Annotated in this window: 160 protein-coding genes and 1 pseudogene (1 of these 161 cut by a window edge); 67 read left to right on the top strand and 94 right to left on the bottom strand. The window is 71.8% G+C overall.

All coding sequences use genetic code 11. The features are described from left to right. From ACGF8B_RS09910 to ACGF8B_RS09900, 3 genes are all read left to right on the top strand, one after another. A partial coding sequence (locus ACGF8B_RS09910) for an electron transfer flavoprotein subunit alpha/FixB family protein (RefSeq protein WP_388657149.1) occupies nt 1–322 on the top strand: 322 nt, incomplete at its 5' end. Nucleotides 323–642: 320 nt separating this feature from the next. After that, nucleotides 643–1,680, top strand: coding sequence for a sporulation protein (locus ACGF8B_RS09905; protein ID WP_392736449.1), 1,038 nt, complete (start codon nt 643–645; stop codon nt 1,678–1,680). Further along, the gene (locus tag ACGF8B_RS09900) at nt 1,680–1,937 is read left to right on the top strand and encodes a twin-arginine translocase TatA/TatE family subunit (protein ID WP_392736447.1); all 258 of its coding nucleotides are present in this window, start codon (nt 1,680–1,682) and stop codon (nt 1,935–1,937) included. The genes ACGF8B_RS09905 and ACGF8B_RS09900 overlap by 1 nt, the downstream gene beginning before the upstream one ends. A 270-nt stretch (nt 1,938–2,207) precedes the next feature. Here ACGF8B_RS09900 and ACGF8B_RS09895 read toward each other — a convergent pair whose 3' ends face one another. Continuing rightward, a complete protein-coding gene (locus ACGF8B_RS09895; RefSeq protein WP_392736445.1) occupies nt 2,208–3,230 on the bottom strand; it encodes an endonuclease/exonuclease/phosphatase family protein in 1,023 nt (340 codons plus the stop codon). Nucleotides 3,231–3,496: 266 nt separating this feature from the next. Continuing rightward, nucleotides 3,497–4,201 carry a M15 family metallopeptidase gene (locus ACGF8B_RS09890; protein ID WP_392736443.1) on the bottom strand — a complete coding sequence of 235 codons (705 nt, stop codon included), beginning with the start codon at nt 4,199–4,201 and terminating at the stop codon, nt 3,497–3,499. 214 nt (nt 4,202–4,415) lie between these two features. Between ACGF8B_RS09890 and ACGF8B_RS09885 the strand changes: the two genes are divergently transcribed. From ACGF8B_RS09885 to ACGF8B_RS09870, 4 genes are all read left to right on the top strand, one after another. Next, entirely contained in the window at nt 4,416–5,093 is a 678-nt protein-coding gene (locus tag ACGF8B_RS09885; RefSeq protein WP_392736441.1) for a response regulator transcription factor, read from the top strand. A 161-nt stretch (nt 5,094–5,254) separates the two neighbouring features. Then, nucleotides 5,255–6,367, top strand: a complete 1,113-nt coding sequence (locus tag ACGF8B_RS09880) for a sensor histidine kinase (RefSeq protein WP_392736439.1) — start codon at nt 5,255–5,257, stop codon at nt 6,365–6,367. 155 nt (nt 6,368–6,522) lie between these two features. Beyond that, nucleotides 6,523–7,704, top strand: coding sequence for a cytochrome P450 (locus ACGF8B_RS09875; protein ID WP_392736437.1), 1,182 nt, complete (start codon nt 6,523–6,525; stop codon nt 7,702–7,704). A 241-nt stretch (nt 7,705–7,945) separates the two neighbouring features. Continuing rightward, nucleotides 7,946–9,010 carry a biotin/lipoate A/B protein ligase family protein gene (locus ACGF8B_RS09870; protein ID WP_392736435.1) on the top strand — a complete coding sequence of 355 codons (1,065 nt, stop codon included), beginning with the start codon at nt 7,946–7,948 and terminating at the stop codon, nt 9,008–9,010. A gap of 18 nt (nt 9,011–9,028) precedes the next feature. Here the strand turns inward: ACGF8B_RS09870 and ACGF8B_RS09865 are convergent, their stop codons facing one another. Then, entirely contained in the window at nt 9,029–11,557 is a 2,529-nt protein-coding gene (locus ACGF8B_RS09865; protein WP_392736434.1) for a SpoIIE family protein phosphatase, read from the bottom strand. Nucleotides 11,558–11,652: 95 nt separating this feature from the next. Then, nucleotides 11,653–13,128: an amidase gene (locus ACGF8B_RS09860; RefSeq protein WP_392736432.1), complete on the bottom strand. Its 1,476-nt coding sequence runs from the start codon at nt 13,126–13,128 to the stop codon at nt 11,653–11,655. A 283-nt stretch (nt 13,129–13,411) separates the two neighbouring features. Between ACGF8B_RS09860 and ACGF8B_RS09855 the strand changes: the two genes are divergently transcribed. Both ACGF8B_RS09855 and ACGF8B_RS09850 read left to right on the top strand, forming a co-directional pair. Further along, a complete protein-coding gene (locus ACGF8B_RS09855) occupies nt 13,412–14,086 on the top strand; it encodes a hypothetical protein (protein WP_392736430.1) in 675 nt (224 codons plus the stop codon). Then, complete coding sequence (locus ACGF8B_RS09850) at nt 14,083–15,108, top strand: nucleotidyl transferase AbiEii/AbiGii toxin family protein (protein ID WP_392736428.1); 1,026 nt, start codon at nt 14,083–14,085, stop codon at nt 15,106–15,108. The genes ACGF8B_RS09855 and ACGF8B_RS09850 overlap by 4 nt, the downstream gene beginning before the upstream one ends. An 84-nt stretch (nt 15,109–15,192) precedes the next feature. Here ACGF8B_RS09850 and ACGF8B_RS09845 read toward each other — a convergent pair whose 3' ends face one another. Beyond that, nucleotides 15,193–15,546: a hypothetical protein gene (locus ACGF8B_RS09845; protein WP_392736427.1), complete on the bottom strand. Its 354-nt coding sequence runs from the start codon at nt 15,544–15,546 to the stop codon at nt 15,193–15,195. Nucleotides 15,547–15,751: 205 nt separating this feature from the next. Between ACGF8B_RS09845 and ACGF8B_RS09840 the strand changes: the two genes are divergently transcribed. After that, on the top strand, nt 15,752–16,528 hold the full coding sequence (locus tag ACGF8B_RS09840; RefSeq protein ID WP_392736426.1) for a hypothetical protein: 777 nt from the start codon (nt 15,752–15,754) through the stop codon (nt 16,526–16,528). Here the strand turns inward: ACGF8B_RS09840 and ACGF8B_RS09835 are convergent. The 3 genes from ACGF8B_RS09835 to hydA are packed head-to-tail and all read right to left on the bottom strand — an operon-like array spanning nt 16,491 to nt 20,498. Continuing rightward, nucleotides 16,491–18,050: an NCS1 family nucleobase:cation symporter-1 gene (locus ACGF8B_RS09835; protein WP_392736425.1), complete on the bottom strand. Its 1,560-nt coding sequence runs from the start codon at nt 18,048–18,050 to the stop codon at nt 16,491–16,493. The two genes, ACGF8B_RS09840 and ACGF8B_RS09835, sit on opposite strands and share 38 nt — an antisense overlap. Nucleotides 18,051–18,084: 34 nt before the next feature. Continuing rightward, nucleotides 18,085–19,086, bottom strand: coding sequence for a TIGR03842 family LLM class F420-dependent oxidoreductase (locus ACGF8B_RS09830; RefSeq protein ID WP_392736424.1), 1,002 nt, complete (start codon nt 19,084–19,086; stop codon nt 18,085–18,087). An 11-nt stretch (nt 19,087–19,097) separates the two neighbouring features. Continuing rightward, complete coding sequence (hydA, locus tag ACGF8B_RS09825; RefSeq protein WP_392736423.1) at nt 19,098–20,498, bottom strand: dihydropyrimidinase; 1,401 nt, start codon at nt 20,496–20,498, stop codon at nt 19,098–19,100. Nucleotides 20,499–20,837: 339 nt separating this feature from the next. Between hydA and ACGF8B_RS09820 the strand changes: the two genes are divergently transcribed. Further along, nucleotides 20,838–22,724: an alkaline phosphatase family protein gene (locus ACGF8B_RS09820; protein WP_392736421.1), complete on the top strand. Its 1,887-nt coding sequence runs from the start codon at nt 20,838–20,840 to the stop codon at nt 22,722–22,724. 63 nt (nt 22,725–22,787) lie between these two features. On the opposite strand, the gene ACGF8B_RS09815 is transcribed toward ACGF8B_RS09820, so the two are convergent. The 3 genes from ACGF8B_RS09815 to ACGF8B_RS09805 form a co-directional block, all read right to left on the bottom strand. Next, nucleotides 22,788–24,074, bottom strand: coding sequence for an aspartate aminotransferase family protein (locus tag ACGF8B_RS09815; protein ID WP_392736419.1), 1,287 nt, complete (start codon nt 24,072–24,074; stop codon nt 22,788–22,790). Next, the gene (locus ACGF8B_RS09810) at nt 24,071–24,913 is read right to left on the bottom strand and encodes a nitrilase-related carbon-nitrogen hydrolase (RefSeq protein WP_342286905.1); all 843 of its coding nucleotides are present in this window, start codon (nt 24,911–24,913) and stop codon (nt 24,071–24,073) included. The genes ACGF8B_RS09815 and ACGF8B_RS09810 overlap by 4 nt, the downstream gene beginning before the upstream one ends. Before the next feature lie 136 nt (nt 24,914–25,049). Beyond that, the gene (locus tag ACGF8B_RS09805) at nt 25,050–25,772 is read right to left on the bottom strand and encodes a hypothetical protein (protein WP_392736417.1); all 723 of its coding nucleotides are present in this window, start codon (nt 25,770–25,772) and stop codon (nt 25,050–25,052) included. Between the two features lie 136 nt (nt 25,773–25,908). Here ACGF8B_RS09805 and ACGF8B_RS09800 point away from each other — a divergent pair, with 136 nt between their 5' ends. Together ACGF8B_RS09800 and ACGF8B_RS09795 are read left to right on the top strand one after the other, a co-directional pair. Beyond that, a complete protein-coding gene (locus ACGF8B_RS09800; protein WP_392736415.1) occupies nt 25,909–27,177 on the top strand; it encodes an aminotransferase in 1,269 nt (422 codons plus the stop codon). A gap of 127 nt (nt 27,178–27,304) precedes the next feature. Continuing rightward, nucleotides 27,305–28,342: a Rieske 2Fe-2S domain-containing protein gene (locus ACGF8B_RS09795; RefSeq protein WP_392736413.1), complete on the top strand. Its 1,038-nt coding sequence runs from the start codon at nt 27,305–27,307 to the stop codon at nt 28,340–28,342. A 306-nt stretch (nt 28,343–28,648) separates the two neighbouring features. Here ACGF8B_RS09795 and ACGF8B_RS09790 read toward each other — a convergent pair whose 3' ends face one another. Then, entirely contained in the window at nt 28,649–28,918 is a 270-nt protein-coding gene (locus tag ACGF8B_RS09790; RefSeq protein ID WP_385822600.1) for a helix-turn-helix domain-containing protein, read from the bottom strand. Nucleotides 28,919–28,959: 41 nt separating this feature from the next. Between ACGF8B_RS09790 and map the strand changes: the two genes are divergently transcribed. After that, nucleotides 28,960–29,727 (top strand): type I methionyl aminopeptidase, encoded by a 768-nt coding sequence (gene map, locus ACGF8B_RS09785; RefSeq protein WP_392736411.1) that lies wholly within the window; start codon nt 28,960–28,962, stop codon nt 29,725–29,727. Nucleotides 29,728–29,778: 51 nt separating this feature from the next. On the opposite strand, the gene ACGF8B_RS09780 is transcribed toward map, so the two are convergent. The 3 genes from ACGF8B_RS09780 to ACGF8B_RS09770 all read right to left on the bottom strand — a co-directional run bounded on the left by ACGF8B_RS09780 (nt 29,779) and on the right by ACGF8B_RS09770 (nt 35,394). Then, nucleotides 29,779–30,477, bottom strand: a complete 699-nt coding sequence (locus tag ACGF8B_RS09780) for a glycoside hydrolase family 75 protein (protein ID WP_266489359.1) — start codon at nt 30,475–30,477, stop codon at nt 29,779–29,781. 179 nt (nt 30,478–30,656) lie between these two features. Beyond that, nucleotides 30,657–32,465 carry a gamma-glutamyltransferase gene (ggt, locus tag ACGF8B_RS09775; RefSeq protein WP_392736409.1) on the bottom strand — a complete coding sequence of 603 codons (1,809 nt, stop codon included), beginning with the start codon at nt 32,463–32,465 and terminating at the stop codon, nt 30,657–30,659. A 199-nt stretch (nt 32,466–32,664) separates the two neighbouring features. Next, nucleotides 32,665–35,394, bottom strand: a complete 2,730-nt coding sequence (locus ACGF8B_RS09770; protein ID WP_392736407.1) for an ATP-binding protein — start codon at nt 35,392–35,394, stop codon at nt 32,665–32,667. Between the two features lie 68 nt (nt 35,395–35,462). On the opposite strand from ACGF8B_RS09770, the pseudogene imm45 reads away from it, so the two are divergent. Next, nucleotides 35,463–35,750: pseudogene (gene imm45, locus ACGF8B_RS09765) on the top strand (Imm45 family immunity protein); the annotation flags it as partial. A gap of 98 nt (nt 35,751–35,848) precedes the next feature. Here imm45 and ACGF8B_RS09760 read toward each other — a convergent pair. The 4 genes from ACGF8B_RS09760 to ACGF8B_RS09745 form a co-directional block, all read right to left on the bottom strand. Beyond that, complete coding sequence (locus ACGF8B_RS09760; RefSeq protein ID WP_392736405.1) at nt 35,849–36,196, bottom strand: YciI family protein; 348 nt, start codon at nt 36,194–36,196, stop codon at nt 35,849–35,851. Between the two features lie 86 nt (nt 36,197–36,282). After that, nucleotides 36,283–37,176, bottom strand: a complete 894-nt coding sequence (locus ACGF8B_RS09755) for a virginiamycin B lyase (protein WP_392736403.1) — start codon at nt 37,174–37,176, stop codon at nt 36,283–36,285. A 149-nt stretch (nt 37,177–37,325) separates the two neighbouring features. After that, nucleotides 37,326–38,267, bottom strand: a complete 942-nt coding sequence (locus ACGF8B_RS09750) for a GNAT family N-acetyltransferase (RefSeq protein ID WP_392736401.1) — start codon at nt 38,265–38,267, stop codon at nt 37,326–37,328. An 8-nt stretch (nt 38,268–38,275) separates the two neighbouring features. Beyond that, the gene (locus tag ACGF8B_RS09745) at nt 38,276–38,845 is read right to left on the bottom strand and encodes a dihydrofolate reductase family protein (RefSeq protein WP_392736399.1); all 570 of its coding nucleotides are present in this window, start codon (nt 38,843–38,845) and stop codon (nt 38,276–38,278) included. A gap of 367 nt (nt 38,846–39,212) precedes the next feature. On the opposite strand from ACGF8B_RS09745, the gene rph reads away from it, so the two are divergent. Further along, a complete protein-coding gene (gene rph / locus ACGF8B_RS09740; protein ID WP_392736397.1) occupies nt 39,213–41,807 on the top strand; it encodes a rifamycin-inactivating phosphotransferase in 2,595 nt (864 codons plus the stop codon). A 256-nt stretch (nt 41,808–42,063) separates the two neighbouring features. Here rph and murJ read toward each other — a convergent pair whose 3' ends face one another. Continuing rightward, entirely contained in the window at nt 42,064–43,728 is a 1,665-nt protein-coding gene (gene murJ / locus ACGF8B_RS09735) for a murein biosynthesis integral membrane protein MurJ (RefSeq protein WP_392736395.1), read from the bottom strand. Nucleotides 43,729–44,089: 361 nt separating this feature from the next. Between murJ and ACGF8B_RS09730 the strand changes: the two genes are divergently transcribed. Both ACGF8B_RS09730 and ACGF8B_RS09725 read left to right on the top strand, forming a co-directional pair. Then, entirely contained in the window at nt 44,090–45,298 is a 1,209-nt protein-coding gene (locus ACGF8B_RS09730) for an Ig-like domain-containing protein (protein WP_392736498.1), read from the top strand. Between the two features lie 142 nt (nt 45,299–45,440). Beyond that, nucleotides 45,441–47,036 (top strand): CocE/NonD family hydrolase, encoded by a 1,596-nt coding sequence (locus tag ACGF8B_RS09725; RefSeq protein ID WP_392736393.1) that lies wholly within the window; start codon nt 45,441–45,443, stop codon nt 47,034–47,036. A 58-nt stretch (nt 47,037–47,094) separates the two neighbouring features. On the opposite strand, the gene ACGF8B_RS09720 is transcribed toward ACGF8B_RS09725, so the two are convergent. The 5 genes from ACGF8B_RS09720 to ACGF8B_RS09700 form a co-directional block, all read right to left on the bottom strand. After that, entirely contained in the window at nt 47,095–47,967 is an 873-nt protein-coding gene (locus ACGF8B_RS09720) for an amino acid ABC transporter permease (protein ID WP_392736391.1), read from the bottom strand. Beyond that, nucleotides 47,964–48,608 (bottom strand): amino acid ABC transporter permease, encoded by a 645-nt coding sequence (locus ACGF8B_RS09715; RefSeq protein ID WP_392736389.1) that lies wholly within the window; start codon nt 48,606–48,608, stop codon nt 47,964–47,966. Before ACGF8B_RS09715 ends, ACGF8B_RS09720 begins: the two co-directional genes overlap by 4 nt. Nucleotides 48,609–48,625: 17 nt before the next feature. Next, nucleotides 48,626–49,537: a glutamate ABC transporter substrate-binding protein gene (locus ACGF8B_RS09710; RefSeq protein WP_392736496.1), complete on the bottom strand. Its 912-nt coding sequence runs from the start codon at nt 49,535–49,537 to the stop codon at nt 48,626–48,628. Nucleotides 49,538–49,551: 14 nt separating this feature from the next. After that, nucleotides 49,552–50,295, bottom strand: a complete 744-nt coding sequence (locus tag ACGF8B_RS09705; protein ID WP_392736387.1) for an amino acid ABC transporter ATP-binding protein — start codon at nt 50,293–50,295, stop codon at nt 49,552–49,554. A 123-nt stretch (nt 50,296–50,418) separates the two neighbouring features. Next, the gene (locus ACGF8B_RS09700; RefSeq protein ID WP_392736385.1) at nt 50,419–50,859 is read right to left on the bottom strand and encodes a DUF6278 family protein; all 441 of its coding nucleotides are present in this window, start codon (nt 50,857–50,859) and stop codon (nt 50,419–50,421) included. Nucleotides 50,860–51,376: 517 nt separating this feature from the next. On the opposite strand from ACGF8B_RS09700, the gene ACGF8B_RS09695 reads away from it, so the two are divergent. Further along, nucleotides 51,377–52,531 (top strand): Cmx/CmrA family chloramphenicol efflux MFS transporter, encoded by a 1,155-nt coding sequence (locus tag ACGF8B_RS09695; protein WP_392736383.1) that lies wholly within the window; start codon nt 51,377–51,379, stop codon nt 52,529–52,531. Nucleotides 52,532–52,666: 135 nt separating this feature from the next. On the opposite strand, the gene ACGF8B_RS09690 is transcribed toward ACGF8B_RS09695, so the two are convergent. The 5 genes from ACGF8B_RS09690 to ACGF8B_RS09670 form a co-directional block, all read right to left on the bottom strand. Next, a complete protein-coding gene (locus ACGF8B_RS09690) occupies nt 52,667–53,446 on the bottom strand; it encodes an exodeoxyribonuclease III (RefSeq protein ID WP_392736381.1) in 780 nt (259 codons plus the stop codon). Nucleotides 53,447–53,494: 48 nt separating this feature from the next. Continuing rightward, a complete protein-coding gene (locus ACGF8B_RS09685; protein ID WP_392736379.1) occupies nt 53,495–54,151 on the bottom strand; it encodes an MBL fold metallo-hydrolase in 657 nt (218 codons plus the stop codon). Between the two features lie 12 nt (nt 54,152–54,163). Continuing rightward, on the bottom strand, nt 54,164–55,441 hold the full coding sequence (pcaC, locus tag ACGF8B_RS09680) for a 4-carboxymuconolactone decarboxylase (RefSeq protein WP_392736377.1): 1,278 nt from the start codon (nt 55,439–55,441) through the stop codon (nt 54,164–54,166). 179 nt (nt 55,442–55,620) lie between these two features. Then, nucleotides 55,621–59,010 (bottom strand): S8 family serine peptidase, encoded by a 3,390-nt coding sequence (locus ACGF8B_RS09675; protein WP_392736376.1) that lies wholly within the window; start codon nt 59,008–59,010, stop codon nt 55,621–55,623. A gap of 180 nt (nt 59,011–59,190) precedes the next feature. After that, on the bottom strand, nt 59,191–60,219 hold the full coding sequence (locus tag ACGF8B_RS09670) for a helix-turn-helix domain-containing protein (RefSeq protein WP_392736374.1): 1,029 nt from the start codon (nt 60,217–60,219) through the stop codon (nt 59,191–59,193). A 244-nt stretch (nt 60,220–60,463) separates the two neighbouring features. On the opposite strand from ACGF8B_RS09670, the gene ACGF8B_RS09665 reads away from it, so the two are divergent. The 3 genes from ACGF8B_RS09665 to ACGF8B_RS09655 all read left to right on the top strand — a co-directional run bounded on the left by ACGF8B_RS09665 (nt 60,464) and on the right by ACGF8B_RS09655 (nt 65,757). Continuing rightward, complete coding sequence (locus ACGF8B_RS09665; RefSeq protein ID WP_392736372.1) at nt 60,464–61,585, top strand: PP2C family protein-serine/threonine phosphatase; 1,122 nt, start codon at nt 60,464–60,466, stop codon at nt 61,583–61,585. Nucleotides 61,586–62,081: 496 nt separating this feature from the next. Then, the gene (locus ACGF8B_RS09660) at nt 62,082–64,787 is read left to right on the top strand and encodes an SdrD B-like domain-containing protein (protein WP_392736371.1); all 2,706 of its coding nucleotides are present in this window, start codon (nt 62,082–62,084) and stop codon (nt 64,785–64,787) included. Nucleotides 64,788–64,917: 130 nt separating this feature from the next. Then, on the top strand, nt 64,918–65,757 hold the full coding sequence (locus ACGF8B_RS09655) for a hypothetical protein (RefSeq protein WP_392736369.1): 840 nt from the start codon (nt 64,918–64,920) through the stop codon (nt 65,755–65,757). 48 nt (nt 65,758–65,805) lie between these two features. On the opposite strand, the gene ACGF8B_RS09650 is transcribed toward ACGF8B_RS09655, so the two are convergent. Beyond that, nucleotides 65,806–67,107: a right-handed parallel beta-helix repeat-containing protein gene (locus tag ACGF8B_RS09650; RefSeq protein WP_392736367.1), complete on the bottom strand. Its 1,302-nt coding sequence runs from the start codon at nt 67,105–67,107 to the stop codon at nt 65,806–65,808. 96 nt (nt 67,108–67,203) lie between these two features. Here ACGF8B_RS09650 and ACGF8B_RS09645 point away from each other — a divergent pair, with 96 nt between their 5' ends. Beyond that, nucleotides 67,204–68,415 carry a Dyp-type peroxidase gene (locus tag ACGF8B_RS09645; RefSeq protein ID WP_392736365.1) on the top strand — a complete coding sequence of 404 codons (1,212 nt, stop codon included), beginning with the start codon at nt 67,204–67,206 and terminating at the stop codon, nt 68,413–68,415. A 36-nt stretch (nt 68,416–68,451) separates the two neighbouring features. Here the strand turns inward: ACGF8B_RS09645 and ACGF8B_RS09640 are convergent, their stop codons facing one another. Beyond that, the gene (locus ACGF8B_RS09640) at nt 68,452–69,864 is read right to left on the bottom strand and encodes an aminopeptidase P family protein (RefSeq protein WP_392736363.1); all 1,413 of its coding nucleotides are present in this window, start codon (nt 69,862–69,864) and stop codon (nt 68,452–68,454) included. Between the two features lie 157 nt (nt 69,865–70,021). Here ACGF8B_RS09640 and ACGF8B_RS09635 point away from each other — a divergent pair, with 157 nt between their 5' ends. The 3 genes from ACGF8B_RS09635 (at nt 70,022) to argB (ending at nt 74,170) form a co-directional block, all read left to right on the top strand. Continuing rightward, a complete protein-coding gene (locus ACGF8B_RS09635) occupies nt 70,022–71,005 on the top strand; it encodes a LuxR family transcriptional regulator (RefSeq protein WP_392736361.1) in 984 nt (327 codons plus the stop codon). Nucleotides 71,006–71,145: 140 nt separating this feature from the next. Beyond that, nucleotides 71,146–73,065 (top strand): glycoside hydrolase family 5 protein, encoded by a 1,920-nt coding sequence (locus ACGF8B_RS09630; RefSeq protein ID WP_392736359.1) that lies wholly within the window; start codon nt 71,146–71,148, stop codon nt 73,063–73,065. Nucleotides 73,066–73,261: 196 nt separating this feature from the next. Further along, nucleotides 73,262–74,170 (top strand): acetylglutamate kinase, encoded by a 909-nt coding sequence (gene argB, locus ACGF8B_RS09625; RefSeq protein ID WP_392736357.1) that lies wholly within the window; start codon nt 73,262–73,264, stop codon nt 74,168–74,170. 19 nt (nt 74,171–74,189) lie between these two features. Here argB and ACGF8B_RS09620 read toward each other — a convergent pair whose 3' ends face one another. Further along, nucleotides 74,190–74,735, bottom strand: a complete 546-nt coding sequence (locus tag ACGF8B_RS09620) for a GNAT family N-acetyltransferase (RefSeq protein ID WP_392736494.1) — start codon at nt 74,733–74,735, stop codon at nt 74,190–74,192. A gap of 137 nt (nt 74,736–74,872) precedes the next feature. Beyond that, nucleotides 74,873–75,082 carry an MbtH family protein gene (locus ACGF8B_RS09615; protein WP_124721394.1) on the bottom strand — a complete coding sequence of 70 codons (210 nt, stop codon included), beginning with the start codon at nt 75,080–75,082 and terminating at the stop codon, nt 74,873–74,875. A gap of 171 nt (nt 75,083–75,253) precedes the next feature. Here ACGF8B_RS09615 and ACGF8B_RS09610 point away from each other — a divergent pair, with 171 nt between their 5' ends. Beyond that, nucleotides 75,254–76,336 (top strand): alpha/beta hydrolase-fold protein, encoded by a 1,083-nt coding sequence (locus tag ACGF8B_RS09610; RefSeq protein WP_392736355.1) that lies wholly within the window; start codon nt 75,254–75,256, stop codon nt 76,334–76,336. 51 nt (nt 76,337–76,387) lie between these two features. On the opposite strand, the gene ACGF8B_RS09605 is transcribed toward ACGF8B_RS09610, so the two are convergent. The 8 genes from ACGF8B_RS09605 to ACGF8B_RS09570 form a co-directional block, all read right to left on the bottom strand. After that, nucleotides 76,388–78,088 (bottom strand): ABC transporter transmembrane domain-containing protein, encoded by a 1,701-nt coding sequence (locus ACGF8B_RS09605; protein ID WP_392736353.1) that lies wholly within the window; start codon nt 78,086–78,088, stop codon nt 76,388–76,390. Beyond that, nucleotides 78,075–88,976 (bottom strand): amino acid adenylation domain-containing protein, encoded by a 10,902-nt coding sequence (locus tag ACGF8B_RS09600; protein WP_392736351.1) that lies wholly within the window; start codon nt 88,974–88,976, stop codon nt 78,075–78,077. The genes ACGF8B_RS09605 and ACGF8B_RS09600 overlap by 14 nt, the downstream gene beginning before the upstream one ends. 71 nt (nt 88,977–89,047) lie before the next feature. After that, nucleotides 89,048–90,835 (bottom strand): ABC transporter ATP-binding protein, encoded by a 1,788-nt coding sequence (locus ACGF8B_RS09595; protein ID WP_392736349.1) that lies wholly within the window; start codon nt 90,833–90,835, stop codon nt 89,048–89,050. Between the two features lie 46 nt (nt 90,836–90,881). Next, a complete protein-coding gene (locus tag ACGF8B_RS09590) occupies nt 90,882–91,931 on the bottom strand; it encodes an iron-siderophore ABC transporter substrate-binding protein (RefSeq protein WP_392736348.1) in 1,050 nt (349 codons plus the stop codon). 148 nt (nt 91,932–92,079) lie between these two features. Then, nucleotides 92,080–92,925, bottom strand: coding sequence for an ABC transporter ATP-binding protein (locus ACGF8B_RS09585; protein WP_392736493.1), 846 nt, complete (start codon nt 92,923–92,925; stop codon nt 92,080–92,082). An 84-nt stretch (nt 92,926–93,009) separates the two neighbouring features. Next, nucleotides 93,010–94,071, bottom strand: coding sequence for a FecCD family ABC transporter permease (locus ACGF8B_RS09580; RefSeq protein ID WP_392736346.1), 1,062 nt, complete (start codon nt 94,069–94,071; stop codon nt 93,010–93,012). Then, nucleotides 94,068–95,126, bottom strand: a complete 1,059-nt coding sequence (locus ACGF8B_RS09575) for a FecCD family ABC transporter permease (RefSeq protein WP_392736344.1) — start codon at nt 95,124–95,126, stop codon at nt 94,068–94,070. Before ACGF8B_RS09575 ends, ACGF8B_RS09580 begins: the two co-directional genes overlap by 4 nt. A gap of 55 nt (nt 95,127–95,181) precedes the next feature. Next, nucleotides 95,182–96,534, bottom strand: a complete 1,353-nt coding sequence (locus ACGF8B_RS09570) for a lysine N(6)-hydroxylase/L-ornithine N(5)-oxygenase family protein (RefSeq protein ID WP_392736342.1) — start codon at nt 96,532–96,534, stop codon at nt 95,182–95,184. A 256-nt stretch (nt 96,535–96,790) separates the two neighbouring features. Here ACGF8B_RS09570 and ACGF8B_RS09565 point away from each other — a divergent pair, with 256 nt between their 5' ends. Further along, nucleotides 96,791–97,738, top strand: a complete 948-nt coding sequence (locus ACGF8B_RS09565) for a methionyl-tRNA formyltransferase (RefSeq protein WP_392736340.1) — start codon at nt 96,791–96,793, stop codon at nt 97,736–97,738. 59 nt (nt 97,739–97,797) lie between these two features. On the opposite strand, the gene cynS is transcribed toward ACGF8B_RS09565, so the two are convergent. Both cynS and ACGF8B_RS09555 read right to left on the bottom strand, forming a co-directional pair. Continuing rightward, on the bottom strand, nt 97,798–98,268 hold the full coding sequence (cynS, locus tag ACGF8B_RS09560) for a cyanase (protein WP_342281299.1): 471 nt from the start codon (nt 98,266–98,268) through the stop codon (nt 97,798–97,800). 94 nt (nt 98,269–98,362) lie between these two features. Further along, entirely contained in the window at nt 98,363–98,959 is a 597-nt protein-coding gene (locus tag ACGF8B_RS09555; protein WP_392736338.1) for a carbonic anhydrase, read from the bottom strand. 513 nt (nt 98,960–99,472) lie between these two features. Here ACGF8B_RS09555 and ACGF8B_RS09550 point away from each other — a divergent pair. Both ACGF8B_RS09550 and ACGF8B_RS09545 read left to right on the top strand, forming a co-directional pair. Continuing rightward, complete coding sequence (locus ACGF8B_RS09550; protein WP_392736336.1) at nt 99,473–100,030, top strand: heme-binding protein; 558 nt, start codon at nt 99,473–99,475, stop codon at nt 100,028–100,030. Nucleotides 100,031–100,204: 174 nt separating this feature from the next. Then, on the top strand, nt 100,205–100,840 hold the full coding sequence (locus ACGF8B_RS09545) for an ankyrin repeat domain-containing protein (protein ID WP_392736491.1): 636 nt from the start codon (nt 100,205–100,207) through the stop codon (nt 100,838–100,840). Nucleotides 100,841–101,072: 232 nt separating this feature from the next. Here ACGF8B_RS09545 and ACGF8B_RS09540 read toward each other — a convergent pair whose 3' ends face one another. Genes ACGF8B_RS09540 through ACGF8B_RS09530 form a run of 3 tightly spaced genes read right to left on the bottom strand, consistent with a single transcriptional unit; the run spans nt 101,073 to nt 105,331 of the window. Then, a complete protein-coding gene (locus ACGF8B_RS09540) occupies nt 101,073–102,155 on the bottom strand; it encodes a C45 family autoproteolytic acyltransferase/hydolase (protein WP_392736334.1) in 1,083 nt (360 codons plus the stop codon). A 5-nt stretch (nt 102,156–102,160) separates the two neighbouring features. Then, nucleotides 102,161–103,852 (bottom strand): amidohydrolase, encoded by a 1,692-nt coding sequence (locus tag ACGF8B_RS09535; protein WP_392736332.1) that lies wholly within the window; start codon nt 103,850–103,852, stop codon nt 102,161–102,163. Nucleotides 103,853–103,900: 48 nt separating this feature from the next. Next, complete coding sequence (locus tag ACGF8B_RS09530; RefSeq protein ID WP_392736330.1) at nt 103,901–105,331, bottom strand: purine-cytosine permease family protein; 1,431 nt, start codon at nt 105,329–105,331, stop codon at nt 103,901–103,903. A gap of 88 nt (nt 105,332–105,419) precedes the next feature. On the opposite strand from ACGF8B_RS09530, the gene ACGF8B_RS09525 reads away from it, so the two are divergent. Further along, on the top strand, nt 105,420–106,079 hold the full coding sequence (locus ACGF8B_RS09525; protein ID WP_392736328.1) for a TetR/AcrR family transcriptional regulator: 660 nt from the start codon (nt 105,420–105,422) through the stop codon (nt 106,077–106,079). 165 nt (nt 106,080–106,244) lie between these two features. Here ACGF8B_RS09525 and ACGF8B_RS09520 read toward each other — a convergent pair whose 3' ends face one another. The 7 genes from ACGF8B_RS09520 to ACGF8B_RS09490 all read right to left on the bottom strand — a co-directional run bounded on the left by ACGF8B_RS09520 (nt 106,245) and on the right by ACGF8B_RS09490 (nt 113,114). Next, nucleotides 106,245–106,835, bottom strand: a complete 591-nt coding sequence (locus ACGF8B_RS09520; RefSeq protein ID WP_392736326.1) for a hypothetical protein — start codon at nt 106,833–106,835, stop codon at nt 106,245–106,247. A 14-nt stretch (nt 106,836–106,849) separates the two neighbouring features. Next, a complete protein-coding gene (locus ACGF8B_RS09515) occupies nt 106,850–108,013 on the bottom strand; it encodes an ROK family glucokinase (protein ID WP_124721377.1) in 1,164 nt (387 codons plus the stop codon). Nucleotides 108,014–108,146: 133 nt separating this feature from the next. Beyond that, complete coding sequence (locus tag ACGF8B_RS09510; RefSeq protein ID WP_392736323.1) at nt 108,147–109,007, bottom strand: ATP-binding cassette domain-containing protein; 861 nt, start codon at nt 109,005–109,007, stop codon at nt 108,147–108,149. After that, nucleotides 109,004–110,056, bottom strand: coding sequence for an ABC transporter permease (locus tag ACGF8B_RS09505; RefSeq protein WP_392736321.1), 1,053 nt, complete (start codon nt 110,054–110,056; stop codon nt 109,004–109,006). The genes ACGF8B_RS09510 and ACGF8B_RS09505 overlap by 4 nt, the downstream gene beginning before the upstream one ends. Beyond that, complete coding sequence (locus tag ACGF8B_RS09500; protein ID WP_392736319.1) at nt 110,053–111,036, bottom strand: sugar ABC transporter substrate-binding protein; 984 nt, start codon at nt 111,034–111,036, stop codon at nt 110,053–110,055. Before ACGF8B_RS09500 ends, ACGF8B_RS09505 begins: the two co-directional genes overlap by 4 nt. A gap of 194 nt (nt 111,037–111,230) precedes the next feature. Further along, nucleotides 111,231–112,235, bottom strand: coding sequence for a sugar ABC transporter substrate-binding protein (locus ACGF8B_RS09495; RefSeq protein ID WP_392736317.1), 1,005 nt, complete (start codon nt 112,233–112,235; stop codon nt 111,231–111,233). Nucleotides 112,236–112,355: 120 nt separating this feature from the next. Further along, nucleotides 112,356–113,114, bottom strand: coding sequence for a GntR family transcriptional regulator (locus ACGF8B_RS09490; RefSeq protein WP_392736316.1), 759 nt, complete (start codon nt 113,112–113,114; stop codon nt 112,356–112,358). Between the two features lie 137 nt (nt 113,115–113,251). On the opposite strand from ACGF8B_RS09490, the gene ACGF8B_RS09485 reads away from it, so the two are divergent. Beyond that, nucleotides 113,252–114,274: a Gfo/Idh/MocA family oxidoreductase gene (locus ACGF8B_RS09485; RefSeq protein ID WP_392736314.1), complete on the top strand. Its 1,023-nt coding sequence runs from the start codon at nt 113,252–113,254 to the stop codon at nt 114,272–114,274. Between the two features lie 51 nt (nt 114,275–114,325). On the opposite strand, the gene ACGF8B_RS09480 is transcribed toward ACGF8B_RS09485, so the two are convergent. The 4 genes from ACGF8B_RS09480 to ACGF8B_RS09465 all read right to left on the bottom strand — a co-directional run bounded on the left by ACGF8B_RS09480 (nt 114,326) and on the right by ACGF8B_RS09465 (nt 118,630). Next, the gene (locus ACGF8B_RS09480) at nt 114,326–115,528 is read right to left on the bottom strand and encodes a cytochrome P450 (RefSeq protein ID WP_392736312.1); all 1,203 of its coding nucleotides are present in this window, start codon (nt 115,526–115,528) and stop codon (nt 114,326–114,328) included. A 63-nt stretch (nt 115,529–115,591) separates the two neighbouring features. Further along, nucleotides 115,592–116,326, bottom strand: coding sequence for a response regulator (locus tag ACGF8B_RS09475; RefSeq protein WP_392736310.1), 735 nt, complete (start codon nt 116,324–116,326; stop codon nt 115,592–115,594). 61 nt (nt 116,327–116,387) lie between these two features. Next, nucleotides 116,388–117,605 carry a sensor histidine kinase gene (locus tag ACGF8B_RS09470; RefSeq protein ID WP_392736308.1) on the bottom strand — a complete coding sequence of 406 codons (1,218 nt, stop codon included), beginning with the start codon at nt 117,603–117,605 and terminating at the stop codon, nt 116,388–116,390. A 401-nt stretch (nt 117,606–118,006) separates the two neighbouring features. Beyond that, nucleotides 118,007–118,630, bottom strand: coding sequence for a dihydrofolate reductase family protein (locus tag ACGF8B_RS09465; protein WP_392736306.1), 624 nt, complete (start codon nt 118,628–118,630; stop codon nt 118,007–118,009). 204 nt (nt 118,631–118,834) lie between these two features. On the opposite strand from ACGF8B_RS09465, the gene ACGF8B_RS09460 reads away from it, so the two are divergent. Continuing rightward, the gene (locus ACGF8B_RS09460) at nt 118,835–119,584 is read left to right on the top strand and encodes an SDR family NAD(P)-dependent oxidoreductase (protein WP_392736304.1); all 750 of its coding nucleotides are present in this window, start codon (nt 118,835–118,837) and stop codon (nt 119,582–119,584) included. A 31-nt stretch (nt 119,585–119,615) separates the two neighbouring features. On the opposite strand, the gene ACGF8B_RS09455 is transcribed toward ACGF8B_RS09460, so the two are convergent. The 3 genes from ACGF8B_RS09455 to allB form a co-directional block, all read right to left on the bottom strand. Further along, a complete protein-coding gene (locus tag ACGF8B_RS09455; protein WP_392736302.1) occupies nt 119,616–119,945 on the bottom strand; it encodes a putative quinol monooxygenase in 330 nt (109 codons plus the stop codon). A 92-nt stretch (nt 119,946–120,037) separates the two neighbouring features. Continuing rightward, a complete protein-coding gene (gene alc / locus ACGF8B_RS09450; RefSeq protein ID WP_392736301.1) occupies nt 120,038–121,153 on the bottom strand; it encodes an allantoicase in 1,116 nt (371 codons plus the stop codon). 2 nt (nt 121,154–121,155) lie between these two features. Next, complete coding sequence (allB, locus tag ACGF8B_RS09445; RefSeq protein WP_392736299.1) at nt 121,156–122,499, bottom strand: allantoinase AllB; 1,344 nt, start codon at nt 122,497–122,499, stop codon at nt 121,156–121,158. 362 nt (nt 122,500–122,861) lie between these two features. Here allB and ACGF8B_RS09440 point away from each other — a divergent pair, with 362 nt between their 5' ends. Continuing rightward, on the top strand, nt 122,862–123,662 hold the full coding sequence (locus ACGF8B_RS09440; RefSeq protein ID WP_266910503.1) for an IclR family transcriptional regulator: 801 nt from the start codon (nt 122,862–122,864) through the stop codon (nt 123,660–123,662). A 54-nt stretch (nt 123,663–123,716) separates the two neighbouring features. Here ACGF8B_RS09440 and ACGF8B_RS09435 read toward each other — a convergent pair whose 3' ends face one another. Together ACGF8B_RS09435 and ACGF8B_RS09430 are read right to left on the bottom strand one after the other, a co-directional pair. Then, the gene (locus ACGF8B_RS09435; RefSeq protein ID WP_392736297.1) at nt 123,717–124,397 is read right to left on the bottom strand and encodes an ABC transporter ATP-binding protein; all 681 of its coding nucleotides are present in this window, start codon (nt 124,395–124,397) and stop codon (nt 123,717–123,719) included. After that, a complete protein-coding gene (locus ACGF8B_RS09430) occupies nt 124,394–125,488 on the bottom strand; it encodes an ABC transporter permease (RefSeq protein ID WP_392736295.1) in 1,095 nt (364 codons plus the stop codon). Before ACGF8B_RS09430 ends, ACGF8B_RS09435 begins: the two co-directional genes overlap by 4 nt. A gap of 110 nt (nt 125,489–125,598) precedes the next feature. Between ACGF8B_RS09430 and ACGF8B_RS09425 the strand changes: the two genes are divergently transcribed. Further along, nucleotides 125,599–126,807, top strand: coding sequence for a sensor histidine kinase (locus ACGF8B_RS09425; RefSeq protein ID WP_392736293.1), 1,209 nt, complete (start codon nt 125,599–125,601; stop codon nt 126,805–126,807). After that, complete coding sequence (locus tag ACGF8B_RS09420) at nt 126,804–127,448, top strand: response regulator (RefSeq protein ID WP_392736291.1); 645 nt, start codon at nt 126,804–126,806, stop codon at nt 127,446–127,448. Before ACGF8B_RS09425 ends, ACGF8B_RS09420 begins: the two co-directional genes overlap by 4 nt. Before the next feature lie 27 nt (nt 127,449–127,475). Here the strand turns inward: ACGF8B_RS09420 and ACGF8B_RS09415 are convergent, their stop codons facing one another. Next, nucleotides 127,476–127,775 (bottom strand): DUF5955 family protein, encoded by a 300-nt coding sequence (locus ACGF8B_RS09415; protein ID WP_241196650.1) that lies wholly within the window; start codon nt 127,773–127,775, stop codon nt 127,476–127,478. A 289-nt stretch (nt 127,776–128,064) separates the two neighbouring features. On the opposite strand from ACGF8B_RS09415, the gene ACGF8B_RS09410 reads away from it, so the two are divergent. The 4 genes from ACGF8B_RS09410 to ACGF8B_RS09395 all read left to right on the top strand — a co-directional run bounded on the left by ACGF8B_RS09410 (nt 128,065) and on the right by ACGF8B_RS09395 (nt 135,850). Beyond that, nucleotides 128,065–128,670, top strand: coding sequence for an NTP transferase domain-containing protein (locus ACGF8B_RS09410; protein WP_392736289.1), 606 nt, complete (start codon nt 128,065–128,067; stop codon nt 128,668–128,670). Nucleotides 128,671–128,904: 234 nt separating this feature from the next. Further along, nucleotides 128,905–130,524 carry a malate synthase A gene (gene aceB / locus ACGF8B_RS09405; RefSeq protein WP_392736287.1) on the top strand — a complete coding sequence of 540 codons (1,620 nt, stop codon included), beginning with the start codon at nt 128,905–128,907 and terminating at the stop codon, nt 130,522–130,524. Between the two features lie 242 nt (nt 130,525–130,766). Then, entirely contained in the window at nt 130,767–131,192 is a 426-nt protein-coding gene (locus ACGF8B_RS09400; protein ID WP_392736286.1) for a hypothetical protein, read from the top strand. Nucleotides 131,193–131,257: 65 nt separating this feature from the next. Beyond that, on the top strand, nt 131,258–135,850 hold the full coding sequence (locus ACGF8B_RS09395; protein WP_392736284.1) for a caspase family protein: 4,593 nt from the start codon (nt 131,258–131,260) through the stop codon (nt 135,848–135,850). A gap of 46 nt (nt 135,851–135,896) precedes the next feature. Here the strand turns inward: ACGF8B_RS09395 and ACGF8B_RS09390 are convergent, their stop codons facing one another. Continuing rightward, nucleotides 135,897–137,165: an ABC transporter substrate-binding protein gene (locus tag ACGF8B_RS09390; protein ID WP_392736283.1), complete on the bottom strand. Its 1,269-nt coding sequence runs from the start codon at nt 137,163–137,165 to the stop codon at nt 135,897–135,899. Between the two features lie 181 nt (nt 137,166–137,346). Here ACGF8B_RS09390 and ACGF8B_RS09385 point away from each other — a divergent pair, with 181 nt between their 5' ends. Continuing rightward, nucleotides 137,347–137,976 carry a TetR/AcrR family transcriptional regulator gene (locus ACGF8B_RS09385; RefSeq protein WP_392736281.1) on the top strand — a complete coding sequence of 210 codons (630 nt, stop codon included), beginning with the start codon at nt 137,347–137,349 and terminating at the stop codon, nt 137,974–137,976. Nucleotides 137,977–138,105: 129 nt separating this feature from the next. Here ACGF8B_RS09385 and ACGF8B_RS09380 read toward each other — a convergent pair whose 3' ends face one another. Then, entirely contained in the window at nt 138,106–140,394 is a 2,289-nt protein-coding gene (locus ACGF8B_RS09380; RefSeq protein ID WP_392736279.1) for a glycosyl hydrolase family 18 protein, read from the bottom strand. A gap of 275 nt (nt 140,395–140,669) precedes the next feature. Further along, nucleotides 140,670–141,647, bottom strand: coding sequence for a fibronectin type III domain-containing protein (locus tag ACGF8B_RS09375; RefSeq protein ID WP_392736277.1), 978 nt, complete (start codon nt 141,645–141,647; stop codon nt 140,670–140,672). A 256-nt stretch (nt 141,648–141,903) separates the two neighbouring features. Between ACGF8B_RS09375 and ACGF8B_RS09370 the strand changes: the two genes are divergently transcribed. Both ACGF8B_RS09370 and ACGF8B_RS09365 read left to right on the top strand, forming a co-directional pair. Continuing rightward, nucleotides 141,904–142,965 carry an amidohydrolase family protein gene (locus ACGF8B_RS09370; protein ID WP_392736275.1) on the top strand — a complete coding sequence of 354 codons (1,062 nt, stop codon included), beginning with the start codon at nt 141,904–141,906 and terminating at the stop codon, nt 142,963–142,965. 36 nt (nt 142,966–143,001) lie between these two features. Next, entirely contained in the window at nt 143,002–143,607 is a 606-nt protein-coding gene (locus tag ACGF8B_RS09365; protein WP_392736273.1) for a TIGR03086 family metal-binding protein, read from the top strand. Between the two features lie 176 nt (nt 143,608–143,783). On the opposite strand, the gene ACGF8B_RS09360 is transcribed toward ACGF8B_RS09365, so the two are convergent. Together ACGF8B_RS09360 and ACGF8B_RS09355 are read right to left on the bottom strand one after the other, a co-directional pair. Further along, nucleotides 143,784–145,919, bottom strand: a complete 2,136-nt coding sequence (locus ACGF8B_RS09360; RefSeq protein WP_392736271.1) for a hypothetical protein — start codon at nt 145,917–145,919, stop codon at nt 143,784–143,786. A 108-nt stretch (nt 145,920–146,027) separates the two neighbouring features. Further along, a complete protein-coding gene (locus ACGF8B_RS09355; protein ID WP_392736269.1) occupies nt 146,028–146,711 on the bottom strand; it encodes an alpha/beta fold hydrolase in 684 nt (227 codons plus the stop codon). Between the two features lie 291 nt (nt 146,712–147,002). On the opposite strand from ACGF8B_RS09355, the gene ACGF8B_RS09350 reads away from it, so the two are divergent. Continuing rightward, entirely contained in the window at nt 147,003–147,311 is a 309-nt protein-coding gene (locus ACGF8B_RS09350) for an SH3 domain-containing protein (RefSeq protein WP_392736267.1), read from the top strand. A 241-nt stretch (nt 147,312–147,552) separates the two neighbouring features. Beyond that, nucleotides 147,553–148,431 (top strand): chitosanase, encoded by an 879-nt coding sequence (locus ACGF8B_RS09345; protein WP_392736265.1) that lies wholly within the window; start codon nt 147,553–147,555, stop codon nt 148,429–148,431. A 107-nt stretch (nt 148,432–148,538) separates the two neighbouring features. On the opposite strand, the gene ACGF8B_RS09340 is transcribed toward ACGF8B_RS09345, so the two are convergent. The 9 genes from ACGF8B_RS09340 to ACGF8B_RS09300 all read right to left on the bottom strand — a co-directional run bounded on the left by ACGF8B_RS09340 (nt 148,539) and on the right by ACGF8B_RS09300 (nt 157,274). Next, nucleotides 148,539–149,999, bottom strand: coding sequence for a nucleobase:cation symporter-2 family protein (locus ACGF8B_RS09340; protein WP_392736263.1), 1,461 nt, complete (start codon nt 149,997–149,999; stop codon nt 148,539–148,541). Nucleotides 150,000–150,245: 246 nt separating this feature from the next. After that, complete coding sequence (locus ACGF8B_RS09335; RefSeq protein WP_392736261.1) at nt 150,246–151,643, bottom strand: 8-oxoguanine deaminase; 1,398 nt, start codon at nt 151,641–151,643, stop codon at nt 150,246–150,248. Between the two features lie 42 nt (nt 151,644–151,685). Next, nucleotides 151,686–153,080, bottom strand: a complete 1,395-nt coding sequence (locus tag ACGF8B_RS09330; protein ID WP_392736259.1) for a nucleobase:cation symporter-2 family protein — start codon at nt 153,078–153,080, stop codon at nt 151,686–151,688. A 67-nt stretch (nt 153,081–153,147) separates the two neighbouring features. Further along, on the bottom strand, nt 153,148–154,095 hold the full coding sequence (pucL, locus tag ACGF8B_RS09325) for a factor-independent urate hydroxylase (protein WP_392736257.1): 948 nt from the start codon (nt 154,093–154,095) through the stop codon (nt 153,148–153,150). Nucleotides 154,096–154,100: 5 nt separating this feature from the next. Beyond that, on the bottom strand, nt 154,101–154,493 hold the full coding sequence (gene uraH, locus ACGF8B_RS09320) for a hydroxyisourate hydrolase (RefSeq protein WP_266687775.1): 393 nt from the start codon (nt 154,491–154,493) through the stop codon (nt 154,101–154,103). Nucleotides 154,494–154,498: 5 nt separating this feature from the next. Further along, nucleotides 154,499–155,008, bottom strand: coding sequence for a 2-oxo-4-hydroxy-4-carboxy-5-ureidoimidazoline decarboxylase (gene uraD / locus ACGF8B_RS09315; RefSeq protein WP_392736254.1), 510 nt, complete (start codon nt 155,006–155,008; stop codon nt 154,499–154,501). 350 nt (nt 155,009–155,358) lie between these two features. Beyond that, the gene (locus ACGF8B_RS09310) at nt 155,359–155,736 is read right to left on the bottom strand and encodes a helix-turn-helix domain-containing protein (RefSeq protein WP_259930568.1); all 378 of its coding nucleotides are present in this window, start codon (nt 155,734–155,736) and stop codon (nt 155,359–155,361) included. Then, nucleotides 155,733–155,984 (bottom strand): hypothetical protein, encoded by a 252-nt coding sequence (locus ACGF8B_RS09305; protein ID WP_384754058.1) that lies wholly within the window; start codon nt 155,982–155,984, stop codon nt 155,733–155,735. The genes ACGF8B_RS09310 and ACGF8B_RS09305 overlap by 4 nt, the downstream gene beginning before the upstream one ends. Nucleotides 155,985–156,041: 57 nt before the next feature. Further along, nucleotides 156,042–157,274, bottom strand: coding sequence for a lactonase family protein (locus ACGF8B_RS09300; RefSeq protein ID WP_392736252.1), 1,233 nt, complete (start codon nt 157,272–157,274; stop codon nt 156,042–156,044). Nucleotides 157,275–157,511: 237 nt separating this feature from the next. On the opposite strand from ACGF8B_RS09300, the gene ACGF8B_RS09295 reads away from it, so the two are divergent. From ACGF8B_RS09295 to ACGF8B_RS09285, 3 genes are all read left to right on the top strand, one after another. After that, nucleotides 157,512–158,351: a TIM barrel protein gene (locus ACGF8B_RS09295; protein ID WP_392736250.1), complete on the top strand. Its 840-nt coding sequence runs from the start codon at nt 157,512–157,514 to the stop codon at nt 158,349–158,351. Between the two features lie 46 nt (nt 158,352–158,397). Beyond that, a complete protein-coding gene (locus ACGF8B_RS09290) occupies nt 158,398–159,297 on the top strand; it encodes a 2-hydroxy-3-oxopropionate reductase (RefSeq protein ID WP_392736248.1) in 900 nt (299 codons plus the stop codon). 199 nt (nt 159,298–159,496) lie between these two features. Next, nucleotides 159,497–160,954, top strand: a complete 1,458-nt coding sequence (locus ACGF8B_RS09285; protein WP_392736246.1) for a catalase — start codon at nt 159,497–159,499, stop codon at nt 160,952–160,954. A 417-nt stretch (nt 160,955–161,371) separates the two neighbouring features. Here ACGF8B_RS09285 and gcl read toward each other — a convergent pair whose 3' ends face one another. Next, nucleotides 161,372–163,147: a glyoxylate carboligase gene (gcl, locus tag ACGF8B_RS09280; RefSeq protein WP_392736244.1), complete on the bottom strand. Its 1,776-nt coding sequence runs from the start codon at nt 163,145–163,147 to the stop codon at nt 161,372–161,374. Nucleotides 163,148–163,517: 370 nt separating this feature from the next. On the opposite strand from gcl, the gene ACGF8B_RS09275 reads away from it, so the two are divergent. The 3 genes from ACGF8B_RS09275 to ACGF8B_RS09265 all read left to right on the top strand — a co-directional run bounded on the left by ACGF8B_RS09275 (nt 163,518) and on the right by ACGF8B_RS09265 (nt 165,096). Further along, on the top strand, nt 163,518–164,228 hold the full coding sequence (locus tag ACGF8B_RS09275; protein ID WP_392736489.1) for a hypothetical protein: 711 nt from the start codon (nt 163,518–163,520) through the stop codon (nt 164,226–164,228). Between the two features lie 17 nt (nt 164,229–164,245). Beyond that, complete coding sequence (locus ACGF8B_RS09270) at nt 164,246–164,800, top strand: GNAT family N-acetyltransferase (protein ID WP_392736243.1); 555 nt, start codon at nt 164,246–164,248, stop codon at nt 164,798–164,800. Between the two features lie 77 nt (nt 164,801–164,877). Beyond that, on the top strand, nt 164,878–165,096 hold the full coding sequence (locus tag ACGF8B_RS09265; protein ID WP_124721328.1) for a hypothetical protein: 219 nt from the start codon (nt 164,878–164,880) through the stop codon (nt 165,094–165,096). A gap of 22 nt (nt 165,097–165,118) precedes the next feature. Here the strand turns inward: ACGF8B_RS09265 and ACGF8B_RS09260 are convergent, their stop codons facing one another. Then, nucleotides 165,119–166,726 (bottom strand): AMP-binding protein, encoded by a 1,608-nt coding sequence (locus tag ACGF8B_RS09260; protein ID WP_392736241.1) that lies wholly within the window; start codon nt 166,724–166,726, stop codon nt 165,119–165,121. Next, nucleotides 166,723–168,399, bottom strand: a complete 1,677-nt coding sequence (locus ACGF8B_RS09255; RefSeq protein ID WP_392736239.1) for an AMP-binding protein — start codon at nt 168,397–168,399, stop codon at nt 166,723–166,725. The genes ACGF8B_RS09260 and ACGF8B_RS09255 overlap by 4 nt, the downstream gene beginning before the upstream one ends. Before the next feature lie 130 nt (nt 168,400–168,529). Here ACGF8B_RS09255 and ACGF8B_RS09250 point away from each other — a divergent pair, with 130 nt between their 5' ends. After that, nucleotides 168,530–169,372 carry a response regulator transcription factor gene (locus ACGF8B_RS09250; protein WP_392736237.1) on the top strand — a complete coding sequence of 281 codons (843 nt, stop codon included), beginning with the start codon at nt 168,530–168,532 and terminating at the stop codon, nt 169,370–169,372. Between the two features lie 11 nt (nt 169,373–169,383). Here the strand turns inward: ACGF8B_RS09250 and ACGF8B_RS09245 are convergent, their stop codons facing one another. Then, nucleotides 169,384–170,526, bottom strand: coding sequence for a winged helix DNA-binding domain-containing protein (locus ACGF8B_RS09245; protein ID WP_392736235.1), 1,143 nt, complete (start codon nt 170,524–170,526; stop codon nt 169,384–169,386). A 129-nt stretch (nt 170,527–170,655) separates the two neighbouring features. Between ACGF8B_RS09245 and ACGF8B_RS09240 the strand changes: the two genes are divergently transcribed. Continuing rightward, nucleotides 170,656–171,531: a DMT family transporter gene (locus tag ACGF8B_RS09240; protein WP_392736233.1), complete on the top strand. Its 876-nt coding sequence runs from the start codon at nt 170,656–170,658 to the stop codon at nt 171,529–171,531. Between the two features lie 140 nt (nt 171,532–171,671). Further along, nucleotides 171,672–172,097 carry a cold-shock protein gene (locus ACGF8B_RS09235; protein ID WP_392736231.1) on the top strand — a complete coding sequence of 142 codons (426 nt, stop codon included), beginning with the start codon at nt 171,672–171,674 and terminating at the stop codon, nt 172,095–172,097. A 13-nt stretch (nt 172,098–172,110) separates the two neighbouring features. Here the strand turns inward: ACGF8B_RS09235 and ACGF8B_RS09230 are convergent, their stop codons facing one another. Then, on the bottom strand, nt 172,111–172,341 hold the full coding sequence (locus ACGF8B_RS09230) for a DUF6296 family protein (protein WP_392736230.1): 231 nt from the start codon (nt 172,339–172,341) through the stop codon (nt 172,111–172,113). 236 nt (nt 172,342–172,577) lie between these two features. Here ACGF8B_RS09230 and ACGF8B_RS09225 point away from each other — a divergent pair, with 236 nt between their 5' ends. Continuing rightward, entirely contained in the window at nt 172,578–173,030 is a 453-nt protein-coding gene (locus ACGF8B_RS09225; protein WP_392736228.1) for a DUF5709 domain-containing protein, read from the top strand. A 139-nt stretch (nt 173,031–173,169) separates the two neighbouring features. Further along, nucleotides 173,170–173,538, top strand: a complete 369-nt coding sequence (locus ACGF8B_RS09220) for a nuclear transport factor 2 family protein (protein ID WP_392736226.1) — start codon at nt 173,170–173,172, stop codon at nt 173,536–173,538. Between the two features lie 3 nt (nt 173,539–173,541). On the opposite strand, the gene ACGF8B_RS09215 is transcribed toward ACGF8B_RS09220, so the two are convergent. The 4 genes from ACGF8B_RS09215 to ACGF8B_RS09200 form a co-directional block, all read right to left on the bottom strand. Continuing rightward, on the bottom strand, nt 173,542–174,042 hold the full coding sequence (locus ACGF8B_RS09215) for an SRPBCC family protein (protein WP_392736224.1): 501 nt from the start codon (nt 174,040–174,042) through the stop codon (nt 173,542–173,544). A gap of 94 nt (nt 174,043–174,136) precedes the next feature. After that, complete coding sequence (locus tag ACGF8B_RS09210) at nt 174,137–175,054, bottom strand: alpha/beta fold hydrolase (RefSeq protein ID WP_392736222.1); 918 nt, start codon at nt 175,052–175,054, stop codon at nt 174,137–174,139. A 30-nt stretch (nt 175,055–175,084) separates the two neighbouring features. Continuing rightward, the gene (locus ACGF8B_RS09205) at nt 175,085–176,335 is read right to left on the bottom strand and encodes a beta-ketoacyl-[acyl-carrier-protein] synthase family protein (RefSeq protein ID WP_392736220.1); all 1,251 of its coding nucleotides are present in this window, start codon (nt 176,333–176,335) and stop codon (nt 175,085–175,087) included. Continuing rightward, nucleotides 176,332–176,565 (bottom strand): acyl carrier protein, encoded by a 234-nt coding sequence (locus tag ACGF8B_RS09200; protein WP_392736218.1) that lies wholly within the window; start codon nt 176,563–176,565, stop codon nt 176,332–176,334. The genes ACGF8B_RS09205 and ACGF8B_RS09200 overlap by 4 nt, the downstream gene beginning before the upstream one ends. 301 nt (nt 176,566–176,866) lie before the next feature. Here ACGF8B_RS09200 and ACGF8B_RS09195 point away from each other — a divergent pair, with 301 nt between their 5' ends. The 9 genes from ACGF8B_RS09195 (at nt 176,867) to ACGF8B_RS09155 (ending at nt 188,263) form a co-directional block, all read left to right on the top strand. After that, nucleotides 176,867–177,583, top strand: a complete 717-nt coding sequence (locus ACGF8B_RS09195) for a nitroreductase family protein (RefSeq protein WP_392736217.1) — start codon at nt 176,867–176,869, stop codon at nt 177,581–177,583. A 221-nt stretch (nt 177,584–177,804) separates the two neighbouring features. Continuing rightward, on the top strand, nt 177,805–179,358 hold the full coding sequence (locus ACGF8B_RS09190) for an N-acetylmuramoyl-L-alanine amidase (RefSeq protein ID WP_392736215.1): 1,554 nt from the start codon (nt 177,805–177,807) through the stop codon (nt 179,356–179,358). Between the two features lie 342 nt (nt 179,359–179,700). Further along, a complete protein-coding gene (locus tag ACGF8B_RS09185) occupies nt 179,701–181,146 on the top strand; it encodes an MFS transporter (protein ID WP_392736213.1) in 1,446 nt (481 codons plus the stop codon). Nucleotides 181,147–181,239: 93 nt separating this feature from the next. Then, nucleotides 181,240–182,811, top strand: coding sequence for an FGGY family carbohydrate kinase (locus tag ACGF8B_RS09180; protein WP_392736211.1), 1,572 nt, complete (start codon nt 181,240–181,242; stop codon nt 182,809–182,811). A 73-nt stretch (nt 182,812–182,884) separates the two neighbouring features. Next, nucleotides 182,885–184,558, top strand: a complete 1,674-nt coding sequence (locus ACGF8B_RS09175) for an FAD-dependent oxidoreductase (RefSeq protein WP_392736210.1) — start codon at nt 182,885–182,887, stop codon at nt 184,556–184,558. Further along, nucleotides 184,555–186,108 carry an FAD-binding oxidoreductase gene (locus ACGF8B_RS09170; RefSeq protein ID WP_392736208.1) on the top strand — a complete coding sequence of 518 codons (1,554 nt, stop codon included), beginning with the start codon at nt 184,555–184,557 and terminating at the stop codon, nt 186,106–186,108. The genes ACGF8B_RS09175 and ACGF8B_RS09170 overlap by 4 nt, the downstream gene beginning before the upstream one ends. A gap of 51 nt (nt 186,109–186,159) precedes the next feature. Further along, nucleotides 186,160–186,819, top strand: a complete 660-nt coding sequence (locus ACGF8B_RS09165; protein WP_392736207.1) for a glycerol-3-phosphate responsive antiterminator — start codon at nt 186,160–186,162, stop codon at nt 186,817–186,819. 5 nt (nt 186,820–186,824) lie between these two features. Beyond that, nucleotides 186,825–187,127, top strand: coding sequence for a putative quinol monooxygenase (locus tag ACGF8B_RS09160; protein WP_392736205.1), 303 nt, complete (start codon nt 186,825–186,827; stop codon nt 187,125–187,127). Then, nucleotides 187,124–188,263: a zinc-binding dehydrogenase gene (locus tag ACGF8B_RS09155; protein WP_392736203.1), complete on the top strand. Its 1,140-nt coding sequence runs from the start codon at nt 187,124–187,126 to the stop codon at nt 188,261–188,263. Before ACGF8B_RS09160 ends, ACGF8B_RS09155 begins: the two co-directional genes overlap by 4 nt. 65 nt (nt 188,264–188,328) lie before the next feature. Here ACGF8B_RS09155 and ACGF8B_RS09150 read toward each other — a convergent pair whose 3' ends face one another. Next, entirely contained in the window at nt 188,329–188,760 is a 432-nt protein-coding gene (locus ACGF8B_RS09150) for a nuclear transport factor 2 family protein (protein ID WP_392736201.1), read from the bottom strand. 106 nt (nt 188,761–188,866) lie between these two features. Beyond that, on the bottom strand, nt 188,867–189,445 hold the full coding sequence (locus ACGF8B_RS09145) for a dihydrofolate reductase family protein (RefSeq protein ID WP_392736200.1): 579 nt from the start codon (nt 189,443–189,445) through the stop codon (nt 188,867–188,869). Between the two features lie 169 nt (nt 189,446–189,614). Here ACGF8B_RS09145 and ACGF8B_RS09140 point away from each other — a divergent pair, with 169 nt between their 5' ends. Then, nucleotides 189,615–190,682 (top strand): hypothetical protein, encoded by a 1,068-nt coding sequence (locus tag ACGF8B_RS09140; RefSeq protein WP_392736198.1) that lies wholly within the window; start codon nt 189,615–189,617, stop codon nt 190,680–190,682. Here ACGF8B_RS09140 and ACGF8B_RS09135 read toward each other — a convergent pair whose 3' ends face one another. Further along, nucleotides 190,683–191,204: a DinB family protein gene (locus ACGF8B_RS09135; protein WP_392736196.1), complete on the bottom strand. Its 522-nt coding sequence runs from the start codon at nt 191,202–191,204 to the stop codon at nt 190,683–190,685. A gap of 233 nt (nt 191,205–191,437) precedes the next feature. On the opposite strand from ACGF8B_RS09135, the gene ACGF8B_RS09130 reads away from it, so the two are divergent. Next, a complete protein-coding gene (locus ACGF8B_RS09130; RefSeq protein ID WP_392736195.1) occupies nt 191,438–192,685 on the top strand; it encodes an MFS transporter in 1,248 nt (415 codons plus the stop codon). Nucleotides 192,686–192,770: 85 nt separating this feature from the next. Here the strand turns inward: ACGF8B_RS09130 and ACGF8B_RS09125 are convergent, their stop codons facing one another. The 4 genes in view from ACGF8B_RS09125 to ACGF8B_RS09110 are tightly spaced (each overlapping or abutting the next) and all read right to left on the bottom strand, a layout consistent with a single transcriptional unit that may run on beyond the window. Next, on the bottom strand, nt 192,771–193,523 hold the full coding sequence (locus ACGF8B_RS09125) for an urease accessory protein UreD (protein ID WP_392736193.1): 753 nt from the start codon (nt 193,521–193,523) through the stop codon (nt 192,771–192,773). Further along, nucleotides 193,520–194,293 (bottom strand): urease accessory protein UreG, encoded by a 774-nt coding sequence (ureG, locus tag ACGF8B_RS09120; RefSeq protein WP_392736191.1) that lies wholly within the window; start codon nt 194,291–194,293, stop codon nt 193,520–193,522. Before ureG ends, ACGF8B_RS09125 begins: the two co-directional genes overlap by 4 nt. Then, nucleotides 194,286–194,951 carry an urease accessory protein UreF gene (locus ACGF8B_RS09115; RefSeq protein ID WP_392736189.1) on the bottom strand — a complete coding sequence of 222 codons (666 nt, stop codon included), beginning with the start codon at nt 194,949–194,951 and terminating at the stop codon, nt 194,286–194,288. The genes ureG and ACGF8B_RS09115 overlap by 8 nt, the downstream gene beginning before the upstream one ends. Next, nucleotides 194,951–195,543, bottom strand: the 3' end of a protein-coding gene (locus tag ACGF8B_RS09110) for an urease subunit alpha (RefSeq protein WP_392736187.1). It continues 1,111 nt past the right edge of the window; the window shows 593 of its 1,704 coding nt (coding positions 1,112–1,704); the start codon falls outside the window, past its right edge; it ends in the stop codon at nt 194,951–194,953. The genes ACGF8B_RS09115 and ACGF8B_RS09110 overlap by 1 nt, the downstream gene beginning before the upstream one ends.

Below are 195,543 nucleotides of genomic sequence, written 5' to 3'. Positions count from 1 at the left end.
GAACTTCGCGTTGATCGAGGCGCTCGCGGACTCGCTGGGTGCGGCGGTGGGTGCGTCGCGTGCGGCGGTGGACGCGGGCTGGTATCCGCATTCCAACCAGGTCGGGCAGACCGGCAAGTCGGTGTCGCCGCAGCTGTACATCGCGTCGGGGATCTCGGGTGCGATCCAGCACCGGGCCGGGATGCAGACCTCGAAGACGATCGTCGCGATCAACAAGGACGCCGAGGCCCCGATCTTCGACCTCGTCGACTACGGCGTCGTCGGCGACCTCTTCCAGGTCGTTCCCCAGCTCACCGACGAGGTCAAGTCCCGCAAGGGCTGACCCACGACACCACTTCCCCCGCTTTCCCGACGGTCCGGGGCCGTACGGTGCACACGCACCGCACGGCCCCGGACCGTTTCCGATCACCGTCGTGGACAAAGCCCGACGAGGGTAAAAGCACGGTAAAACGCGCTCGTCAAGCGGCTGTCCGGACCGTCTGGGCGATCCTTTTCGGACTTTCCCGCCCGCCAACCCTCCATGGCTCCGGAAGCCCCGCGACCGGCCCTATGCTCTACACGTCTGTAGAGCACGGGAGCCCCCCTCGGCGTTCCCGCGCTCCCCCGTACCCCTCGTACGCACGTAAGGGAGTGGACGCCGCCATGGTGTTCAAACGACTGCTCGGCTCGCTCGGTGTGGGCGGCCCAACCGTCGACACCGTCCTCACCACCGGGGCAGCCGCTCCCGGCGGGCCGCTGTCCGGCCAGGTCCATCTCAAGGGCGGCAGCGCCGACTTCGACATCGACCACATCGCGCTGGAACTCGTCGCGCAGGTGGAGGCCGAGCACGAGGACGGCGAGGAGGAGCGCGTCGTGGCCTTCGAGCGCTTCACCGTCGGCGGTGGCTTCCGGCTGGCCGAGGGCGAGCAGCTCAGCGTGCCGTTCACGGTCACGCTGCCGTGGGAGACGCCGATCACGGAGCTGTACGGGCAGAGCCTGGGCATCGTGCTCGGCGTGCACACGGAGTTGTCGGTCGCCGGAGCCAAGGACAAGGGGGATCTCGACCGGCTCCTGGTGAGCCCGCTGCCGGTGCAGGAGGCGATCCTCGAAGCGTTCGGACAGCTCGGCTTCGGTTTCCGGTCCGCGGATCTGGAGTACGGCCGCATCGGCGGGACCGGTCAGCAACTCCCCTTCTACCAGGAGATCGAACTGACCCCGCCGCCGCAGTACGCGCACGCGGTCAACGAGATCGAGGTGACCTTCCTCGCCACCGCGGGCGGCATGGAGGTGGTCCTGGAGGCCGACAGGCGCGGCGGGCTGTTCTCCGACGGGCACGACGCACTCACCCGGTTCACGGTCGCGCACGACGGAGTCCACCACCAGGACTGGCGGGCGCTGGTCGAAAGCTGGCTCCAGCAGCTGATCGAGCACCGGTCGGCCTACGCGACGGGCTCCTCGTACGGGCACGGCGATCCGTACGCCGGACACCACGGTCACGAACCCGGCCACGGCCACCACGACGACCGGCATCACGGCGGCGGTCACCGCTCGGGGCCGGGCCTGGGGACAGCGGTCGCGGTGGGTGCGGCCGGGCTCGCGGTCGGCGTCGTCGGGGGCATGGTCGCCGCCGAAGTCGTGGACGAAGCAGGGGACTTCTTCGAGGGCGACGACGACGGCGATGACGAGGGTGGTGACGACTGATGTTCGGGATCAGCGAGATCGCGGTCGTTCTGATCGTGGTGATAGTTCTCCTGGGCGCCAAACGGCTCCCCGATCTGGCCCGTTCCGCCGGGAAGTCGGCCCGCATCCTCAAGGCCGAGGCGAAGGCGATGAAGGAGACGAAGGACGACGAGGGTGCGACGGGGGCGCCCCGGGTCATCCGCGGTGAGACCGTCGGCCGGCAGGACGCCGTGGACCCGAGGCCGGACGCGGGGCAGCAGCCCCAGGGCCGCGCATAGGACACGGTCCGGGTCCGCCCCGCACCGGATCCCGCGCTCCCTCCCGAGTACGGATCGGGTCCGGGCCGCACCGGGGGCGTACGCCTTCGGGCCGCCACGCCTCCCCGAGCCGCGTACGCCTGCGGTTTTGTTCCGGTGACCACCCCTGGGCGGTCGGAGCCCCCGGACGAGCTGCCACAGGCGCAGGTGCCGTCCGAGCTCCCCGGCAGGAGGAACCGGTCGTCCGGGTTCGGCCCGGCCGCCCGGCGCCGCTGGACTGTGTTGGACGGCCTAGGCCTTGAGGGCGGCGGCGATCGGCCGGTGGTCGCTGGCGGTGGCGGGGAGGGTCCAGGCATCGGTGGGGGTGACGCCCCGGATGAGGATGTGGTCGATCCGGGTGATCGGGAAGGCCGCGGGCCAGCTGAATCCGAAGCCGGTCCCGGCCTCGTCCTCGACCGGCGTCAGCCGGGACGTCAGTGGCGCGAGTGCGCGGTCGGTGGTGGCTCCGTTGAGGTCGCCCAGCAGGAGGACCTTCTTCAGCCGCTCCCGGTCGACCGCCCGGTCGAGAGCGGCGAGCGTCTCGTCGCGGCGCGAGACGGCGAAGCCGGTCGCGCCGACCCGGACCGACGGCAGATGGACCACGTACACGGCGAGGGGACCGTTCGGACCCCGGACCTGGGCGCGCAGCGAGCGGCTCCAGCCGGGATCGATGGTGACGCGCCGGGATTCGGTGATGGGGTAGCGGCTCCACAGGGCGACGGTGCCGATGTGCACGCGGTGGGCGAGCCGGCGGTCCAGCACCTTCCGGTAGGCGGGCAGCGCCTCGTCGGTCACTTCTTCCAGGGCCACCAGGTCGGGGTCGGCGGCCAGCAGCGTACGGGCGGTGGCGGCGGGGTCGGAGTTGGTGGCGTTGACGTTGTGGGTGACCACGGTCAGGTTCGGCTCGGTATCGCTCCGTCCGCCGAAGTACAGGGACGCGAACATGGCGGACCACACGGCGCCGAGCAGCAGGGTGGCGATGACGGCCGGCACCGACCTGCGCAACAGTGCGGCCAGGAGCAGCACCGGCACGGCCAGGCCGGTCCAGGGCAGCACGGTTTCGAGGAGGCTGCCGAGATTGCCCGGCGAGTTGGGCACGAGCGAGTGACAGACCATCATCAGCCCGGTCACCACGGCGACCGCGCTCAGGACCCCGCCCCGGCCCCGCCCCGGGCCGAGCGGTCCGAACCGGCCGAGCTGGCCGAGCTGGCCGAGCTGGCCGAACCAGCGGGCCGGCCGTCCGGGCGGCTGTCCGACCGGGGCCGGATCTCCCACCGCAGCAACGGAACCGGACGGAGCAGGACAACCAGGAAATGGACCGGAGCGGACGGGATCGGACAGCGACGGGTCCAAGGGCGACGGATCCAAAGGCGAAGGATCGGACGGCGAAGGATCGGGGTAGACAGGATCGGGCGGCGAGGAGGCGGGGTCGGAGAATCCGCCTCCGATGTACACGTCCGGGTAGGGGTCCTCGCGCGGATCGGCCATGACATGTCCTTCGGAAGAGGGCTCGGACTCACGGGGGCTGGGCACGGTGCCGGTCAGCCGGCCGCGTCGCTGAGGGGCGTCGGGCAGGTGCCACCGGGGCGGGTCAGGAGCTCGAAGTGCCACATCTCGTTGTTGTAGACCTGGCACAGGCCGTAGTCGGAGCCGTTGCGGATGAGCCAGTCGTCGGCATCGGTAGGCCCGATGTCGACCGCCTTCCCGGAAACGTGCGTCGACTTCTGCGGGGTGTTCACGAACTGCCTCGCCTTCTCGGCGCTCCCGTACTTCTCGATGCCCTCGTCCAGCAGGCGCTGCTGGTGTTCCTTGCTGCGCCAGCCCGAGGTGACCCGGAATTCGATGCCGTCGTCGCGGGCGTCCCGGGCCGCCTGCTGCACGGCCTTCAGCAGTCGCTCGTCCAGCCGGGCGATGGCCGGGTACCGGGTGTCGAAGGGGGTGAGCTGACGGCCGTCCGGGGTGCTGCCCCCGTCGGCGTCCTCGTCGGCGCCCCCGTCGGCGTCCCCGTCGGCGCCCTCGTCGGCGTCCCCGTCGGCGCCCTCCGGCGTGACCTCGGCGGTCGCCGCACCGCCGCCCGCTGCCCGGTCCGCCGTCGCTTCGGCGTGCGCGGCCGGTCCGCTCCGGGTCGTCAGGCCCCATACCGCCGTCAGCGCCACCACCAGGACCGCGCCCACTCCTGCCGCGGTCCGTCCGGGCAGGCGGCGCGCTGCCGTGGCGGAGCGGCTCTTGGCGGGGTTGTCGTGCATGGTGGCCTCCGGGCATCTCGTACAGCGCGGCGGGTGCCGCGGACCGATGCCTTGAGTGAACGCTGGGCCGTGTTGTGGGACCGTTTCGATTTCCCGATACGTTTTCGATATGCCCGGACCACTCAAATGGGGACGGTCATCCCGGACCGTCCGAACAGGGGCGGCCGGACGGACCGGCGACCTGCCGGGCGAGGCACAGAGCAGGAGAGGCCGTATGCGGGTGCTGATTGTCGAGGACGAGCTGTATCTCGCCGAGGCGGTGCAGGCGGGTCTGAGGCTCGAAGCCATCGCCTCCGACATCGCCGGGGACGGCGACACCGCCCTGGAACGCCTCGATGTGAACGAGTACGACGTCGTCGTGCTCGACCGCGACATTCCCGGCACGCACGGCGACGACGTGTGCCGGGCGATCGTCGAGCGGCGGCTCGGCTGCCGGGTGCTCATGCTGACCGCGGCGGGCCTCCTCGACGAGAAGGTCACCGGCTTCGAGATCGGGGCCGACGACTATCTGACGAAGCCCTTCGACCTGAAGGAACTGGTCGTACGGCTGCGCTCGCTGGCCCGCCGTCCCAAGGACAGCACTCCTCCGGTCATCGAGTGCGCCGGAATCCGGCTGGACCCGTTCCGGCGGGAGGTCTTCCGAGACGGGCGGTACGTGGCGCTCACCAGGAAGCAGTTCGCCGTGCTGGAGGTCCTGATGGCCGCGCGCGGCGGTGTCGTCAGCGCGGAGACGCTGCTGGAGCGGGCCTGGGACGAGAACGCCGACCCGTTCACCAACGCGGTCCGCATCACCATGTCCACGCTCCGCAAACGGCTCGGTGAACCGTCGGCCATCCACACCGTGCCCGGCGTCGGCTACCGCCTCGGCGAGCCGGCCGGGGGCGACCGGTGAACCGGCGGCCCGCGCCCCGGCAGCACACCGGCGCCGCTTCGGCCGAAGGCCTCGCCGGAGGCCGGTCCGGGCACCGCCCCGAGGGCCGCTCCGGAGGCCGGTCCCAGGGCCGTTCCGAGGGCCCGGCGCCGTCCGGTCGGCCGCGGCGGCTGACCGCCCGGATGAAGCTCACCCTCACGTACGCCCTGTTCGTCGTCGTCGCCGGGGCGCTCAGTCTGATCGTGGTCTACCTGGCCATGCGCTTCGTGCCCTCCTACCCGCTGGCGGACGTGAACCCGCAGGCCGCCGCCATCGCCACCCGCCCGGACATCCTCCGGGCCCTGGCCAAGGCGTCCGGCGTCGCCCTGCTGCTCCTGGCGCTGGTCGGGCTCGGCGCCGGCTGGCTCATCGCGGGCCGCGTCCTGCGCCCCCTTCAGGACATCACCCGGGCAGCCCGCCGGGCCGCCCACGGCTCTCTGGACCACCGCGTCGGGCTGACCGGTCCGCGCGACGAGTTCACCGAGCTCTCCGACACCTTCGACGACATGCTCGGCCGCCTCCAGAGGTCCTTCGAAGCCCAGCAGCGCTTCGCCGCCAACGCTTCGCACGAACTGCGCACGCCGCTCGCCGTCAGCCGCACCATGCTCGACGTGGCCGTCGCCGACCCCGACGGCCAGGACTACCGCCAACTCGTCTCCCGGCTCCGCGAGACCAACCAGCGCGGCATCGACATCACCGACGCCCTGCTGCGGCTCTCCGCCCTCGAACACACCCCGCCCACCATGGAGCACCTGGACCTCGCAGACACCGCCCGGGCAGCCGTCGAGGCCGTCCGCGAGGAAGCCGGGGCACGGAGCATCACGCTCCACGCAGACATCCGCCCGGCCCCGGCCACCGGCAACGGTGTACTGCTGCGCCAGCTGACCCTGAACCTGCTCCAGAACGCCGTACGGCACAACCTGCCCACCGGCGGCACGCTCTCCCTGACCACCGGCCCCGACCCGGCACGGCCCGGCCGCGCCCTGCTGACCGTCACCAACACCGGACCGCGGCTGGACGACACGGTCGACCGCCTCACCGAGCCGTTCCTGCGCGGCAGCGGGCGCCTGGCCGAACAGGACTCCACCCGCCGCGGCCACGGCCTCGGCCTGGCGATCGTCGCCAGCATCGTCCGCGCCCACCACGCGGACCTGCGCCTCACCGCCAACCCGGGCGGCGGACTCACCGTCCGCGCGTCCCTGCCCGGAGCCCCGGAAGGCACCACGGGAGCCAGGAAGCCGTCCGAACACGAATGAGGGAGATGGACCACGGGGATGAGGGAGACGAGCCGGAGCGCTGTCGGCGCCGGAGCGGAGAAAGGGGCCGCACCGGTCCTGGTGGCCGACGCCCACACACCATGTCCGGCGTGTCGCCGATGACGAACAGCCGCAACCGGTTGGAGCCCGAAGCCATGACCGACCCGACTCAGGACCCCCGATTCCTGCAGGACCCGTACCCGGCTTACGCGGTCATGCGGTCCAGGTGCCCGGTGCAGGCCGTCCCCGCCGGCTCCGGTGGGCATACCGGCTACCTCGTCACCGGCTACGCGGAAGCCAGGGAAGCCCTCGGCGACGCCCGGCTCTCGAAGGACACGGCCGCCTTCTTCGCGGACAAGGGCTCCCGGCGTCGGCTGCACCCCGCGGTGGCACACACCATGCTGGCCGGCGACCCTCCCCGGCACACCCGGCTGCGCAGGCTGGTGACCAAGGCGTTCACCACGGGGGCCGTCACGGAGCTCCGTCCGTTCATCACCCGCGTCACCGACGAGCTGCTGGATCAGTGGCCCGGCGGTGAGCGCTTCGACTTCGTGGCCGGACTGGCGATTCCACTGCCCGTCATCGTGATCTGCGAGCTGCTGGGAGTACCGGAGGGCGACCGGCGCGACGTCCGGCGCTGGTCCGGAGAGCTGTTCGCGGCAGGCAGGCCCGACATCATCGATACGGCCTCGCATGCCATGGCCGGCTACATGACGAGCCTCATCGCCGCCAAGCGCCTGCACCCGGGCGGCTCTCTCCTCGACCGGCTCATCGCGGCTCGCGACGGCGACGACGACTGCCTGAGCGAGGAGGAACTGGTCTCTCTGGCGGTGCTGTTACTGGTCGCCGGACACGAGACCACGACCAACTTCCTCGCCAATTCCGTCCTGGCGCTGCTCCAGCACCCTGACCAGCTGCACCGCCTTCGGGAGAACCCGGACGAGATCCCGGCCGCGCTGGACGAGCTGCTCCGCTTCGATTCCCCCGTGAGCACGGCCACGTTCCGGTTCACGACAGAGGCCGTCACGCTCGGCGGCACCGACATCCCCGCCGGCGTCCCGGTGCTGATCGGCCTCGGAGCCGCCAACCGCGACCCGGAGCAATTCCCGTCACCCGACCGGCTCGACCCGGACCGGGACACCACCGGCCATCTCGCCTTCGGTCACGGCATCCACCGCTGTGTCGGCGCTCCCCTGGCCAGGGCCGAGGCCGAGATCGCCCTGCGGGCGGTCCTGACCCGTTTTCCCGCGATCCGACCTGCCGTCCCACCCGACCAACTGGAATGGCGCCGCACGCGACTTGTCCGCGGTCCGGTGTCGCTGCCGCTCCTCGCCTAGAGCCTCTCGTTCGGGTCATGCCGGGCCGGGTGGCTGTCCTCGTACGGTTGCTTCCCGGGGCGGGCCGGCGCACGGCAGGCCCAGCGGTCGCGTTGCCGATGCCGGTCCGTCACGGCATCGGGGCCGCGTGGCCGCTCGTCACGGGCGGGCATTAGGGTTCGATGCGAGGTATGTGCGCGTCCATCCCATGTCGGAGCGACCCGCTCCGGGCCCGCGTCGCGCGCTGGAAGGGAACGAAGCCGTGCATGGCGAGTACAAGGTGCCCGGCGGCAAGCTTGTCGTCGTAGACCTGGACGTCGCGGAAGGCGTACTGCGCAACGTGCGCGTCGCCGGGGACTTCTTTCTGGAGCCCGACGAGGCGATCCTCTCGATCAACAGCGCCCTGGAGGGCGCCCCGTCCTCGACGGACACGGCAGGGCTGGCGGCCCGGATCACGGCGGGGCTGCCGGAGTCGACCGTCATGCTCGGGCTTACCGCGGAGGGTGTCGGCATCGCCGTCCGGCGGGCGCTGGCCCGTGCGACCGAGTGGAGCGACTTCGACTGGCAGCTGGTGCACACGGAACCACAGGCCCCGGCACTGCACATGGCACTGGACGAGGTCCTCACCGCCGAGGTGGCCGCCGGGCGGCGGGCGCCCACGTTGCGGGTCTGGGAATGGGCCTCGCCCGCTGTGATCATCGGCAGCTTCCAGTCGTTGCGCAACGAGGTGGATCCCGAGGGGGCGGCAAGGCACGGGGTGACCGTGGTGCGCCGCATCTCCGGTGGCGGGGCCATGTTCGTGGAGCCCATGAGCACCATCACGTACTCGCTGTCCGTGCCGGACTCGCTGGTCTCCGGCCTCTCCTTCGCCGACAGCTACGCCTACCTCGACGACTGGGTGCTGGGCGCCCTCGGCGACATGGGCATCAAGGCCTGGTACCAGCCGCTCAACGACATCGCCACCGATGCCGGGAAGATCGCCGGCGCCGCTCAGAAGCGGATCGTCGGCGCCGACGGCGGCCCCGGGGCCGTCCTGCATCACGTGACGATGTCGTACGACATCGACGCGGACAAGATGCTGGAGGTGCTGCGGATCAGCAAGGAGAAGCTCTCCGACAAGGGCACCAAGAGCGCCAAGAAGCGCGTCGACCCGCTCCGTCGCCAGACCGGCCTCGCCCGGGAGCAGGTGATCGAGAACATGATCGCCTCCTTCCGCAACCGCTACGGGCTGACCACCGGTGAGGTCACGGCGGAGGAGATGACCCGGGCCCAGGAGCTGGTGCGGACGAAGTTCGGCACGGAGGAATGGACCGCTCGGGTGCCGTGAGGCGGTCGCGGGCGGGCATCAGCCTCCCGTCGCGAGGGGTTCCCGCCGGGGCAGTTCCTGTTCGGTCCAGATGATCTTGCCCTCGGCGGTGTAGCGGGTGCCCCAGCGGCGGGTGAGCTGGGCGACGAGGAAGAGGCCGCGGCCGCCCTCGTCGGTGGTGCGGGCGTGCCTGAGCCGTGGCGAGGTGCTGCTGGTGTCGGAGACCTCGCAGATCAGGACGGACTGGCGCAGCAGCCGGATCCGGATCGGCCCGCTGGCGTAGCGCACCGCGTTGGTGACCAGCTCGCTGACGATCAGCTCGGTCGTCATCTCCAGTTCCTCCAGGCCCCAGGCGCTCAGCTGGCGGGCGGTCCGGGACCGGACCCCGGCGACGGCGGCCGGGTCGGCGGCCACTTCCCACGAGGCGACGTGGTCGGGGCTCAGCTCGTGGGTCCGGGCGAGCAGCAGCGCCACGTCGTCGGGCTGGGGCACCGGCACCAGCTGATCCACGACCGCCGCGCACAGGGCGTCGAGCGGGAGGCCGCGCTGTGCCAGGGCTCCGCCGAGGCGGGACATGCCGAGATCGGGGTCCTGGTCGCGGCCCTCGATCAGGCCGTTGGTGTAGAGGCCGATCAGGCTCCCCTCGGGCAGTTCGGTCTCCGCGGTCTCGAACGGCAGGCCGCCCAGGCCCAGCGGCGGTCCCGCGGGCAGTTCGAGGAAGGTGACCCGGCCGTCCGGGGCGACGACGACGGGCGGCGGGTGGCCGGCCCGGGCCATGGTGCAGCGCTGGGTGACCGGGTCGTAGACGGCGTACAGGCAGGTGGCACCGAGTACCGGGGTGCCCTGCTCCCCTCCCTCGGGTTCCTCGTCGCTGAGGCGGAGCACGAGGTCGTCGAGGTGGGCGAGGAGTTCGTCGGGCGGCAGGTCCATGTCGGCGAGGGTGTGCACCGCGGTGCGGAGCCGGCCCATGGTGGCCGCGGCGGCGATGCCGTGGCCGACCACGTCGCCGACGACGAGGGCGACCCGGGCGCCGGACAGCGGGATCACGTCGAACCAGTCGCCGCCGACACCGTCCTTGGCGTCCGCCGGGAGGTAGGAGGAGGCCACGTCCAGGGCCATTCCGCCGGGCAGTGTGTGCGGGAGCAGGCTGCGCTGGAGGGTCAGCGCGGCGGCGTGCTCGTGGGTGTAGCGGCGGGCGTTGTCCAGGCACACGGCGGCCCGCGCCACCATCTCGCGGGCCGAGAGAACGTCGTCCGGTTCGAACGGGGCGGGGTTCTGCGACCGGATGAAGGTGGTGAGACCGAGCACCGTGTCACGGGCCCGCATGGGTACGGCGATCAGGGAGTGGAGTCCGTACTCGCGGATGCTCGCCGCCCTGGCGGGCTGTTCGACCGCCCATACGCTGCTGTCGGGGTCGAGTACCGGGATGAGGAGGGGCTCGCCGTCGATGAGGAACCGCATGTCGTGGGGCGGGGGCACGAAGTCCACCGGATCCCCGATGCGGCGGACCGCCTCCGGGCAGCCCTCGCGCACCGAGCTCATCGCGGCCCGGCGCATCTGCGGCCGGGAGGCGGCGACGGTGGTGCCGGACCTGGTCAGTTCGGCGCCGGACAGCCCTGTGCCCAGCGGCCACGGGCCGGGCGCCTCGGGGCTGGCGACCGGTTCAAGCAGGTCGACGATCACGAAGTCGGCGAACCGCGGCACCGCGAAGTCGGCCAGCTCCTGGGCCGTACGCATCACGTCCAGGGTGGAGCCGATGCTGGCTCCGGCGTCGTTGACCAGGGCCAGGCGCTGCTGGGCGTTCCACCGGTCGGTGACGTCCAGGACCATGTAGCACAGGCCCGTGACGCCGCCGTCGTTGTCGGTGAGCGGCAGGTACGAGGTGGAGTAGGCGCGCTTGCGGCGCGGATCGGCCCAGGTCCAGCCCAGGTACTCGTAGTCGATGACGGGGATCCCGGTGTCCAGCACACCCCGCATCAGCGTCTCGATGTCCTCGGTCTCCAGCCCCGGCAGCACCTCGCTCAGCCGGTGGCCCACCCGCTGCTCGCGCGGGACGCCGCCGAAGCGTTCCAGGGTGTCGTTCACCCAGACGTAGCGCAGGTCCGGGCTCATCACCGCCATGCCGATCGGCGACCCGGTCAGGAAGGCGTCCAGCACGGACGGTCCGACCGTCCACTCGGGCCGCCGTTCGCGACCGGAGACCAGGAAGCACTCCCGGCCGTCCAGGTGAAAGGAGGCCGAGACCCTCAGGTCGACCTCGATCCGGCTGCCGTCGCGCCGCCGCACGTCCGCGACACCCCGCCACCCCACCCCCGCCCGGCAGCGCTCGGCGATCCCCGCCACCCGTACCGGGTCCTCGGGCATGGCCAGCAGGAAGCCCGCCGGTCGCCCGACCACCTCTGCGGCCCTGTACCCCAGCAGCTCCTGTGCGCTGTGCGTCCAGCCGACGACCGTTCCGGTGCCGGCGACCACCACGGTCGCGTCGTTCGCCGTGTCGTAGGAGTGCCGGGGAGTGCTGGGCCTCGAAGGTTCGGCTCCGGGCGCCGACTGCGGACCTGCACACGCCATACCGGACACCACCTATCCACTCCCTGCCCATGATCCCGCCTACCGCGCTCGGGTGCGAGCGACAGCGGGGCCGGACCCGGGCCCCGGACGGGGGATCAGCTCCCGGCCCCCGGCCCGGACCGGGCGGACGGGGGCGGTGGCCGGTGCTCGTACCAGCGCAGGTCGGCCTCCAGCTGGGCGGCGAGGGAGATCAGGCGTTCCTCGCTGCGGGACGGGCCGAGGAGCTGCGCCCCGACAGGAAGCCCGTCGCCGGTGAATCCGGCCGGTACGTTGATGCCGGGCCAGCCCAGTACGTTCCAGGGCCAGGCGTACGGGCAGGCCTCGGTCATCGCGAGATCGGTGCGCCAGGCGCTCAGTCCGTCGAATCGGCCGATCGGGGGCGGCGGCAGGGCGGTCGTCGGGGTGAGCAGCACGTCGTACCCGGTGCCGGTCCGGGACGAGCGGAAGAAGCCGCCGATCCTGCGGTGCTGACGCACCTCGCGCTCCCTGGCCGCCCGTACCACCCGGCCGCCGAGCCGGGTACCGGTGCGCAGTGCGCTGCGGGTGCGCGGGTCGAGGAGTGCGGGGTCGGGGTGGCGGGCGGCGAGTTCGGCGATCCCTGCGGTGGCGCGGGGGACGAATCCGAGGCCGATCAGTCCGTACCGGGGTCTGGCTTCCTGCACGTCGTGGCCCAGCCGGGTGAGGGCCTCGGCCAGTGCGAGGACGGCCCGCCGCACATCGGGGTGGGGTGCGGAGCCGGTGAGGGTGAGCGGGGGGCGCCAGGCGAGGGCGATGCGCAGCCGGCCCGGGTCGCGGCGGGCGGCGGCCGCGCCGGCGACGGGCGGTGGCCGGTGCCGGTCCTCGGCGTGGGAGCCGGCGACCGCGTCGAGCAGCAGCGCCGCGTCGGCGACGGTCCTGGCGAGCGGTCCGTTGACGGTCAGGCCCTGGAAGGCGTCGGTGTGCGGGTGGCCGGAGATCCGGCCGCGCTGGGGCTTGATGCCGACGAGATGGGTCCAGGCCGCCGGGATGCGTACGGACCCCGCGCCGTCGGAGCCGAGCGCGGCGGGCACCAGACCGGCCGCGACGGCCGCCGCGGAGCCGCCGGACGAGCCGCCGGGGGTGTGGCCGGTGTGCCACGGGTTGCGGGTGGCGCCGAAGGCCGGGCCCTCGGTGAACGGCCACTGGCCCAGTTCGCAGGAGTTGGTCTTCCCGACGATCACGGCCCCGGCCGCCCGCAGCCGGCGTACCGCCTCGCTGTCCGCGGTCGCGGCGGGCAGATCGCCGTCGCAGCCGAAGTAGGTCGGCATCCCGGCGACGTCCGTGTCGTCCTTGACCGCGACCGGTACGCCGAGCAGGGGCAGCCGTTCCCCGGCCGCCAGCCGGCGGTCGGCCTCGGCGGCCTCCGCGAGCGCGGCCTCGGCACGCAGGTGCCGGAAGGCGTTGAGGGTGCTCTGGCTCGCTTCGATGCGGCGCAGGGCGGCGGTCACCTGCTCGACCGAGGTGGTGCGGCCCTCGGCCAGCTCCCGTGCGCTGTCGGCGAGTCCCGTGGGGCCGGCCGGTTCGGTGGTTTCCACCGCTTCCGTTGAGGACATGGGCTGACCGCCTTCCTCGTGTCGGACGACACCGCGCGGAGGCTGTGCGCAGCGCGCCTGTCCCGTCCGAACGAACTTACCGGAGGGTAACGAGGAATGAGCGGTCCGCTCAACCGTTCGGTGGAAAGTGGCCCGGGGTCCGTCCGCTCCTGATCCGCCGGACAGCCCCCGGGTGCGCCCCCGGCGCGTCCGGGAAGGTCCTCGGTCTCGTCCGGGGACTGTCAGTGCCGCTTGCTACGTTCTGCGACGGAAACGGACCGTGATAAGTACTGGTGGAGGGCGCGTGGAAGCGGAGTTCGAGGGCGAGTTCGAGACGCATCTGACGGTGCGCCTCGAACCTGGCACCGACGGCGGTGCGGGGGACGCCCGGGAAGCCGGCCGGCTGGGCCGCTGGGCGGAGCGCGAGGGCATGAAGCTCACCCACATCCTCCTGGACCGCGGTGCCACGCCCGACCAGCCCATGCTGACCGAGCGGGGCCGCGGTTCGCTCTCCGGGCAGCGGGCCGCCGCCGGGCTCCGGTCGGCCGAGCTGCGCGCGGCGGGCTTCCCCGTCGTTCGGGTGAAGATCGAGGCCGCTCCGTGGAACGAGGACATACCGGGGACGGCCCGCGAGGCCGCCGCGCTGTCTCCCGACTGCCACTTCGAGCATCACGTCAAGCTGCTGCTGACCGGTGGGCCGCAGCTCGCCGTCGCACGGGTGGTGGCCGAGCGGCAGGGCGCGCGTCTGTCGCGCAATGCCCGCCGCATCACCGGCCCCGGGAGCCACGAGCGGTTCGTCACGCAGCGCTGCTACGCGGTGGGCCGTCCGCAGGCGAGGGCCGAGCTCGACGCGCTGCTGGACGGGCTGGCCGCTGCCGGGCTCGAAGTGCTGGAGGTCGAGGAGGAGTTCGTGGTGCACGACGACCATCCGGCGGCGGACGCCGGCTGGCTGGACGAGCCGGCCGGGGTCTCCCGGTGAGCGCGGACGACCGGCCCGTCCCCGGCGAACCGCCGTACGACGACCCCTCGCTCGCGCCGCGGTGGCGGGCCGCCCGGCGCGCCGTCCAGGACCATCTGCTGCGGGCGATCGCACAGTCGCCCTGGGGCGGCGGTCTGGTCCTGCGCGGCAGTGTCCCGCTCCAGGCCTGGGTGGGCGCCGCCGCGCGGGAGCCGGGCGATCTGGACTGGATCGTGGTGGAGCCGACGGCCGACGGCTTCGTGGACGGCCTCGATCCCTACCCGTACGTCGACGGGGCGGCGGCCGTACAGCAGTGGCCGGAGGCCGCGCACGGCGCGGCCGCTCCCGAGCTGCTGACGGACGGCGAGTGCCATGACACCGGCGGCGCCCGGCCGGTGCTCGCACCGGAGGGGCTGCACTGGATGGAGGCCGAGGAGATGGATCCGCCGTCCTCCCCCGCCGAGGAGGTGGTGGCCGCCCTGGCGGCCGGTCCGCCGCTGCCCGAGGGCATTCGTGTCGATCCGCTCCGGGTGACGTCGGACGGGACGTGGACGTACCGGGAGTACGAGACTCCCGGGGTGCGTGTCGTCGTCCCCTGGGAGGCCGACGGGCTGCCGCCGGGCGAGGTTCGGATGGACTTCGCCCAGGACGAGCGGCTCCCGCAGGCTCCGGAGTGGACGGCCTGTCCGCGCGGTGACGGCGGTCCCCCGACGTCGGTCCGCACCGCGGGCCCGGGGCTCTCGCTCGCCTGGAAGCTGCTGTGGCTCGCCGAGGACCAGCAGGCGGAGGGCCGGTCGGGGGCCAAGGACCTGTACGACGCGGTGCTGCTCGCGGAGCACCACGCGACCCGTCTGCCGCCGCGCCTGCTGCGTACCGTGCTGGGCCCGCACGCGCCGGACTTCACGCCCGGGGCGGTGCTGGACTGGTTGGTGGACTGGTCCGCGTTCCATGCCGCGCATCCATGGGTGGACGGTGGCCCGGACCGGCTCCGGGAGCGGCTGGCCGCCGCCCTGCCCCCGCTGCTGGAACGGAGCGCTCCGTGACCGCCCGGACCGGCCGCCCAGCACGGGCGGCCGGTCCGGGCGGCATGCGGACACGGCCCGGCCGGACCGCACGGTACGAACGGGCTACGGCTGGACGGTGATCTCGCCGATCCCGGTGCCGATGCCGGCGCAGTGCGCGGTGGACTGGCCGGACTGCCCGGGGTTGAGGGTGACGTGCTCGCCGTCCACGTCCGGGGACCAGCCGCAGACCAGGTGCACCCAGAAGACCTGCGTCGTGCTGCCGTCGTTGCGGCACAGCGCGAAGCCCGTGTAGTCGTCGATCTCGTGCTTTCCGGTGTCGCAGGACAGGCCGGGCGGCGTCGCCACGGCCGGCACCGCGGTCGCGGCGGTCGCGGGAACCGCGAGCGCGGTGGCCGCGCCCACCACGACGACGCCCCTGAGCACGGCCCTGGACACACTCCCCATCGACAGCTTCATGTCTCCCTGTTCCTCCTCGTTGACGGCGAATCCGGTGCGCCGACAACCGTCCCCAGCACCCCGCAGGCCAAAACGAGGCAAAACATCACACTGTGTATGCGTCATGGTGGTCGGCTCCATCGCGCGACGCCGTCCGCCCCGGCGTACGCTCGGAAGAATCGGATGGCACCTGAACAGGCCCTGCGGGGACTACCAGGGAGGCGACGTGACCGGTCGACACAGCGGCACCCACCGGGCCGCCTGCGCGGCGGTCGCCGTGCTGGGGATCACCGGCGGCAGCGTGCTGGGCGGCGGTGCGGCACGGGCGGACGACGGCATCGACAAGCTCTCCGCGCAGCAGATCGCGGACCGCTCCCGGGACGCCCTGCTCAGTGCCCGTTCCCTGCACCTGAGCGCCCGTGGTGAATTCGGCGACAACAGCCCGCCGATGGCTCTGGAGCTCACCCTGGACCGGGACGGCAACTGCACCGGATCGGTGGATCTGGGCAACAGCCAGGGGTCCGTCCGGATCGTGAAGCGCGGCGACGACATCTGGGTCAAGCCGGATGCGAACTTCTGGAAGAACCAGGTCCCGGGCGGTGGTTCGGCCTTCGCGGCGATCCTGAAAGGGCGCTACATGAAGGGCTCGGCCGACGACCCGAGGCTGCGTGATCTGGCGAACGGCTGTGATCTGGACACGTTCCGGAAGCTGGTCGGCGACAACGCGGACAACGACCGGGGGACGCTGAACAAGGGCCACAAGACCATGCTCGACGGGGCCGTGGTGGTGCCGCTGACCAGGATGCGGGACGGCCGGACGCTGACGACGGACGTCGCGGCCACCGGCAAGCCCTACCCCCTGAGGATCACGGTCCAGGGCGCCGGGGCGGACGCGGTCGTGCGCTTCTCGGCCTTCGACAAGCCGGTGCCCACGACCACGCCGCCGCCGGACCAGACGTACGACATCAGCGCCCTGCTGGGCCGTACGTCCGCGCCGGTGTGACGCCGGGCCGGCCGCTGAGCAGTACGTACAGCACCAGCGACGAGGCGAGCCCGACCGCCCAGCCGTAGTCGGCGAGGGGTTTCAGGAACGGGATCAGGCCGTCGGCCGGGAAGGGGCCCGTCCCGGGGGCGGAGTGGGAGCCCCCGATCGCGAGGACGCCGCCGACGCCGAACGCCGCGACAGCCCGCCAGTTCCAGCCGTTCGTGTACCAGTAGCGGCCGCCGGGGCGGTAGAGGTCCGCGAGGTCGAGCACGGTACGGCGGACGACCCAGTAGTCGGCGATCAGGATGCCCGCGACCGTTCCGAGCAGTCCGCCGACCAGTCCGAGCCAGGTGAAGATGTACAGCTCGGGCGTCTCGGTGAGCTTCCACGGCATGATGAGGACACCGACGACTCCCGTGATCAGGGCGCCCGTACGGAAGTTGATGAACCGGGGCGCGAGATTCGCCAGGTCGTAGGCGGGTGATACGACGTTGGCGGCGATGTTCACGGAGACCGTCGCGACCAGCACCGTGACCAGGGCGTAGAGCAGTCCGAAGACATTGTCGGTCCGGGCCACGAGCTGGACCGGATCCCAGATGGCTTCCCCGTACACCGCCTGCGATCCGGAGGTGACCAGGACCGAGAGCAGGGCGAAGAGCGTCATCGTGGTCGGCAGACCGAGCGACTGGCCCCGGATCTGGGCGCGTTGGCCGGCCCCGAAGCGGGTGAAGTCGGGGATGTTCAGCGAGAGGGTGGCCCAGAAGGCGATCATGCCCATCAGCGAGGGGAAGAAGACCGGCCAGAACTCCTTGCCCCAGCCGAGCTTCGAGGGCTGGTCGAGCAGCGGGCCGAAGCCGCCCGCCTTGACGGCGACCCAGACCAGCAGCACGACGGCGCCGACGATGACGAACGGTGCCGCCCAGTTCTCGAACCGGCGCAGGGCGTCCATCCCCCGGTAGATGATGGCCAGTTCGAGCGCCCAGAAGAGGATGAAGCAGAGCCAGAGCGTCCACGGCTGGCCGCCGATCTCGGACGCCTTCGCCCAGCCGCCGAAGATCTTCCCCAGCAGGGTGAAGATGCCGACGCCGCCGATCCAGGTCTGGATGCCGAACCAGGCGCAGGCCACCGCGGCCCGGATCAGGGCGGGCAGGTTGGCGCCGCGCAGCCCGAAGGAGGCACGGGCCAGCACCGGGAAGGGGATGCCGTACTTGGGTCCGGCGTGCCCGGTGAGCAGCATGGGTCCGAGCACGATCAGGTTGGCCAGCGCGATGGTGAACACGGCCTGTTTCCAGTCCATGCCGAGGGCCACCAGACCGGAGGCGAGCAGCCAGGACGGGATGTTGTGGGCCATGCCCACCCAGAGCGCGGTGAAGTTGTACGTCGTCCAGCGGCGCCGTTCCAGGGGAACGGGCAACAGGTCCTCGTTGACGAACCGGTTGTCGGTGGGAACGGCGCCGGGGGCGAGCTCGATGCGGCCCGAGGCGTCGGGTATCGGGTCCTGCGGTGGAACGGGTGGGCCGGGTGGGACGGTCGATGTCATGACGGCTGGACCCTTCGCTCGGGACGGGGGCGGGTCAGTCGGACAGAGCGGGGATGATCCGCGCACCGTAGGCGTCGATCGTCGCCTCGCGCGCGTCGTGCATGTTGTAGAGCGCGAACTGGTCGACGCCCAGGTCCCGCAGGGTCCGCAGCTTCTCGATGTGCGCCTCGGCGGGGCCCAGCAGGCAGAACCGGTCGACGATCGCGTCCGGCACGAAGGCGGTGTCGGGGTTTCCGGCCCGGCCGTGGTGGCTGTAGTCGTAGCCGGACCGCCCGGCGATGTACTCGGTGAGGGCCTCGGGGACGAGGCCGGAGTGCGCGCCGTAGCGGGAGACGAGGTCGGCGACGTGGTTGCCGACCATGCCGCCGAACCAGCGGCACTGCTCGCGGGCGTGGTCGAGGTCGTCGCTCACGTAGGCGGGAGCGGCGACACAGATGGTCACGGAGTCCGGGTCACGGCCGGCCTCGGCCGCCGCGTCCCGTACCGCTTTGATCATCCATTCGGTGAGGAACGGGTCCGCGAGCTGGAGGATGAAGCCGTCGGCCTTCTGTCCGGCCAGCGCGAGCGCCTTCGGGCCGTACGCGCCCATCCAGACGGGCAGTCTGCCGTCCTTCACCCACGGGATCTGGACCGGCTGCCCGTCGACGGTGGCCTCCCGGCCCTCGGCGAGGTCGCGGATGACGTCGATGGCCTCGCCGAGCCGGGCCAGGGTGTTGGGTTTGCGGCCGGCGACGCGCATCGCCGAATCGCCGCGTCCGATGCCGCAGACGGTGCGGTTGCCGAACATGTCGTTGAGGGTGGCGAAGGTGGAGGCGGTCACCTCCCAGGTGCGGGTGGACGGGTTGGTCACCATGGGGCCGACGACGAGGTGTTCGGTGTGTTCGAGGATCTGGCTGTAGATGACGAACGGTTCCTGCCAGAGCACCGTCGAGTCGAAGGTCCAGCCGTAGCGGAAGCCGTTGCGTTCGGCGCGGCGCATCAGGCCGACGACGGCCGAGGCGGGCGGATCGGTCTGGAGGACGAGTCCGAAGTCCATGGCGGGTGCTCCTAGTCCAGGTACTGACAGGTGGCTCGCGGGGTGTACATGCCGTGTCCGGCCCGGCCGGTGAACTTCCTTGCGTCGATGACGACCTCACCGCGCGAGAGGACCGTCTCGACCTGTCCGGTGATCCGCCTTCCCTCGTACGCCGAGTAGTCGACATTCATGTGGTGGGTCTCGGCGGAGATGGTCTGTTCGGCCGCCGGGTCGTAGATGACGACATCGGCGTCGGCGCCGGGGGCGATGGTGCCCTTCTTCGGGTACAGGCCGAACATCCGGGCCGGGGAGGCACAGGCGATCTCGATCCAGCGGCGGCGCGAGATGTGGCCGTCCACGACCGCCTGGTGGAGGAGGTCCATCCGGTTCTCCACGCCGGGCATTCCGTTGGGGATCTTCGAGAAGTCGCCGCGGCCCATCTCCTTCTGGCCCGAGAAGCAGAAGGGGCAGTGGTCGGTGGAGACGACCTGGAGTTCGTTGTTCCTGAGCCCCCGCCAGAGCGCCTCCTGGTGCTCCCTGGGCCGCAGCGGGGTGGAGCAGACGTACTTGGCGCCCTCGAAGTCCGGCTCGGCGAGGTTGTCGGTGGAGAGGAAGAGGTACTGCGGGCAGGTCTCGCCGAAGACCGGAAGTCCCTTGTGGCGGGCGGCGGCGACCTCGGCGACCGCCTCGTCCGCGGAGACGTGCACGATGTACAGCGGGGATCCGGCGACGCGGGCGAGCTGCACGGCGCGGTGGGTGGCCTCGGCCTCCAGCGCCACCTTGCGCACGTCGCCGTGGTAGCGCGGGTCGGTACGGCCCTCGGCGAGGGCCTGTTCGACGAGTACGTCGATGGCGATGCCGTTCTCCGCGTGCATCATGATCAGGCCGCCGTTGTGGGAGGCCCGTTGCATGGCGCGCAGGATCTGGCCGTCGTCGCTGTAGAAGACGCCGGGATAGGCCATGAACAGCTTGAAGGAGGTGACCCCCTCCGACACCAGCAGGTCCATCTCCTTGAGCGAGGACTCGTTCACGTCGGAGAGGATCATGTGGAAGGCGTAGTCGATGGCGCAGTTGCCGTCGGCCTTCGCGTACCAGGTGTCGAGACCCTCGCGGACCGCGCGGCCCACGGACTGGATGGCGAAGTCGACGATCGTGGTGGTGCCGCCCCAGGCGGCCGCCCGGGTGCCGGTCTCGAAGGTGTCGGCGGCGTAGGTGCCGCCGAACGGCATCTCCATGTGGGTGTGCGCGTCGACGCCGCCCGGGATGACGTATCTGCCGGTGGCGTCGATCCTGCGGTCGGCGCTCCAGCTCTCGGCCGCGTCGCTGTCGTGCGCCGCGAGGGCCACGATGCGGCCGCCCTCGATGAGTACGTCGGCATGCAGTTCGTCGGACGCGGTGATGACGAGACCACCGTGGATGACGGTGCGGCTCATGTACCCCTCCTCACTCGTGGCGGAATGGGTCTACGCACGTAGACAAGGTGCGTGATGAAGAACGTAGAAGTGGGTTACCCACTGTGGCAATACCGCTGCCGCTAACCGCTGAAGACGTTTCTGTTTCATCCGCCCGGCACTCCACCGGCCCACAGCCGCGGCGAGGACCACGACCACCGATGAATAACGGAATGATTACGGGTCTGGTCCAAATGTTGAGTACGGTTCATGCGCCCGTCCCGTACGCGGCGTGGTCCGATCACCACCGACGGCGAGCCTCGGACACATCACCGGGCGCCCCCGTCGCCCGGTGTCCCACGACCCGTCCCGGAGGATCACGTGTTCCTGTCGCGCTCCGCGCGTACGGTGCTGGCCGCCGCCACCGTCGCCGCCGCCGCACTGCCGCTCGTCACCACCGCCGCCCACGCCCAGGGGTCCGAGGCCCCGGCAGCCGCCCCGTACGCCGGTCTGCCGTCCGGCACCAAGCAGGCGAAGACCCTGGTCATCGGCATCGACGGCGCCACCTTCGACGCCTTCTCGCGCGCCGACGTGCCCAACCTCGGACAGCTGATGGCCAAGGGCCTGACCGCCCGGAGCAACCTGTACGCCGACCCGATGGCCCCGACCGTCTCCGGCGCCGGCTGGTCGTCCATCGCCACCGGTGTCTGGCCCGACAAGCACAACGTGAAGGACAACAACTTCACGGCCCCGAACTACGGTCAGTACCCGGACTACGCGACCCGGCTGGAGACCGCGGACCCGGCCACCTCCACGCTGGTCGTCGGCACCTGGAGCCCGATCCCCCAGATCGTCTTCGGCGCGAAGACCGATCTGCGGATCGCGGGCGGCGACGACGAGGGCACCACGGCCAAGGCCGCCGACTACCTGGCGCACGGCAACCCCGACTCCGCCTTCGTCCACCTGGACGAGGTCGACGGCGCCGGCCACAGCAGCGGCTCCGGCAGCGACGCCTACCTCAAGGCACTCAACACGGCCGACGGCCGGATCGGCCGTCTGCTCGACGCGGTGGCGTCACGGCCGGCGTACGCGAAGGAGGACTGGCTCGTCGTCGTCACCGCCGACCACGGCCACACCCCCACCGGCGGACACGGCGGCAACACCCCGCTGGAGCGCGGCACGTTCGTGATCGCCCAGGGCAAGGGCATCCGGCCCGGCTCGGTGCGCGACGACGTCAGGATCACCGACATCGCGCCCACGGTGCTGCGCCACGAGGGCGTCGCCACCGACCCCGCCTGGAATCTCGACGGCACCTCGCTGGCCGAGCCGAAGCGGGACGCCTTCGACGCGCTGCGCCCCTCGCTGCGCACCCCCGTCGACGAGACCAGGCTCCCGGCCGACGCCAAGGGGTGGACGGACACCGCGCCCGACGGCTGGTCGATCGACAACTCGAAGATGCCGGCCGGTGGCGTCACCGAGTGGCGCGGCTGGTCCTTCGCCACGGACGAGTTCTGGACCAATACCGAACGCGGCCAGGGCCGCGAGACGAACGTCCGCGCCCGCGATGTGTTCGCGGTCGCGGACTCCGACGAGTGGGACGACAAGGCGCACGGTGCCGGACAGTTCGACTCCACCCTGGTCAGCCCCGCGTACCAGCTGAACGGCGCGGCGAAGGCGACCGTTTCGTACGCGACGAACTACCGGGTCGACGGTCCGCAGACCGGCGATGTCTACGTCTCGTACGACGGGGGCGCCCCGCAGCCCGTCAAGTCCTACCGGGCCGACAGCAATACCGTCGAGCGTCTTGAGCTGACCGTTCCGCGGGGTGCGAAGGCGGCCCGGCTGAGCTTCCGCTACACCGGCACGAACAGCGCCTTCTGGACCGTCGACCAGGTCGCCTTCGCGCAGCCCGCCCCGCCGTCGGAGCTCGCCGTCGCCTCGCTGGAGGCCGGCACCGTGCTCCTGGGCAGGCCCGGCTCCGATTCCGCCTGGAAGGTCACCGCGACCGGTGTCGTGAGGACCGTGCAGGGCAGGCCGGTGAAGGGCGCGAAGGTCACGGCCGAGCTGACGGCCGGCGGCAAGGTGCAGAAGCTGACCGGCACCACGAAGAAGGACGGCTCGGTACGCCTGCGCACCACGGTGCCCCGGGGCGTCTCCGCAGCCACGCTGACCGTCACCGATGTGCGCCACGAGCACCTCGCGTACTACGGCGAGCTCGACCCGGTCCGCTCGCTGGACCTCAACCGCCCCACCGGCCACCGGGGCTGACCGACCGGACGGGCCCCGCAGCCGCCTCGCGGCCGGGGCCCGTCCTGCGTCCGCCGCCCGGCGCTATCGGTCCACCGACCGCAGCGCCCCGGCCAGGATCTCCGCCCCTTCCTCCGCCTCCGGGATGGTCAGCGAGAGCGGTGGTGCGATCCGCAGCACACTGGTGTTGTGACCGCCGCCCTTGCCGATGAGCAGACCGCCCTCGCGGGCCGCTTCGAGCACGGCAGCGGCCGCCTCCGGGTTCGCCTCGTCGGTGCCGGGCCTCACCAGCTCGATGCCGATCATCAGGCCCCGGCCGCGCACCTCCCGTACGCACCGCGAACCCGCGCCGATCGCCCGCAGCCGCTCGATCAGCAGACCGCCGACGCGCCGGGCGTTGCCCTGCAGATCGTGTTCGAGGAGATAGGAGAGGTTGGCGAGGCCGGCGGCCATGGTGACCGGGGAACCTCCGAACGTCGAAATGGAGTTGGCGTCCAGGCAGTTCATGACCTCGGCCCGGGCCACGACACCGCCGATCGACATGCCGTTGCCGATGCCCTTGGCGAAGGTGAGGATGTCCGGCGGGCCGTTCTCGCCGTGCGCCTGCCAGCCCCAGAAGTGTTCGCCGGTCCTGCCCCAGCCGGTCTGCACCTCGTCGGAGATCCACAGGACACCGTGCCGGTCCAGGACCCTGCGGAACGCCGCGTACAGCCCGTCGGGCGGCGAGGTGAATCCCCCGACGCCCTGGATGGGTTCGGCGATCAGGGCGGCCGGTGCCCGGGTGTGCCCGAGCAGGTCCTCCAGATCGGCGACGCAGGCCTTGATGAACTCCGGGTCGCCGAGGTGCTCGTAGGGTCCCCGGGTGCGGACGCCGCCGTGCACGTACAGCGTCTGCAACGGTGACAGGCTGGTCGGCGACCAGGCGTTGTTGCCGGTGATGCCGACGGCGGAGAACGACCTGCCGTGGTAGCTGTTGCGCATCGCGAGGACCTGGTTGGAGCCCCGGTACGTGGTGGCGAGCAGCAGCGCCGTGTCGTTGGCCTCGGTGCCGGAGGTGGTGAAGAAGACCCTGGCGTCCGGAATGCCGGAGAGCGTGGCGACACGTTCGGCCAGTTCCACCATCGGCCGGTTGAGGTAGAGCGTGGACGAGTGGATGATCCGGCCGGCCTGCTCACCGACCGCCTTGGTCACCTCGGGCAGGGCGTGGGCGGTCATGGTGGTGAGGATGCCGCCGAAGAAGTCCAGGTAGCGCCTGCCGTCGGCGTCCCAGACATGGCGGCCCTCGCCGTGGGTGATCTCCAGGGGGCGCTTGTAATAGAGCGCCAGCCAGTCGGGGCTGACGGCGAGGTGCCGGTGGTGCAGACTGCTCACGGCTCCACCAGTCCCTCGTACGCGTCGGGGCGGCGGTCCCGGTAGAACGCCCACTGCTGCCTGACCTCGTCGATGAGGCCGAAGTCGAGGTCGCGGACGACCAGTTCCTCCTCCTTGTCGGAGGCGACCTCACCGACGAACTGGCCGCGCGGGTCGACGAAGTAACTGGTTCCGTAGAAGTCGTTGTCGCCGTACTCCTCCTGGCCGACACGGTTGATCGCGGCGACGAAGTACTCGTTGGCGACGGCGGAGGCGGGCTGTTCCAGCTGCCAGAGGTAGCCGGAGAGACCGCGCGAGGTGGCGGACGGGTTGTAGACCAACTGGGCGCCGTTGAGGCCAAGTTGACGCCAGCCCTCGGGGAAGTGCCGGTCGTAGCAGATGTATACGCCGACCCTGCCGACGGCGGTGTCGAAGACCGGCCAGCCCACGTTTCCCGGCTTGAAGTAGTACTTCTCCCAGAACCCCTTGACCTGGGGGATGTGGTGCTTGCGGTACTTGCCGAGATAGGAGCCGTCGGCGTCGATCACGGCGGCGGTGTTGTAGTAGAAGCCGGACTGCTCGACCTCGAAGACCGGCACGACGATCACCATGCCGGTCTCGCGGGCGAGTTCCTGCATCCGGCGGACGGTCGGCCCGTCCGGCACGGGCTCGGCCCAGCGGTAGTGCTCGGGTTCCTGCACCTGACAGAAATAGGGGGCGTTGAACACCTCCTGGAAGCCGATGATCTTCGCGCCCTGACGGGCGGCCTCGCGAGCATGCTCCTCATGCTTGGCGATCATGGATTCGGTGTCGCCGGTCCAGGTCGCCTGGACTAGTGCGGCGCGTACGACTTGGGACATGAGCTGCTCCTTCGACGCGGCGTCAGAGAGCCTCAACGCGTTTCTACGCCCGTAGACACGTGCGTAGAGGAGAACGTAAGCCCCGTCACACAGCGGGGCAAGACCATCGCCGTGAACCGGCTGAGTCGATCATGTTTCACACCCGTGCGGTCCACATGCCGGGCGGGCCGGCCCGCCCGGCGGCCGGACCGCGGTCAGCCGGCGGGCGAAGCGGGGCGGGAGTGAGCGGCTCGCCGTCCATCTCTTCGGCGCCCTCGGCGTCCCACCACGGCTCGGCGTCGGCGGCCAGGAAGGGCGCCCAGTACCCACCGACCACACCGCCGTTCTCCAGCACGTCCGCGACCTCTTCGAGGTAGGCGGCCAGGCAGGGCCAGGCGTCCTCGAAGACGCCGCCCCGGTCGTGGTACATCATGCCCGGACCGCCCTGCTGCGGCCCCTGCCCCATGTCGATGATCCGGGAGTCCCCGTCGCTCTCGGCCCACGGGATCCACTGCCGGTGCCACCAGGGCTCCCCCTCGATCCCGGGAGCGCCGCCCTCCTCCAGGTCCTCGTTGGCGCCCACGCACATCTCCCGGTGGCTGACGATCCCCGCGACCGGCAGCAAAGGCCGCACCGGCAGCACGGTCGTCCATCCGCGGAGCCCGTCGTGGCGGGCCGGCGAGGCCGGCAGATCCGCCGGGAACCGCACCCCCATCCCGACCTGCGCCGCCTCCACCGCGACCGGGTCAGCGGGCGGCGCGAGCAGCTCGTACGACTCCGGGACATGCGTGCGGAGCCAGGCATCGATCCTGGTCCAGGCGGCCGGAACCGCGGAGCCGGAGAGAGCGGGAACGTCGGGGCGGGAGGCCCGATCCGTCATGCCGGGGGTCAGAACACGCCGCACCGACAACCGGTCGGCCCGCCCGGTGCCGACGCCCGGCCCACCGGCCTTCGGCGCCGCTTTGTATTCTCGGCAGACGCCCCCGATCAGAGCGGCACCTGCGAGAGGAATCACCATGACCACCGAGCTGAGCCCCGACGCCCTGTCCGGGCTCCTCGACCGGGCCCGTCAGGACTACCAGGACCTGGCGGGACTCGGGCTCTCGCTCGACCTCACCCGGGGCAAGCCGGCCCCCGAGCAGCTGGACCTCTCCGAGGACCTGCTGAGCCTGCCGGGCGGGCGGCACACCTCCGCCGGTGGCGTGGACGTACGCAACTACGGCGGGCTCCAGGGGCTGCCCGAACTCCGGGAGATCTTCGCCGGGGTGCTCCAGGTGCCGGCCGGCCAGCTGCTCGCCGCCGGGAACTCCAGCCTTGAGCTGATGCACGACTGCCTGGTGCACGCCCTGCTCAGCGTGGTGCCGGGCGCCGAGTCGCGCTGGGTGGACCAGGACCGGATCGCCTTCCTGTGTCCGGTGCCCGGTTACGACCGGCACTTCGCGCTCTGCGAGCGGTTCGGGATCGACATGATCCCGGTGCCGATGACCGCCGACGGCCCGGACATGGAGACCGTGGAGCGGCTGGTCGCCGAGGACCCGGCGATCAAGGGCATCTGGTGCGTGCCGAAGTACAGCAACCCGGACGGCGTCTGCTACAGCGACGCGACCGTGGCCCGGCTCGCCGCGATGAGCACCGCCGCCCCCGACTTCCGGATCTTCTGGGACAACGCCTACGCCGCCCACCACCTCACCGACGAGCCCGTGGAGATCGCCGATCTGCTCGGTGCCTGCGCCGAGGCCGGCAACCCGGACCGGGCGTTCGTGTTCGGCTCCACGTCGAAGATCACCGCGGCGGGTGCGGGCGTCGCGTTCTTCGGCTCCTCGCCCGCGAACCTCCAGTGGCTGCTCGGCAACAACGCCAAGCGTTCGATCGGCCCGGACAAGGTGAACCAGCTGCGGCACGTCATGTTCCTGCGGGACGCCGAGGGGGTGCGGGCCCACATGGAGCACCAGCGCGCCCTGCTCCAGCCCAAGTTCGAGGTGGTGGCCCGGATCCTGGACGCCGAGCTCGGCGGCACCGGTCTCGCGACCTGGACCTCGCCCAGGGGCGGGTACTTCGTCACCCTGGAGGTGGCGGACGGCTGTGCCAAGGAGGTCGTACGCCGGGCCGCCGAGGCGGGCATCGTGCTGACCCCGGCCGGCGCCACCCACCCGTACGGCGACGACCCGCGCGACGCGGTCATCCGGATCGCGCCCAGCTATCCGGGGCTCAAGGAGCTGGAGCAGGCGATCGCGGGGCTCGCCGTCTGCGTCAGGCTCGTGGGGTACGAGCAGCAGGCCCGCTAGGACCTCTCGTCCGGATCGACGTCAACTCCCTTCCGATTCCTTCCCGTTCGAGTGATGTGCGGTTTTCGGGGAGGATCCCGGAGCGGCCTGGGCAGTGTCCAGGGGACCGATTCCGGAAGGGGATGTGGTGGGACTGTCACGCGAGTTCGGGCGCGCCATCAGCGAGGGGCCGACAGCGGCCGACGTCGCGGGCGCGCCCGCTCTGCCCTGGCCGAGCGGCTGGTCCGCGCTGGCGTTCTCCGAGGAGCTGCGGCCGGGCACCGTCCTGACCCGCCCCTTGGCGGGCGAGGACGTGGTGCTCTACCGGCTCGGGACGGGGGCGGTCCGCGCCATCCGCCCCTACTGCCCGCATCTGGGGGCGCATCTCGGGCTGGCCAGGGTCGAGGGGGACGACCTCGTCTGTCCGTTCCACTTCTTCGCGTTCGGCCCGGACGGCGCGTGTGTGCGTACCGGATACGACACGAAGCCGCCGAGGTCGCCGTTGTCGCAGCTGCCGGTCCAGGAGGTCAACGGCGCGGTGTTCGTGTGGCGGCACCACGACGGCCGGGCTCCGGACTGGACGATCCCGGCCTGGCACGAGATCGGCCACCGGCCCGCCCGCAGCGCCGCCTGGGAGCTGGCAGGCAATGTCCAGGAAGTCATCGAGAACTCGGTCGACCTCGGCCATTTCGCCACCCTGCACGGCTGGGCCAGGGCCGAGATCGGCGGGCCGGTGGTCTACGACGACGCCTCGTTCCATGTCTCCATGCGGGCCCACGAGTCGGCGCCGCTCCTGGGCGACTTCGTCGTCGATGTGGAGGTGGACGGGTACGGGCTCGGCTGCCTGCACGCCGATGTGCACACGGCCCGGCTGGGCCTGCGGATGTGCACGATGGTGATGCCGACGGCGATCGCGCCCAACCGGATGCAGTTCCGGCAGCGCAATCGCATCGCCTTCGCCGAGCCGTCCCGGCTGCCGGCCCCGCTCGCCCGTGCGGTGAGCCGGACCGCGGCCAGGGTGCTGGACCGCGCCGTCTTCCGGTCCAGCTGCGAGTTCACCGCCGCGGACTTCCCGATCTGGAATCACAAGCAGTACCAGCAGCCACCGCGGCTCGCTCCCGGCGACGGCCCGATCGGCCCGTTCCGCCGCTGGGCCCGGCGGTTCTACCCGCCGGCCCCGGAGTGACCGGCCCGGGGGCGCCCGCTCGGGCTGCCGCCGCGATGCCCACCATCCGCAGGGCGTGGGCGACGTCCCGCTCCCCGGCCGGTGGGACGGCACGGGCCGCGGCCGGCAGTGGCGCACGAGACGTTCCGGATCGTCCGCCGCGGCCTTCGCCACGTCCGGCGGAGTCCGTACACGGACGCGGGCGCCCGGCAGTGCCCGCGCCTGCGGCCCTTGACCGGACCGTTCCAGGGCCGACACCGCGGCGGCGATCTCCCCGGCGGCCACGCTGCGGTCGAGGTGCGGCCACAGGCGCCACGGGGCCCGCCACTACCCCGCCAGCGGCACCGCGTCCGGTTCCGGGGCCGAGCGGGCGAGGATCTCGTCCATCGAGAGCCCCAGCGCCCCGGCCAGCGCGGCGACGGTGAAGAAGGCGGGGGTGGGGGCGCGTCCGGTCTCGATCTTGCGCAGTGTCTCGGCGGAGATTCCGGCGCTCGCCGCGATCTCGACCATGCTGCGTCCGCCGCGCGCCTCACGCAGCAGCACGCCGAGGCGTTCGCCGCGACGGCGCTCTTCCGGGGTCAGGGGCGTTCGTACCATGCCGTCATTCTAATACCGCTGAGACCGGTATAGTAATTGGCATGGTGAAGCTCAAGACAGACACATCCATCGAAGCCATGCGCGAGACCGGCCGAGTCGTGGCGCAGCTCCTGACCGCCGCCCGGGAAGCGGCCGCGGTCGGCGTCTCCCTGCGCGAACTGGACGAGGTGGCCCGCGGCGTACTGCGTGAAGCGGGCGCCGGATCCCCGTTCCTGAACTACCGGCCGCATTTCGCGCCCACCCCCTTCCCCGCCGTGATCTGCGCGTCGGTCAACGACGCGATCGTGCACGGCATCCCGACCGACCAGCGACTGCGCGACGGCGATCTGGTCAGCATCGACGCGGGTGCCACACTGGGCGGCTGGGCCGGCGACTCGGCGATCAGCTTCACCGTCGGCCACGCCCGGCCCGATGACACCCGGCTCGTCGAGACCGCCTTCGCGGCACTGGAGGCGGGCATCGCGGCGGCGGTCGTCGGCAACCGGATCGGCGACATAGCGCACGCGATCGGCACGGTCTGCCGCGGTGCGGGGTACGGCATCCCGGAGGGGTTCGGAGGGCACGGCATCGGCCGGTCGATGCACGAGGACCCGGCCGTCCCCAACGAGGGACGACCGGGTCGCGGCATGCTGTTGCGGCACGGGATGGTGCTGGCGATCGAGCCGATGCTGATCGGCAGCGGCAAGGACGACTACTACCCGGACCAGGACGGCTGGACGCTGCGCACGTCCGACGGCAGCCGGGCCGCGCACGCCGAGCACACCGTGGCGATCACCGACGACGGCCCGCGCATCCTGACCGCGTTGTGACCATCCGTCCGCCGCAGGCCGGCGAGGCCGCCGACCTCCCTGGTGCGGCCGCTAGTTGTTCTGGATGAACTGCTTGGCGAGAGCGTCGCCCGCGGTGACGGCGGCACTGTGGCTCTCGATCGGAGAGACCTTGGAGTTCTTGAACAGGATGTAGGTGACGCCGGATTCCGCGCCGCCGGTCTCCGGGTCCGGGTCGATGCCGAGGGCCTTGGCGGTGGCGTACGAGGCCTCACCGATGATCTTGTTGGGGCCGGTGTCACCGACGACCGCGTACTCGACCTTGTTGTCGTAGATGACGGCGACGACGCCTCCGCCCTTGATCCCGGCATCGCTGTAGTTCCAGATGCTGCTGGTGCTCGGCACGACGACGTACGGCAGTTTCTCGGCGTTCAGCGGCTTTCCGGCGGAGGTCTCGAAGGCCGTCCCGTTCTGGAACCAGGGGTCGGTGTCCTCGTTGCAGGCGGCGGTGATCTCGCCGTCGCAGTCGACGTCCATGTCGGCCTTCCAGAACACCGCTCCGTTCTTGCCGCAGACCGGAACGGTCGCAGACGTCTCCTCGTCCGTGCGGTACTTGCCGTTGGATATCTGCGAACACGAAGTGACCTTGGCCAGCAGATCGGCCGCGCTGACGGACCCCTCCTTGAGGTTCGCGCCCCGGGCCGGTCCGGCGTGGGCGGCCGGGCTCAGGGTGACGGTGGCGAGCAGGGCGGCGCCGGAGGCGGCAGCGAGGGCGAGCGTTCGGGTACGCACAGTGGGGGTGCCCTTCCATCAGGAAACTTTCCTTACCGACGCGCACAACATGGCCCCGCCCGGACGCCGCCGTCAAGACCACGGGGGCTGGTTCCCGGTGAATCCTCACCAGGAACCAGCCCCGTACAGAACATTATTGACGCACCGTCACCAATATTCTGGCCGTCGGCCGCCCACCGTCACGGGCGTCCGCTCGGCCGCACGACCATGGCCGAGCCGCCGCCCCGGCGCACCGTCTCCGCGGCTGCCAGCCACCGTCCGTCGGGCAGTCGCTGCACACCTGTCGCGGCCCCGATCTCCGGGTTGGGCTTGAATACGTGCCCCAGCGACTCCAGCTCCGCCCGGACCGGGCTGTTCCACAACTCCGGTTCGATCTCCGTCGTCGCGGAGTTGCGCTGACTGGCGCGCGGGGCCGCGATGGCATCGACCAGCGGAAGCCGCCGGTCGACCGTGCCGATGAGCGACTGGAGCACGGTCGTGATGATCGTGGCACCACCCGGCGACCCCAGCGCCAGCACCGGCTCGCCGTGCTTCAGCACGATCGTCGGCGAGATGGACGAGCGCGGGCGCTTGCCCGGACCGGGCAGATTCGGGTCGTGGACGGCGGGGTTGGCGGGCGCGAACGAGAAGTCCGTCAGCTCGTTGTTGAGCAGGAAGCCACGCCCCGGCACGGTGATCCCACTGCCGCCGGTCTGCTCGATCGTCAGGGTGTACGCGACGACATTGCCCCACTTGTCGGCCGCGGTCAGATGGGTGGTGTTCTCCCCCTCGTACGTCGTCGGGGCAGCCGTTCCCCCGCTGCGGCAGTCGGCGGGGTGTCTCGGGTCGCCCGGCGCGAGCGGACTGGTCAGCACCGCGTCGTCCTTGATCAGGCACTCCCGCGCGTCGGCGAACCGCCGGCTCAGCAGTTCCCGCGTCGGCACGTCCTCGAACGCCGGGTCACCCACCCAGCGCCCCCGGTCCGCGAAGGCGATCCGGCTGGCCTCGATGTAGCGGTGCAGATACCGCGCCTCGCTCGCCTTCGAGAGGTCGGTGTGCTCAAGGATGTTGAGCGCCTCGCCGATGCTGGTGCCGCCGGACGAGGAGGGCGCCATGCCGTACACGTCCAGGCCCCGGTAGCCGGTCCTCGTCGGCGCCTGCCGCAGCGCCCGGTAGGACCGCAGGTCCTTCGCGGTGAGGTCGCCGGGCCGCACCACCCGGGTGGACCCCGGGTCCACGGGCGGGTTGCGGACGGTCCGTACGACGTCGGCGGCCAGCGCTCCCCGGTACAGCTCGTCGACGCCCTTGCGGCCCACCTGTTCGTAGGTGCGCGCCAGGTCGGGGTTCTTGAACACCGAGCCGACCACCGGGAGTTGACCGCCCGGCAGGAACAGCTTCCGGGTCGCCGGGAAGTCGGCGAACCTGGCCTGATTGCCCTCAGTCTGCGAACGGAACGTGCTGTCGACGACGAAGCCGTCCCGGGCGAGCCGCTCGGCCGGCTTCAGCACCTGCCACAGCGACTTGCTGCCCCAGGTGTCGAGCGCGGTGTCCCAGGTGGCCGGGGTTCCCGGGGTGCCCACGGCCAGTCCGCTGGTGACGGCCTCGTCGAAGGCGAGCGGCTTGCCGTTCTCCAGGAACAGCGAGGAGTCCGCGCTGCGCGGTGCGGTCTCCCGGCCGTCGATCGTCTCCACGGTGCGCCTCTTGGCGTCGTAGTAGACGAAGTAGCCGCCCCCGCCCAGGCCCGCCGAGTAGGGCTCGGTCACACCGAGCGCCGCCGCGGTCGCCACCGCGGCGTCCACCGCGTTGCCACCCTTGCGGAGCACCTCGATTCCGGCGGCCGAGGCGTCCGCGTCGACACTGGCGACCGCCCCTCCGTAGCCCACCGCGACGGGCGACTTGGGTGGTTGCGCCGACGGTGGCGCGGACGAGGACGGGGCCGCCGCCCCGATGGTGACGACAGCGGCGAGAACAGCCGACAACGACACATTCCGCGCGACGGAACGTCTCATGCGCGCACCTCCAGTGCTGGATCGTCAGCGCAGAGTAACGCCGCGCCGCCCGCCCCGTCAGGTCCGCCGTGAAGCCGGGCCGAATGCCCACCGGCGTGCCCGCCGGTGACTGACGGCGCACACGATGCCGTGCCGGACGCGGCAGCCGCCGCCGTCCGCCCTTCGCCGGACCGGATCACCCGTGCTCAGGGCCTTGCCGTCAGGAGGCGAGCAGGTCGGCGAGCTCTGTCCGTGAGCTGATGCCCAGCTTGGGAAACGCGCGGTAGAGGTGGTGTCCCACGGTGCGCGGGCTCAGGAACAGTTGGGTGGCGATCTCACGGTTGGTGGCACCGCTGGCCGCGAGTCGGACCACCTCGCGTTCCTGCGAACTCAGGCGGTTGATGGGTGAGTCGACGGCATCGGACGGGCAGGTGGTCTCACCGGCGGCGTGCAGTTCCGTGGCCGCCCGGCGGGCCCACGGCTGTGCGCCCAGCTTGTCGAAGAGCTCCCTCGCGGTACGCAGATGGCCGCGGGCGTCGAGTTTGCGGCGGCCCCGGCGCAGCCACTCGCCGTAGAGCAGTTCGGTGCGGGCACGCTCGAAGTCGCAGCCCCCGTGGTGCAGATCGAGGGCCGATGTGTAGTGCTTCTCGGCCGAGGTGTCCGGGCCGGTCAGGGCGGCGCAGCGGTGGGCCTGTGCCGTGAAGTGGTGTTGCCGCAGGTCGTCCGCCCAGCTCATGAGCTGTTTCGCGGGTTCCCTCGCCCGTTCCGGATGGCCCGCGCGAACGGCGGCCTCGATCAGGTCGGGCATCAGGTGCCGGGTCAGGAAGGGATGTCCCACTGCGTGCCGGGCCGCCTCCAGGTGTTCCAGAGCGTCCTGAGCACGTCCGAGGCCGAGGTCGAGCAGCCCCATCGCCCACAGCGCATCCGCCGTGCCCCGTCCGACGCCGCGGGGGCGGGTGTACTCCAGTGCCGGGCCGGTCAGTTCACTGGTGTGTTCCGCCTCCCCGCGGACGGCCGCGAGCACCGCGAGCAGGGCACGCAGATGGGCGGCCCGGTGGTCCAGGTCGTAGGCCTCCGCGAGCCGGAGCGCTTCGGCGGCGTGCGTGTGCGCGTCCTCGTGCCGGCCCAGCGCCAGCTCCGCCTGGGCGAGCAGGTGCAGTGTGGTGGGCAGCCATCCGCCGATGCCCTGCTCCCGGCAGTGGGTGACCGCCGCGGTGGCCAGCTCGTACGCGCTCTCGTGGGCGGCGACCAGTTGGCAGTAGATCCCGGCCATCAGCCGGTCCATGAGGCCGCTCCCGTCGAGACGGGCGGCCCCGACGTGTTCGTCCAGCGTCCGGAGTGCGCCGGGAATGTCACCGGCGAGCAGCTTCGCGGGCGTGGCCACCACGGGCAGGCCGGGGGTGCGCACGGCTATTTCCATCATGAGGGCCGCGTCGCCGGCCGAGAAGGCCGCGTGGATGGCGTCGGTCAGCAGGGGGGCGAGTTTGTCGGGGCGGCCGGCTGAGACCGTTTCGGTGCATTCGGCCAGCAGGCGGGCGGCCTGCCCGGGACTGCCGTAGCCCAGTTCGACCACGGAGCGCGCGCGGGCGAAGTCCGCCGCCATGCCCGGGTCCGGGAGGGGCAGCGGCACCTGGTCGGTGAGGGCACGGCATCGTTCGTCCTGGCCGGCTTCGCTCGCCTTCTGCGCGGCGTTGATCAGGCGGCGGGCGCGCCTGGACGTGTCCGCGGTGAGGTGAGCGGCGCGTTCGTACGCGGCGGACGCGGACGCCATCGCCTGCCGGCTGCCCGCCCACTCGGCGACCCGCTCCAGCTCACCGGCGACCCGCTCGTCCGGGCGGGTCGCCGCGGCGGCCAGATGCCAGGCGCGTCGATGTGCGTGCACGGGTCCGTCCAGGACCGCGACGAGCGCCTGATGCCCCGCCAGTCTCTGGGCCAGCGGAGCGCTCTGATAGGCGGCGAACCGGATGAGGGGGTGCCGGAAGCGCAGCCGCTGCGCGGAGACGAGGACCAGTTCCGCGCGCTCGGCCGGCGCCAGGTCCCCGACCTCCCCGCCGAGCCCGGCCGCGGCGGCCAGCACCGTGGGCAGGTCCCCGGTGTCGTCCGCGGCGGCCACCGTGAGCATGCGCCGGGTGGCGTCGGGGAGGCGGCGGATCTGCTCGGCGAAGGCGTCCCGCAGCCGGCTCGGTGGCGCCGACTGCGCATCCGGCAGCGTCAACGGACCGAGCTGCCCCGCCCGTTGAGCGGGCGTCAGGGACGCTGCCAGTTCCTGCAGGGCCAGTGGGTTGCCCTGGGCCTGATCGATGATCCATTCGGTGACCGGGGGTGCGAGGCGGGGCAGCATCGACGCCGCCGACCGCCGGTCGACTCCGGTGACGGTCACCTGGGGCAGGGCCTTCGCTCCGCTCGCCGCGGAGGTCTCGCGCGCGGCGAAGAGCATGACGACACCTTCGGCCCGCAGCCGCCGGGCGGTGAAGACCAGCGCGTCCACGGAAGGCCGGTCGAGCCACTGCAGGTCGTCGACCACACACAACAGGGGCTTCTCGGCGGCCGCTTCGGAGAGCAGCGACAGCGTCGCGAGCCCGATGGTGAGACGGTCCCGCACGGCCTCGTCGCTCAGGCCGAAGACCGCCCGCAGGGCTCCGGCCTGCGGTGGCGGCAGCAGATCGAGCCGGTCCAGCACCGGCAGAAGAAGCTGATGGAGTCCGCCGAAGGCCAGCTCCATCTCCGACTCGATGCCCTCGACCCGCAGCACGCTCACGCCTTCGGCGTGGGCGACCGCGTAGTCGAGGAGGGTGGTCTTGCCGATGCCGGCCTCTCCGTGCAGGAGCAGGCATTCGCTCTTCCCGCGATGGGCGTCGGCGAGCATCCGACGGATACGGCACTGCTCTTTCGCCCGTCCCTGCACCACGCGTTCCCCCAGCCCCCGTCCCCGGCCGCGACCGGGCGTCATGATCGTCACTATACGGGGACAAGGTCTTGAAAAGACCTGGTCAGGGCAGGCCCGACAGCATCCCGGTCATGACATGGATCCTGCTGGGTGAACACCCGGAGGAGTTTTCTCGCGGGGCTGTCCTCCAGCTCCCGGCCCGGTGGCCGTACGAGGCGACCGTCGAGTTCATGCTCGCGAAGCTGCCTCCGGATTCGGACGGCCGAATGGGTCTCGTCGTGACCACCGGCTGCAAGGCCGGGCTGTGGGTGGTGTCCCTGCCGGACGGGGCGTTCGTGGCGGAGCGGCCATGGGCGCTGTCGGCGGCGTGGCTGCGCGACAACGGGACGGCCCGGGTCCACCCGGAGACGGACCCCGAGAAGATCCTGGTCCGAGCCGGCTGCTCCCGTCGCAACAGCGCGGCCGGTGGCGGACAGCCCGTCGATCCGGACGGGACGGAGTCTCAGGCCGGGACGTCTCAGGCCGATTCGAGCAGCGGCCGGATCTCGACCGTCTCGGAGGTACCGAGGGCCTTGGCCAGTTCCACGGCCTCCTCACGATCGGCGACGTCGATCACGAACCAGCCGCCAAGAGTCTCCTCGCCGGGGTGCGCCGGCCCTCCGGTCACGGTGGGCGCCCCGTCAGTCGTCCTGCGCACGGTCACCGCGGCCACCTGCTCGGTGTCCAGGGCATCGCCACCGACCAGTTTTCCCGCCGCCACGATCTGCCCGATCCAGTCTTCGTAGGCCGCTCGGTGGGTGTCCCGGTCGGTCCGGATCCGCTTGCGCGACTCGTCCGTCTCGAAGATCACGAGTGCGTATTTCATGGGGTTGCCTCCTCGTTCTGGGTGTCGTCCAAAGGCGCTGTCGCTCAGGCTTTCCGGGCAAGGTGTGCCCGGCCGCCCCGACCGGGTCAGGCGTCCGGACCCCGGGTGATGCGGATGAGCGCGCCGATCTCCAGTGCCGCCCACACGCCGCCGTCCGGGCCGGCGCAGATGCCGTGCGGTTCCGAGTCGGCGGTCGGCAGGTCGTGCACGGTGATCGTCCCGTCGGGGGTGATGGAGCCGACACGGTTGGCACCCCACTCGGTGAACCACAGCGTTCCGGAGCTGTCGGGGGTGATGGCATGCGGCCGGGACGTACGGTCGGGCAGTGGGTACTCGGTGATCCGGCCGTCGGGGGTGATGCGCCCGATCTGCCCGGCGCCGATCTCCACGAACCAGAGCGCCCCGTCGTGGCCCGCCGCGATGCCCACCGGGGCGGCGGATTCGGTCGGCAGGGTGTGCAGGGTGACGGCCCCGTCCATGCCGATCCGCCCGATCCCGTCGGCCTGGTTCATGGTGAACCACATCCCGCCGTCCGGGCCCGCGGTGATCGCGGAGGGGAAGGCTCCGGTGACCGGCAGCGGAAATTCGGTGACACGGCCGTCGGTGGTGATCCGGCCGATCCGGTCGGCGGCGGTCTCGGTGAACCACAGTGCCCCGTCCGGCCCGGCGGCGATCCCGAACGGCCCGCACTCCGCCGTGGGCAGCGCGAACTCCGTGACCGCGCCGTCGAGAGCGATCCGGCCGATGCGGTGTGCCCGGTACTCGGTGAACCACAGGGCGTCGTCCGGTCCGACGGCGATGACCGTCGGGCCGCACTCCGGGTCGAGCCGGTGGGTCGAGAGCGCGTCTCCGGGCACCAGCCGTCCGATGCTTCCGCCCTGGACCAGGGTGAACCACAGCGCCCCGTCCGGGCCGCCGGTGAGCGAGTACGGGCCGCTGCCCGCCTCGGCCACGGCGAACTCCTCGATGAACACAGCCATTCAGGCTCTCCCTCTCTTCCTGCGGCGCACCGTGGTGGGTCCGGCGCCGCGCGCGGCTCGCGTCCGGCAGCTCCGCGTCCGGACAGCGGTTGATCAACTTGCCTTTCCATCATGCCTGTTGCCGAGAGACGCCCCGGAACCGGTGGCTCTCATGCCGCCGTGGCTGAATAGATCATGCGGATCTGCGAGATCCGGTAGCCGGCGCGGCCGAAGGCCGCGGCCATCGGCGCGTTGCCGGTGTCCGTGGTGGCGGTGATCAGCTCGCTGCCCGCGTCCGCGTGGATGCGGGTGATCTCGGCGAGCAGTTCGTCCACGTACCCACGGCCACGGAACTCGGGTACGACACCCAGGTAGCCGACGTTACGGGCGTACGGTGTCGCGGACGGGAGAGCGAGCCCGACGACCTCCCCGTCGGGGGCGTACGCCAGCCGCCACCACTCCCGCCGGCCGGGACAACCGAGGTAGAAGTCCATCTCGGCCCGAGCGGTCGCATCGGCGCCCTTGGCCTCCAGGCTCCGGCGGGTCTCGTCGTCCAGGCTGCCGACAGCTATCCGCCGGAACAGCCGGAGGAACTCCTCGTCCGGCCCCGGAGCAAAGGTCAGCTTCCCCCCGGCCCGGGGGAGGCCCCGATCCGGTGTCCACTCCAGGCGCAGCCGCTCCACTTCCCGCGTGAGCCCGGCCCGCACCGCGGCCCGGCCCCGCCATTCGACGGCCGCCACCGCGGCAGGGTCGTCGCGCCAGCCCACGGGCAGCGTCAGGTTGTACAGCGGAGGCTTGGGCGCCCCCTGAGCGGCGAACGCCCGCAGACCGGCGGCCAGCAACCCTGCCGCGGCTTCCGTCCGGTCGGAGCATGCGGGATCGACGTACAGGCAGTCCAGGGCGACGGGGTGGGCGCTGTCCGCCTGCCCCCACCAAAGGGCTCGCGCCACCACCCGCCCGTCGTCCTCGGCGATCCAGGTCCACTCGGGCCGGTACATCCCCTGCCGCAACTCGTCCTGGTAACGGTCGGCGTCTATCCAGCCCACCGGCTCGTCCACGGTCACTGCTACGACGCGCGCCAGGTCGGCCTCGGTCGTGGGTCGGAACAACACGTGCTCTCCTACTGCTTGGCGTATGTGGTGACCGTCGTCCCGGTGGTGAAGACCCGGGATCCGGTCAGGGTGAAAGGGGAAGGGGCGAACGAGGTGCGGAACAGGGGGATGCCGTCGCCCAGCACCACCGGATACCGGTGCACGATCAACTCGTCTATCTCCCCCAGTAATTGACCGGCCAGCACGGCACCGCCGCAGAGCCAGACGCCCAGGCCGGGCCCTCGCTTCAGCGCGCGGACGAACTCCACCGGATCGTCGGCCACGACAGCGATCTCGGGGTCGGGGCACAACAGGGCCGTGGAGAAGACGTACTGCCGCAGGTGCGGATACGGGCTGGTCGTGCCGTCCGCTCGCGCCGCCTCGTAGGCGCCGGGCCCCATGACAACCGTGTCGAACTTCTTGTTGGGCGTGCCGGCGACACCCAGGAATCTGCGGACGTGATGCGGGACGGTCTCGGGGTGCTCGGCAAGAATCGCGGCCTTCAGGTCACCGTCGAATCCGGTGGAGTCGTACTGTCCGTCCGGACCGGCGACGAAACCGTCGACGCTGCAGCCGATGAGGTAGGTGAGCCGACGCATGCGGGGCCGCTTTCGATCCGTGGCTGCCAGGGACAACACGACACTAGGCAGCCGGCGTCCGGCGGGCATCGGTCGACCCGACGTAATGTGACCGGTCGCGACCGGGACCTGCCCCGGGCGGCATGGGCAGACATGCCGACGACGGCTGTCGGGCGGCGCCCGACCGGGGAGAAGCCCCGGCCCCCACCGCGAAGAGGACCGGCCCCCCGCAGCAAAGAAAAGGGCAAGGAGAACTCTCTCCCTGCCACTTTCAACGTATAGCGCGCCGGGGGGCTTGCCGCAAGGCCCGGGTCACGGCGCAGAATCGTCGGCCGGTGCCACAACCTGCGGTAGATCAATGGGACACGACTGTCCCGGAGGCAGAACGATGAACGAGCAGTACGTGTTGGACCTTCAAGAGGCCGACGGAACGCAGATCGCGGTCGTCGGCGGCAAGGGCGCGCAGCTGGGCGAGCTGTCGCGGATCGAGGGCATCGGTGTGCCTGGGGGCTTCTGCGTGACGACAGCCGCCTTCCGGCGGATCATGGCGCAGGCGCCGTCGATCGACGAGCGGCTCGACCGGCTGACACGCCTGGACCCGGACGACCGGGAGGCGGTCCGCGCGCTCGGCGCGGAGATCCGGCGGATCATCGAAGGGATCGTCGTCCCGGGTGATGTCGCGGCCGCGATCACCCGCGCGCTCGCCGGACTCGGCGAGCGGACCGCCTGCGCCGTACGGTCCAGCGCGACGGCGGAGGACCTGCCGACGGCCTCCTTCGCCGGCCAGCAGGACACGTATCTGAATGTCGTGGGACCGGCGGCGGTCCTCCGGCACATCAGCCGGTGCTGGGCCTCGCTGTTCACCGAGCGGGCCGTGACCTACCGACGGCGGAACGGTATCGACCACCGTACGGTCCACATGGCCGTGGTCGTGCAGCGGATGGTCCTTCCGCACGCGTCCGGGATCCTGTTCACGGCCGACCCCGTCACGGGCAACCGAACGGTCACCACCGTGGACGCCGGCTTCGGTCTCGGCGAGGCCCTCGTCTCCGGTCTGGTGAATCCGGATGTCTTCAGGGTGCGGGACGGTGAAGTCGTCGGCAGGTCGATCGCGGCCAAGGAGCGTGCCGTTCACGCTGCGCCGGGCGGCGGTACGCGGGAAGTGGCGATCGCCGCGCAGCGGCGGGAGCAGCCGGCGCTGACGGATGCGCAGGCCGTGCGGCTCGCGGGGCTCGGGCGGCGGATCGAGGCACACTTCGGCTGCCCGCAGGACATCGAATGGTGCCTGACCGACGATGGTTTCCGGATCGTTCAGAGCAGGCCGATCACCACGCTGTTTCCCGTCCCCGAGAGCGGTGACCGGGAGAATCACGTCTACCTCTCCGTGGGCCATCAGCAGATGATGACCGACCCCATGAAGCCCCTGGGGATCTCCGTGTGGCAGCTGACGGCCATGGCGCCGATGCACGAGGCCGGCGGGAGGCTGTTCGTCGACGCCACCCGGCGCCTGGCCTCGCCCGCGAGCCGGGCCGGCCTCCTGGACGTGGTGGGGAGGGGCGATCCGCTGATCAGGGACGCGCTGGAGACGCTCCTCGCCCGCGGTTTCGTCCCGTCGCTGCCGGACGCGGGCCCCGGCCGGCCGTCGGCCGACGGCACGCCCGCCGGGATCGGGACCGATCCGACCGTCGTCACGGAGCTGATCGAGCGCAGCCGGGCATCCGTCGCCGCACTGGAGCGCGACATCCGGACGAAGAGCGGACCGGCGCTGTTCGACTTCCTGCTGAAGTCCTTCGAGGAGCACAAGCGGGCCCTGGTCGATCCGCTGAGCCTCCGGGCGGTGATGGCGGGGATGGAGGCGACGTGGTGGCTGAACGACAGGTTGTGGGAGTGGCTGGGTGAGAAGAACGCGGCTGACACGCTGACGCTGTCCGCCCCCGGCAACGTCACGTCGGAGATGGGGCTGGCGCTGCTCGACGTCGCGGACGTGATCCGCCCGCGGCCGGAGGTGGTGGCGTTCCTCCGGAGTGCCACGGACGAGGGCTTCCTGGACGAGCTGGCGGAGCTCGCGGGCGGGACCGAGGCGCGCGACGCCATCGAGGCCTACCTCGACCGGTACGGCATGCGCTGCACCGGCGAGATCGACATCACGAGGCCGCGCTGGCGCGAGCGCCCCACCACGTTGGTGCCCGCGATCCTCGACAACGTCAGGAACTTCGGGCCCGGCGCCGCCGAGCGGCGCTTCGAGCAGGGGCGCCACAGGGCGCGGGAGAAGGAACGCGACGTGCTGTCACGCCTGCGGGCCCTGCCGGACGGGGACCGGAAGGCCGACGAGACCAAGCGGATGATCGACCGGGTCAGGGCCTTCATCGGATACCGGGAGTACCCGAAGTACGGCATCGTCAGCCGCTACTTCATCTACAAGCGGGCACTGCTGGAGGAGGCCGGACGACTCGTGCGGGCCGGTGTGCTCCCGGAGAAGGAGGACATCTTCTTCCTCACGTTCCAGGAACTCCACGACGTCGTGCGCTCGGGCCGGGTGGACGACCGGCTCGTCCAGGCGCGCAAGGACACGTTCCGCTCCCACCACGCGCTCACCCCGCCCCGGGTGCTCACCTCGGACGGTGAGGCCGTCACCGGGGCGTACCGGCGCGACGGTGTGCCGGACGGCGCCCTGACCGGCCTCCCGGTTTCCGCCGGGACCGTCGAGGGCCGGGCTCGCGTCGTCCTCGACATGGCACAGGCCGACCTGGAAGCGGGCGACATCCTGGTCACGGCCTTCACGGACCCCGGCTGGTCGCCGCTGTTCGTCGGAATCGCGGGCCTGGTGACCGAGGTGGGCGGCCTGATGACCCATGGCGCGGTGATCGCCCGGGAGTACGGCCTGCCGGCCGTCGTGGGCGTGGAGCAGGCCACCCGGCTGATCCGTGACGGACAGCGGATCCGCGTGCACGGAACGGACGGTTACGTCGAGATCCTGCCTTGACGACGACACCGGCCGACCGGCGTACGGGCGGCGGGCGTACGGGCGGCCGGGCGTACGGGCGGCCGGGCGGCCGGGCGGCCGGCGGCCAAACGGCGCGGCAGCCCCCGATCGAGCAGGGGCTCCGCCTGCGGCAGACCTTCGTGGAAGACCTCTTCGACGCGCGGCCCGCCGAGTCGGGCCTTTCGCGGGCCGCGCGGCCCCCGTACCGTTTCCGCGCGACTCGCGCGGGGCGGCGGGCCGGGTCCCCGGCCCGGGGTCAGGCCCGCCGCAGCCGCCTTCGCCCCGCCGTGAGCACGGCGCTGACCTCCCGCAGCCGGAACGGCCGCGCCAGCAGTGCCACCGCGAGCAGCAGGACCAGGGTGCCCGCACCCACCGCGGTGAAGTCCCCGTGGCCCGCGCAGGCCCGGGCGGCGAAGTACGCCGCCGCCCCGGCGGGCACCGCAGCGGCCACCAGCCGGAACTGCGCCCACAGTGTGGGCGAGCGCAGCGGTGAGGTGGCGGTCGCGCCGCTGCCGCGGACCCTGCGGTGCAGCACGTACGCGGTGGCGGCGAAGCCCGCGAACAGGGCGACGGAGTAGGCGCCGGCCATCCCCGTCACGGCCCAGCGGACCGGCAGCAGCAGATAGGCGGCGGCCGAGAGCCCGGCGTTGAGCGCCGCGATCACCAGGTTGAGGAGGAACGGTGTGCGGGTGTCGCTCATCGCGTAGAACGCCCGGGAGAGCACGTACTGCCCCGAGTAGGCGACGAGGCCGGGTGCGAACGCCATCATCATGCCCGCCATCACGGCGGTGCCCGCGTCGTCCGTGGCCCCGTATCCGTAGACGGCCCCGATCACCCACGGCGCCAGCGCGAACAGCAGGGCCGTCGCGGGCACCACGACCGCGGCCGAGGTGCGCAGGGCGTACGAGACGTCGCGCCGCAGGCCCGGCAGGTCGTTGTCGGCGGCCGCCCGGCTCATCCGGGGCATCAGTGCGGTGACCAGCGAGACGGTCACGATGCCGTGCGGGACCACCCACAGCTGATAGGCGTAGCTGTACGCGGTGTAGCCGGGGCCTCCCGCCATGTCCAGGTCCGCGGCGCGCTGGCCGACGGTGGTGGAGAGCCGGGTCACCACCCAGTAGGCGATCTGGTTGGTCAGTACGAGGGCCACCAGCCAGCCGGCCGCGCGCAGCGGCCGGGTGAGACCGCTGCCCCGCCAGTCGAACCGGGGCCGCCAGCGGAACTTCGCGGCGCGCAGCGCGGGCACCAGGGCGAGCGTCTGGACGACGATCCCGGCCGTCGTGCCCCAGCCGAGCAGCCGGGCCTGTGCCTGGGTCAGCGTTCCGTCGGAGTCCGCCGCGATGCTCAGGTGGAGCCCGAACACGGCGATGATCACGATGTTGTTGAGGACCGGGGTCCACATCATCGCGCCGAACCGGCCCCGGGCATTCAGTACTTGGCCGAGCAGGGTGAACAGTCCGTAGAAGAGGATCTGCGGCAGGCAGTAGCGGGCCAGGGCGACGGTCAGTTCCGCCTGTGGGCCGTGGTAGCCGGGAGCGTAGACCGAGACGATCCACGGGGCGGCGAGGACGGTGATGCCGGTGAGGGCGAGGAGGCCGAGGGCGCAGAGGGTGAGCAGCCGGTCGGTGTACGCGGCTCCGCCGTCGGCGTGGTTCTTCGCCGCGCGCACCAGTTCGGGGACGAAGACGGCGTTGAGGGCGCCGCCGATGAGCAGGGTGTAGAGGATGTTGGGCACGGTGTTGGCGACGTTGTACCCGTCGGCCTGGAGCCCGGTGCCGAGCGCGGCGACGACGACCGCCGAGCGTATGAAGCCGGTCGCCCTGGAGACGATGGAGCCGGCCGCCATGACGGCGCCGTTGCGCAGTACCGAACGGGACTTGTGGTCCGCGACCTCGGTGGTGGTCGCTTCGGTGGCGGTCACCGGCGGGCCGGTCGTGCCGGGCGCCCCTGATGCCCCTCGTACAGCGTGTTGTTCGCGGCTCCGCCCACCGGTGTCTCCCACTCTCCGCGCGTCTCGACGGCCCGGCCGCCGTTGCCGGGCTTCGGGCGGAGGGGGTCGTCGGGGTCAGGGGTGGAGGGTACCCCGTGCCTCGTCCGGCCCCGGGTGCCCGTCGAACGGTCCGGGGCCGGAGCCGGGCGGCGGATGTGACCGGACGACGACCGGTCTGATGCGTTACATGTCACACAGGGCATTTCCCGGTTTTCGGATGTTTTGCGGAACCGGCCGCCGGCTGTGCGCCTCTCCCTCGGCGAGAAGCAATGCCTTGGAGGTTTTTCCGTTGATCACTGCACGCCGGCCCGTACGCCGCACCGCTCCGCCCGGCCGCCCGGCCCGGCTCACCCTGGTCGCCGGTGGCGCGGTGCTCGGTGTCGTGCTCACCGCCTGTTCCGGTGCCGCCGCCTCGGACTCGGAGTCGGACAAGGGCGGCGCGGCCGCGTCCTCGGAGGCCAGGATCTCGGTGAACCTGCGGGGCGGTCAGGCTGCCCCGGGGGCGCCGGTGAAGGTGACGCTCGACACCGGGAAGCTGAAGACGGTCGCGGTGAGCGCGGACGACGGCGGGGCGCTCACCGGCCGGATATCCGCCGACGGCAGGACCTGGACGTCGGACCGGGTGGCCGCGCCCGGCACCACGTACGGCATCGAGGCGAAGAACACCGAGGGCGGCGGCGCCAGGGCGGGCTTCACCACCGCCGCCGCCGACAAGGTCAACAAGCTGACGCTGGCCCCCGGCAAGAACACCACGGTCGGCGTCGCCCAGCCGCTGTCGGTCGTCTTCGACAACCCGGTGAAGGACAGGGCGGCGGTCGAGAAGGCGCTGAAGGTCTCCACCTCGAACAACACCGAGGGCTCCTGGGGCTGGCTGCAGGACTACTCCGGCAAGGACCGCGTCGACTGGCGGCCCAAGGAGTACTGGAAGCCGGGTACGAAGGTCACGCTCGACGCCGATCTCAACGGCATCGACTCCGGCAGGTCCGGCGGCTGGTTCGTGCGCGACTACCGGACCACCTTCACGATCGGCGCCGAGCAGGTGGTCAAGGTCGATCTCGACCGCCACCGGCTGGCGCTGAAGCGGGACGGGAGGACCGTCATGGACGTGCCCATGTCGGCCGGCACCCCGGGCGGCGAGAAGGCGTCCTGGCGCGGGACCGCCGTGCTGATGTCCAAGGAGGGCACGATCAACATGCGCTCCGAGACGGTCGGCCTCGGCGACGCCTACGACAAGATGGTCGACTCGTCGATGAGGCTGACCTGGTCGGGGATGTACGCCCACGCGGCTCCATGGAACGCGGCCTACTTCGGGGTGGCCAACCACAGTTCGGGCTGCGTCGGGATGAGCGACGCCGACGCCGGCGCGCTGTACGGGCAGGTGCGGGTCGGCGACCCGTTCGAGATCACCGGCGCGGACGCCAAGGGCACGGTGGCGGAGGGCAACGGGTACGGGGCGTGGAACGTGTCGTGGGCCGACTGGCAGGCGAAGAGCGCGCTGTAGCGGGAGGGCGGGGCGGTCCGCCGGGCCCCCGTCGCCCCGGCCGGCAATTGTTACTCTCACGTAACTTACCGATGAGTTACCACGGGTAAGGAGCCGGGGTTACCGTCGGGTCACTTTGCCCCGCCCCCGTGAGGAGTGACCCGTGGGACGTCCGTACCCGGCTCTGCGCACCACCGCGTCCATCGGAACCGCCGCCGTCCTCTTCGCCGGAGCCGCCCTCGCCGCGGCTCCGGCGGCCGCCGCCCGGACTCCCGCCACGCCGGTCGCGGCGTCCGCTCCGGGCCCGGAGTTCCACGACATCCCCGGCTCCGGCGGGATCACCCTCAAGGGCAATGTGTTCACGCCGGCCGGAGCGGAGCCCGGCACCAAGCACCCGCTGATCGTGCTGCCCACCAGCTGGGGCCTGCCGCAGGTCGAATACTTCGCCCAGGCCCAGCAGCTCGCCGACTCCGGCTATGTGGTGGTGAGTTACACCTCACGGGGCTTCTGGCTCTCCGGCGGGAGGATCGAGGTCGCGGGAGAGCCGGATCTCGCGGACGTCTCCTCGGTCATCGACTGGGCCCTCGCCGGCACCCCGGCCGATCCGGACCGCATCGGCATGGGCGGCGTCTCCTACGGCGCGGGCATCAGCCTCCTAGCGGCCGGGCACGACAAGCGGATCAAGGCCGTGGTCGCGCTCAGCGGCTGGGCCGATCTCATCGACTCGATCTACAGCGGCCGCACCCAGCACCTCCAGGCCGCCGCCCTCCTCGGTGGCTCCGGCCTGCTCACCGGCCGCCCGAGCGACGAGCTGACCCGGACGCTCACCGACTTCCTGGGCTCCGACCTCACCAAGGAGGAGGACATGATCGCCTGGGGGAAGAAGCGTTCCCCCGCCGCGTACCTCGACGAGATCAACGCCAACGGCGCCGCCGTCATGATGGGCAACGCCTGGGGCGACACGATCTTCCCGCCCAACCAGTACGCCTCGTTCTACGAGAAGCTCAGCGGCCCCAAGCGTCTGGAGTTCCGTCCGGGCGACCACGCCACGGCGGAGGCCACCGGACTGCTCGGCCTGCCCAACGACACCTGGACCGACGCCCACCGCTGGTTCGACCGCTATCTCAAGGGCGAGCGCAACGGCATCGACCAGGAGCCGCCGGTCCAGCTCAAGTCCCGTACGGACGGCGGCTACGAGGGCTACCCGGACTGGAGGTCGGTGGGCGCCGCCGAGGAACGGATCGGGCTCGACGGCACCAGGCGGATCCTGGCGAACATCGACTCCGGCGCCAACGGCGGCATCGTCATGCTGTCCAACGCGCTCGACCAGTTCGTGAAGCTGCCGCCGCTCGCCTCCGTCCCGCTGCTCCCCCGCGCCTTCGCGGGCGTCTGGCAGTCCGGGAAGTACCCGGTGGAGAAGCGGGTGCGCGGCACGGTGAAGGTCCACACCACGGTGACCCCGAACAAGGAAAGCGGCACCTTCGTCGCGTATCTCTACGACGAAGGGCCGCTCGGCCTCGGAAAGCTGGTCAGCAACGCCCCCTATACCTTCCACGGGCGGACGCCGGGCCGGCCGTTCCCCGTAGACCTGGAGCTGTTCTCCACCGCCTACGACGTTCCGGCCGGTCACCGCCTCACCCTGGTGATCGACACCGTCGATCCGCTCTACATCGAGCACAACCCGACCGGATCACAGCTGACCTTCTCCTCGTCCCCGGCGGACCCGTCGTACGTGTCCGTACCGTTGCGCGAGAAGTGATCACCGGCTGCTGCCGGGCGGGCACCGCTCCGCTGGGACCGCCTGGTGGCGGACCCGGCTACTGCACTCCCGGCAGCAGCGTTCCTGGTTCGGCCGGTGCGATCTCCACGGCCTTCATCTTCGGATTGCGCCGTTCCCGCTTGGCCACCCAGGTCGCGAACCAGGAGAGCAGCATGCACATCCCGATGTAGATCGGCGAGATCACCATCACCACGGGGATGAAGGGAAGATCGTAGTCGAGGTTGGATGCGATGAGCTTGCCCGCATGGAGGAATTCCTCATAGGTGATCAGATAGCCGAGCGAGGTGTCCTTCAGCGCCACGACCAACTGGCTGATGATCGTGGGCAGCATGGCGCGCACCGCCTGCGGGGCCAGTACGAACGTGGTGACCTGCGTCTTGCGCAGCCCCAGGGCGTACGCGGCCTCGGACTGGCCGCGCTCCACCGAGATGATCCCGGTGCGGAACACCTCGGCGAGCACCGAGCCGTTGTACAGGGTCAGACCGGCGACCAGGGCGGGCAGCGGCTGCACCTTCAGCGCCACGAAGATGAAGAAGATCATCACCAGTACGGGCATGGCCCGGAAGAACTCCACCAGCAGCGTCGCGATCCAGCGCACGGCCCGGTGCTCGGAGAGCCGGCCGACGGCGAGGACCGCGCCGAGCAGGAGCGAGAGCACCGCGGCGTACGCGAACGCCTTGAGGGTGTTGCCCAGCCCGCGCAGCAGCAGTTCCTGGATGCCCTTGTACTCGAAGGGCGTCCACTTGGCGCTGGTGAACTGTCCGGTGTCGAAGAGCAGATAGAGGACCCAGCCGAGCAGGGCGAGGATCAGGGCCGTGGAGACGATCCCGTAGAGCAGATGGCGTTTGCGGGTCGCCGGGCCCGGGATGTCGTAGAGCGCGGTGGCGGACGGTGCGGTGCGGGTGGTCATCGGGCGACTCCCCAGCGCTTCTCCATCACGTTGAAGAGCGCACTGATGGACAGGGTGATGATCAGGTAGCCGACGGCGATCCAGATGAAGGTCCAGATGATGCTGTAGCCCAGCTCGTTGAGGGTCTTGTAGGTGCCGAGCAGTTCGGTGACGCTGAACGCCCCGGCGATCGCCGAGTTCTTGGCGAGGGCGATGAGCGTGGAGCCGACCGGCGGGATCACGGAGCGGAACGCCTGCGGCAGCACCACGGTGTTCAGCGTCTGGCCGAACGTCATGCCGAGGCTGCGGGCCGCCTCGCCCTGTCCGGTCGGCACGGTGTTGATGCCCGAGCGCAGCACCTCGCAGATGAACGCGGAGGTGTAGCAGCCGAGCGCGAGGACCGCGAAGACCTCGAAGGGCAGGACCAGTCCGAAGCGCGGCAGTCCGAGCAGGACCGCGAAGAAGAGCAGGGTCAGCGGGGTGTTGCGCAGCACCGTCACCCATACCGTGCCGAGCACCCGCAGCGCGCCGACCGGGGACACCCGGCAGGAGGCCATGAAGAAGCCGAGGACCAGGGCCAGGATCGAGGAGTAGACGGTCAGTTCGACCGTGCCCAGGAAGCCCTTGCCGTAGAGCGAGAAATTCTCGGTGAGTACGTCCATGGTCGATGCCCGCCCTCTCAGGTGGCCGGGTAGCGGTCGATGGGCGGCGGTGTCGGGGCGGGCACTCCGGAGAGGCCGAGTGTGGCCTCGAACGCCTTCTTCCAGTTGCCGTTCTTCTCGTTGGCCTCCAGCGCGTCGTTGAGCGCGAACCGCAGCGCGTTGTCACTGCGCGGGACGCCGATGCCGTACGGCTCCTCGGAGAACGGCTTGCCCACGACCTTCATCTCCTTGGGCGCCTTGGCCGCGAAGCCCAGCAGGATGGCGTCGTCGGTGGTGACGGCGTCGACCTGGTAGGTCAGCAGGTTGTCGACGCAGATCGAGTACGTGTCGTAGGCGACCAGGATCGCCTTCGGGTAGTCGGCGGCGATCCGCTGGTACGGGGTGGACCCGGCGGCGGAGCAGACCGTCTTGCCGGCCAGGTCCTGCGGCCCGTTGATGTCGTTCTCGTCGGTGCGGACGAGGAGGCCCTGCCCGGCCATGTAATAGGGACCGGCGAAGCCGACGAGCTTCTTGCGCATGGCGTTGATGGTGTAGGTGCCGACGTAGTAGTCGATCTGCCCGTTCTGCAGCGCCGTCTCGCGGTTGGCGGAGGCGATGGTCCGGAAACGGATCGTCTTCGGGTCGAAGCCGAGCGAGGCCGACATCATCTTGGCGATCTCGATGTCGAAGCCGGAGTAGACGCCGGTGGCCGGGTCCTTCTCGCCCAGGTAGGGCTGGTCCTCCTTGGCCCCGACGCGGAGGTAGCCGCGCTTCCTGGCCTTGGTCCAGGTCGGCGAGGCGGGCAGCCGGAAACCGGTGTCGACCTTGTACACCGGCAGCTGTTCGGGTTTCGGGCCCTTCACCGGCGGGCTGCCCTCCTTGCCGCACGCGGCGGCGAGCACGGCCAGCAGGAGTCCGGCGCAGGCGGCCACAACTTTTCTCGTACGCAACACGGAGCCCCCCGTCAGTGCTTGAGGATCTTGGACAGGAAGTCCTTGGCGCGGTCGCTCCGAGGAGCGGTGAAGAACGCGTCGGGAGTGCGGTCCTCGACGATGCGTCCGTCGGCCATGAAGACCACGCGGTTGGCGGCGGAGCGGGCAAAACCCATCTCGTGCGTGACGACGACCATCGTCATGCCGTCCCGGGCGAGCTGCTGCATGACCTCCAGCACCTCGTTGATCATCTCCGGATCGAGCGCCGAGGTGGGCTCGTCGAAGAGCAGTGCCTTGGGGTCCATGGCGAGGGCGCGGGCGATGGCCACCCGCTGCTGCTGACCGCCCGAGAGCTGGGCGGGGAACTTGTCGGCCTGCGAGGCCAGTCCGACCCGCTCCAGCAGTTCCCGGGAACGCCGGTCCGCCTCGTCCTTCTTGCGCTTGCGGACCTTGAGCTGGGCGAGCGAGACGTTGGCCAGCACGGTCCGGTGTGCGAACAGGTTGAACGACTGGAAGACCATGCCCACTTCGGCCCGGAGCTGGGCCAGCCCCTTCCCCTCCTCGGGAAGGGGTCTGCCATCGATCGTGATGTGGCCGGACTCGATCGTCTCCAACCGGTTGATGGTCCGGCAGAGCGTCGATTTGCCGGAGCCGGATGGGCCGATGACCACCACCACCTCCCCGCGGCCGACGGTGAGATTGATGTCCTGCAGTACGTGCAACTGTCCGTAGTACTTGTTGACGTCCCGCAGCTCGATCAACGGATCGACGGCCATACGCTGCCCTACCCACTTTTCGCTGTGTCGAGGTCAGCGCAAACTATCCAGCCTGAAAAGGGACTTCGCCGCCGACACGCACAAATGGGGCATAAGGCTTCTTATCCGATTGCCATGGGAGTTCTACCCCTCGGCCGACTCCGAATAGACCTGGGAGAGCTCCGGGCTGCCCGCCATCGCCCAGTCCAGCCCCGCCTCCACCACGTCGATCTCCCGCCCGGAGGCGAGCCGCACCACGGGCTGCCCGTCCGGCCGGATACTCCAGACCGCGCCGGGGACGTTCCGCACCAGGACCGTTCCCAGGTACAGCCCCGCGTCGTTGCCCAGCCAGGGCAGCTCTTCCGGATCGTCCCGCCAGCGCGGCGGCAACTGGTCGAGAGCGGCCAACGACGCCGGGCTGTCGTCGAGTTCGAGCCCGCGCTGCCCCACTCGGACACGCAGCAGCTCGCACTCCGCGAGGAGCTCGGCCACGCCGTCGGGATCGGCGGCGACCGCGGCGGCGAGCCCTGTCCCCCGCGCTCCGTCGTGACGCCTACGCCAGTTGTCCAAGAAAGGGATGTTCATACCACTCAGGGTCGCATCCCTCCTGTGGTGTGCACCACAGGGCGCGCGGACTGCCGTTCGAGTGCTGAACCCGGGGGCGGGCGCCCGCTCGCGCGCCGCCGTACGCACCGCGCACCACCCAGGGACGGCTCCGGCGGAAAAAGGGGTGGAGGCGGGGCACCCCGGGCTGGTAGCTTCGCGATCATGTCCAGCCCCGAGTCCGACAGAGGCTAGCCACCGGTCCGCCGGTGGCCGATCCGCCGTCGAATCGCTCCCCCGGTGCCGAGTCCCGGCCCGGACCGATTCCCACCCGGCTGCCACCGCAGGACCCCGTTGTGTGGGCTGCGCTCCTCCTCCGCGCTCGTGAACCACTCCCGGTCCACCGTGCGCGGACTCTCCGGCTCCGGCGCCTGTCGCGTCGCCCGTCACGTCCATGAACATCCCGGACGTTCTTCCGCGTTGCCGCCCGTCGTACCGGGCGGGCGCGGGCCCACACCCCCTGCCCGGTCCATCTGTCAGTCGTCCATGGGGTTCCTTCATGCCATTTGCCGTCTACGCGCTCGGGCTCGCCGTCTTCGCCCAGGGCACCTCCGAATTCATGCTGTCCGGGCTGGTCTCGGACATCGCCGCCGACCTGCACGTGTCCATTCCCGCCGCGGGACTGCTGACCTCGGCCTTCGCGATCGGGATGATCGTCGGAGCACCGCTGATGGCGCTCTTCAGCCGGAACTGGCCGCGCCGCCGCGCCCTGGTGTTCTTCCTCTGTGTCTTCAGCGCCGTGCATGTCGTCGGCGCGCTCACGCCCGGCTACGGGCTGCTCCTGGCGACGCGGGTCGTCGGGGCACTGGCCAACGCGGGCTTCTGGGCGGTGGCCCTGGTGACCGCGGTCGCCATGGCCGGGCCCGAGGCGCGGGCCCGCGCCACCTCGGTGGTCGTCGGTGGCGTCACCATCGCCTGTGTCGCCGGGGTGCCCGCCGGTGCGGCGCTCGGCGGGCACTGGGGGTGGCGGTCGGCGTTCTGGGCCGTGGCCCTGGTCTCCGTACCGGCCGTCCTCGTGATCGCCAGGACCGTTCCGGCGGGGCGGCCGGAGGTCGCGCCCGCGCCCGCGAGCGTGGAGTTGCGGACCCTGACCGGTCCGCGGTTGCTGCTGACCCTGCTGACCAGCGCCCTGGTGCAGGGGGCGACGTTCTGCGCGTTCTCCTATGTCGAGCCGCTCGCCACCCATGTCACCGGGCTCACCGCCGCCTGGGTGCCCGGTCTGCTGGCGCTGTTCGGGCTGGGCTCGTTCATCGGCGTCACGGCCGCCGGCCGGTTCGTCGACCTGCGGCCGGTCGCCTTCACCGCCGCCGGGCTGGTGGCGCTGGCGGTCGGCTGGGCCGGGTTCGCGCTGACCGCGGGCAGCGCGTTCGCGACGGTGGCGCTCGTCCTCGTCCAGGGGATGCTGGCGTTCGGCACCGGTACGGCGCTGATCTCGTGGGTGTTCCGGCTGGCGGCCGACGCACCGACGCTCTCCGGTTCGTTCGCCACCGCCGCGTTCAATGTGGGCGGCGCGCTCGGTCCCTGGCTGGGCGGGCTGGCCATCGGTGCGGGACTGGGCTTCCGGTCGCCGCTGTGGGTGAGCGCCCTGCTGATGGTCCTGGCGCTGGGCACGGCCGGGGCGTCCCTGCGGATGCGCCGCGTCGCCATCGTCTGACCGGCGGCAGGTGATGGAGCCCCGCCCGGCGCTGAACGGGCGGGGCTGTCCTGGTCACTGCAAGCAGCCAGCAAGCGGGATAAGGACGGGAACCACGCTAGCGGCCACCACTGACAACCGGTCCCCGGACCTTGATCAGACCTTGAGGTCCACGACCACCGGGGCGTGGTCGGACGCGCCCTTGCCCTTGCGCTCCTCGCGGTCCACGTAGCTGTCCTCGACCGCCGCGACGAAGGGGGCGTTGCCGTAGACCAGGTCGATCCGCATGCCCTTGTTCTTCGGGAAGCGCAGCTCGCGGTAGTCCCAGAAGGTGTACGGCCGGTCGTACTTGAGCGGGCGCGGCATGACGTCCACCAGTCCCTCCTCACGCAGCGCGGCGAGGGCGGCGCGCTCGGCGGGGGTGACATGCGTGGCGCCCTCGAACAGGGACGGGTCCCAGACGTCCTCGTCGGTCGGGGCCACGTTGAAGTCGCCCAGCACCGCGAAGGGCTGCGAGCCCGCGGCGTCCACCGCGACGGCCTTCTGCAGGGCCTCGAACCAGCGCAGCTTGTACGCGTAGTGCGCGTGCTCGATCTCGCGGCCGTTGGGCACGTAGACCGACCAGACGCGGACCGGGCCGCAGGTCGCGGAGATCGCCCGCGGCTCCTGCGCGCCCTCGTAGTCGGGGCCGTCCGGCAGCCCCGTGACGACGTCGGACAGGCCGACGCGGGAGACCAGCGCCACGCCGTTCCACCGCCCGGTGGCGTTGACCGCGGACTCGTAGCCGAGCTCACGGAGCGCGTCCGCCGGGAACTGTTCGGCGGCGCACTTGGTCTCCTGGATGCACAGCACGTCCGTGCCGGTGCCCTCCAGCCAGGCCAGCAGCCTCGGGAGCCGGGCGGTGATCGAATTGACGTTCCAGGTGGCGATGCGCATGTACGTAAACCTAGCGGCTGGCACTGACAGCCGCCGGACCGGCGCCGGTCACAGCCCGGTCGAGTCCCCCGGAGCCAGCCGGCCGTGGTCGGTGCCGCCGAGGCTGCCGATCTGGCCGTCGTAGATCGGGCGGGCGAGATCGGTGAGCAGCGCGTCGTGGATGTCGATGGCGCGCCGCGGCTTCACCTCGCGCACGTAGTCGATGACTTCGGAGATCTTGTTCCAGGGGGCCATCACCGGGAGCATCAGGGTGTCCACCGGGTGGTCGGGGACGGTGAGCGCGTCGCCCGGGTGGAAGAGCGAACCGTCCACCAGGAAGCCGATGTTGGTGATCCTCGGGATGTCCGGGTGGATCACCGCGTGCAGCTCGCCGTGCACCTGTACGTCGAAGCCCGCCGCGGTGAAGGTGTCGCCGTCGCCGACGGTGTGCACGCGGCCGGGGTAGGCCGCGGCGAGCCGGTCCGCGACGCTGCGCAGGGTCCAGATCCCGACGGCCGGGTCGGCGTCCAGGGCCGCGCGCAGCCGCCCTTCGTCGAAGTGGTCGGGGTGCTCGTGCGTCACCAGGATCGCGTCGGCGCCGACTGCGGCGTCCTGTTCGGAGAAGCCGCCGGGGTCGATGACGAGCGTCCGCCCGTCCTTCTCCAGACGGATGCAGGAGTGCGTCTTCTTGGTCAGTGTCGGGTGCATGGGATTCACGGCGTCCATGGCCCCATCCTGCTACGGGCGGGGTCTCGTTTCCTCCTGAATCACGGTCCGGGCGACGGCGAAGGCGGCACTGGCGGCGGGCACCCCGCAGTACACGGCGGTCTGCATGAGCACCTCCTTGATCTCCGCCGGGGTGAGACCGTTGCGCAGCGCGGCCCGGACGTGCGCGGCCAGGCTCTCCAGGTGGCCGGAGGCGACCAGCGCGGTGAGCGTGACACAGCTGCGGGTCCGGCGGTCCAGGCCCTCCCGGGTCCACACCTCGCCCCAGGCGTAGCGGGTGACCAGTTCCTGGAAGTCCTCGGTGAAGTCGTCGGAGGCGGCCGTCACCCGGTCCACGTGGGCGTCGCCCAGCACCTCACGGCGCACCTTCATGCCGCGCTCGTGCGGGTCGGGGCGTCCGGTGGGCCCCGGGTCGGGCTGCGGGGTGGCGGCCGTGATCTCCGCGACGGGCAGCACGGGCGCGGAGAGCTGCGGGGTGGCGGCCGGGGCGGGGATGGCGGCGAGGGTGTCCTGCCAGGCCGAGGAGAAGTGGGTGAGCAGCAGATCGGTGACGGCGCCGGGCTGCTCGACCGGGGCGAGATGGGAGGCGCCGGGCACGAGGGCGAGCCGGGCGTCCGGTATGCCGGCGACCAGGACGCGGGCGTCGCCCGGTCCGGTGACCCGGTCCTCGGCGCCGACCAGGACGAGGGTCGGGGCGCCGATGCGGCCGAGTTCGCCGCGGACGTCGAAGGCGGCGAGGGCCTCGCAGGCGGCGATGTAGCAGCCCGGGTCGGTGGTCCGCACCATCTGTACGGCCCAGTCGACGATGGCCGGCTGGGCGGCGGCGAAGCCGGGGGTGAACCAGCGCTCGGGTGCGGTGCGGGCCATCGGCTCCAGACCGTTGGTGCGTACGACCACCCCGCGCTGGCGGAACTCGTCGGCGCTGCCGAACCGGGGCGAGGCCGCGACCAGGGCCAGCGAGGCGACCCGCTGCGGGTGGCGCAGCGCGAGGTCGGCGCCGATCGCGCCGCCGATGGAGCAGCCCGCGTAGCCGAAGCGCTGGACGCCCACGCCGTCGAGGGTGGCGAGCAGCCGGTCGGAGAGGTCGGCGATGGCGGTGGCGGGGTGGGCGGGGGCGCCGCCGTGGCCCGGGAGGTCGTAGCGGAAGACCCGCCAGTGCTGGGTGAGCTCCGGTATCTGCCGGTCCCACATGTGCCACGAGGTGCCCAGGGAGGGGCCCAGGACCAGGATCGGCGCGTCGTCCGGTCCGTCAAAGCGGTATTGCAGGGGTTCAGTCGTTGTCTCACTCACCCGCTCACGCTCCCATAGCGCACATTTTCCGCCGGGAGAGGGGGTCGGGACACTCGCCGGATCTCCCCATATGTCCACCACATGTGTCCACCGCAGGACGAAGATCCTCCACATTCCGCCCCGCACGCCGACCGGGCGGGCCTCCCGCCGTGGGAGGCCCGCCCGGTCGGATCGGGTGGTCAGCGGACGTCGTAGGCGCGGGTGATGGTCTGGGTGACCGCGTTGCCGTTGGTGTCCTTGACGGTGGCCTTCGTCATGACCTGCTTGCCGGTGGCGCCGGTGAGGTCGAGGACGGCCGTCCACTCGCCGTTACGCTGCCCGGTCGGCGCCTGGATCCAGGTGGCACCGCCGTCGTAGGAGTAGGACAGCGTGGCCGCCTCGATGGCGCCCGGGGTGTACCCGGCGTGGCCCTCGACCGACAGGCCGACCTCGATGCCGCCCCGCGCGGGCAGGGTGTTCAGGCCGTCCACCGGCACGTCGTACGCCGGGGAGAGGATCGGCAGGCCGCGCGAGTAGACGTCGGGCTCCCGGTGGGAGCGGAAGCTCCAGGTGGTGGTGACGGCGGTGGAGCGGAGCCAGTTCCGGTCCGAGGTGTCGATCTTCTCCAGGTTCTGGGTGAGCTCGTACGTGGAGTCCTCGTCCGGCACCTCGAACACGTCGTACGGGTAGGCGCTGGTGGCGATCTGCTCACCGTTGCGCTTCAGCGCCAGGTTCCCGAGGTCTCCGAACGATCCGCCGTAGGACCAGTGGTCGCCGGAGCCGTCGACCCAGAGCGCGTTCTGGAAGCCCATCAGGTTGCCCTGCCGCTCGGCGTTCAGCATCAGCTCGCCGTCGGCGTCGCGCGGTGCGGCCGGCCGCAGGGGGCCGCCGTACCACTCCTCGGCGCTCCGCTGTCCGGTCCGGTAGGTGCGCAGCTGGTCACTCATGAACGCGGCGAAGGGGAAGCTGGTCATCGCGCCGTGCGACCAGGCGTCGCCACCGGTCGTGTAGTAGGCGGTGCGGGTGACGGGCACATGGACGGAGCCGAACGGGCTCACGGGGACGTAGCTGCCGCTGCTCCCGGAAGGGCGGATGAACATCGCGTCGATGTAGTCGCCCTCCTTGCCCATGGCGTTCCACTTCTCGGTGACCTGGGCCAGCTTGGCGTCCTTGGGCTTGTAGACCTGGTCGGAGTGCAGCGGACCCTCGGTCGGGAAGGACAGGTTGTAGACGTAGGGCGAGCCGCCCCCGGAGCCGGTCGCGCGCCAGGTGGGCCGGAACTCGAAGGCGCCCTTCCCGGCACGCCCGTCGACATCTGCGTAGAACGTCTGGATGGTGTCGTCGGCCATGAACGACCCGGATGTCTGCCAGGTGTCGTCCCACGTGCGGGCGTAGCTGAACGTGGTGTTGTTCACCGTCGAGGGGCGGTCGGTGCGCAGGCTCAGCCGGTGGGCCCTGCGGACGTCGAGGACGACAGTGGCGTCACCGGTGATCCGCAGCTGCGGCTTCGCGAGGTAGCCGACCGACTCGGCCACGTTGCCCGCGTCGTACGTCGCCACGAAGCTGCTGAGGGCGTAGTCACCCGGGCGCACCCGGTACGTCTGGTCGGTCGCGCCGTTGTTGCTGCGGCGCTCGCCCTTGTCGGTGTCGAGGCCGACCAGGTCCAGGGACGAGGGGCCGGTCGCGGGCTTGCCGTTGCGGTCGATGACCTTGACCCGGAGCGTGACCGTCTCCGGCTCGACGTGGAGCGTGACGGGCACGGAGACGTGCACGTCGTCGCCGGTGGCCAGGATCCGGCCGGTGACCGCACCGTACTGGGCGTCCTTCAGACGGGCGGTGGGGTCGATCCGCAGCGGCACCTGAACGGTGGACCCCGCAGGAACCCTCACCTTTCCCTCTCCCAGCTCGACGATGCCGGAGCGGACCTCGCTGCCGTCGTTGCCGTGCACACCGCCGACCTTCAGGTTCAGGGCGAGGTCGCTCCTGCTCGTGTTGGTGAGGGGCACCTGCACGGTGGTTCGGTCGGAGGTGTCCTGCGGCCAGTTGTAGCTGCCGGCCTGGACGGCGGGCGCGGAGAGCACCTTCTGGTTCACCGCGCCGTACACGTCGAGGACGCCGGCGCCGGTCCGGTCGGCGCCGGCGACCTTGCCGCCGGTGCGGGCGGAGGAGACCAGGGCGGCCTTGATCTGCTGCGCGGTCCAGTCGGGGTGGGCCTGGCGGACGACGGCCGCGGCGCCCGCGACATGCGGGGTGGCCATGGAGGTACCGGACATCGTCCGGTAGGCGTAGACGCCGCGGCCGCCCGCGCCGGCCGCCGAGATGTCGACGCCGGGGGCGGCGATCTCGGGCTTGAGGGTGTGGGTGACGGCCACGGGGCCGCGGCTGGAGAACTGCGCGGTGGTGTCGTCGCGGTCGACGGCACCGACGGTCAGCACGCCGGGCACGCAGCCGGGCGAGGAGACGGTCTCGATGGCCGGACCGGCGTTGCCGGCGGCGACGACGAACAGGGTGCGGCTGTTCTGCGAGAGCTGCTGCGTGGCCTGGGCCATCGGGTCGTTGCAGTCGCCGATCGCGGGGTTGCCCAGGCTCATGGAGACGACGTCGGCCTGCTGGTCGACGGCCCACTGCATGCCCGCGATGATCCAGGAGGTCTGGCCGGATCCCCCGTCGTCGAGGACCTTGCCGATGAGCAGGGAAGTGCCGGGGGCGACGCCCTTCTTGCGGCCTCCGCTGGCCGCTCCGGACCCGCCGACCGTGGAGGCGGTGTGGGTGCCGTGGCCGACCCGGTCGTCGGTGTCCCGGGAGTCCGTGAAGTTCTTGGAGGCGGCGACCCGGTTCACCAGATCCGGGTGCTCGGCGTCCACGCCCGTGTCCAGCACGGCGACCTTGGTGCCCTTGCCGTCGTAGCCGGCCTTCCATGCCTCCGGGGCGTGCACCTGTGCGGTGGACCGGTCCAGTGTGGCTTCCGCCTTGCCGTCCAGCCACAGCTTCTCCAGTGCCGAGGCGGCGCGTGAGCGGGTGTCGGTGACGTCCTGCCAGAACGTGGCTGCGGTGTCCTTGCCCGCCTTGAGCGCGACACCGTCCACAGCCGGGAGGCTCAGTCCGCGCTCGGACCCACGAGGGGCCGCCGGAGCGCTCTTCGCGACATCCACACCGTTGCGGTACGTGGCGATGAGCGGCAGCGAGTCGGTGTGCGTGTCGTCGTAGCCCTGACGGATGAGCCCGGTGACGTTGAACAGTTGCTCGTCGACCTTGCCCTCGGCGATCGCCCCGGTGGCGTCCTCGGGATAGACGTAGAGGTCCTTGCCTCTCTGATAGGTCTGGACGATTTGCCGCGTGCCGTCCTCGCGGGGCAGCACTGCCGCGGAGCTGTGGCCCGACGGGTCGGTGGTCACCAGCACCTTGTCGCCCGTGACGAGCGTGACCGTCGTCTGCTTGCCGCCCTTCGCCGAGGCCCCGCCGCCGACGATCGGCCTCTTCCCCTCGGCGCCGCCGGACGGCGCATCCGCCGCCCCGGAAGGCGTGACCCCTGTGACGGCCAGGGCGGCGGCGGTCGCCGCACCCAAGGCCATACGCGTTATGGAGCGCATGAATCTCCCCACTCGAAACCGTGAACCTGCCGTGCTGCCGGTGCAGCCTGGCAGACATGTGGATCGCGCAGGGGGGCCGCGCGTGACGGGTCGCCCGCATGTCGGTTTTCCGTCACACGGCCCGCGCCCACGGGCCGACGCCGACCCGGATGATCTTCCGGAGGGGAGGCCCGTCGAGGGTCAGAGCCAGCCCGCGCGTGCGGCGTGCCATCCGAGCTGGAGGCGTGAATCCGCTCCGGCGAGGTCCATCAGACGGCGCGTCCTTCGCTCCACGGTGCGTATGGAGACGCCGAGTTGGGAGGCCGCCCGCCGGTCGGAGATCCCTGCCAGCAGCAGGGCGAGGACCTCCAGTTCCCCCGCGGTCGGGTGCTGATCGGCCGACGGCTCCGCGTGCACACCCGTGGAGGTGGTGTAGAGCGGCCGGGCCTGGGCCCATTCCTTCTCGAAGAGATGGACCAGGGCGGTCAGCAGGCCACTGCGGTGCACCACTATGGCGCTCGGCTCTCCGCCGCAGTCCGCCATGTCCAGTGGCACCATGGCACGTTCCCGGTCCGACACGACCATCTTCAGCGGCAACGAGTCGACCAGGCGCAGTTCCAGGCCCGCCGTGATGCCCGCCCGCACCTCCTTCGCCATGTCGGGACCGTCGAGATAGCTCCTGGCGGCCACCACCCGGAATTCGACGCCGCGGTCCAGTGCGGAGCTCTCCGACATGCCAGTGTCCTCGCGCGGCACCGCGATGGGATCGCCGACGAGGAAGACGAGCAGTTCCTGCTGAGCACCGCGCTGGAGCTGGTGGAAGCGGTGCGCGACCTGCTCCACGCCGACGACCACTTCCACGACACTGCCCGCAGGGTGCGCCGCGGTACTGCGGTACTGCTCGGTCAGCATCGAGAGCGCGGCTTCGGCCCGGTGCAACGCGTTGCGCTGCTCGACCAGGAACGGCGCCAGGGCCACCGAGGGCGGGGTGAGCCGGTAGCGGACGGACCGGCAGCCGGACACGCACTCGGCCGAGTCGGGCGTCCCGATCCCGGCCTCGGTGGCGACCGCCACCAGGCCACGGGCCGCCAGGTCACGCAGGGTCCGGTCGGTTTCGGCCTCCTCGGCTCCGGCCTGCCGGGCGAGTTCCTGCGCGGAGGCCGTCGGACGGGCCAGCAGTGCCGTGTAGATGGCCTCTTCGCCCTGGCTCAGTCCCAATGCCCCCAGCATCCAGCTCCCCCTCGGGCGGCCGCCGTGTCCGCCTCGGCACAGTTCGGTGGACCCTATCCCACGGCCGGAATGCCGCCACCGGCCACCGCCCGTCCCGCACCCGGCGGGGTGTCCGCGACGGGACCACCACGGTCCCGGCCGCCCCGCCGCTCCGGCACCGGGGCCACCGCCCGGCGGGGCGCGGCTCGCCTGCGGCCGGACCTGCCTAACGTACGAGGGGTACACCGCCTGCCCGGGAGGTCCCGTGCCCCGTAAGCGTCCGAAGCACCTCGCGCGTCCCTACGATGCCATCGAGCCACCGCGCAACGCCGAGGTGGTGATCGGCGTGGTGTCACTGACCGTCCTGGTGCTGCTCCTCGGTTCCCTGTCCGGGTCTCCGGTGTGGCTGCTCGGGCTCTTCGTGTTCCTGCCCGGTACGGCGTCGGCGCTGTGCACCGTGCGCCAGACGGAGTTCGTGGCCGCGTGGACCACGCTCGTGGTCGCCGTGACGGTGCTGGTCCAGAACGGCGACGGCGGGTCGTGGCTCGACAGGATCCTCCTGATGCTGCTCACCCTCGCCCTGGGCGCGGCCTCCGTGTACGCCTGCCACCGTCGTGTCCAGCGCGAGCACGAGACGCTTCGGCTGCGCTCCACCGCGGCGGCGATGCAGCGGCACATCCTGCGCCCGCTGCCCATGCTCACCGAGGACGTGCTGGTCGACGGGGTGTACGAGCCCGTGCAGGAGGACCGGCTCGTCGGCGGCGACATCTACGACGTCGTCCACTCCCCGTGGGGCACCCGGGTCCTGATCGGCGACGTGCAGGGCAAGGGCCTGCCCGCGGTCGGCGCCGCGTTCGCCGTCATCGGCGCCTTCCGCGAGGCGGCCCACCGGGAGCCCACCCTGACCGCGCTCGCGGACTCCCTCGACGCCTCGGTCGTGCGGCACAACTCCTACGCCGCGCAGACCGGCGACGACGAACGGTTCGTGACGGCGCTCGTCGTCAACATCGACGCGCACGAGGAGGCGCAGGCCATCAACTGCGGGCACGTCCTGCCGCAGTTGCTGTACAACGCCACCGTCAGCACTCCGGACCTCGACTCCGGCGTCCCGCTCGGTCTCGCCGAACTCGCCGCCGAACCGGCGACCGTGGGCTGGTTCGGCTTCCCGCGCGGCGCGACGCTGCTGCTGACCACCGACGGGCTGACCGAGACCCGCGCGCCCGACGGCACGTTCTATCCCGTCACCGAACGCCTCACCGAGCGCGTGTCGCTCGCCCCGACCGACCTGCCGGCCACCCTCTACGACGACGCACGCGCGTTCGCCGGAGGCGGTGACCGGCACGACGACGTGGCCATCCTGTCCGTCCGCCGGTCACCGTTCCGCTGACCGCGGCACGGGCCTCTCCGCGGGGCGGCCGGCCCGCGATCCGGGCCATCGGCTCCTCGACCTCGCCCGACGGCCGGGCAGCCCCGCCGGCAGGCTCTCGTGGCTGTCGCCGGTGACGAGGTCGTGCGCGTCGTAGACCCTGCGCCGCGGAGGAGTGAAGCGGCCGCGGTCCGGGCGTCCCGGCCCGGAACCGGAAGAGCGTCGGCGCCACAGTGACCGATGGGGCAGGAGTGTGAATTTCGCTTACCTTTTCGAATTCCGCCCGCGACCTGATCGGTGGCAACCACATGGAATTCGACGGCGGGCGAGTTCACCATTCCTCCATGATCTTGCCCAAAGCCCTTCTAAGATCCCCGTAAAGGCGGTTCTCCGCATCTCTATGTATTCCCTCACTGGCAGGGCCTCAGGTCCTTCTGAACACTGAGAGCAGGAGATGAAATCAACGAATGAAGAAGTGAAGGGAGCCGCGCCCGGGACGCGTCGGCGGAGGCCGGGCGTGCCCGGTCGCCGTACCGTCGGCTCGCTGGCCGCGCTCGCCCTCGCTGTCGGTAGTGGCTCCTTAGCCGCCGCGCCCGTGGCGCACTCGCAGGCGGGGGACGGGGCGGTGACGGTCCGGGTGATCCGGGCCGTGGACAACACCGGAGTGTGGACCCCCGCGCTGGAACCGGGCATCGCGGGCGTCAGGGTGACTCTCACCGACGATGCCGGGACCGGCATCGAGGGGGTCACCGCGGCCGACGGCACCGTGAAGCTCACCCCGGCGGCGGACGGGCCCAGTGGCGGCAGGTACCGGGTGCAGGTGGTGAATCCGAAGCCGGGAGCGCTGTTCCCCGCCTTCGCCTCGCGCCAGGGGCTGGACGGTGCGCCCAACCAGCTGAGCAGCAACGAGGAGTTCGTCGACCTCTCCGGCGGGAAGAACGTGGCGTACACCACCGGGCTCTGGAGCCCGGGTGACTACTGCCAGAAGAACGCACCGCTGATGACGACCTGTCAGCCCGCCACGCGCGAGGGCAAGACCCAGCGCACGCTGGTCTCCTTCCCCTACAACGCACGCGGCCAGGACGGCGTCGACGTCAACGTCACGAACATCGCCACCGACGCCGAGACCGGCACGCTCTTCGGCATCGCGTGGAACAAGGCCGACAAGCGGGTGTTCTCCTCGGCGCTCGCCAAGCGCACCACGGACTACGGTCCGGGCGGCGCCGGTGGCATCTACGTGACCGACAGCGCGCAGAAGTCGACCACCCTGTTCACCGTCGTCCCGGACGCGGGGACGACGGAGCACGGCCAGGGCACCGACGACGCCTTCCTCGACGCGCCCGGCAAGGAGAGCCTGGGCGGCATCAAGATCACCGAGGACGGCAAGGACCTGTTCGTCGTCAACCTCAACAACCGCAAGCTCTACCGCTATGACGCCACGGTGGCGACCGCGGCGGCACCCAGGTCCGTCACCGCCATCCCGGATCCGGGCTGTCCGGCGGCGGCGGACTGGCGCCCGTTCGGCCTCGGTCTGCGTGACGGCGTCGGCTACGTCGGCGGGGTGTGCTCCGGCGAGTCCACCGGGAAGCTCTCGGACCTGCGCGCCGTGGTCATGCCCTTCGACCTCGGCACCGGGGCGTTCCGCAAGCCGGTGCTGGACCAGCCGCTGGACTACCCGCGCCAGTCCACGGTCGGCGGTGGCCCGTGCGACGGGGCGGGCTGGTTCCCGTGGACGAGCACCTACCCGGACTCGCAGAACGGCCGTCCGTGCGGCAACTCCACCATCGCCAACCCCGAACCGGAGTTGGGCGAGATCGGCTTCGAGTCCGACGGCTCGATGCTGCTGGCCTTCCGCGACCGCTTCGGCGACCGCGCGCCGGCCGGTCCCACACCGGGCTCCGCCGCCGTCGTCATGTCGGGCGGTGACCTGAACAAGGCCTGCGCGGCGGACGACATGTACGTGATGGACACCAACAACGGCTGCGGGCTCTCCCCCCGGGGGACCCGTTTCTTCGACACCAGCTGGGGCGGCCACCGCAACACGGCGTTCGCCGGCATGGCGCTCTCCAAGGTCGAGAACACCATCGCGGTCTCCGCCTTCGACCCCAACCACACCGCCCTCGGGTACGGCACGTCGTTCCTCCAGCGCGACGGCACGCAGGACCCGAAGTTCGGCCTGCGCCTCAACCCGGCGGGTGCCGTGGCCCCGTTCGGCAAGGGCGCCTCGATGGGTGACCTGGAGGTGCTCTGCGACCAGGCCCCGCTCCAGATCGGCAACCGGGTCTGGTACGACCCCGAGCGCAAGGGAATCCAGAACCCGGGCCAACGCCCGGTCGTGGGCGCGACCGTGAACCTGTACGACGAGTCGGGCAAGGTCGTGGGAACGACCGAGACGACGGCGCGCGGCGAGTACTACTTCGACGACTCCAATGTCACCGGCGGTCTCCGGCCGAGGACCAAGTACACCATCCGCCTCGACAAACCGGCCGACTACGCCGAGGGCGGTCCGCTGCACCAGTGGGTGCCCACGGAAGCGGACGTCGGCGACAACCACTTCATCGACTCCAAGGGCATCGTGCCACGCAGCGCGCGCTACCCGGAGCGGGCGCTGACCACTGGCGGGCCCGGCGAGAACGACCACACCTACGACTTCGGCTTCCGGCAACAGGAGGGCGAGCTGCGCCTGGTCAAGCACGACCAGCACGGCAAGGCGCTGGCCCACGCGAAGTTCCAGCTGTGGAAGGAGACGAACGGCTCCGACGAGCTGCAGACCACCGGGGAGGACCCGGACACGAAGGTCGGCAAGCCCTGCGTCACCCGGACCGACGGCATCTGCCGCGGCACCGGCGCGCCGGGCACGTACTACTGGCAGGAGGTCAGCCCGCCCGCAGGTTACGCCGCGCCGGAGGACCCCGTGTTCGGACCGCTGGTGCTGACCTCCGAGAACCTCGACGACGGGGTCTCGGTGACAGCGGTCAACCGACGGCTTCCCACCACCGAGCCGACACCGAAACCGACGAAGCCGGTGCCGGGTCCGGGTAAGCCGGATTGGCCGAACGCTCCGGGTGCACCCGGCAACCCCGGCCACACCTCGCACTCGGGTATGGCGTCCACGGGCATGAGCCAGGCGGTTCAGCTGGCGCTGGCCGGCTGCGTCGCGCTCACCGGCCTCGGTGCGGCACTGGTCGTACTGATGCGCAGGCGAAGGGCACAGCACCACTAGGGTCTTTCGCTCGGATCAGACCGGCTCGGGCGGGTTCGCGGACCAGCGGTTCGCGGACCCGCCCTCCCGCATGACCGCCCTCCCGCAAGACCGACTCCCGCATCACCGACCGATGAGAGAAGGCGACCGCATGGCTCGGAAGAGGAAGACCGACGGCCGTACGCCGCGTCGGGCCCTCTGGTTGAGAACACTGATCGCGATCACGGCGTGCGGCGTCGCGGTGGGCGGCCTGGCCGCCTACCGGAGCCACTCCGGCGGCTCCGCCACCGCAGCCGAGCGGCCGGTGACGACGGAGGAGGCGTCCAGGCTGGCGCTGTCGCGGCTGAATCTGTACCAGGCCAGTCCCGTGGCGGTGACCCTGAACGCCGCCGAGGGCGGCGGAGTGGTGGTGCGGGTCAAGGGGGTCGTGGACTACCGGAACCATCGTGCCGTGGGGAGCTATCAGGTCGCCGGGTCCACCGAGTCCTCCGGCGCCTCCGGGCCGCCCGTCACCGGGCAGCTCGACCGCGGGCTGATCGTCTGGGACACCGGCGGCCTCGGCCTGGCCCCCGTGCCCGAGGACGACAGCGGACAGCCCTGGCAGCAGGCCGAGCGGATCCCGCGCTCGGGCTGGTCCTCGCGCTCCTACACGAGCGATCCCCTGGACGCCGGGCTCCAGTTGCTGATCGGGCTCGGTGCGGACCGCCCCGACAACCCGATGCTGCTCGCCCAGTCCGGGGCCCGATGGCTGGGCCGTGATCGCCTCGGCGGCCGCGACTACGACCGGTTCGCCGGGCCGCGCGCCCAGGGCGCCACGCCAGGAGCGGGTTCCGACGGCGGACGGTCCCCGCTGACCTACTGGGTCGACGGTGACGGCGGTCTGCGGCGGGTGACGATGCGGATGCCGGGCCTGGGGACTCCGACCACCGTGGAGTTCTCCGGGCGCGAGGACCACGCGAAACTCCCCGGGGCGCCGTGGGGCACCGGCTGAGAGCCGGGTTGCCGGTGTGCCCCGGCCCGCCCCGCGGCGCCGCCGCGCTCAGCGCGGGCGCGGCACCGCGTCCACGTCCTTCGGGAGCGGATACGTGGCCGGGTCGACGGCCCCGGGCAGGCCGGTCGCCGGGCTGCCCGGGGCCGTCGGGTCCGGCATGGACGGCTGGGCGGGCGGGGCCGGCACCCGACTGAACGGGACGCCGGGCGGCGGCTGCACCGAAGCGGTCCGGCCGGTCGGAAGCGCGCCCCTGTCGCGGGCGCCGCAGCCCGCGCGCCCCTCCAGTCCGTCCGGGCTCTGGGTGCCGGGCCGGTTGCCCGCGAAACAGTTGCCGGGGTCGGTCGAGGCCAGTACGAGGTCGATGCCGTTGCCGGTGGCCCGGTTGCCTTCGACCCGGTTGCCGCTCGCCGGGTGCCCCGGCGGGTCGGTGACCACCACTCCGGCCGCCCGGTTGCCCCGGACCAGGTTGCGCTGGACGCGGTTCGCGGTGCCGCCGCCGATACCGATGCCGATACCGAAGCCCCCGTCGGCCTGCTCGGGCGTGTCGGCGGCGTTGTTGTCGGCCACCACGTTGCCCGCGATCACCGCGCCGTGCTGCGGGGCGAGGGCCTCCAGATCGTTGGAGTTGACCGTGACCCCGACCCGGTTGCGGGCGACGCGATTACCCAGCACCGACAGGCCGTCCGAGGCGTTGGTCAGTTCGATGCCGACCGCGTTGCGCTCCACGGTGTTGCCGCGGACGACGGTGGAGCAGGGCTTGCACTGGCCGACGTAGATGCCGGAGTCGGCGTGCCCGGAGGCGTAGGAGTCCTCGATCACACCGTCGCGCGCGTCGAAGGCATAGATGCCGTAAAGGCCGTTGTTGTACGCCGTGACCCGGGTCGCGCGGAATCCGCGGACGGCCGGGAACCGGGTGGTGTCCAGCGGGTCGTAGGCGGAGCCGCCGGCGCCGCGCTGCTGCAACCGCTCGTCGGTCACGCCGGTGAACAGCACGCCGTTGGCGAGGTAGCCGTGCACGGTGAGGTTCTCCACCACCGAGCCCGCGCCGGTCACGGTGATGCCGTTGGCCAGACGCACACCGCCGTCGAAGACCACCTTGTTGCGGTCGGTTCCGCGCAGTACCACGCGGGGCTTGGTGACACGTACGCTCTCCCGGTACACGCCGGGGCCGATCAGTACCGTCTCACCCTCGCGAGCGGTGTCCACCGCCTGCTGCACCGAGCGGAAGTCCTGCGGGACGCGCAGCACGCTCCCCGCCGGATGCCGCGCGTCGGCGGGGGCCGGCTCCGTACCGGAGCACCCGGTGGCCGCCAGCGCGAGCGGGACGACCAGTACCGACAGACGCAACACCGCCCGGAACACCGCTGTCGGGGCGGTCGAGCGGTTCAACGGGCGTAATGCGGACAGGGTTTGCATGGAGGATGTTTTATCGTCTCCAATGGGCTCATGCCCACCCGACACGGAAATGAGCAGGATCCGTCCCTACCCGCGGCAACCGGTGTCGGGCGGCGCCGGGCACTGCTCGCCGCCGGAGCGGTGCTCGCCGCCGGGGCCGGCGCGGCGGCCGACGAACTGGCGAGGGGCGACCGGCCGGCCGGCCGGACCACCGCCGGCTCCCCGCCGGCCGAGGCCCCGATTCCCTTCCGCGGCGCCCGGCAGGCAGGTGTCACGGCGCCCCAGCAACCGGCGACGCACCTGCTGTCCTTCGACCTCCCCCGGACCTCGGCCGGCGCCGACCGGAAGGTTCTTCGCGGTGTCCTCGCCGCGCTGAGCGGCACGCTCGCCACCGCGGCGGCCGACTCCCCCTCGGACCCGCGGCTACAGGGCGGTGGCACGACCCGGCTCACCTCCCTGGTCGGCGTCGGCCCCGCTCTCGCCGCCCGGCTCGACCTCGATGTCCCCGCCTCGCTGGCGGAGTTGCCGCCGTTCCCCGGCGACCGCCTCGACCCGCGCCGCAGCAACGGCGATGTCCTGGTCCAGCTGGGCGCGGCCGACCGCTGGACGCTCGCCGTCGTCGCCGAACTCGTCGGCACCGCCGCTCACACCGCCGGCGCCGTGCCGCGCTGGTCCCAGTCCGGCTTCCTGCCCCACACTCCCCCGGGCACCACCCCGCGCAACCTGTTCGGTTCCAAGGACGGCACCGCCAACCCCGATCAGGCGGCGGCCGAGCAGTGGGTCTGGGGCCCGCCCGGAGCCCACGGGGACGGCACCGTTCTGGTCTACCGCCGGATCCACATGGACGTGAAGGGCTTCGCGGCCCTCTCCGAGGACCGGCGCGACCGGGTGATCGGCCGCCGCGCCCGGGACGGGGTCGCCCTCACCGGCACCGCCGAGCGCGACGAGCCGGACATCTACGCCAAGAACCCCGACGGTTCCTACGTCATCCCCGCCACCGCCCACGTGCGCCTCGCCAGCCCCCGCTTCGACCGCGGTGCCCGTATGCTCCGCCGCAGTTACAGCTACGACGACGGACCGGGCGACCGCGGTCTCCTCTTCTGTGCCTTCATGCGTGACGCGGCCCAGTTCACCCGCGTCCAGAACCGGCTGGCCGACCGCGACGCCCTGAACCCGTTCCTCCAGCACCGGGCCTCGGCCGTGGCCTACGTCCTGCCCGGTGCCGGATCGGCCGGGACTCTCGGCGAACGGCTCTGGGCATGAGGCCCCCCGGCCCACGCGTTCACCGCCCCGGCGCGCTCAGCCCGCGACGCGGGCCATCCACTCCTCGACCTCGTCCGCCGACCGGGGCAGCCCCGCCGACAGGTTCTCGTGGCCGTCGTCGGTGACGACCAGGTCGTCCTCGATCCGGACGCCGATGCCGCGCCATTCCTCGGGCACGGTGAGGTCGTCCGGCTGGAAGTACAGGCCGGGCTCGACGGTGAGGACCATGCCCGGCTCCAGTGCGCCTCCGACGTACTCCTCGTTGCGGGCCTGCGCGCAGTCGTGGACGTCCAGACCGAGCATGTGGCCGGTGCCCGCCATGGTGAAGCGGCGCTGGAGCCCGAGCTCGTACGCGCGGTCGGCGGGTCCCTCGATGAAGCCCCACTCGACCAGCCGTGCCGCGAGGTGGCGCTGGGACGCCTCGTGGAAGTCCCGGTACGCGGCGCCCGGCTTCACGGCCGCCATGCCGGCCTCCTGGGCCTCGTACACCGCGTCGTAGACCTTGCGCTGCAGCGGAGTGAAGGTGCCGCTGATCGGCAGTGTGCGGGTGACGTCGGCGGTGTAGAGGGTGTGCGTCTCCACACCGGCGTCGAACAGGAGCAGCTCCCCCGGACGCACCGGACCGTCGTTGTCCGTCCAGTGCATGATCGTGGCGTGCTCGCCCGCCGCGCAGATCGAGCCGTAGCCGACGGCGTTGCCCTCCAGGCGCGCGCGGCGGAAGAAGGTGCCCTCGATCCACCGCTCGGACGACGCCACCGCGCCGGAGAGCTCACCGATCGCGTCGGCGAACCCGCGCACCGTGGAGTCGACGGCCTTGCGGAGCTCACCGATCTCCCAGTCGTCCTTGACGAGACGGAGGTCGCTGAGCGCCTCCTCCAGTTCGTCGTCACGCTCCTCGTCGGTGGTGACGGCGGCTTCGAGGGACGGGTCGACGCCCCGGACGATCCGGGTCGGCGCGCCGGAGCCGGCGGCCAGGTCGGCGGCCGCGGTGCGGACGTCCCGGCAGGGCAGGCCGAGCACCAGCTCCGACTCGGCGAGGGAGCGGCGGCGCCCCATCCACAGTTCCGCCGTGGCGCCGGTCCAGAACTCGTCGTTGTCCCTGCTGTCCCGCGGCAGCTGGTAGCAGTAGGCGTCGTGGCCGCCGTCCGCCCGGGGTTCGAGCACGAGGGCGCCGTCCCTGGCCTGGTCCCCGGTCATGTGCACATAGCCCGTGTACGGGCGGAACGGGTAACTGTCGTCGTTCGAACGGGTCTTGAGGTTCCCGGAGGGAATCACCAGGCGTTCGCCCGGGAAGCGCCCGGAGAGCGCGGCACGGCGGCGGGCCGCGTACGGGGACTGCTCGTCGAGTCGCAGGTCGTGCCGCTCGGTGTCCGCCCAGCCCGTCCGCATCAGAGCGGACAGTTCCTCGGAGATCCCTGAGTAGAGACCGTTCTTTCGTCCCTTGGCCACTGCGTACGCCTTCCTCTGGGTGGGTTCCTCGGCGGCGAGCGGTTCGGCTCGGCGCCCTCGCCGGACGCTATCCGCCGGGGCCCGCCTTCGGTGCCGAGCAGTGCCACTGGCACAGATCGGCCACATCGGACGGCCGGAGGTGACGATAATGGGGCATATGACGAACGCGAGACTGGGTGAGGCGCTTCGGCTGCTGGGCATCGGCGAGGAGGCGAGCCGGGTGTATCTGGCGCTGCTCGAACTGGCCCCCGCCCCGTTGGGCGCGATCGCCGCCTCGGCCGGTCTGGACGGCGCGGATCTGGACGCCGCGTACGGGGCGCTGGTCGACGCCGGGCTGGCCAGCGCGGCAGGGGAGGGCGGGGACGTGGTGGCCCCGGTTCCGCCGACCGCCGGCCTGGAGATCCTCGCCCGGCACCGTGCGGCCGAGGTCGAGGAGTCGCGCATCACCGTCGGGGGCGCCTTCGATTCGTTCCGGCGGCAGCGGCTGGCCGCGTACAACGACAATCTCGTCGAGGTCGTCACCGGCGATGCCATCGGCCCCAGGATTCGCCATGCCTGGGCCAGCGCCCGCGACCAGATCCGGCAGTTCGAGTCACCGCCGTACTTCCCGCTGGCGGAGGCCACGGACGACGGGCTGGCCACCCTCGCCAGAGGGGTGACGCAGCGGGTCGTGTACTCGCGGGAGTCGCTGGAGCACCCGGGCCATCTGAAGGACGTCATCGAGCCGTGCATCAAGGCCGGTGAGCAGGCCCGGGTGCTGCCGTCGGTGCCGGTCAAGCTGGTGATCATCGATGAGGCGTACGCACTGGTGTCGCTGTCGATCCAGGAGGCGGACGTACACAACACCATGCTGATCGTGCAGCCGTGCGGGCTGCTCTCCGCGCTCATGGCGCTGTTCGAGCAGTCCTGGCACAACGCGCTGCCGTTCCACGGTCACACCGCTCGCCCGGGCGGTCTGCAACCCGCCGACGGTCGTCTGTTGTGGCTCCTCGCGGGAGGAGCGGGCGACGATGTCATCGCCCGCGAGTTGGACATCAGCCGCCGTACGCTCTTCCGCCGGCTGCAGATCCTGATGGCCCGGCTGGGCGCCGCGAACCGCTTCCAGATGGCCCTGCAGGCCCAGCGCAACGGCTGGCTGTGACACTGCCCTGCTGATGTGTCTCCAACGCTACTACCGGGTAAGGCACTTGGGGATACCCACCGACTCCCCCGCCGAGCGGGCCACCCGCGCACCGCAGCCCCCTGAGGCGCCGGCGTGACCCCGGACCGCCGAAGGGCACCGTGAAAACAACACTCCTCGGGGCCGTGCTGGCCGCAGGCCTGCTGGCCACGGCCCTGGCCGCACCGGCCGCCGCCTCCCGCGCAGCGGACACCGCCACCACTTCCGCGACGACCGGCACCGCCCTCGCCGACAGCTGGACGCCGCCCCTCAGCACACGCGGCCGGTACATCGTCGACGCCGACGGCGACCGGTTCAAGCTCAAGTCGGCCAACTGGCACGGAGCGCAGGGCTCGTGGAACGGAACGGGGGACATCGACGACCCCGCGAACCACAACGCGTCCGAGAAGTCCGACCAGATGCCGCTCGGCCTCGACCGCGTACCCGTCGCCACCATGCTGTCGGACTTCCATGAGCTCGGCATCAACAGCATCCGCCTGCCGTTCTCCAACGAGATGCTGCACGACCGGCGCCCGGTCTCCGACGCGGCGGTCGCCGCCAACCCCCGGCTCCGCGGCAGGACCCCGCTCCAGGTGTTCGACGCGGTGATCGACGCCACGACCGCCGAGGGCTTCGCGGTCGTGCTCAACAACCACACCAACACCTCACGTTGGTGCTGCGGCCTCGACGGCAACGAACGCTGGAACACCGGCCGGAGCACCGCGCAGTGGGAGGCCGACTGGCTGTTCCTGGCCAAGCGGTACAAGGACAACAAGCGCGTGGTGGGTGCCGACCTGTACAACGAGGTGCGGCGTACGATCACCGACGACGCCAACTGGGGGTGGGGCGACGACCACGACTGGTGGGCCGCTTCCCAGCACCTCGGCGACCGGCTGCTCACCGAGGCCGACCCCGATCTGCTGGTGATGGTCGAGGGCATCAACTGGCAGGGCATACCGGCCGACGGCCTGCCGCACGGACGGCCGACGCTGGAACCGGCCCGCACCCTCTCGCACACGCTCGTGGCATCGGACAAGCTCGTCTACTCGGCACACTTCTACGGTTACACCGGTCCCAGCCACACCGGGGCGACCGGCACCGGCGAGACACACGACTGGCGCTACCAGGAGCTCTCGCGCGACGAACTGTTCGCGACGCTGCGCCGGCAGGCGTTCTTCGTCTCCTCCGACACCGGGCAGCACTACACCGCGCCGCTGTGGATCAGCGAGTTCGGCATCGGCGCCGACGAGACGAACCCGCAGGCGCGCGCCTGGTTCGGCAACTTCGTCGACTACCTGGTGGCGAACGACACCGACTTCGCCTACTGGCCACTGGTCGGGTTCACCGGACACGGGCACTGGAAGCTTCTCGACTACGACACCGACGGCAAGCGCTCGGGCATTCTCGACGGCGACGACTGGCGCACCGCCGACTGGAAGCGGCTGGTCGCCGCGCCCGGCAGGACCGGGGCGGTGCCGGCGGAGCGGCGCTGGAACATGCTGAACCTCGACCACGCGGACGCCGTGCAGTCGCTCCGGGGGCGTTCCGGGGGCGACTGGGACCCGGGAGCCCGCAAGGGCGTGTGCCCGGACGGGCAGCGGATCATCGGCCTGTCCCACCGCGACGGCCGCGGCCTCTGCACGGACGCGGGTGCGCCCGGTACCGCGAACCCGGAAGGCGGGTCCACCGTCGTGACGGACGAGCGGTACGTCCAGCAGGGCGACTGGGCATCCGGCTACACCAAGTTCCAGTGCCCCCAGGACCGGTTCATGACCGGCTACAGCGTTCGCGGCCAGGCCGTCTCGGGTGTGCTGTGCGCCGCCTCGTCGCGTCCGCTGCCGACGACGGGCCGCACCGTGTGGTTCGACCGCGGCGACGACCGCCCGGCCGGCGGCCCCGGGGGCGAATTCGCGTCCGGCGACTACAAGGGGCAGTGCGCCACCGGCGAGTACGCGGCGGGCATCGCCTTCACCGGCGCGTGGGCCAGGGGGAAGACGCCCGACGCCCTGCTCTGCCGGGTGCTGACCGCGTCCGCGACCTGATGCCCCTTCGCCCTCACGATGGTCACCACCCTTGGCGCGGGCATGGCTCCCACCCCGGCGGGCGTCGGCGGTGACGGCAGGAGGTGTGGTGGCCGCCGCGGTCGCGACGGGACAGCTCCTGACGCGATACCCACTTAGGCTAGGCTAAGTTGAGTGAGATCGGTGGTTCGGACGAACGACCAGGGTGGGGGCAGACATGGGACCGGCCGTCACGGAACGCGCGAGCGCGCGTCCGTCCGCGAGGCCGAACTTCCGGCCGGAGGAACCGCGAAGCGGCACGGTCGTCGTCAAGTTCGGCGGCAACGCCATGGTGGACGCGGAGCTGCAACGGACCTTCGCCCGGGATGTCGTGGAGTTGTGGCACACGGGCCTGCGCCCCGTCGTCGTCCACGGCGGCGGGCCGCAGATCAGCTCGATGCTCGACCGCCTGGGCCTGGAGACCCGCTTCGAGGCGGGCCTGCGGGTCACCACTCCGGAGACCATGGAGGTGGTGCGCATGGTGCTGAGCGGCCGGGTCCAGCGCGAACTGGTCAGCCACATCAACACCCATGGGCCCTACGCCGTGGGCATGACGGGGGAGGACGCGCACACCATGACGGCGGTGCGGCGGCCGGCCTGGGTGGACGGCCGGGCGGTGGACATCGGCCTCGTCGGTGAAGTCGTGGACGTCAACCCGGGCATGGTGGGCACGCTCCTGGAGCAGGGACACATCCCGGTGGTCTCCCCCGTGGCGCGCGGCGAGGACGGAGAGGCCTACAACGTCAACGCCGACCTGGCCGCGTCGGCACTCGCCGTGGCCCTCGGTGCCGAGCGGCTGGTGATGCTCACCGATGTGGCCGGGCTGTACGCGGACTGGCCGCACAGCACCGAGGTGATAGGGCAGTTGACGGCCGATGCGCTGGACGGGCTGCTGCCGGGGCTGGCCGGCGGAATGCTGCCGAAGATGGAGGGCTGCCTGCGGGCCGTCCGCGGCGGTGTCCGCAAGGCGCAGGTGCTCGACGGCCGCGTACCGCACGCCGTGCTCCACGGCGTCCTCGGCGAGACCGGCCCCGGCACCACGGTCGTTCCCGGCGACGGCCCGGACCACGGCAAAGACGCCGCCTGACCCGGGCCCGGACCCGTGGTCAGAGGTTCGTCGAAAGGATCCGCGCGTTGCGACGGGGGTCCAGGGACTCCGCCCAGGACGTGGGCGCCGAGCGCGCGCTCGTGGGCACGAAGCCGTACTGGAGGAACAGGTCACCCCCGCCGGTCGTCGCCGTGAACAGGGCGCCGAGCGACCGGGCGCGCGCCGTGGCCAGCGCTGCGCGCAGGAGCCCGGCGCCCACCCCGTGCCCCTGCCGGTGCCCGGCCACGCAGAAGTTGTACAGAACGCCCACGGCACCGTGCGCCTCTCCCGGGCCCGCCGGGTACACCCGCAGACCGACAGCGCCCTCGACGGGGCACCCGGGACCCTGCGCCACGAGAAAGTCGGCCGCGTGGACGGCGTAGACCGAGGCCGGCCGCTCCCGCAGCGCCCCCGAACGGACGAACGGCCGTGACAGTACGGCGAGTTCGGCGGCGTCCTCCGCACGGGCGGGACGCACGGAGTGTGTCGCCACGGGGAGCGCGGAGAGCACGGGACGCAGTGGGGCGGGGCGCGGCGGGGCATGGCGCGGCGGGGCCGTGATCAAGACTTTCCTCACTCGGTTCACGATCGGAACCCGGTTCACGATCGGAGATCTGCTCGTCGCGGTGCCGCTCCGAGGCGCCGGACGCAGGCACCGACGAGCCCTTCCCGCAGGCGAGGGCGGGGTTACGCCGTGCCGGTTCAGTCGGTGGCCGCCGCGAGGGACCGGGGTCGCAGATCGGTCCAGTGGGTCTCGATGTAGTCCAGGCAGGCCTCTCGGCCGTTCTCGTCGAAGGCGATCGTCCAGCCGCCGGGCACCTCGGCGAAGGAGGGCCAGAGCGAATGCTGTCCCTCGTCGTTCACCAGGACCAGGAAACGGCCTTCGGGGTCGTCGAAAGGATTGGTGCTCATGTGTCGGGGCCTCCTCGGGGCCGACGGGCCGGTGACGGCGGCGTCGTGAGTGTGCGTCAGGGCTCGGGTGCGGGCGGTATCGGGAACAGAGGGAGCCAAATCATTAGGTTAGGCTCACCTAATACGGACTGAGCCTAACCTCTTCCCCTTCCCTCTCACAAGGAGACGCCGATGCACCTGGTGAGCCCCTTCGCCGGGTTCGGACTGCCCGGCGAGCCCGGCACCGACGAGTTCTGGGCGGCGGCCCGGACCCCCGTGTCGGTACCCGACGGCGTCGGCTGGCGGACCCTCTTCCTCCGGCGCGGCAGCGAGGCCCTCATCGACTTCGAGAGCTGGTCGCCGCCGGTCCCCCTGCGCCGGTGGGCCGGCACGGACTGCTGGTACGCCGAAGTGCGCATGCCCGCACGGCTGCGGGTGACCTACCGGTTCATCGCGGACGGCGCCGCCTGCGCCGACCCCTTCAACCCGGTCGGGGCCGGCGGCGACCGGTCCATCGCCGCGACCCCGGACGCCCCGGCCCAGCCGCACTGGCCGGCCGTGGGCGCCGACGACGTACTGCCGCTCCCCCGCACCCGGCTCCGCTGGGCGAGCGAGCGGCTCGGCGGGCGGCGCACCGTGCGCGTCCACCCGGTGGGCGGCGGCGGGCCGGTGGTCCTGCTGCTCGACGGGGACGACTGGCTGCATCTGCACCCGGCGATGACCGCGTTCGACTCGGCCGCCGCCTGCGGCGGGATGCCGCCCGTCACCCTGGTCTTCCTGCCGTCCAAGGACCGGCAGGCCGAATTCGGATGCAGGCCCGAGCTGTGGGAGGCGGTCCGGGACGAACTGCTGCCGCTGGTCGCGGAATCCGGTGTCCCCGCCGACCCGGACCGACTGGTGGTGGCCGGGCAGAGCCTGGGCGGGCTGAGCGCGCTGTACGCGGCGCTGGAGTTCCCGGACCTGGTCTCGCGGATCGCCTGCCAGTCGCCGTCCTTCTGGTGGGCGCCGGGCGCGGAGGACCGGCCGGACCCGTTGGGCGGACCGGTCGGGGGCGCTGTCGTCGCGCGGCTGCGGAGCAGCCCCGACCTGTCCGGTCTGCGCTGCGCGTTCGACGTCGGGGAGCACGAGACGCGGATGCTGCCGCACTGCGAGCTGACCGAGGCGCTGACCGAGCGGGCCGGTGCGACGGTACGGGTGTCTCGGTCGGCCTCGGACCACGACCGGGCGGGCTGGCGCCACGCCCTGCTCAGGGACGTCGCCTGGACCCTCGCCTGAGTTGCGCCGGGGACGTGCACGAGGCATGTCCCCGGCACCGGCACCGGCCTCTCAACGGGCCACGGCCAGGCAGTAGTGCTCGTCGCCGGCCAGCAGGTTGCGGTGGGTGTCCTCGGCGGTGATGACTCCGTCGTCCAGGACGAGCACCCGGTCCGCGGCGTCCAGCAGGGCCGGGCTGCTGGTGAGCACCACCGTGGTGCGGCCGCGACGCAGCTTCGCGACATTGCGGGCGATGAGCTGCTCGGTGACCGCGTCGACGGCCGTCGTCGGGTTGTGCAGGACGAGCACATCGGCGTCGGCGGCCAGCGCGCGGGCCAGGGAGAGCCGTTGGCGCTGTCCTCCGGAGAGGTTCGCCCCGCGGTCACGGACCGCGTAGTCGAGCCCGTCGCGGTGGAGGGCGACGACATCGGTGAGCATGGAGGCCTCGACGGCTTCGGGGATCATCCCGCTCGTTCCCGACGGGTCGATGTTGGTGCGCAGCGTGCCCGCGAAGATCTCCCCGTCGTACGGGTTCACCAGCAGGTGCTCGCGGACCGCCTCGACCGACAGGTCCGCCATCGCCTGCCCGCCGACCCGCACCACTCCGCCGTACGCGTCGGGCGCGACGTTCACGGCGAGGACCGACGCCAGGTCGGCCGCCGCACGCGGCTGGTAGGCGGCGATCGCCACGAACTCCCCGGCAGCCACCTCGAACTTGAGCCCGCTCAGGGCTCCGTGGCGGACGCCGTCGACCGCCAGGCCGCCGCCCGTCGCCGGGCGCTGGGGACCCGGGGTCGTCACCGGCGGCGCGGAGAGCACCAGCGCCATCCGCTCGGCCGAAGCCCGCGCCATCATCACGTACTTGGGCATCTCCGAGAACATCTTGAGCGGTTCGATGATGAACTGCGCGAGGCCCACGGCCATGACGAGTTCCCCGATGGTGATCCGGCCGGCGAACGCCAGCCAGCCCGCCGTCAGCGACACGGCGGCGGCGAGGACCGCGTTGAGGGCCAGCGCGGTGCCCGCGTAGGCGCCGTTCACCCGGGCGACGGTGATCGCCTGGCGCCTGGCGTCCGTGCTGACCCTCCGGTAGGAGCCGAACGCGGCGTGGTTGCCGCCGAATCCGTGCAGCGGGCGCAGGCCCGTGATCAGGTCGGCGACCTTCGCGCCCGCCCGCGCCACCCGGGCCTGCTGTTCGCGGGTGCTGGTGCCGATCCGCTTCGACATCACGGCCAGGACCGACAGGATCGCGAAGGTCCCCACGATCACCAGCAGGCCGAGCCTGATGTCGGCCAGACTCAGCGCGACCGCGGCGACCACCACCGCGACCAGGGAGCTGATCAGCAGCGGCACCACCTCGATGATGTCGGCGGTCTGGTCGGCGTCCTCGGTGGCGATGGTCAGCACTTCGCCGGACTTCAGGTCGATGTCCCTGGCCACCGGCTGGAGCCCGCAGGCGGCCACCCGCACCCGCCAGCGGTGCGCCTCGGTCGTGTTGGCCTTCTGCAGGACGCGCATGCCGAACCGCCACGACAGCGAGACCGTCGTGATGATCACGGCCAGCGCGCCGATCGACAGACCGAGCGCACCGGGACTGCGGTCCTGCATGGTGTGCTCGACGATCAGGCCCAGCGCGATGGGGAAGGCCGTCTCCCCCGCCTGGTACAGGCCCATGAGGACGGTGCCCCGGACCATGGGGCCCACATTGCGGCGCAGCGCGGTCCGCAGGATCTCCGCCCCCGGCCGGGGGCGCTGCGTGTCAGGAGTTTTCATCAAGGTGGCGGGCAATCGCTTCCGGGGTTCGCAGGGTGAACAGATCACGGATCGTGATCACAGGACCGTATTCCCGGCGGAGCAGGCCGGTCAGCCGCACCGCCAGCATGGAGTGCCCGCCGAGGGACACGAAGTCGCTCACCGCGCTCACCTCGTCGTCGTCCAGGTCGAGTGCCTCGGCGAAGTACTCGCAGACCACGGTCTCGGTCCCGGTCTCCGGGCCGCGTTCGCCGGCCGTGGTCAGCGCGCCGAGCGGTCTGGCCTCCGGCAGGGCCCTGGTGTCGGCCTTCCCGTTGACGGTCAGCGGGATGCTGTCGACCTGGGCGTAGTGCGTCGGACGCAGGAAGTCCGGGAGAGCCGCGCCCACTTCGGCGGCGACCCGCGCCAGGTCGGCGCCGTCCAGTACGAGATAGGCGGCCAGCCGGTACGCGCCGTCGACCTGCGGGTCGGGCTGGGCGACCGCTGCGGCGAGACGCACCGCCGGGTGCGCCGCGAACACCGCCTCGACCTCGCCGAGTTCGACCCGGTGTCCACGGATCTTGACCTGCTGGTCGGTGCGGCCCAGATAGGTCAGGTTCCCGTCGGTCCGGCGGATCACCAGGTCCCCGGTGCGGTACATGCGCTCGCCGGGGGCGCCGAACGGGCAGGCGACGAATCGGTGCGCGGTCTGGGCGCTCTGCCCGAGGTAGCCGCGCGCGATGCCGATGCCCGATACGTACAGCTCGCCGGGGACTCCGTCGGGCAGCGGCCGCAGCCACGGGTCCAGTACGTACACCTCGGTGTTGTCGATCGCCACGCCCACCACCGGGTCCTGGCACTCGAAGGTGCCGACGCCGAGGGTGTTGATGGTGTACTCGGTCGGCCCGTACAGGTTGTAGCCGACCGTCCCCCCGGTTCCGGCGAGCCGCTGCCAGAGCGTCGGGGTGACGGCCTCGCCGCCCAGCAGTACCAGTGCCGGGCGCCGTTCCGGGTTGTCGAGCAGGCCCTCGGCCACCAGCTGCTGGGCGTAGGTCGGGGTCACGTTGATGACGTCGATCCCGTGCTCACCGCAGTACTCGACGAGCCGGGGGGCGTCGCGGCGCAGTTCCTCGTCGCAGATGTGGACCTCGTGGCCGTCGGCGAGCCACAGCAGTTCCTCCCACGACATGTCGAACGCGAACGACACGGTGTGGGCGATGCGGAAGACCCGGTGGCCGTGCTCGGCGAGCACCGGTCCGAAGATCCGTCGCTGGTGGTTGATCAGCATGTTGGTGAGGCCGGCGTACTCGGTCACCACGCCCTTGGGCTTCCCGGTCGAGCCGGAGGTGTAGATCGTGTACGCGGGGTGCCGCAGGCGGTCCGGGTCGTCCGGCGCGAACGTCACGTACGGATCGGCCGCGGGCAGCGGGCGGTCCAGCTCGATCAGGTCGCCGCTCAGCCGGGGTGACACCGCGCTCACGGTGAGGATCACCTCGGGCCGGGCGTCCGCGACGATCGCCGCGATCCGCTCGTCCGGGTGGTCCAGTTCCAGCGGTACGTAGGCGGCGCCGACCCGCAGCACGGCGAAGAGCGCCACGATCGAGTCGAGGGAGCGCGGGACCGCGAGGCCCACGGCCGTCTCGGGTCCGATGCCGCGCGCGGCGAGCACCCCCGCCACCGCCCGGCTGCGTTCCTGGAGCTGGGCGAAGGTCAGCGTCGAGCCGTGGGCGACGAGCGCGACCCGCTGCGGATCGCGGTCCGCCGCCCGGTCGAAGCGGTCGACGACGGTGTCGGTGCCGATGTCGGTGCGTGCGGCGGGCGCGGGGGCCGGGGCCGGTCCCGGCAGCGCGCCCAGCCGGCCCGTGGACCGGGCCAGGTCCTCCAGCACCCGCAGGTACTCGTCGAGGAGACGGCGGGCGCCGTCGGGGTCGTCGTCACGGTGCTCCAGCTTGACCGTGAGCCGGTCGCCGGGTGTGACGACCCAGGTGAACGGGTAGTGCGTGGAGTCGTCGGCCCGCACCGAGGTGATGCCGTGCCGGGCGTTCATCTCGGCGAAGGCGTCCAGGTCCAGGAAGTTCTGGAGCACGAACAGGTTGTCGAACAGGGTGTCGTGGCCGCCGGCCCGCTGGATCTCACCGAGTCCCAGGTGCTCGTGGTCCATCGCCTCGACCCGGGCCGCCTGTACGGCGGTCAGATACCCGCCGGCCGTGTCGCCGGGCCGGGCGCGTGTCCACATCGGCACCGTGTTGAGCAGCACGCCGACGATCCCGTGGTGCCCCTCGCCCTCCCGGCCCGAGACGGTCACGCCGAACACCGCGTCACTGCGGCCCGTGCGGGCACCGAGCAGCAGGCCGAACGCACCGGTCAGCACCGAGTTCAGGGTGACGCCGTGCACCCTGGCCGCCTCCCGCAGCAGCTCGGAGAGCTCGGCGGACATCGTGTGCGTGAGGGCGCGCGGCAGCGCGTCGGAGAGGGCCGGGGCCGGTCCGGCGAGCAGGGTCGGACCGGACAGGCCGGCCAGGTGCTCCGCCCAGAAGCGGGTCGACACCTCGGGGTCCTTGGCGTCGAGCGCCCGGGCGTACTCCTCGAAGCCCGGCACGGCCGGGGTAGCGACCGGCGCTTCGCCCGCCACGACGGCCTCGTACGCGTCGAACAGGTCCCGCAGCACGATCTCGCGGGACCAGCCGTCCCAGAGCAGCAGGTGGTAGCTGAGCAGCAGGCCGTCCCGGCCGCCGGGCAGCCGCACCACGGTCAGCCGGACCAGTGGCGGCTCGCCGGGGTCGAAACCCGCCTCGCGGTCGCGGACGCGCAGCGCCTCGGCCTCGGCGTCCGTCGTGAGTTCGACGGTACGGACGTCGACCCGCCGGTCCGCCCTGAGGACCTGGACCGGGTTCCCGTCGTCGTCGGTGGTGAAGCCCGCGCCCACGACCGGGTGGCGCCCGATCACGTACGCCATCGCCTCGGCCAGCGCGCCGGTGTCCAGGCGCCGGTCGAAGGTGAACCAGCTCTGCGCGACGTAGTGTCCGGCCGGGCCGGCCAGCTGGGCCTGGAAGAACAGGCCCCGCTGGAGCGGGGTCACCGGTGCGGTGCGCTCGGCCGTCGCGGCGGCGTCCGCGATGTGCTCCAGTGCGCTGAGCCAGTGTCCGGCGATCGCGTCGGGTATGCCCTCGGCGAGCGTGAACTCCGCGTGCAGGCTTCCGGTGGTGTCGTCGGTCCAGGCGTTGACCTCGACGGCGTACGGGCTGTGCTCCTCGCCGCCGGTGAGGTGGAGGGCCCGGGACTCGCCGCCCCGGCCGAGGTAGTTGAACAGCACCTGCGGGCGGGCGGTCAGCAGCGGGGCGGTCTGCGGGTTGAGGTATCTGAGCCGGCCGTAGGCGAGGTGCCCGGACTCGTCGGGCTGGCGTTCGGCGAGCTCGCGGGCCGCCGCCACGGGGTCGGTGTGCGCGGTGAGCCGCACCGGTGCGATGGCGGTGAACCAGCCGACGGTGCGGGTGTAGTCGTGGTGTTCCAGGGCCGGGACCCGGCCGTGCCGCTCCAGTTCGACCGCGAGATCGGTGGGCGTGGGCTGGACACGGGTCAGCGCGGTGCGCAGCGCGCCGCAGAGCAGTTCGGTGAGGCCCACGCCGAGCGCGACGGGGGCGGTGCGGGTCACCAGGTCGCCCGTCCCGGGGTCGAGTACGACCGTGGTCCTCCGCAGGCCCCGGACCTCGGGCAGCAGTGCGGGCGCCCGGAGGGTGGTGATCCAGTGGCCGAGGCCGTCGGTCTCCCGGGCGGACCGGACGGCCAGCGCCTCGGCGTACTCGGCGTACGGCGTGGTCGGCGGTGCCAGGGGCGTGCCGTTCATCGCGGTGGTCAGGTCGTCGAGGAGGATCAGCCAGGACACCGCGTCGACGGCGAGGTGGTGCACGGTGACGACCAGGGTCCGGCTCGCCGCCAGCCAGGAGAACGCGATGACGTCCCCGGCTCCGGGGTCCAGCCGTCCGGCCGCCTCGTTCGCCGCGGCGGTCGCGTCGGCGGCGTCCGAGGGTACGACGGTGGCCTCGCGGGCGGGTCCGGTGCTCAGCGCCCACACGCCGTGCTCGACGTCCAGCCGCAGCCGGAGCACCGGGTGCGCGGCCACGACGGCGTCGGCGGCGCGCCGGATGTCGGCGAGACCGATGTCCTCGGCCACCGCCAACGCCCGGGCCTGGGCGAACCGGTCGAGCGATCCGCCCAGTTCGCGCCGGCGCAGGACGATCGGGGTCGCCGGCAGCGGGCCGTCCTCGCGGCGGGGCGCCGCGGGCGCCGCCTGCGGGGCGCGCGCGCCCAGGTGGGCGGCGAGTGCGCGCGGTGTCTTCAGCAGGAACACGTCGCGCGGCGCGATCGGCAGGCCGAGCGCCCGGGCCCGGTTGATCACGGTGATGGCGACGATGCTGTCGCCCCCGGCGCCGAAGAAGTCGGTGTCGGCGTCCACGGTGACGCCGGGCAGCGTCTCGGTGAAGATGCCGATCAGCACGGTGAGCGCGGTGTCGGCCGCGGCCACCGGTGCGGTGTCCGGTGCGGCCGGCGTCCCGTCCCCGACGGCACGCTCGGCCAGGGCCCCGCGGTCCAGCTTGCCGTTGACCGTCAGCGGCAGGGCGTCGACCGGCAGCACCCGGCCAGGCACCATGTGGACGGGCAGCTTGGCGGCGAGCAGGCCGGTGAGGTCGTCGGGCACCCGGCCCACGACGTGTGCGACGAGGTGGTCGCCGCCGTCCGCCACGGTGACGGCCGCGTCGACGACGCCGTCGACCTCCCGGACCGCGGACTCCACTTCGCCCAGCTCGATGCGGAAGCCCTTGAGCTGCACCTGGTCGTCGGCCCGGCCGGTGAACTCCAGCTCCCCGTCGAGCGTGCGGCGGGCGAGGTCTCCCGTGTGGTACATGCGGGAGCCGTCGGACGCGAACGGGTCGGCCACGAACCGGCCCGCGGTGAGTCCCGGCCTGCCCAGGTAGCCGAGCGACACCTGGTCACCGGCGACGTAGATGGCGCCGACCCGGCCCGGCGGCACCGGCCGCAGCCGGTCGTCCAGCAGATGGACGACCAGGCCGGGGATCGGACCGCCGATCGGGCTGACGTCGTCACCGGCGGCGAAGTCCTCGTCGGTCAGCACCCGGTGGGTGACATGGACGGTGGTCTCGGTGATGCCGTACATGTTGACCAGCTCGGGCGATCCGGTGCCGTACCGCTCGATCCAGCCGCGCAGCCGCCCGAGGTCCAGCGCCTCGCCGCCGAAGACGATCCGGCGCAGTGCGGTGACCGGTTCACCGGCGTGCCGGTCGGCCTCGACGAACCGGTTGAACGCCGACGGGGTCTGGTTGAGGACGGTCACCCCCCGCTCGCGGACCAGCCGGTGGAAGTCGACCGGGGAGCGGGTCAGCGCGTACTCCGGGACCAGCAGCTCGCCGCCGTGCACCAGCGCGCCCCACAGCTCCCAGACCGCGAAGTCGAAGGAGAAGGAGTGGAACTGGACCCATACGTCGTCCGGGCCGAAGCCCATGTCGGGGGCGGTGTTGGCGAGGAGCGTCACCACGGCGGAGTGCGGGACGGCGACGCCCTTGGGCCGTCCGGTCGAGCCGGAGGTGTAGATCACGTACGCGGGGTCGTGCGGGGCGGCGCCGGGCCCTTCGGTGGCCCGCGGCAGCTCGTCCCCCTGGACGAGCACCCGGGCCTTCACGTCCGCGCGGGCCAGCAGCCGGGTGAAGCGGTCCCGCTGGTCCCGGTCCACGAGCACGACCTGCGGGGCGGCGTCGGCGAGAACGTACTCCAGCCGCTCGTCCGGGTACGCCAGGTCCAGCGGCACGTACGCGCCGCCCGCGGTGACGGTCGCGACCAGGGCGACGACCTGCTCCACGGAGCGCGGGACGGCGACGGCGACCCGCTTGCCGGGGCCGATCCCCGCCGCGCGCAGGATCGAGGCCAACCCGCTGCCCGCTTCGGCCAGTTCGCCGTAGGTCAGGGACCGGGTGGCACCGTCCAGGGCGCACTGGGTGACGGCGGTGGCCGCCGGGTCACGGCGCGCGGCGGCGTCGAACAGCTCGCCCAGGGTCGCCGGGGGGACCGGCGCCGGGCGCCGGGCGGCATCCGGGGCCAGGTCACCGACCGGGGCGTCCGGACGGTCCAGCAGGCCGGTGAGCGTCTCGCCGAAGGTGCGCAGGATCGCCCCGGCGGTCGTCTCGCGCAGCAGCTCACCGTCGTAGATCAGATTGAAGCGCGGCCGGCCCTCGGACGTGCGCTCCACCACCAGCGTCAACGGGTAGTGCGGGGCACCCTCGTTGACGATCCCGGAGATGGTCAGGGTGTGGTCGTCACCGCGCAGCGCGGCCAGGTCGGTCGCGACGTCGAAGACCACGAGGGTGTCGAAGAGGGAGCCGGTGCCGGCCTGGCGGCCGATCCCGGCCAGTGAGACGTGCTGGTGTGCCAGCACCGCGCTCTGGTGTTCCCTGACCGTGGCGAGCAGTTCGCGCGCCGTGGTTCCGCCGGACCAACGGGCGCGGACCGGAACGGTGTTGATGAACAGGCCCACCATGTCCCCGATGCCGGGCAGCTCCGCGTCCCGCCCGGAGACGGTCGAGCCGAAGACCACGTCGTCGGCGCGCAGGATGCCGCCCAGGGTCACCGCCCACGCGCTGTGCACGGCCACGCTCAGGGGCACCCCGGCCGACCGTGCGGCGGCGTCGATGTCGGCGGCGGGCTCCGCGGCGATGTCGGCGAACCGTTCGGAGGGGGTGTGTCCCTCGGCGACCAGCGAGGGACCGGGCAGTGCGGCGAGTTCGCCGCGCCACACCCGGTCGCTCTCGTCCTGGTCGCGTGCGGCGAGCCAGCCCACGTAGTCGCGGTAGCCGCCGAGCGGGTGCACGGTGCCCGGCGCGTGGTACTCGGCCAGCAGCGTGCGGAGCATCGGCGGTACGGACCAGCCGTCGGCGATGATGTGGTGCACGGTCTGCACCAGCACGTCGCGCCCGGAGCCTGCGCGGATGAGCGTGTACCGCATCAACGGCCCGGTGGCCAGGTCGAATCCGGCTCGGCGGTCCCGCTCGGCGTGCTCGCGGATCTCGTCGTCGGTGATGGCGGGGCGGTCCAGCACGGTGAACGGAGCCGGCGTGCCGCTTTCGAGCACGGAGACCACCCGGCCGTCCGCGAGGGCGGTGAACCGGGCGGCCAGGTTGGGGTACAGCGTGAGCAGCCGGGTGGCCGCCGCCGCGAGCCGGCCGGCGTCCACGTCGCCTTCCAGGGTCAGCAGTTGCTGTTCGACATAGCTGCCGGTCGCGTCGTCGTCGAAGACCGAGTGGAAGTACAGGCCCTCCTGGAGGGGTGTCAGCGGCAGGACGTCGCGCAGCGCCGGGCCGTCCAGGTCGTCGACGTCGGCCTGGGTGAGCTCCACCAGCGGGAAGTCGCTGGGGGTGTGGCCGCCCTCTTCGAGCGCGGCCAGGGTGGTCAGGGCGGACCGGAAGTACCGGCCGAGGGTGGTGATGTCCTCGTCGGTGAACATCCCCTCGGGCCAGGAGATGGTGGTGACCAGCCGGTACTCGCCGTCGGTGTCGGGTTCGGCGATCGCGTTGAACTCCAGGGCGCGCGGCAGCCGCATCCTCGGGTCCCGCTTCTCGCCCAGCTGGCCTGTGGTGTGGGCGAGTTGCCAGTCACCGCCGACGCCCGCGTCGAAGCGGCCGAGGTAGTTGAACAGCACCTGCGGCGCCGGGGTGGTGGTCGGTCCGGCCCCGGCCAGGTGGTGCAGGACGCCGTAGGAGACGCCGTTGCCCGGCACCCGGGCGAGGTCCTCCTTGACGGCCTTGAGTGCGGCGGCCAGGTATCCGGGTGCGGTGAGGTCGGCCGCCGCACCGGGGTCCACGGTGACCGGGAAGAGCGTGGTGAACCAGCCGACGGTACGGGACAGTTCGGGCTCGAAGCCGGCGGCCTCGGCCACGGCGCCTCCCTCCCGGCCGTGTCCCTCCAGCTCGATGTGGGCGAAGGTCTGTTCCTGGCCGTGGTCGCGGCGCCACCGGGCGAGGGTGACGGCGAGCGCGGTGAGCAGTACGTCGTTGACGCCCGCGTGGAACCTCGCGGGGACGGCGCCCAGCAGCGCGGCCGTGTCCTCGGGCCCGATGCCGACGGTCCTGGTCCGCTCCCGGGCGACGGTGTCGGCCCCGGTGTGCGCACGCCTGCCCAGCGGTGCGTCCACGCCCGGCAGCGGCCGCTCGTAATGGGTGCGGTCCGCCTCGAAGTCCGTGCGTTCCAGCAACTGGGTCCATCGCCTGAACGACGTGCCCGCCCGCGGAAGTTCGGCCGGGGCGCCCGAGGCGTACCGGTCCCATGCCGTGGCCAGGTCGTCCATCAGGATCCGCCAGGACACACCGTCGATCACGACGTGGTGGGCGACCAGGACCAGTTGCCGCGCCCCTCGGCGCCACACCGCGCGCAGCATCACGCCGTGGTCCGGGTCGAGCCCCTCGGTGGCGAGCGCGACGCACTCCTCCAGCGGGCGGTCGCTCTCCTGCCACCCCACGACGGCCCGGCCGGCCTCGGGGATCTCGAAGCCCCAGCGCTCGCCCCGCACCAGCTCGGCACGGAGCATGTCGTGCCGCCCCAGCACCGCGGCGAGGATCTCGTCGAGCGCCTCGGCGGTCAGCTCCGCCGGGGTGTTGAGCACGACGGACTGCACGAAGCCGTCGACGGCGTCGGTGGTGCGGCCGAGCCACTGCACGATGGGCGATCCCACGACGGAGCCGGTCGCGACATCACCGCGGTCCGTGACGGACACGTCCTCGCGGCTCGCCACCGCGGCCAGCGCCCCGAGGCCGCTGTGGGTGAAGATCTGCCGCACGGTGACGTAGAGCCCGGCGTCCCGCAGTGCGCCGAGCAGCGAGACGGCCAGGATGCTGTCGCCGCCGAGCTGGAAGAAGTCCTGGTCGACACCGACCTGTTCGAGCCGCAGTACCGACGCGACGGCCGCGCACACCGCCCGCTCGTTCCCGGTGACGGGCGCCACGACGGAGCCGGTGCCGATGACGGGTTCCGGCAGGGCGCGCCGGTCGAGCTTGCCGTTCGCGGTGAGCGGGAACTCCGTCATCACGACGAGATGGGTGGGCACCATGTACTCGACCATGTGTCCGGCGGCCCACGACCTGACGTCGTCCGCCCGCAGGTCCTCGTGACCGGCGGCGGGGATCACGTACCCCACCAGGTAGGTGCCGCCCGCGGCGTTCTTCTTCGCGACGACGCAGGTGTGGCGTACCCCGGGGTGTTCCGCGAGGCCGGCCTCGACGTCCTCGATCTCCAGCCGCATGCCGCGGATCTTGATCTGGTTGTCGGCGCGGCCGAGGAAGTCCAGCGACCCGTCCGGGGCGAACCGGGCCAGGTCACCGGTCCGGTACAGCCTGGACCCGTCGGAGGCGAAGGGGTTCGCCACGAACCGGGACGCCGTCAGGCCGGGTGCGTTGACGTAACCGCGCCCCAGGAGGAACCCGCCCGCGTACAGTTCGCCGCCGACCCCGACGGGGACCGGGCGCAGCTCGTCGTCGAGCACGTACAGCTGGGTGTTGGGGTTGGCCCTGCCGATCGATGTCGACATCCGCTCGGCCTCGCCCCGGTAGATGACGTGGGAGACGCCGATGGTCGTCTCGGCCGGGCCGTAGCCGTGGTACAGCGGGATGTCGAGCCGGGTGCGGAACCGCTCGTACAGCTCGGGGGTCAGTACCTCGCCGCCGCACCACACGTGCCGCAGGCTGTCCAGGCAGCCGGAGTCGCCCGCCATCTCCAGGAGCACGTCCAGCATCGACGAGACCAGGTAGGTGAAGGTGACCCGGTGCTCGGCGATCACGCTCAGCAGATGGTGCGGGTCGCGTTCGCCGCCGGGCCGCAGGATCACCAGCCGCCCGCCGGAGACCAGCGGCAGGAAGATCTCGTTGACGGAGATGTCGAAGGAGAGCGGCGCCTTGAACAGCGAGGCGTCGTCGTGGCCGAAGCCGAGGATCTCCTCGACCTGCCACAACAGGCGCTCGCTGATCGCCTCGTGCCGGATCATGGCGCCCTTGGGCCGCCCGGTCGAACCGGACGTGAAGATCACATAGGCCAGGGCCGTGCCGGGGATCTCCCCCTCCGGTCCCTCGGCCGGGTGACCGCCGAACCTCCAGTCGGCGAGATCGACGGCCACCGCGTCGGGTTCGCCCCGGTCGCACTCACCCGAGTCGTTGAGCTGGAGTACGACGCGGGCGTCCTCGACGACGACGGCGCGGCGCGCGGCAGGCCACTGCGGGTCGAGCGGCACGAACGCGCCCTTCGCCCGCAGCACGGCGAGGAGCCCGACGACCATCTCGGCGGAGCGTCCCAGCGAGATCCCGACGACCTGCTCCGCACCGAGTCCGCGCGAGATCAGGTGGTGGGCCAACTGAGCGGAGTACGTGTCCACTTGACGGTAGGTCAAGGAACGGCGCCCATCGATGATCGCGACGTCGTCCGGTCGGCTGCGGGCCTGCTCGCGGAACATCTCCACGACGGTCGGGCGGACCCGGTCGGCCCGGGTGTCGTTCCACCGGGCCAGGGCTTCGATCCTCGCCGCCGGGCCGGACGGGCCGACGGTGCCGACGGGCCGGTCCGGGAAGTCGGCCAGGTCGTCCAGTGCGAGCTGTACGTCGGCGAGGACCGCGCCGGCCGGGACGGTGATGCTCCGGCCGTCCTGACCGGTCTCCCAACCCGCGGTCCCGGCACCACCGTTGTCGACCCAGCCGAGCACATCGGTGAACTGCGTGTCCGGGGTGAGGTCCAGGCCCTCGGGGCCGGCGCCGGTCGCCCAGTACCCCAGTGCGATGGCGCACGCTCCGGCGATGGTCCGGTCACCGTATTCGCCGGTCCGCTGGCGTACGGCGGTCAGGTCAGCGGGAGAAAGCAGCACACGGGGGGCGCTCGGTTCCATCATCGACGACTCAGCATCCTTCCAGGATATGAAAGTTGGCCCAACCCAACTCAGGCTTGCCTACTCGGGCCTGCCTAACTGCCCTCGCGCCAGGCACGCCACAGGCGCGCGTACTGCCCGCCCAGAGCCACCAGCTCCCCGTGCGTTCCCTCCTCCACCACGCGTCCCTCGGACAGCACGGCGATCCGGTCCGCCGCCATCGCCTGGGTCAGCCGGTGCGCCACGAACAGCGTGGTCCGGCCCGAGCAGGCGGCCAGCACGGCCCGTTCGAGTTCGGCGGCGCCCTCGCTGCCCGCCTCCGCGGTCGACTCGTCGAGCACCACCACCGGGGTGCGGCCCAACACCAGCCGGGCCAGGGCGATCTGGGCGACCTTGGTGACATCGAGGCGCTCGCCGCCCTCGCCGACCATGGTGTTCAGCCCGTCGGGCAGGAGCTCCACCCACTCGCCGGCGCCGACCGTGCGCAGGGCATCCAGCAGCCGGTCGTCGCTCGCGCCGGGTGCGGCGAGCCGCAGGTCCTCGGCGAGCGGCCCCGAGAAGACATGGGTCTCCTGCGTCAGGATGCTCACCAGGGCCCGCGCCCCGGCCTCGTCCAGACCGGCGAGGTCCTGCGATCCGATGCGCACCGACCCGGTCTGCGGCGTCCCCGTGCCGGCGACGAGGGCGGCCAGGGTCGACTTGCCCGCGCCCGTCGCGCCCACCAGGGCGAGCGAACCCCCGGCCGGGACGGACAGGTTCACCTCCCGCAGGACCGGTTCGTCGCTGCCGGGATAGCTGAAGGTCAGCCCCTCCACCGTCACCGCGTACGCCCCGGGGTCCGCCTGCGCGACGGACACATCGCCCACCAGCCGGTCCTCCGCGGGCTCCCCCAGCACCCCGACCAGACGGGTGAGGCTCGCGCCGGACTTCTGCGCCTCGTCGAAGGTGAACATGATGGCGCCCAGCGGGGTGAACAGCCGGTGGAACATCAGCGGGGCCGCGGACACCTCGCCCAGAGAGGCGGCGTCGGCCTCCAGCAGGGCGTATCCGACCACGATGATGAGGACCAGTCCGATGAACTCCGCCCGGTTCTCCCGGCCGACGAACCGCCCGAAGAACCGGAACACCTCGACGCCGAGATCGCGCACCCGCCACGACTCCTCGGTGACCTTCTCCCGGACGGCGCCCTCCAGGCGGTACGCCCGTACGGTGTCGATCCCGTCGAGACCGCTGATCAGGGCCTGCGCACGGTCGGCCTGTGCGGCCCGCTGCTTGCGGTAGAGCGGTGCGGAGCGGGGCAGGTACCACCGCAGGGCCAGCGCGTACGCGGGCAGTGCGGCGGCGCCGGCCAGGCCGAGCCGCCAGTCCAGTCCGAACATGCCGACCGTGGCGATGACGACCAGCACGCCCGCCGAGAAAACGGTGGGGATGGCCGCCCTGATGCCCTTGGACAGCACGGCCACGTCGTCACCGACCCGGGACAGCACATCGCCCCGGCCGACCTGTTCGACGCGGGCGCTCGGCATCCCGAGCACCGCGCGTACGGCGCCCTCCCGCAGCCGGGCGAGCAGATCCGCGCCCAGCCGCCCGATCAGATACGTCGAGAGCGCGGTGGCCACCGCGCCGAGCAGCGCGGCGGCCCCCATCAGCACCCCGACCGTGACCAGCACGGAGCGCGACTCGTTCTCGACCACCCCGTCGACCACCTGGCCCAGCAGGAGCACGGGAAGCACCTGGAGCGCCGCCCCGGCCACCGTGGTGAACACGGTGCAGGCCGTCAGCCACGGGGCGCGGCGGCAGTGCGCCACGACCCACGCGGTGGCCTCGCCCCCGGTCGCCGTGCGCAGGGTTGCGGGGGCGGCGGGAGCGTCTGTGGAACTCACACGAAGACCAAATCTCTCCGGGGACGGGGCCGTCCGGTCGGCATTGCTACTTGACCGACTTGACGAGCTCGTCGATCGCGTACGGCAAGGAAAGCAGGGTTCCCTGGGACATCGCGGCACCGACCGCCGGGCCCTCGCTGTCCAGCAGGTACGAGACCTTGCCGTTCTTGACCGCGGGGAGGTTGGTGAACAGCTCGAACTTCTTCAGCGCGTCCGTGTCCGCCTTGTCGTTGATGACGAAGATGCGGTCGACGTCGACCAGGTCGATGCGCTCGGGGGACAGCACGGTGAAGAACTTGCCGTCCGCGACCGAGTCGATCTTGGTCTGGTACTTGAAGCCGGTGCCCGTCACCAGTCGGCCGCGCACGTCGGTGGAGGTGAACGGCGCGACGGAGTCCTTGTACCAGGACAGCGCCACGGCGGTCTGCTTCGCGAACTCCGGGTGCGCCTTGGCGGCCGCGTCGAGCTTGTCCTGGATGCCCTGCACCAGCTCGGTGCCCTCGGACTCCTTGCCCAGCGCCTTGGCGATGTGCACCGCATTGTCCTGCCACGGCGCGCTGAAGGGCTCCTTCTCACCCTTGGTGCGGCCCACCGTCGGAGCGATCTTGGAGAGCTTCTCGTAGGCGGCCTTGTCGATCTCGGAGTAGACCGCGATGATCAGGTCCGGCCGCAGCGAGGCGATCTTCTCGTAATTGGGGCCCGAGTCACCGTTGCTCATGATGACCTCGGGGCGGGTGTCGCCCCACTTGTCCTTGACCCAGGGCCACTGGGTGTTGATGTCGGGGGACTTGCCCGCCGGATTCGGGTACTGGTCCACCATGCCGACCGGTTTGATGCCCAGGGCCAGGATGGCCTGGTCGTCCGTGTAGCCCACGGAGACGACGCGCTTGGGAGCCTTGGTGATCTCCGTGGATCCGAATGCGTGCTCGACGGTGACCGGGAACGCGCCGGAGGAGGCAGCCGGAGCGTCCTCGTTCTTCTTGTCCGCCGAATCGGAACCGCAGCCCGCGAGGAGGCCGACGCCGAGCGTCGCGGCGGCCAGTGTCGCCGCGACTCGCCGCCAGGGCTTCACACGCGTCGTTCGATGGAGAAGCATCCGGTATCCCTTGCTTTCACACAGTCCACTGCACCTCAATGTAAGGGCAGCCAAACCTTATCCTGCTCAAGTGAGGTCAGCCTAGCCTAACCTTTGAACTTTCCCCCATCGGGCATCACTTGGGCCGGTTCTCCCGGAACGCCGGGTTCTACGGGTCGAGCCGGACGTGCGTACGGCCGATCGGCACGATGAGCGGCCGGTCGCCCACCGGGTCGTCGATGACCGTGGCCCGCAGCCCGAAGGCCTCGTCCAGCAACTCGGCGGTGATCACATCGCGCGGGTGCCCCTGCGCCAGGATGGAGCCCGCCCGCATCACGATCAGGTTGTCGCTGTAACGGGTCGCCAGATTGAGGTCGTGCAGCACCATGACCACGGTGCACCCCGACTCGTGCAGATCGTCGACCAGGTCGAGCACGTCGATCGCGTGTGCCAGGTCCAGATACGTGGTCGGCTCGTCCAGCAGCAGCAGATCGGTGCCCTGGGCCAGCGTCATGGAGATCCAGACGCGTTGGCGCTGTCCGCCGGAGAGCGAGTCGACCGGACGGTCGGCCAGCTCGGACACCCCGGTCATGGCCAGTGCGCGTTCCACCACGCCGGCGTCGTCCGACGACCACTGGCGCAGCCAGCTCTGGTGCGGGTGGCGCCCCCTGGCGACCAGGTCGGCCACGGTCAGCCCCTCCGGCGCGACCGGCGCCTGCGGGAGCAGACCGAGCTTCTTCGCCACGTCCCTGGTCCGGAGCCGGCCGATGTCCTCGCCGTCCAGCACGACCGCCCCCGAGGTCGGCTTGAGCAACCGGGTCAGCGTGCGCAACAGGGTGGACTTCCCGCAGCCGTTGGGGCCGATGATCGTGGTGATCACCCCGGGGGGTATCGCCACGTCGAGGCCGTCGATGACCGTCCGGCCGCCGTATCCGACCGTGACGCCCCTGGCCGCCAGCCGTGGTACGTCCTTGACCCCGGCGTCGGTCACGGCGTCGGTTCCGGCATCGGTCACGGCGTCGGTTCCGGCATCGGTCCCGGTGGTGAACTGAGCGGCCACGAGCCCCCCTTGTGTAGATCCGTTCTGCATTCTTGGCGCCTACCTGAGGTTTGCCCGCACCAGCAGGTAGATGAGGAAGGGCCCGCCGATCGCGGCGGTGACCACGCCGACCGGGAGGGTGATCGGCAGCGCCGTGCGCGCGACCAGGTCCGAGCCGATCAGCAGCACCGCACCGACCAGACCGGAGGCCACCATCGGCGGCGTCGGGAACCTCGCCAGACGCATCGCGACCTGCGGCGCCACCAGGGCGACGAACGGGACCGGACCGGCCGCGCTCACCGCCAGCGCGGCCAGCAGGACCGCGCACAGCAGCAGGGCGGCCCGCACCCCGGAGTACCGGACGCCGAGGCCGGCGGCGACCTCGTCGCCGAGGTGCATCGGCTTGAACTGGAAGGCGACGGCGGCCACGACGACGACGAGGACGAGCGTGCCCCAGAACGCCACCCGGACCTCGTCCCACGACCGGCCGTCCAGCGAACCGACCAGCCACGACTGGGCCCTGGCCACGTCCTTGATGTCGGCGGAGACCAGCAGCCAGGTCGTGATCGCCTCCATCACGGCGCTCACCGAGATGCCGATGAGGATGAGCCGGAAGCCGTCGATCCCGCGCCGCCAGGCCAGGAAGTACACCAGCAGACCGGTGCCGAGACCGCCCGCGAGCGCCGCCGCGGGCAGGCCCACCGAGCCGACGACCGCCGCCGCGGTGCCGCCCGACGCCGTGACCAGGAAGACCGCGACCGCGCCGGCTCCCCCGGTGATGCCCAGGATGTCCGGGCTGGCGAGCGGATTGCGTGCGACGGACTGGGTGATCGCCCCGGACATCCCCAGCGCGAACCCCACGACGAGACCGGCCAGGGCGCGCGGCATCCGCAGGTCCATGATCACGAACTCGTCGACCTGTTCGCCCCGGCCGAGGATGGTGGCGATCACCCGGGGCAGCCCGATGGGGAAGTCCCCGACGCCGATGGAGATGCAGAAGATCAGGAAGGCCGCCGCCGCCAGCAGCAGGGTGACCAGGACGAGCCAGGGGCGCCAGACGAACGACACATGGCCGAGCCGTACGCCGGGTGCCACCGATGGGTTCATGTCCGTCCCGTTCATGCGCTCCTGAACTTTCCGCGCCACACCAGAACCGCGAAGAACGGGGCGCCGAGGAGGGCGACCACGACGCCGGCGTCCAACTCGCCCGGTCGCACCACCAGTCGGCCCGCGATGTCGCAGACCAGCAGGATCACGGAGCCGAGCAGCCCCGCGTACGGCACCAGCCAGCGGTAGTCCGGGCCGGTCAGGTGGCGGGCCACGTGGGCCACCATGAGGCCGAGGAACGCGATGGGGCCGCACGCCGTCGTGGCCGCGCCCGCCAGCAGGGTGATGGCGACGATGCCGATGGTCCGGCTCAGCGCGATGTTCACGCCCAGCCCCCGCGCCACGTCGTCGCCCAGGTTGAGCAGGTTGAGGGCGGGCAGGGTGATCAGCGCCAGCACCAGTCCGACCGCGATGAACGCGGTGACCGGCCAGATGACGTCGAATCCGACACCGGCCACGGAGCCCGAGTTCCACAACCGCAGCGCGTTCAGCGACTTCTGGTCGGAGAGCGCGACCGCGGTGGTCATCGCCGCCAGGAAGACCGTGAGCCCCTGCCCGGCCAGCGCGAGCGTCAGCGGGTTGCCCGCGCCCCGGCCGATGCTCGCCAGGCCGAAGACGACGACACCGGCGACCGCCGCCCCGAGGAAGGCGAACCAGACGTACTGGAACGGGTCGGCGAACCCGAACACCGCGATCACCGACACCACGGCGAACGAGGCGCCGGCGTTCACCCCCAACAGGCCGGTGTCGGCTATGGGGTTGCGGGTGTACCCCTGGATCAGCGCACCGCCGACCCCCAGGGCGAGGCCCGCCACGATCGCCAGCACCGTCCGGGGCACCCGGACGGTGTGCACGATGAGCCTGATCTCGGTGAGCCGCCGGTCGGCCTCGGGCGCCGTGAACAGCCCGTGCCAGACCTCGGCGGGGCTCAGCGCACGCGCGCCGACGGCCAGTGACACCGCCGCCGCGATCACCAGGACGGCCAGGAGCGCGCCCAGACCCAGGACCCGCCGCCGGCGGGCCTGTGTCGTACCCCCGGGTGCGGGGCGCTCAACTGCAATCGTGCGCATGTCGACGTTCGTCATCCCTCATGATCCGGCGGGGCGGCCTGGCCTGCCCCGCGCCTCACGCGTGCGTACCGGTACCGTCGGCGACCGGACGGGCCTCGTCGGAGGCGGACTTGACTCCCCGGTCGAGGAGCGAGTCCAGGATCTCACCCACCCGTATCGCGGTGTTGGACAGGAGGGACGTAGTGATGCCGTGGGTGTGCTCCGTGCCGCCCTGGAGGTAGATTCCGCAGCGCAGTCCGGGGTCGGTGGAGACCCGGTAGTCGCGCTCGACGCGTACCCGCCCCGCGTCGTCGCGCAGGCAGCGGTCGGCGACCTCGCCGAGCAGGCCGAGCGGATCGGCCGGGCTGTAGCCGGTGGCGAACACCACGACATCGGCGTCCAGGGTCGTCTCCTCGCCCGTGACGAGGGAGTTCACCACGGTGCGGACGCCGTCCGGCGTCTCCTGGACCCCGGTGACCCGGGAGACGTTGATGAAGCGCAGCCGTTCGGTACCGAGGACCTTCTCCTGGTACATCTGCCGGTACAGGTCGTCGATCAGGTCGATGTCCACCACGGAGTAGTTGGTGTTGCCGTGGTAGGCCATCAGCCGGCTCTTCACGCTCTCGGGCGCGGCGAAGTAGTCGTCGACCGCACCCGGGTCGAAGATCCGGTTGGCGAAGCTGCTGTCGTCGGCGGGGCTGTAGCCGTAGCGGGAGAAGACCGCGCAGACCTCGGCCTCGGGGAAGCGGCGGTGCAGGTAGGCGACGTTCTCGGCGGCGCTCTGGCCGGCGCCCACGACGACGAACCGGGAGGGCGAGGTGCCCTCCAGCCCGTCGACCTTCCGCAGCAGATCGGAGTTGTGCCAGACCCGGTCGCCCCGCTCCACACCCTCCGGCATCTGCGGGCGCAGTCCCGTTCCGATGACGAGGTTGCGGGCCCGGTGGACGGAGAGGCCCTCCGCCGAGCGGACGGTCACGTCCAGGTACTCCACGATGCCGTCGTGGACGAAGGGCGTGACGGAGACGACCTCGTGACCGTAGGAGACCATGTCGTCGACCTTGGCCGCGGCCCACTCGAAGTAGTCGTGGAACTCGACCCGCAGCGGGAAGAGGTTCTTGTGGTTGATGAAGTCGATCAGCCGGCCCTTGCTCTGCAGATAGCAGAGGAAGCTGTACTCGCTGGACGGGTTCCGGAGCGTCACCAGGTCCTTGAGGAAGGACACCTGCATGGTGGCGTCGTCGATCAGCATGCCGCGGTGCCAGCCGAAGCTCTGCTGCTGCTCGAAGAAGTGGGCGGTGACGGACTCCTGCCTGCCGACGCGGGTGTTGTGCTCGCTGAGCGCGATCGCCATGGCCACATTGGAGGGGCCGAAGCCGATTCCGATCAGGTCATGGACCAGTGGTGCGTCGCCAGGAAGAACCGGTGACATGTCACTCCCATCGTGCGGGAAAGCCGCCTGTCAGGCGTAGGAAAGATACGAGAGGCGGGCACGCCGAGCAGGCCACCCGTCCAAACTTAGGTGAGCCTAAGCTAATCACACGACGTTGTCGATAGGGCGACCCGGCGCGGAGCGCGCACCGTCGCCTGATGGATCGTCAATCAAGGTCCGAAATCGCCTTGTTGCAAACTAAGGTAAGCCTTGCTTTACTTACTGCCGGTCTATCCCTGCCCTGAGGAGGAACCCCATGCGGGTCGTCATGTTCGGTTACCAGACCTGGGGGCACCGCACCCTGCAAGCCCTCCTGGACTCCGAGCACAGTGTGGAACTGGTCGTGACGCACCCCAAGAGCGAGCATGCGTACGAGAAGATCTGGAGCGACTCGGTGGCCGACCTCGCCGAGGAGCACGGCGTGCCGGTGCTGATACGCAACCGTCCCGACGACGACGAGCTGTTCGAGCGCCTCAAGGAAGCCGATCCGGACATCATCGTCGCCAACAACTGGCGCACCTGGATCCCTCCGCACATCTTCGGCCTCCCGCGCCACGGCACGCTGAACGTCCACGACTCGCTGCTGCCGAAGTACGCCGGATTCTCCCCGCTGATCTGGGCCCTGATCAACGGTGAATCCGAGGTGGGTGTCACCGCGCACATGATGGACGACGACCTGGACGCGGGTGACATCGTCCGGCAGGAGGCGGTCCCGGTCGGACCGGCGGACACCGCCACGGATCTCTTCCACAAGACCGTCGACCTCATCGCCCCGGTCACCATCGGCGCACTCGATCTGATCGCCGCCGGGCAGACGGAGTTCACCAAGCAGGACCGCTCCCTGGCCAGCTTCTTCCACAAGCGGTCGGCCGAAGACATCCGCATGGACTGGAGCTGGCCGGCGGAGGACCTCGAACGCCTGGTCCGCGCCCAGTCGGAGCCGTACCCGAGCGCCTTCACCTTCCACCGCGGCAAGCGGCTCGAAGTTCTCGCCTCGGTGGTGTCCCAGGGCCGTTACGGCGGTACGCCCGGCCGGATCTTCTACCGCGAGGGCGAGGGCGTGGTGATCGTCGCCGGAGCCGACGCCCGCACCGGCCGCAACCACGGCCTGGCCATCACCCGGGTGCGGACCGAGGACGGCCGGGAGCTGCCCGCCACGGAGTACTTCACCTCCATGGGCGGCTACCTCACCGACCGCCCCTGAGACGGGCGGGCCGACGGAACGGTCTCCGTCGGCCCGCTCAGTGCTGTACTGCCGAGGCGTCAGAACGGCTTGGTCGGCAGGTACTTGCCGTCAAGGGTGATGACCGCGCGCTCGCCGCCCTCGGGGTCGGCGACCTTCTTGACATCCAGCTTGAAGTTGATCGCGGAGATGATTCCGTCGCCGAACTCCTCGTGGACCAGGGCCTTGAGGGTGGTGCCGTAGACCTGGAGCATCTCGTAGAAGCGGTAGATGGTCGGGTCGGTGGGGATGCCGCCCGGGATCGAACCGCGAGTGGGGATGGTCCGCAGGAGCATCGCCGCGTCCTCGTCCAGGCCGAGAAGCTCGGCGACGGCGTCGGCGGAGGCTGCCGGGAGGGCGTGCTGGCCGAGGACCGCGGCGGTGACGAACGCGACCGACAGCCCGGCGGCGTCCGCGATCTGCTGCCACGAGAGGTCCTTGCGGGTCTTGGCCTCGACTGCCGCGGCGGCGAGCAGCTGGCGGGCGGTGGGGTCGAACTGAGCGTGCGTCATGAGGGGGATTCCTTTCGGTGCACCGGCCCCGGGAGGCGGCCGGAAGGTCATGGTGGTGGGGGTGTTGTGGTGGTGGGGGGTGTTGTGGTGGTGGTCAGGCCGCGCGGGCGGCGACCCCGCCGGTGGTGACGAGTTCCTCGACGGTTCCGGTGGGAATGTCGTACACCCAGCCGCGCAGTGTGATCGCGTTCGCGGCGCTCGCCCTGGCCACCGAGGGATGGGTGGCCAGGTTCGCGAGCTGGGCGCGCACGTTCTCGCGCACCAGTGCCGCCACGTCCTGGCCGTCGGCCGCGGTGCGGGCGACCGAGGCGTCGGCGTGGCGCAGCCAGTGGGCGATCGCGGGTGCGCCGGACAGGTCGTGGTGCGCGGCCAGTGCGGTCATCGCGCCACAGGCCGAGTGCCCGCACACCACGATCTCCTCCACACCGAGGACGGCGACGGCGTACTCGATGCTGGCCGCGATGCCGTCCGGTGCGGGGGTGTAGGCGGGGACGAGGTTTCCGGCGGTGCGGACGACGAACAGCTCGCCCGGCTCGCTGCTGGTGATCAGCTCCGGAACCACGCGGGCGTCCGAGCAGCTGATGAACAGCGTCGACGGCCGGTGGGTGTCGGCCAGGTGCGCGAAGAGCTCCGCCTTTGCCGGGAAGACATCGCGCTGGAAAGTCCCGACACCTGCGGCGAGGTTGTACATGGTCACTCCCTTCGGTGGGTGCCGGCCCCGTTGGACTGACGTGTTCCACCATGCACGACCAGGATCTATAGAGTCCAAGACTCAATATCGATGACACCTATCGATGACACCTATGAAGCTTGCTCGCATTGTCCGCCGCCGTATGCGTCGTGCCCTGTGCGTCGTGCCCTGTGCGTCCTGTCCTGAGTGCGTTCTGTCCTGAGTGCGTTCTGCCCTGTGCGTTCTGCCCTGAGGTCGTCGAGCCCCGTGCGTCCTGCCCCGAGTGTCCTGCCCTGCGCCTGTCCGGTCCGCTCCGACCGCGCGTGGCGGGCCGGGGTCAACCGATCGGTGGACCCCGGGGTCCACCGGGCAGGCGCCGACGACGAGCCACCGGGCCGACCGGCCGAGGCCCACCACGGCCCCAGGATTGATCCCGGAGCGGGACGGCGCAGGTCCTCCCGGCCCCCCGCCCCGGGATCGCCCGGGCCCGGACCCGAGCGACGACCACAGCGACGACCACAAGGAACAGCCACCATGAAGAAGATCTCGAAGCGGACCCGCGTCCTGGCCACCGGTGTGGCCCTCGCCGCGCTCGGTGCCGGCGCCTTCGGCGCTGTCTCGGCGAACGCCGCACCGGCCGCCGCACCGGCCGCCGCGGTCGCCAAGGCCGACGCGAAGAACAAGAACACGATGCGGACGACGCACCTGACGGTCAAGGCCGCGACCGAGGCCGCCGAGGCCACCCTGAAGGCCGCGGAGAAGGAGAACCAGCGCGTCTCCGTCGCCGTCGTCGACCGCGACGGCAACACCGTCGTCACCCTGCGCGGCGACGGCGCCGGCCCGCAGTCCTACGACGCGGCCCAGAAGAAGGCGTTCACCGCCGTCTCCTGGAACGCCCCCACCTCCGAGCTCGCCAAGCGCCTGGCCAACGCCCCCACCCTGAAGGACATCCCCGGCACCCTGTTCCTCGCCGGCGGCGCCCCGGTCACGGCCAAGGGCGCCCCCGTCGCCGGCATCGGCGTGGCCGGCGCCCCGAGCGGCGACCTGGACGAGAAGTTCGCCCGGGCCGGCGTCGCCGAGCTCGCCAAGTAGCCATTGGCCATGCCGACGCCTCTGCGAGGTACGGCCGCCGTGACCCCGGCGGTGCACGGAACCCCCCGTGCCGTGCACCGCCGGTCCCCGCTCTCCTCCGCCCGCGTCCGCGCGGCCCTGAGAGCGGGGATCGGAATCGCGGTGCGTACGACGATGACGACGACCCTGTCCGCGCTGCGCACCCGCGTCCCCCGGAGTTCGAGGAGCGCCACGCCGAACGCCCTCGACCGCGATCTGCTGCTCGCCGCGGAGGCGGGTGACGCCGACTCCGTGCGGACGGCGCTCGCCGCCGGCGCCGCGGTGGAGGCCCGCGACGCACATCTGCGCACACCCCTGCTGCTGGCCGCGCTCGCCGGTCATGTGGCCGTCGCCGAGGCGCTGGTCGCCGCCGGAGCCGACCCCGACGCCCAGGACGACCGCCTCGACAGCCCCTGGCTGGTCACCGGTGTCACCGGCAGCGTCGCCATGATGCGCGCCCTGCTCCCGGCGGGCCCCGACCCGATGGTGACGAACCGCTTCGGCGGCACCTCCCTCATCCCCGCGAGCGAGCGCGGCCACGTCGACTACGTCCGGGCCGTCCTCCGCGAGACCGGCATCGACGTCGACCACGTCAACCGGCTCGGCTGGACCGCGCTGTTGGAGGCCGTCATCCTCGGCGACGGCGGACCGGAGCACCAGGAGATCGTCGAGCTGCTGATCACCGCCGGTGCCACGGCCGGCCTCCCGGACGGCGAGGGGGTCACGCCCCTCGAACACGCCGAGCGGCACGGCTTCACCGAGATCGCCGGTCTGCTGCGGGCCGTTCGGTAGGCGGCTGCCGCAGGGGCGCCGTCGGCCGTGGGCCGTTGGCGGTCGAGGACGGTTGGCGGTCGAGGGCCGTTGGCGGTCGTGACCCGCTGACGGTCGTGGGCCGTTGGCGGTCGGCGGTCGGGCGCCGGTGGTCGTACGGGCGAGCATCACACCACACGGACGGACCGGCCGGGTCATGAGGGCCCGGCCGGTCCGCTCGTCGTCGTCCGCGCCCGTGGGCGCGGCGCCGGGATCAGCCGGCGGTGAGGACCCGCCAGTCGCGTACGCCGATGTCGGCGGGCGTGCCGTCGAGGATCCTGGCGGTGCGCGTCGCGGGTTCGAGGGTGATCGTCGCGAGGCTGGCCCAGCGCTGCCCGAGCGGCATGTCCGGGTCGGGCAGGCAGGTCACCGGGGGCTCGCCCGCCCCGGTGACGAGGAAGTCCGCGAGCCCGTCGACCGTGGTCGGCGGCTGCCTGCGGGCGAGGCGGTCGCGGACGAAGTCGTAGCGCTCGCCCGAATCGGGCTGGTAGAGCCAGGTCTTCTCGCCCGCGGCCGGCGTCGGCGTCAGGAAGTGGTTCGTACGCAGCAGCGTGCCGTTCTCGGGGCGCGTCTCGAAGATGCCGACGGGGCTCATGTCGAGCAGCACGGCGTCTCTCTCGTCGAAGAGCGCGAACGATCCGGACGAGGCGAGGGGCGCGCCGCGGATGATCTCGACGGCCTCGGCGACGCTCCCCGCCTCTTCGAGGACGATCGCCGAGAGCACATGGACGGGGACGCCGCCGATGCCGTCGTCGACATGGCCGAGGATGTTGAAGTGCAGGGCGAGACCGGCGCTGTTGACGCCCATCTTGCCGAGGATGCCGTTCTCGGTGAGGCCGACGACGTCATGGGCGCCGCCGCGCGACTCCAGCGTGTGCCACATGCCGTTGAGCTCGACGTGCCAGTCCCACGTCTGGACGCCGAAGGTGCCCGCGGCGCCGTCGCGGCGCACGATCGTGGTGCACTCCCCCGGCGGCACGGCGACGCTGCGGGCCAGGATCTCGGTGCGGGCGTTGAGCGCGGCTACGCGCCACTCCTCGGCACCGGCCCCCTTGGCGATGCCCGCGATCTCGGTGCGGGCCGCGGGCCAAAAGCGCCCGATCGCTTCGAGGGCACGCTCGGCGTCCTCCCGTATCCGGGCGGTGGTGATGCCGCCGAGCGTGAAGAGCCGGTCGTACACCTCGATCGCGGCGGGGATGCCGTCGTGGAGCTGCTCGCCCCGGGCGACGCCGCGCTCGTAGGGGTCGGTGGCCGCGACCTCGATGTGGGGACGGTTCTCGGGGCGGGGGATGGACATGGCGGTCACTGGTTTCCTTCTGTGCTGTTCGGGTGGAACTGCACCGCTCCGCCGACGACCGTCGCGAGGACGGGGTTGCCGGGCTGTGCGCCGGGGGCGAGGCCGAGCGGGTTCGCGGCGAAGACGGTGAGGTCGGCGAGATGGCCCGGCACGATCCGGCCGAGCTCGTGCGAGGCTCCGGCGGCGTGGGCGGCCGCTGCCGTCATTCCGGTGTAGGCCTCGCGGGCGGAGATCGCCTGGCCGGGCTGGACGGGCGCGGTGTCCGGCTCCTCGACCGGGCGTCGAAGCTGGCAGTCGGCGAGGCCGATGCGCGGGTCCCCGGGACCGATCGGCCAGTCGGAGCCGAGCGCCACGACGGCGCCGTGGTCCAGCAGGTCGCGGGTGCGCCAGCCGTGGGCGACGCGGTCGGATCCGATCCGCCGTGACCAGTTGTCCGTGGCGTCGGCCCGGGTGTGCCGGGTGCCGTGGACGGGCTGGAGGCTTGCCACCACGTCGAGTTCGGCGAACCGTCCGAGGAGGTCGTCGGGGACGGACTCGATGTGTTCGATGCGGTGGGGGGCGCGGCCGGCCGGGCCGACCTCCTCGATGACATCGAGCGCGAACCGCACGGCCTGGTCGCCGATGGCGTGGGTCGCGGTCGGGATACCGCGTTCGGTGAAGAACCGCACGGCGGCCCGGTAGGCGTCGAGGTCGCGCCAGAGCGGCTCCCGGTTCTCGCCGTGGGTGTCCGGCCGCTCGAACCACGCCGTGCCGTTGTCCGCCGTGCCGTCGAGCATGAACTTCGCGCCCTCTACGTGCCAGCGCCGCCCGCGCAGACCCTGCTGGTCGGCGATGTCCTGCCACACCTCGGGGGCCGAGTCGGCCGGCACCAGCGGGGAGCAGCGGATGCGCAACGGAAGTTCCCCGTGCGCCTCGATGTGCCGGTACACGGATTCGGACGGGTCGGTGAAATCGAGCGCGTGCAGTCCGGTCAGCCCGCTGCGCGCGAGGATGTCGAGCTGGTGGCGCACGTACCCGGCGGCGGTGTCCACCGGCACCTCGGGGTAGTGGGCGAACACCAGGTCCATCGCCTGGAGCTCCACCACGTGACCGGTGGGGCGGCCGTCCGGCCCGACCTCGACGGACGAGGCGTCGGTGAACGTCTCGCGGCCGGTGAGCCCGATGAGTTCGACCGCGCGGGGGCTCACGACGAGCGCGTGCGCGTCCCGCGTCATCAGCGAGATCGGCCGGCCGGGAAACGGGTCCGCGAACACGGTGCCGGTGGGGTCTTCGTCGAAGACGTTGACGTCGAGATCGAAGCCGGTGATCCAGCCGTCCGCCGGCCGCCCCTGAGCGGCGTCGGCCAGGCAGCTGAACACCTGGTCGAGCGTCGAGGCACCGGAGAGGTCCACGCCGCTGCCGATCTCGATCGACCCCCACACCGGGTGGGCGTGGACGTCGGTGAGGCCCGGCAGGATCGTGGCGCCCGGGAACGTGTGGACGACCGTGCCGGGGCCGCGCACCGGTTCGAGGTCCGGGACGGTGCCGATCGCGAGGATGCGGCCGTCGCGGATCGCGATCGCGTTCACGCTCGCGGTAGCCGTGGGAGGGGCGGTGGCGGTCGCCCGCGGGTCCGGAGCCCCGTCGGTCCGCGGGTCGGGAGACTCCTCGGCGAGTGTCTCTACGTGTTCGGCCGTCACGATGACATCGGCGTACACGGGTTTCCTTCCGGTGGTGCTGAACGTGGGGGCGGGCGGCGGGGACCGTCAGGAGCGGGGAACGGTCCGCAGGATGCGGGCGGCGGCCCAGTAGACGGCGGCGGCGACACCCATACCGGCCGGGATCGACAGGTCGATATCGCCCGTGATCCGCGCGAGCGGGGCGGTCCAGAAGGTGGTGTTCACCCACATCAGGGCGGTGACGCCGCCGCTGACCAGCGCGAGGATGCCGGACCAGTGGACACCGCGGTGGTACCAGAACGGCCCACCGCGCTCCTCTCCGATCAGGTCCGCGCCGTTGTAGCGGTTGCGCCGCATGACGAGGTCGGTCACGGCCACCGCCATGGCCGGGCCGGTCACGACGACCACGAGCTGGAGCATGGTGTTGACGCTCGTCAGGAAGTCCCAGACGAGGATCGCGTACAGCGTCATGGCCGTGCCGAGGATGCCGACGATCAGGACGGCGGGGATGCGTGCGAGCCGGACGCCGACCGACTGGATCGACAGGCTGGCGCTGTAGGCCGTCATTCCGTTGTTCGCCATGGTGTTGACGACCACCGCGATGACGAAGACGGGGACGAACCAGCCCGGCAGAATGCCCTCCAGCGCGGCCTGCGGGTCGGTCATGTCGAGCGTGGTGGCGGCGAGGGCGCCGACCGTGGTGAACAGGACGCTGGGCACGTACGCGCCCAGCGCCGTCCAGCCGGCGACGGCGAACGCGCTGCTGTCGCGCGGCAGGTAGCGGGCCAGGTCGGGGCTGTTGCTGTACGAGAGCGGCGTGGAGGCGATGATGGCGAAGCCGATGCCGATCGTGGCGACCAGCGCACCGCCCTTGAGGGGCTCCGCCGGGGCGTAGGACCAGTCGGTCCCGGCGAGCACGTATCCCGTGACCACGATGAACACGACGGTCAGCAGGACGCTGAGCGCGGTGTAGAGGCGGACGATCGTCGCGTATCCGTAGATGGCGATCAGCAGCGTCGCCGCGGCGATGAGGACGATGACGGTCGCGTGGACGGCCGCGTTGTCCGGCAGACCCATCCGGGCGGCCAGTCCGATGCCCGCGACCGAGGCGGCCGACCAGTTGAGGGCGAGATAGGCCGCGGCGATGAGCCAGCCGGTCAGGACGAGCACGAATTTGTTGCCGATGACGCCGTGGAACGCGCGTGAGATGACCGACCCACTGGTACCGGCGGCCGGACCACTGGCCGCGATGACGCCCGTACAGATCCACAGCAGGTTCCCGGCCAGGATGATGCCGACGGCCTGCGGGAGCGTGAGCCCCATCAGGATCAGCGTGGCGCCGACGACGAGGCTCAGATAGCTGACGTTCGGCGCCGCCCAGACCGCGAAGAGCTGTCGTGGGCGACCGCCGCGCTCGTCGGCGGGGATCAGGTCGATCCCCCGGGTTTCCGGCTGCCCCGCGCGCTCGGAGCCATGCCCGTCGAGGGCTCCCGCGGCGGTGGTGGGTTGTGTCGTCATCGAGGCCTCTCGGATGTCCAGGCGACGCTGCCTTTATTGGGCACATGGCCAACAACTTATTGGTCACCGATCCAATAACCTTTGGTCCATGACGTCAAGAGGTCGGCCGAAGCAATCCAGGAAGCTGCCCGAGCAGCGCCGCGCGGAGATACTGCGGACCGCCGCCCGCATCGGACTGGAGGAGGGACTGGAGCGGATCACGCTGCGCCGGGTCGCCGACGCCCTGGGCGTCCGCCCCGGCCTGATCAGCCACTACTTCCCGGTCGCGGACCATCTCCTGGGCGAGGCGTTCGCCTTCGCCGCCACGACGGAACGCGGCTCGCTGCTGCCCTCGGACGAGGAGGATCTGCCGCCCGTGGAGCGGCTGGCGCGCTTCCTGGTACGCCTGACGGACGGCGACTACCGGGACCTGAGCCGGCTGTGGCTCAACGCGCGGCACCTCAGCAGGTTCAAGGAGGCGCTGCGCGAGGCCGTGGGCGCGCAGGAGTCGCAGACGCGCGCCGAGGTGGTCGCCCTGGTCGGCAAGGGCGTCCGGGCCGGAGAGTTCACGACCGACGACGAGGTCAGGGCGGCCCTGCACATCCTCATCACGGTCGACGGGCTGGGGGCGTACGCGAACGACGACGCGCCGCAGGACGGCCCGGACTACGGCGACGTGGCCATCGAGACGGCCGAGTCCCGGCTGGGCCTTGCACCGGGGACGCTGCGCGCCCGCGCACGACCGGCCGGGACGGCCGCCACCGAGTGATGCAGGTGGCGTGGGTTACGCAGGTGACTTGAGTGACGTGGGTTACGCAGGTCGCGCGGGCGGCACAGATGGCGCGCGTGACGCAGGTAGTGCGAGTGACACAGGTAGCGCGGGCGACACAGGTGGCACGGGTGGGTGGCAGAGCGCGCCGGGGCGGGGCAGCGCTCAGGGGGTCGCCGCGGAGACCACGTACACGACGGGGTTCATCGGGTCGGTCATGTTCACCATGATGTCCTGAGTGGGACGCGGGTCCTTGTTGGTGTGCCTGGTGCCCGCCCATTCGGCCCCGGAGCCGAACTGCCAGCCCGAGACCTTCCGGTCGCGGTCGCCGATGGTCACCCTGCCGGGCTCCAGGTCGGAGCGGCCGCTGCCCATCCGGCCGAGGAAGCGGTCGAGCCCGGCGGACGTGGTGCGGAACTCCACGTAGAGCCGGCTCGCCTTCCAGTTGTTGGTCTCGTAGTACTGCACGTCCAGGGAGTTGCCGGGCATCGGCAGCTCGAAGATCCGGCGCTGCATCCGGGACGGCCAGCCCTCCCGGAGCCCCTGCGCGGAGGCCTCGGCCTCCTTGTTCTGACCGGCGCGGCGGCTCTGCCCGGCGGAGATCAGCAGATAGCCGGCCGGGATGCCGATGAGCAGCACGATGATGGTCGCCGTGATCAGCCTGCGGCGGATCATCCGGCGCCGGTCCTGCGGCGGCCGGCCGTCGTCGGGCGGCGTGGACTGACGCGGCAGGACGGGGTGCTCGGCTGCGGTCATGTGTCTGGGGATCCCTAGGAGGTGCGGGTGTTGCGCGTATTGCGGATGGTGCTCGCGGCCTGGTCGTAGATCTGGGCGTACCGCTCGTACCGTTCGACCCGGCGGCGGTTGGCACGGCGGAATCTGCGGGCCACCAGCCGGGCGAGGTCGGCCGCGCCGACCATACCCGCCTCCGGGCCGAGCTGGGCCTTGGCGATCCGGGCCTCGGGACGGTAGCCGCGGCCGGTGAGATGACGCTTGAAGGCGTCCCGGGCGGGGCCGATGAGCAGGTCGTCGGCGGCGCTGACGCCGCCCCCGATGACGAAGCAGGAGGGGTCGAGCGCGGCGGCCAGATTGGCGATGCCGACGCCGAGCCACTGGCCGATGTCCTGGAGGAGCTCGACGCACATCGCGTCGCCCTCGCGGGCCAGTTCGGTGATGAGGGGCCCGGTGATGTCGGGGATGTTGCCCTTGACCCGCTCGATGATCCCGTGCGCCACCGGGGAGTCCGCGGCGGCCAGCTCCTTGGCCTCCCGCACCAGGGCGTTGCCGGAGCTGTACTGCTCCCAGCAGCCGCGGTTCCCGCAGGGGCAGCGGTGCCCGCCGGGCACCACCTGCATGTGGCCGAACTCACCGGCGACGCCGTACTTGCCGCGCTTGACCTGGCCGTCCTCCAGGATCGCGCCGCCGATGCCGGTGCCGAGCGTGATCATGACGAGGTGGTCCTCGCCGCGGCCCGCGCCGAACCGCCACTCCGCCCAGGCGGCGGTGTTGGCGTCGTTGTCGACCATGACGGGGACGACGAGGCGGGAGGCGAGGGCGTCACGCAGCGGTTCGTCGCGCCAGGCGAGGTGCGGGGCGAAGAGCACCTTGGAGCGGTCCGCGTCGACCCAGCCGGCCGCGCCGATGCCGACGGCGTGCACATCGTGCCGGTCGGAGAGGTCCAGGACCAGCTCGACGATGGTGTCCTCGACGACCTTGGGGCTCTTGGACTTGTCCGGCGTCTCGGTACGCAGCTGCTCCAGGATGTTGCCGTCGGCGTCGACGACGCCGGCCATCACCTTCGTACCGCCGATGTCGATGCCGACGGTGGGTACCCGCGGGGCCGTGAGGTGCGAGCGCCGCTCCCTGGTGCCCACGGTCCGAAGGACGGTGGCGCGGGCGGAGCCGCGGTGTGTGAAGTCGCGGTACGTGCTCATCGTCCCTGCGGGGTCTGGGGAAGCCGGAGGCGGTGCTCCCGGCGGCGGACTGCGCCCGTCGGGCTCGATTCTGCCACTGCCGGGGCACCTGGGCTGGCGGACCGGCGGGTACGGGGCCGGTACCGGCGGGGGCTTACCCGGCGTCGCCCGTGACCGGGTGGCCGCCCAGATGCCTCGGCACGGGGGCCCGCTCCAGCTCGTGGCTGAGCTCCTCCAGCTCGCTGCCGCCCGCCATCTGGCGGGTCAGCTCGTCCAGAGTGATGGACTCCTTGGTGTGGCTGCCGGACATGGCGCCCCGCTTCAGCAGGACGAAACGGTCCCCGACGAGATACGCGTGGTGCGGGTTGTGCGTGATGAGGACCACGCCGAGACCCGCGTCGCGGGCGGCCGCCACGTACTTCAGCACCACCCCGGACTGCTTGACGCCGAGCGCGGCGGTGGGCTCGTCCAGGACGAGGACCTTGGCGCCGAAGTAGACCGCCCGTGCGATGGCGACGCACTGGCGCTCACCGCCGGAGAGGGTGCCGATCGGCTGGTCGACGTCGCGCAGGTCGATGCCCATGCGCAGCAGCTCGGAGCGGGTCGTCTCGCGCATCAGCCGCACGTCGAGGCGTTTGAAGGGGCCGGCGCCGGTGGTCGGCTCGGAGCCGAGGAAGAAGTTGCGCCAGACCGGCATCAGGGGGACGACGGCCAGGTCCTGGTAGACCGTGGCGATGCCGCGGTCCAGGGCGTCGCGCGGGTTGGCGAGGGTGGTCTCCTCGCCGTCGACGAGGAAGGTCCCGGCGTCGTGCCGGTGCAACCCCGCGATGATCTTGATCAGGGTGGATTTGCCGGCGCCGTTGTCGCCGAGCACACAGGAGATCTCGCCCGCGTGGACCTCCAGCGAGACGTCCGTCAGTGCCTTGATGTTCCCGTAGAACTTGCTGACGTGGTCCAGCTCGACGAGCGCCCGGTGGGGCGCCTCCCGGTCGGCCGGTGCCTTGGGGGCCGTCATTTCGTCGCCTCCGCGCGCTTGCGTACCCATGCGTTGAGCAGGGTGGCCAGGAGCAGCATGGCTCCGAGGAAGAACTTGAACCAGTCCGGGTTCCACTCCGCGTACACGATGCCCTTGCTGGTCATGCCGAAGATGAAGGCGCCGACCGCGGAGCCGATCGCGGAGCCGTAGCCGCCGGTGATCAGACAGCCGCCGATGACGGCCGCGATGATGTAGATCAGCTCGTTGCCGACGCCCTCTCCGGACTGCACCACGTCGAAGGAGAACAGCAGGTGCTGGCCGGAGACCCAGGCGGCGAAGGCCACCCCCAGATAGAGCCCGATCTTGGTGCGGATCACCGGTACGCCGACCGCGCGGGCCGCGTCGGCCTCGCCGCCGACCGCGAAGATCCAGTTGCCGAAGCGGGTACGGAGCAGGATCCAGGTGGCGATCGCGACGAGGACCGCCCACCACAGGATGGTGACCTTGAACTCGACGCCGCCGATCGTCCACTGCGAGGCGAAGACCTTGCGGGCCGAGTCGAAGCCCTCCATGTCACCGATGGCCTTGGTGGACACGGTGCCGCTGATCAGCTTGGTGAAGCCCAGATTGAGGCCGGTCAGCATCAGGAAGGTACCGAGCGTGATGATGAAGCTCGGCAGTTTCGTACGGGTCAGCATGAAGCCGTTGAACGCCCCGACGGCCAGGGTGACCAGCAGCGACACGAAGACGCCGACCCAGACGTTGGCGGTCATCTGGTAGCTGAACATCGACGAGACCAGCGCGGAGCTGGTGACCAGCACACCGGCGGAGAGGTCGAACTCGCCGCCGATCATCAGCAGCGCCACCGGCGCGGCCATGATCCCGATCGTCGAGGCCGCGTACAGCACGGTGCCGAGGCTGGAGGCGCGCAGGAAGCTGTCGGCGATGATCGAGAAGAAGATGAAGACGGCCGCGGCACCCACCACCGAGCCGAGCTCGGGGCGGCCGAGCAGCCTGCGCAGCGGTGAGGTGCGCATCAGCCGCTCGTCGGTCCCGGCCGGGGTGGACGGTCCGGCAACCGTGCTCATCGGGTCCCCCGCTTCGTGTACTGGGCCAGTTCGGCGGCGTCCTTGGAGGTGATGATCTGCGGTCCGGTGAGGACCGGCCGGCCGCCGCCGAGCACATTGCCGTTGTAGCGGTAGAGCCAGAGCAGGTCGACGGCCTCGTACCCCTGGAGGTAGGGCTGCTGGTCCACCGCGAAGCCGAGGGTCTTGTCCGTCAGGGCGGTGGCGACCTTGGCGTTCAGGTCGAAGGTGTCGATCTCGGCCCTGCTGCCCGCGGTCTTCTTCGCCTTGACGGCGGCGTCCGCGAACGGCGCGCCGAGCGTGACGACCGCGTCGATGTTCTTGTCGGCCTGGAGCTTCGCCTCGATGGACGCCTGGACGTCGGGCATGTTGGTGCCCTCGACGTACAGGTTCTGCATCTGGCCGTCGAAGGTCTTCTTCGCTCCGGCGCAGCGCTGCTCGTGGCCGACGTTGCCCTGTTCGTGCAGGATGCACAGCGCCTTCTTGCGGCCCCGTGCGTTGAGCTCCTCGCCGACCGCCTCGCCCGCGATGGACTCGTCCTGGCCGATGTGGGTGAGGGCGCCGAACCGCTTGGACTCCGCGGAGCCCGAGTTCACCGTGATGACCGGGATTCCGGCCCGGGTGGCCTTGGCCACGACGTCCTTCATCGCGTCGGGCTTGGCGAGGGTGACGATCAGCCCGTCGACCTTCTGGTCGATGGCCGCCTGCACCAGCTGGGCCTGCTGCTGCGCCTCGTCGTTGTGCGAGTACAGGAACTTGATGTTGTCCTTGACGGCCGCCTGCTCAGCGCCCCGCTGGACGATGTCCCAGAAGGTGTCGCCGTCGCCCGAGTGGGTGACCATCGCGAAGGTCCAGCGGGGCGTGTCCACCGCGGCCCGGCCCTCGGCGGCGGCCCGGGCCGCGCGCTCCTCCGCCCGCTTGCCACCGGTGCTGCTGCATCCCACGAGGGAAGCCCCGAGCACCGCCGCAAGCACGGCGCCCATCGCACGTACCCCTGTCCGAACCCTTGCCACGACGCCGTGCCCTTCTTGTGCTGCTCGCTGTGCTGCTTGGAGGGGCCGGGGATGGTGTACTCCCGGCCCGGCTGGCCAAGTATCCCCGAGCGGTCGCCGGCGCCGCCCGGCAGGGGCGGGACGCGTGTGTCGGCGCCGGGTGGGCGCGGCGGTGTGCGGGAGGTTCACCGGGCACCGCGCGCGGTGTACTTCTCCAGCTGCGGCACGTCCTTCGCGGTGACGATCGCCGGGCCGGTGAGCACCGGCCTGCCGCCGCCGACGACGTTGCCGTTGGTCCGGTCGAGCCACAGTCCGTCGACGGCGAGATAGCCCTGGAGGTAGGGCTGCTGGTCGACGGCGAAGCCGACCTCCCGGGCCTTCAGCCGTTCGACGACGTCGGCGTTCAGGTCGAAGGTGTCGATCTCGGCCCTGCTGCCGGAGCCCTCCTTGGCCTTGACGGAGGCGGCGGCGAAGGGGGCGCCGAGGGTGACGACCGCGTCGATGTCCTTGCCGGCCTGGAGCTTCGCCTCGATCGAGGAGGTGGCGGCCGGCATGTTGGTGCCCTCGACGTTCAGGTTCTCGACCTCGCCGCCGAAGGTCTTGCGCACCCCGGCGCAGCGTTCCTCCAGCGACACGTTGCCCTGCTCGTGGATGACGCAGAGGGCCTTCCTGCGGCCCCGTGCGTCGAGCTCGTCGCCGACGGCCTCACCCGCGACCTGCTCGTCCTGCCCGATGTGTCCGAGCGCGCCGACCTCCTTCGAGAACCGTGCGCCCGAGTTGATGGTCACCACGGGTATGCCGGACCTCACGGCCTTGGCGACGACGTCCTTGAGGGCCTCCGGCTTGGCGAGCGTGACGATCAGCCCGTCGACCTTCTGGTCGATGGCGGCCTGCACCAGCTGGGCCTGTTCCTTGCCCTCCTTGTTCGCGGAGTACAGGAACTCGGCGTTGTCCTTGGCCGCCGCCTGTTTCGCGCCGCTCTGCACGATGTCCCAGAAGGTGTCGCCCTCCCCGGAGTGCGTGACCATCGCGATCTTCATCCGGGGAGTCCCGGCGGCCGCGCCGGCGCCGCCCCGCGCGGGCTTCTCCTCGGCGCTCCGGCCGCCGGAGCCGCTGCAGCCGGTGACGGCGAGCCCCAGGCCGAGGGCCGCGACGGTGATCAGGGTTGCTGCCTTGCGAGAGGTACGCATGGTGGGTCCGCCTTCTCTCCCGGCCGCCCGAGTGCGGCTGGAGGAGTTCTAGCGGTGGTGGTACGCGGCGTCAACGGGGCCTGGCGGCCGTCGCCACCGTACGGGGCCTGGCGGCCGTCGTCACCGCACGAGCAGCTGGAAGTCGAAGGTGTAGCGGGAGGCCCGGTAGATGTGGGAGCCGAACTCGACCGCCCGCCCGGTGTCGTCGAAGGTGGTGCGCTCCATCGTCAGCAGCGCGGCCCCCTCCGCCTCGGCGAGCCCTGCCCCCTCGTCGGCGGTGGCGAGCCGGGCGCCGACGGTCTGGCGGGCGCTGTGCAGGGTGATTCCGGCGCCGCGCATCAGCCGGTACAGGCCGGTGGCCTCCAGCCGCGCGGTGTCCAGGTCGACGATCCCGGGTGGCAGGTGGTTGCGCAGGAGTGCCAGCGGCTCGCCGTGCGCGTACCGCAGCCGCTCGACGAGGTGGACGTCGGTGCCCTCGGCGACCGCGAGGGCTTCGGCCACCGCCGCGTCGGCGGGTTCGACGGTGTTGCGCAGGACGCGGGTCGTGGGGTGCCCGCCCGTGGCCTCCAGGTCGTCGTAGAGGCTGCTCAGTTCGAGCGGGCGCCTGACCCTGCTGTGCAGCACCTGGGTGCCGACGCCGCGGCGGCGCACCATCAGCCCCTTGTCCACCAGCGACTGGATGGCCTGGCGGACCGTGGGCCGGGACAGGCCGAGCCGGGCCGCCAGCTCGATCTCGTTGCCGAGGAGGCTGCCGGGGGCGAGCCGGCCCTGCTCGATGGCGGCCTCCAGTTGCTGGGCGAGCTGGAAGTAGAGCGGGATCGGGCTGGAGCGGTCCACGCCGAGTTCGAGTGCGGCCGGGTCGGTGGTGGGTTTGGGCACGCGTGGAGGGTATCCCTCACGTCAGAAACTCCGGAAGACCGGTCGTCCTGTTGTCCGGACAGCATGACCAACGAACAAGGGACACCTTGTCAGGACATATGGTTGACAGCGCAGCCGGTGGGCGGCACGTTGGGTCCATGCGCATCGGACTCATCGGCACCGGCCGGATCGGCTCCTTCCACGCGGGCGTGCTGGCCCGCCATCCCGAGGTGGACGCCCTGGTGGTGACGGACACCGACGGGGCGCGGGCGGCAGAGGTCGCCGGGCGGGTCGGTGCGACGGCGGTGCCGGGCGCCGGAGAGGTGTTCGGCGCGGGGGTGGACGCGGTGGTGATCGCCTCGGCCACCTCGGCGCACGCGGAGCTGATCGGCCGGGCGGCGCGGGCCGGGATCCCGGCGTTCTGCGAGAAGCCGATCGCGCTGGACCTGCCGGGAACGCTGGGAGCGCTGCGCGAGGTCGACCGGTCCGGGAGCGTGCTCCAGCTGGGTTTCATGCGCAGGTTCGACGCGGGTTACACGGCGGCCCGGGACGCCGTGCGGGCCGGTGCGCTGGGCCGGCTGCACACCGTGCGGGCGGTGACGATGGATCCCGCCCCGCCGCCCGCCGCGTATCTGCCGCTCTCCGGGGGGCTGTACCGGGACTGCCTGGTCCACGACTTCGACATGCTGCGGTGGGTGACGGGCCGTGAGGTGACGGAGGTGTACGCCGCCGGGTCGGACGCCGGGCCCGGGATGTTCCGGGCGGCCGGCGACGTCGACACGGCGGCGGTGCTGCTGACCCTGGACGACGGCACCCTGGCGACGGCGGCGGCCACCCGCTGCAACGGCGCCGGATACGACGTACGGATGGAGCTGGCGGGCGAGCTGGACCAGATCACGGTCGGACTGGACGGCCGTACACCGGTCACCTCGGCCGAACCGCAGGGCCCGCCGGCCCCCTCCTCGCCCTGGCCCGGCTTCCTGGAGCGGTTCGCTCCGGCGTACGAGGCCGAACTGGACGCGTTCGTAGGGGTGGTGCGGGGAAACCGGGCCAACCCGTGCGACGGCCGGGAGGCGTTGTCGGCGCTGCTGATCGCGGAGGCGTGCGAGGTCTCCCGCCGGGAGCGGCGCCCGGTGGCGGTCGCGGAGGTCGCCGACGGCGCGGCGGTGCCCACCGCGTAGGGCCGCCGCGCCCGTCTCCGGGTCGAGTCCCCTCGGTCCGGGGGGCCCGGCTCACCAGCGGACGGGCAGTCCGCGCACCCCCCGCATCAGCATCCCGGGAATCCAGTCCAGCTCCCCCGCCGCCGGGTCAGGGTCCGGCGCGAGGGAGGGGCAGCGTTCCAGCAGCGTACGGATCGCGATCCGGCCCTCCGTCCGGGCCAGCGGCGCACCCACGCAGAAGTGCGCGCCGTGCCCGAAGGCCAGGTGGCCCCGGGCGTCGCGGCGGATGTCGAAGGTGTCCGGTCGCGGGTAGCGGGCCGGGTCCCGGTCGGCGCCTGCCAGGGAGACCAGGACCGGTGCGCCCGCCGGGACGGTCCGGCGCCCGATCACGACCTGCTCGCGCGGGTAGCGGAACGTGGCGTTCTCCACCGGCCCGTCGTAGCGCAGCATCTCCTCGACCGCACCGCCGGTCAGCTCCGGGTCGTCGCGGAGGGCGGCCAGCTGGCCGGGGTGGTCGAGCAGTGCCCGTACCCCGTTGGCGATCAGGTTGACCGTGGTCTCGTGGCCCGCGACGAGCAGCAGGAAGGCCATGCCCACGAGTTCGTCGGGCGACAGCCGGTCCCCTTCCTCGTCGCGTGTCCGGACCAGCGCGCTCATCAGGTCGTCGCCGGGCGAGCACCGCTTGTCCTCGATGAGTTCGAGCAGGTACTCGTTCATGGCGCGGACCGCTTCCATCTCCTGGAGCGGCGAGGCCGGGGTGATGACGCCGTTGGACAGCCCGCGGAAGGCGTCGCGGTCCAGGTCCGGCACCCCGATCAGTTCGCAGATGACGGTCATCGGCAGCGGGAAGGCCAGCGCGTCGACGAGATCGGCACGGCCGGCGGGCACCATCGCGTCGAGGAGTTCGTCGGTGATCTGCTGGACGCGGGGGCGCAGCGCCTCGATCCGGCGGGCGGTGAACTCCCGGGCGACGAGCTTGCGCAGCCGGGTGTGGTGGGGTGCGTCCAGCTCCAGCATGTTGAGGAAGATGGGGTCGCTCTCGGCGGGTGCGCCCGGCAGTCCCCGCCAGTCCTTGGCGAACCGCGGGTCGGCGAGGGTGGCGCGGGCCTCGTCGTACCCCACCACCAGCCAGACGCGCTCGAACTCGTCGGTGCGGACGGTGTGCACCGGGCCCGCGGCACGCAGCTTCTCGTAGTACGGATACGGGTTCGCGGTGAAGTCCGCGATCCCGCTCAGATCGACATCGACGTCGGCACGGCCACTGGCATCGGACATGGGATCGCCCCTTGCGGTCTGACGGCCCGGTCGGCCCGATCGTTTCGGACCGACCGGCTCACCCTATGCCGCCGGCTCCGTGCCGTCATCGTCGAGCAGGCCCGCGTCATGCACCAACAGCGCGATCTGGACACGGTTGTTGAAGCCGAACCTGGCCAGGATCCGGGACACCTGGGTCTTCACGGTCGCCACGCTGAGGTAGAGCGCGGCGGCGATCTCGGCGTTGGAACGGCCGCGTGCGACGGCGATCGCGACCTCGCGCTCCCGCCCGGCGAGTGCGGCGACCCGCACCCGTGCCCGGTCCGCGCGGTCCACCCGGTCGTCACGGCCGGTGCGGGGCCCGGTCCCGGCCGCGCGGGCCATGAGCTGACGCGTCACCGCGGGCGACAGCACCGGATCGCCGGCCGCCACCCGCCGTACCGCGTCGACGATCTGCGCCGGCGGGGTGTCCTTCAGTACGAAACCGGCCGCTCCGGCGCGGATGGCCCGCAGCACCTGTTCGTCGGCGTGGAACGTCGTCAGGACGATGATCTCCGGGGCGTCGGGCCGGGTGCGCAGCGACTCGGTCGCGGTCAGCCCGTCCATGCCCGGCATGCGGATGTCCATCAGCACCACGTCGGGGCGCAGCCGGTCGACGAGTCCGGCGACCTCCGTGCCGTCCGCCCCCTCCCCCACGATGTCGATGTCGTGGGCGCCGCCGAGCATGAGGGTGAGTCCGGCGCGTACGAGCGGGTCGTCGTCGACGATGATCAGCCGGACGGGCCGGGCCGCGGGGTCCATCGGGGTCGGGGTGGTCATGGCGACCACCGTAGCCAGGCCCCGGGGCCGGCCGGGCCGGGCCCCCGGATGCCCGCGGCGGTCAGGCCGGCCACGGCAGCGAGGCCCTGATCCGGAAACCGCCGCCGGGTTGCGGCCCGTGGTCGAGGCTGCCCCCGGCCAGGGTGGCGCGTTCCGTGAGGCCGATGAGTCCCTGACCGGAGCCGGGGACCTGCTCGAAGGGTTCGGTGGGCGCCGGATTGCGCACCTCGACGGTGAGTCCCTCGCCCGGGGCGCCGGTGACCGTGACGGTGACCTCGGTGCCGGGCGCGTGCTTACGGGCGTTGGTCAGACCCTCCTGGGCGATGCGGTAGACGGTGCGGCCGGTGGCGGCGGGGGCCGCGCCGGGGTCGTCGACGCGGTTGTCGAGGGTGACCTTCATGCCGGCCAGCCGGGACTCGTCGATCAGTGAGTCCAGGGTGGTGAGGGTGGGCTGCGGCCGGTCGCCGTCGCTCTCGCCGGGGCTGCGCAGAACCCCGATGATCTCGCGGAGGTCCTGCAACGCCTCGTGCGCGCTGTCCCGGATGACCCCGGCGGCGCGGGCCACTTCGGCCGTCGGCGCGTCGGGGCGGAATTCGAGGGCGCCCGCGTGGACGCTGAGCAGGGTCAGCCGGTGGGCGAGGACGTCGTGCATCTCGCGGGCGATGGCCTCGCGGGCGAGCCGCTGCGCCTGTTCGGCGCGGAGTCCGGCCTCGGCCTCGGCCCGCTGGGCCCGCTCGCGCAGGGTGACGACGAGCTGCCGCCTGGACCGTACGGCCATGCCCCAGCTGATCACCAGCAGGGGCAGCAGCGCCCCGACGACCGTGGCCTCGACGAACGAGGTGCCCGGGTCGGGACGCAGATACGGCTGTACCGGGGTGAGGACCAGGGCGAGCGCCCCGACGGCCGCCACGGGCCGGAACGGGCGGTGCACGGCCATGCCGAACAGCGCGACGAGCATGGCCCCCGCCGCGACCGGCTCGATCGCGGAGACCAGGACCAGGCCCACCGCGACACCCAACGGCCAGCGCCGTCGCACCCACAGTGCACAGCAGGCCAGGGCACCGACCACGATGTCGGCGAGCAGGACGCCGTCGGGTGTGGTGGGGTCGGCCTCGATCGTCGCGACCGTGACCACGCCCACCGCGACCGCGCAGAAAAAGGCGGTCAGGTCGACGACCCAGTCCCGCACGGTGCGTCGCGCGCGGCCGCGCCGGTCGCCGGGCAGCTCGGGGTCGGCCATCGCCGAGGGCAGCAGCCAGCGGTATTCCGTACGGGTCATGCCACAAAACTACCGAGGTCGGGCGGGTGATCCCCGCCGTGCGGAGGCGACCGGCGACCAAAGTCGCGAAAGACGAGACTTTCGGACGGGCGGCGCGCCCGGTGGCCGCCGGCCGGCTCGGGAGGCGTCCGGGGTGACCGCGCGGCGGCCCCGGGCGGTGCCGGCCGGGACGAGCACCGCGCCCACCGCGCCGGGGACGCCGGGCCGCTCGCCGCCGCTCGCGATGCCCGCGGCGGCGGGACGGTGAGCCGGGCGCGGCGGGACGGGCGAGGGCGGGCGCGGAGATCGAGGACACCTGACCGCTTCTCCTGGTTCTCCACGGGGGAAACGGTGTGGAGACCTCGACGGCTCGCACGCGGAACGGTCACCGTACCGGCGTCGCCCTGTCCGGAAGAGCCTGCTCAGACATCGAGGGGGAAGGTGCCGAACCCGGCCGGGCCGACGGGCCGGTAGGTGTGGATCGAGATTCCGCTCCGGGTCTCCCGCGCCCCGATCCGCTCCAGGGCGGTCGGCTGCCCGCCCTCCGGGAAGAGCCGGCGTCCCCGGCCCAGCACCACTGGAAAGACGAGGAGGTTGTACTCGTCGATCAGGCCGTGCGCCATCAGCGACCTGGCCAGTGCGCCGCTGCCGTGGATCTGGAGCTCGCCGCCCTCCGTCCGCTCCTTGAGCCGGGCCACCTCCCCGGCGACGTCCGTGGAGATGACGGTCGTGTTGTGCCACCCGGGCGATCGGAGCGTGGTCGAGACGACGTACTTGGGCCGGGCGTTGAGGCTGCTCGCGACCCGGTGCCCGGGGTCGGTCACCTCGGGCCAGTACGCGGCGAAGATGTCGTACGTGCGGCGGCCCAGGAGGAAGGCCGACGGCCGGTCGAACAGCTCGTCGATGAACTGCCGCATGCCCTCGTCCGCGAAGGGCACGGTCCAGCCGCCGTACTCGAACCCGCCGCCGCGGTCCTCGTCGGGCCCGCCCGGGGCCTGCATGACGCCGTCGAGCGACAGGAAGGTGGTGAGGGTCAGCTCGGCCATGGTTCTTCTCCTGTGTTCCGGTCCGACGATGGTCCTTCTCCTGAGACCCCGCTGCCACCCGGAACTCATCGGTGCGCCGGCCGGGCCGTGGGAGGGCACCCCACGCAGGGGTCCGATTCCCGCCGGTGACGGCCGGGCTCAGCGACTTTGCTGGTCCGTGTCGGGGCAACGGCCCGGACACCACCGACCGGCGAAGGAACCGTCATGACCAGCACCGTGACCGGCACGACCCGCACCGCACTCGTCACCGGCGGCAGCCGCGGCATCGGCGCCGCGACGGCCCTGCGGCTCGCCCGGGAGGGCGTCGACGTGGCACTGACATACGTACAGGACGAGGCGGCCGCCCAGGAGGTCGTGGCGAGGATCCGCTCGTACGGCCGTCGGGGCATCGCCCTGCGCGTGGACTCGGCCGACCCCGAAGCGGTCCCGGCGGCCGTGACCGGCGCCGCGGAGGCGCTGGGACGGCTGGACATCCTGGTCAACAACGCGGGGATCGGCGTCCTCGGCCCCATCGGCACCCTCACCCCGGCCGATGTGGACCGGGTGCTCGCGGTGAATGTGCGGGCGGTGTTCCTGGCCTGCCGCGCGGCGGCGGGACTGATGGAGCACGGTGGCCGCATCGTCTCCATCGGTACGGCCCTGAGCCGGCACGCGGGCGGTCCCGGCTCCACCCTCTACGCGATGAGCAAGTCGGCGCTGGCAGGTCTCACCAAGCCGCTCGCCCGCGAGCTCGGCCCGCGCGGCATCACGGTCAATCTGGTGCAGCCGGGCCCGGTCGACACGGACCTCAACCCGGCCGACGGCCCCTTCGCCGCCGGCCAGCGTGCGGCGACCGCCCTGGACCGCTTCGGCACCACGGACGAAGTCGCGTCCCTCGTCGCCTACTTGGCCGGTGACGAGGCGGGCTACATCACCGGTACGGAGGTGGTGGTGGACGGCGGCCACGCGGCCTGACCGGGGCCGTGCCGGAAGAGGCGCGGGGGCCTCACCTCGGGCGCGGGGTGACCTCCGCCATCCGGGACCAACCCTCGCCCGGCACCTCCACGTTGATGATCTCCGGGGTCTCGGCGACCAGGTCCGCCATCAGGTCCATGGCCGCCGCGAAGTGCTCGGACCTCACGTGGGCGGCCCCGGCCTCGGGGGAGGCGAAGGCCTCCAGCAGGACGAACTGGTCGGGGTTCTCCACGCTGTACGACCACTCGAAGAACACATTGCCCGGCTCCTGCCGGGTGGCCAGGGTGAAGGGCTCGACGGCCGGAAGCCAGTTGTCCCGCTCTTCGCTGCGGACGGTGAATCTGACGGCGATGAAGATCATGCGTCCAGGGTCGCATATGCCCTGGACGCGGACTCATCGGGCACACCCGGATGGTGCCGGACGGACCGGGCACCGGCCCGTCCGGCACCCGGCTACCCGCCCAGCTCGCGGTGGCGGGCGGCCAGTCGTGCGGCGCCCTGCTCGGTGGGTGAGCCGAAGAGCCGGAGCCGGGAGATTCCGCCGTCCGGGAAGATGTCGATCCGGACGTGCGTGGCCCGGACCGCCTCCGGCAGGACGAAGCGGTGGTCGGTGTCGGGCTGCAGCCGGGTGCGGGGCAGCACCTCGGTCCACTCGCCGCTCTCGCCGTCGCGGGCGACGAGGCTCGCCCAGCCCGCCGAGTTGCCCTTCAGGTACGCGGTGTCGATCTCCACGGCGCGGATCATCGCCTGCTCGACGAGCCGGTAGCGGATCCAGTCGTTGCCCCTGTCGCGCCGGCGCCGGGTCTCCCAGCCGTCGTCCATCTTGCGGGACCGGCCGGGCTGGACGGTGTTGGTGGCCGGGGAGTAGAAGCGGTCGGAGGCGTCCTCCACCGTGCCACCGTTCTCCAGGGCGACCAGGTCGAAGGTGCCGAGGGCGGCCAGCCAGCCGGGGTCGGGGACGACCTCGCCGTACACCCGGAGGCGGGCTATCCCGCCGTCGGGGTGCTGGTTGACCCGCAGATGGGTGACGCGCCGCCCGTCCTCGACCACGAAGCCGTTGGCCGCGTGCCCGCCGACCGCCGTACGGGGGACGAGCGTCGTCCACTTCACCTCGGGCGCGAGCAGTTCCCCGGGCGAGGGGGAGCCGGGCACGCAGGCCGCCTCGACGGAGACCGCCTGCGGGTAGTTGCCGCGGAAGTGCGCGGTGTCGACGACGATGCCGCGTACGACTCCGGGCACCCCGAGCCGCACCAGCGCCCAGTCGTGGTCCTCGTCCGCGGGGTGCGGCACGTCCGCGCTCGCTCCCCGGCGGCGCCGGGTCTCCCAGCCGTCCATGACCTTGCCCTTGTGACCGAAGCGCTCGGGGTCGAACTCGGCGGGTTCCGGCCGGAGCAGGTTCTCGCGCTCGGCGAAGAACTCGTCGTTGGCGGCGATCACGCCCGCGCCGAGCCGCCGGTCGGCGAGGTCGACGAGGTCGGTGAAGGGGAAGTCGCAGGTGCGGTAGTCGGCGTACGGGTCGCCGCCGCCGTACGGGTTCGCGTCACCGGTGAAGCGGGCTGTCGCCGTCATGGTCAGTGGTTCCTTTCGAGGAGGCGGCCGGTGGGTTCGCCTACGGTGCCGTCGGCGGCTATCCGTACGCCGCGCAGCCAGGTCGACCTCACGACGCCGTGCAGGGTCTTGCCGGCATAGGCGGTGACCCGGTTGCGGTGGAAGAGTTCGGCGGGGTCGACGGTGAACGTGTCGTCCGGGGCGAGCACCGCGAAGTCCGCGTCCCGACCGGCCTCGATGGCGCCCTTGCGGGTCAGTCCGGCCAGTTCGGCGGGGGCGGCCGACATCCAGCGGGCGACGTCGTCCAGCGAGTGACCGCGTCTGCGGGCCTCGGTCCAGATGGCGGGCAGCCCCAGCTGGAGGGAGGAGATCCCGCCCCAGGCCGTGCCGAAGTCCGGCGTCTTGAGGTCGGTGGTGCACGGCGAGTGGTCGGAGACGATGCAGTCGATCGTCCCGTCGGCCAGCCCCTCCCACAGCGCGTCCTGGTTGGCCGCCTCGCGGATCGGCGGGCAGCACTTGAACTCCGTTGCGCCGTCCGGGACTTCCTCGGCGGTGAGGGTCAGGAAGTGCGGGCAGGACTCCACGGTGACCCGGACGCCCTCGCGCTTGGCGGCGGCGATCACCGGCAGCGCGTCACTGGAGGACAGGTGCAGGACGTGGACGCGGGCGTCCAGCCGCCTGGCGTGCGCGATCAGTCCCTCGATCGCGGTGTTCTCGGCGTCGCGCGGCCGGGAGGCGAGGAAGTCGGCGTACGCGGGCCCGCCGTGCTGCGGGGCGTCGGCCAGGTGGTGCGGGTCCTCGGCGTGCACGATCAGCAGCCCGCCGAAGCCGGTGATCTCCGCCATGGACCGGGCCAGCTGCTCCTGGTCGAGCTCCGGGAACTCCTCGACGCCGGAGGGCGACAGGAAGCACTTGAAGCCGAACACCCCGGCCTCGTACAGCGGGCGCAGGTCCTTGACGTTGGACGGGACGGCGCCGCCCCAGAAGCCGGTGTCCACGTGCGCCTTGGGCGCGGCCACCTGCCGCTTGACGCGCAGGTGCTCGACGGTGGTGGTCGGCGGGAGGGAGTTGAGCGGCATGTCGAGCAGGGTGGTGATGCCGCCGGCCGCCGCCGCCCGGGTGGCGGTGTGGAAGCCTTCCCACTCCGTGCGGCCCGGATCGTTCACATGGACATGGGTGTCGACGATCCCGGGCAGCAGGACGTCGTCACCGAAGTCCTCCAGCCGGGCCCCGGCCGGCACCTCGGCGTCGTACGGCAGGACGGCGTCGATTCTCCCGTCGGCGACGGCGACCGCCGCGGGGCGCGTCCCGTCCGGGGTGACCACACGCGTCGAGCGCAGTACCAGTCTCACGTCCGCACCGGACACCCGTGCTCCTCACTTCGGACTTTCGAACGCTGATGAATTCAACGAACTGTTGAAGGAGTCTTCACTCGGGATTCGAGCCCGTCAAGACCCCACCCTCCTCGCCGGACGGCCGTCGGGCCACCCCGGGGCCACAACTGGAGATTTCCACAAAGTAAAAGTCTCATTTCGGAGTGCGGAACGTAGTATGGGACCAGTGCCGGCCCGGAGATCCGCCCCGCCGACGGCCGACACCGGGACAAACGGGCTCTGACCGGCCAGGACGCCGTACCCCGAGCAGTGGGCCGATCGGGAACCGCCCGGTAGGCTGCTGGGTGCCTCGCCGGGCGGGGCACCAGCTCTTCCGCCTCGAAAGGACCGTTGACGTGCCGCCGTCCCACGCCAGCACATCCGACTCCAAGCCCGCCGCTCCCAGCGGTGGTGTGCAGTCCCTTGAGCGTGCCTTCGATCTGCTGGAGCGGATGGCGGACGCGGGGGGTGAGGTCGGACTGAGCGAACTCTCCGCGAGCAGCGGGCTGCCGCTGCCCACCATTCACCGCCTGATGCGCACGCTGGTGCTCTGCGGATACGTACGCCAGCAGCCCAACCGGCGCTACGCGCTGGGCCCCCGGCTGATCCGGCTCGGCGAGTCCGCGTCCCGGCTGCTGGGCACCTGGGCCCGCCCGTATCTCGCGCGGCTGGTCGAGGAGACCGGCGAGACCGCGAACATGGCACTGCTCGACGGCGACGAGATCGTGTACGTGGCGCAGGTGCCGTCCAAGCACTCGATGCGCATGTTCACCGAGGTCGGCCGCCGGGTGCTTCCCCACTCCACTGGGGTCGGCAAGGCGCTGCTGGCGCACACACCGCCGGAGGAGGTACGGGCGCTGCTGGCCCGGACCGGGATGCCGGCCGCCACCGAGAAGACGATCACCACCCCCGACGGCTTCCTCGAAGCGCTGGAGCAGGTCCGCCGGGTCGGCTACGCGGTCGACGACAACGAGCAGGAGATCGGGGTGCGCTGCCTGGCGGTCTCCGTACCGAACTCGCCCACCTCGGCCGCGATCTCGATCTCGGGCCCGGCGGGCCGGGTGACGGACGCGGCGACGGAGCGGATCGTGCCGATCCTCCAGCAGGCCGCCGAGGAACTCTCCGACGCGCTGGCGAGCAGCGGTTCCACCGGCTGAGACACGGGGAGGGGGTGGCCGGCGGCCACCCCCTCCCCATATGTCCCCCGCCTCTCAGACCGGTTCCGGCACCGTCAGGCGGCCGTCGTCCATCCGGACCGTGCGGTCCGCCCGGTCCAGATGGGCCAGGTCGTGGGTGACCAGCACCGTGGCCGTCGAGCGCTCCCGGGTCAGCGCGAGCAGCAGGTCCAGTACCGCCGCGCCCCGCTCGTGGTCGAGCGCGCTGGTCGGTTCGTCGACCAGCAGCACCGCCGGGTCGTTCATCAGGGCCCGCGCGATGTTGATCCGCTGCCGCTGCCCGCCCGACAGCTGGTGGGGCCTGCGTCCGGCCTGGTCCGCCAGGCCGACCGCGTCCAGCAGTTCCAGCGCCCGGCCGCGGGCCGCGCGCACGGCGCCGCCCGAGAGATGCGCCATCACCTGGAGCTGTTCGGCCGCCGTGAGCGACGGCAGCAGATTGGGCTGCTGGAAGACGATGCCGATGCGCTCGCGGCGCAGCCGTGCCTGCTGCTTGCGGCCGAGGCCGGCGGTCTCCGTGCCGGCGACGGTCACCCGGCCGCTGTCCGGGGTGACGAGGGTCGCGGCCACCGCGAGCAGACTGGACTTGCCGGAGCCGGACGGTCCCACGACCGCGGTGAGCGAGCCCGCAGGTACGTCCAGCGAGATCCGGTCGAGGGCGGTGAGCCGGCCGTCGCCGTCGGGGTAGGTGAGGCTGACGTCGGCGAGGGTGAGGGTCATCGGGCACTCCCGAGTGCGGTGAGCGGGTCGACGGCGGTGATCCGCCGGATGGACAGGGCCGCCCCGAGGGCACCGAGGACGATCATGACGGCCGCCGGGACCAGGACGGTCGCCGCGTCGAGGACGAACGGCACGGCCCCGCCGCTGATCAGGGCGCCGATGCCGGAGGCCAGCGCGGTGCCCGCGCCCGTCCCGACGGCGAGCATCACGACGGCCTGCCCGAGCGCGTCGCGCAGCAGGTACCGGGTGGAGGCGCCGAGCGCCTTGAGCACGGCGACATCGCCGCTGCGCTGGATCGTCCAGACGGTGAAGAAGGCGCCGATGACCAGGGCGGAGATGGCGAAGAGGAAGCCGCGCATCAGTTGGAGCGAGCCGTTCTCGGCCTGGTAGGAGCCGATGGCGGTGAGGGAGCCGTCCAGGGAGAGCGTGCTGGTGCCGGTCGCCCTGTCGCCCGCGGCGAGGTCGGCGCCGCCGGTGGTGGTCAGGGCGATCACCGTGGCGTGCCGGGCCCCGCTGTCGCCGTCGCCGCCGAACCGCTGCCAGTCGTCGAGCGAGGTCCACACGACCGGTGTGTGGCTGTACGAGGCGTCCCCGGCGACGGCCTCGACGGTGACCTCGGTGGCACCGAGCCGCAGCCGGTCACCGGCCCCCGCCGCCAGGTCGTCGGCGGCCTGCCGGGACAGCACCACCTTCCCGGCGCCGACCCGGGCTCCGCCGGTGGGCGCCAGGTCCCCGTCCGGCTCGATCCCGAACGCCGACACGGCGGCCGTGCGCTCCCCCCGGTCCGCGACGGCGTTGAGCGTGCGGATGCCGAGCGGCTCCGCGCCGCTCACCCCGGGCCGCTCCGCCCAGCTCCGCCAGGCGTCCTCCTTCACGACCGAGTCGGTGAAGGACACGGACCGGCCGTCGGGCGGGGCGGCGAACGCGAGGTGGTCGGCGTTCAGCCCGGTGACGGCCGAGGTGTTCTCCCGGGCCAGGCCGGCGGTGAGGCCGGACAACAGACCCACGAGCAGCGTGATCAGCACCACGACCGAGCCCATGAGCGCGAACCGGCCCTTGGCGAACCGGAGATCTCTCCATGCGACGAACATGCCTCCAGCCTCGGCTGCCGGGCGTCCGGAAACATCGCTCGGCGGTGGGGCCCGACATCAACCTTTCGATTGACCGGCCCCCGGCACCCCGCGTCTACGCTGGACGAATCATGGATTCCCGCGCCCATCCCCCGGTCGCCGCCGCGCTGCGGCTGTGTCTGCACGCGCTGCTGGTGGGACTGCTGGCACTGGCGGCGGTACGGGCCGTCGCCGACGGCACACATCCCAGGGCCGTCGTCGTGGTGAGCGCTGTGATGGCCGCCCTGTACGCGGCGGGCGCGCTCGCCCCCGCCGTACAGCCCCGCACCCGCGCGGGCGCGCTGTGGCTGGCGGCGCTGGGCGCCGCGTGGCTGGCGCTGCTCGTGCTGTCGCCGGAGGCCCTGTGGGTGGCCTTCCCGCTGTACTTCCTGCAACTGCACCTGCTGCCGGCCCGCTGGGCACTGCCCGCCGTCGCGGTCACCGCGGGCGCCGCGATCGCCAGCTTCGTGCTGCACGGCCAGGCCGTCACACCGGGCACCTTCATCGGTCCGCTGCTCGGGGCGGCGGTCGCGGTCGCGACGGTCCTCGGGTACGAGGCGCTGTTCCGGGAGAGCGAGCGGCGCCGGGAGCTCATCGAGGAGCTGATGTCGACCCGGGCGGAGCTGGCCGAGGCGGAACGCACCGCGGGGACGCTCGCCGAACGCGAGCGGCTGGCCCGCGAGATCCACGACACCCTCGCCCAGGGCCTGTCCAGCATCCAGTTGCTGCTGCGCGCCGCCGAGCGCACCCTGCCCGCCGACGCCCCCGCCACCCCGCACGTCCGCCGGGCCCGCGAGGCCGCCCAGGAGAACCTCGCCGAGGCCCGCCGCTTCGTCCGCGCCCTGTCGCCGCCGGACCTGGCGAACGGCTCCCTGGCGGCCGCTCTGGAACGCCTCTCGTCCCGCACCACGGGCCCCGGGCTCACGGTGCAGTTCGCGGTGAGCGGCACACCGGTGGAGCTGCCGACCCCGTACGAGGTGGCGCTGCTGCGCACCGCCCAGTCGGCGCTGGCCAACACGGTGCGGCACGCCGGGGCCGGGCGCGCGGAGATCACCCTCACCTTCATGGGCACCTCGGTGTCGCTGGACGTCGTCGACGACGGCCGCGGGTTCGACCCGGGCCGCGGCCCGGTCGTCGCGGACCAGGACACCGGGGGCTTCGGGCTGCCCGCGATGCGGGCGCGGGCCCGGTCCCTGGGCGGCACGCTCAGCGTCGAGTCCGCCCCCGGTCAGGGCACCGCCGTCGCCCTCACCCTTCCGCTCCCGATCCCCGACGGCCGGCCAGGACAGGACGCCGCATGACCACCCCCGCCGACACTCCCATCAGGCTGCTGCTCGCCGACGACCACCCGGTGGTACGGGCGGGGCTGCGCGCCGTGCTCGACTCCGAACCCGGTTTCCGGGTGGTCGCCGAGGCGGCCACGGCCGAGCGGGCCGTCTCGCTCGCCGCGACCGGGGGGTTCGACGTCGTCCTCATGGACCTCCAGTTCGGCGCGGGCATGCACGGATCGCAGGCCACGGCGGCGATCACCGCACAGCCGGGCGCGCCCCGCGTCCTGATCCTCACCACGTACGACTCGGACGCCGACATCCTGGCCGCCGTCGAGGCGGGTGCCGCCGGCTATCTGCTCAAGGACGCCCCGCCGGAGGAACTGGCGGCGGCGGTGCGCACGGCCGCGGCGGGACGGTCGGCGCTGGCGCCGGCCGTCGCGCACCGGCTGATGGACCGCATGCGCACTCCCGCGGAGGCCCTGACCAAGCGCGAACTGGAGGTGCTGCAACTGGTCGGCGAGGGGTTGTCGAACCTGCAGATCAGCAAGCGGCTCTTCCTCAGCCAGGCGACGGTGAAGTCCCATCTGGTGCACATCTACGCCAAGCTGGGCGTGGACTCACGCACCTCGGCGGTCGCGGCGGCCACGGCCCGCAGGCTCATCCGCCGCTGACCCCGTGCCCGGCCGCCGGGTCACCGGTCAGCCGCGCGGCGGCTCACCGAAGAGGTCGACGGCCACCCGTACGTCCCTGAGCGCGGACGCCAGGGCGCTCACGGAGCCGATCGCCCCGGCGATCAGCAGCAGTGAACGGCGCAGCCGTGGAATCTCGGGGACTCCGCTCGCCGCCATCGCGTCCAGCGCGGCCAGTTCGTCCTCGGCGATCCCGCGGTCCGGGAATTCGCGCGGATGCCCGGCCAGCTCGCGACGGAGCCGGGAGACGGCCGTACGCAGCTCCGTCACCCTCGGGTCCTCGCTGCCGGTCACCCGCGTCTGCCCCACGCTTCGCAACAAAGCACTCCCCCTCGCACATCCTTGTGCCAGTGTTCCGACCGGTCCCCACACCGTTGTTCAAGTGTCCGGGCGTGCGCGCAAGTTAACGCCATGAAAGCTGCCGAGCGCCACTCCGCGGACGGAATTCGGGGTGTCCCGTTTGGGTGATCCGTGTGGATCCCGGTGGACGGCTTTCCCGCCCGCGCCCGCGTCCGCCCGTCTGCGCGAAAGGTGTGCAAAGGGAGCGCGAGGGGGGCGAGGGGTGCACGTCCGGGGCGTGCCGGGGTATCCAGACGGCATGACTGCGACGACACCAACCCCGAAGGTCGCCGGGCTGCTGCTGGCCGCGGGCGGCGGCCGACGGCTCGGCGGACGACCCAAGGCACTGCTCGAACACCATGGCCGGCCACTGGTCGAGCACGCGGTGCGGGTGCTGCGGGACGGCGGCTGCGGCCCCGTCCATGTGGTGCTGGGCGCGGCGGCCGAGCGGGTAGGGGCCCGCGCCGATCTCACCGGCTGCTCGGTGAGCGTCAACCCCGAGTGGGCCGAGGGCATGGGCTCGTCGCTGCGGGCGGGGCTCGGGGCGCTGGCCGCCACGGGGGCGGACGCGGCGCTCGTCCTCCTCGTCGACCAGCCGGGGATCGGTGCGGACGCGGTGGCCCGGGTTCGTTCGGCGTACCGGTCCCGGTCGGGGATCGCGGCCGCCGCGTACGGCGGGGAGCGGGGCCATCCGGTGCTGTTCGGGGCGGATCTGTGGGTGGAGATCGCGGCGGGGGCGGTGGGCGACCAGGGCGCTCGGGCGTACCTGCGGACGCACCGCGATGCGATCACGCTCGTCGAGTGTTCCGATGTGGCTCAGGCGTACGACATCGACACGGTGGAGGACCTGAGGCACCTCCGGTGACCGGACTGGCACGCTGCGCCGCCACCGCCCCACTTCTGTCGACCCGGAGAATCTCGACATCAACAAACCATTGAACTTCCACCATGAGGAAACTACTATCCACTGGTCAGAAGCCCTATGCACCTCGGACGGCTTCCACGCCCGTATCCCGGAGCCCTGGCACGCCGTGCCATTCCAGGCGACCCGGCGGCCGTGGGACGCCACCCGCACCGCCCGCTGAAGGAGTGACAGCTCATGTCCGCACCAGCGCCGTCCCCGCTGGCCATCGTCGATGCCGAGCCCCTGCCCCGGCAGGACGAGGTCCTGACCGACGCGGCCCTCGCGTTCGTGGCCGAGCTGCACCGGCAGTTCACGCCGCGCCGTGACGAGCTGCTCGCCCGCCGCGGCGAGCGCCGCGCCGGGATCGCCCGCACCTCCACGCTGGACTTCCTGCCCGAGACGGCGGCGATCCGCGCGGACGACTCCTGGAAGGTCGCGCCGGCCCCGGCCGCGCTGAACGACCGCCGGGTGGAGATCACCGGTCCGACCGACCGCAAGATGACCATCAACGCCCTGAACTCGGGCGCGAAGGTCTGGCTCGCCGACTTCGAGGACGCCTCCGCCCCCACGTGGGAGAACGTCGTCCTCGGCCAGCTCAACCTGATCGACGCCTACACCCGCTCCATCGACTTCACCGACCCGAGGTCCGGCAAGTCGTACGCCCTGAAGCCCGCCGACGAGCTCGCCACCGTCGTCACCCGCCCCCGCGGCTGGCACCTGAACGAGCGTCACCTCCAGCTCGACGGCACCCCGGTGCCCGGCGCCCTGGTCGACTTCGGCCTCTACTTCTTCCACAACGCCCAGCGCCTGATCGACCTGGGCAAGGGCCCGTACTTCTACCTCCCGAAGACGGAGTCGCACCTGGAGGCCCGACTCTGGAACGACATCTTCGTCTTCGCCCAGGACTACGTCGGCATCCCGCAGGGCACGGTCCGCGCGACCGTCCTGATCGAGACGATCACCGCCGCGTACGAGATGGAGGAGATCCTCTACGAGCTCCGCGACCACGCCTCCGGGCTGAACGCGGGACGCTGGGACTACCTCTTCTCCATCGTCAAGAACTTCCGCGACGGCGGCTCCAAGTTCGTCCTGCCGGACCGCAACGCGGTGACGATGACCGCCCCGTTCATGCGCGCGTACACCGAACTCCTGGTCCGCACCTGCCACAAGCGCGGCGCGCACGCCATCGGCGGCATGGCCGCCTTCATCCCGTCCCGCCGCGACGCCGAGGTCAACAAGGTCGCGTTCGAGAAGGTCAAGGCCGACAAGGACCGCGAGGCGAACGACGGCTTCGACGGCTCCTGGGTCGCCCACCCGGACCTGGTCCCGATCGCCATGGCCTCCTTCGACGCGGTCCTCGGCGAGAAGCCGAACCAGAAGGAGCGCCTGCGCGAGGACGTCGCGGTGGCCGCCGGTGACCTGATCGCCATCGACACCCTGGACGCCAGGCCCACCTACGAGGGGCTGCGCAACGCCGTCGCGGTCGGCATCCGCTACATCGAGGCCTGGCTGCGCGGCATGGGCGCGGTCGCCATCTTCAATCTGATGGAGGACGCCGCCACCGCGGAGATCTCCCGCTCACAGATCTGGCAGTGGATCAACGCGGACGTGGTCTTCGAGAACGGCAAGCACGCCACGGCGGAGCTGGCCCGCGCGGTCGCCGCCGAGGAACTCGCCGCGATCCGCGCCGAGATCGGCGACGAGGCGTTCACCGCCGGCAAGTGGCAGCAGGCCCACGACCTCCTGCTCCAGGTCTCCCTGGACCAGGACTACGCGGACTTCCTGACGCTGCCGGCGTACGAGCAGCTGGACTGACGCCGCTTGCACACCGCCGCCCCCGGTGCCGCCGGCACCGGGGGCGGCGGTGTATCGCGGTGAGCTCGAAGCCGGGCGGACAGGGCTGGTCCGACGCATCGGCCACAGCCTGCTTCCCGTGCGCGTTCTCCCGACGGCGTCGGGCCCGCCGCAACGGGGCCGGAAACCTGCTGGGCGCGTCGGGACCGGACATCGTAGGGTGGCGCACCGCGGCGTGCGACGAGGGATCCGCTGGAGGAAGCATGCGCCTTACCGTCTCCGTCGAGGGCGGTGACTCCGGCGGCCTGCACCACCTTCGCCGCTGGCTGTCCGACGAGCCCGAGCTGAGGGGTCGGATCCGCGGGCGGACAGCGTCACCGTTACCGTCCGACGCCATGGGGCTGGGTGCGGAGGCCCTGCTCGCGGTGGTCGGGCCGGGTGGCGTGGCCGCGGTCTTCGCCGGCGCGCTCGTCGCGTGGGTGCAGAGCCGCCGGGGCGACCAGACCGTCACGATCACCCGGCCCGACGGGGCCACGGTCACCGTCTCCGCGACCCGTGTCAGAGGAATGACCGCGGAACAGAATGCCCGGTTGGCGAGAGAGCTGATCGCCTTCCTCGGCCCGGCGCCCGACCCGGTGCCGGTTCCGCCCGACGACGGCGAGCCGTCGCCGGAGGCCCCGCAGCAGTGACATCGCGAGGAGCCGGACTCGCCGCGGACGGTGCCCGTGCCGTCCTGATCGGTACTCACAGCCACGTGTCCGGTTCCCAACTGCATGATCTGCCCCCGGTCGCCACCACGCTCGACGACCTGGAGACCGCCCTGCGGGACGTTTGCGGGTTCGGCCCGGAGCAGGTGCATCGCGTCCCGGCCGGCGCGGACACCGAGGAGGTGATCGACGCGATCGAGCGCGTGGCGCGTGAGGCGACCGGCGTCGTGCTCCTCTACTACGTCGGACACGGACTGCTGGGTCCCCGCGACGAGTTGTACCTGGCGACCCGCGGCACCCGTTCCCACGAGGAGATCTCACGGGCGGTGCCGTACCGCACGGTGCAGGGTCTCCTGAGCGCGTGCGCGGGTGGCGGCATCGTCGTACTGGACTGCTGCTACTCCGGGCGGGCCGATGTTCCCGACGGCGGTGGTGTCCCTGCCCTGGAGCCGTTCGTCTCCGCACGGCCGGACGGCAGCCTGCTGCTCACCGCCACCTCTCGCTACGATCTGTCCTTCGCACCCGAGGAGCGGCGTCACACGTTGTTCAGCGGCCGGCTGCTGCGGCTGCTGACCGAGGGAGATCCGGCCGGTCCGCCCTGGCTGACGATGGACAGCCTGTACAGCGCGCTGGACCGCGCGTTCGCGGAGGGACCGATCCGGCCACGGCGTCAGAGCGAAGGTTCGCTGGGCTCACTGCGCATCGCCCGGAACCCGGCCTGTCGCGGAAGCGGCGACACGTCACACGGCGGAGGGGCCCGGCGGGACGATCCACCGGCCGACGTTCCGTGCCCCTACCCCGGCACGGAATACTTCGGCGCCGCCGACAGCCACCACTTCTTCGGGCGGGAAGCACTCGCCCGACGGCTGATCGACACCGTGTGCGCGGCCACGCCGGACGGCGCGGCACCCATGACCGTGGTCATCGGCGCCTCCGGGGTGGGCAAGTCCTCGCTGCTGAGAGCCGGACTGCTGGCCGGACTGGAGCAGCGGCACTCCTCGACGGCCCGGCCGCACGACCTGCCGTGGCCGGCGCTGCTGTTGTCCGCACCCGGGGAACACCCGCTCCGGGCGCTGGCGGAGTTGTGGGCGCGGGCCACCGGACGGGACTCGGACGACGTCCGCCGGGTGCTCGCCGAAGACGGTCGGCTGCCACCGCCGAAGTCCGGCCGGCCACGCTGCGGGCTGCTGGTGGTCGACCAGTTCGAGGAGGTGTTCACCCGCTGCACGGACCCCGCCGAGAGGGCCCGGTTCATCGAGGTGCTCGTTCTCGCCGGGCACGGGAGAGCGGACGGCGGCGAGGCGCGCGGGGAACGCGGCATGCGCGTGGTCCTCGGCCTGCGAGCCGACCACTACGGCAGTTGCCTCGCCCATGACGCGCTCGTCCCCGTTCTGGGGGAACGCCAGCTGCCGGTCCCTCCGATGACCGATGACGAGCTGCGCGCGGCGATCGAGGGCCCCGCCGGCGTCGCAGGACTGGATCTGGAGCAAGGACTGGCGGACCGGCTGATACAGGATCTGCGCTGGGGGCAGCTGTCGAGCGGTGCCGACGGCGCGAGCACCGCAGCCGTTGCGGACGCCGACGGCGGGCCCCCGGCCACGTCGCCCCTCGGCACCGCGACCGCCTCCGGCCCCGTGCCCGCCGTGCCCGTGCCCGTGCCCGTGCCCGTGTCCATGTCCGGACCCGACCTCGACACCGCGCTCCCCTTCCTCGCACACGCGCTGCGCGAGACATGGCGCAGGCGTAGCGGAGCCGTCCTGACGCTGGCCGGATATCAGGCCACCGGCGGCATCTGGCACTCCATCAGCACGACGACCGAGCGCCTGTATCAGGACCTCGATACGGCGGGCCAGGATGCGTTGCGCGAACTGCTGCTGCGGCTGGTTCATGTGCCGGCGTACGGCACCGGCGCCGCCGTACGGCGCAAGGTGGCCCCCGACGCGCTGCTGGACGGCTTCCCGTCGCGGCAACGGGACCTCACGGCGGCCATCCGTGACCGTCTCGCCGCGGCCCGGCTGATCAGCGTCGATCAGGACGGTGCTCAGCTCTCGCACGAGTCACTGCTGCGGTCGTGGTCCCGGCTGCGCCGATGGGTCGAGGAGGACCGCGGCGTCCTGGTCGCGCGTCAGCAGCTTTCCGAGATCGCGCGTGCCTGGGACGCTTCCGGTGGCGACCCGGGCTTCCACTACCGGGGCAGCCTGCTGGAAGCCGCCCGCGGGCTGATGCGTGAGGAACGGCTCAGGCACCGGCGGTTGCCCCGGCTGGACGAGAGGTTCGTGGCCGCGAGCAACGAGGCCGACCGTGCTGCACGAGCCCGTGAGGCGCGCCGCACTCTGCGCCTCAAACAGGCGCTCGGCGCAGCCGTGTTCGCTCTCGTCCTGGCGCTCGTCGGCGGCGTGCTCGCCTTCCAGCAGCAAGGCGTGGCGAAGGAACAGCGCAAATCCGCCACCCACCGGGCGCTCGTCGCCGAGGCTGTGTCCAGGCGTGCCGCCGACCCTCGGCTCGCGCTGAAGATCGCGATGGCGGCGCACGGGCTGCGGGCCACCGCGGAGACCCGCGCGGCGGTGTCGGACACACTGGTCCAGAGCCGACTCACCGGCAGCTCCGCCCATGACGAGAACGACCCGCTGCTGAGCCCCGACGGCAGACTGCAGGTGGCGGCGCAGGCGGACAGGACAGGGCTGGTGTTGCGCGGTATCGGCGACAGGGCCCGGAACACCCGGCTGGCCTCCTTCCGCCCCTGTCCCGGAATCGCGCGCAGGCCCGCCTTCGGCCGCGACTCCCGTACGCTCGCCGTGATCTGCGACAACGGCGCGGTGAGCCTGTGGGACATCACCCGGCCCACTCAGCCGCGTCCCGCTGGTTCCCTGAGGTCCCCGGACGCGTCGGGCAGACCCGGTGGGGTCGATTTCAGTCCCGACGGCACACTGCTCGCAGTCGGGAGCTACGCGCCGCCGGACGCATCGCAGGCGCACGGCTCGCTCGCCCTGTGGGACATCCGCGACCGAGCCCGGCCCAACTTGCTCAAGGTGCGCAGAAATGTCTACGACAGCACGTCGGTGCGCTTCGCCCCGGACGGCAGGACGCTCGTCAGCTCCACCGGCATCGTGTCCTTCCGGGACGAAGGGGTCGACAGTGATTCGCTCACCCACACATCGGGCGCGACGCTCTGGGACGTGTCCCGCTCGGCGGCCCTCCGCCGGCTGACCCGGCTCCCCCGCGTCGACGAGGACCCGGGCTTCAGCCGGGACGGCGCACTCCTGGTCACCAGGAGCCACAGGACCGTGCAGCTCTGGGATGTGAGGACCCCGGCGACCCCCAGAGAGCTGTCGAGCTGGACCGCCCACAAAGACCTTGTGACCGCGGTCGGGTTCAGCCCCGACCGCCGCACTCTGGCCACGGGAAGCGCTGACAGGACCATCGCCCTCTGGGACATCTCCGACCCCGCGCACCCCACCGAGTCCGCCCGGCTGAACGGGCACGACTCCACGGTGGAGACGCTGCGCTTCTCCGCGGACGGACGCTCGATCGTCTCCGCCGACCGGAACCGGATCGTGCAGTGGGACCCGGTGGGCGGTGGCCTGCCACGTGCCGTCGCCACGCTCGGCGGCAAGGCCTCCCTCACCTCCGCGGCCTTCACGCCGGACGGGCGGACGCTGGCCACCGCCGGATACGACCAGGCTGTCACGCTCTACGACATGAGCGTCCCCACCAGCCCGAGGCGTACGGCCGTCGCGGCGATGCCCGGGTTCGTCACCGACATCGCGATCAGCTCCGACGGACGGCTGCTCGTGGCGGGCGACCGGCTCGGCGACGTGCTGATCTGGGACATCAGGGACCGTGCCCGTCCGCGGAAGGTCACCGACCTCTCCCGCAACAGCGATCCCATCACGTCCGTGGATTTCGGCAAGGAAGGCGAGAGCGTGATCGTCAGTGGGGCGGAGACCTACTTCTCGCCGGGCTGGGCCACGATGTGGGACATCCAAGAGCGGGGACGCCCTCGTACGGTCGGCACGTTCAACGACGTCTCCACCGTTCACGCCGCGCACTTCGGCGCCAAGGGGACTCTCGTGGCGCTACCGGGGTTGAGGACGTTCCTGTGGCCTGCCGACGACTCCCACGAAGCGGTGGGACTCGAAGACAGCAACGGCAGTTCCGCCTTCGGTCCCGACGGCCGGACTCTGGCGACGGGCGGTTCGCAACGCGACATCGTCCTGTGGGACATCGAGAACCCGCGCCGCCCCAGAAAGACAGCGGAGATACCCAAGGGCGAGAGCAACTACGCCAAGTACGTCTTCCACCCTGCGGGAAATCTGGTCGCGGGCCTCGATGAGGCCGACGGCGTCACCTTGTGGAGCGTGGCCGACCCCACCCGTGTCCACCTGGCCGCCACGATGGCCCGTCAGGGGCAGCGAATGACCGACCTCGCGTTCCACCCCGACGGCAGGTATGCCGTCACGGTGAGCGGGGACGGCAACCCGCTCACCGTCTGGGACCTCGGCCGCCTTCCCGGTATCAGCGCGGATCTGATCAAGACCGCCTGCACCGTGGCCGGGGGCGGACTCACCAGGGAGGAATGGAAGCAGTACGTGCCCGGCCAGCCCTACCAGGACACCTGTGACGGGCACCTGGCCGATTGAGGCCTGCTCATTCAGCGACACGGCCCCGCACGGGAACGGACCGGGGTCAGGAGGTCGCCGCCGCCATGTCCGCCTTGACCGCCGACTCGTCGAGCGACGCGAGAACGGTCCCGGGCTCGCCGCCCTTCATCACCGCCTGGCCCACGTCGGTGCGGATGGCGCCCCGGACGGCGGGCCAGGAACGCATGTTGACCGGGGCGAACTGGGCGTTCGACAACTGCTCGATGAACGGGGAGAGCGGCTGTTCGGCGGGCTTCCCGGTCGCCGCGTCGGATGCGGAGTACGTCACCGGCAGCGCGGACTGGCTGCCGCCGTACGTCAGGGCGGACTTCCCGCTGTAGAGGAACGAGAGGAAGGCACCGCACTCCTTGCGGTGGTCGTTGCGCCGGAACGCCATCAGCCAGTCGCTGATCCCCACCGGAGGGGCGGCCCCGCCGCTCTTCTTGGGGAACGCGGCATGCGCATAAGGGAGTTTGGCCTGATCGGCCGCGCCCATCAGCATGGGGTGGCCGATCATCATGCCGATCTCGCCCCGCATGAACTGGGCGTACGCGTCGGTACGGTTGAGTTTCATGGGCTCGGCACCCGCCAGCCCCTCGGCGACCAGCTCGTCCCGCAGCCAGGTCAGGGCCTCGACGTTCTCCGGCTTCGCGAAGTCGTACTCCGCGAGCTCACTCGTGTAGCCGCCGCCGGCCGCGAGCATCCAGGACAGGGCCTCGTCCTCGGCCGCCTCGGGGCCGAGCTGGAGGCCGTACGGCGTCTTCACGCCGATCGCCTTCAACGCCTGCGCGGACACCCGCAATTCGTCCCACGAGGTGGGGGCACCGCTGATGCGCGCCCGCCGGAAGAGCTCCTTGTTGTAGAAGAGCCGGGGCGTGCTGGCCAGGAACGGAATGCCGTAGGTGGCGTCTCGGACCGTGCCCGCGTCGGTGAAGGACCGGATGAAGTCCGCCTGAGTGGCGATGTCGAACAGCTGGCTCATGTTGTAGAGGCGGCCGTCCTCGGCGTACGGCGCGAAGATGTTCGACTGCGCGATGTCGGGCGCCCTGCCCTCCTCGACCCGCTGGGCGAGCGTCTTGTCGATCTTGGTGTAGGAAACCCGCTCCAGCTCGATCCTGATCCCGGCGTGCTGCTTCTCGAATGCCGCGGCGACGGCGTCCCACTGGTCGCCGAGCGAAGCGCCGATGCTCTTGTCGTAACTGGCCACGAGCAGATGGAGCTTCACTTCCTTGCTCGCCGAACAGCCGGTGAGCCCCAGCGCGGCCGTGGTGCCGGCGAGGCCGGCCGTCTGAAGAAGGAACTGCCGCCGACGCACCGCTCTTGCCACCTCTTGCTAGCCCAACACATGCACTGGTGGCAGATTCTGCCACACAGGCAACCTATGCCTACCGATGCGTTCGGCCCACCGGGTCGGGGGATCGAGGGTCGAGGGGACGAGGCACAAGCCGGGGGGCACAAGTCGGGGGGCACAAGTCGGGGGGCATAACCTGATCCGCATGCAAGGTGGCTCATTGACGGAGCGGCGCAAGGCCGCGACCCGGCTGGATATCGCCCGCACGGCGGCGGCGCTCTTCGTGGAACACGGCCTGCGGACCACTCGCGCCGAGGACATCGCGCGTGCCGCGGGTGTCGCTCCGCGCACCTTCTACCGCTATTTCGCGACCAAGGAGGAGGCCATCGCCCCGCTGCTCGCCGCCGGGTCCCGGCAGTGGGTGGAGGCGGTCCGGGACGCCCCGGCCGGCCTCTCACTGCCGGATGCACTGCGGCACGCGGCGGCACGCGCACTGACTCCGCCCCCCGGTGACACGGCGGCTGCGGAGTCGCTGGAGTGGGTGCGGTCGCTGCTGAGAATGGCGACGCAGAGCCCGGCCCTCCAGTCGGTGTGGAACGACGCGTGCCACGACGCGGACGTCACCCTGGCCGGGGTCCTAGCGGCACGCGCCGGGCTCCCGGAGGGGGCCGGTTCACTGGACGTGCGGCTGACGGCGGGGGTGGCCGGCGCGGCGGTGCGGGCCGCGGTGGAGACCTGGGCGGCCGGCGACGCCCCGGCCGCCGGGCCACAGGGCCCGGCGGCACTGGCGCAGCAATGCCTGAGCTCGGCGGAGGGCGCGTTGAAGGGCGTCTGATCGCGGGTGCCGTACGGCTGATCGCGCGTCCCGTACGGCCCGGCCGATGAGCGGCCCGGTTCGCGAGCCCCGCCCGGTTCGCGAAGCCCGGCAGGGCTCCGCGAACCGGCGACCGGTCTGCCGCTGTAGCTACTTCAGACCGGTGTCCAGCGCGTTCATCAATGTGCCCTGTGACGTGTCACCGGACATTTCCCAGACCATCACCCCCAGCAGCCCCTTGGACTTCACGTAGTCGGTCTTCTTGCCGATGGACCAGGCGTCGTCGAAGGACCACCACTGGCTGCCGGTGTAGCCGTACGTGGACACCGACTGCTCGTCGTGATGGACCGTCATCGTCGGGTAGGCGCCGATGAGGTTCGAGTAGCCGCGGGTACCGGCCTCCTCCGCGAACTGGCCGGGGGCGGCACCGCCCGCCGTCTGCCATTCGCCGGCCGCCCCGCCGTCGGCCACGTTCTGCCAGCCCCGGCCGTAGAACGGGATGCCGAGGGTCAGTTTGCGGGGCTCGACGCCGGCGTCGGTGTAGGCCTTGATGGCGGCGTCGGCGCTGAAGTGGAAGTCGTAGGGGTCCTGGTCGTCCGTGTAGAGGTTGGCCTGGTGGCCGGTGCGGTCGGGTTCCCAGGAGTTGTCGCTGCCGGAGCCGTGGAAGTCGTATCCCTGGACGTTCGCCACGTCGAGGGAGTCGAAGACCCTGCCCAGGTCCCAGCCCTCACCGATCTTCTGCGGGTCGGCGGGGGTGAAGGCGGTGAGCAGGCGGTGTCCGCCGCCGAGGGCGTCCAACTGCTTGCGGAACTCGGCGAGCAGCAGGGTCAGGTTGCCCTTGTCGTCGGGCGAGTAGTGGTTGCCCGGGTGCCCGGTGCCCGTGCCCGGCCACTCCCAGTCGATGTCGAAGCCGTCGAAGATCCCGGCGGCGGTGCCGGGGCCGCCCGCGCCGTTGTACTCGGGCAGGTTGCCCTTGATGTACATGTCGATGCAGGAGGAGACGAACTTCTTGCGGGCCGCGTCGGTGGCCGCCACGTCGGAGAAGTACTTCGAGTACGTCCAGCCGCCGAGCGAGACCACGATCTTCAGGTCCGGGTGGAGTTTCTTCAGCTTCTTCAACTGGTTGAAGTTTCCGCGCAGTTTGCCCCAGCCGTCGTCGGCGACGCCGTCGACCGACTGGGCGGCGCTGAACGGGCGTCCGTAGTCGGCGTCGGCGTCACCGGCTCCGGTGCCCTGCTCGGGGTCCTGGGGGTCGGCGGTGGTGCCCTTGGTGACACCGTTCAGGCAGGTGAGGTTGGACGGATCGATGTTGGCGAAGGCGTAGTTGACGATGTCGAGCTTGCCCGCGGCTCCCGAGTCGTGGAGGTTCTTGACGAAGTACTGGCGGCCGTAGATGCCCCACTGGACGAAGTAGCCGACCTTGGCGTAGTTGCCCGCGCCGACGATGTCGTCGGTCTTCGCCGTGAGCACGTTGCCGGCCGGGGAGGCGTTGTCCGCCGCGTCACGTGCCCTGACGGTGAAGGTGTACGAGGTCGAGGGCGAGAGCCCGCCGATGGTGGCGGTGGTCGTGGTGCCCGGGACCGTGGTGGCCAGTACCCCGTCCCGGTAGATGTCGTACGCGGCGACGCGCTGGTTGTCCGTCGCCGCTGTCCAGGCCAGCGTGACGGACGAGGAGTCGGTCGCCGTGGCGTGCAGTGCGCCCGGCGCGGTGGGCGGGGAGGTGTCGGTGGCCGGGTCGACGGTGGTGACGGCCAGCGGCGCGCTCTCGGCGGAGGCGTTGCCCCGGGTGTCCTTGGCCCGGACGGTGAAGGAGTAGGCGGTGGCCGGGGTCAGTCCGGTGACCGTGGCGGAGGTCGCCGCGGTGGCCGATCCCACCACCTCGCCGCCCGCCAGGATGTCGTACGACGCCACCGGGAAGTCACCGGCCGTGGCCGCCGTCCAGGACAGTGACGCGGTACGGGCGGTGACATCGGTCTGCTTCAGCCCGCCGGGCGCACCCGGGGGCGCGTCCGCGGAACCGTCGCACTTGTCACCGTTGATCCGGCATCCGGCCGGCGCCGCGATCGGCCCGGTCGCGACGAACCAGAAGCTGTACGGCTCGCTGGTGCCGTGCGCGCCGACCGTACCGTTGTAGTGGGCGTTGACCGCGGTGACGTGGCTGCCCCGGGTGGTGACGGTGCCGTTGTACGAGGTGTCGATCGCGACCCCGGCCGGCAGGTCGAATTCCAGGCTCCATCCGGTCACGGCGGAGTCGGTGTCGTTGTGCAGTACGTAAGTCCCCTTCCACCACGACCCGTTGTCGGCCGAGGTGAAGGTGGCAGTCAGTTTGCCCGCCGCGTGCGCGGGTGCGGCCTGCAGGGACAGCAGCGCGAGGAGCAGTCCGAGAACGGCGAGGAGGGCGGTCGCCGTTCTCCGTCTGAGTGTCATGTGCTCGAACATGGGGTTCTCCCTTGAGGCAGGGACCGGTGAGGCGGTCCTGAGGGGGAGCGGGATGCTTGGTGCCATGGAGCACAGGGGAAACTAAGAGGTCTGGACCACTACGTCAATAGGTACAGACCAAAGACGTGGCGTCCGCCGCGATCCGGCGAGAGATCCGGCAGGCTCTCCGCCCGGACGCCGCTGGAGCACGGACACGCGGAGGACGCCGGGTTCGTACCGGAGCGGCACCGGATCCGGTCACCGGGCGGCACCGGCGCCCCGCGTACGAGCACCCGTCAGTCGCCGAGCACGACCGTGCGCTGCGCGGAGAAGTCGCCCCACTTCCCGTCGGGCAGCTTGGCGCGGAGCTTCATCGAGTAGCGGGTGCCGCGCGGGTCGGTGACGGTGAGGCGGTAGTGCGCCCGGCCCTTGGGCGGGGTGGCGCCCCAGACGATCGTGGTGGTCAGGCGGCCGTTGATGAAGAGCTGGTACGAGGGGATCGCACCGCCCGTCTCCGGCTGCTGCCAGTCCAGGTCGATGGCGTACTCCTTGTCCTGGACCCGGTTGCCGATCCGCAGGTCGGTGGGGGCGGTGCCGGCCGGCGCGCCCGGGGCGGAGGCGGTGGTGAGGTCGATGGCGTTGCTGTCCGGGGAGGAGGTGTCGGCGGCGTCGCGGGCGCGGACGGTGAAGGTGTAGACGGTGCCGGGGCGCAGGCCGGTCAGATGTGCGGTGGTCCGGGTGCCGGGCACGCTGTGGATCCGGGAGTCCTCCTGGTAGATGTCGTAGGAGGTGACACCGATGTCGTCCGTGGAGCCGCCCCAGGAGAGGTTCACCGCCCGGCCGCCGTCCACCGTTCCGCGCAGCTTCACCGGGCGGGTCGGCGGTTCGTGGTCGGCGGGGGTGGGAGCGGGCGTGGTGACGCGTGCGGCGGCGCTCGGTGCGGAGAGGTTGCCGGCGGCGTCGCGGGCGCGGACGGTGAAGGTGTACGCGGTCGACGCGGCCAGCCCGTCGACATCGATCATCACCTTTGCGGCCGGGACCGATTCGACCCGCTCGCCCTCGCGGTAGATCTCGTAGCCGGTGACCGCCGTGTCGTCGGAGGCCCGCGCCCACATGACGTGCACGGAGGTGGCGCTGCTCGCCTGCGCCGTCACACGGCCCGGCACCGTCGGCTTGCGGGTGTCGGCCTCGGGGGTGGAGTCGCAGGCGGTGAGCGCGGCGAGGAGCAGAGCGGCGGAGCAGGCCAACGCGGCGGTTGCGTGGGGGCGTTGCACGGTCGTGCCTTCCGTCCGGAAGCAATGGTCCAGACCTGTATCGCATGGCGCGGGGGTCGCCGACAAGGGGGTGGAGCGGAAGCTTCCGCAATGTGGCGATGTGTGCGGGGGGGGGCGGTGCCCACCGGTCGCATGCCGGGCGGTGCACGCCGGCCGGTCGCATGCCGGGCGGTCGCATGCCGGGCGGTCGCATGCCGGGCGGCGCACGTCAGTGTGTGCACGCCGGCCGGTGTCCGGTGTGCCGTACGGTCGGACGATGTTGTGCATACGAGGTGTTGTGCTGCCCGAGCGCGAGGAGCGCACGTTCTGGATCGACGGCGAGGTGCTCCGCGCCGGCAGTCCGCCGGGCGGGCCCGCCGGCCGGGACGCGGAGACGGTCGTCGACGGCGGCTGGCTGCTGCCCGGGCTCGTCGATGTGCACACGCACCCGGGGGCGCTGGGGCCGGACTCACCGTTCGACGAGGAGTTGCTGCGCAGGCAGTTGGGCGAGCACCGGGACGCCGGAGTGCTCGCGGTGCGCACCCCGGGCACCTCGCAGCGGATGCCCGCATGGGTGGCGGAGGACCCGGAGCTCCCGCATGTGACGTCGGCGGGACGTTGGCTGGCCACCCCCGGACGGTTCTTCCCCGGCCTCGGACGCGATGTGAGCGAGGCCGGTCTGGCACGGGCGGCCGTGGAGGAGGCGGCCGCCTCGGGCGGCTGGTGCAAGGTCATCGGTGACTGGGCCGCCGACGAACCGGCCGTGCCGCTGCCGCTGCTGACCTCGGTGGTGGGGGCGGTGCACGCGGCCGGCGGCAAGGTGGCGGTGCACTGCCAGACCGCCGAGGGCACCCGCAACGCCGTACTGGCGGGCGCCGACAGCCTGGAGCACGGCATGCATCTCGACCCGGCGCTGCTGGACCGGATGGCCGCACAGGGCACGGCGTTCGTGCCGACGCTGAGCGTGTTCGGTGCGCGGGAGGACGCGATGCGGGCGCGGGAGCCGAGCGTGCGCCGGGATCTGTGGCTGGCCGGCTGGGACACCATGCTCGGCAATGTGCGCGCGGCCCACGAGGCGAAGGTGACGGTGCTGGCCGGGACGGACTCCTTCCCGTGCGGGACGGTCGCGGGCGAGATGGAGTGGCTGGTACGGGCCGGCCTGCCGGCCCACGCGGCACTCGGCGCCGCGTCCTGGACCGCGCGGGCCTGGCTCGGACTGCCGGGTCTGGTGGACGGCGCACCCGCCGACGTCGTCGCGTACGCCACCGACCCGACACTCGACCCCGGCGCGCTGAACCACCCGAGCCGGATCGTGCTCCGTGGACGCGTCGTGCGATGAGCGATGAGTTCCGGGCACGTGAGGAGTCAGCACTGTATGGACACGCACCCGGAGAAAACAGCCACGATCGACCTGGAGCCCGCCGCACGGCAGATCGCCTCGCTGCTCGACGGCATCGACGAGCAGCAGCTGAACGATCCGACTCCCTGTCCCGACTACGCCGTGCGTGAGCTGCTCGCCCATCTGGTCGGGCTGGCCACGGCGTTCCGTGACGCGGCGCGCAAGGACTTCGGCCCGACGACCGACACCGCACCGGACGCGAGCGTTCCCGTCCTCGGTGACGACTGGCGCGAGGCACTGCCGCCGCTGCTGGACGAGCTGGTGACCGCCTGGCGCGAACCTGCCGCCCGGCAGGGGATGACCAGGGCGGGCAGCGTGGATCTGCCGGGCGAGGTGGCCCTGCTGGTCGCTCTGGACGAACTGGTGATCCACGGCTGGGACCTCGCCCGGTCGACCGGCCAGAAGTACGAGGGGGACGAGGCGAGCCTTCGCACCTCGCTGGCCGTGCTGACGCCCGGCGACGACAACCCCCGGCCGGAGAGCATCTTCGGCCCGCCGGTTCCGGTCCCGGCCGACGCTCCTCTCGTCGACAGGGCCGTCGCGATGAGCGGCCGCCGCCCGGACTGGGAGCCCGGCGACTGAGCCGGTACGCAGGGGGCGGGGCGCCGTACGGGGGCGCTGAGGGTGCGCTGGTACGGGGCGCGCCGGTCGGAGTGGCGCCCCCACCCGGGCTGCGCCCCTCGGAGAGGCGCCGCCCGGGGTGCGCCGCTCGGGATGCGCCGGCCGGATTCCGGGCGGCGTGGCCCGCGTGGGGCCGGTCAGACTCCGGCCAGTGTTCGTGCCGCCTCGCGTGCCTGCTCCCGCAGCCGTTCGTCGGCCGGGGCGATCCTCGTCTCCACGCCCGAGGCCCGCACCCGGCGGTCCCGCTCCGCCAGAGCGGTCAGACGCCGGTGATGGTCCGCGGTGAGGGCGGTGGAGCCCAGTACGACAAGGGCCTCCAGCGCCCTCACCGCGTCGGCGTCCCGCTCCGCGGCGTCCAGGAGCAGCCCGGCCGCGCGAGGTCCGTCGAGGGACTCGGGCGCAATCGCGTGCAGGGCGAGCACGGCCGACGGAATCTGCACCCGGTCGGTGAGCAGGCCCTCCAGCGCGGGGACCAGCGGCCGGGCCGCGGTGCCGATACCGGCCGCCGCACGCGCGGCACGGCCGAGCGTCCAGTGCGTCCAGGTCGGCTCCGCCTCCGCGAGCACACCGGCCAGCACCGGCACCGCGGCCTCCGGGTCGGCGGTGATCCGCCACAGGGCCGCGGCGATCTCGACATCGGCGTCCAGCTGCGGGGCGTTGCGGGCGCCCCCGGACTCACCGAGCACGGACCGCAGGGCGGGCACCAGGCCGGTCGCCTCCGGGCCCAGCTCCGCGGCGAGACGTGCGGCCTCCCGCACCGCGGGGCCGCCGGGGGTGAGACGGCCGGCGACGGCCGCCAGCAGCGGGCCCGTCTCCCCCGTCAGCTCGCGCACCGCCACCGCCGCGTCGAGCCGGCCCTCCTCCGGGCCGGTGCGTGCCGCCGCGGTCAGGAGCTCGGCGGTCGCCTCCCGGTGCTCCGGCGGGCAGATCGCGGCCAGCGCCTTCGGCACGACCTTCGGGGATCCGGGCAGCGCGGACCTCAGTTCGGGCAGGGCGGCCGATGCCCGGCTCCCCCACGCACCGAGCAGAAGTGCGAGCCGGACGGTCTCATCGGCATCGGGTCCGGCCGAACCCAGCCGGGTACGGACCGCGTCCAGCAGCGCCGAGTCGTACGGGAACGCGGAACCGGCCGTACCGTCGATCAGGAACCCGCACGCCGCACGGAGTGCCCGTGGGCGCCGCCCCAGGTCACGGGCGAGGAGCGGTGCGGCCAGGTCGGGGGCCACGGCGACGAGTGCCTCAAGGGCGCAGTCCGCCGGATCGCCCTCGCCCGCCGCGAGCCGGACCAGCACCGGAGCGGCCGCCGCGGCCCGGACGCCCAGCTTCGCGAGCAGCGAGTACGCCGCAGGCACGTCCGCCGGATCGGCCGTCATCGCCTCCACGGCACCGGACAGCCGCTCCGGCGCGCTTCGCGACAGCAGGCATGCCGTCTCCGCCGCCCACAGCGCCTCCTCCCGCACCTCGGGGTCCGCGTCGCGCAGGGCGGCGTCGAGCAGGGCGTACGTGGCTTCGCGGTCGGCGTCGGTGTCCCGGAGCAGCAGCTCCTCGACGACGTACTGAAACGGTTCGTTGCGCTCCAGGTCCAGCCGGTCCTCGACGAGGCCGTTCACCGGCAGGAGGGAGAGCATCGCCCCGTGGTGCGCGGGGCCCCACGGCAGTCCGCCGTCCACGCAGGCCAGCAGTGCCGCGATCCGTACCTCGCCCGGCTCGTCCGCACCGATGGCCGCGGTCGCCGCTCCGGCCGTGCCCGACGGGTCCAGATGCGCCATGGCGCCCAGGAGTTCGGCCCGTACCAGGGGGTCCGTCTCGGTCTTCCAGCACCGGTGGAGCACCGGCAGCACCTGCTCGGCCGCTCCGGTCATCGCGGCGGCCCACACCGCGGCGCGCCGCAGCCCCGGCGCCTCCGCGTCGACAATCGTGAGGATCAGCGCCAGCTCACCGACGACGGCCGCCCGGCAGGCGGCTTCGTCGCTGTCACCGCCGTCCGCCCCGCCTTCCGCTATCCCGCCGAGCAGCACCACCAGGTCCTCCGTGCGGCACCCGGCCCCGGCGAGCCGGGCGAGGTACGGAACGGCGCGGGCCGTGGCCCCGTAGACCGAGCCCTGGTGCAGGATGCTGCCGTACAGCTCGGAGACCGCCTCGGACGCGGCCTCCTCGCTCTCCCCTGCGAGCGCCCGCAGATGGCCGGGGACGTCCGCCGCGCTCCCGTAGGCGTGCTGGAGGTCCGCCCAGGGCTGGGCGTCGATGTCGGCGAGGAACGAGCGGAGGTCCATGCAGCGGATCCTGCCACCCGGCACTGACAACAGCCGTCGGCCGGCTCCCGGTTGCCCCGGACACCGCTCCCGCCGCCGGCTCGCCGCTTCGCCCCCGTACTCCGCTCCTCAGCTGGTGAAGAACTCCGTGATCTGCTCGGCGACCTGGTCGGGACGCACCTCGTGCACCCGGTGCCCGCCCCCGATCGTGATCAGCCGGCAGTCCGGGATCAGCGAGGCCATGTCCTGCAGTCGCCCCTGGGGCATGGTGGACTCCGGACCGCCCGCGATCATCAGCGTCGGCGCGACGATCTCGCCGAGACCGGCCGCCCACCCGGGGTCGGGGTCGGCCACCTCGGCCCTGATGGGAGCGACGACGGCCCGGTCGTAGTCCACCGGACCCTCCGGTTCGGCGGCCGGCCCCGGCTCGCTCGGGAACGGCGGCGGGGTCTCCACCAGTACCAGCCGCTCCACCCGGTCCGCGTGCTCCTGGGCGAGCAGGTGGGCGACGACGCCGCCCATGGAGTGGCCGACCAGCCCGACCCGGTCGAGCTCGCACTCGTCCAGAAAGCCGAGGACGTCGTCCCGCATCAGCTCGAAGGAGTACTCGTCCGGCCAGTCGCTCTCGCCGTGACCGCGCAGGTCCAGGGCGTACACCCGCCACTGTTCGCCGAGCAGGCCGGCCGCCGCCTCCCAGCTCGCGGCGGAGCCGCCGAGGCCGTGCAGCAGGACCACGGGCGAGCCGAAGGGGTCGCCCCAGGTCCGGTACGCGAGCCGTACGTCGCCGACATCCACTACAGACTGATCTTCCATACCCATGACGCTACAGGCGCACGGACGAAGATCGTTCCGCCGCCCCCGCGCCCGTCCCGGCCTGCCGGTGCGGGGCGGCTTTCTCCGGATCCGATGTCGTTCAAACCCGTGCTCGACGGGCGCGGGAAGCGTCCGCCCGGCACCTGCGCACGCCGGGGCGTAACCCGCATGACCTGCGCTTTCGCTCCTGCCCGACGTCCGGTCCGTAGCCGTGACCGGCCGGTGGGAGGCGGCGTTGTGCTGATGGACGGCTCACGCCCACGTGGGCCGGAATACGGAGGAGAGAGCCACATGATGAAGAAGATGATGCTGGCCGCGATGGTGCTGACCGCCGGACTCGGGCTGGCGGTGAGCCCCGCCGCCCAGGCCGCGCAGAGCCCCGCCGCCGTGCAGGCCGTGAAGGGGCCGGCCGCGGTCTGCACCGTCAACGACAACGGGGTCAACTTCCGCGGCGGACCGGGCACCGACTACCCGGTCCTGGGCACCGTGAACCGGGGCCAGAACCTCAACTACCGCGGCCAGCAGGGCAACTGGGTCATGGGCGACCTGTGGGGCGGTCCGACGGGCGTCTGGATCCACGTGGCCTACCTCAACTGCTGAGGCCGCCCCGGCGCCTCGGTCCACCCGCCGATCCGCATCTCGACGCCTCGGCCCACCCGCCGACCTGCGCCTCGGCACCCGTCCCGGCCCCGCATCGCGCCTTCCGCGCGGTGCGGGGCCGTCGGCCTTCCCGGAGAACTTCCGAACTCCCCGGCGCCGGAGGGGTGTACGGCCACCCCGCACTCTGATAGGAAAGCTTCCTAACAGACCGTCGGAACGAAGAACTCCCTTTGGAGGACTGGTGCACGCTCCCCCTAAGCGCGCCGCACGTCGCAACACCCGCCCCGTGCGCATCACGGTCATCGCGGTCGGACTGGCCCTCACGGCCATTCCCGTCACCGCCTACGCCGGTGGCCTCTCACACCAGGCGGCCCCCACGCCGGCAGCGGCGGCTCCGAGGGCCGCCGCCGCGACCGGGCTGGACGATCCGGCGAAGAAGGAGATCGCCATGCAACTGGTCTCCAGCGCCGAGAACTCCTCCCTCAACTGGAAGTCCCAGTACAAGTACATCGAGGACATCGACGACGACCGCGGCTACACCGCGGGCATCATCGGCTTCTGCTCCGGCACCGGCGACATGCTCGACCTCGTCGAGCTGTACACCGAACGCAAGCCGGACAACGTCCTCGCCAAGTACCTTCCCGCGCTGCGGAAGGTCAACGGCACCCCCTCACACAGCGGTCTCGACCCCAACTTCACCAAGGACTGGGTGAAGGCCGCCTCCGACTCCGCGTTCAAGAAGGCTCAGGACGACGAGCGGGACCGGGTCTACTTCAACCCGGCCGTCAAGCAGGGCAAGGCCGACGGCATCGGCACGCTGGGCCAGTTCGCGTACTACGACGCCATCGTCATGCACGGCGACGGCGGCGACAGCACCGGCTTCAGCTCCATCCGCAAGCGGGCCCTCTCGAAGGCGAAGCCGCCGTCCCAGGGCGGCAACGAGGTCACCTACCTCAACGCCTTCCTCGACGCCCGCGTCTGGGCGATGAAGCAGGAGGAGGCCCACGAGGACACCAGCCGGGTGGACACCGCCCAGCGGGTCTTCCTGAAGAAGGGCAACCTGAACCTGGACCCGCCGCTGGACTGGAAGGTGTACGGCGACAGCTTCCACATCGGCTGACGCACTCGCGCACCACGGCTGTGGCGCGTACGGCAGCACCCGCGAGGGTGGCCGTACGCGCCACGGCGCCCCGTCCGCCGGAACCGGCCGGTACCGGGCGGATCGGATCAGTGCGCGGCCACCGGGTCCACGGCTGCCGGACCCTGCTCCCGCTCCGACGGCTCCGGATCCGGATCCGGCTTCCCGCCGAGGTGGTTGAAGGCCAGGTTGAGAACGATCGCCACCACGCAACCGGTCGAGATGCCGGAGTCGAGCACCACCAGCAGGTCCTTCGGGAACGAGTGGTAGAACTCCGGCGCGGCGATCGGGATCAGGCCGATGCCCACGGCCGCGGCCACGATCAGCGCGTTCTCGCCCTTCTCCAGCGCGGCGGTCGCCAGGGTCTGGATGCCGCTCGCTGCGACCGAGCCGAAGAGCACGATGCCCGCGCCGCCGAGGACCGGCAGCGGTACGAGCGCGATGACGGACGCCGCGACGGGTACCAGCCCGAGCACGATCAGGATCCCGCCGCCGGCCGCCACCACGAAGCGGCTGCGGACCTTGGTCATCGCGACGAGCCCGATGTTCTGGGCGAAGGCACTGCACATGAAGCCGTTGAAGAGCGGGCTGACGGCACTGCCCAGGGTGTCGGCGCGCAGGCCGCCCTCGATGGTCCGCTCGTCCGCCGGCCTGCCGACGATCCTGCCGAGCGCGAGCATGTCCGCGGTGGACTCGGTCATGCAGACCAGCATCACGATGCTCATGGAGACGATCGCGGCGATCTCGAACTGCGGCGCCCCGAAGTGGAACGGCGTCGGGAAGCCGATCAGGTCGGCGTCCTTGATCGTGCCGAAGTCGGTGATGCCGACCGGGATCGCGATCAGGGTGCCGACGATCAGTCCGAGCAGGATGGCGATCTGCTGGAGGAAACCGCGCAGCAGTTTGCGCAGGGCCAGGACGATCACCAGGGTGACGGCGGCCATGATGATGTTGGTCGTCGAGCCGTAGTCCGCCGCCGTGGCGTTGCCGCCCTGGGACCAGTTGAAGGCGACCGGCAGCAGCGAGACACCGATCAGGGTGATCACGGTGCCGGTGACCACGGGCGGGAAGAAGCGGACCAGTTTGCAGAAGTACGGGGCCAGCAGGAAGCCCAGCAGGCTGGCGACGATGATCGCGCCGAAGATGACGGCGATGCCGTCGTGCCCGCGATCCTTGCCGATCGCCACCATCGGGGTGACCCCGGCGAACGAGACACCGTTGACGAACGGCAGCCGGGCGCCGATCCGCCAGAAACCGAGGGTCTGGAGCAGGGTGGCTATGCCCGCGGTGAACAGGCTCGCCCCCATCAGGAAGGCGGTCTCCTTGGCGGTGAGGCCCACGGCGGGCCCCACGATCATCGGCGGGGCCACCACGCCCGCGTACATCGCGGCCACGTGCTGGAGGCCGCTGGTGAACATCTTCAGTGGGGGGAGCGTCTCGTCGACCGGGTGCTTCCGGTCCGGTGAGGCCGGATCGGGGGCGGCGTCGAGATGCGGTTGTCCATCGGATCCTGCGACTGCGTCGTTGCGAAACCTGGGCTTTGCTGCCACGGCGGTTCCTCCGGTCGGGTACACGTCTGCGGTGACGTGGGTGTCAGGGAGGTGGTGCAAGTGGTGCGTTGGAGCAGGTGGGGCAGGTCGTGCAGCTGGTGCGGGCAGCTTTGGTCACCGGTGCGGGGGCGCGTGCGTCACAGGCACGCGCCCCCGCACCGGTTGCCATGGACCCCGCTCGGGTCCACGGCGGCCGGCCGAGGGCCGTCCCCCTCGGCCGGCCGGTATCGGGGGTGCCGCGGAGGGTCAGGCTCCGGCGGCGATCCGCGCGAGGCGGCGGGCCTCGTCACGGGTGGCGCGGGCGATGGCGTCCTCGTCCGCGGTGATCAGGTGGTCGTCCTCGACGACCGGCCTGCCGTCGACGAGGGAGAGCGTGACGGGGGCCGCCGCGCCGAAGACGAGCGCGGTGACCGGGTCGGCGATGGAGGCGTGGGCGAGGGTGTCGAGCTTCCAGAGCACCAGGTCGGCGAGCTTGCCGGGTTCCAGGGAGCCGATCTGGCCGGCGCGGCCGAGCACCTGGGCGCCGCCGTACGTTCCCAGACGCAGCGCCTGGCGCGCGTTCAGGGCCTTCTCGCGGTGGGCGCCGAGGCGGTTGATGAGCAGGGCGTTGCGCAGCTCGGTGTGGAGCTCGCCGGACTCGTTGGAGGCGGTGCCGTCGACGCCGAGGCCGACCGGGACGCCGGCCGCGAGCATGTCGGGGACCCGGGCGATGCCCGCGGCGAGCCGGGCGTTGGACGAGGGGCAGTGCGCCACGCCGGTTCCGGTGCGGGCGAAGGCGGCGATGTCGGAGTCGTTCATGTGGACGCAGTGCGCCATCCACACGTCCTCGCCGAGCCAGCCGGTGGACTCGAAGTAGTCGGTCGGCCCCATCCCGAACAGCTCGTGGCAGAACTTCTCCTCCTCCACGGTCTCCGAGCCGTGGGTGTGCATGCGCACTCCCTTGCGGCGGGCCAGTTCGGCGCCCTGGCGCAGCAGTTCGGTGGAGATGGAGAACGGGGAGCAGGGTGCGGCCGCGATCTGGGTCATCGCGTCGAACGAGGCGTCGTGGTACGCGTCGATGGTCGCCTCGGTGCCGGCCAGCGCGCCGTCGAGGGTCTCCACGGCGAAGTCCGGCGGCAGCCCGCCGTCCTTGACGCTGCGGTCCATGGACCCGCGGGCGAGGGTGAACCGTACGCCCATGTCACGGGCGGCCCCGATGATGGCGCCGGACAGGTCGCCGGCCCCCCGCGGGTAGACGTAGTGGTGGTCCATGGCGGTGGTGACGCCGCCGCGGGCCATCATGGCGAGCGAGCCCTGGGCGGCGGCGCGGACCATCGGCTCGTCGATGCGCGCCCAGGTGGGGTAGAGGGCGACCAGCCAGTCGAACAGGTTGTGGTCGGTGGCCAGGCCCCTGGTGATCCACTGGTAGAAGTGGTGGTGCGTGTTGATCAGGCCGGGGGTGACCAGGTGTCCGGTGCCGTCGATGCGGCGTACGACGTCCGCCAGGCCCTCAGGTGCCCGGCCGGCGCCGACCGATTCGATGCGGTTGCCCGCGACGACGACATGGCCCGAGGCGTACTCGGTGTCGTCGGCGTCGACCGTCGCGATCGAACAGTTCTCGATGACGATGCGTTCCACGTGCTCAGGGGCTGCCGATGCTGCCATGGTGCTTCCTTCTCTTTCCGGCGGTGTGGGCACGGCAGGACCCTAGGAGGATTTGAGTGCCACGGCCTGGCGGCCGTGGGTGCCGAGATGGTGGAAGAACAGGTTCAGCAGGACCGCGACGAGCGCTCCGGCGCTGATGCCGGAGCCCAGCACGGTCTGTGCCCAGGACGGGAATCCGGCGTAGAAGCCGGGCGCGGCGAGCGGGATGATGCCCGCGCCGAGTGCCACGGCGACCAGGATGATGTTGGAGCTGTCGTCGAGTCCGGCCTCGGAGAGGGTACGGATGCCGCTCACCGCGATCGAACCGAACAGTACGATGCCGGCGCCGCCGAGCACGGGCATCGGCACCGTGGAGACCACCGCGCCCAGCACCGGGAAGATGCCGAGGACCAGCAGTGCGCCGCCGGCCGCGGCGACGACGTAGCGGCTGCGGACCTTGGTCAGGGAGACGACTCCGACGTTCTGGGCGAAGGCGGAGGTGGGGAAGCCGCCGAAGACGGGGCCGAGGAGGGTGGCGATGCCGTCGGTGCGCAGGCCCCGGGTGATGGTCCTGCCGTCGGTCTCGCGGTCGCAGATCTCGCCGATGGCGAGCATTCCGGCGCTGGACTCCGTCATCAGGACGAGCGTCACCAGGCAGAGCGAGATGATCGCGGCGGGCTGGAACTCGGGGGCGCCGAACGCGAAGGGTGTGGGCAGTGCGGCGACGGGGGCCGAGCGGAGCGCTCCGAAGTCCGCCATGCCGAACGGGATGGCGGCCAGGGTTCCGGTCAACAGGCCGAGCAGCAGGGCCACTTGCTTGACGAAGCCGCGGCCGAAGCGCTGGATCAGCAGGATGACGAGGAGGGTGAAGGCGGCGAGTGCCAGGTACTTCATGTCTCCGAAGTCGGCGGCGGTCCTGTCGCCGCCCTGTGCCCAGGCGACCGGCACGGGCATCAGGGTCACCCCGATGAGGGTGATGACGACGCCGGTGACCAGGGGCGGGAAGAAGCGCAGGAGCCTGCCGAAGAACGGTCCGACGGCGAGGCAGAAGACACCGGCGACCATCACCGCGCCGTAGATGGCCGGGAGTTGGTCCCCCGTGGCGTTGGTCTCGGCGATGGCGAGCATCGGCGCGATGCCGGCCGAGGAGGCGGCGTTGACGAAGGGCAGCCGGTTGCCGACGAGGCCCCTGACCCCGAGGGTCTGCAGGAGGGTGGCCACACCGGCGATGAGCAGACTCGCGGCGATGAGCCGGGTCTGGCCCGCGATGTCGAGGCGGACGGCCTGGCCGATGATGAGCGGGGGCGTGACCACTCCCGCGTACATGGCGGCGATGTGCTGGAGCGCGGCGGGGACGAGCCGCGAGGGGTGGAGCTTCTGGTCGACCGGGTGGGCCTCGGGCCCTTCCGGCCGGGTGGAACACGGGCCTTCTGCCGGCCCTTTTGCAGGCGTTGCCATGGCTGGTTGTTCCCTCCGGTGTGGCGCGTCCCCGCCGACTGCGGGCGACGGGGACGCGCGCCCCGCGTCAGAGGTTGGTCATGTCGACCGGGATGTGCGGCTCGCAGCCGTCGCGCAGGATGGTGGCCTCGATCAGGCCGTAGGGGCGGTCGGCTGCGTAGTACACGGCGCCGTCCTTGGCTTCGTTCTCCAGCCCGAAGGCGGAGAGGTCCTGCCGGAAGTGGTGCTTGTTGGGGGCGGAGAAGCGGATCTCGTCGATCTCGCTGCGGCTGTTGATGACCCGCGAACCCATCTGGTACAGCGTCTGCTGGAGCGAGAGCGAGTACGTCTCCACGAACGCCTGGAGGATGTGCTTCCTGGCCTGTTCGTAGGACTTCTCCCACTGCGGCATGCGCTGCTCGTCAGAGGTCCAGTTGTGCCGCCACCACGTCGACAGGGACGTGGCGAGGATGCGGTCGTAGTCCTCCTGGAGCGTCGTGTACTTGTCCTTGACGTAGCCCCAGAACTCGGAGTTCGTGGAGTTCATCACGGTCAGGTCCTTGAGCCCGGACAGGACTTCGAACTTCGCCTCCCCGTCGTCTCCGGCGGAGTAGGTGATCTGCGCGAGGCGGGTCTCCTGACCCTTGCGTACGAAGGAGTGCTTGACCTCGTCGGCGCCGATGAACCTGGAGTTGCCGTCGGAGCCCGCGATGCGCTCCCAGGCGTACTCCTCGATACGGATGCGGGCGCGGTGGATCGAGGGCTGGCTGTCCACGAAGTGCCGGGCGAGGTGGATGCCGTACTGCTCGGCCGACTCGATGCCGTGTTCCTTGGCGAACGCGAAGCAGGTGTTCTTCGTGGTGTCCGTCGGAAGGCAGTTGGCGTTCGAACCGTTGTAGTGGACGTCTTCCAGGTCGCCGGAGAGGGCGACGGAGACGTTCAGGTCCTTGATGTGGTGGGTGTCGCCGTCCCTGGTGATCTTGACGACGCGGTTCTCTGCTTTGCCGTACTGGTTCTGGCCGAGAATCGTGGGCATGTCTGCTAGCTCCCTCGGTAAACGGAGTAGCCGAACGGGTTGAGCAGCAGCGGTACGTGGTAGTGCTCGCCCGGTACGACGGCGAAGGTGATCGCCACTTCCGGGAAGAAGGCACCGCTGTCCCTTACGCGGGGGGCGTCCTGCTGCGCCTCGGCTTGCTTCTTGGCTGCGAAGTACGCCTCGGTCTCGAAGTCGAGACGTACGTGGGTGGTGCCCTCCGGCAGCGCCGGCAGGTCCTTGCATCGCCCGTCCGCGTCGGTCGCGGACCCGCCGAGCGTCGCCCAGGGCGCGCCGCTGCCGCTGCGGGCGGCGAGCGTGACGGCGACGGCCGCGGCGGGGCGGCCGATGCTGGTGTCCAGGATGTGGGTGGACACCGATGCGGTGGTGTCGGTGCTCAAGACCGTCACTCTCCTTCGGTTACGAGACGGGTCAGCCGGATGCGGTTGATCCTGCCAAGCTCGGTGCGCACGATCCCGCGCTCCTGCTCGGGCGAGTTCCCGATCCGGGACTTCACCGCGTCGCGCATCTGCTCACCGGTGGCTCCGGTGGCACAGATCAGGAAGACATGTCCGAACCGCTCCTGGTAGGCCAGGTTCAGTTCGAGCATCTCGGCCTTGAGTTCCTCGGTGGCGCCGGCCATCCCGCGCTGTTCGCGGGAGGAGGCCGGGTCTCCGGGCTTCGGGCGGCCTATCGGCGGGTGACCGGCCATCGCGTCGGCCAGCTCCTCGGTGGTCAGTGCGGCCGTGATGGCGTCACTGGCACTCAGGAGGGCTTCGGCGGTGGCGTACGGGCGTCGGGAGAGGATCTCTCTTCCCCATGCCGCGCAGGCGCACACCTCGTGCAATGCGGTGGTGGCCTCGTCGTCCGCCAGGGTGTTGAACCGGGCGAGGCCCGGCGTGGAGCTCGAAGTCACGGGAGCCTCCGTGGCTGTTTTCGCTGTGCGTTTTCCGCTTCGCGTCGGTCGGGCTGCGGATAGCTAACGCCCTCCACAACACCACGTCAACACTTTGTTGAAATTACGCGAATGTAAAAAGCCGTCGCCCGGTACTCCGGACGACGGCTCTCCACGACCTGGCACGGCCTTCGCTCCCCTGGGGCCTCGTTTGGAACATGCCGGGCTCGCGTGCCCCGGTGCCGCGCCTCGCCGCGTTGTCGTCGGTTGCCATGGCTCCGCCATGTCGCCCTCCTCCGCCTTGCGATGCACGGCACCGGACCCCGCTCACTGATCCGGCCTGATCCAAACGAAAGACCCCAGCGCCTCAACTACTCGCCTTTGGCGGCATTTTCCCTGTTCAGGTAGTTGTAGACGGTGAAGCGGCTGACCCCCAGCGCGCCTGCCACCGTCTCCACGCCGTGCCGCACGGAGAAGGCACCACGTGCCTCCAGGGTCCGCACCACCGACTGCTTGGTGCGGCGGTCCAGCTCGGCGAGCGGCATGCCGTGCCGGCGTTCCATGGCGGCCAGGATGTGATCGAGCGACTCCGAGAGCTGGGGCAGCCGGACGGCTATGACGTCCTCGCCCTCCCAGGCCAGTACGACGTCGTCGGGCTCGGCCTGCTCGGGTCCGAGCAGCTCGGCACCCATGGCGTCGACGAGCGGTTTGACCGCGGTGACGAGCGGGTGGTCGGCCGGTTCGGTCACTGGGAGCCCTCCCCGACCACGTTCACCTGGAGGGACACCCGGGTGGCACCCGATGCCAGGGCGCGGCGCAGCAGCGAGTCCACCGCGGTGAGCACTTCGTCCGCGCCGCCCTCCGCCGTGTTGCCGAAGGGGCCGACGTCCACGGCGTCCAGGTCGGCCGACTGGATGACCTCGCGGGCCACGACCGCGTGGGCGGGCGCCTCGTCGAGATCGAAGGGCTCGGTGGTGAACTCCACTCTCAAGCGCACTGTGCCTCCCTCATGCGTTCGCCGCGTCGCTGTGAAGCCCGCGGCTCGCGCCCGACCCTAACGGACCCGCGCCGGGGCCGTGCGGAGATCGATCCGCGCTCGGTGACCGGCCGGGCGCACGCCCGCGTACGGCAGTACGCAGACGGCGACCGGGGCGGCGAAGGCCGCGCCCGTGCGGGTCAGACCGCCGTCGCCGGTGCCGACCCGGAAGACCGTCACCGTGCTGGACCTCTGGTTGGCCGCGAAGAGCAGTTTCCCGTCGGGCGAGAAGGCGATCTGCCGGGGGAAGTCGCCGCCGACGGGCACGGTGCCGAGCAGCCGGAGCGCGGCCCCGTCGTCCTCCACGGCGTAGCGGGTGAGGCTGTTGTGTCCCCGGTTGGCGAGGTAGGCGAACCGGCCGTCGCCGGTGACCAGGAACTGCGCGGGGTAGCTGGTGCCCGGCCCGGTCCCGGTGGGCTGCGGGGTGCCCGGCGAGAGGGTGCCGGTGGCCGGGTCGTAGCCGCAGACGACGGCGGTGTTGTCGACCTCGCAGGCCAGGTAGGCGTGGCGGCCGCCGGGGTGGAACGTGAGGTGCCGGGGTCCGGCGCCGGGACGCAGGGCCGCGTAGGAGACCTGGCCCAGGGTGCCGCGCCGCTCGTCGAGCCGGTACGTGTACACGGCGTCGTTGCCGAGGTCGACGGCGAGGACGTGGCCGCCGTCGGGGGTGGTGATGATCTGGTGGGCGTGCGGCCCGTCCTGGCCGGGGCCGGGCGGCGGGCTGTCGTGGGCGACCAGGTCGGTACGCTCCCCCAGCGATCCGTCCTCCCCGATGGGGTGCACCGCGACGCTGCCCGCGGTGTAGTTCGCGCTGAGCAGCCACTTTCCCGTGGGGTGGACGGACAGATGGGTGGGCCCGGCCCCGCCCGTGGCGCGGGTGCCCAGCACCCGGTACCCGCCGTCCGGCGACAGGGCCACGGCCGTCACACCGCCCTGTTCCTGTTCGTCGACCGCGTAGACGGTGCCGCCCGCGGGGTGCATGGCCAGGTACGAGGGGTCGGCGACACCCGCGATCACCGGTCCCGCGGTGATCGCCCCGGTGGTGGCGTCGTAGCCGGCCGTCCCGATTCCGGTGCCGCCGCCCTCGGCGGAGGTGTAGGTGCCGATCAGCAGGCGCGGAGCGGCGCGCGGACCGGCTTCGGCGGCGGGGTCCGGCGCGGGAAGCGGGGAGCGGGGCGGCGCGGGAGCCGCCGACAGGGCCGCGCCGGCGAGGAGCGCTCCGAGGACGGCGCGCCGGCTGGTGGCGTGGTTCATGCGAGGCACCTCGTGTGGGGGTCGGCTGCATCGGTCGCACCGGCAACCCTGGCGCGCCCCGGGCCCCCTCGGCAACCGGCGCAATTGGGGGCCCACCTTGCGCAACCCGCATGAAGCACCTGCCGAAAGACCTCGGCCCGAATTCCGGGCACCCCCTTGACAGCCTCCGCAGCTCCGAGGCAATCTTCCGTTACGTAGAAACTAACTTCCGCAATACGGAAGGAGCGCCGAACCCTCATGGGCTACCCGGACCAGCGCTTCGATGTGAACCTTTCGATCCTCTTCACGGAACTCCCGCTCCTGGAGCGTCCCGCGGCCGCCGCCGCGGCCGGCTTCACGGCGGTCGAGCTGTGGTGGCCCTGGATCGAGACCCCCACCCCTCCGCAGGCCGAGCTCGACGCCCTCAAGAAGGCGCTCGACGACGCCGGCACCCAGCTGGTGGGCCTGAACTTCTACGCCGGACAGCTCCCCGGCCCCGACCGCGGCGCGCTCTCCGTGCCCGGCACGGAGTCGGACCGCTTCCGCGCCAATATCGACGTGGCGGCAGGCTTCGCCGCCTCGGTCGGCTGCAAGGCGCTCAACGCGCTCTACGGCAACCGGGTCGACGGCGTGGACCCGGCGGTGCAGGACGAACTCGCCCTGGAGAACCTGGTGGTCGCCGCCCGTGCGGCCGACCGGATCGGGGCGGTACTCCTGATCGAGACCCTCAACGAGCCGGAGTCTCCGCGCTACCCCCTGGTGAGCGCACCGGCCGGGATCGAGGTCGTCGACCGGGTCAACGCGGCGACCGGCCTCGGCAACGCGAAGTTCCTGCTGGACCTGTACCACCTGTCGATGAACGGCGAGGACCTCAGCCGGGTCATCACCGCGTACGCCGCGAAGACCGGCCACGTCCAGATCGCCGACAACCCGGGGCGCGGCGCGCCCGGCACCGGCTCGCTCCCGCTGGAACAGCTCCTGGACGAGCTGACGAAGGCCGGTTACGACGGCTGGGTCGGCCTGGAGTACAAGCCCGGCGACCGCCCGAGCGCCGACTCCTTCGACTGGCTCCCGGCCACCGCGCGGGCCGCCCGCTGAGGGCGGCGGACTCCCCTCGTACACACGCTTATCGGAAGGCACCCTCATGAGCAACAACCTCCCCAAGGTTGCGTGGATCGGGCTCGGCATCATGGGCTCCCCCATGTCCGAGAACCTGATCAAGGCCGGGTACGACGTCACCGGTCACACCCTGGAGCAGGCGAAGATCGACCGGCTGGTCGCGGCCGGCGGCACCGGCGCCTCCTCGATCGCCGAGGCCGTCGAGGACGCGGACGTGGTCATCACGATGGTGCCCGCGTCGCCGCAGGTCGAGGCGGTCGCGTACGGCCCCGACGGCATCCTGGAGAACGCGAGGCGCGGCGCGCTGCTGATCGACATGTCCTCGATCACCCCGCAGACTTCCGTGGACCTCGCGAAGAACGCCGCCGAGAAGGGCATCCGGGTTCTGGACGCCCCCGTCTCCGGCGGTGAGGCCGGCGCCGTCGAGGCCGTGCTGTCCATCATGGCGGGCGGCGAGCAGGCCGACTTCGACGCGGCGAAGCCGCTGCTCGAAGCGCTGGGCAAGACCATCGTGCTGTGCGGTCCGCACGGCTCCGGCCAGACGGTGAAGGCCGCCAACCAGCTGATCGTCGCGGTGAACATCCAGGCGTGCGCCGAGGCCGTGGTCTTCCTGGAGAAGTCCGGGGTCGACCTCGCCGCCGCGCTGGACGTCCTGAACGGCGGCCTGGCCGGTTCGACCGTGCTGACCCGCAAGAAGGACAACTTCCTCAACCGGGACTTCGCCCCGGGCTTCCGGATCGACCTGCACCACAAGGACATGGGCATCGTCACGGACGCCGCCCGCAATGTCGGTGCCGCACTGCCCGTCGGCGGTGTGGTCGCCCAGCTCGTCGCCTCACTGCGCGCGCAAGGCGACGGCGGCCTGGACCACTCGGCCCTGCTGCGCTCGGTCGAGCGCCTGTCGGGGCAGCCCGTCCAGGGCTGACCGGACCGGCAACCCCAGAGACTTCCGGACGGCGTCGGCGCCGACACCTGTCCTGTCGCGCCCAGGCGTCGGCGCCGTCCGGAACACCAGCCAGCAAATTCAACAAACTGTTGACGTCGGGTTCGGGGCGTACTTACGCTCCTGGAGCCCCGAGCCGTCTCAGTTCAGCAGCTCCCGTACGGAAGGTCGCCCCGACACCATGACGCAGCGTGTGCTTACGACCGAGTCAGGCGCCCCGGTCGCCGACAACCAGAACTCCGCCACCGCCGGTGTCGGTGGCCCGATCCTCCTTCAGGACGGCCACCTGCTGGAGAAGCTGGCCCGCTTCAACCGGGAGCGCATCCCGGAGCGCGTGGTCCACGCCCGCGGCTCCGGCGCGTACGGCTACTTCGAGGTGACCGACGACGTCACCGGCTTCACCCGCGCCGACTTCCTCTCCGCCATCGGCAAGCGCACCGAGACGTTCATCCGCTTCTCCACCGTCGCCGACTCGCTGGGCGGCGCGGACGCGGTGCGCGACCCGCGCGGCTTCGCCCTCAAGTTCTATACGGACGAGGGAAATTACGACCTGGTCGGCAACAACACCCCGGTGTTCTTCATCAAGGACCCGATCAAGTTCCCCGACTTCATCCACTCGCAGAAGCGCGACCCGTTCACCGGCCGTCAGGAGCCGGACAACGTCTGGGACTTCTGGGCCCACGCGCCCGAGGCCACGCACCAGGTCACCTGGCTGATGGGCGACCGCGGCATCCCCGCCTCGTACCGTCACATGAACGGCTACGGCTCGCACACCTACCAGTGGACGAACGCCGAGGGCGAGGCCTTCTTCGTCAAATACCACTTCAAGACGAACCAGGGCGTGCGGTCCCTCTCCAGCGAGCAGGCCGCCGAACTCGCGGGCAAGGACGGCAGTTCGCACCAGACGGACCTGCTCCAGTCCATCGAGCGCGGGATGAACCCGTCCTGGACGCTGTACGTGCAGGTCATGCCGGCCGCCGAGGCCGCGGACTACCGCTTCAACCCGTTCGACCTCACCAAGGTGTGGCCGCACAGCGACCATCCGCTCCAGCGGGTCGGCCGCCTGGTCCTGGACCGCAACCCGGACAATGTCTTCGCCGAGGTCGAGCAGGCCGCGTTCTCGCCGAACAACTTCGTGCCCGGCATCGGCCCCTCGCCGGACAAGATGCTCCAGGGCCGACTGTTCGCCTACGCGGACGCGCACCGCTACCGGCTGGGCGTCAACCACACCCAGCTCCCGGTGAACGCGCCGCGCACCGCCGTCGTCGACAACTACGGCCGCGACGGGCTGCACGCCACCCGCAACGGCGCCCGCCACGACAAGAACTACGAGCCCAACTCGTACGCGGGCCCGGCGCAGACCGGCGCGGCGCTCTCCGCCCCGCTCGCGATCCACGGCTGGACCGGCACCCACGCGGCGCCCGCCCACACCAAGGACGACGACTTCTTCCAGGCGGGTGAGCTGTACCGGCTCATGTCCGAGGACGAGAAGGGCCGTCTGGTCGCGAACATCGCCGGAGGCCTGTCCCAGGTCACCCGCGACGACGTGATCGAGAAGAACCTCGCCCACTTCCACGCCGCCGACGCCGAGTACGGCAGGCGCGTGGAGGAGGCGGTCCGCGCGCTGCGCGAGGACTGAGCCTCCCACCGGGCCCTGCTCGTGCCGCGCACCCGGATGAGGGGTGCCGCGCGGCGTGGGCAGGACGAGGTCGCGGCGGTTGTGCGATGCCAGTGCGGTGGTGAGGGCCGGGTGCCTCCTCGTCCTCTGACCTGAAGAGGACGAACCCTCCCGGCCCGATCGCCGCCGCCGCGACCCCTGTTCCGTTGTGTCGTGTTGTTTGCGTTGTGCTGTTTGTTGTGTTTCCCGCGCAAGGGCGCGGAGTACGGATACGGTCCCGTACTCCGCGCCCTTCTTCATGTGTGCGCGCAGGCGGTGCACCGTTCCCCGGCCCCCGCGTCGCGGCGTCACCGTGTACCGGCGTCACCGTGTACCGGGGAACGGCTGTGGCCCCCGCCCCCGGAGTCGGGGCGGGGGCCACGGGCCGCCGGCGGGTCGTCAGGACGCGGCGAGCGGCCGGATTGCCGTCGGCGCGTGGCCCGGGTCCGTGGCCACGTCTTCGAACTCGTTGACCGAGGCGATGTCCGTACCGCTCATCGCGATGTTCGTCACGCGCTCCAGGATCGCCTCGACGACCACCGGCACCCGGAACTCCGCCGCCAGCTTCTTGGCCTCCTCGAAGGCCGGGAGGAGGGCGTCCGGCTCGGTGACCCGGATGGCCTTGCAGCCCAGGCCCTCGACGACCTTGACGTGGTCGACGCCGTAGACGCCGAGCTCCGGCGAGTTGAGGTTCTCGAACTCCAGGTTGACCTGGAAGTCGATGTCGAAGTTGCGCTGCGCCTGGCGGATCAGCCCCAGGTAGGAGTTGTTCACCAGGACGTGGACGTACGGGATGCGGTGCTGTGCGCCGACGGCCAGCTCCTCCAGCATGAACTGGAAGTCGTAGTCGCCGGAGAGCGCGACGACGGAGCCGCCCGGGTCGGCCGTGGCGACGCCCAGCGCGGCCGGGATGGTCCAGCCGAGCGGCCCCGCCTGGCCGCAGTTGATCCAGTGGCGCGGCCGGTAGACGTGCAGCATCTGCGCGCCGGCGATCTGGGAGAGGCCGATGGTGGTGACGTAGCGGGTCTCGGGGCCGAACGCCCGGTTCATCTCCTCGTACACCCGCTGGGGCTTCAGGGGCACGTTGTCGAAGTGCGTGCGGCGCTGGAGGGTGGCCCTGCGCTCCTGGGTGGAGGCGGCCCACCGCGAGCGGTCCTTGAGCTTTCCGGCCGCCTTCAGTTCGCGCGCCACCTCGACGAACAGCTCCAGCGCCGCCCCGGCGTCGGAGGCGATGCCGAGGTCGGGGGCGAAGATCTTGCCGAGCTGGGTGGGCTCGATGTCGACGTGGACGAACTTCCGCCCCTCGGTGTAGACGTCCAGCCTGCCGGTGTGGCGGTTGGCCCAGCGGTTGCCGATGCCGAGGACGAAGTCGGACTCCAGGAAGTTCGCGTTGCCGTAGCGGTGCGAGGTCTGGAGGCCGACCATGCCGGCGTTCAGCTCGTGGTCGTCGGGGACGATGCCCCAGCCCATCAGGGTCGGGACGACCGGGACGCCGGTCAGCTCGGCGAACTCGACGAGGAGTTCCGCCGCGTCGGCGTTGATGATGCCGCCGCCCGCGACGATCAGCGGACGCTCGGAGGCGTTCAGCATCTCGATCGCGCGCTCGATCTGCTTGCGGGTCGCCGCGGGCTTGTGCACCGGCAGCGGCTCGTACAGATCGGGGTCGAACTCGATCTCGGTGAGCTGCACGTCGATCGGCAGGTCGATGAGGACCGGGCCGGGGCGGCCGGTGCGCATCAGGTGGAAGGCACGCTGGAAGACGCCGGGGACCTGGGCGGCTTCCAGGACAGTGGTGGCGGCCTTGGTGACGGGCGCCGCGATCGAGGCGATGTCGACCGCCTGGAAGTCCTCCTTGTGGAGCACCGCGGTCGGGGCCTGGCCGGTGATGCAGAGGATCGGGATCGAGTCGGCGATCGCGGAGTACAGGCCGGTGATCATGTCCGTACCGGCCGGTCCCGACGTGCCGATGCAGACGCCGATGTTGCCCGGGCGCGCCCGGGTGTATCCCTCCGCCATGTGGGAGGCGCCCTCGACGTGGCGGGCCAGCGTGTGATGGACCCCGCCGGAGGCCTTGAGGGCCGCGTAGAAGGGGTTGATCGCCGCGCCCGGCACACCGAACGCGTTGCTGACGCCTTCGCGCTTGAGGATCTCAACTGCCGCTCGGGCAGCGGTCATTCGAGGCATTGAGTGCTCCTGCTCGGACCTGGTGGAGTCGGGCTCTGTCGCGCCACCTGAGAGCGCCAATTCCGCATTACGGAAACTTGATTCTGCTATACGAAAGTCAATCTAAAGCGCGCTCCGGCGGCCGTCAAGAGAGGCCGCACCCGGCCGCCGATGTGCGCGTCCCCCCGCGAAGTACGCCAAGTCCCTCCCCAGGACGTCGCTCTTGGTGGACGATGGAGTCCGGAGCGGAGCCGGCCCGTCACGGCCGGTGCGTACGTGTTTCGGTGCGCACGTGTTTCGGTGCGCATGTGTTTCGGTGCGCCTGGAGAGCGACCGTCGGCAGAGAACGCCGGGGCGCACCCGGGGCCGGAGGGAGAACATGGTGGAGTCGGTGCCGGTACGTTGCCCGGCCTGCCGCCGCGACCACACGTACAGCCCGCCGGCCTACCCCTGCCCGTGCGGCGCGCCGACCGCCCCGCCCCTGCTCCCCGGTGCCCCGGCCGTGCCCATCACCCACCGCACCTGGAACGACGACTGGGTGACGGTGCGCTGTCCCTCCTGCGGGCGCCGGGACCAATGGCCGCAGCCGGAGCTGTGCTGCCCGTGCGGGACGGTGCTGCGCGTGCCGGTCCGGCCGGTGACGGCGCCGGACGACGAGCCCGGGCCGGCCGGCCCCTCGCACATCCCGCTGCCACGCACCGCCCCGGCGCCCCGGCCCGCGTTCCGTGCCGTCGCCATCCACGGCGCGGACGACGCCCTGGCGACCGCGGCCCGGTATCTGAGGTGGCTGGGCTACCGCGACGTGGTGCGGTCCCCGAAGACCTCCCCCGCACGGATCGACCTGCGGGCCACCGGGCTGATCGCCCAGGTCGACACGGTCGCCCGCCCGACCGGCCTGCGCGATGTCGAGTGCCTCTGGCTGAACGCGCTCAGCGCGTCGCTCGCCTGCGTCTTCTTCTCCGTCCCGGGGTACGCGGCGGACGCCTCGGCGCGCGCCGAGAGCCTGGGCATGCCGCTCTTCGTGATGGACCCGGCGGGAACCCCGCAACCGGTCAACAGCCCGGCCGACGAGCTGCTCAGCACCGGGGCCTGAGACGCCATACTGGCGGCATGCGCATCCGTACCGCCCGCAGCACCGACCTCCCGCTGCTCCAGGACATCGAACGTGCCGCCGGCGAACCGTTCCGCACCCTCGGCATGACCGCCATCGCGGACGACGACCCTCCGGCCCTCGGGCTGCTGGACGACTACCGCAGGGCCGGCCGCGCCTGGGTGGCCACGGACCCGGACGACCGCCCGGTCGGCTATCTGATCGCCGACCCGGTCGACGGGGCGGCCCACATCGAGCAGGTCTCCGTGCACCCGTCCGCCGCACGGCGCGGCCTGGGCAGCGCGCTCATCGACCGTCTCGCCGGGTGGGCGGGCGAGCGCGGTCTGGGCGCGCTCACGCTCACGACCTTCTCCCACGTCCCCTGGAACGCGCCGTACTACGCCCGCCTCGGCTTCCGCGCCCTTGACGACGGCGAACTCACCGACGGGCTGCGGAAGATCAGGGCGCAGGAGGCCGAACACGGCCTGGATCACTGGCCACGGGTCTGCATGCGGCGCGAGATCCCGTACTCCGGACACCTCCGGCAGCTCACCGGAACCGACCGGCAACAGTGAGTGCAATCGGTCACGTTCGGGCCAGGGGGCCACAAATGTTCGGCCCGCTGTCAGTGGCGGGGCTTAAAGTGGTGCGCATGGCTTTAACTCCACGGAACACACCTGACGACCGGCCGCGCACGACCCGGCCGGCGCCCCCGTCCGCCGCCCGGGCGAACGAGGCGATACGGGCATTCGTGGACGCGCGCGCCGGGCAGGACTGGTCCTCCGTGGAGTCCGCCGCCTACGAGGTGCTGCTGATCGAGTGGGCGGCCGCGACCCGGGGCGGCACCGGCGACATCATCGAGGCCGCCTGACCGCGCCCGGGGCGCTCCGTCCCTACTGCCCGTAGCCCTCCCGCAGTTCGATCTTCCGGACCTTCCCGCTCACCGTCATCGGGAAGTCCTCCAGGATCCGCAGCCGCCGCGGGACCTTGTAGTGCGCCAGTTGCTCACGGCAGTAGTCCGTCACCTCGTCCAGGGTCGGCGGATCCGCCGGGCTCCTCGGGATCACGCAGGCCAGGATCTCCTCGCCGTAGGTGTCGTCCGGTACGCCCACCACCTGCACATCCGCGATCTTCGGGTGACCGTAGAGGAATTCCTCGATCTCCCGCGGATACACGTTCTCCCCACCGCGGATGATCATGTCCTTGATCCGGCCGACGATCTGTACGTAGCCGTCCTCGCGCATCACCGCGAGGTCGCCGGTGTGCATCCAGCGGCCGGCGTCGATGGCCTCCGCGGTCCGCTCGGGCTGTTCCCAGTAGCCGAGCATCACGCTGTAGCCACGGGTGCACAGTTCACCGGCCGTGCCGCGCTCCACCGTCACCCCGGTCACCGGGTCGACGACCTTGACCTCGATGTGCGGCATCACCCGGCCGACGGTGCCGGTGCGGCGCTCCAGGTCGTCGTCGCGGCGGGTCTGGGTGGAGACCGGTGAGGTCTCCGTCATGCCGTAGCAGATGGACACCTCGTCCATGTGCATCTCGGCGACGACCCGCTTCATCACCTCGACCGGGCAGGGGGATCCGGCCATGATCCCGGTGCGCAGCGAGGAGAGGTCGTACGAGGCGAAGTCCGGCAGGTTCAGCTCGGCGATGAACATGGTGGGGACGCCGTAGAGCGAGGTGCAGCGCTCCTGCTGTACGGCGGTGAGCACGGCGGCGGCCTCGAAGGCGGGGGCCGGGATCACGATGCAGGCGCCGTGCGAGGTGGTGCCGAGGTTCCCCATGACCATGCCGAAGCAGTGGTAGAAGGGGACCGGCAGGCAGACCCGGTCCGCTTCCGTGTAACCGACCAGTTCACCCACGAAATAGCCGTTGTTGAGGATGTTGTGGTGGGAGAGGGTGGCGCCCTTGGGGAAGCCGGTGGTGCCCGAGGTGTACTGGATGTTGATCGGGTCGTCGCAGGACAACTCCGCCTCACGGGCGGCGAGTTGCTCCATCGTCACGGATCCGGCGGTGGCCAGCAGTTCGTCCCAGGACGGGTCGCCGATGTAGTGCACGGCGCGCAGCGCGGGACAGTCGGCGCGGACCTGGCCGACCAGGGCGCGGTAGTCGCTGGTGCGGTGCGAGAGCGAGGAGACCAGGAGCGAGATCCCGGCCTGCTTCAGCACGTACTCCAGCTCGTGCGCCCGGTACGCCGGGTTGATGTTGACCATGACGGCGCCGATGCAGGCGGTGGCGTACTGGACCAGCACCCACTCCGGGCAGTTGACCGCCCAGATCCCGACCCGGTCCCCCTTGGCCACCCCGGACGCCATCAGGGCCCGGGCCAGTTCGTCGACGGCGGCACCGAATTCGGTGTACGTCCAGCGCCGGCCGGACGCGACGTCCACGAGTGCCTCGCGGTCGCCGAACGTCTCGACGGCGCGGTCCAGATTGCGGCCTATGGTGTCGCCGAGGAGCGCCGTGGTGCCGGTGCCGTGCGCGTAGGAGAGCTCGCTCATCGCAGATCACCCTCGTCGTACTCGGTTCCGGTGCCCTTGGCGGTGCGCTCGCGGAGCTCGATGCGGCGGATCTTGCCGGAGACGGTCTTGGGCAGTTCGGCGAATTCCAGCTTGCGGATCCGCTTGTACGGGGCGAGGACCGAGCGCGAGTGCTCGAACAGCGCCTTCGCGGTCTCCGGGCCGGGCTCCCAGCCCTCCGCGAGCACGACGTACGCCTTGGGGACGGAGAGTCGGACCGGGTCGGGGGCGGGAACGACCGCCGCCTCGGCGACCGCCTCGTGCTCCAGCAGTGCGCTCTCCAGCTCGAACGGCGAGATCTTGTAGTCGGAGGCCTTGAACACGTCGTCGGCGCGGCCGACATAGGTGATGTAGCCGTCCGCGTCGCGCGAGCCGATGTCGCCGGTGCGGTAGTAGCCGCCCGCCATGGCCTCGGCCGTGCGGTCCGGGTCGCCGTGGTAGCCGGTCATCAGGCCCACCGGCCGGCCGGACAGGTCCAGGGAGATCTCGCCCTCGGCCGCGCCGGGCTCGCCCGTGACCGGGTCCAGCAGCTCGACCTTGAAGCCGGGGCTGGGCCGCCCCATCGAACCGGCCTTCAGCAGCTGGCCCGGGGAGTTGGCGACCTGGACGGCGGTCTCGGTCTGGCCGAACCCGTCGCGGATGGTGACGCCCCAGGTGCGCCGCACCGTCTCGATGACCTCCGGGTTCAGCGGCTCGCCGGCCGCGACGACCTCGCGCGGCGGGGTCTTCAGCTGGGAGAGGTCGGCCTGGATCAGCATCCGCCAGACGGTGGGCGGGGCGCAGAAGCTGGTGACGCCCGAGCGGTCCATCTCGGCCATCAGCCGGCCCGCGTCGAAGCGGGTGTAGTTGAAGATGAAGACGGTCGCCTCGGCGCTCCAGGGCGCGAAGAGGTTCGACCAGGCGTGCTTGGCCCAGCCGGGCGAGGAGATGTTGAGGTGGACGTCCCCGGGCTTGAGGCCGATCCAGTACATCGTCGCCAAGTGGCCCACGGGGTAGGAGACATGGGTGTGCTCGACAAGCTTCGGGCTGGCGGTCGTGCCGGAGGTGAAGTAGAGCATCAGCGGCTCGTCGGCGTCGGTCTCCCGGTCCGCCCCGAAGGTCTCCGGCTGCTCGTCGGCGCCGGCGTACGCGAGCCAGCCGGGCACCTCCGCGCCGACCGCGATCCGGGTGTAGTCGCCGGGCACCTCCTCGAACTTCGCGGTGTCGGCGTCCCGGACCAGGACGTGGCGGACCCGGCCGCGCTCCACCCGGTCGCGCAGGTCGACCGGGCCCAGGAGCGGGGTGGCGGGGATGACGACGGCGCGCAGCTTCATCGCGGCGAGGGCCGTCTCCCACAACTCGACCTGGTTGCCGAGCATGACGAGGATCCGGTCCCCGGCGCGCACGCCCTGGGCGCGCAGCCAGTTCGCGGCCCGGTTGGAGCGGGCGGACATCCGGGCGAAGGACACCTCGGTGCGTCCACCGTCCTCCTCGACGATGTGCAGGGCGGTGCGGTCGTTGTTCTCGGCGATGGCGTCGAACCAGTCGAGAGCCCAGTTGAAGTGGTCGCTCCTGGGCCAGCTGAAGCCCTCGTAGGCCGCGTGGTAGTCCTCGCGGTGCTCCAGCAGGAAGTCCCGGGCGGCCCGGAACGTTTCCGTCGCACTGGTTGCCGACATGTGCCCTCCTCATTGCGGACCGGACCGGTCACTTAACATCATGTAAACAGTGACCCAGGTCTCACCACCCCCGAACGGGGGTGCAGCGAGGGGTGGCCGAGCCCCCGGAGCCGGGCAGGGAGGCGTCAGCGTGCCGGAATCCGTCGATGCGGTCGAGATGCAGACGGCGCTGCTGCGGCTGCGCCGGACCAGTGGCCTGCCGGTGGCCTTCGGCGGACTGCTCGCCGACGCCCGTCATGCCCGGATCGCCGAGCTGAACGGGGCGCATACCAGCGCGCTGCGCGGGCTCGTCATCTCGGCGGGAAGCGGGCTCGGCGGCAAGGCGATCGCGCTGTCCCGGCCGTGCGCGGTGACCGACTACCACTCCTCGCGCCACATCAGCCACGAGTACGACCTGGCGGTCGCGGCGGAGGGTCTGCGCTCGGTGGTGGCGGTGCCCGTGGTGGTGCGGCGCAAGGTGCGCGGTGTGCTGTACGGGGCGCTGCGCGAGCCGATCACGCTCGGGGACCGCACGTTCGACGCGGCGGTCGCCGCCGCCCGCGACGTGGAGCAGGCCCTGGTGGTACGGGACGAGGTGCAGCAGCTGCTGTCCGTGACCCGGGAGCAGGTCACGGATCCCAGGGCCGCCCCGGAGGCGTGGGAGGACGTCCGCGAGGCCCACCGCGAGCTGCGGGCCCTGGTCCCGAAGGTCGTCGACCCGGCCCTGCGCGACGAGCTGCTCACGGTGTGCGGGCTCCTCGCCTCGGCGGCCGGGGCCCGCGCCCCCGGCGCCCTCGCGGTCCAGCTGGCCCCCCGCGAGCTGGATGTGCTGGCCTGCGTGGCGGCGGGGGCGACGAACGGGGTGGCGGCCGAGCGGCTCGGGCTGCGGCCGGAGACGGTGAAGGGCTATCTGCGTTCGGCGATGCGCAAGCTGGGGGCGCACACCCGGCTGGAGGCGGTGGTGGCGGCCCGGCGCGCGGGGCTGCTGCCGTAGCCCCGCCCGGTTCACTCCCCGAAGTCGACGAACGTCCCGAACCGGATGTCGTACCCGTCGGCGCCGCCCGCCGGGGGCGCCATGACGGAGAGCGTCCGGGCCGCCTCCTCCGTGACCGCGTCCCGCTCGGCCCGGCCCGGACTGCCGAGCGGCTGCACGGTGAGGACGGCCCGGCCGGGCCCGTCGCCCAGCCGCCAGACCGCCGCGAGGAACCCGTCGACGAGCACCGTCCCGTACGACTGGTTGCCGTTCCCGTTGCGCCCCCGGTAGCGCGGCGGGATCACCCGGGTGCGGTCCGCGTGACCGAGGAGCACATTGTCGAACTCGGGCAGGAAGCGCGGCGGGGCCGGGGTGTCCTCGTCCGGGCGCGGGGCGTCCGGCAGGTCGAAGAGCTCGACCCCGTTCTCGTCCCGGAAGGTGACGAGCCGCGGCCGCAGCCGCTCGAAGACTTCCCGCAGCCGGGTCAGCCCGGCCCAGGCCTGCATGTCCCGCACCGAGGCCGGCCCGAAGGCGCCGAGGTAGCGCAACACCGCGGCATCGGGCGCGGCGGCCGGCTGCGACGGGGCGCCGAGCCAGTGCTCGGCGGTGGTCAGCGCGACCGCGCCGCTGCGCCCCCACACCCCGCGAGGGGTCACCTGGACCAGCGGCAGCAGACAGCGGGCGGCCACGCCCAGGGACTGCGGGTCCGCGTCGGGCCACTCGGTGAGCAGCGCCTCGCGGATCTCCTTGGGCGTACGTGGCCGCTCCTCGACGAGCTGCCTGCCGAGAGCCCTGAGCCGGTCCCGGTCCACTCCGAGGAGTCCCTTGCGGAAGGTGTTGAGTTCCCGGTCGCGGGCCGGCTGGACCAGGGGGCGCAGGGTGAGCGCGTCGGCGGCGGTGTGCAGATGGATGGTGGAGCGCAGGGTGACGATGCGGACCGCCTCGCGGGACTCCATCAGCCCGGCGAGTTCGGCCGGGTCGAAGCCTTCGAGGCGGGCGCAGAGCTGGTAGTAGGGCGGTTTGGTGTTCTGTGCCTGGAGGCCGACCAGGTGTTCCACGGCTTCCTTCGCGGACATCGCGGTGCGGCGCAGCAGCAGCTGGCGCTCCAGCGTGGCGCGGTTCAGCGCGCGCGGGGACAGCACGGCGGGAGTGGCGGCGTTCTTCCTGACGACCATGGGTGCACGCTACTCGGGCTTGCGGACAGCTCCGGTCCTCTTCGGGGATCGTCCTCCGGTCCGCGATCCCGCCATGCCGCCGTGCCGCAGGACCCGGGATCGGCGGGCGCCCGCCCGCATCATGGTCCGGTGATCAGTGTCCTGTTCGCCGTCCTCACCGCGCTCAGCAACGGCAGCGCCTCCGTGCTCCAGCGCCGTGCCGCCCGCACCGTCCCCGACAGTGAGGCGATGCGTCTGTCGCTGATCGCGCACCTGGTCCGCCAGCGGCTGTGGCTCGCCGGGATCGGCCTGGTGATCGTCGCGGCCGTCTGCCAGGCGGTGGCGCTGGCCACCGGGCCGATCGCCGTGGTCCAGCCGATCTTCGTGATCGAGCTGCCCGCCACGCTGCTGATGGCCGCGTTCGTCATGCGCGTCCGGCTGCCCCGGAGGGTCTGGTACGGGGTGGCGGCCGTGACGCTCGGGCTGGCCCTGGGCATGGCCTCGGCGGCCCCCGGCGGCGGCAGTACGCAGGTGAACGGGGCGGCCTGGGTCCCGGCGCTGATCCTGACCGGGCTCTTCGAGGCCGCGCTGATCGGCGCGGCCCTGGGCAGCCGGGGCAACACCCGGGGCGCGCTGCTCGGCCTCGCCGCCGCGTGCGGGTACGCCCTGACGGCGGCGCTCATGAAGGACGCGATGGCCCGGCTCGAAGGGGGCGGCGGGGCGGTGGCGCTCCTGACCTCCTGGCAGCTGTACGCCACGGCGGCGGCCGGGGTGGGAGCCCTTTTCCTCCTCCAGAACGCCCTCCAGGCGGGCACGCTGGTCGCCGTGCAGCCGATGCTGACCCTCGGGGACGCGCTGATCAGCGTGGTGTACGGGGTGACGCTGTTCGGCGAGGAGCTGCGCACCGGGTGGTGGGTGCTGCCTGAGCTGGTCGCGCTCGTCCTGATCACGGCGGGCTGTGTCGAGCTGGCCCGCTCCCCGCTGGCGGCCGGGAACGCGGCGCCGCCCAGGCCCCGGGTCAGATGAGCGGGCCGTGGGCGTCCCGGCCCGGGGGCGGCGGCGATTGCTCCCGACCGGGTCGCGCCGCCCGGCCGCTCGGGGCTATTCTCCGGTCGGGTCATGTGTGGCGTACGGGCAAGGGGCCCGGTTCTTTTCTGGGGGTCGGTGTGGTTTCTGGTCGCGTTGTGCGGTTCGACGGAGCTCGGGGCTACGGCTTCATCGCACCCGATCACGGAGGTGAGGACGTCTTCCTCCATGTGAACGACATGCTGATCCCCGAGTCCTACGTACACACGGGTACGGCGGTCGAGTTCGAGATCGAGGACGGGGACCGCGGTCTGAAGGCGTCCTCCGTCCGGCTCGCCGAGGGGCCCGACGGGAAGCCGCTGACTCCCCCGCGGCCCGTGGCCGTCACCGCCTCCGGGGCGCCCGACGACGACGCCCTGTGCGATGTGCTCAGCGCCGCCGAGTACACCAGGGACGTGACCGATGTGCTGCTGGAGTCCGCACCCTCGCTGACGGGTGCTCAGATCCTGCAGATCCGGCGCGGGTTGCTGCAGTTCGCCAAGAACCACGGCTGGACCGAGGGCTGACCGGCGCGGGGATTCAGCCGCTCGGCTCCCGCACCACCAGCGGGGTGCCGAGCACCTGGTGGCCGCCGCTGGCCAGCATGCGCACCTCGCCCTGGTCGCTGATCTCCGCGCGCACGATCCCGGTCTCGTCCTCGTAGACCGGGAAGCCGCCCGCCCCCGACTGTGCCGTGCGCCGGACGGTCACCGTGTCGTCCTCCACCGCGGACGCCTGAAATACCAACTGGTAGCTCTCCGGGTAATCCATGACCGTTCTCCGTTGCGGATGGGGCAGGGCATGTTGCGCCCGTATCCTCCATGGTCCCTCGGACCGGCCCTCGGCGCCCGAGCAGCGGCCCTCCCCGGCCGGAGACCGTTATCCTGAAGCCATACGGGCGGTTCGACAGCACTCGGGTGCATACCGCAGAAATAATCCCCTTTTCTCCCGAGTCGTGTGCACGGCATGCACGCCCGGGATCCCCTGATTCGGGAAGGGACAACGCCATGATGGATGCCGACAGGGGAGACGATGTCTACCAGCCCCAGCAGCCGGAGGCCTCGGACCTCTCCGAGCAGCTCGACGTCGAGGACACCCTTGACGACCGGCAGCTGACCGACGCGCTCGACGAGGGCTACTCCCCGCCCGAGCGGCCGTGGGCCGTGGAGGACCGGGGCACCACCGCCACCGAACAGCACGAGGGCGAGTCGCTGGACGGCCGTCTGGCCCGCGAACTGCCCGAGTCCTCCGACACCGTCGGCGACGGCCTGGGGGACCTTCCCGACGGCGACGGCGAGCTGTGGGACGCGGAGGTCGGCACGGTGCGCGCCGGCCGGCTCACCCGGCAGCTGGACATCGACGAGCCGGACACCATGGCGGGCGAGGACGTGGGGATCGACGGGGCCGCCGCGTCGGCGGAGGAAGCCGCCATGCACGTGGTGTCGGACGGCCGGATCTGAGGCGGCACCTCTCCCGCCCCGGCCGCGCGGACCATTACCCCGCAGGTAATCGACGCCCCGCGCGCCTTCGGACATCGTGTTCCTCACCAGCACGACAAGAGCCCGGCCGGGGGGCCGGGACACGAGGAGAGGCAGCACGATGACCGCATACGACGAGGCCGTCCAGCGCTACTTCGCCGCTTGGAACGCGGCCACCGACGAGGAGTTGGCGAAGGCCGTGGCGGCCGCCTTCACCGAGGACGCCACCTACACCGACCCGCTGGCCGATGTACGCGGCCACGAGGAGCTCGCGGCCACGATCGACGGCGCCCATCAGCAGTTCCCCGGCTTCGAGTTCCGGCTCGCCGGCACGCCGGACGGGCACCACGACATCGTGCGCTTCGGCTGGGAGCTGGTCTCCACCGCCGACGGCTCGGCGCCGGTCGCCGGTTCCGACGTGATCGCCCTCGCCGGTGACGGGCGCATCACCTCGGTCAGCGGCTTCCTCGACCGGGTGCCCGGCGCCTGAGCGTCAGGCCGGCTCGTCGAGGAACCTGCCGCCCTCCAGGAGGGTCTTGAGCGTCGAGAGGATCATGATCCAGCCGCCGCTCACGCCCTCCAGCATCCTGCTGTCGGGGCTGTCGAACCCGTCGTGGGTGAGGGTCAGTTTGATGCCCATCTCGGGTTCCTCGGCCGGCTCGATGTCGAAGGCGACCTTCGACCGCTCCCGCACCGCCCGGTCCCACTCCTCGTCCGAGGCGAAGTCGAACATCTGGCGGTGCATGGGCTGGAGGGTGTGCCAGGTGTACGCGAGCCGCTTGCCGGGGGCCGCTTCCAGGACCCGCTGACCGACCTCTTCGAACTCGCCGTCCGGGTCCATCTTCCAGCGGACCGGCGCCCCGGTCTCCCAGCTCGACTCGGGGCCGTAACCGCCCATGTAGATCTTGATCGATCCGGGGTCGGTCAGCGCCTGGTAGAGCTTCTCGGCGGTGGTCTGGATGTAGATGACGTAGACGAACTCGGGCTTGCCCATGACCGTTCCTTCCGGAGTCCCCCTCCCGGCCTCCACCGTAGGCAGCCCGGCACCGGCCCGTCGAACGGAGCGGCGCCCCGTGGGCCCGGACGGACTACGGGGTGTCGGCGAGGTCCCGGCCGGCCGGGGTGCGCGAGCCGCGTGCCTGCGCCGGGAGCGCGGCGAGACCGGGGGCCGGCTCCAGCGGACGGTCGGTGAAGAAGCGGGCCGCGAGGTCGGCGACGTCGTCCGGACGCTCCAGGACCACCCAGTGGTCGGACTCCCCGATCGTGACGAACCTGCTGTCCTCGATCGTCGCGGCGAAGGTGCGCTGCCGCTCCGGCGAGGTCACGGTGTCGTGCTCACCCGCGAAGACCAGGGCCGGTACACCGGTCAGCCCACCGGAGAAGTCCGGGCGGTGCCCCAGCGCCCGGTGCAGCGACAGTGCGGCGTGCGGGGAGTGGGTGAGGGCGTACAGGAACGAACGCCTCACATAGCGTCGCGCCAACTCGCCGCGGTGCACCTTGCGTTCGGGGTCCTGGCACATCAGCACCCCGGCGGCCAGTCCGGCCAGCCCCTCCAGGTCACCGGTCTCCAGCCGGTCGACGGCGCGGCCCCACCGGGCCCGCTGATCGTCGGTGATGTGGGCGGGCACTCCACCGAGCATCAGCCGGGCGATCCGGCCGGGATGCCGCTGTGCGCAGCCGAAGGCGATCGAGGTGCCGTAGGAGAACCCGAAGAGGTTGGCCCTCGGCACGTCCAGATCGTCGATGATCCCGGTGACGGCGGCGTGCAGGACGTCGTCACCCGCACCGGGCGGGAGCAGGTCCGCGTCGCCCATGCCGGGCAGGTCGGCGGTGACCACGGAGGTGAGCGGTCCGAGATGGTCGTCCATCTGCGGCCAGCCGTACATTCCCTGGAGCGCGCCGCCGAGGATGATGACCGGTTCGGTGCGCGGCGAGGGCTGTCTCAGGACCCGGTAGCCGTAGCGCAGCCCGTCCACCGTCAGGGTCCGGATGATCTCGTCGGCCATGGTGGTTCGCCTGCCTCTTGGGTTTCCGGGTCAGGCCCTGGTGAGAACGAGTGCGGCGTTGTGTCCGCCGAAACCGAGCGAGGTCTTGACGGCCGCGTCGAACGTTCCGGGCCGGGCCTCCTTGCTCACCACTTCGACGGGGATCGCGGGGTCCGGGGAGTCGAGGTTCGCGGTGGGCGGTACGAGCCGGTGCTCCAGCGCCAGTACGGTCAGTGCGGTCTCGATGCCGCCGGCGGCCCCCAGTGTGTGTCCGGTCATCGCCTTCGTCGAGGTGACCAGGGGGTGTTCGCCGAGGACCCGGCGCAGCATCGTTCCCTCGATGAGGTCGTTGGAGACGGTCGAGGTGCCGTGGGCGTTGACATGGCCGATGTCCCGGGCCGCGATCCGGGCGTCCGCGAGCGCGAAGCGCAGCGCCCGCTCGATGCCCAGGCCCTCGGGGTCCGGGGCGACCGCGGAGTGGGCGTCGCTGGAGGCGCCGTAGCCGGCGATGTGCGCGCGGACGGTGGCGCCGCGGGCCAGGGCGTGTTCCGGGCGCTCCAGCACCAGGAGCCCGGCACCCTCGCCGACGACGAAGCCGTCCCGGTGGATGTCGAAGGGGCGGCAGGCCGCCTCGGGGTCGTCGCGCCGGGTGGAGACGGCCTTGAGCTGGCAGGCGCTGGCGATCAGCAGCCGGGAGCAGACCGATTCGGCGCCGCCCGCGATGACGATGTCGCAGGCTCCGGTGCGGAGCATCTGATGGGCGGTGCCGATGGCGACGGTGCCGGAGGAGCAGGCCGTGGAGACTGCCTGGCTCGGGCCGAGGGCACCGAGGTCGGTGGCGACGCTGCTGGCCGCGCCGTTGACGACGGTGAGCGGGGCCAGCTTCGGGGAGACCCGGCGTGCGCCGCGTTCGGTGAGGGTGGTGTGCTGCTCGTCGTAGAAGGGCAGTCCGCCGTGGGCCGAGCCGATGACCACGGCGACCCGTCCGCCGTCCCAGACCGAGGGGTCGAGTCCGGCGTCGGCGACGGCCTCGCGGGCCGCGATGACGGCCAGTTGCGAGAAGCGGTCCATCAGCCGCGCGGTCGCCACCCCGAGCAGTGCCCGGGGGTCGAGGCCGGCGATGGTGTACATGAAGTCGCAGGGCAGGTCGTGGAGTTCGGGCCGGTGCGGCACCGACGGGGCGGTCGACGCCTCACAGACCGTGCGCCAGGTCGCTTCGGCCCCGACGCCCGCGGCGGTGACCATGCCGATGCCGGTGACGGCGGCGGCGAACGGCTCGGGGCGGTACGCGCGGCCCGTCACGCGGCTGCCTTGCGGTGCACCACGTCGACGAGCCTGCCGACGGTGTCCCGCGAGGTCAGCTCGATGTCGTCCAGGTCGACGCCCATCCGGTCCTCGATGATCAGCCGCAGTTCCTCCAACGCCAGTGAGTCGAGGCAGAGGTGACGGAGCGACACCTCGGGACGGATTTCGAGGGGATCGGTGCCGAAGTTCGCCACCAGCAAGGTGCTGATCTCTTCTGCCGTGCTCATGCGGCGCTCCTGCGTTCTCGTACGCGGTGACGCCCTGCCGCGTGAGGTGTGAGTGCCATCGGGGGACGCCGACTGGTCTCCGGAGGAACCATTTATACGCCTTCGCGAAGGTGAAGCCGATCCGCGTTCCCCCGTGCGGTGGGCTGCTGTCCAGGTGTGCGATTTCGGTGGTTCACGGCGACCGGCCGCGGGGGTCCGCGGCGGCCGTCACGATGGCGGGAGCGAACCCGGCGGGACGCCACCCTCGGCCCCCGCCGGCGGGCCTCCCGCGGCCGGTGCGCGGCCCGTACACTCCGCGATCATGACGATCGACACGACCCATGCCGACGGGCCCGCGCTCTTCCCGACGATGTCCACCATGCGCGCGATGCGCCGCCTGAAGCCGGAACCGGTGCCGGACGAGACGCTGGAGCAGCTCATACAGGCCGCCGTCTGGGGCCCCAGCGGCGGCAACATGCAGTGTTACGAGTATGTCGTGGTGACCGACCGTGAGGTGATGGCCCGTCTGGCGCCCCTGTGGAAGCGGTGCGTGGACGCCTACCTGGCGACGACCGGGAAGTACGCCCCGAAGGGCATGGACGACGCGGCGTACGGCCGGATGGTCGCCGCGATCGAGTACCAGCGCGACCACTTCGCCGATACTCCGGCGCTGATCGTGCCCTGCTACCGGTTCCCTGAGCCGCGCCTGGACGAGGAGGGGCTGCTGGCCTCCGCCCGGGCGCTCGGCCCGGCCGCGACCGAGCAGATGATGAACACGCAGACGCGCTTCCAGGCGCTCGCCGAGGGCTCGTGCGTCTATCCGGGCGTGCAGAACATCCTGCTCGCCGCGCGGGCCCTGGGGCTCGCGGCGAACATCACCATCTGGCACCTGATGCTGGAGCAGGAGTGGAAGGAGGCCCTCGGCATCCCCGAGGACATGCACACCTACGCCGCCGTTCCGGTCGGATGGCCGCAGGGCAACTTCGGTCCGGTGCGGCGCCGCCCGGTGGCCGACGTCATCCACCGCGACCGCTGGTAGGACGGACCCACCGCCGGTCCTGCCCTGCGACGGTCCATCCGTTCGCCGGGCAGGCCGCCGGGTGCCGCACCAACTCCGTTGGAGTGAACGGCAGTTGGACACGCCGGGCAAATGATTGTCATGCCCTGAACAGATGGTTACGCTGAGCGGGCTTCACGGCCCTCGGCCCACCCCACTCGGCCGGGGGCCGTCCTCCTTCCCCCCACCGAGCAGGAGCAGGTATGCCCAGCCGCGTCGCCGCCCACACAAAGGGCCGCGCATCCGTCCTGGCGGCCCTCACCGCCACCGTCCTGACCGTGACCGGCACGCCGGCCTTCGCCGCTGCGGACGACGGCCACCCGATGGACCGGGCGTTCGCCCTCGCCGCCGCGCGGTTCGACGTGCCGCGCGATCTGCTCGCCGCCGTCGGTTACGGCGAGACCCGGCTCGACGGTCACGCCGGGCGCCCCAGCCAGGCCAACGGCTTCGGTGTGATGCACCTGGTGAGCAACCCCTCGAACCGGACGCTGGAGCGGGCCGCCGCCCTCACCGGCAAGCCGCCGGCCGAGCTGCGCACCGACACCGGGGCCAACATCATGGGCGGCGCCGCGGTGCTGCGCGGCTACGCGGACAAGCTCGGCCTCGACGCCCGGGACCGCGACGACATCGACGCCTGGTACCCGGCCGTCGCCCGGTACGGCGGCGCGCGGGGCCCTGCCGCCGCCCTCTACGCCGACGCCGTCTACACCTTCCTGGCCTCCGGACTCGACGCGGTCGTCCCCGGCGGCGAGCGGATCTCGGTGACGAGCCGTCCGGTGTCCCCGCACAAGGGTGCGCTCGCCGCCTCCGGCGTACGCACCCAGAGCCCCGACTACCCGTCCGCGCTGTGGGTGCCCGCCGACCCGAACAACTTCGCGGCGGGCCGCTCGGCGAAGATCGACAAGGTGGTCGTGCACGTCACGCAGGGCTCGTACGCGGGCTCGATCAGCTGGTTCCAGAACCCGGCGGCGGAGGTGAGCGCCCACTACGTGGTGCGCTCCTCCGACGGCGAGATCACCCAGACGGTGCGCAACAGCGACACCGCCTACCACGCCAGGAGCGCCAACTCCTCGTCGCTCGGGATCGAGCACGAGGGGTTCATCGACGACCCGTCCTGGTTCACGGACACGATGTACCGCGCGTCCGCGGCCCTGACCAAGTCGCTGTGCGACCGCTACGGGATCCCCAAGGACCGGGCGCACATCATCGGGCACAGCGAGGCACCGGGCAACGACCACACCGACCCCGGGACCTACTGGGACTGGAACCGCTACATGGAGCTGGTGGGCGGAGCCGCCGGTGGCGGCCAGGGCACCGACCGGCTGAGCTTCACCTCGTACGCGACCCAGCAGAGCGGCTCGACGGGCGCCCAGGTCGAGGCGGTCCAGCAGCTGCTGAACGACCAGGGCTACTCCGCGGGGGCCGTGGACGGCAGCTTCGGGCCGGCCACGCAGACCGCGGTGACCGCGTACCAGGCGGCCCGCGGGCTGGACGCCGACGGTGTGGTGGGTGCCAGGACCTGGACCGCGCTGCTGTCGGCCGGCGCGACACCGAGCCTCCAGCAGGGCGCCTCGGGCGACGGGGTCAAGCGGCTCCAGCGCGCGCTGACCGCCGCGCTCGGCTCGACGGTGGGCGTCGACGGCAGCTTCGGTCCGGCGACCGTGACGGCGGTGCGCACCTATCAGACGGGCCGGGGACTGACGGCCGACGGCATGGTGGGTCCGGGCACCTGGACGGCGCTGCAGACGGGCCGCTGAGAACCGTCCGCGCAGGTGGGGCGGGGCGGTGCCGGTACGGTCCGCCCCGCCCCGCGCACGCCCCGGCCACCACCGCCCCGCCCCGCGCACACCCCGGCCACCACGACGGCCCCGCCCCGCCGGAGCCATGTCACGTTCGAGTAACCTGCCGGAAACCCTTGACGTTTCTCCTGGCGCGTTCTTAACCTCACTGCGTAGTTCGCATTCCTTGCAGTTCACGTGCTGCGGCGCTTTCCGCAGTGTTTTGACAGGCACAGACATAGACCACCTGTCGGTGGTTTCGTCATGCCTGTTTTTTTGTGCTCCCCGTGCCGCCGATGGGTCTTCCTCGAAGGCGGATTCATGGCACAACGTCCGAGCGTCAAAGGCGTCGCCGACGTCGTTGCGCTCATCGATGGGCTGGGAAAGATCACCGGCCGGGCGCAGGTCATCTGGTTTCTCGTGTTCGGCGGGCTGTTCCTCGATGCCTACTCGAACGCCGCGCTGAGCGCCGGTCTGGGGCCGATGACGTCCCAGATGGAGCTCACCAGCACGCAGGTCTCGATCCTCACGGCCACCGCTCCGGCCCTGGCGATCATCTTCAACCCGGTCGGCGGCTGGCTCGCCACCCGGATCGGCCGCGTTCCCCCGCTGCTCATCGCCAAGGTGTTCGCGATCGCGGGCGCCCTGCTGGCCGCCTTCGCCGGTGACTTCACCGTGGTCTGGCTCGGCCGGGTCCTGGTGGGTGTCGCCTACGGCATCGACTTCGCCGTCGCCATGGCGCTGCTGGCCGAGTACACGCCCGCGAAGCTGGGCGGCCGGCTGAACCTGTGGCAGGCGGTCTGGTACGTCGCCACCACCAGCAACCTCGCGCTCGCCCTGCTCTTCTTCAACCTGGACGTCGGCGCGGACATCTGGCGCTGGTCGGTCGGCTCGGCCGCGGTCGTCGCCGTCGCGCTGCTCATCGGGCAGTGGCTGATGCTGCGGGAGAGTCCCACCTGGCTGGCGAGCAAGGGCCGGCTGGACGAGGCCGTGGGCAACCTGGACAGGATCTACGGCATCAAGGCCGTCGCCGGGAAGCCGGACGAGGCGACCCGCGCCGCCACCGAGGCGCCCGCCATCGGCTTCCGCCAGGCCGGGGTGCTCTTCAAGGGCGAGTACCTGCCCCGGACGGTCCTCTCCTCGGTCATCTCGCTCGGGCAGTCGATGCAGTACTTCGCGGTCGGCTGGTACCTCCCGCTGATCAGCCTGACGATCTTCGGCGAGAGCTTCGAGAAGGCCACGATCGGCTCGATGGTCTTCAACGCCTTCGGTATCGCGGGCGGTCTGCTCTCCGCGTACTTCGGCCGCCGGCTCGGGCTGCGGCTCAGCTCCGCCGCCGGTTTCGCCGGGGTGTTCGTGGCGCTGCTCGCGATGGGGCTGACCTTCGAGAAGGTGCCCACGGCCGTGGCGTTCCTGCTGCCGGTGCTGTTCATCCTCTGCCACTCCGCGGGCCCCGGCGCCAACGGCAAGTCCATCGCGGCGCTCTCGTACAGCAGCGACGTCCGGGCGCTGGGCACCGGTGTCACCGGGATGGTCGGCAGCTTCGGCAGTGTCGTCGGGCTGTACGTCTTCCCGCAGATCAAGGACTCCCTCGGGCTCGCCGACACCTTCCTGGTGCTCTCCGTCGTGCCGCTGCTCGGCCTGATCACCTGTCTGGCGATCAAGTGGGACCCGACGAAGGCGGCCTCCCCCGACGAGGCCGCCGGGCAGGACCGCTCCACGCCGGCCGGCTCACCAGAATCCGCCGGGTCCATGACCGCGCGCTGACCGGCCGCCGGACCCCTCGCACCACACGATGGTCCCCTCCCCTCCCTGTTTCCCGCACGGCTCGCTCGCGATGCTCGCAATGAAAGGGCTGCAATGACGCAGACGTTCCCCGGCGCCGCCGCACGGCGCGGTGTGCTGTCCATCGACGAGGGCACCACGGGCACCCGGGCCGGAGTCGTCCTCGACTCCGGCGCCGCCCACGAGGTGTTCTACCGCTCGATCAAGGTCAGCCATCCGGACGACCTCTCGGTCGAGCAGGACCCGATGGAGATCTGGGCCGCCACCGTCGAGGTGGCGCGCCGGGCCGTCGGCCGGGCCCGCGAGGAGGGCATCGGGATCACCGCGGTGGCACTGTCCACCCAGCGGGCGACCGCGATGCTGTGGGACCGGGTGACCGGGCGGCCGCTGCTGCCCGCGGTGGTGTGGCAGGACCGGCGGTACGCGGCCGACCTCACCTCGTACGAGGCGGAGTGGGACGCCGCCCTGCTGGCCCGGCAGGGCCGGCCGGTCGGCGCCCGCGCACCCTTCCTCTGGGCCGCCCGGCAGATCGCCGCGCACCCGGAGGTGGCCGCCGCGCACCGGGAGGGACGGCTGCTCTTCGGTACCGTCGACACCTGGTTGATCTGGCGCCTCACCGGCGGCGCCGTGCACGCCACGACGCCGACGAACGCCGCCTCCACCGGTGGTTATCTGCTCCAGCGGCACGCCTGGGACGAGGAGTGGATCGGCCACCTCGGCTTCCCCCTCGATCTGCTTCCGGAGCTCCGCTCCGACGACGCCGGATTCGGCACCACCGACCCGGCCGCCCTCGGCATCGCCGTCCCGCTGGCCGCCTCCATGGGCGACCAGCACGCCGCACTCGTCGCGCTCGGCGGCCTCGCCGCCGGGCAGGGCATGTGCGTCTACGGGACCGGCGCCTTCGTCGACGCGGCGACCGGCACCACGCCCGCCCTGCCCCGGCCGGACATCTCCGGGGTGCTCGCCCAGCCCGGCCGGCGGCAGGGCGACACCAGCCACTACAGCCTGGAGGCGTACACCTCCACGGCGGGTTCGGCGCTGAACTGGCTCTGCGACGACCTGGGCCTGTTCGCGTCGCCGAAGGAGCTCGGTGAGGAGGCGGGCCGGGTCCCCACCCGGCCGGGCCGCACCCCGCGTTTCGTCCCGGCTCTCGCCGGGGTCCGTACGCCGGTCTGGCACCCGGAGGCCACCGCCGCCCTCACCGGGCTCACCCTCGCCACCACCCGCGCCGACCTCGCCCGTGCCGTGCTCGACGGGATCGCGCACTCGGTGTGCGACCTGATCGACGGCGTCGCCGACACCATGGGCACCCCGTTCACCCGGCTCCGGGTCGGCGGCGGGGTCTCCGGCAGCGACCCGCTCATGCAGACCCAGGCCGACCTGACCGGCCTGCCGCTGGAGCGGGTCTCCGACTCCGCGACCGCCAGCCTGCGGGGCACCGCGTATCTCGCCGGTGTCGCGCAGGGCCTGTGGTCCTCGCTCGAAGAGGTCGTCGAGGCCCAGCCGCTCGGCCGGATCTTCGAACCCGCGATCGCCTCCGCCGAACGCACCGCCCAGCGGTCCGCCTGGCGCGACGTGCTGATCGCCCACCTCGGCGACCCCGCCCTGCTCCCCCTGAAGGCCCCCGAACCTCACACCCCCCACTGACGGCCCCCGACCGTCACCCGGCGGCCGGTACCGACCACGCGGCCGCCGCACCGAAACACCAGGAGTTGATGTTGTGATCACCATGCCCGCCCGGAAGCCGCGGCGCAGCGCCGCGGCGACCCGCCGAACGCCCCTGCTGCTCGACCGGGCGGCCCTCAAGCGCCGGCTGGCCGACGACACGTACGACGTGCTCGTCATCGGCGGCGGCATCACCGGGGCGTACGCCGTGCTCGACGCGGCCTCGCGCGGGCTGCGCGCGGCGCTGGTCGAGAAGGACGACTTCGCCTCCGGGACGTCGTCGAAGTCCTCGAAGATGGTGCACGGCGGCCTGCGCTACATCGAGCAGGGCAACGTCAACCTGGTCCGCCATTCGCTCCTGGAGCGGCACCGCTTCCGCAAGAACGCCCCGCACCTGGTGCACCGGCTGCCGTTCCTCTTCCCGATCCTGGAGAAGGAGGGCATCTTCGACGCCCGCCTGGCCAAGGGTTTCGAGGGACTGCTGTGGACGTACGACCTGGTCGGCGGCTGGCGGATCGGGAAGCTGCACCAGCGGCTCACCGTTCCCGAGGTCCTCGCGCAGGCGCCGACGCTGCGCGCGGAGAACCTCAAGGGCGGGCTGATGTACTTCGACGCCCGCACCGATGACGCCCGTCTCGTCCTCACCATCGTCCGGACCGCCGCCGCGCTCGGTGCGACGATCCTCAACGGGGCCAGGGCCGAGGGTCTGCTGATGCAGATGGGGAAGGTGTCCGGTGCCCGGGTGTCGGCGGACGGCGACAGCCTCGACATCCGTGCGCGGGCCGTCGTCAACGCCACCGGCGTGTGGACCGACGAGCTCGACGCGAAGGCGGACGACGGCCACCGGCCGCAGGTCCGGCCCGCCAAGGGCGTCCACATCGTGGTGCCGTGGGACAAGGTGCGGATCAACTGCACGGTCACCGTGCCGATTCCCGGCCGGGCCCGCCGCGCCACCTGCACCCGCTGGGGCAACAGCGTCGTGCTCGGCACCACCGACGAGGACTACCAGGGCTCCCCCGACGATGTGCACTGCACCCGCGAGGAGATGGACTTCCTGCTGGAGGGCGCCAACACCGCCTTCGAGGGGAAGCTCACCCCGGACGACGTGGTCGGCTCCATCGGCGGTCTGCGCCCGCTGGTCGGCGGCAAGGAGGGCGCGACCCTCGACATGCGCCGCGACCACCACATCACCGTGGGCCGCACCGGCATGGTGACGGTGACCGGCGGCAAGCTCACCACCAGCCGGCACATGGGCGAACTCGTCATCGACAAGGTGATGACGGTCCTCGGCCGCAGGGCGAAGAGCCGCACCACCGATCTGCCGCTGCTCGGCGGCGCCGGATACGACGCCGAGGCCGTCGCGGCCTCCGGCGGCATCGCCGCCCACCTCGGCGAGCGCTTCGGCACCGAGGCCCGCTTCGTCGGCGACCTGATCCAGGACGACCCGTCGCTGGCCGAGCCGATCGTCGCGGGACTCCCGTACACCAGGGCCGAGGTCGTCTACGCGGCCCGCGCCGAACTGGCCCGCTCGGTCGACGACGTGCTCTCGCGCCGGATGCGCGCCCGGCTGTTCGCCCGGGACGCGTCCGCCGAGGCCGCCGGGGCCGTGGGCGCGATCCTCGGCCGGGAACTGAACCTCTCGGAGGCCGAGGTGGAGCGTTCGGTCTCCGAGTACCTCGCAGCCGTCCGTCACGAAAAGTCCGTACTCCTCGAAGGGGCAGCAGCATGATCAGCCGTCAGACCATCACCCACCCGTTCAACCGGGGCAACTACACGATCGGCGCCCCCAGTTTCGCCAAGTGGGCGCAGAACACGCCGATCGGGGACGGCGAGGCCGCCCTCCAGGTGGACCCGGTCGAGGTCCCCGAGACCGTGATCGAGGCGCTGCGCGAGGCCGCGCACGCCGTGCACACCGCCCGCGAGGAGGTCGTCACCCGGACCCGTGACTGGTGGGCCGGCTCGATGATCGGCGAGACCGAGGGCCGTCCCGCGACGCCGGACGCCGTGATCGTCGAGGCGGCCGACGCCGACCAGGTCGCGGCCGTGCTGCGGATCTGCCACGAGGCGGGCATCCCGGTCACCCCGTCGGCCGGCCGCTCCAACGTCACGGGCGCCGCGCTGCCCGTCTTCGGCGGTGTCGTCCTGGACGTCTGCGGGCTGAACGAGATCACCGGCTTCGACGCCGAGTCGAACATCGTGGACGTCCAGGCCGGCATGTTCGGGGACCTCTTCGAGAAGCGGCTCCAGGAGGAGTACGGGGTCACCACCGGCCACTGGCCGTCCGCGTTCGCCGTGTCCACGGTCGGCGGCTGGATCGCCTGCCGCGGCGCCGGTCAGCTCTCCACCCGGTACGGCAAGATCGAGGACATGGTCGTCGGCGTGGACGTCGTGCACGCGGACGGCACCCGTGCCACCTACGGCGACTACGCCCGTGCCGCGGTCGGCCCGGACCTGCGCCAGCTGTTCGTCGGTTCCGAGGGCACCCTCGGCGTCATCGTCTCGGCCCGGCTGCGGGTCCACCCGCTGCCCGAGTACGCCGACGCCGTCGCGTACGGCTTCAAGACCTTCGCGGAGGGCCTGGACGCCTGCCGACGGATCATGCAGCGCGGCGCCACCCCGGCCGTACTGCGGCTGTACGACGCCCTGGAGTCGGGCACCCACTTCGGGCACCCGGAGACCAACCTGTTGCTCGTCGCCGACGAGGGCGACCCGGCCATCGTGGACGCGTCGATCAAGGTGGCCAAGGAGGTCTGCGAGGCGTACGGCCCCGAGCTGGACAGCAAGGCGGTCTTCGAGCGCTGGCTGGACGAGCGGATGCTGGTCGGCAAGTCCGCCGACGGCTTCAGGCCCGGCCCCGGTTTCGTCGCCGACACGCTGGAGATGGCCGCGTCCTGGACCGACCTGCCGGTGATCTACGACGAGGTGGTCGCCGCGATCCAGTCGGTGCCCGGCACCCTGGCCGCCTCGGCGCACCAGTCCCACGCGTACACGGACGGCGCCTGCGTGTACTTCTCGCTGCGCGGCGACGTGGCACCCGAGTCGCGCCGCGACTGGTACCGCTCGGTGTGGGACGCCGCCAACGCCGTACTGATCGAGCACGCGGCCGCGCTCAGCCACCACCACGGCTGCGGTCTGCTGCGCGGCCCCTACCTGGAGGAATCCCTCGGGGCGGGCTTCGCGACGTTCGTCGCGGTGAAGAAGGCCCTGGACCCGGCCGGCATTCTCAACCCTGGCAAACTGGGCCTTCCCAGCCGATTCGGTACGTCTCCGCTGAACTGACCGCAGGATCTCAGCAGCCACGAACCCCCTTCCCCCAGGCAGGTCCTCGCCATGCCCCCTTCCTCCTCCCGGTCCGGTGCCCCGCTCGACCCCCGGCTCACCGCGGCGTTCGCCGAGGTGCCGGTCGTCGCGTCGGTCGTCGGCACCCAGCCGCTGCGGCAGTTCCTGACCGCACCGGCCAAGGTGTGCATCCTCGCCTCGTTCGCCGTGGGGCAGTTGCCCCAGGTCGTGCCGGCGCTGGGCCGGGCGGGGAAGACCGTGTTCGTGAACGTGGACAGCAGCCCCGGTCTGGCTCAGGACCGGGGCGCGCTGGAGTTCATCAAGAACATGGGCGCGCACGGCGTGGTCAGCACCCGGCTCTCCCTCATAGAGAAGGGCCGCCCGCTCGGCCTGCTGACGATGATGAAGGTGTTCGTCACCGACCGGTCCAATCTGCGCCGCTCCACGGACGCGATCTCGCGCGGGGCGCCGGACCTGGTCGAGATCATGCCCGCCCCGATCGTCGCCCGGATGAGCGCGCAGGCACAGCGCGCGATGTCCCCGTCGGTGGCCGCGGGCTTCGTGGAGTCCGCCGCGGACGTCGCGCTCGCACTGGCCCTCGGGTCGGCCGCCGCCGCCACGTCCGACCCCCGCCTCTGGCATCTGCGCCGCGACCAGCTGCCGCCGGTCCCGCCCGCCGCGCTGAAGAGGCCCGCCCCACCCCAGGAGTAACCCCCATGACATACGTGGTCGTAGCCCGCTACCGCACCAAGGAGGGCGAGGAGAGCACCGTTCTCCCGCTGCTCGACACGATGGCCGCCGCCTCCCGCGCGGAGCCCGGCAATCTCGCCTACCGGGTCCACCAGGGCACCGAGGACCCGCGCGCGATCGTGCTGTACGAGGAGTACGCCTCCGAGGCCGACTTCACCGCGCACTGTGCCACCCCGCACTTCCAGGAGATCGTGCTCGGCAGGGTCGTCCCGCTGCTGGAGAGCCGTGACGTGCTGCGCTGCGCCCCGCGTCCGGAGGCGGTCGCGTGAAGACCCGTGCGGTGGTGCTGCGCGGAACGTCGACGGCCCGCCCGTATTCCGATTCGCGTCCGGTCGAGGTGGAGGAACTGGAGCTGGGCGCCCCGCGCGAGGGCGAGGTACTGGTCCGCGTCGCGGCCGCCTCGCTCTGCCACTCGGACCTCTCGGTGGTCAACGGCGACCGGGTCCGTCCGCTGCCGATGGCGCTGGGCCACGAGGCGGTGGGCGTCGTCCAGGACACCGGTCCGGGCGTCGGCCGGGTCTCGCCCGGTGACCATGTGGCGCTGGTCTTCGTACCGAGCTGCGGCTTCTGCGGCGACTGCGCGGCGGGCCGGCCGGCCCTGTGCGCCCAGGCCGCGGCGGCGAACGGTTCCGGTGCGCTGCTGCACGGCCCCTCGCTGCTGACCGACGCCTCCGGCGCCCCGGTCCATCACCAGCTGGGCGTCTCGGCGTTCTCCGAACACGCGGTGCTGGCCCAGGAGTCGGTGGTACCGATCCCCAAGGACATCCCGTTCGCCGTCGCCTCGATGTTCGGCTGCGCGGTCCTGACGGGCGCGGGCGCGGTCATCAACACGGCGGCCCTGCGTCCGGGGCAGTCGGCGGTGGTCTACGGCCTGGGCGGGGTGGGCCTGTCCGCGGTGCTCGGCGCCCGTGCGGCCGGCGCGTATCCGGTCGTCGCGGTCGATCCGGTCCGGGAGAAGCGCGAGCTGGCGCTCCGGATGGGTGCCTCACATGCCTACGCCCCTGACGACGCGGTGCGACAGATCCGTGAACTCACCTCCGGCGGCGCCGAGTTGGCGGTGGAGGCGGTGGGCAGTCCCAAGGTAATGGCCGAGTGCCTGAGCGCCGTGGCCCGGGGCGGCAGGGTCGTCTCGGTGGGCCTGCCCGCCCCCGGCCGGGTGCTGGAGGTCCCGGCCCTGGCGTTCGCGGGCGAGGGCAAGTCCCTGCTGGGCTCGTACATGGGCGACGCGGTGCCGCGCCGCGACATCCCGAGGTTCCTGGAGCTGTGGCGGGCGGGCCTGATGCCGGTGGAACTGATGCACACCGGCACGCTGCCGCTGTCCGACATCAACACGGCGCTGGAGGAGCTGGCCTCCGGCCGGGCGATCCGTCAGGTCATCGACACCTCGGGCATGCTGAACGGCTGACGCCCGGACCGTGCCGCGGACGGCGGCGCCCCTCGGACGAGCAGGGGCGCCGCCGTCCGTGTCCGTCACGTGCCGGATCCCTCCGCCTCCGGTGCGCCGGCGGGTGTGAAGTGCAGGGTGATACGACGCCGGCAGATGCGCCAGCCCCGCTCGCCCCGCACGACCACGTCCTCGTAGGTCACGCTCCCGGACTCGCCGTCCGCGCCGACACCGATCCCCTTGGACCGTGCGTGGACCCGGCCGTCCCCGGCCTCGGTGAGGACGATGTTGCTGACGTGGTGGCCGACGGGGGCGCCCGGCGTGCCCGCACGTGCCCGTGCCATGTCCCGGAAGGCGGCCAGCCCGCGCAGCTCTCCATGGCCGAGGTTCGAGGTTTCGTAGACGATGTCGTCGGTGAACAGCTCGTCCAACCGGTCAAGTTCGTCGTTGTCGACCAAGTGCCCGTGTAGGGCGAGCAGTTCGGAGATGTCCAGCCGGTCCTCGACACTGAGCGTCATTGCCGGTCCTTTCATGAGATCTCGCGATGGTGCGGCCGTTATACGGGGAGAGAGCCCCGGTCCACGCGGCACAGCACCGGTCGCACACCGTCCCGCCCCGGCGAGTTCATTCCGCTGGAGCAACCTCGCGGCGGCCGTAGCGGAGCAGCACGACCCCGCTGCCGAACTCCCGGGTCTCCGTCGGACGGAGCGCGGTCCGGTGCGCCAAGGCCGGGAACAGGGGTTTGCCCCGGCCGATGAGGACCGGATGGACGTAGACGCGGTACTCGTCGACCAGGTCGAGCCGCATGAAGGTCGCGGCGAGATCGGCGCCCCCCAGGCACAGGTCCCCGCCGGGCTGCGCCTTCAGGGCCCGGATCTCCTCCGCGTCGACCTCCCGTTTGATCGTGGCGTTCGGGCCGGCGTGTTCCAGGGTCCGGGAGAACACGATCTTGGGCATGTCCCGCCAGATCCCGGCGAACTCCGCCACGGTTTCGGTGGCGGAGGGATCGGAGTCGGCGGTCGGCCAGAAATCCTCCATGAGCCGATAGGTCACCCGGCCTTCGAGGAAGCCGCCCATGGTCCCGAGCAGCTCGTTGAAGTGACGGTGCAGTTCGTCGTCGACCAGGTGCCAGTCGATCTCTCGGTCCGGCCCTTCCATGAAGCCGTCAAGGGACACCGAACTCATCAGGACGATCTTCCTCATCGCGGTCCTCTCCCGCCGGAGGCGTGGTGCCGCACGGTTGCCCGGCACCCCGGTAGTTGACACCTCCGCCACGCGCCCGGCAACGAGTGACACGCTTCGGCGGGCGCGGTCCGCGCCGGGTACGGCATACGGTGATGCCCCGGAGCGATCCGGAGGAACGAGGTTGCGCGTGAGAGTCGGTACGGCCCGATCGGCCGCGGTCCAGTGGGTCGCCGAGCACGCCCGGCCCGAAGCCGGCTTCCGAGGTGCCTATTTCAGCGGCTCCACGGTGGGGCTGCCGGACGACGCCGAGCTGTCCCCGTTCTCGGACGTGGACGTGGTGGTCGTCACCGCCGCGCCGGGTCCGCCGGCCGGGCCCGGAAAGTTCCGCTTCCGGGGTGCGCTGCTGGAGGTCAGTCATCTGCCGTGGGAGGAACTCGCCCCGGTGGACGTGGTGCTCTCCTCGTACCACCTCGCGGGAAGCTTCCGCCGGGACACGGTCATCGACGACCCGACGGGCCGGCTGCGCGGGCTGCGGGCGGACGTGTCGCGCCGGTTCGCCGAGCGGCGCTGGGTGCGCCGCAGATGCCAGGACGCCGAACGCCGGATCGAGACCCGCCTGGCCGCCTTCGACGCCTCGGCGCCCTTCCACGAGCAGGTGACGTCCTGGCTGTTCCCGACCGGGGTCACCACCCATGTCCTGCTGGTCGCCGCACTGCGCAACCCCACGGTCCGCCTGCGGTACCCGGCGGCGCGGGAGGTCCTCGACACGTACGGGCAGGCGCATCTGTACCCGGAGCTGCTGGAGCTCCTGGGGTGCGCACGGCTGCCGGCCGCCAGGACGGGGCACCACCTGGACGAGCTGGCCCGCACCTTCGACGCCACGGCGGCGGTCGCCCGTACGCCGTTCTTCTTCAGCGGCGACATCACGCCCGGGGCCCGGCCGGTCGCGATCGACGGCAGCCGGCATCTCGTCGAGCGGGGCGACCATCGCGAAGCGGTGTTCTGGATCATCGCCACCTTCGCGCGATGTCACACCGTACTGGCCGCGGACGCCCCCGGACTGCACCAGGCACGCCTCCCGGCCTTCCTGGAGGCGGTCGCCGACCTCGGAATCACATCCGCCGACGACCTCGTCCGCCGGGGCGAGGAGGTCATCGCCTTCCTCCCCGCTCTCCGGCGGGCCGCCGAAGAGATCATGGCGGCCTGCACCGACGTCACCGGCCGACCCGGGCGGGGGCGCCGGGCGCCGGCCTGATCAGTAGTGGCCGGTCCGGCCGTCCAGGAGCTCCCTGATGGCGTCCAGGTGGCCCGCGTGCCGGGCGGTCTCCTCGATCATGTGGAACATGATCCAGCGCAGGCTCGCGCCCGACGCGTCGAAGTCCGGGTGCCGGCCCACGTCGTCGAGCGACCGTCCGTCGAAGATCCCGTTCGACACCGCGACCTGCCGGTCGTAGTCGTCGAGGAGCTTCGCGAGCGGAACGCCCTCGACCCTCATGTCGGAGTCATCCGGTTCGTCGAACACCGGCCCCACGGCCGGGCGGCCCAGCAGGACGACCTCGAACCAGAGGTGCTCGGCCCAGCGAAGGTGTGACATGACACCCGCCACCGTCATGAGCGGGGAGGACGGCAGAACGGCGCGGTGCGCGTCCGCCTCCGACAGTTCCTCGCACTTCCAGCGGGCGGTGGCCCGCTGTGTGTCGAGCCAGCCGACGAGCTGGGTCCGCTCGTCCGCCTCGAAGTCCGGGCGCGTGCGGGAGGGGTACGAGGAGGGCGGCATGGACGTCGATGCTACCCGCGCCGATGTCACACCTCACCTCACCCGTCGGCGGATGCGACCGCCGAACTCCCCTCGTCCCGGCCCTGTCGTCCTGGTACCTTGGCCGCCATGTTCCTCTCCCGTGCGTAGGACCCCGCTCCGACCGCACCCCTGCTTCCGCCGGGTGCGGCACTCCGGTGTCCCCGCATGCCCGCAGCGCCCTCTGCCGCGCTGCCCTCCCGAGGAACGTATCGATGCTTTCGCCCTCACCCGTGCCCGCACGCACGCCTTCGTACGCCACCGTCCTGCGCACCCCTCATGCCACCCGCACCTTCGGCGCCGCCCTGCTGGGGCGGCTGTCGTACGGGATGGTCTCCCTTTCCCTGATGCTGGCGGTGAACGCCTCCACCGGCTCCTACTCCGTCGCCGGGGCCGTCATGGCCGTGTTCGGGGCGACCAGCGTCTTCCTCTCCCCCGCCCGCGCCGCGCTGATCGACCGGCACGGACCGCGCCGGGTCCTGCCGCCGATGGCCGGCCTCTACGCGGCGCTGCTCGCCGCGCTGGCGTACGCCACCTGGCGGCCGGGGGCCCCGGCGGTCCTGCTGGGGGTGCTGACCGCTGCGGCGGGGGCCTCCACTCCGCCGCTGGGGCCGGTGATGCGGACCCTGTGGAGCGACCTCGTCACCGACCGGGAACTGCTGCGGCGCGCCTACAGCCTGGACGGTGTGGCCGAGGAACTCCTCTTCGTCAGCGGCCCGTTGCTGGTGGGGCTGGTCGTGAGGTTCGCTCCGCCCGCGGCCGGCCTCGCGATCAGCGCCGCGCTGGTGTTCGTGGGCACGCTGGCACTGGTGTCCTCACCGGCGGTGCGCGGCAGGCGCGCGGCTCCGTCCGATGACGCGGCGCCCGGTACGGACGTGCCGCCGTCCGGGCGGCGGTTGCTCGGCATCGTCGGACTGCGGCGCGCGGTGCTGGTGACGGCGGCCGTGGGGCTGTGCCTGGGAGGTCTGGATCTGCTGGTGGTGGCGTTCACCGAGCAGCGTCACCAGAGCGGGGCGGTGTCGTGGGTGCTCGCCGCGCTCTCGGCCGGTAGCGCGGTCGGTGGACTGGCCTACGGCGCCGTCTCCTGGCGGGCGTCGAACCGGGTACGGCTGCCGCTGCTGGCCGTCGGCCTGGGCGCCGCCATGGTCGGAGCGGGGCTGTCGCCGAATGTGTACGTCCTGGCCGCGGTCACCGCGGTGGCCGGGCTGTTCATCGCGCCCGCCCTGACCACCGCCTACCTCATCGCGGACGAGTCGGTGGGCGCGGGCAGCCGTACGCAGGCGGGCGCCTGGGTGAACACCGCGATCAACGCGGGGTCGTCGGTGGGCGTCGCGGTGGTGGGTCTGCTGGTGGACCGCCTGTCGCCCGCCGTCTGCTTCGCGGTCGCGGCGGTCCCGGCGCTGTTGTGTGCGGCCGTGGTGACGCGCGGCTCGGCGGACGGCGGTGCGGGCGGCCGGTCGTGACCGGCGCGGCGCCGGGCAGGCCGTGTGCCGGCGAGCGCCACGGCGTTCTTGACGGCGGTGGCCGTCACCACCGCTACCGGCTGCTTCACCGACCCGGCGCTCCCGGGCCGCCGTCCGCGAGCCATTGGGCCCAGACGGCGGCCAGTTCCGCCTCGGCGGCCGGCGCCACCGTGTCCAGCAGCCGTACCTGCGCCCCCGGCCCCGCCAGGTCCATGCGGTACGGGTGGGGCCGGCCGGCCGGGGTGGCGCCGAGCACGGTGACCGAACCGATGACACGGTTGGGGCCCAGGATGCCGGGGAGTTCACGTATCTCCGGGTCCGTCAGGTCCAGGTCCTCGACCAGCAGCTCGCAGCCGTCGTACGTGGCACGCGTCATCGCCCGCACCCCGCCGCCCCGCTCGCCGGAACGCCCGAGAACCAGGGTGTCGCGCCACAGCATCCGCGCCCCGGCCGCCAGTGACACCTCCATCGAGCGCTCGACCCGGGCACCCGTCGAGATCACGAACGGCCGGGCGTCCCAGTGGAGTTCGCCGCCCTCGGCGATGCCCACGCGGGCCCGCCAGCTCGATGTGCCGCCACGGTGGTCGTACGCGACCAGGCCGGACGGCTCGACCAGCTCCAGCCGGGCGCCGGGGCCGACCGAGACGTCCAGCCGCAGATCGTCGCCCGCGAGCAGACCCGCCCGGGTGCCGACCAGCGCGATCCGCAGACGGTCGGGGGACGGCAGCAGGGGCCGGGGCGCGAGGAAGGAGCCGGGGCGCAGTTCCCGAGCGATGTGGCGTCCCGAACCGTCGAGCTCCACCGTGACGACCGTGGGCTCGGCGGACTCCCGGGTCATGAGCCGTCGTGGCTGTGGCTGTGCGGCGCCATCGGGCCCGGATCCGTGGGTACATGGGTTCCGGAACGGTGGCGTACGAGCAACTCGCGTACCCAGTCGGCGAGTTCGGCCACCGATGCCGGGTCGTGCCGGGAGAGCGCGAGGACCGGCAGGCCCTCGCGGGCCCGCGACGCGTCGGCGACCATCGCCGCCACGTCGACCTCCACGTGGGGCGCGAGGTCGGTCTTGTTGATGATCAGGAGGTCGGCGCCGGTGATGCCGGGGCCGCCCTTGCGGGCGACATCGCCGCCGCCCGCGACGTCGATGCAGAAGAGCTGGGCATCGGCGAGGGCCGGGCTGAAGGTGGCGGTGAGGTTGTCGCCACCGCTCTCGACGAGCACCAGGTCGAGCGGTCCGTACGCCTCCTCCAGGTCCTCGACCGCGTCGAGGTTGGCGCTGACGTCGTCCCGGATCGCGGTATGCGGGCAGGCGCCCGTCTCGACGGCCCGGATGCGCTCGGTGGGCAGTACCCCGGCCGAGCGGAGGAACCGGGCGTCCTCGTCGGTGTAGATGTCGTTGGTGACGACGGCCATGGCGAGTTCGCCGGCCAGCTCACGGCAGAGGGTGGCCAGGATCGAGCTCTTGCCGGTGCCGACCGGCCCGGCCACACCGAGGCGCAGCGCGCGTCGCGGGTGGTCGTGCGGAAGGTGCGGGGTGTTGTGGTCGATGTGCCGGCCGGGCGTGGTGTCGGGGTGCCGGCCGGGCGTGGTGTCGATGTGCTGGTCAGGCAAGGAAGAGTCTCCGTTCTCGTTGTGCGTGTTCGAGCGCCCACTGTTCGGTGAGCGGGGGTGTACGGGCGGGCAGGCCGGCCGGGGTCCGTACGGCGAGGGCCTCGGCCACCGCGGCCGCCGCGTACGGCTCGGCGTCGAGGATCCAGGCGACCGAGTCCAGCGGGTCGCCGGGCAGCAGCTTGAGCGCCGCTGAGGTGATGGTCTGCAGTTCGTCGTAGACGACGCCGCGCGCCAGCTCCTCCTCCGTCACCCGCAGGACGGCCCCGAGCGCGCCGAGGGCCACCGGCCGCAGCGGGCGGGGGCTGATCCCGGCCAGGGCGGTGACCGCCGGGTGTCCGGGATCCAGCCGGCGCGCCAGGCGCCGCACACCGCGGCCGAGCGTCGCCGATGCCTCGCGCAGGGGTGCGGCCGGGGTCCGGGCGGCGAGGGCCTGTTGTACGGGGCCGTAGTCCACCGGATCCCGCCCGGCGGCGCGCAGGGCGAGTACCGCGGCGGCGGCCTCGGTGACGGCCGCGGTGTGCAGCCGGGCCCGCAGCAGGGCGGGGATCCGGTCCCGGGTGAGACCCGCCGCGACGGCCGGTTCGAGTCCCGCGCTGTAGGTGTACGCGCCGACCGGGAGCCGTCCGTCACCGAGCAGCAGGTGTGCCAGGCCCGCCATCAGAACATGGAGTACCGCTGGGCCAGCGGCAGTTCGGTGGCGGGCGCGGGCTCCACGAGCTCTCCGTCGATCCGGATGGCGAAGGTCTCCGGGTCGACGTCGATGTCGGGGAGCGCCGTGTTGTTCGGCAGGTCCGCCTTGGTGAGGTGCCGGGTGGGGCGCACGGCGACCAACTCCCGTACCAGACCGAGCCGTTCGGCCAGTCCGTCCTCCAGGGCGGCCGGGGCCACGAAGCTGACCGAGAGGTGCGGGGCGGCCTCGGCGGCGGCGGTGGGTCGCATCAGGACGGGCTGGGTGGTGGGGATCGCGGCGTTGGCGTCACCGAGCGGCGCGTACACCACCATGCCGCCCTTGATGACGGCGGCGGGGCGGATGCCGAAGAAGGCGGGGTCCCAGAGCACCAGGTCGGCGAGCTTGCCGGGTTCGACGGAGCCGACGACATGGTCGATGCCGTGGGCGACCGCGGGGCAGATCGTGTACTTGGCGACGTAGCGGCGGGCGCGTTCGTTGTCGGCGGGCAGTTCGCTGCCGCGGTCGCCGAAGCGCTGCTTCATCACGTGCGCGACCTGCCAGGTGCGGCAGACGACCTCGC

It is taken from the genome of Streptomyces sp. NPDC047917 (assembly GCF_043204345.1).
Taxonomy (GTDB): Bacteria; Actinomycetota; Actinomycetes; order Streptomycetales; family Streptomycetaceae; genus Streptomyces; species Streptomyces sanglieri.
Note: the sequence above shows the minus strand (reverse complement) of the source record. Positions and strands in the feature narration are given on the sequence as shown.

Excerpts from the sequence above, each read along its gene's own strand:
- ACGF8B_RS09905 (WP_392736449.1), top strand. The coding sequence starts at position 643 with ATGGTGTTCAAACGACTGCTCGGCTCGCTCGGTGTGGGCGGCCCAACC.
- ACGF8B_RS09900 (WP_392736447.1), top strand. The coding sequence starts at position 1,680 with ATGTTCGGGATCAGCGAGATCGCGGTCGTTCTGATCGTGGTGATAGTT.
- ACGF8B_RS09890 (WP_392736443.1), bottom strand. The coding sequence starts at position 4,201 with ATGCACGACAACCCCGCCAAGAGCCGCTCCGCCACGGCAGCGCGCCGC.
- ACGF8B_RS09885 (WP_392736441.1), top strand. The coding sequence starts at position 4,416 with ATGCGGGTGCTGATTGTCGAGGACGAGCTGTATCTCGCCGAGGCGGTG.
- ACGF8B_RS09880 (WP_392736439.1), top strand. The coding sequence starts at position 5,255 with ATGAAGCTCACCCTCACGTACGCCCTGTTCGTCGTCGTCGCCGGGGCG.
- ACGF8B_RS09875 (WP_392736437.1), top strand. The coding sequence starts at position 6,523 with ATGACCGACCCGACTCAGGACCCCCGATTCCTGCAGGACCCGTACCCG.
- ACGF8B_RS09865 (WP_392736434.1), bottom strand. The coding sequence starts at position 11,557 with ATGGCGTGTGCAGGTCCGCAGTCGGCGCCCGGAGCCGAACCTTCGAGG.
- ACGF8B_RS09860 (WP_392736432.1), bottom strand. The coding sequence starts at position 13,128 with ATGTCCTCAACGGAAGCGGTGGAAACCACCGAACCGGCCGGCCCCACG.
- ACGF8B_RS09845 (WP_392736427.1), bottom strand. The coding sequence starts at position 15,546 with ATGAAGCTGTCGATGGGGAGTGTGTCCAGGGCCGTGCTCAGGGGCGTC.
- ACGF8B_RS09835 (WP_392736425.1), bottom strand. The coding sequence starts at position 18,050 with ATGACATCGACCGTCCCACCCGGCCCACCCGTTCCACCGCAGGACCCG.
- ACGF8B_RS09830 (WP_392736424.1), bottom strand. The coding sequence starts at position 19,086 with ATGGACTTCGGACTCGTCCTCCAGACCGATCCGCCCGCCTCGGCCGTC.
- hydA (WP_392736423.1), bottom strand. The coding sequence starts at position 20,498 with ATGAGCCGCACCGTCATCCACGGTGGTCTCGTCATCACCGCGTCCGAC.
- ACGF8B_RS09810 (WP_342286905.1), bottom strand. The coding sequence starts at position 24,913 with ATGTCCCAAGTCGTACGCGCCGCACTAGTCCAGGCGACCTGGACCGGC.
- ACGF8B_RS09805 (WP_392736417.1), bottom strand. The coding sequence starts at position 25,772 with ATGACGGATCGGGCCTCCCGCCCCGACGTTCCCGCTCTCTCCGGCTCC.
- ACGF8B_RS09800 (WP_392736415.1), top strand. The coding sequence starts at position 25,909 with ATGACCACCGAGCTGAGCCCCGACGCCCTGTCCGGGCTCCTCGACCGG.
- ACGF8B_RS09790 (WP_385822600.1), bottom strand. The coding sequence starts at position 28,918 with ATGGTACGAACGCCCCTGACCCCGGAAGAGCGCCGTCGCGGCGAACGC.
- map (WP_392736411.1), top strand. The coding sequence starts at position 28,960 with ATGGTGAAGCTCAAGACAGACACATCCATCGAAGCCATGCGCGAGACC.
- ggt (WP_392736409.1), bottom strand. The coding sequence starts at position 32,465 with ATGAGACGTTCCGTCGCGCGGAATGTGTCGTTGTCGGCTGTTCTCGCC.
- ACGF8B_RS09770 (WP_392736407.1), bottom strand. The coding sequence starts at position 35,394 with ATGACGCCCGGTCGCGGCCGGGGACGGGGGCTGGGGGAACGCGTGGTG.
- ACGF8B_RS09760 (WP_392736405.1), bottom strand. The coding sequence starts at position 36,196 with ATGAAATACGCACTCGTGATCTTCGAGACGGACGAGTCGCGCAAGCGG.
- ACGF8B_RS09755 (WP_392736403.1), bottom strand. The coding sequence starts at position 37,176 with ATGGCTGTGTTCATCGAGGAGTTCGCCGTGGCCGAGGCGGGCAGCGGC.
- ACGF8B_RS09745 (WP_392736399.1), bottom strand. The coding sequence starts at position 38,845 with ATGCGTCGGCTCACCTACCTCATCGGCTGCAGCGTCGACGGTTTCGTC.
- rph (WP_392736397.1), top strand. The coding sequence starts at position 39,213 with ATGAACGAGCAGTACGTGTTGGACCTTCAAGAGGCCGACGGAACGCAG.
- ACGF8B_RS09720 (WP_392736391.1), bottom strand. The coding sequence starts at position 47,967 with ATGACCACCCGCACCGCACCGTCCGCCACCGCGCTCTACGACATCCCG.
- ACGF8B_RS09715 (WP_392736389.1), bottom strand. The coding sequence starts at position 48,608 with ATGGACGTACTCACCGAGAATTTCTCGCTCTACGGCAAGGGCTTCCTG.
- ACGF8B_RS09705 (WP_392736387.1), bottom strand. The coding sequence starts at position 50,295 with ATGGCCGTCGATCCGTTGATCGAGCTGCGGGACGTCAACAAGTACTAC.
- ACGF8B_RS09700 (WP_392736385.1), bottom strand. The coding sequence starts at position 50,859 with ATGAACATCCCTTTCTTGGACAACTGGCGTAGGCGTCACGACGGAGCG.
- ACGF8B_RS09695 (WP_392736383.1), top strand. The coding sequence starts at position 51,377 with ATGCCATTTGCCGTCTACGCGCTCGGGCTCGCCGTCTTCGCCCAGGGC.
- ACGF8B_RS09690 (WP_392736381.1), bottom strand. The coding sequence starts at position 53,446 with ATGCGCATCGCCACCTGGAACGTCAATTCGATCACCGCCCGGCTCCCG.
- ACGF8B_RS09685 (WP_392736379.1), bottom strand. The coding sequence starts at position 54,151 with ATGGACGCCGTGAATCCCATGCACCCGACACTGACCAAGAAGACGCAC.
- ACGF8B_RS09675 (WP_392736376.1), bottom strand. The coding sequence starts at position 59,010 with ATGCGCTCCATAACGCGTATGGCCTTGGGTGCGGCGACCGCCGCCGCC.
- ACGF8B_RS09670 (WP_392736374.1), bottom strand. The coding sequence starts at position 60,219 with ATGCTGGGGGCATTGGGACTGAGCCAGGGCGAAGAGGCCATCTACACG.
- ACGF8B_RS09655 (WP_392736369.1), top strand. The coding sequence starts at position 64,918 with ATGGCTCGGAAGAGGAAGACCGACGGCCGTACGCCGCGTCGGGCCCTC.
- ACGF8B_RS09645 (WP_392736365.1), top strand. The coding sequence starts at position 67,204 with ATGCCCACCCGACACGGAAATGAGCAGGATCCGTCCCTACCCGCGGCA.
- ACGF8B_RS09635 (WP_392736361.1), top strand. The coding sequence starts at position 70,022 with ATGACGAACGCGAGACTGGGTGAGGCGCTTCGGCTGCTGGGCATCGGC.
- argB (WP_392736357.1), top strand. The coding sequence starts at position 73,262 with ATGGGACCGGCCGTCACGGAACGCGCGAGCGCGCGTCCGTCCGCGAGG.
- ACGF8B_RS09615 (WP_124721394.1), bottom strand. The coding sequence starts at position 75,082 with ATGAGCACCAATCCTTTCGACGACCCCGAAGGCCGTTTCCTGGTCCTG.
- ACGF8B_RS09610 (WP_392736355.1), top strand. The coding sequence starts at position 75,254 with ATGCACCTGGTGAGCCCCTTCGCCGGGTTCGGACTGCCCGGCGAGCCC.
- ACGF8B_RS09605 (WP_392736353.1), bottom strand. The coding sequence starts at position 78,088 with ATGAAAACTCCTGACACGCAGCGCCCCCGGCCGGGGGCGGAGATCCTG.
- ACGF8B_RS09600 (WP_392736351.1), bottom strand. The coding sequence starts at position 88,976 with ATGATGGAACCGAGCGCCCCCCGTGTGCTGCTTTCTCCCGCTGACCTG.
- ACGF8B_RS09590 (WP_392736348.1), bottom strand. The coding sequence starts at position 91,931 with ATGCTTCTCCATCGAACGACGCGTGTGAAGCCCTGGCGGCGAGTCGCG.
- ACGF8B_RS09580 (WP_392736346.1), bottom strand. The coding sequence starts at position 94,071 with ATGAACGGGACGGACATGAACCCATCGGTGGCACCCGGCGTACGGCTC.
- ACGF8B_RS09575 (WP_392736344.1), bottom strand. The coding sequence starts at position 95,126 with ATGCGCACGATTGCAGTTGAGCGCCCCGCACCCGGGGGTACGACACAG.
- ACGF8B_RS09570 (WP_392736342.1), bottom strand. The coding sequence starts at position 96,534 with ATGTCACCGGTTCTTCCTGGCGACGCACCACTGGTCCATGACCTGATC.
- ACGF8B_RS09565 (WP_392736340.1), top strand. The coding sequence starts at position 96,791 with ATGCGGGTCGTCATGTTCGGTTACCAGACCTGGGGGCACCGCACCCTG.
- cynS (WP_342281299.1), bottom strand. The coding sequence starts at position 98,268 with ATGACGCACGCTCAGTTCGACCCCACCGCCCGCCAGCTGCTCGCCGCC.
- ACGF8B_RS09555 (WP_392736338.1), bottom strand. The coding sequence starts at position 98,959 with ATGTACAACCTCGCCGCAGGTGTCGGGACTTTCCAGCGCGATGTCTTC.
- ACGF8B_RS09550 (WP_392736336.1), top strand. The coding sequence starts at position 99,473 with ATGAAGAAGATCTCGAAGCGGACCCGCGTCCTGGCCACCGGTGTGGCC.
- ACGF8B_RS09540 (WP_392736334.1), bottom strand. The coding sequence starts at position 102,155 with ATGTCCATCCCCCGCCCCGAGAACCGTCCCCACATCGAGGTCGCGGCC.
- ACGF8B_RS09530 (WP_392736330.1), bottom strand. The coding sequence starts at position 105,331 with ATGACGACACAACCCACCACCGCCGCGGGAGCCCTCGACGGGCATGGC.
- ACGF8B_RS09525 (WP_392736328.1), top strand. The coding sequence starts at position 105,420 with ATGACGTCAAGAGGTCGGCCGAAGCAATCCAGGAAGCTGCCCGAGCAG.
- ACGF8B_RS09520 (WP_392736326.1), bottom strand. The coding sequence starts at position 106,835 with ATGACCGCAGCCGAGCACCCCGTCCTGCCGCGTCAGTCCACGCCGCCC.
- ACGF8B_RS09515 (WP_124721377.1), bottom strand. The coding sequence starts at position 108,013 with ATGAGCACGTACCGCGACTTCACACACCGCGGCTCCGCCCGCGCCACC.
- ACGF8B_RS09510 (WP_392736323.1), bottom strand. The coding sequence starts at position 109,007 with ATGACGGCCCCCAAGGCACCGGCCGACCGGGAGGCGCCCCACCGGGCG.
- ACGF8B_RS09505 (WP_392736321.1), bottom strand. The coding sequence starts at position 110,056 with ATGAGCACGGTTGCCGGACCGTCCACCCCGGCCGGGACCGACGAGCGG.
- ACGF8B_RS09500 (WP_392736319.1), bottom strand. The coding sequence starts at position 111,036 with ATGGGCGCCGTGCTTGCGGCGGTGCTCGGGGCTTCCCTCGTGGGATGC.
- ACGF8B_RS09495 (WP_392736317.1), bottom strand. The coding sequence starts at position 112,235 with ATGCGTACCTCTCGCAAGGCAGCAACCCTGATCACCGTCGCGGCCCTC.
- ACGF8B_RS09485 (WP_392736314.1), top strand. The coding sequence starts at position 113,252 with ATGCGCATCGGACTCATCGGCACCGGCCGGATCGGCTCCTTCCACGCG.
- ACGF8B_RS09480 (WP_392736312.1), bottom strand. The coding sequence starts at position 115,528 with ATGTCCGATGCCAGTGGCCGTGCCGACGTCGATGTCGATCTGAGCGGG.
- ACGF8B_RS09475 (WP_392736310.1), bottom strand. The coding sequence starts at position 116,326 with ATGACCACCCCGACCCCGATGGACCCCGCGGCCCGGCCCGTCCGGCTG.
- ACGF8B_RS09470 (WP_392736308.1), bottom strand. The coding sequence starts at position 117,605 with ATGACCCGTACGGAATACCGCTGGCTGCTGCCCTCGGCGATGGCCGAC.
- ACGF8B_RS09465 (WP_392736306.1), bottom strand. The coding sequence starts at position 118,630 with ATGGCCGAGCTGACCCTCACCACCTTCCTGTCGCTCGACGGCGTCATG.
- ACGF8B_RS09460 (WP_392736304.1), top strand. The coding sequence starts at position 118,835 with ATGACCAGCACCGTGACCGGCACGACCCGCACCGCACTCGTCACCGGC.
- ACGF8B_RS09455 (WP_392736302.1), bottom strand. The coding sequence starts at position 119,945 with ATGATCTTCATCGCCGTCAGATTCACCGTCCGCAGCGAAGAGCGGGAC.
- alc (WP_392736301.1), bottom strand. The coding sequence starts at position 121,153 with ATGACGGCGACAGCCCGCTTCACCGGTGACGCGAACCCGTACGGCGGC.
- ACGF8B_RS09435 (WP_392736297.1), bottom strand. The coding sequence starts at position 124,397 with ATGACCCTCACCCTCGCCGACGTCAGCCTCACCTACCCCGACGGCGAC.
- ACGF8B_RS09430 (WP_392736295.1), bottom strand. The coding sequence starts at position 125,488 with ATGTTCGTCGCATGGAGAGATCTCCGGTTCGCCAAGGGCCGGTTCGCG.
- ACGF8B_RS09425 (WP_392736293.1), top strand. The coding sequence starts at position 125,599 with ATGGATTCCCGCGCCCATCCCCCGGTCGCCGCCGCGCTGCGGCTGTGT.
- ACGF8B_RS09420 (WP_392736291.1), top strand. The coding sequence starts at position 126,804 with ATGACCACCCCCGCCGACACTCCCATCAGGCTGCTGCTCGCCGACGAC.
- ACGF8B_RS09410 (WP_392736289.1), top strand. The coding sequence starts at position 128,065 with ATGACTGCGACGACACCAACCCCGAAGGTCGCCGGGCTGCTGCTGGCC.
- aceB (WP_392736287.1), top strand. The coding sequence starts at position 128,905 with ATGTCCGCACCAGCGCCGTCCCCGCTGGCCATCGTCGATGCCGAGCCC.
- ACGF8B_RS09400 (WP_392736286.1), top strand. The coding sequence starts at position 130,767 with ATGCGCCTTACCGTCTCCGTCGAGGGCGGTGACTCCGGCGGCCTGCAC.
- ACGF8B_RS09385 (WP_392736281.1), top strand. The coding sequence starts at position 137,347 with ATGCAAGGTGGCTCATTGACGGAGCGGCGCAAGGCCGCGACCCGGCTG.
- ACGF8B_RS09380 (WP_392736279.1), bottom strand. The coding sequence starts at position 140,394 with ATGTTCGAGCACATGACACTCAGACGGAGAACGGCGACCGCCCTCCTC.
- ACGF8B_RS09370 (WP_392736275.1), top strand. The coding sequence starts at position 141,904 with ATGTTGTGCATACGAGGTGTTGTGCTGCCCGAGCGCGAGGAGCGCACG.
- ACGF8B_RS09365 (WP_392736273.1), top strand. The coding sequence starts at position 143,002 with ATGGACACGCACCCGGAGAAAACAGCCACGATCGACCTGGAGCCCGCC.
- ACGF8B_RS09360 (WP_392736271.1), bottom strand. The coding sequence starts at position 145,919 with ATGGACCTCCGCTCGTTCCTCGCCGACATCGACGCCCAGCCCTGGGCG.
- ACGF8B_RS09355 (WP_392736269.1), bottom strand. The coding sequence starts at position 146,711 with ATGGAAGATCAGTCTGTAGTGGATGTCGGCGACGTACGGCTCGCGTAC.
- ACGF8B_RS09350 (WP_392736267.1), top strand. The coding sequence starts at position 147,003 with ATGATGAAGAAGATGATGCTGGCCGCGATGGTGCTGACCGCCGGACTC.
- ACGF8B_RS09335 (WP_392736261.1), bottom strand. The coding sequence starts at position 151,643 with ATGGCAGCATCGGCAGCCCCTGAGCACGTGGAACGCATCGTCATCGAG.
- ACGF8B_RS09330 (WP_392736259.1), bottom strand. The coding sequence starts at position 153,080 with ATGGCAACGCCTGCAAAAGGGCCGGCAGAAGGCCCGTGTTCCACCCGG.
- pucL (WP_392736257.1), bottom strand. The coding sequence starts at position 154,095 with ATGCCCACGATTCTCGGCCAGAACCAGTACGGCAAAGCAGAGAACCGC.
- ACGF8B_RS09300 (WP_392736252.1), bottom strand. The coding sequence starts at position 157,274 with ATGAACCACGCCACCAGCCGGCGCGCCGTCCTCGGAGCGCTCCTCGCC.
- ACGF8B_RS09295 (WP_392736250.1), top strand. The coding sequence starts at position 157,512 with ATGGGCTACCCGGACCAGCGCTTCGATGTGAACCTTTCGATCCTCTTC.
- ACGF8B_RS09290 (WP_392736248.1), top strand. The coding sequence starts at position 158,398 with ATGAGCAACAACCTCCCCAAGGTTGCGTGGATCGGGCTCGGCATCATG.
- ACGF8B_RS09285 (WP_392736246.1), top strand. The coding sequence starts at position 159,497 with ATGACGCAGCGTGTGCTTACGACCGAGTCAGGCGCCCCGGTCGCCGAC.
- gcl (WP_392736244.1), bottom strand. The coding sequence starts at position 163,147 with ATGACCGCTGCCCGAGCGGCAGTTGAGATCCTCAAGCGCGAAGGCGTC.
- ACGF8B_RS09270 (WP_392736243.1), top strand. The coding sequence starts at position 164,246 with ATGCGCATCCGTACCGCCCGCAGCACCGACCTCCCGCTGCTCCAGGAC.
- ACGF8B_RS09265 (WP_124721328.1), top strand. The coding sequence starts at position 164,878 with ATGGCTTTAACTCCACGGAACACACCTGACGACCGGCCGCGCACGACC.
- ACGF8B_RS09260 (WP_392736241.1), bottom strand. The coding sequence starts at position 166,726 with ATGAGCGAGCTCTCCTACGCGCACGGCACCGGCACCACGGCGCTCCTC.
- ACGF8B_RS09255 (WP_392736239.1), bottom strand. The coding sequence starts at position 168,399 with ATGTCGGCAACCAGTGCGACGGAAACGTTCCGGGCCGCCCGGGACTTC.
- ACGF8B_RS09245 (WP_392736235.1), bottom strand. The coding sequence starts at position 170,526 with ATGGTCGTCAGGAAGAACGCCGCCACTCCCGCCGTGCTGTCCCCGCGC.
- ACGF8B_RS09230 (WP_392736230.1), bottom strand. The coding sequence starts at position 172,341 with ATGGATTACCCGGAGAGCTACCAGTTGGTATTTCAGGCGTCCGCGGTG.
- ACGF8B_RS09225 (WP_392736228.1), top strand. The coding sequence starts at position 172,578 with ATGATGGATGCCGACAGGGGAGACGATGTCTACCAGCCCCAGCAGCCG.
- ACGF8B_RS09220 (WP_392736226.1), top strand. The coding sequence starts at position 173,170 with ATGACCGCATACGACGAGGCCGTCCAGCGCTACTTCGCCGCTTGGAAC.
- ACGF8B_RS09215 (WP_392736224.1), bottom strand. The coding sequence starts at position 174,042 with ATGGGCAAGCCCGAGTTCGTCTACGTCATCTACATCCAGACCACCGCC.
- ACGF8B_RS09210 (WP_392736222.1), bottom strand. The coding sequence starts at position 175,054 with ATGGCCGACGAGATCATCCGGACCCTGACGGTGGACGGGCTGCGCTAC.
- ACGF8B_RS09200 (WP_392736218.1), bottom strand. The coding sequence starts at position 176,565 with ATGAGCACGGCAGAAGAGATCAGCACCTTGCTGGTGGCGAACTTCGGC.
- ACGF8B_RS09195 (WP_392736217.1), top strand. The coding sequence starts at position 176,867 with ATGACGATCGACACGACCCATGCCGACGGGCCCGCGCTCTTCCCGACG.
- ACGF8B_RS09190 (WP_392736215.1), top strand. The coding sequence starts at position 177,805 with ATGCCCAGCCGCGTCGCCGCCCACACAAAGGGCCGCGCATCCGTCCTG.
- ACGF8B_RS09185 (WP_392736213.1), top strand. The coding sequence starts at position 179,701 with ATGGCACAACGTCCGAGCGTCAAAGGCGTCGCCGACGTCGTTGCGCTC.
- ACGF8B_RS09180 (WP_392736211.1), top strand. The coding sequence starts at position 181,240 with ATGACGCAGACGTTCCCCGGCGCCGCCGCACGGCGCGGTGTGCTGTCC.
- ACGF8B_RS09170 (WP_392736208.1), top strand. The coding sequence starts at position 184,555 with ATGATCAGCCGTCAGACCATCACCCACCCGTTCAACCGGGGCAACTAC.
- ACGF8B_RS09165 (WP_392736207.1), top strand. The coding sequence starts at position 186,160 with ATGCCCCCTTCCTCCTCCCGGTCCGGTGCCCCGCTCGACCCCCGGCTC.
- ACGF8B_RS09160 (WP_392736205.1), top strand. The coding sequence starts at position 186,825 with ATGACATACGTGGTCGTAGCCCGCTACCGCACCAAGGAGGGCGAGGAG.
- ACGF8B_RS09150 (WP_392736201.1), bottom strand. The coding sequence starts at position 188,760 with ATGACGCTCAGTGTCGAGGACCGGCTGGACATCTCCGAACTGCTCGCC.
- ACGF8B_RS09145 (WP_392736200.1), bottom strand. The coding sequence starts at position 189,445 with ATGAGGAAGATCGTCCTGATGAGTTCGGTGTCCCTTGACGGCTTCATG.
- ACGF8B_RS09135 (WP_392736196.1), bottom strand. The coding sequence starts at position 191,204 with ATGCCGCCCTCCTCGTACCCCTCCCGCACGCGCCCGGACTTCGAGGCG.
- ACGF8B_RS09130 (WP_392736195.1), top strand. The coding sequence starts at position 191,438 with ATGCTTTCGCCCTCACCCGTGCCCGCACGCACGCCTTCGTACGCCACC.
- ACGF8B_RS09125 (WP_392736193.1), bottom strand. The coding sequence starts at position 193,523 with ATGACCCGGGAGTCCGCCGAGCCCACGGTCGTCACGGTGGAGCTCGAC.
- ACGF8B_RS09115 (WP_392736189.1), bottom strand. The coding sequence starts at position 194,951 with ATGGCGGGCCTGGCACACCTGCTGCTCGGTGACGGACGGCTCCCGGTC.